Genomic DNA, 226519 nt, shown 5'->3' with positions numbered 1-226519 from the left:
CACTCAAGACGGCGTGGATATCTTCTACAAGGACTGGGGCCCGAAGGACGCTCCGGTGATCCACTTCCACCACGGCTGGCCACTCAGCTCGGACGACTGGGATGCGCAGATGCTGTTCTTCCTGGGCCAGGGCTTTCGGGTGATTGCCCATGACCGTCGGGGCCATGGACGTTCGAGCCAGGTCTGGGACGGCCACGACATGGACCATTACGCCGACGATGCGCTGGCGGTGGTTCAGTATCTGGGGGTGAAGAACGTGGTGCATGTCGGCCACTCCACCGGCGGCGGTGAGGTCATCCACTACATCGCCCGACATGGGCAGGACAACGTGGCCAAAGGCGTGTTGATCAGCGCGGTGCCACCGTTGATGGTCCAGACCGAAAGCAATCCCGGTGGGTTGCCGAAATCGGTGTTCGATGATTTTCAGGCACAACTGGCGGCCAATCGCGCGCAGTTCTATCGCGACATTCCCAGCGGTCCTTTCTATGGCTATAACCGCCCGGGAGCAAAACCTTCGGAAGGGATCATCGGCAACTGGTGGCGTCAGGGCATGATCGGCGGCGCCAAAGCGCATTACGACGGGATCGTCGCGTTCTCCCAGACCGACTTCACCGAAGACCTGAAAAAAGTCACCGTGCCGGTGCTGGTAATGCACGGCGAAGACGACCAGATCGTGCCGTATGCGAACTCGGGGCCTTTGTCGGCGAAACTGCTGCCAAATGGCACGCTGAAGTCGTATCCGGGCTTCCCGCACGGAATGCCGACAACCGAGGCGCCGACGATCAATGCGGATTTGTTGGCGTTTATTCGCGGGTGACACACATCATTGTGGGAGCTGGCTTGCCAGCGATGGCGGTGGATCAGGCAACATCAATTGTGGATGCGCCGGCCTCATCGCTGGCAAGCCAGCTCCCACAGGGGACTGGGTGATTGGCTTGACTGCGTACTACGCCTCGGTACGGCCCGTCCCTTCACGATCACGTTCGTAGTGGTGCGCCAGCGGCAGCGCTGGCAACCATGACTCCCGGCGGATGGTCCACAGCTCATAAGTCGGCTTGAACCGGTTCGGCTCGTCCAGCGAGCCGACATTCACTTCAATCTCATCCCCCGAACGTGCAAGTACTGGCGAACCACAGCGCGGGCAAAACACCCGCCCTTGATACTCGCCGAGAGTCCCGCTGACGGTCACCGCCTTCTCGGGAAATATTGCCGATGCGTGAAACAATGCGCCGTGATGTTTGCGGCAGTCGAGGCAATGGCAAATGCCGATGCGGTAAGGTTGGCCCGCAGCTTCGAAGCGAACATCGCCGCACAGGCAACCGCCGGTTAATGGGGTCATGGTGTCTATCCTCTGTCAGACTCTGTTCAGCCTTTGAACATAGCAGCCGTACAAGCGAACGCTCACAATTTGCCCTTTGCCGGAGACAGCGCCATGTCCTCCCCTGAATCCACCTTGTTGCAGAGCTGGCACGCCAACGCTGATGCCTGGATCGAGGTGATCCGCAGCGGTGCCATCGAAAGCCGCCAGCAGGTCACCGATCAGGCGATCCTGCTGGCGATCATGGGCCGCCAACCGGAACGCGTGCTGGATCTGGGTTGCGGCGAAGGCTGGTTGTTGCGCGCGCTGGCGGATCGCAGCATCGATGCGGTGGGTGTCGACGGTGATGAGAGGCTGATCGAGGCGGCACGCGCGGCCGGTTCAGCCAATGTGCGTGTCGCCAGTTACCAGACGCTGGTCGAGGCCGAAGGCGCTATTGGCCGTGATTACGATTTGATCTGCGCCAACTTCTCGCTGCTGCATCAGGACATCATTCCATTGCTCGCCGCCATGCATGCGTTGCTGGTTTCGGGCGGCGCCATGATCATTCAGACCCTGCATCCGTGGGCCGTGGCGGCCGGCGATTATCAGGATGGCTGGCGTGAAGAATCGTTCGCCGCGTTCAAGGGCCAGTGGCAGCCGATGCCGTGGTATTTCCGCACGCTGTCGAGCTGGTGCAACGCGCTGGACATGGCCGGGTTTCACATTCTCAGTTTGCAGGAGCCGCAGCATCCGCAAAGCCCGGTGCCGCAGTCGTTACTGATGATCGCCGAACGGCGCTGACTTCCTGCACATCCTGACTGAGTCACAGACATTGTGGGAGCTGGCTTGCCAGCGATAGCGGTGGCTCAGGCAACATCACTTCTGAAGGTGCCGGCCTCATCGCTGGCAAGCCAGCTCCCACAGTTTCAGGGTGTTGCTGAATTGCACTGCACTTGTCGATCTACGGCACCGCCAGTCGACCAAGGACTGACTACGCTGTAAATCCCGCGTGTCTAACCTGCCGAGGATGACTGCCATGCAACGTTTCCAGAAAATCACGCCGTGCCTGTGGTTCGACGATCAGGCCGAAGCGGCTGCGAAGTTCTATTGCTCGATCTTCGATCATTCGAAAATCACCGGCCTCACCCACTACAGCAAGGTCGGCGAGGAATTTCACGGCAAGCCGGAAGGCGCGGTGATGACCGTCAGCTTCGAACTCGACGGCCAGACCTTCACCGGCCTCAACGGCGGGCCGCTGTTCAAGTTCAGTGAAGCCATTTCGTTTCAGGTCAACTGCCAGAATCAGGAAGAAGTCGACCATTTCTGGGGCAATCTGTCGGCCGGTGGCCCGGTCGAGGCCCAGCAATGCGGCTGGCTCAAGGACAAGTTCGGCGTGTCGTGGCAGATCGTCCCCGTGGCGTTCATGCACATGATGCTGGACCCCGACACCAGCAAGTCGCAACGGGCGATGCAGGCCATGTTCACGATGAAAAAACTCGACATCGCCGAACTGGAGCGGGCCTTTGCCGGCCAGAGCTAATACACTCCGGGTCTGGCCTGCCGGGAACCATAACGATGAAACACGCTGCCGCCAAAAACCCTCAAAAAGCCCCACGCTTCTGGCGGGACGATGCCCTGCCCTTCATCGAAGCGCGGGCCATCGCCGATGGTCGTGAGGTCTGCTACTCACGCCATTCCCATGCGCACTTTTCCATCGGCGCGATCACGGCCGGGCGCAGCATTTATGTGCATGAGCAATCGACATTCGAAGTCGCCGCCGGCACCGTGGTGCTGATGAATCCGGGCGACGTGCACGCCTGCAATCCGATCGATGATCAGCCGTGGTCGTACTTGATGTTGTATGTCGAGACGCCATGGCTGACGGATCTGCAGCATCAGTTGGGGTTCAGTGCGGAGCTTGAGTTTCGGCGATTTTCCACCACGCACCTGGATGACCTGCGACTGTTTCGTGACCTGCGCGAGCTTTACGCCATATTGGTCGATGAGCAGCAGGACGCACTGCGTAAACACAGCGCAGCGGTGGAGTTTTTCAGTGATTTGCAATGGCGCCTGAACCCGGCTGAACCCGCGCTGCGCGAGCCGAATATCAAGCTCGAGCGCGCCGCCGACTTCATCCGCGCACACTGCACCGACCTGCTCAGCCTGGAGGACATCTGCACGGCGGCGCAGTTGTCACCGTCGTATCTGATCCGTGCATTCAAACAGCATTACGGCATGACGCCGCACGCGTTCCTGGTCAACCAGCGCATCCAGTTTGCCCGCGAACGCCTGCGCAGCGGCCAGCTGATTGCCGATGTTGCACTGGAAGCAGGGTTTGCCGATCAGGCGCATTTTCAGCGCGCGTTCAAACAGCATCTGGCCGCGACACCCGGCCAATATCGCGGCTGACCATCGACTTCGGGCTCACGGTAACAGCAGATAAACCGCGCTCGCCGCCAGCAACAGAGCCATCAAGCGATTGAACAAGCGCATCCCCGCCGGATTGCCCAGATACCCACGCAAAAACGTTCCGGCGTACACCCAGCAACCGACCGACAGATAACAGATCACCAGATACACCGCGGCGAACTGCCAGACCAGCCGCGCCTCGCCATCGGCGACAAACGCGCCCATTCCTGCCACACAGGCCAGCCACGCTTTCGGGTTAAGCCATTGCATCACCGCGCCGTACAGCATCGACGGCGCCCGCCCCGCTTCGCCGGCATGCAACTGGCCGTCATCGGCAGCCAGCTTCCAAGCCATGAACAACAGAAACGCCACCCCGGCCAATTGCACCACCCGGGTCAGGAATGGCCACAGTTTCAGGACTTCATGCAGGCCCAAACCCATCAGCACCAGCAACAGCACAAAGCCCAGCGTCGCCCCCGCCACGTGCCGCTGACTGGCTCGAAAGCCGTACTGCGCCCCGGAACTCAGCGCGACGATATTCACCGGCCCCGGGGTTATGGACGCCACCAGCGCAAACGCCGCCATCGACACAATCAGACTCATTACGCACCTGCTGCAATTGGGGAACAAGGAGCCAACAGTAAACAGTGCCGCCGGCTCGCGTATTGAACAAAATCACCCACGACCCGCGCCACAACTCAGGCACTTGAAGCCGGAGAAGAAGTTTCTGTTGCCACTTAATACTTCGCGCAGACATCTCGATACTTTTAATAACAACTAGCAACTCAAAATGAAACACCAACATTGCGCGACGTTTTATATTCCCGACCACTTCACAACCTGCCAATTCAACTTGGCTGACTGCTGCGCTACATAACCCGAACCAGAAGAAGTCAATATGGACATTAATCGCAACCTTTTTGCAACTGCCCCTGCATCGGCCGACGAAGCTGAACGACTGAACATCGCCAAGGCTCTGGAGAACCGAAACTTCCTTCGACAAGCCTTTCGTGCTGAAGAAGACTTCATGCAACTCGCTACGAAAGTTGTTTCAGGAAGCCGTTTCGACGGTGAACATCTCGCCGGCAAATTATTGCTGCGCTCACTCAGCAAACATCCAGAATTCATTGAATTTATTGCCTCCTTCGACCTGCCTGCCGAGCACTTTTTTATGGTCAGAAGCAATGGTGAAGTTTACGCCGCCTATGAAGAGTTCGGCGCTACGGGTTTTTACATCCACTACACTATCATTACCGATGAACTGTATGAGATCGAGTCTTTACGGAACGATATCGAACTCTTGTCGAAAACCGCATGGCGTTCTGGCGGCATTATTTCCTCCAGCACCACCGTGCCACTGCGCAACTGGCTGGCGTTTCAGGAAATTGACCCACCTGAAAATTATGCAGACCTTGCAAACTTGATCGACTACCTGAACTTCAAAATGCCCGCGCCGCCAAAATTCGCTAACTACTGGGGTATTTCCGAAGAGACTCAGGATATCGCCCTGATAGTCGAGCCGGAGCAGTATCCTGTGATCATGCAGGTCGTGCGAACGTTGATGGCTGACTCGGGGCGGTATTCCGAGCCGTTGATCAACTACCTGACGGATGTGCTGCTCAAGAAGAGAAGCGGCGCCTTGCTGCAGGAAAATCCGCGACTGGCGTGGGAAATTCTGATGCAAACGAGCGAGGCAAAAAGTCTGGCTCAGCGCTGTTTCGATGCACTTCTGATCGAGGGCAAGGCACACACGGTAACGGAGGTCACCCGCAGCCGGTTACTGCTCGCTGCGGTCGTGCTGGACCTGGACATGGGCTCGGATGAGCGGGTCGAAACTCATCGAAGTCTGCGTTATGAATCGCTGTATGTGCATGAAACCCCGGCGCAGGCGCGGACACGTCTCAAAAGCCATTTTGAGCAGATCAACCGCGTCAGTCCATTCGCCGCTTACCTGGCAGTGGAACTGGTGCTGGCGGGGCAATCACCGGAGTTTCTGGTCGTTACCCCGCCGACACTGCTGATCGGTTCACCAGGCTGGGTCATGTTGCGCAAGGCCGTCATGCTGACAGAAAGGATCGCTCCCGGGTTGTCGCGCAAACTGTCTTATGAGCAACTGATGAAGTTTGCCGCACTTGCGCCGCTCAGCGATGCACAACGCGCCCTGCATCAATTACTCAATCTGCAATGCGTGCTGGATTGGGCAAACATCAACGAGGTGATGCTCCGTGAAGACTCGGCATTATCGGAAGAGCAGATCGCAACAGCGGCAGTGAGTCGCTACAACACGTATGCCGGTGAACTGGAGGCGGCGCTGAAGTCGATAACCGCTGCGCCGGTCAGCCGACGGAAACTGGCGCAGCAAACGCTGTCCGATGCCGACATCGACCATCATCAGGAGGTATTTCGTTCGCCGCACAATAAAGGGGGACTGATCAGCGACACGGTGATCAATCTTTACCTTGCCAACCAGTTACACCGTAAAAACCTCACCAGCACATCGACCAAGCGCAATTTGCACGACGTGCATCCAGATTTGGCCAGCCTTGCGCCAATCAATCAGTTGTATGCCGATAAGCTCAAGCCGCAGCACGAAACCTTCAAGTCGGGAATCAGCACCATGATCCGGCTGGCATTCTCCCGGCTCGGCATGAGTGATCGAGAAGCACTGACACAGGGCGCTTCAACGCTCTACCTGGTGCGCGGCAACCGCAATATCCCCGGTCACAGCGCCGACCACTTCTCCCCGCACGGGGTGGTCATCCTGTGTCGTCACAAATCGAAAAACCATTGCTTTGAGTTGTTCCCGTTACAGGGAGTGTGCCGCAAAAGCGAGCGCCTGGCCGAGGCTTTCGCCAGCGGCTATGCATTCAATGAAGACACCGCAAGCTTCGACGGGCCGACCAACGGCAAGACCGGGAATTTCCCGCGCCTTACCTATCTGGAAAATATCATTACCGAGCACGCAGCCTACTTCCAGGGTGCAACACCTGGTCAGAGCGAACAAACGGACATCAATAAATTACTGCCGCGCCGCCACTGGGAACTGGCCGAGCATGCGGATGTTCATGAGTTCGGCATGCTGCTTGATCGGTTGGGTCAATTTGCGCCGCACTACGAAGAGTCGGCCTGGTACACATCGCCAATGGAAAGTTACCAATCGCCGAGGCTGAAAGACATTGCCGACTTCATTGCGCAAAAGAACCCGCCCATCACCTACAACGAATATTACCGGATGGGCTATGACCAGACTGAATACGAGGAAAAGCAGGAAGCGTACGAGCGCGTTGCCAACATCATTCTGAACATCTTCATTCCATTCAGAGGCTGTATCCAGCAACTGACTTCGGATGATCCGGATAAACGCAGTGGGGCCGCCTTCAGTTGCGTCATCGACGCCCTCGCGGTGTCCTTTGTCTTTATCGGGGCGGCCGGAGCGCTGGCAAAAGCAGTGGCAAGCAGCACCAGGCTGCTCAGCCTCGGGCGCGTGGCCGGCAGTATTCTGGTGTCAATCTTCAACCCCGTCGACGGTGTTCCCCAAGTGATCGTCGGTGCCGGGAAGCTGGCAGGCAAAAGCGCGCTGAAGCTCAGCCACGCTGGCAGTTCGATCAGCATGACAGCTGCCCGCCAGTTGCGTCGACTGACGACTACCAGCAGTGGCTCCTACGACCTGGTCAAAGCGTTGAGCAAGTCCGGCGCGGCGGCCGAGATTCGCATGACATTGCCGACGGTGGCTCATGCGCGGGCACTGTTCAAGGATGACACCCTCGAAAGTGCCAGCCAAATCCTCACTCGCCTGACAGACACGAAAAATCCTTTACCGAAAACCGCCAGCCCTGCGGAGCTGGAACACCTCTTCAACAAAGCTGTTATCGACACTACGCGAAGGCTGCAAAAAGCTCAGGAGCTTGAAGCGTTGATCGGCAAAACGGCAATCGATGAACTGCTGGCGACAGTCTTGGCAAAAAACGGTATCGATCTCCAGGCCGCACGCTCGGCGGGCAAGGGATATACCGACTTGCTGGAAACGGTCAGCGAGATCGAGGCCCGCAAGGTCAACTACATGAAGGGCCATCAGCAGAATCTGCTGAGACAGGATCTGGGAAAAGCCCCTTACAACGGTGTGCTGCCAGAGTCGCAATACAACGTTCAAGGCTTCACCGATAACGCCCAACGAGCCGGCGCCTGGATCGTTCATGCCTCGAATTCTCCGGGCAACGATCTCGCCAGCATCGTGGCCGTCTTGCGAGAGTACGCTAACAGCAATAAGGCGTTGACCGACCCCGACGTGATCAGACAGCTACATGTCAGCATCGCACCTGCCACCTCGGACATTGTTCGTGTAGGCGTCAACGACAAGAAATACGCCAGTAGCATCAGTGGCTTTGCCGTGATGCAGGAGCATTTGAAGAAACTGGACACCGCTCACGAGCACTTCAGCAAACAGCTACTCGGCACAGTGGTTGGCTTCCACGGTTTTGGTGATGGAAATGGCCGCACGGGCCGTGCCTTGTATGCGATCAGCGAGATACGAAAGAACCGGTTCAATCCGCTGTCGAAAGAAGCATTCAGCGCGCTGCATGGTCTGGACTGAAGACCCGCAAAATCGCCACGCTGAGTAGACCCACAGCCCGGCCGGCCAGCGCCTGCCGGGCTGTGTTCTGTCACGATTCACGGCTGTCAGTCGCTCCCGACCATCGCCGGCACGGTAAACCGAAACTCCGTACCCTCACCCGGCTCACTGCTGGCCTCGATGCGCCCGCCATGGGCCTCAACAATCCCCTGCGTGATGTACAAACCCAGCCCGGTTCCGGTCGGGTTGCCCTCCTTCACCGTCCAGTAGCGGTCAAACACCCGCGCCAGGTTTTCCTTGGGAATGCCTTCACCGGTATCGCGCACCGTAAACACGATTTCCCTGCCGTCAGACTTGGCCAGTACGCCCACTGAGCCTTTGCGCGGGGTGAACTTGATCGCGTTGCCGATCAGGTTCGACAGCACCTGAAACAGGCGCTCCGGGTCGGCATGAATTTTCAGGTCGGGATCGGCCTGAAACGAGATGCTGATGTCCTTGTCCAGCGCCAGCGGCCCAAGCAGGGATTGGGTTTCCTCGAACATCTGCCCGACATCGAGGGTCTGCGGGGCGATGGTGTAGCGCCCGGCGTCGATTTTCGAGGTGTCGAGCAAGTCTTCGAGCAGCGTGTTCATCCGCCCGGCGGCCTGCTGCATGGTGTCGATCGCGGTGGAGATGCGCCGCGAGGTGTGCGGGCCATCTGAGCTGAAGGTCTTCTGCATCATGCCGCAGAGCATGGAAATCACGGTCATCGGATTGCGCAAATCGTGGGAAACCACCGCCACCAGCTCATCACGGGCGCGCACCGCTTCCTGCTCGCGGTGCACCTGCCGGGCCAGGTCGTTTTCCAGTGCCGAGCGGCGCAGGTCATTGGCCGCAAACAGATCGCCGTGGCTCCATTTGGTGGAGATCCCGGCCATCTCGACTTTCCAGATTTCGAACGAAGTGCGTGGGCGCAGACGCAGGCCGGCATCGGAGTTTTCCAGATCCAGCGGCTTGCGCGGATCACCGCTCCAGTTGATGTTCTCCTTGACCTCGGGGCGGAACCACAACACGCCGTTGTCCACCGGTTTGGGCAGGCTCATGGCGAGCACGCCGCTGGCCACTTGCTGAAACTGCGCGGCTGGCGGGTAGATGCTGGCCAGATGATGACTGGCGAACACCGGCTCGCCGGTTTCCTGCAGCCACTTGTGCAGGGCGCGAATGTCTTCTGGCTCCGGGCAATTACCGTAACGGTGCAACTGCTTGTCTTCGATGATCGCAATGCCCCCGGCCCCGGCCAGCGCCATCAGCACTTGCGGTTGCTGCGCCAGACCATCGAAGACATTTTCCGGCGAGTCGATCATGGCCTGTTTGAGCAATGCCAGTGCCTCGACCTTTTCTTCACGCTGACGGCTGAGTTCCAGCGCCTCCATCGCGCTGATCTGCAGCGACAGTACCTGACCGATGGTCTGACAGGCACTGCGCAACTCGTGCGGCACATGCAGCGGCTGGCGATTGCCACAGCTGATCAGGCCCCAGAGTTTGTCACCCTTGAGCAGCGAGATGCTCATCGACGACAGAACGCCCATGTTCTTCATGTACTGACAATGAATCGGCGAGACGCTGCGCAGGGTGGCGAAACTCAGGTCCAGCGGGGTCTGGGTGTCCGGGCGCAGCTTGGGCACCAGCGGCACCGGCTGGTAATCGGCATTGGGGATGATCCGCAGCCAGTTGGTGCGGTACAGCTCGCGCGCTTGCTCGGGGATGTCCGAGGCCGGGAAGAACAGGCCGTTGAACACTTCCATCGACGGATCCGACGCCTCGGCGATCACCTGGCCGTGGCCCTCCTCCTCGAAGCGGTAGATCAGCACCCGGTCGTAACCGGTCATCGCCTGGATTTCCTTGACGCTGATGTCATACAGCGCCTGCAATGTGGTGGCTGCTTGCAAGCGCTGGAGCATGCGTCCCAGATGGGTCTGGTTGCCGGCGACGTTACGCGGCTGGAAGTTTTCGACGTGGATTTCCAGTTCCAGAATCAACACGCCTTGATGACGGTGCAGCAGACCTTCGAACGCGGTGCCGTTGAGGCGGAAATGCAGCGGTCCGGCATCGGCGAACACCGGTTGCTGCAGCGCATCGCGCACAGCGGCGGCAGGCGCGTCACCCAACAGACTGTGCAGCGGCTGGCCGATCAGCTCCTGCGCCGGCCGTGCCAAGAGGGTCTCGACGTTGGCGCTGATCTGAATGATGTCCAGCGCCGGCTCGCTCAGGGTCAGCAACAGGCCATGGGGCTGGATGGCACCCGGAAAGCGGATCGGTTCGTCGGCACAGTTGGCCAGCAGTTCTTCAAAGGCTTCTTGGTCTTGCGGGTTCATGCCAGTACCTCCCGGCTTTCGAGCCAGCGCTCGAAACAACTGAATGTGGATTGGGCCGCCGCAACCACGGCTTCACGTTCATCCGCACTCAGCGGTCGACTGCCCAGGTAATCAATGAAATCGCGCCAGCGGCGGCCGGTGGCAGCGCCGTAAACGTCGAGGAATGCCGCGCCATTGTCGGCGTCCAGGCTCAACCGCGAAGCGATTTCGCGACGCAGGATCTGCCCGCCGAGGGTTGCCCCTTCCAGCACGTACAACACACCCAGGCAAGTCGGCCCGGAGTCGATCACGGGCAACGTCTGACACTGTGGCAAACGGGCGATGGTCTCGCTCGTGAGGCCCAGCGCCTGCAAATCATCGAGCAAAATCTGCGATTTGAGGCGTGGCGCAATATCGAAATCCACCGGGATCGCGCCGCTGTCGAGCAATGCGCTTTCCAGTGGCCGATAAAAACCGTAATAAGCCTGCATCAACCGTACGAAAGCGTTGGAATCGAGGGTATTGGAGAAAAAAGGAAGACGTTTTTCCAGTGCGATGTGCAGTTCGGCAGTGCCGGCTCGCAGATCTTGCAGCACCGGCGGCACATAAACTTCACGGGCCTTTGCTTGCATGTAAATCGCTCTTGGTGGGGCCGCTTCGGGGCCGGCAGGGTATTTGCAGCTTTGGACGAATATTACACGGCAAACGCCTTTTTCTGACTTGGCGCATAGATTTTTCTGACGAAACCAGCGCCTTCAGACTTTTGAGAGTTCCGGTCAATCGGAAAAGTTCGACTGGATTGAAGGAACTGCCAAGGCTGTACCGCGACAGCGCCGCGAGACTGTATGGGTCAACGCGGCCGCCGCCTGTGATAAAAATGCGGCATCGCTTCTGGAGCCCACATCCATGGATCTCGCCACGCTTACGCTGTTTCTTCCGGCCTGCTTTGCCTTGAATATGGCCCCCGGCCCGAACAATTTGCTGTCAGTCAGCAATGCCACCCGCTATGGCTATCGCCGGGCCTGCGCCGCCGGTATCGGGCGGATTATCGCGTTCGCCGGGATGATCGCCCTCGCCGGCGCCGGACTGTCAGTGGTGCTGCAGACCTCGGAATGGCTGTTCCATGCGATCAAGATCATCGGCGCGGCGTATCTGCTGTACCTGGCCTGGCAACTGTGGCGCGCCAATCCCGAGGCCGAGCAGCAAATGGCGGGAGCGTCGGTGAGATTCTGGCGCCTGGCGCGTCAGGAGTTTCTGGTGGCGGCGGGCAATCCGAAAGCGATTTTGCTGTTCACCGCATTCCTGCCGCAATTTGTCGACCCGAGCCGCCCGGTGCCGGCGCAATTCGCCGTGCTCGGTGCACTGTTCCTGCTGCTGGAATGGATCGCGATCGGCGCCTATGCGTGGATGGGCCTGCACATGCGCCGCTGGTTCGCCGAGCCGCGCGGCAAACGGGTCTTCAACCGTTGCTGTGCAGGGCTACTGTCGGCGGCCGCTTCAGTGCTGTTGTTCGCCAAACGTGCTTAAGCCTCGGACGGGCCTTTGAGTTCGACCTGATTGCCGTCCGGGTCGAAGCAATACAGCGACAGGCCGTAGCCCTCGGCGCCGAAGCGTCTGGCGGCTTTGTCCACGGTCAGGCCGCAGGATTGCAAGTGGCTGACCAGCGCCGCCTCGTCGAACGGGTCGATGCGCAGGCAGAAATGATCGACGTTGCGCCGCTCGGTACCGGCTGCACCGCCGCCCTTCCTGCCCAGCTCGCCTTGCAAGTCGACGAGATCGATCATCGAAGTTCCGGCGCGCAGGTGCACCAGACCCAGTGGTTCGTTGTGTCTGACCACCTCGGCACCGAAGACCTGGCGGTAAAAATCGATACTGCGCTGCAGATCGGCGACACGCAGGACGATGTGATCAATATGTTGAATCGAAAACGGATGCATGAACTCGACACCTCACCCACTCTGTAGGAGCTGCCGCAGGCTGCGATCTTTTGCTTTTGATTTTAAGAGACAAGATCAAAAGATCGCAGCCTGCGGCAGCTCCTACACGGTAGTTCAGAGGTTCTGGAAATTCACTGTCGATTTTTCGGTGGAGCCATCGAAATCCTGGATTTAAGCTCTGGCCATGAACATACAAACCGCACTGCTGCCGCCCCACGCCGAGATGGTTCGCGCCATGCTCGAACGCGACACCGCCTACGAAGGGGTGTTCTTCACGGCCGTGAAAACCACCGGGATCTTCTGCCGCCCCAGTTGCACGGCGCGCAAGCCGAAGCCGGAAAACGTCGAATTCTTCGCTCATGCCGATGAGTGCCTGAGCGCCGGTTATCGCGCCTGCCTGCGCTGCAAACCGCTGGACGCTGCAGCCATCGCACCCGATTGGGTGCAGCGCCTGCTCAAAGCCGTCGATGCCGACCCGGAGGTGCGCTGGAGTGACGCCCAGTTGCTGGCCGAAGGCATCGAACCGCTGAAGCTGCGACGCTGGTTCAAGCAGCATTTCGGCATGACCTTCCATGCATGGCTGCGCACGCGCCGGCTCGGCATGGCGCTGGGCGGCATTCGCCAGGGCGCCTCGATTGATCACGCGGCGTTTGACTCCGGCTATGAATCACTCAGCGGTTTTCGTGACGCGTTCCAGAAATCCTTCCACATCACCCCGGGCCGCGCGGCCAACAGCGAACCGCTGCTGTTCACCCGCCTGACCACACCACTGGGGCCGATGATCGCCATGGCCGAACGTCGGGGACTGGTGTTGCTGGAGTTTCTCGACCGCCCGGCGCTGACCCGCGAAGTCGAGGAATTGCAGGCCCGTCACGGCTACGTGGTCGCACCGGGGCACAATGCGCATCTGCAGCAGATCGAACAGCAACTGAAGGAATATTTCGCCGGTACCCGCAGCGCCTTCAGCGTGCCACTGTACCTGCCCGGCAGCGCGTTCGACCGGCAAGTCTGGGACGAACTGCTGAACATCCCCTACGGCCACACCAGCACCTACGGTGCCATCGCGGCACGTTTGGGCAAACCCGGCGCCAGTCGCGCGGTAGGCTTGGCCAATGGGCACAATCGGCTGTCGATCGTGGTCCCGTGCCATCGGGTGATTGGCGCGGATGGCTCACTGACCGGCTATGGTGGTGGGCAGCCACGCAAGGCGTTTCTGCTGAGGCTGGAAAACGCTGCGGTGCAGCTCACGCGCCCCCTGGCGTTTTGAACACTCTCTCCAAAGGATGGCGATGTTTGCTGAAAGATCATGACTGAGTGCTATCAAGCGGCAAGCGAACATCTGGCCGCACTTGACCCAGACTGGCAGCGCCACATTGCCGCCGTCGGCCCGTGTCTGCATCAACCGCACCCGACGCGTGATCCGTATCAGTCGCTGGTGCGGGCGATTGCCTATCAGCAACTGCACGCCAAGGCCGGGGACGCGATTGTCGGGCGCCTGGTGGCGTTGTTTCCCGGGCAGACGTTTCCCCGGCCTGAACAGATTCTCGCGACCGACTTTGATCGACTGCGCGGCTGCGGCTTTTCGGCGGGCAAGATTGCAACGATTCAGGGCATCGCCCAGGCAACGCTGGACGGCGTGGTACCGGATTACCCCATCGCGCGGGTTATGGACGACGAGACGTTGATTGAACGTCTGGTCAGCCTGCGCGGGGTTGGCCGCTGGACGGTGGAGATGCTGCTGATCTACAGCCTGGAACGCATGGATATTTTGCCGGCGGATGACTTTGGCGTGCGCGAGGGCTATCGCCGATTGAAGGGGCTGGAGGTGCAGCCGACGCGCAAGCAGATGATCGAGATCGGCTTGGCGTGGAGCCCGTATCGGACGGTGGCAGCCTGGTATTTGTGGCGCGTACCCAAACCCCTGTAGGAGCTGCCGCAGGCTGCTCCTACAGGGAATGCGTTGCAAAGGCGGGAGCGAGCCTGCTCGCGAAGGCGCCAGTTGATTCAACCTCAAATCAGAGACCTGACTTCAACTTGCTGAACGCCCGAATCAAAGCCCGATTGAACGCCTTGCCATTGTCATTCTTGCTGTACAGCGAAGCCCGCACCGCCGCTGACGGGTACGTCCCCGGATCATTGCGGATCGACGCATCAACCAAAGCATCCGCCGCCGTGATCGCATTGGCGTAGTGGATGGTGTCAGTGATCGGCGCGATCACCTCAGGCGTCATCAGATAATCCATCAACGCCAGCCCGGCCTGTGGATGCGGCGCATCCTTGGGAATGACCATGGCGTCAAACCAGATCAACGTGCCCTCTTTGGGGATGCGGTAGCTGAGCTGGAACGGCTTGTTCGCCGCTTGCGCCTGCCCGGCTGCAATCGCCACGTTGCCGTTCCACGACATCGCCACGCAGGTGTTGCCGTTGGCCAGGTCGCTGATGTTCAGGTCGTTGTCGAAGTAACGGATGTACGGGCGGATCTTCGCCAGTTGCTGCTCGGCGAGTTTCAGGTCATCAAGATTCTGCCGGTTGATGTCCAGGCCCAGGTACTTCATGACTGCGGCGAACACTTCGTTTGGATCGTTGAGCAGACTCACGCCACAGTCGGCAAATTTCGCCACCACCGCCGGGTCGAACAGCATCGCCCAGCTGTCGGTCGGCGCTTCTGGTAAACGCTGCTTGATCGCTTGCTCCTGATAGCCGACGCCGGTGGTGCCCCAGGCATAAATGCCGGCGTAACGGTTACCCGGATCGAACACCGCCATGTGCTGGCGAAACTCCTCGCCAACCCCGGCAAAGTGTGGCACCCGGGCCTTGTCCAGCGGCTGGATCGCACCACTCTCGATGGCCCGCGACAGGTGCTGGCCGGCGGTCAGCACCAGGTCATAACCGCTGCGCCCGGTGAGCAGTTTGGTTTCCACGGTTTCCAGCGAATCGAAGTGATCGGCGACCACCTGAATGCCGGTCTGCGCTTCAAAATTCTTCAGCGTATCCGGGGCCAGGTACTCGCCCCAGATGTACAGATTGACCACCGGTTTCGCCGCTTCGGCAGCCTGCACACACAGGGGTGCAAGCACCAGCAATAACGCTTGAGTCAGTTTGTGCAGGCCCATCATCACACCCCCTTGCGATTAGACGTGCCGGCGTATTGCGGCATGGTGATGCACGCGACGTTGCCGCCACCGAGGAGGATTTCCCGGGAATTTTCGATGCCGACGATCTTGTGCTGCGGGAACAGTTCGGCGAGCGTCGCCATGGCCACCTGATCGTTGCGATCACCGAACAGCGGTACCACGATCGAACTGTTGCCGGCGTAGTAGTTGATGTACGACGCGCAGATTCTGGTGCCGGCCTGGCGGGTATGGGTGTTGTCCTGCTGATCGAGGCCTTCGGCTTCCTCGGCGGTCCATTCCAGCACGTCCGGTTGCGGCAGTTTGTGCACGATCAACGCGCGGCCACGGCTGTCGCGGGTGCTGCGCAGGATGTCGTAGGCCTCCTGATAGATTTCCCATTGCGGGTCATCGCGGTTGTCGGTCCACTGCAGCACCACTTCGCCGGGGCGCACGAAGCACGCGAGGTCATCGACATGGCCATCGGTTTCGTCGAACTTGCAGCCGCGTGGCAGCCAGATCACCTGTTCGGCGCCAAGGTAATCGGTCAGGCGCCGAGTGACCTCGGCCTTGCCCAGATGCTGGTTGCGATTGCGGTTGAGCAAGCACTGTTCGGTGGTGAGGATGCTGCCCTGACCGTCACTCTGGATGCCGCCGAGTTCGGCAATCAGCGGTGCGCGGTAACGGTCGAAGCGTTCGATTTCGAGGATCTTGCTGGCGATCTGGTCGTCCTTGTCCCACGGGTAATACAGGCCACCGTCGAGGCCGCCGTAGGCGTTGAATTCGAAGTCGACGCCACGCACTTCGCCGCTTTCATCGTTGACCACAAAGCACGGGCCGCTGTCGCGAAACCAGGTGTCGTTGCAGGTCATCTCGACCACGCGCACTTGCGGCGGCAATTGCCGACGCGCCGTGGCGAATTGCGCGGCGGAGGCGCAGACCGTGACCGGTTCGCTGTGGGAGATGGCGGTGACGATCTGCACCCAGACTTTCTGCGCCGGTTTCGCGCCGTTGCGCCACACGTCGGTGCGCTCCGGCCAGCCGAGCCAGCAGCCGGATTTGGCTTCGAATTCGCCGGGCAGACGGAAGCCGTCGTGTTTGGGGGTGGAGTCGAGCAAACGTGCCATGGTCAAACCTCGTCTTGGGTGGGGAATGACCACAGGCTAAGGTCGCGGACGGCAGGCCCGCCAACGATGATTATTGCGGAACCGTTGAATTCAACTCATCAATCGCTCAACTGATCGTTGAACCATTCGAGCATCTGCGCCACCGCCGGACGCTCCAGCCGCAGCCGCTCGCAGACCAGCGCGTATTGGCCGAGCGCGGTCATGCTCGCGCTGAACGGCCGCACCAGTCGCCCGCTCAGCAGGTCCTCGTGCGCGGTGAGGTTGTCGCCCATCGCCACGCCCTGCCCCTGCGCCGCCGCTTCCAGCGCCAACCCGGCATGGGCGAAATACAACTGACGCTGCGGGCGCAGATCGCCGGCGTGGCTGGTGAGCCACGTTGTCCAGGTCTTGCCATCCTGATCGTCGTGCAGCAGGCAATGGCGCACCAGGTCCTTCGGCGACTTCAGAGCGCCCTGGTTGAACAGCCCGGGGCTGCACACCGGGAAGAATTGCAGCGCCGGCAACGGCCGCACGAAGTAGGAACTGCTGTCTGCAGGTCCGATGCCGTAGGTGATCGCCAGATCGATGTCCTCGCCGGGCGCGCTGGCGTCGATCGGCTGTTCGTAGAGATGCAGGGTGATGTGCGGATAGCGCGCATAGAAATCGGTGAGGCGGTTCATCAGCCACTTCTGCGCCAGTTCGGCGGTGACCGCCAGACGCACGACCGCCAGCGAGGATGGATCGCGCAGTTCATCGCAGGCCTCGCCGATCAATTCGAAGGCCTGCTGCAGGCTCTGCATCAGGCGCCCGGCGGCGATGGTCGGGCGGATCTGCCGGCCTTCGCGGATGAACAGCGAAACGCCGAGCTGCTCTTCGAGCTGACGGATCTGGTGGCTGACCGCGCTGTCGGTGACGCACAGCTCGGCGGCAGCCCGGCCGAAATGCGCGTGGCGGGCGGCGCATTCGAAGGTTCTGAGGGCGGCCAGTGAGGGGAGTCTTCGCATGGGTTGGGGTGCCTTTTTTGGGGACATGCTGACCGGGCCTTGAGCAGGCGTCCAGTGGCTCCGCGTTATCGTTCATCGCTGGCAAGCCAGCTCCCACAGGTTTTGTGTCGAATGGCAAAGCCGCGCACACCAAAAAATCACTGTGGGAGCTGGCTTGCCAGCGATGGCGTCGGCACATTCACACAATTCTTCTAGGCTCATTCAAACCCATCCAGCCAACCGGAGGCCCAACATGCACCTCGAAGGCTCTTGCCACTGCGGCGCCGTCACCTTCAGCCTGACCAGCGCCCATCCCTATCCCTATCAACGCTGCTACTGCTCGATCTGCCGCAAGACCCAGGGCGGTGGCGGTTACGCGATCAACCTGGGTGGCGACGCGGCCAGCCTCAAGGTTCAGGGGCGCAAGCACATCAGCATCTACCACGCCAGGATGAAGGACGAAGGTGACAAACGTGCCCATCGCAGCACGGCCGAACGGCATTTCTGCTCACAGTGCGGCAGCGGCTTGTGGCTGTTCAGCCCGGAATGGCCGGACTTGATTCATCCGTTCGCCTCGGCCATCGATACGCCACTGCCGGTGCCGCCGGAGCACACGCATTTGATGCTGGGGTCGAAGGCGCCCTGGGTCGAAGTGGATGCGAAGCCCAAGGACAAGCAGTTTGCGGTGTATCCCGAGGAGTCGATTGCGCAGTGGCATGAGCGCTTGGGGCTGGTCAAATGAGCATGGATTTGCGCTGGCTTTGATGGCCCTATCGCTGGCAAGCCAGCTCCCACAGGTTTTGTGTACGCCGAGAAACCTGTGGGAGCTGGCTTGCCAGCGATAGGGCTGGAACCGACAACGCAGATCAGTCCAGATGCGCCCAGGTCATCCGGAACGACGCCCCACCCCACACCGATTCCCCGACCTCGACCTGCCCGCCATGGGACTGCGACACCCGCCGCACCAGCGCCAGCCCCAGGCCGAATCCGCCGGTACGACGGTCGCGACTGGCATCCAGCCGCGAGAACGGTTCGAAGATCTTCTCCCGGCCTTCCACCGGCACCCCCGGGCCATCGTCGTTGACCCGCACTTCGTAGTAATCGCCGCTGCGCACCAGCGTCACTTCGACCCGCTGCTCGGCATAACGTATGGCGTTACGCAGCAGATTGATCACCGCCCGCGCCATGAACCGCGGCTCGATGCGCACGGTGTCGAGCCGGCAGTCGCCAATCAGCAACTGCACCCCCGCCGCTTCCGCCTCCAGCGCAACGCTGCCGACCACGCTGTCGAGCCAGTTGGCCGCTTGAATGTTTTCGCGCTTGATCACCGTCGCACCGCGTTCGAGGCTGGCGTAGGTCAGCAGTTCGGAGACCATTTCTTCCAACTCGCCGAGGTCGGCGTACATGTCGGCGATCAGTTCGCGGTTCTGGTTGGCGTCCGGCTGTTGCTTGAGCTGGTCGAGTTCAAACGACAGCCGCGCAATCGGCGTACGCAATTCGTGGGAGACCGCGTTGGTCAGCTCGCGCTGATTGGCGATCAGGCTCTCGATGCGCGCCGCCATCAGGTTGAAGTGTTCCGCCAGATCGCGGATGTTCGAGCGTTTCGACAGTTGAATGCGCACCGACAGATCGTTATCGCCAAAGCGCTCGGCGGCCAGACGCAGTTTTTCCAGATCGCGCCAGTGCGGGCGTACCCAGAAGAACAGCACGATGCCGATGAGCACCGCGAGCATCGCGTAAGCCACCGCGATGTAGAACGGCATCAGGCTCGGTTCGGGCGGCAGCTTGATGCTGAGCAGTTGCGAGCCACCGTCGATGTTGCTGATGAATTGGGTGTAGTTGTCGCGGATCACCAACAGGTTTTGCGCCAGTTCGGCCTTTTCCTCGGTGCTGAGGTCCAGTTGATCGGCTTCGATCAGCTTCAGCGACAAGCCGTAGTGCGGGCGCAACGCTTCCAGCTGCTGTTCACGCGCCGCGCCTTGCTGATCGCGCATGTGCTCGACCAATGACCACGCCTGCCCGCGCACCGCCTCACGGTTGTAGGCCTGCATCTGGTTGTCGAGCAACGCGTTGAAGGTGTGTTCGACAGTTTGCAGGGCCAGGACCAGGCCCACCGTCATCACCAGAAACAGCCCGAGGAATAACCGCAGCATCTACAGCTCCCACGCGAATGGATTGAACAGGTAACCCTTGCCCCACACGGTCTTGATGCACACCGGCTCACGAGGATTGTCCTTGAGTTTGTTGCGCAACTTGCTGATGTACACGTCGACGCTGCGATTGAGCCCATCGAAGGCGATACCGCGCATGCGGTTGAGGATGTCATCGCGGGACAGGGTTTTGCCGGCGGCGCTGGCCAGCAGCCACAGCAGCTCGAATTCCATGGTGGTCATCTCGATGATCTCGCCAGCCAGCCGCACTTCGCGGCAGCTGCGGTCGATGCTCAAGCGGCCGAACTCCAGCGCACTGACCACGCCGGCCTCCGGCATCTGCCGACGCTGCAAGGCGCGTAGCCGAGCGAGCAATACCGGCGGTTTGATCGGCTTGATCACGTAATCGTCGGCGCCGGATTCCAGGCCGAGAATGTGGTCGAGGTCGTCTTCCTTGGCGGTGAGGATGACAATCGGCGTGTCCGACACGCTGCGAATTTCCCGGCACACGTGCAGCCCGCTCTGCCCCGGCAGCATCAGATCAAGCACCACCACTTTGGGCTGGAATTCGAGAAACGCGGCCACCGCCAGATCGCCGCGATGCACCGCGCGCACCTCGTAGCCATGCTGCTCGAGAAAGTGCGCAATCAGCGTGGCCAGACGTTCATCGTCTTCGACCAGCAAGACTTTGCCAAAACCCAGGTTATCCATAACGACCGTCTGCCAACCCATGTGTGAAATGGTCGACAGTATGGCGGCAATCGTCGGCGAGGCGTTGTTTCGGGCAGCAAAAACCGGCCGCAGGGGCCGGTTTTCGGTGATATTTCATACTCTTAAGAGTTTTTAACAAGTAGGAGCTGCCGAAGGCTGCGATCTTTTGATTTTTGAAACAAGATCAACAGATCGCAGCCTTCGGCAGCTCCTACAGGTTATGCGGCAGCCGGCACACCACTGTGGAAGCGAAACTCTTCATCAGGCGATTCGATCAGTTCCTGCTCGGCAGCACGCACCCTGTCGATCACCTGAGCGATGTCCTTCGCGTCGCCGTACTGGTAAGCCAGTTTCAGATAACCCTGGAAGTGCCGCGCCTCGCTTTTCAGCAGGCCGAAATAGAACTTGCCGAGTTCTTCGTCCAGATGCGGCACCAGCGCTTCGAAACGCTCGCAACTGCGCGCTTCGATAAATGCGCCGACCACCAGGGTATCCACCAGTTTCACCGGCTCATGGCTGCGCACCACTTTGCGCAGGCCCGAGGCGTAGCGCCCGGCGTGCAACTGGCGCAGCTCGATCTTGCGGCGTTTCATGATGCGCATGACTTGTTCGTGGTGCACCAGTTCTTCCCGGGCCAGACGCGACATCATGTTGATCAGGTCGACGTGGGAATGGTACTTGGCAATTAGGCTCAGCGCGGTGCTGGCGGCCTTGAACTCGCAGTTCTTGTGGTCGATCAGCAGGGTTTCCTGATCGGCCAGTGCGGCCTGGACCCAGGCGTCGGGTGTGCGGCAGCCAAGGAATTCGTGGATTTCGGGAAGGATCATGAGGCTCACGGTAAAAGGTGTACGAGCAAAGGCCGCCGATTATACCGGCCTGCCCGCAGACCACCAGTCGCAGGCGTTGATATGCATCAAGTCGCAGGCGCATGAGCAGCAACTATAGTTGTGCAACGCCGTGCCTTTTCTTTGCTGGAGACTCCGCTCATGCAAGCCATTCGCAGCATTCTGGTGGTCATCGAACCCGAACATTCGGAAAGCCTGGCGCTCAAGCGCGCCAAGTTGATCGCCGGCGTGACCCAGGCCCATCTGCACCTGCTGGTGTGTGACCGCAAGCACGACCACGCCGGCATGCTTGGCGTGCTCAAAGCCGCACTGCTGGCGGATGGCTACAGCGTGACCACCGAACAGGCGTGGAACGAAAGCCTGCACGAGACCATCATCGACGTGCAGCAGGCCGAAGGTTGCGGGCTGGTGATCAAACAGCACTATCCCGACAGCGCGCTGAAAAAGGCTCTGCTGACCCCGGCCGACTGGAAACTGCTGCGCCACTGCCCGACTCCGGTGCTGTTGGTGAAAACATCCACCTCCTGGAAAGATCGAGTGATTCTTGCGGCTGTGGACGTGGGCAATGCCGATGGCGAACACCGGCATTTGCACACCACGATCATTGATCATGGCTACGACATTGCCAGCCTGGCCAAGGCGCATCTGCATGTGATCACGGCGCATCCGTCGCCCATGCTCTCGGCCGCGGATCCGACCTTCCAGCTCAAGGAAACCATCGAAGCGCGGTACCGCGAGCAGTGCAAGGCGTTTCAGGCCGAGTTCGATGTGGACGACGAGCACCTGCATATCGAGGAAGGCCCGGCGGATGTGTTGATTCCGTTCATGGCGCACAAGCTGCAGGCGGCGGTGACCGTGATCGGCACCGTGGCACGCAGCGGGTTGTCAGGCGCGTTGATCGGCAATACCGCTGAAGTGGTGCTGGATGCACTGGAAAGCGACGTGCTGGTGCTCAAGCCGCAGGAGGTTGAGGATCATCTGGTGGAGTTGGCGGTGAAACACTGAGGATTACGGTGCCTGAACCGGCGCCTTCGCGAGCAGGCTCGCTCCCACAGTTGGAATGCATATCCCTGTGGGAGCTGGCTTGCCAGCGATAGCGGTGGGTCAGTCAACATTGATATTGGATGCACCGCCCTCATCGCTGGCAAGCCAGCTCCCACAATATTTGCATTCCGCTCCGATCATTGTGGGAGCGAGCCTGCTCGCGAAGCTTCTAGGCGCCGAAGGCGTCTTTCAGAAAGCCGGGGGCGATATAGCGCTGATAATGCGCTTCCGACAACAGGAAGAATTCCCGATCAATGGCATCGCGCAGTTCCGGCAGGTTCCAGTCGCGGAACTCCGGCAGCAACACCATCCCATAGGCTTCCAGATTAATGATCACCCGCGCCCCGCGCGCAATCAGCTGATAGGCCCAGCAATATTCCGACTGATGCGGCACGAAGCGGATCTTGCGCTGCTCCAGCTGTTGGCGCAGGCGCGCCGGATCGAAGATCTCGACCTTGCTCGCCATCACTTGTGACAGCAATTGCTCCAGACGCAACCACACCGCACGCTTTTCCTCCTCGCCGTAACCATTCCAGTGGATCACTTCGTGGTGGAAACGCTTGCAGCCACGGCACACCAGATCTCCGTAAACAGTGGAGCAGAGGCCGACGCAGGGGGTCTTGATGGTCTGATTGGGCATAAATTGGCAAAACACTGAAACGCGGAACAGGCCGGCATGTTAGCCCTTTGTCAGGCATTGATCACCCCTCAAACGTCAGGGGCAAGCGCTGGCTCGCGGTTTGCCTCGCCCGCGCACAACGCCACCAAAGTCCAATAGAGCGCGACTTACCTTTAAATTTTTTTTGCCGTAGAATCAGCCAGCCTTTTAAGGCGCCAATGTCCGTTAGAAGCTGTTTTCAAAGCGTCACGAGCACAGTCGTTCCTTCAGAGCGGTGTTGGCGAAGGGTTTTTCCAGCGGGGAAAAGCCCAACGCCAACCCTCATCAGCTCCCCGTTCTGCAGGCGTAAAACTTTGAAAGCAGCTTCTGTAAGGAATTGCCGGTAATTCTGGCCAAACGACTCACAACGTCGTGCGGTGCATGAGTACGGCAATTTCGGGATGAGCGTCCCGGACACCCATTTGGGACCACTGATGAGGGTAATAACTGTGCTTGAAGCCTACCGCAAACATATCGAAGAGCGTGCAGCCCTGGGTATCGTTCCCCAGCCGCTTAACGCCGAACAAACTGCAGGCCTGGTCGAGCTGCTGAAGAATCCTCCGGCTGGCGAAGAAGCTTTCCTCGTTGACCTGATCACCAATCGCGTACCACCAGGAGTGGACGAAGCCGCTTACGTCAAAGCCGGTTTCCTGTCGGCCCTGGCCAAAGGCGAAGTCACCTCCCCTCTGCTGGACAAGAAGCGCGCTGTAGAACTGCTCGGCACCATGCAGGGCGGCTACAACATCGTGACCCTCGTTGAACTGCTGGACAACGCCGAGCTGGCGCCAGTGGCTGCCGAAGAACTCAAGCACACCCTGCTGATGTTCGATGCCTTCCACGACGTGGCTGAAAAAGCCAAGAACGGCAACGTTCACGCCAAAGCCGTGCTGCAATCCTGGGCTGACGGCGAGTGGTTCAAGAAGCGCCCTGTCCTGGCCGACAAGATCAGCCTGCGCGTGTTCAAGGTCACCGGCGAAACCAACACCGACGACCTGTCCCCGGCACCAGACGCCTGGTCGCGTCCTGACATCCCGCTGCACGCCCTGGCCATGCTGAAAATGGCCCGTGACGGCATCGTTCCGGACGAGCAAGGCAAGACCGGCCCGATGAAGCAGATCGAAGAAATGCGCGGTCAAGGCTTCCCGATCGCCTACGTCGGTGACGTGGTCGGTACCGGTTCCTCGCGTAAATCGGCGACCAACTCGGTGCTGTGGTTCTTCGGCGATGACATCCCTTACGTGCCGAACAAGCGCGCTGGCGGTTTCTGCTTCGGCAGCAAAATCGCTCCGATCTTCTACAACACCATGGAAGATGCCGGCGCACTGCCGATCGAGTTCGACGTGTCGAACATGAACATGGGCGACGTGATCGACCTGTACCCGCACGCCGGCAAAGTCTGCAAGCACGGTACCGACGAAGTCATCACCACCTTCGAAATGAAGACCCCTGTGCTGCTGGACGAAGTCCGTGCCGGCGGTCGTATCCCGCTGATCATCGGCCGTGGCCTGACCGAGAAGGCGCGTGCCGAACTGGGTCTGCCTGCGTTCGACCTGTTCAAGAAGCCGGAAGCACCGGCTGAAAGCACCAAGGGCTTCACCCTGGCGCAGAAAATGGTCGGCAAGGCGTGCGGTCTGGCAGAAGGCAAAGGCGTTCGTCCTGGCACCTACTGCGAACCGAAAATGACCACCGTAGGTTCTCAGGACACCACCGGTCCAATGACCCGTGACGAACTGAAAGACCTGGCGTGCCTGGGCTTCTCCGCTGATCTGGTGATGCAGTCCTTCTGCCACACCGCGGCGTATCCGAAGCCGATCGACGTGACCACCCACCACACCCTGCCTGACTTCATCATGACCCGCGGCGGCGTTTCCCTGCGTCCGGGCGACGGCATCATCCACTCGTGGCTGAACCGCATGCTGCTGCCGGACACCGTCGGTACCGGTGGTGACTCGCACACCCGTTTCCCGATGGGCATCTCGTTCCCGGCCGGTTCCGGTCTGGTCGCGTTCGCCGCTGCCACCGGCGTCATGCCGCTGGACATGCCGGAATCGATCCTGGTGCGCTTCAAAGGCAAAATGAAACCTGGCATCACCCTGCGTGACCTGGTTCATGCCATTCCTTACTTCGCCATCCAGAACGGTCTTCTGACCGTCGAGAAGAAAGGCAAGAAAAACGCCTTCTCCGGCCGCATCCTGGAAATCGAAGGCCTGGAAGGTCTGACCCTGGAACAGGCATTCGAACTGTCCGACGCCTCGGCCGAACGTTCGGCTGCCGGTTGCACCATCAAGCTGTCGAAAGAGTCGATCACCGAGTACCTGCAGTCCAACATCACCCTGCTGCGCTGGATGATCGGCGAAGGCTACGGCGATGCACGTACCCTGGAACGTCGTGCGCAAGCGATGGAAGCCTGGATCGCCAACCCGCAACTGATGGAAGCCGATGCCGACGCCGAATACGCCGAAATCATCGAAATCGATCTGGCCGAGATCAACGAGCCGGTACTGTGCGCGCCGAACGATCCGGACGACGCCCGTCTGCTGTCCAGCGTCGCTGGCGAGAAGATCGACGAAGTGTTCATCGGTTCGTGCATGACCAACATCGGTCACTTCCGCGCTGCCGGTAAACTGCTGGATCAGGTCAAGGGTCAGCTGCCAACCCGTCTGTGGCTGTCGCCGCCGACCAAAATGGACGCTCACCAACTGACCGAAGAAGGCTACTACGGCATCTACGGCAAGGCCGGCGCGCGCATGGAAATGCCAGGCTGCTCGCTGTGCATGGGTAACCAGGCACGCGTTGAGCCGAACAGCACCGTGGTCTCGACGTCGACCCGTAACTTCCCGAACCGTCTGGGCGACGGCGCGAACGTCTACCTGGCTTCGGCCGAACTGGCGTCCGTGGCTTCGATCCTGGGTCGCCTGCCGACCGTCGAGGAGTACATGGAATACGCTGGCAAGATCGACAGCATGGCGGCCGATGTTTACCGCTACCTGTCCTTCGACCAGATCGCCGAGTTCCGTGAAGCGGCTGCGAACGCCAAGATTCCGGTCGTTCAAGCCTGACGTTACAAAGCAATAGAAAACGCCGCCCATCGTGAGATGCGCGGCGTTTTTTTATGCGTGCTCTGTTCCACATCATTCCTTGTAGGAGCTGCCGAAGGCTGCGATCTTTGCTCTTGATTTTAAAAAGCAAGATCAAAAGATCGCAGCCTCCGGCAGCTCCTACAGGGAGGCGTCAGGCTTCAAGGCCTGCTGCACCGCACCATCGACGCTCAGCCCGCTGAGTATCACCCCGTTGGCCGTTACCTCCGGCAACGCCTCCAACGCGACCAGCGCTTCCTGTTTGAGCCGCGCCAGAATCAGCCGCTTGCCCTCCTGATGCACCCGCAGGAAAAACTCCTGCATCGCCTCGATACTGGTGCCGTCCAGGTCCGGGGTTTCCTCCAGACTGAGGATCACCGTGTGCAGCGGCACTTGCGAATGACGAATCAAATGCAGCGCCGCACCGAGAATCCGCTCCACATTGGCAAAGAACAATGCCTCACTGGGCCGCACAATCAGCACTCCCGGCTCAACCGTCGCCGTTGGATGTCGCTGCAAATCGACAAAATCGTGCCCGCCGTCGATTCGCCCGAGCACCTGAATGTCCGCCGCCGACATCTGTTTGAGCATCAGCAACACGCTGATCGCCACCGACACCAGCAAGCCGTCGAGAATGCCCAGCACCAGCACCGCCCCCACCGCGCACATCACCAGCAGCCGATCCCGGCGCCAGACGAAGTAGCGCCCCAGCGGCTGCAGACTCAAGCCACGCGCCAGCGCATGAATCACGATGGCCGCCAGAATCGGCTCCGGCGTCAGGGCGATCCACGGCAATACCGTCAGCACGATCACCAGCACCACCAGCGCCGCCACGCCACCGGCCCAGCGTGACGTCGCCCCGGCTGCCTCGTTCGCCGACGTCGCCGAATACCCGGCCCCCGCCGGCATGCCATGGAACAATCCGGACAACAGATTCGAGGCCCCCAGCGCCAGCAGATCACGGTTGGAGGTCACACGATCACCGTGTTTGAGGGCGAACGCACTGATCGAGCCGTACGACTCTGCATACAGAATCATCACCAGCGCGAACCCCACCTCCCCCAGCCGCAGCCAGTCGGCAAACGGCAGCACCGGCAGGTTCGGTACTTCCAGGCTCAGGTCGATCAAGCCGATCAACTTCACACCGTGGGCCGGCAGGTTCAACCATTGCCCGGCGACGATACCGATCACCACCACCAGCAAACCGCCGGGCACCCGTGGAAAACGGGAGAACAGGCTCAACAACAGCAGAGCCACCGCAGCGACAGCAGCCGCCGGCCAGTTCCATTGCGGCAATTGTTCGAGCAATTGCGGGGCGAAGCGCACCAGATTGGCGTCGGTCAGGTGCACGCCGACCACGCTGGCGACCTGTTTGAGGATGATCGTCAGCGCCAGGCCGAAGGCGAAACCGCGCAATACCGGTTTGGCGATAAACGAAGTCACGCTGCCGAAGCGAAAGATCCCCGCCAGCAAGAACAGCCCACCGGTGACCAGTACCAAGCCGACCGCCAGCGTCGCGCGTAACTGCGGGTCGCCATTGGCCATGGTCGCGGTGGTCGCCGCCAGCACCGCCGCTGACGAAGACGTGGCCGAGACAATGGCAAAGCGGCTGGTGCCAAACAGCCCGTAGCAGAGCAATCCGGCAAACAGGGCAATCACGCCGGCCTGCGGCGCCAGCGCGGCGATGGTCGAATAAGCGACCGCTTCGGGCAAGAGCAGCCCGGCAATCGACAGGCCGGCGAGGATGTCACGCCAGCGATTGGTGGGTTCTACCGGTTGGGCCGTACTCGACAATCCACTGTCTCCAGACGAAAAAAAGCCGCTGTGCATGAGAGATGCGCAGCGGCCTACTGTAGCTGAAAAGCGAAAGATCGCAGCCTTCGGCAGCTCCTACAGGTATACACAAACCCTGTAGGAGCTGCCGCAGGCTGCGATCTCTTGATCTTCAAGCAGTCAGCGAATAAATCAACGCCGAAATCGCCACCAGACCTACGGCGGTGACAAACACGTTCGACGCCTGCCCGCGATAGCGCGCCATCGCCGGTACTTTGCGGATCGCGTACATCGGCATCAGGAACAGAATCGCAGCGATCACCGGGCCACCGATGGTCTCGATCATCCCGAGAATGCTCGGGTTCAGGGTTGCGACGATCCAGCACACCACCAGCATGAACGCCGCCACGATGCGATCCAGCGCCTTGGCGCCCGGACGCTTGCCGCTCTTGACGATCAGGCCTTTGAGGCCTTCGCTGGCGCCGATGTAGTGACCGAGAAACGACTTGGAGATCGCCACAAACGCAATCAACGGCGCCGCGAACGCGATGGTCGGGTTGCTGAAGTGGTTGGCCAGGTACGACAGGATCGACAGGTTCTGCGCCTTGGCTTCGGCCAGTTGTTCCGGCGACAGGGTCAGCACGCAGCTGAAGACGAAGAACAGCACCATCACCACCATCAACAGGTGGGCACGGCAGAGGATCTGCGAGCTGCGCTGGTCAGCGTTGACACCGTAGCGACGCTTCTGATCCACCGCAAACGCCGAGATGATCGGCGAGTGGTTGAACGAAAACACCATCACCGGAATCGCCAGCCACAGTGTGTGCAGCAACGCCGACGGTGCCGGCACTTGCGAGGCGGTGGTGAGAATGCCGCCGTTCCAGTGCGGAATCAGGTACACCGCGAGGAACAGCAGCGCAACGATGAACGGATACACCATCAGGCTCATCGCCTTGACGATGGCCTGCTCGCCGCAACGCACAACGGCGAGCAGGCCGAGGATCAACACGAACGACAGCAGCGCGCGCGGTGGCGGCGTGATGTGCAGTTGGTGTTCAAGGAAACTGGCGACCGTGTTGGTCAGGCCGACGCTGTAGATCAGCAGGATCGGGAAGATGGCGAAGAAGTACAGCAGGGTAATCAGCGCACCGGCCTTGATGCCGAAATGCTGCTCGACCACGTCAGTGATGTCGGCGCCTTCGCGACCGGAGAGGACGAAGCGGGTCAGGCCTCGGTGGGCAAAGAACGTCATCGGGAAGGCCAGCAGCGCGAGGATCACCAGCGGCCAGAAGCCACCCAGACCGGCGTTGATCGGCAAAAACAGGGTACCGGCGCCAATGGCCGTCCCGAACAGTCCCAACATCCACGTGGTGTCATGGCGATTCCAGCTCGACAGTTCAGCTGGTGCTGCCGCTTCATAGCGTTCGTCGACGCTATTGGCCTGATCATTCATCCGGTCGGATCTCCGCATTCCGGTCACTTGCCACTCGGTCGGGACGCGTCGGAAAAAACCGACAGACATGCTCCGGCCGAAACAGGGGCGCGATTCTCCGTGATAAATGAGCATAAGCAAAGACTTAGCTGAGGAATGGTTGTACGGAGCAGATCAGCGGGTTGTCGTTTTCGGGAAAATAGCTGTCGGCTTCAGATACGTGAAATGTCGTTTTTCGACAAGCTCCAGCGCCAAATCCACTGGCAAGGCCTGATCAGATTGATCGAGCCAGGAGAAATCCGAGTGACATGCAAAACAGGCCGAACGCCAGCATTCCCCAGATTGGGTACATATCGCCCTTGTTTTTGATGCGCATTCTTTCAACGTCCTCATCGTATTCTCGATCTGCCCGTTCAATCATGGCCTGACGGTCAAATGTACTCATGGTGATTTCCTTCTTAGAGAGTGGGGTTGAATGGTACAAACGCGAACACTTAAAACTTGAGTGAAAGTCCTACTACGGCCGCTGTTGCGGTCAACACCCCAGTGACTACCGCAAACGGATAAAAATACGTATCCCACCTCAACTTCTTTTCTTCCGCGATAAGCTTTTTTCTCTCGGCCGCCAGTTTCCGTATTTCACTCATTATCCTTTCGAGTTCCAGGTGTTCTCGATTGTTTTGAAGCATTTGCCTTCCTTGGCTGTTGGTAGTCACTACCCGAGCTGCTTTGTGCCTCATGATTGCTTGTTCATCACCATTCCGGTAGCAGACGCATCTGCCAAATTCGTAGGCAAAATCCGCGAAAAACGTAGGTAGCCTCGTACAAAAACAGCGGCGAGCTCATCACCCCACACTTTCAATCTGGCCGACATGTTCTAGCGTGAGAGGAGTCCCTTGCCCCACGGAGTCTTTGCCCATGCCCCTCGTCCGCGTCGAAATCAAAAAGCACTCTGATCCCACCTTCGCCAAACGCATCGGCGAGCGGATCTACGCCGCCATGCGCAGCACCATCAACGTACCGGAGCACGACAACTTCCAGATCCTCAACGAGCACGACGGCGAGCATTTCATCTTCGACCCGCAGTACCTGGGCATCCAGCGCAGCGATGAGTTGGTGATCATCCAGATCACCCTCAATGAAGGCCGGACGCTGGAGCAGAAAAAAGCCCTGTACCAGACCATCGCGCACAGCCTGAACAGTCAACTGGGCATTCGCCTGGAAGACGTGTTCATCAATCTGGTGGAAGTCAAAAAGGAGAACTGGTCGTTCGGCAACGGCATCGCCCAATACGCCAGTTGACTGGACTCGTTGGCGCCTTCGTGCAGCCGATCAACGATACCGGGGCGAGCTTCTGACGAAGCGCCCGCGCGCTCCCCGTTTCAGCTCCTACACTGGCTGAAGCGGGGCTGCGGCCATCATTGCCAAAGCGCTCTGGAATCAGCACTCTGACACGATATTCGCGACCGAACCGCCATTGATCACAGGAGCCGCGCAATGCCCGCCACCGTTCTGGTACTGGTTGAAACCATCAATGACTATCTGCCGATTCTCGAGCATCAGGGCTTTCATCTGATCCTCGCGCCAACCCCTGCCGAACGCGCGCAAGCGATCGCCACCCACGGGGCACGGATCGACGCTGTACTGACTCGTGGCCCGCTGGGCCTGACCGCCGAGGAAATCGCCGCCCTGCCGGCGCTGAAGATCATCACCGTGATCGGTGCCGGTTACGAACACGTCGACCTGCAGGCCGCCAGCGATCGCGGGATTACCGTGACCAACGGCGCCGGGGTCAACGCCTCGTCGGTGGCCGACCATGCCCTGGCCATGCTGCTGGCACTGGTGCGTGACATTCCGCGCTGCGACGCGGCGGTGCGCCGGGGTGAATGGCCGAAGATCATGCGCCCGTCGCTGGCCAATAAACGCCTGGGTATTCTCGGCCTGGGGGCGGTGGGCATGGCGATTGCCAAGCGTGCTCACCTTGGTTTCGACATGCAGATCAGTTACCACAACCGGCAGCTGCGCAGTGATGTGCCCTATGCGTTCTGCTCCACGCCGACCGAACTGGCACGGGCCTCGGATTTTCTGATCGTCGCCACGCCGGGCGGGATTGGCACCCAGCATCTGGTGACGCGCCCGGTACTTGATGCTCTGGGCCCGACCGGTTTCATCGTCAATATCGCCCGGGCCAGCGTGATCGCCACGGCCGAGTTGATCAGCGCACTCGAGCAACGACGGATTGCCGGGGCTGCGCTGGACGTGTTCGATCACGAACCGCAGGTGCCCGATGCGCTGAAAACCCTGAACAATGTGATTCTCACGCCGCATGTCGCCGGTCTGTCGCCAGAAGCCACACAAGGTACGGTGGAACTGGTGGGGAAAAACCTGATGGCATTCTTTTCGGGGCAACCGGTGCTGACGCCGGTTGAGCTACCGCCGAAACTGGGCAATCAACGCGTGCACTAAAGCACGCCGAGCAAGGTCCACAAACGCCGCGACTCGGCGTCGGCGCTGATCAATTCGCCGAGCAATTCACTCAACGGCTTGTTGCCCCACTCTACCCCGCGCCGAATCAGGTAAGGCACCGGGCTGTGGGGCTCGGTGCGGGCCAGGTATTCGGCAATCAGCAGCAATTGGCGGTAAGCCTCTTCACGACTGGCCGGCTCACGGAAAATCTGTGCGACCGACGCTGCTTCGCCCGTCTGAACCTCGGTGACAGGCGCCTCAACTACCGCAGGCGGTGGTGCCGGTTGTTGCGGGTGCATGGCAATGAACTCCTGAACCAGTGTCAGCAACGCTTGAATGGTTTCCTGCAAGGGGCGAAATCCCGGCCCCTGATCGCCCAGATACGCCTCGCTCCAGGCGTCCAGTCGCTGCAGATGCTGCAGGCTCAGCAGTAAGTTACCCTGCATGCGCAGCCAGAACGCCATGGGCGTGACGCGTATTTGATCGTCGAGTTTCTTCTGTTCGTTGCGCGCGACGTCAGACGAGGCCTTGGCGTTTTTGCTGTCATTGGCCTTGACTTGCTGCACCTGCAAGCGGCGCCAGACGTCGAGGGTGTAAACCTCGAAATCACTGTTGTGCGTGCCGAACAGCGGCACTCGCGTCAGCAGAACATCGCTGTAGCGCCGCACCAGCCATTCCAGCGGAATGACCCGCCACGACTGATCACCGTCCTCGGCCTGCGGATGCAGGTGCTCGGGATAGCGTTCGCACAGGCCGGCGATCAGCGCCAGGCTGCCGGGCAAACCATCCAGTGCCTGCAGATGCAGCCACGCCTCGCCCAGCCACGCGGCGAGCATCAGGTCCTTGCTGCGCTCCAGCAGCAAGACCGTGGTCAACGCTTCGAGCTCCGGCCAATTCGCCCGCTTGACTGCCGACTGCCAGACCCCGGTCGGCAGGCTGGTGTCGTCCTCGCGGCGCAAATCGCGCAACTGATCGTACTCACGTTCGTAACGCAAATCCGTCCCACAGGGCTGCTCGGCAGTGATGGGCGCCAGCAACTGATCGATCAGGTCCGGCAGAGTCGTCGATGGCAGGCTCACAAACCCTCCTCGTTGCGGGCATCCAGCGCGGCGGTGGCGCCGGTCTGTTGATACGGCGAGCGCGGTGCGCGGGTCGGCAGCGGCGAGATCGCCAGCGGCAATTTCGAGCCCTGACTCATCAGCGACAAGCGCACGAACATCCGTGTGAACTCACTGGTGACACTGTCGGTCGCCGCCGTCACCGGCAGACGCAACGTCAGTGGAAAGTCGGTGTAATCAAGATTCGGCTGCCGCTGCACCGAGAAATGCGCACGCATCAGCCGCAACAACGACCACGGCCCGCCGTACTCCCAGCCCGCCTCCAGGTCGCGCACCACCAGGTTCGGTTGCAACGGATCGTTGACCGGACGCTCTTTGCCGTTACGTGCCCAGCGCAGGGTCAGGCGGATCGGCTGGCCGACCATCCAGCGCAGGTTCGGCTGTTCGGCACCGGGGTAGTTGACCTGTTGATTGCCCGCCAACAGGCCCCAGGCGATCACCTGATCGGCCCCCTTCTCCTCCTCGCGATCAGTGCGCCAGCGCACATCAATTTCAACCCCGAGAATGCCGCTCTTGTCGCGCACGAACAGCGGCGTCAGCCACACACTGGCCTGCTTCAGGCGCTTGAGAAAGTCTTCGGCCGCCAGGCGCTCCGGAGTCTGGCTCAGGATCAGTCCGGCCTGCGCCACCGGCAGGCGCTTGTCGATGATTTCGAGAAAGTGCTGAACCCGCGCCGGGTCGGCATCTTGCGCCTGCACACCGTTGGCAAACGGAAAGCGATCGGCCAGGTATTGATTGAAATAGGTAGCCAGCTCATTCCACGCCGCAGCCGCTTGCTGCTGTTGCAGGAATTGGCAGCGCTGCATCGCCGACTGCTGCAATTCCACCGCGCGCATCGCCAGGGTGCCACGCCCGCCCGTCAGGTTGGCTGTTTGCAGGACCTGCAGGCAGGAAGCAGTGTCCATCTCGACGAAATCACGACTGACCAGTTGCTCGATCTGCGCCGGAGAACTCGCCGGGTTGGCGTCCTTGTACTTGAGCAATTCATCGTTGAGTGCGCTGAACTGCGTCACTCGCTCGTAATCCAGCGCCGACAGGTTGCCCTGCTGGGTCATCAGCCATTGCAGGGCTGGCGCGCGACGTTCGGTGATACCGAGCATGGTGTTGAACTGCTGTTTGAGGCTCAGCTTCAAGTCCTGTACATCGCTGGCGCCGTACAGTTGCAGACCAAGGTTTTTCGAACCATCCCACTGACTGATTTCAGTGCGCCCGCCAAACAGCGGTTGCGCGGTGATTTCGTCCAGGCCACTGACGATCTGCGCCAGCGCGCGTCGGTTCAACGCGCTTTGCAGACGCGCAGCCAGATCGCTGCGGTGCACCTCGACAAAAGCCTTCTGCAGGGCCATGGCCTGTTCGGCCTGAACATTGAAGACCGCGTACGGATGTGTCTGATCGTTATGATCCTTGAGACTCAGCCACATTGCCTGTGCAGCGGCCGTTTCGGCAGCCTGCAGCAGCGCATCGCGATACACCGGCGGGATGCGCGGCAGCTCTTCGGCGACATAACTTTTATAGCTGGCGAAGTAGCTCAGTGAGGTATTGAGGTCGTCGCCGTCAACGGTCTGGCCCTGCATGTTGACGTTATCTTGCGTGGCACGCATTGCGATCGAAACAAAATCGCGCCGGAACAGCGCCTGCACCGCGTTGTTGAGTTTCACCACCTGATCCTGCAACGCCAGTTGCCCGCTGCCTTGCTGCACCAGCAGGTTGCCGCGTGAACCGACCTGGGCAATCCACTGATCGCGAAAGCTCTGCTGCAACTTGCTCGCCTGGGCGTCCAGTTGTTGTTCGACCGCTGGCCCGAGCAAGCTGCTCTTGCGTACCTTGTCGAGAAAGTCGCGATAACCCGGTACCAGTTCCTGCCCCTTGCCGCGACTCCAGGTCGAGTTGGTCAGAGCGATCGCCGCTTGCAGGTCATCGATCAGGGCGCGCAGGTCTTCCAGCTCGCTCAGGCTATTGCCGCTGCCGGCCTCCAGTTGTTCCAGATGCAGCTTGAGGTAGCCGGCCTTGCTGACGAAGTTGTCGGCGAGAAAATACTGGTCGAGCCAGCGCTCCATCAGCCCGTTGAAATTGCTGACAATCAGCGGCCGTTCCACGCTCAGGTCCAGCGCCTGCAAGTCACCGCCATCCCCCGCCGCGAGCAAGCGGTTGTAATAAGCGGCATGGGGCAACGTGGCGGGGTTGAGGTTGAGTGACAGCGCACTGTTGCTCAGTTGCACCAGATCATCCAGTGGTACCCGCTGGTTATTCTGCACTTCACCGAACAACTGGTTCTGCTGCTCCAGACGCAACGCGCGATCCACCAGATCCGTGGCCTTCTGATAGTTCTGCCATTGCGCGGGGTCCTCGCTCTCGACGCTGGCACGCCGCTCAGTGCTGCGAATCGCCTTGATCTTCGCCAGCTCCGCGACCAGCAGATCGTGCAGCGGCACCAGCATATGGCGCTGGATAGAGCGGAACAGCTCCTGCTCCAGTTGCAGGTCGAAAGAGGAAAACCACGCGCTCGGAAACACCAGCGACGCATAGTGCCAGTGCGGGGCTTTTTCCAGCACGCGCCAGAAGCTCTGCACGTTACGCCGGGTCGGCTCGATGCGATGCGCTTCGTCGGTGACCGCGACATAACTCTTCTGCGCGCCCTGCATCAGCCGCGCCAATTCGTGAGCATCGCGCACCGAATCGCGCCAGATCCAGACCATCGCCACCGCCCATACCACCCCGACCACCAACGCGACGCCGGCAGTGATTCGCTGCCAGCGCTGACGCAAGCGCAACAGGCGCGGCACGCCCTGGGCCAGCCCCCGCTCGCCAACCACTCGCTGACGCCACAACTGACGCACGAACGCACTGCGTTGCAGGCCGCTGTCGTCAGCGCAAAAGCCATCAAGCGCATCGTCAGCTGGCTGATTGGCACTGAAGTAAAGACCGCGAAAACACGCGGCCTCGCCCTGCGCATTACCTTGAAATACCGGCTCCAGTACGTTTTGCAAACCACGGCGCAATGTTTCGATACGTTCCGGCAACGCGTACAGGTCCGCGCTCAGGTGCCCGGACAGCGTGCCGATCTCAATCACCGCTTCGGCCAGTGCTCGGTGCAATCGATCCATGGCCTGATCGCTCCACTGGCCCTGCCACACTGCATCGCGTGGGTAAGGCGATGACCAGCCCAAAGTGCGATCACGGGCCTCGTCGGGCAGTGCACTGATCAGCTCCTGAAATCCCGGCAGCTCTTCAAGCCCGGTGATGATCACGTACACCGGCACACTCAAGCCGAAACGCTGCAGCAGATCGATAAAGCGGCGGCGTGCCGCCAGCCCGAGCTGGGTGGCCTGCTCCAGGTTGCCCAGGCGACTGGCTGGCACCGTCCAGACAATCCCGTCCAGCGGACGTTTGCTGCGCAGGCGCAAGATCAGCCCGAGCAGACGCCACCAGCCTCCGCGCTGCAAGTGCATGCCGTCTTCGGGCAGGAACAAGGCCTGCGGCACCACCAGCACCGCGCCTTCGGGGTCCGACCACCAGCGGCCGAACCACGCTGGCTTGTCGGTGGGTTGCAGGTGCCATTCGTTGACCAATTGCGTGCCCTGGCGTTCGTCGCCGAGCATCAACAGCCACGGTATCTGGTAGCGGTCGTGAGTGCCCTGCTCTTGCTCCATGTGCCGCACCGACGTATAGAAACTGCGGATCGCCGCGCCGCTCTGGGTCCGCAGCCACCACACCAAAATCGCGATGATCAGCAGCAATAACAACAGCGCCACCACCCACGCGACAATCGTCAAAGTGCTCATGAGTCTTGCTCCGGAGCCACCACTGAAGCGCTGATTTGCAGCACCGGTTCCAGTTCCGCGCGGATGTCGCGCCACAGAAAATGGCCGATGCCAGTCAGCAGCAGAACCATTGCGATAATTCCCAGTGCCAGGCGAAATCCGTCCGGCAACGCCGTGCGTACCGGCAGTTGCAACGGCGGGACCTGCGAGGGTTGCACCAGGCGCTGACTGACACCGGCGTAGTCGGCTTCGTCTTGCCAGGCAAAGCGGAACAGCGCCAGCCGCCACTTTTCCAGTTGTGCCTGACTGTGTTCGCCGCGCAGTCGTCCGTGAAAGCCAAGGATCAGGCATTGCAGGTAGACATTGGCCAGATCGCGGCTGGTCGGTTGCTGTTCATCGAGCAGCGTTTGAATCGCCGCCGGCAGTTGCTCGCCAGCCTGACGCGTGGAATACAGACGCGACTCCAACGGTTTGCTCTGCCACGCCGATTGTCCCGGCCACGGGCTGAATAACAGGGTCTCATCAACCAGCGCAACGAAGGCATAGACCAGCGCCTTGACCTGCTCAGTGGCCGAATCGCCCACCCGCGAATACGCTGTGCGCCACAAGCGTTGCGAAGCCTGGGTCGAAAGTTCGACCACGCTGTCGACCAGTTCGGTCTCGTCCTCGTTGTCCTTGGGCAACTGGTTCCAGTCCAGCGACCATTGCTGCCACGTTTGCCGGAACGCGCTGACGAGCGGCGCGTCCTGCAAACTCAGAGTTCTCGTTGCGGCCCCGGCAGTCCCTTCCGACATGCTGCGTTCCTTGTGTGATCAGGCACTTTCACTCGTCTGTGCAACAAACAGCACCACCTGCCACGGACTGCTGGTCAGCTTCGCTGCGGGCGCGGCGATCACCAGCGGTAGTTGTGCGTCGAACCACGCGCCTTCGGCAGTGATCACGAACAGTCGCGTGTCTTCGCCGACGCTGTAGGCCACTTGTTCATTGCGACTCATGGCCTGGTGGCTCAACCCGCTCATGCGCTGGCGGCTGAGCAAGGCAACGTGTGGCGAGGAGGCGATGATTGCACCACGCAGCCACTCGCTGGCCGCCTGCTCGCTGGCGCCGTTGGGCATGCGCAGGCCGATGACCAGCCGCTGGCTCGGTTGCTCATCGGGCAACTGGATGGAAAAACTCTGCTCGCCGCGTTCGAACGGCAGGCTGTGATAACCGGCGCGGATCAATTCGAGAGTCGTTTCCAGCCATTGCAGTACCGTATCGTAACCGCGCTGCAACTCCAGAAAGTCCAGCGGCGCGAACGAAGGCACCCCGGCCAGCGGGTCGAGTGCCGACCATGCGCCAGCCAGACCGAGCAGTTGCACATACAGGCTTTGCGGGTGAGCGATGCGACTGTTGAGTGCGCCTTCGACTTCCGGCATTCGCGCCCATAACGCGGTCAATTGCCGGCGGATTTCCAGCGCATCATCCTGATTTCCGGCCTGTTGCGCCTGACGCAAGCGACCGCCGAGAAACAGGCACTTTTCCCGCGCCCGCGCGCACAATCCGGCAACCCGCCGGCCCAGCGGCGAATCGGGCAACAATAATGGAGTGGGAGGCGTGTAAGCCAACGCCAGGAAGCCGCCGCCCTCCTTGCGGATTTTCAACAACGGCAGGCAGACCGAATCGGCCTTGTTCAGTTGTGTACACAGGCGGGGATTGGGCCGCCACACGGTGATCGATTCCGGAAACTCGCCACTGGTCAGATCCGGCAGCGCGTCGCCGACTACCGATTGCAAACGCCCCTTGAGCGGCAGCAGTTGCCCGGCGCGCCACAACGGACTGATCGCCAGGTACACGGTAACGCTGGCGTCGTCGGTTTCGTTGATGGCCGGGCCGACATCCAGCTCCAGGGTCGGGCCGATACCGGCTTGCAGATCCACCGGCAAACCGTCAGGCATGGTGCCCTGCAACGCCAGCACGCGGACCACTCCCGCGCTCAAGGCCGAGGGATCGAATTCCATGCGATTGACGCCCCAGAACCATGGGTTGCACGCCTGCGCCAGATGCGCCCCGAGGGCTTCGGCGCGCAGGCCTTGCAACTGAAAATGCTGCGGCAGCAATTGCATGCCTTCGTGCCAGCAAACCGCGTCAGGTAGCAGACTCATACGACTCCCTTCGGCCATGCCGCAACCCGGCGGCGGGCGGTGTGTTTCAGTTTTCCTTGCTGACCAGGCTCATCTCGCGACTGTCGAACCTGAGCCAGGCCTCGCTCTGATCGTCGAGCCGCAAGCGGTGCGCTCCGGGTGTGTTATAGCTGGCGAAGACCAAAAGTCCAGCGGCCTTCTTGCCCCCCAGCGGGAAGGGTTGACGGTCGATGAATTGACCCGGCACCAGCTCCAGTCCCCACACACTCATCAGTTGACGATAGTCGCGCTGGTATTGCTCGCGCTCGGCAAACCACTGGCTGGCGTTGATGCCCGACAGTTGCTTGAGCAGATCCGGATCGGCGACGGCGACGAAATCCACGGCAATCGGCGTGTCGTCATTGGCCTTGGGTGCGACATCGAGGGTCAGGCTGTCCAGGTCGACTTTGGGGCCGAAAAGAGAGCAGCCGGCGACCAGCGCAAACCAAACCACCATCAAAAAACGTCTGCACAAAATGAATTTTCCTTTTCCCGTGGCAGTCCAAAATCGTTTTTGCTTGCTTTTTTATAGACCTGTTCTAGCGTCTTGGATAGTTCGGTTCCAGCAGCCGAATGAGGAAGGTTTGTCAAAGGAACGACAGGTCATCTGCCACCCTTTCTAACCTACGGTCCAGTAAGGGAAAGCGATGAACGGGCCTCCCCGATGCATTGCGCCCGCCTTCGCATCGGAGTCAGCCACCATGGCAGAAAGTACTCAACACAAGCTCGACCGGGTCCGTCCGCCCCGAGTGCAAATCACCTACGACGTCGAAATCGGCAACGCCATCGAAAAAAAGGAATTGCCACTGGTGGTCGGGATCCTGGCTGATCTCTCCGGCAAGCCGCTTGAACCATTGGCAAAATTGACTGAACGGCGTTTTACCGAAATCGACCGCGACAACTTCAACGAAGTGCTCGCCTCCATCGGCCCTCGCGCCACCCTGCAAGTCAATAACACCCTCAGCGGCGACGACAGCAAGCTCAACATCGAGCTGAACTTCAAACACATCGACGACTTCGATCCGGTCAAGGTGGTGGAACAAATCACGCCACTGCGACGTTTGTTCGAAGCCCGCCAGCGCCTGCGCGATCTGTTGACCAAGCTCGACGGCAACGATGATCTGGACAAGCTGTTGCGCGACGTCATCGCCAACACCGAAGGTCTGCAAGAGATCAAATCGGCCCGCCCAGACACCGCTACCCCGGCCGCTGACGCCGAGGCCCCGGCCGAACCGCAAGCCTGATCGTCCACTTAATCGAGGGAGCATCCGTCATGCCCGCCGCCGCCCAGAATCAAGCCAGCGACAATGCTGCAGCCGAAACCTTATCCCTGCTCGACCGGATCATCGCCGAGGGCCGTATGGCCCACGATGACAGTCAGCAGGATTACGCCCGCGACATGCTCGCGGAGTTCGCCACCCAAGTGCTTGACGAAGGCATGGCCATCGACAAGGACACCGTGGCGATGATCAACGACCGCATCAGCAAGATCGACGAACTGATCAGCGCCCAGCTCAACGAAGTCCTGCACCACCCTGACCTGCAAAAGCTCGAAGCCTCATGGCGCGGTCTGCACATGCTGGTACAGAACACCGAAACCAGCACCCGATTGAAATTGCGTCTGCTGAACGTCACGCAGAAAGAACTGCAGAACGACCTGGAAAAAGCCGTCGAATTCGACCAGAGCGCGCTGTTCAAGAAAATCTACGAAGAAGAGTACGGCACCTTCGGTGGCCATCCGTTCAGCCTGCTGGTCGGCGACTACACCTTCGGCCGGCATCCGCAGGACGTGGGCCTGCTGGAGAAACTGTCGAACGTCGCGGCCGCCGCTCACGCCCCCTTCATTGCCGCTGCCAGCCCACGGCTGTTTGACATGAACAGCTTCACCGAACTGGCGGTGCCGCGTGATCTGTCGAAAGTCTTCGAGAGCCAGGAACTGATCAAGTGGCGCTCGTTCCGTGAGAGCGAAGACTCGCGTTACGTGTCGCTGGTACTGCCGCACTTCCTTCTGCGTCTGCCTTACGGCCCCGACACCGCGCCGGTGGAAGGCATCAACTACGTCGAGGACGTCAATGGCACCGACCACAGCAAATACCTGTGGGGCAACGCCGCGTGGGCGCTGTCGCAACGCATCACCGAGGCGTTCGCCAAGTACGGCTGGTGCGCGGCGATCCGTGGTGCAGAAGGCGGCGGCGCAGTCGAGGGCCTGCCGGCGCACACCTTCCGCACCAGTTCCGGCGACTTGTCACTGAAGTGCCCGACCGAAGTGGCAATCACCGACCGCCGCGAAAAAGAGCTCAACGATCTCGGCTTCATTGCGCTGTGCCACAAGAAGAACAGCGACGTCGCCGTATTCTTCGGCGGCCAGACCACCAACAAGTCCAAGGTCTACAACACCAACGAGGCCAACGCCAATGCACGCATCTCGGCGATGTTGCCTTACGTGCTCGCAGCCTCGCGTTTCGCCCATTACCTGAAGGTGATCATGCGCGACAAGGTCGGCAGTTTCATGACCCGCGACAACGTGCAGACCTACCTCAACAACTGGATCGCCGACTACGTGCTGATCAACGACAACGCGCCGCAGGAAATCAAGGCGCAATACCCGTTGCGCGAAGCGCGGGTGGACGTGACCGAGGTGGCCGGCAAACCGGGCGCCTATCGGGCGACCGTGTTCCTGCGCCCGCACTTCCAGCTTGAGGAACTGACGGCATCGATCCGCCTGGTGGCGACGTTGCCACCACCGGTTGCGGCCTGACCTTTACCCCCGCCGCAGCGGCGGGGGTTGTTCTTTTATCTAGCGCGACACCTTTCAGGAGTTTCAAGCGATGGATGCAATCATTCTCGACCTCGGCGGCGACATCAAAGGCGACAGCCTGCTTGAGGGCTACAAGGACAAGATCGAAGTCATGTCCTACAGCCACAACGTGGCGATGCAAGTGACCAATGACGTCAGCAACTCGGAACGGACGTCCGGCCGGCCGCACATCGGTGAGTTTACCCTGACCAAATTCATCGACAGCTCGACGCCAACGCTCAACGAATATTGCTGTGCAGGCAAACCCATTCCCGAAGCCAAAATCACCATCGGTCGTAACGCCGCTGAAGGCAGCGGGCAACTGATGCCGTTCATCATCTACACGCTGAACAACGTGGTGCTGTCCAACGTCAGCGTCAGCGGTGGTACCGGCGGCAAACCGGTGGAAACCCTGTCGCTGAACTTCACCAAGATCAAATGGGAACTCACTGCGCAGAAAGACGACGGCACCAAGGAAGGCACCGCTGGCACGGTGTGGGACCTGGCGGCCAACAAGGCTGGCAAGTAAGCGGACGCCCTGGCCATGGCAGGCACCGGCATTCGCGCACCGTTGTTCGAACGCCTCGCCTCCAGCGAGGCCGACGGTGCGCGGGAGTTTGATAAGCAGGACTTGCTCGACTCGGTGCAGGCCGAGCTCGGGCGCCTGTTCAACACGCGGCGAGGACCGCGCACCCTCACTCAACCGCCCAGCGTCATCGATTACGGCATCGCCGACTGGAGCGCCCTGCAACAACAGCGCAGCGATGACCGTCGCCGGCTGACGCGCGATGTCCGCGAAGCCATCAGCCACTTCGAGCCGCGCCTGAAACTGGACGAGGTGCAGGTCAAGCCCGTGCCCGACCATCCGCAACGGTTGAGCATTCGATTGACCGGCGAGCTGCGCAGCGGCCAGCAACACTGGCCGGTGGCGTTTGTCATCGAGCCCGGCGGCGAAGGGCTGGAGGTGCGCCATGAGCGACTCGATTGATCCGCAACTGCTCGACTACTACCAGCGCGAACTGACCTGGCTGCGCCACGCTGGCAGCCAGTTTGCCGAGCGTTACCCGAAGGTCGCGCGACGACTGGAACTGTCGCCCGGCGAGTGTCCCGACCCACACGTCGAACGTTTGCTCGAAGGTTTTGCCCTGCTGGCTGCACGACTGCAGCGCCGACTCGACGACGACTACGCCGAGTTCAGCGACGCTTTGCTCGAGCAGCTCTATCCGTTGGCCGTCAGGCCATTGCCATCCTGCGCCATTGTCCAGTTCGAGCCCGACCCGAGCAAAGGCAACCTCGACGACGGCTATCCCCTGCCCCGCGACACGCCATTGTTTGTCACCACCGGCAAAGGCGAGAGCATCCACTTTCGCACCTCGGCCGCCGTGCGCCTATGGCCCATCGACGTCAGCGAAGCGTTATTGCTCGGCAGCGATGAAGCCCAGGCGCTGACCGGTGTGGCGCAATCACGCTCGGCGTTGCGCCTGAGCCTGCGTTGCCTCGGTGAAAGCCAATGGTCGGCGCTTGGCATTGAGCATCTACGCATCCATCTGGCCGCGTCACCGGTGATCAACGCCTGCCTGTATGACCTGCTCGGTGCCCATGCGGTACAGGTGCTGGCCGGCACGCCCGGGAGCATTCCGACACACGTGAAGGGTTTACCGAAGATCGTCGGTTTCAGCGATGACGAAGTCCTGCTGCCGGACGAGGACGGCGTACACCCCGGCATGCGCCTGCTGGCGGAATATTTTGCTTTCCCTGACAAGTTTCATTTCTTCGATCTGCCGTTGACCGGCGTCAGCAGCGACAGCCAGACGTTGTACCTGTACATCGTTTTCGACCGTGCTCCAGCCAGCCGCCTGCATTTACAAGCCAGTGACATCGCATTGGGTTGCGCGCCAGCAATCAACCTGTTCCCGCGTACCTCCGAGCCACTGCGCCCGGACGGCACCCGCAGCGAGTACCGTTTGATTGCCGACAGCCACCGCGAGAACAGCGTCGAAATCCACAGCATCCGCAGCATGCGCGCCAGTTGCCCCAGCGGTGTGCAACAGCTGCCGGCGTATTACGGCAGTCAGCACAGTGGCGGCGATCAACAGCGTTACTGGCATGCACGGCGGGTCAGCGGCAAGACGCCGAACCGGCTCGGCAGCGACCTGCTGGTGAGTGTGGTCGACACCCGTTTCGACCCGTTGAGCGAGCTGCCGGATTACAGCCTCACCGCCGAGCTGCTGTGCACCAATCGGCATTTGGCGCAGAGCCTGCCCGCCGGCACACCGCTGGGTTTCGAACGTCCCGGGCCGATTGCCTGGGCGCGACTGCGCAACCCGCCGAGCCCGCAAAGTCTGCCGCGACTGGACGGCGATTCGCGCTGGCGACTGGTGTCGCAACTGACCCTCAATCATTTGTCGCTGGTCGAAGGCCCGCAAGCACTCGACGCACTGAAAGAGATTCTGCACTTGCACAACCTGCGCGACGAAGCCAGTGCACTGCGGCAGATCGAGGGGCTGCTGAACCTGCGTAGCGAGCGCGTGATCGGCCATGTCGGCGCCGACGCCTGGCGCGGTTGGCGCAATGGCCTGGAGGTGCAATTGCAACTCGATGCGCAACACTTTGTCGGCAGCAGCGCGGTGTTGTTTTCTGCCGTACTGGCGCAGTTCTTTTCGGTGTACGCCACAGCCAATCGCTTTGTGCGCACGGTATTGATGCAAGGTGACAAGGAGATCAAGGCATGGCAACCCCAAGCCGGCATGCCCCTGTCGCTCTGACCCTGAGCCAACGACTGCGCCGCGATCCACAGGCGTTTGAGTGGCTGCAGGCCCTGCTGCTGCTCGAGCGTGAACAACCGCAAGCCGAATCGTTGGGCAGCGGCACTTCGCCCCAGGCCGAAGCGCTGAAATTGCGCGGACCTTTGACACCGCTGTTCCCCACCAGCCAGATCGAAAACCTGCACGAAGAACCGGGCCAGCCATTAACCCTCGGCACACCGATGTTCGGTCTCGGCGGCCCCGACGGCCCGTTGCCCTACGCCTATCAGGAATGGTTGCAACAACGGGCCCGAGCCAAGGATCACGCGCCGGCCGAGTTCCTTGATCTGTTCCAGCATCGCCTGCTCAGCCTGCTTTACAAGGTGATGCGCAAACACCGGGTGGCATTGGGCTTTGTCACACCCGGGGCGTCGCCGGTGCAGGCGCAATTGCGGGCCCTCACCGGGCTGTTGCCCAAGGCTTTGCAGGAGCGTCAAGCAGTTCCTGATTGCGCAGTGCTGGCCTGTACGGCGCTGTTCGCCGACGGCCGGCGCTCGCTGGCGGGGTTCGCAGCGACAGTTCGGGAACAGTTCGGCGTACCGGTGGCACTCAGTGCCTGCCAAGGCGCCTGGCGCGAAATCCCGCCGGCCAGTCGCAGTGTCATCAAATCCGGGGGGCGAAATTTGCAACTCGGGCGCACCGCAGTGGCCGGAAGCCGGGTGTGGGATGAACACGCCGGCATACGTCTGACCCTCGGCCCACTGCCCTCGACGCAGGCGATCCGTTTTTTGCCGGACGGCGAAGCGCACCCGGCATTGGCCAGCCTCGCGGCGTTGTACTTCGGTCCCGATCTCGACGTGACGCTGGTGCTGCTGGTACGCGGTGCCGGGCCGATGAAACTCGGGCGCCAGGCACCGGTTTTGCTCAGCTGGAACGGTGGCTTGCAGCGTCAGGCCAGCCTGGCCGTGCAGCGTATCGAAACCCGTCTTCGTCAGTTGGAGATCACCTGACATGGAACTCGCCAGTCTGATCGGACGGCTCAACCCGGACAACCGCCGCGCCCTCGAGCGCGCCGCCCAGCGCTGTCTGCAGCGCGGGCATCACTTTGTCGAGATCGAACACCTGCTGCTGGAACTGCTCGATATCGAAGCGGGGGACTTTGCCTTGCTCCTGCCACGTTTCGGCCTGGAACGTGATGCGCTGACGGCAGAAATCAACAAGGCGCTGGATCTCTTCAAGGGTGGCAGCACGCGCACGCCGGCGCTGTCCTCGCACACGCTTGGCTTGCTGGAGGATGCCGTCGTTCAAGCCAGTGTACTGGGGATCGACAGCATTCGTTCCGGCTTGCTGTTACTGGCACTGATCGACCGCGACGAGCGCCGCAGTTTGCTGCTCAACAGTGCTTCGTCATTGTTGCGGATTCCCAGGGAAGCGCTGCGCGCCAACCTGCTGGAGTGGACGGAAAACTCCCGCGAGCATGTCGGCCCGCGTTCAGCGTCAGCTGGAAATTCCGCGCCCCGGCAGGACTCAGTACTGGACCAATACACTCAGGACCTGACTGCCGATGCCCACGCCGGACGTATCGATCCGATCGTGGGGCGCGATGGCGAAATCCGCCAGTGCATCGACATTCTTCTTCGGCGTCGGCAGAACAACCCGATTCTGGTCGGCGCGCCCGGCGTCGGTAAAACGGCGGTGGTCGAAGGCCTGGCCCTGCGCATCGCCGCCGGTGATGTACCGCCGTCGTTGCAGGAAGTCAGCCTGCGCGTGCTTGACCTCGGCTTGCTCCAGGCCGGAGCCGGGGTCAAAGGCGAATTCGAACAGCGGCTCAAAGGCGTGATTGATGCTGTGCGCAGTGCCGACAAACCGATCATCCTGTTCATCGACGAAGCCCACACGCTGATCGGCGCTGGCGGGGCCGAGGGCGGCAGCGATGCGGCCAACCTGCTCAAACCGGCATTGGCCCGGGGTGAGTTGCGCACCCTCGCCGCGACTACGTGGATGGAGTACAAAAAATATTTCGAGAAAGACCCGGCCCTCGCCCGCCGCTTTCAGTTGGTGCAGGTTGAAGAGCCCGACGAAATCACCGCCGTGGAAATGCTCCGGGGCGTGGCCGCCAAACTGGAACAGCATCACGGTGTGCAAGTGCTGGATGCCGCGATCCATGAAGCGGTGAAACTCTCGCACCGCTACATCTCCGGCCGCCAGCTACCGGACAAGGCCATCAGCGTCCTCGACACCGCGTGCGCCCGGGTCGCCCTCGGCCAGCACGACGTGCCGCCACCGCTGGAGAGCCTGCGCCATCGGCAAAACAGCCTCAAAGATGAAGTCGAACGCCTGCGCCGAGAGCAGGCCACCGGGCTGGATCATCGCGAACGCATCACCCTGCTGGAGGCTGAATCGAAGACCAATGTGCAAGCGATCCGCGAACTGGAAACACGTTGGAGTGAAGAGCGCGTGGCCGTGCGTGAACTACTCGAAACACGCCGCGAATTGCTGGCGTTGAGCGAAAGCGCCGATAGCGACAAACCCGACGAAGCCACCGACAGCCGCATCGATCATCTGGCCGCCGAACTGCTGCGCCTGGAAGCGGGACTGGATGCGATTCGCCAGGACGACCCGCTGGTGCCGGAACAGGTCGACGCGAAAACCGTCGCTGCCGTCATAGCCGGCTGGACCGGCATTCCCGTCGGCAAGATGCTCGCCGACGAAGCCCATGCCGTGCGCACCCTCGGCACCCGCATGGGTCAGCGCGTCATGGGCCAGAGCACCGCGCTCAACACCATCGCCCAGCGTTTGCAGGCTTATCGCGCGGGGCTCACCGATCCGCAAAAACCGGTCGGCGTGTTCCTGCTGGTCGGCCCCACGGGCGTAGGCAAGACCGAAACCGCCTATGCACTGGCCGATGCGCTGTACGGCGGCGAACGCAACCTGATCAGCATCAACCTTTCCGAGTATCAGGAAGCCCATACCGTCAGCCAACTCAAGGGCGCGCCACCCGGCTACGTCGGTTATGGCAGCGGCGGCGTGCTGACCGAAGCCGTGCGGCGCAAACCGTACTCTGTGGTGTTGCTGGATGAAATCGAGAAGGCGCATCCGGATGTGCTGGAAGCGTTTTACAACGTCTTCGACAAGGGCTTGATGGAGGACGGCACCGGGTTGGTGGTGGACTTCAAGAACACCGTGATGCTCGCCACCAGCAACGTCGGCGCTGAACTGTTGCTCGACACTCCCGTGTCACACATCGGCTCCGAGCCCTTCAATGAGGCGCTGCACAAAGTTCTTTTGCAAGCCTTCCGCCCGGCGTTTCTGGCGCGCATGACGGTGGTTGCGTATCGACCGCTGGATGAGCAGACGCTGGAAGGGATTGTGTTGGCGAAGCTGGAGAAATTGCGTGGCCGCTACAAAGCGGCGACCGGCAAGCAGTTCGAGTTTGATACGGGAATTGTGAAAGCGGTGCTCGCCAAATGCAGCGCGGCGGGTGCGCGGGATGTCGAGAATGTGTTGATGACACAAGTGACAGGAAAACTGGCGGAGTGGGTGTTGGAGTGATCAGTTCTGACCCGACGCAACATCAGAGGACATAACGATGGCCGACGCAAAATTGGTCTGGGCGCCAGCCAGGTATCACATACTGGAGAGTGCGAACAATTGCTTCACGATTATCAGCGACAAAACCAGCCTGACCTGTAAGAGATGCAATGTTGCTCACACCAAAAAGGGTGTGGAGACACTTGCTGACGGACACTATTTGCGAGCACCTGTCACGTTAAAATCCAATGCTCTGGAACCCGCAAAAACGGCGTGTTCAGTCCTTGATTTCGCAGGTGCTTGGGGAGGTACGATCGCATTGACAACACCCGCCTACATAGCGTCATCGGGACTAGGTGCCGCGCAGTCGATCATTACTGAATACGGCTTGGCTATCGATAGCGAAAAGCTCGTCAGAAATACAGTTTTGACAAGTTTTACCAAAGAAAAGCTGGATGAGGTTTGCAACACGAATCTGGGTAATACAACCGTTCCATTGACTTCATTCTGCCCGGCGCCAAACGACGAAACCCTTTATCTGGCGAGAATGTTCTCACATCTGGTCAACGATAAGACCTTCAAGTCAGGCTGCTTTGCCATTGGCAAAATAAAAGGCAAAAACACCATCAAAATTGCTTTTTCCGGCGATCAGACAAAAGCTCAGGCTTCTATCACTTTGTCGGAACCGGACGTCAGGCAACTGTCCTTATACGGTGGCGCGAAAGTAGAGGTTTTACCGGCTGAAAACGAACTGTGGTCCGGTTATGTGGGTGAATTCAAAACCACGAAAGGAAAACCTGCGGAGTTGACTGTCAAGCATTGCGCTGAGTCCAAACTGTTTGCCGACCCGGAAGACGAGTACGAAAGCGTCGTTGTAATCTGGTTGGGGTCGGGGCTCATGTCGGAGAACTACGCGCTGAATAATCAACGCTCACGAGGAAGCGTCATGTTGCCTTGCGAAACATGCAGAGGTTTTCTGTCGCACTACCTCACAGTCCGAAGCACCTGAAGCGATCAAAGGGATCTGAAAAAGGACAAAAGTGGGACAAAAGGGCGCACATTTATTTTTGTTGACGCCTGTTGGCGAAGCGAACTGAAAGAATCCCGGCGGAGATTGCCATGGCAGAAATACATAAGGTCGGTCGTTATTCAGGTGGCAATGTCGCAATGACAGGAACAAACCCGCTATACGCCAACTGGCTGGCGGCCAATCACGCCACCAACGGTGGGACGATTCCTGACTTGGCCGCCATCTGCCATGAATCCTCTTCAACTCGCCGAGCCTTGGCCGGCTCGGGCGCCTCCCATGGAACCTGTTTTGCCGTCGTCGAACACTTTGATGCCTCACGCGGCGTACTGATGTACAAATTCGGCGACAGTGCGCTGAAACTGGACCTTCTCGGAAACTACACAACAACAACCAAAAAAGTCGTCACAACCCTTCGCGGTCATGCTGAAATCAGTGCGTTGGTTCAAGCGATCAACAGTGTTGCGCTCCCTGACGGTGATTACAGCAACTTCGTTACACGTATCTATATCGAACTCAGCCCCTGCCCTCTTTGTGGGCCGCAACTCGAGCCTTACGTTAGAAACTCGGTGGTGATGTACAGCTACGTTTATGGAAACGAGAGAGAGATGGATGAGTGGGTCAGTGATAACCAGGCTGCAATCCATGAGAAAGGCGGTACGTTCAGGTGGTGAGCTTTTTCTCTACCAACAGCTGAGGTCAGCTCATGCCCCGGTCTACCGACAGCAACACCACCCTGTCCCTTACCGCCCCCTCGTTGTCGGCGCTTTACCCTGATTCGCTGTCCGGCGAAGAGGCGCTCACCCAGTTGGGTTCACAAATCCTCAACGGTCTCAACGACGGCACCACTCTCACCTTGACCACCGCCATCGCCAGCCACGTCACCACAACCCTGCACAACGACGCTCAGCTTCGCCCGTTCGACGCTTTGGTCGCCGAGATCCGCCAACTGCCGGCCGACGCAACTGCCGAACGCTATCAGCTGGTATTAAGGCCCTGGCTCTGGTGGTTGACCCTCGCCAGCAACAACCGCGTATTCCAGAACCTCGCCACCTCGGACATTGCCACCACGATCTTCAAGGCCCACGGCTTCACCGATTTCAAACTCTCGCTGACTGGCAGCTACACGCCCCGCGAATATTGCGTGCAGTACGGCGAGACCGACTTCGCCTTCGTCTCACGGCTACTGGAAGAGGAAGGCATCTTCTGGTTTTTCACCCATGAGGAAGGCAAGCACACGCTGGTGCTGGGCGACAGCAACGACGCCTTCGTACAAATTCCCAACGGCCCGAAAGTCAAGTATCTGGGCCAGCAAATGGGTGAGCGCGAGTTGCATGGCATTCGCTCGGGCCAAGTGTGTCTGCAAGCCGTGGCCGGTGTGTACAAGGCGACGGATTATGAGTTCACCACGCCGACCACTTCACTCTTCGGCCAGGCCGAAGCGGTCGCCGGGCCGCGTTCCATCTATGAACATCCGGGTGGTTACAACGCCAAGGCCCGGGGTGATGCATTGACCAAACAGCGGGTCGACGGCCTGCGCAGTGAAGAGAAACGTTTTGTTGGCGAGAGCGACTGCCGCTGGCTGATCCCCGGCCATTGGTTCACCCTCGACGGCCACGAAGACGAAAGCCTGAACATCGATTGGGTCGTCACGCGGGTCACCCACGACGCCAGCCACGAAAGCTATCGCAATCGCTTCGAAGCCATCCCCAAAGCCACGCCGTTCCGCCCGCCCCGCTCCACACCGAAACCGCGCATGCATCCGCAGACGGCCATCGTGGTCGGCAAGTCCGGCGAGGAAATCTGGACCGACGAATACGGTCGGATCAAATTGCAGTTTCCCTGGGATCGCGACGGCAAGAACGACGAAACCAGCTCCTGCTGGGTGCGCGTGGTGTTGCCGTGGAGCGGCAAGGGCTTCGGCATGCAGTTCGTGCCGCGCATCGGCCAGGAAGTCATCGTGACCTTTGTCGACGGCGATCCGGACCGGCCGCTGGTGACCGGCTGCGTGTACAACGGCGACAACGCCCTGCCCTACGCGCTGCCGGCCAACCAGACCCAGTCCGGCATCAAGACACAATCGTCCAAGGGTGGCGGCGGTTTCAACGAGCTGCGTTTCGAGGACAAGAAGGACGCTGAGGAGGTGTTTCTGCAGGCGCAGAAAGACCTGAAGATCAACGTGCTCAACGACACCACCGCCACCGTCGGCCACGACGAAACCCTCACGGTGCAGAACGCCCGCACCCGCACGGTCAAGGACGGCGACGAGACCGTGACCCTGGAAAAAGGTAAACGCAGCGTGACGATTCAGACCGGCAGCGACAGCCTCGATGTGAAGGACAGTCGCACGGTAAAAGTCGGTGCCGACCAGAACCACAGCACAGGCGGCAACTACACCGACAAGGTCACCGGCGACTACAGCCTGACGGTGGACGGCAACCTGACCATCAAGGTCAGCGGCACCTTGACCCTGCAAAGCGGTGGCAGTTTCACGATCAAGAGCGGCGCCGATCTGGCGACCTCGGCCAGCACTTCGATCACACAGAAGGCCGGCACGGCCATGACCAACCAGGCCGGTACTTCGCTGGACAACAAGGCCGGAACGACGCTGACCAACGATGCCGGCATCAGCCTGACCAACAAGGGCGCGGCCTCACAGACCGTGGACGGTGGCGGCATGCTGACCATCAAGGGCGGGCTGGTGCAGGTCAACTGACAAGGAGTCGCCATGGCGATCACACCGCTGGATTTGCAGCAGGATGACAAACACCTCAAGGGACGATTGAAGGACGGCCAGCTCGACGGTCCGTTGAATATCAAGGATGACGGTCGCCAACAGGCAGACCTGAATTACAGCCAGGGCCAATTGCAGGGCACGTCTCTGCTCTACCACCCCAACGGCAAGGTTTCGGCGCAGATGCCGTTCGTGCGCGACAAGCTGCAAGGCGTCGCCAGTTTTTATGCGCCTGAGGGCTGGTTGCAGCGCAAGGCATCCTATCGGCGCGGCCTGTTGCATGGCGAGGCGTTCAATTACTTTCCCGACGGGCAAGTGGCGGAGGCCGAGTTCTATCGCGACGGCGTGCGCGAGGGGCGTTATCAGCGCTTTCATCCCAACGGCAAACCGGCGGTGGATGCGCGTTATCTGAATGGGCAACTGATGGAGCCGGAACAGGGATTTGCCGAGGACGGGCGGCCACTGGATGCCGATGGCAAACCGATTTCCCGGGTGCGCTGGTGGTTTCGCAAGTGGACGGATCCGCAGCAGGCCTGACTCAGGGAATCAACATCTGCATCTGCCCCGGCATCACGATCTTGATCACCCCCGCCCAGTTGCACATCAACGTGCTGTTGGCATCGATCGCCGGCATCCCGCCCAGCAGCAGGGTCGGTGCACCGCCGGGGATCCACGGCGTGGCGGTGGCGGGAATGCACGGCATCGGCGTCAATACGCCGAGCGCAGCAGCAGTGGCAGCGGCGACCATCGGATTGGCCATGCTCATGCACATGCCGAACGTGGTGACGTTGACCAGCGGAATATGATCCATGATGTTCGCCGCCGGCATCCCTCCGGTCAGCGTGCGATTGACCGGCAGCACGTTGAGCACTGCCGGGGCGGCGCCGAAACTGCATTGCAGGGTGGCGCTGGCACAGACTTGCGGGCAGCCCATTTCAAAGCTCCTTGCCGAACATGGCATACCCGCTAAACCTTAGCCTGCTGTGGCCCGCCGCGCACATTCCCAAAGGTGATTATCCTGCAACACGCTAACCTATAAGACCGCTGCGCGCTTGTGGCCGCCCTGGTGCGCCATTAGATTAGCCAATGATGTCTGGCCTCCAAAATAAGCAGAAGGGATAAGCATGGCGCTTACTGACCAGTCCACCCGTATCCGCTCTGGCGAAGAACTCGATGCCAGCCTGATCGACCCGTACCTCAAGGCGCACATTCCGGGCCTGACCGGCACGCCGCAGATCAGCCAGTTTCCCGGCGGCGCGTCGAACCTGACGTACCTGCTGGAATACCCGGACCAGGAATTTGTCCTGCGCCGTCCGCCGTTCGGCCACAAGGCCAAATCCGCCCATGACATGGGCCGCGAATTCCGCATCCTCAATCAACTGCGCGACGGTTTCCCCTACTGCCCGAAAGCCTACGTGCACTGCACCGACGAGTCGGTGATCGGTGCCGAGTTCTATGTGATGGAACGGGTCAAGGGCATCATCCTGCGCTCCGACCTGCCGCCAGAACTGGGCCTCGATGCAGCGAAAACCGAAGCACTGTGCAAGAGCTTCATCGACCGTTTTGTTGAGCTGCACCGGGTTAACTACAACGCCTGCGGCCTCGGCGATCTGGGCAAGCCGGAAGGTTACGTCGCCCGTCAGATCAAGGGCTGGAGCGAACGTTACGAAAAAGCCCTGACCCCGGATGCGCCGCACTGGGAAAAGGTCAAGGCCTGGCTCAATGACAAGATGCCGGCCGACCATCCGACCTCGAGCATCGTCCACAACGACTACCGCTTCGACAACGTGATCCTCGACCCGGACAACCCGATGCAGATCATCGGCGTGCTCGACTGGGAACTGACCACCCTCGGCGATCCGCTGATGGACCTGGGCAACACCCTCGCCTACTGGATTCAGGCCGATGATCCGGCCCCCGTGCAACTGATGCGCCGCCAGCCGAGCCACGCCCCGGGCATGCTGACCCGCCGCGAGTTCGTCGATTACTACGCCGAACGCTCGGGCATCCGCATCGACAATTTCGACTTCTACTACACCTACGGCCTGTTCCGCCTGGCCGGCATCGTGCAGCAGATCTACTACCGCTTCTACCACGGCCAGACTCAGGACAAACGCTTCGCGCAGTTCATTCACATGAACAAACTGCTGGAGCACATGAGCCTGCAGGTCATTGCGAAATCGAGCCTCTGACGGCCCACACCAAGGAACCCCCATGTCCAAGACTCAGTTGTTCGACCTCGACGGCAAAATCGCCTTCGTCTCCGGCGCCAGCCGCGGCATCGGTGAAGCCATCGCCAAACTGCTGGCCCAGCAAGGCGCCCACGTGATCGTCTCGAGCCGCAAGCTCGAAGGTTGCCAGCATGTCGCCGACGCGATCATCGCCGCTGGCGGCAAAGCCACCGCCGTGGCCTGCCACATCGGTGAAATGGAACAGATCAGCCAGGTCTTCGCCGGGATCAAGGAACAGTTCGGTCGCCTCGATATCCTGGTGAACAACGCCGCGACCAACCCGCAGTTCTGCAACGTGCTGGACACCGACCTGAGCGCATTCCAGAAGACCGTCGACGTGAACATCCGCGGCTACTTCTTCATGTCGGTAGAAGCCGGCAAGCTGATGCGCGAAAACGGCGGCGGCAGCATCATCAACGTCGCGTCGATCAACGGTATCTCACCGGGGATCTTCCAGGGCATCTATTCGGTGACCAAAGCGGCAGTGATCAACATGACCAAGGTCTTCGCCAAGGAATGCGCGCAATTCGGCATCCGCTGCAACGCCCTGCTGCCGGGCCTGACCGACACCAAATTTGCTTCGGCGCTGGTAAAAAACGATGCGATCCTCAAGCAGGCGCTGACGCAGATTCCGCTCAAGCGCGTAGCCGATCCGAGTGAAATGGCCGGTGCGGTGTTGTACCTGGCCAGTGATGCGTCGAGCTACACCACCGGGGTTGCGCTGAATGTGGACGGTGGGTTCCTGTCCTGAACCAGACTTGCCTGTGCAGGAGCTGCCGAAGGCTGCGATCTTTGACTTTGAAGATCAAGATCAAAAGATCGCAGCCTTCGGCAGCTCCTACACAGGATTGAGTTCAGGCAATGACCTTATGCACCGCCAGCAAAGCCGCCCCACGCTACTGCGTGACACATCGGGTGGTGGTGATATGCCGAGTGACCTGCTCGTCAACATACATATCGCCCGACACCTGAGTGTTTTCCAGGGTCTGACAGGTACGCACTGGCGGTGGTGGCGGTGCAGCAGGAGGCGGTGGCGGAGGACTGGCGCAGCCGCTCAATAGCGCGACAGAGAAAGCCAGCGACAACGGCAGATACACGCGATTCCCAGGATTATTCATAGGACGACCCGCGGTGAATGGAAGAGCCACTTCCGCGATCGCGCACGAATACCGCGGCTGACGGAAGACCTGACCACTCATTCTTTATAGCCGACTACCCGGCGAGCGCCAGTGAACTGGAGGGGGATGAGGGAATTGGCTGTCGATTTTGTGGAGAGCAAACTCTGTGAGGGCGGGTTACCTCAGCAAGAAATTTATTGACTGGAAGGCCGCCATCGCTGGCAAGCCAGCTCCCACAACTTTAATCGTGCACACCCCATGCGGCGAAGCCGCCCCACTCAACACAATGAGCGTTAGCTCGAGTACCGCTTTTGATCTGAGGGCCCGTCGGCAGGCTGAGTGGAGGGATTTATCCGGGGGTGGGAGCGCAGCGACCGTTTGGCGCAGCCAAACACAGCGAGAGGAGGTGCAGCGAAGCAAACCGTAGGCGCTGCCCCCCGGATGAATCCCGCAGCGAAGAAACCCGAGCCCAAGCGAGGGCCGAACGTCAGGGTAAAGCCCTTTGGTTACTTTGGGGCTTTTGCCAAAGTGACCCGCCGTAAGGGCGGAACCCTGATCAGCAACACCCGCAGTAACGGATCCACACCCAAAACAGCCAAAAACCCTAAGCCATATCCGGATCCCGAGCAGCCCGCAAAGAATTACTCTCCAACTCATACCGCAACTCATCAATCAACGCCGCCACAGCCTCCGGCGTACGCAACTCATTGAGCTTCAACCCGCTGATCACCAGATCCACCTGTCCCGACTCCCGGTGATACAACTTCACCGTCAGCGAATGATCCCCATCCACTGAACACTCGCACGCCAGTGGCGAAAAACTCTGCTCAAGGCTGGCGCGCAACTGCGCAAGATTCATCATGGAGCTTGTTCCTTTAGCTGTTTCGAAGGGAGACGATCCCAAGCCAACAGGCTTGTATCGCACCCCACCAGACTAAGAACTGCCCTATCTCACCAGAACCTGCATTTGCACCGCATCAGCTAGTGCATTTGCACCTACCGCTGACCCTTCGCGCCGCGCTCGCCAGAAAACAGACCACGCTCCCGCGCCCAGACAATCGCCTCGCTGCGACTGTGTACATCAAGCTTGGAATACACGGTCGCCACATGATTGCGCACGGTGTTCGGCGCGAGTTTCAGGCGGGCGGCGATCTCCTTGTCGGCCAACCCCTCGCAGATCAGCCCCAGCACGTCGCGCTCACGCGCCGTCAGATCAGTGAAGGACACGCTCGGCAGCTGCGGCGAGTTGACCTTCTTCACATTCGCCAGTTTTTCGATCAGCGTCCGGCTGAACCACGAAGCATCCTTCATCACCTCTTCGATCGCCGCCACCAACTCCAGCTCGGTGCGCTTGCGTTCGGTGATGTCCATCAGCACCAGCAGATAGCATGGCGTGTCCTGAATGTTCACGGTGTCAGCCGACACCGCGCACTCCAGCAGCTCTGCATCCTTCCTGCGCACGCGGACGTCGACCCGATCAATCCGACCGCTTTTGGCCAGGGCGTTCAGCAGCCGGGCCCGCGCACCATCGTCATCGATGAAATGCAGCTGGGTCACGGTTTTGCCCACCACCTCGTCGCTGTCGTAGGCGAGGGTGTCGAGGAACGCCTGATTGACATCAATCACCTGCTGCTCGTCAGCACTGCAGATCAGAATCGGCACCGGGGTCAGGCGAAACGCCTTGGCGAAGCGTTCCTCACTTTGACGCAGCGCCACTTCCGCCTTGTGCCGCAGCTCCATGTCGACGAAGGAAAACAGCATGCAATCCTCATCATTGAGCACCAGAGGCTGCCCGGCGACGATCACTTGCTTGCTGCCGCCATCGGGCAGGCGCAGTTGAGCCTGCATCTGTGGAATGGTCGCCACATCGCGCAGGCGCTGAATCGCCAGATCCTTTTTCTCAGCCTGATCGAAGACATCGATTTCATAGGCCGAGGTACCGATTACCTGGTCGCGGGTGTAACCGGTCATCTCCAGAAACCCCGGATTAACCTTGATGTAACGCAAGTCGCTGAGGCGGCAGATCACCGCTGGCGCCGGGTTGGCATTGAAGGTCTTTTCGAAGCGCTGTTCGGCATTGGCCCAATCGGTGACGTCGCTCATGATCAGCACCAGCGACTCCGGCTGCCCTTCGCGGTCGGTCAGTACCATGCTGCGCACACTGTGCACCCAGACGCGTTCCGGGTCATCCATGGCAGACATTTCGACCAACAGGTCGCTGAATACCTCACAGCGTGCGACGCGGCTGATCGGATAGTTCTCGGGCGGCAACAGGTGGTTGTTGCGATAACGCAGCGTGAAACGCTTGGCATACTCATCGGCATTAGTGCCCAGCTCGCCGATCCGGCTGACACCGTGCATGGCCAGTGCTGCCTCGTTGGCCCAGAGGATGCTCTGATCGAGCTCCAGCAGAATCACCCCGTCGGACAGCCCGGCGATAATCTGCTGCAACTGGCGACGATTGGTTTCAGTGGTCAGGACTTCCTGGCTCATTGGATCTCCACAGGGAATGCGCGTGTGAAGATTACGACCGCAGGCGTTCGTGATCGTGCCGAACATAAATATGCGCCCCACCACAGTCCCCTGTGGGAGCGAGCTTGCTCGCGAATACGGTATGTCATTCAAATATCTGTCGGCTGACACACCGCCTTCGCGAGCAAGCTCGCTCCCACAAGGGGATCAAGGTTGATCTGAGGTTTCCACCAGCTCGCGCAACGTATCGAGAAACAGCCTGAGCACCGGCGAAGCATCATCGGCGCGGTAAGTCGCGTACAGCGGCACTTCCGGCAGCGCCGGCGTCAGCCTGCGAAACACCAGCCCTGCCGGCGCCAGTTGCTCGATCGAAGCCGGCAACAGCGCCACCCCGAACCCGGCGCGCACCAGGCTGAGCAACGTCTGCACTTCAATCACCTGCTGGCGGATCTGCGGGGTGAACCCGGCCTGAACGCAGCACTGATAAAGGAAGTTGGCAAACCGCGACTGCTTCAGTTCCAGCGCAACGAACGGTTCCTGCGCCAGATCCGCCGGAGCCAGCAGCTCGCGACTGGCCAGCGGATGATCGGCCGGCATCACCACATGAATCGGTTCGTAGATCAGCAACTCGTTACGCAGCAACGGATCGTCATAACCGACGCGAAACACGCAGGCGTCGATACGTTTCTCTTTCAATGCCTTGACCTGCGCCGCCGGGGTCATTTCATGCAGGCGCCAGTTCACCTGCGGATAACGCTCACGAAACAGGTGCAGGGCCTTGGGCAGCACGCCGACCATCACCGAACTGATCATGCCGATTTCCAGTTCGCCGAGTTGCCCGCGCCCGGTCTGGCGGGTCAGGTCCAGCGCCCGTTCCAGTTGTTCGAACACCAGCGGCGCCTGCTCCTTGAGCATCTGCCCCGCGGCTGTCAGCTCGACCCGGTGATGACTGCGCTCGAACAGCGGCGTGCCCAACTCCTCCTCCAGCAGTCGAATCTGCTGGCTCAGCGGCGGCTGACAAATGTGCAACCGCTCCGCAGCCCGACCGAAATGCAACTCATCGGCCAGGGCCATGAAGTACCGCAGCAGGCGCAGGTCCATGGCGGCTTACCCCAGGCTCAGCGGTGTCGACCGTTGGCGCACGCCGGTCAACGCAAACAAAGCGTTGGCAATCGCGGGGGCCACCGACGGACTGCCCAACTCGCCGACGCCACCGGGTTTTCCCGGCTCGCCATCCAGCACCACGATATCGGTGGCCGGCATGTCCGACATGCGGGTCACGCGGTAGTCGTGGAAATTGCTCTGCACCACCCTGCCCTGTTGGATGTCGAGGCGATCAAACAACGCATGGCCCAAGCCCCACATCAGTCCGCCGTAGATCTGCTCCTCGACCCCGCCCGGCGACACGGCCAGACCGCAGTCGACCACACACGTCAGTTTCTCGACTTTCGGTTTGCCATCGACCGTCGCGACCCGCGCCACCACGGCGATAAAACTGCTGTAACCCTGAAAGGTCGCAATGCCCAACGCAGTGCCGGGCGGTAACGGCTGGCCCCATCCGGCGCGTTCGGCAGCCTGTTTCAGCACCGCCACATGCCGTGGCCGCTCCTGCATGTTGGCCAGACGGAACGCCAGCGGATCCGCGCCTGCCGCATGGGCCAACTCGTCCATGAAACTCTCGACGGCAAACACATTGGGAATAAAGCTCACCGAGCGATACCAGCCGCTGGGCACCTGGCTTTCGTGCTTGACCCAGTTCAACTGCAGATGCGGCGGACGGTAGGCGAAGTCCCACGCGGTGATCGCCTCGGTGGTGCTGTAATCCATGTGATCCGGGCGTTCGAAATAGCCCGGCTCCCACTGCTCCGGCGAGGCCGGTGACACCGCGTGCAGTTGCAGTGCGCCGAGTTTGCCTTGGGCATCCAGCGCGCCTCTGACCCGGTGCAGCGTCGCCGGGTGATTGAACAGTGCATGCATTTCGTCTTCGCGACTGTTGAGCAACTTCACCGGCACGCCGGTCTGTTGCGCCAGATACGCCACCTCGAACAACCAGTATTTGGCCTCCCGCGCACCGAAGCTGCCGCCGGACACCCGTTCATTGATGGTGACCTTGTCCTTGGCGATACCGCAGACCGTTTGCGCGGCTTCCAGCGCCGACGACGGCACCTGCACGCCGCCCCAATAGGTGATCGCGTTGTCCTTGACCTGTGCGGTGATGCAGATCGGTTCCAGCGGGTTCTGCACTTTGTACGGCATGCGGTAATCGGCTTCGATCAGCTGCGCCGCGTGCGACCATTGCGCGTCAACATCGCCATGCGTCATGGCTTTGATGGTCTGGCTTTTCGGGTCGGAAATAGCGGCCGCTTGCGCTTTGCCCAGTTCCGCGCTGTCGAAACCGGCCAGCGGCGAATCGCTCCATTTGATCTCCAGCACTTTGCGGCCCTGCTGCGCCGCCCAGAACGTCTCGGCCAGCACCGCGACGCCTTCCAGGTTGCCACCGAGCACGTCCGGTCGCCCGGGGATTGCAAGCACCTGGCGCACGCCCGGCACCTGCAATGCCGCCGCCGAATCCACGCTGACGACTTTCGCCCCGACGACCGGCGCGCGCTGAATCACCGCCACCAGCATTCCCGGCAACTGCACGTCGATGCTGTATTTGAAGCGCCCGCAGACTTTGGCCGCGGCATCGCGCTTGTGGCGTAGTTTGCCGATGTATTTGAACTGCGCCGGATCTTTCAGCGTGACATTGGCCGGTGCCGGCAAATGCGCCGCCACGCCCACCAGTTCGCCGTAGTTGAGGCTGCGTTTGCTGGCAGCGTGAATGACCTGGCCTTCTTCGGTACTGCAACTGTCGGGGCTGACCTTCCATTGCTTTGCCGCCGCCGCGATCAGCAGCGCCCGCGCCGTGGCGCCGGCCATGCGCAAGCGTTCGTATTCCAGCGACACGCTGGTGCTGCCGCCGGTGGAGAAGACTTTCCAGACCGGGTGAATGTAGGTCTCGAAGAACGGATCTTCCGGGGTGATGACCTGCACGGTCATCGGGTTCACATCCAGCTCTTCGGCCACGCACGCGGCCAGCGCCGTTTGCGTGCCAGTGCCGGAATCGTGCTTGTGCACCACCAGTTTTACCGTGCCGTCGGGGAAGATCCGCACCCAGGCGTTAGGCTCGAATTCCGTGGCCGGCGCCGGGGTTTTCGAGTCGCTGGCGGCGCTACCGGACGGCAGATACAGGGCAATCGCCAGGCCCGAAGCGACCGTCGCCGCTTGCTTGAGAAACACCCGGCGGGACGGTTCGAGCAAGGTGTCGTCGCTCAGCCTCATCAGGCCTCCTTCGGCGCGTTCGCCGCACGTTTGATCGCTTTGTTGATCCGCCCGTAGGTGCCGCAACGGCAGATATTGCCGCTCATCGCATTGCGGATCGAATCGTCGGTCACTGCCGCGCCAGTGTTGAGCAGCGCGGCGGCGGACATGATCTGCCCGGATTGACAGTAGCCGCATTGCGGCACATCTTCGGCGACCCAGGCCAGTTGCAGCGGATGACTCTCGCTCGGCGACAAGCCTTCGATGGTGGTGATGCTGTGGCCCGCGACGGCGGCCAGCGGCAACTGGCAGGAACGCACCGCGACGCCGTCCAGATGCACGGTGCAGGCACCGCACAGGCCCATGCCGCAGCCGAATTTGGTGCCGGTGAGTTTCAGTTGATCACGCAGTACCCATAACAAGGGCATGGAGGGGGACGCTTCATCCAGCTCGCGTCGTTCGCCGTTAACCGTGAATGCGATCATTGTCAGGCTCCAAAAGAGCGGCCCGTCTTTGTGCGGGCCTGGTGACCGATTATTGGAACCCCGGGCAAACCGCGGCCAGCGACGATTTCTGCCAACCGCTGTAAGCAGGACTAACAACATGTACAAGCGATACCCGTCGGTGCAGTCCATGAGTGCGTTTATCCACGCGGCGCGCAGCGGCAGTTTTTCCAGTGCGGCGCGCAAGCTCGACCTGACGCACAGCGCGATCAGCCAGCAGATCCGCGCCCTCGAAGACTTCATCGGCCAGCCGTTGTTCGTGCGTGAAGGCGGCGGCAGCAACCTCACCGATGCCGGGCAGTTGTTTGCCAGCGTGCTGGCGGACGGGCTGGCGCAGATCGACCGGGCCCTGTCCTCGGTGAAAAACCTCAGCGTGGCGCAGCGCCTGACCCTGGATGTGGACAGTGAACTGGCGCAGAGCTGGCTCAATCCGCGCCTGCCGGAATTGCTCGACGGACTGCCGGATTACGAGGTGGCGCTGCTGTCGATGCCGCGCAGTGATCGCAGCAGCTTCGAGCGGGTGGATCTGGCGTTGCGTTACGGCTATGGCGATTGGGATGACTGCGAGATGACACAGATCTGTGGCGATCGGGTGCTGGCGGTGGCTTCGCCGGCGTTGCTTGAGCGCTGTGGTTTGCAGTTGCCGTTGAGCCCTGCGCAGATCCTTGAATTGCCGCTGTTGGGCTATACGCGACGCTCGTGGATTCCGTGGCTGGATGCGGCCGGAATGCCCCCGGTGGAGCCAGCGGCGCGGGTGATTTTCGATAATGCGGCCAACCTGATTGCGGCTGCCGAAGCCGGGGTTGGCGCCGGGCTAGTGCGCGGTTTGCTCGCCGCCGATGCATTGCGCAGTGGGCGGCTGGTGGCGTTGAACGAGGCGCAGATTGCTGCGCATTACAACCTCTACGCGGTGTGGCCGCATGGGCAGGCTGAGCGGGTGGCGCCGGTGGTTGAAGCCATCAAACAGTTGGCCCTGCGTACACAAACTTGACGCCATCGCTGGCAAGCCAGCTCCCACAGGTTTTTGTGGTGTGACACAGATCGGATCAACACTTCGATCACTGTGGGAGCTGGCTCGCCAGCGATGGCGTCGGCACATTCACCCTAAAACCCAAACCATATCGAACAAGTATCACCACCGCGTCCAATTAATATTGTACGAACCCCTCCCCCCTTTCCAATACTCGCCCTCAGCAACCACCCACCCGGGCCGGATGCGAACAGGCGAGGGAATGCGCGAGACCTGCGCATAGAAATGGCCGATAGCCCGGGGCGTGGATGCCGAGAGCCGCAAGGCTCCCTTCCCCGCTATCAGGAGATCGACTTCAATGATCATCGATATCAGCTGCTATCCCACGGATCTCGTGGACCTCGCCTGGAGGCATGACGGTGACCCGTTCACCGGCGAGCGTCTGCTGGAGATGATGGATGGCCCGTACATGGTCAACGGCAAGCCTCGCCGGATCGACAAAGCCTTCATCCAGCCGCCGCAGGGCAACACCATTTACACCTGGACCGACGGCGAACTCTCGGGCCGCGAATCCATCGACGCCTACATGGCCTACACCCTGAAAATGGTGCAGACCTACCCCGATCGTTTCATCGGCTGCTTCGTCTACAACCCGCGCTGCGGCGTGGAAAACGGCGTCGAGGCGATCGAGCGCTACGTCAAGCAACACGGTTTCAAGATGGTGCAGATGCAGGCCAACATGCACGCCTACCGGCCTGATCGTGCACTGGACTGGGTGCGCCCGTGCTTCGAGAAATGCGCCGAGCTGGGCATTCCGGTCAAGCTGCACACCGGCGACGGGCCGTACAGCATCCCGTCGGAATGGGTACCGATGATCAAGGAATTCCCCAACGTGAATTTCATCATGGCCCACTTCGGCGTGCAGACCGGCGGGGTCTATGTGTTCGAACCGATGCAATGGGCGATGGAGCTGCCCAACGTGTACTGCGAATCCGGCTGGTGCCTGCAATCGCGGATCGTCGAGTTCGCCAAGGTCTTGCCAACGCACAAGATCCTCTTCGGCACCGACACCCCGCCGAACGAACCGGGCATGTGGCTGCGCCTGCTCGAAGTGCTGTGCCACGAGCCGCCGCAGGGCCTGAACCTCGACGAGGACACCCTCGAAGAGTATCTGGGCAACAACACCGCGCGGATGATCGGCCTCGAACCGACACCGCCGCCGCGTTCCGTTTCCGAAGCAGAGGCGCAACTCAAGCGCCCCGTCACCACGCAACTGGCCAGGAGCTGAACCGATGATCATCGACACCCATCTGCACCCCACCAACCTGGTCGACGAGGCCTGGCGCCACACCGGCGAACCGTTCACCGGCGAGCGCATGCTCAAGCTGATGGACGGCCCGTACATGATCAACGGCAAGCCACGCCGCATCGATATGGGTTTTATCCAGCCGCCACCGGGCAACACCGGTTATCGCGACGGCAACCGCCGGGGCCGCGAAGGCGTGCGTGACTACATGTCGTACGTCGCCGAACTCTGTGTGAAGTACCCGGACCGCTTCATCGGCAACTTCAACTTCAACCCGCGCTGGGGCCCGGAAAACGGTGCGGCGGAGCTGGAATTCCACATCAAGGAATACGGCTTCAAGATGCTCAAGCTGCACGCCAACATGCACGGCTATCGCCCGGATCGGGCGCTGGACTGGCTGCGTCCGGCGATGAAAGTCTGCGCCAAGTACAACATCGTGGTGCTGATCCATACCGGCGACGGCCCGTACACCATTCCGACGATGTTCTACCCGATCATCCGCGAGTTCCCGATGGTCAATTTCATCATCGGCCACTTCGGCATCCAGACCGGCGGCAACTACTCGTTCGAGGCGTTCTGGATGGCGATGGACACGCCGAACGTGTACTGCGAATCCGGTTGGTGCTTCCAGTCGCGGATCGTCGAGTTCGCCAAGGAACTGCCGCGCAACAAGATCGTGTTCGGCACCGACTCGCCGCCGAACGAACCGGGCATGTGGCTGCGCGAACTGGAGGTGTTGTGCTCGCCGGCACCGCAAGGGCTGGGCATCGACGAGGAGCATCTGGAGGACTACCTGGGCAACAATATCGCGCGGTTGTGCGGAATCGAGCCGACACCACCGCCGAAGGATCTGGTTGAGGCGGATATTCGCCTGACGACCACGTACCTCTAGGCAACGCTGATTCCTGGGTAACGCTGATTCCTGGGGCACAACGGAACCCTGTGGTGAGGGGATTTATCCCCTCACCACAAAGGCCCTCGCCACAGGAATCTCCTCAGCACCTAAGTGAACAGTAGAGGCAACACAGCGACTTTACAGGCACGAAGATGACCCGGCGTTCCCTCGACCGGCAGGCCAACGGCTGCTCGATCGAACACCTTCTCACCCCTGCGTGCCTGCTTTTTACGAGGTGAAACCATGACCCGTTCGACGCTCGGCGATTCTCAGGATTTTCACGTGTTCATCGATGCCTATCGCCGAGAGTACCCGGACGATGTGCTGACCATCACCCAAACGCTTTCTGCCGATCAGGACATCACCGCCCTGGTCGATGCCCTCGCCGCACAGGGTCGCGATCCGTTGCTGATCTGCGAAAACGTCGGCGGCCTCAAGGTGCCGGTGGCGACCAACCTGTTTGCCTCCCGCACCCGCATCGCGCGGTTGTTCGGCGTAACGCCTGCACAACTGCACGAAACCTTCCAGCGCCGCGCCAACCAGCCCATCGCCCCGCGCTACGTGGAAAGCGGCCCGGTGCTTGATGAAGTGTTCGAAGGCGAAGCCGTGGATCTGGCGCTGCTGCCGATGCTCAAGCACTTCGACAGCGATCGCGGGCCATACATCACCAACGCGATCATCATCGCCGAGGACCCGCTGACCGGCATCGCCAACATGAGCTACCACCGCTCGATGCGCCACGCCCGCCAGTCCCTGGCGACCAGCCTGCACTCGCGCGGACACCTGTGGCGAATGCTGCAGACCGCCCGTGAACGCGGTGAAGAATTGCGCGTGGCGATGGTGGTCGGCGCGCATCCGCTGTTCATGCTCGCGGCGGCAGCGCGCTTGCCCTACGGCAGCGATGAACGTGCCGTCGCTGGCGGCTTGTTCGGTGCGCCGCTGGAGCTGGTCAAGACCCCACGCTACGGCATCGGCGTCCCGGCATACGCCGAGTTCGTTCTCGAAGGCGCCATTGACCCGACGGCCTACGCCGAGGAAGGCCCGTTCGGCGAGTTCAGCGGTTATTCCTCGGATCGTTCGACCAACAACGTGCTGCGCGTCGACACCCTGTTGCGCAAGGACGCCTGGCTGGTCGATGTCATGGGCGGCCGCTACGCCGAGCATCTGACCCTCGCCCGTCTGCCGCGCGAAGCGGAAATGAGCGAGAAGCTCAAGGCGCGTTTCCCCGCCGTCACCGCCGTGCATTACCCGAACTCCGGCACCCACTTTCATTGCTACGTGGCGCTGGATCAGAGCCGCGACGGTGAAGCGCGGCAGATCATGCTCGCCCTGCTCGGCTGGGATCCCTATCTGAAAAGCGTGATCGCGGTGGACAGCGATATCGATATCACCGACGACAGCCAGGTGTTGTGGGCACTGGCTACGCACTTCCAGCCGCATCTGGATCTGTTCATGATCGACGGCTTGCCCGGCAGCCCGCTGGATCCGTCGTCATCGGTCAACGGCACCACGTCGCGCATGGGTCTTGACGCCACCCGTGGCTCGGGCTTCGACGGGATCAAGGCGCAGCTCGATCAGGACGTGCTCGAACGGGCCCGGCAATTGCTCAAAGGGCTGGCATCGTGAACCGTCAGCGGATGGTGGTCGGCATCAGCGGCGCGTCCGGCTTCATCTACGGCGTGCGTCTGCTGGAGTTGCTGGCCGAGCTGAACATCGAAAGCCACCTGATCATCAGCCGCGCCGCGCTGCTGACCATGGCCCACGAGACCGACTACAAACTGGCCGATGTCACTGCACTCGCCAGCCACTACCACCGCGCCGATGACGTCGCCGCCGGGATCGCCAGCGGTTCGTTTCGCTGCCTGGGCATGGTGGTCGCGCCGTGTTCGATGCGCACCCTGGCGGAGATTGCCACCGGCACGTCGTCCGGGCTGATCGGCCGCGCTGCCGACGTCACCCTCAAGGAACGCCGCACCTTGGTGCTGATGGCCCGCGAAACGCCGCTGACCCTCGCCCACCTGCGCAACATGACCGCCGTGACCGAGATGGGCGGGATCATCGCCCCACCGGTGCCGGCGTTCTACGCCCGGCCCGAAAGCCTGGCGCAGATGGTCGATCACAGCCTGGGCAGAGTGCTCGACCTGTTCGGCCTGGATGCCGGCGTTGCCGCCCGCTGGCAAGAACATCCCGGCCCCTGTGGGAGCTGGCTTGCCAGCGAAAGCAACAGGTCAGTCGGCATCACTGGTGAATGACACACCGCCATCGCTGGCAAGCCAGCTCCCACAGTTGATCGCACTCCGACTAAAAACACAGGTAAGGAGCTCCAGATGAACACCCCCTTCAACGCCCCAACCCGCAACACCAAAATCCCCGTGACCATCCTCACCGGCTTCCTCGGTGCCGGCAAAACCACCCTGCTCAACTACATCCTCAAGGAAAACCACGGACGCAAGATCGCCGTGATCGAAAACGAGTTCGGCGAGGTCGGCATCGACGGCGATCTGGTGCTCAGCTCGGAGACCGAAGAAATCTACGAAATGGTCAACGGCTGCGTGTGCTGCACCGCCGAAGTTCGTGAGGATCTGGTGCGCATCGTCCGCGAACTGGTGGCGCGTCCGGTACGCCTCGATCACATCCTGATCGAGACCAGCGGGCTGGCCGACCCGTACCCGGTGGCGCAAAGCTTTTTCATCAATGACCCGATTGCCGAGGACGTCGAACTCGATGCGATCGTGACCATGGTCGACGCCAAGCACATCGCCCAACACCTGGAAGATCTGCAACTGGATGGCGTCGACAATCAGGCGGTGGATCAGATCGTCTGCGCCGACCGCATCGTCATCAACAAGGTCGATCTGGTCAGCCCCGAAGAGGTGGACATTCTGCGCGGCAAGATCCGTGGTTTGAACGCCACGGCGGATCTGGTGACCTCCACTCATGCGCAGATCGACCTGACGAAAATTCTCGGCATCGGCGCCTTCGAATGCACGCAGAAGCTCATGGAAATCGGCGCTGAACCTGAGCATCACGACCATGAACACCACCATGATGAGCCCGACCACGAACACGACCCGAGCGTGTCATCGGTGGGCATCGCCGTGGACGGCGCGGTCAACCTGGTGGCGTTCCACCGCTGGATCAGCGAACTGCGCTCGTCCCAGGCCGATAACCTCTACCGCATGAAAGGCGTACTGGCCGTGGCCAACGAAGACCAGCGCTACGTGCTGCAAGGCGTGCACAGCCTGGTGGAGTTCCGCGCCTCGACCGCCTGGGGCACGGAGCCCCGCTCGAGCAAAATCGTGTTCATCGGCCGTGACCTGGACCGCGCGGCGCTGAACCAGGGCTTTGCCGCCTGCCTCGCAGGCTGAACAAGGCATCGGAGCCGGTGGATGGCGGCTTCGGGCACGAATGACTGATGCCAGATTTTTGCACAACACAAAATCTGTGGGAGCTGGCTTGCCAGCGATAGCGGACTGTCGGTTGATAAAGATGGTGACTGCTAAATCGCCATCGCTGGCAAGCCAGCTCCCACAGGGTTGCACTGTGTTCCTGAGCTGCGCGGCATCAGACGAATACCCCTCTCTACCGCATAAAAACAGCCAGAGGTGATTCCCCATGTCGTCAGCCACTCCTTCCTCCACCGTGCACCCCGTCGACCGCGTTTTGCCGGTACGACAGATGCTCACCCTCGGCCTGCAACACATGGCCGTCTCGTACATCGGCGCCATCGCCGTGCCGTTGATCGTTGCCAGCGCCCTGAAAATGTCCCACGCCGATACCGTGGTGCTGATCAGCACCACGCTGTTCTGCTCGGGCATCGCCACCCTGTTGCAGACCGTCGGGTTCTGGAAATTCGGCGTGCGCCTGCCGATCCTGCAAGGTGTGGCGTTCAGCAGCGTCGGTCCGGTGATTGCCATCGGCAGCAACCCCGAAGTGGGCTTCCCTGGGGTCTGCGGCGCGGTGATCGGTGCCGGGATTTTCACCCTGTTGATGGCGCCGTTCGTGGGCCGATTACGGCGGTTTTTCCCGCCGGTGGTGACCGGTTGCATCGTCACCGTGATCGGTCTGCAGCTGTTCCCGATTGCCTATGAATGGGTCGGTGGCGGACGCAATGCGAGCAACTTCGGCGCGCCGGCCTTTCTCGCGGTGGCGGTGGTGGTGCTGCTGACCATTCTGCTGGTCAATCGCTACGGCAGCCCGCTGCTGCGCAACATGGCGGTGCTGGTGGGCATGCTGGTCGGCGCCGGTCTGGCCTACGGTCTGGGCATGGGCAATTTCCACAGTGTTGAAGAGGCGCCGTGGCTGACCGTGCCCTACCCGTTCTACTTCGGCCTGCCGACGTTCAGCCTGATCCCCATCGCGACCATGGTGGTGGTGATGATCGTGCAGATGGTCGAGTCGATGGGGCTGTTCGTGGCCATCGGCGACATCGTCGACAAACCGGTGGAAGACCAGCAAGTGGTCAACGGCCTGCGCGCCAATGGCCTGGCCAGCACCATCGCCGGAATGTTCGCCGCATTCCCGTTTATCGCCTTCATGGAGAACGTCGGTCTGGTGATCCTGACCGGCGTGCGCAGCCGTTGGGTGGTCGCCGTCAGTGGCCTGCTGATGTGTTCGATTGCGCTGGTGCCCAAGGCCGGGGCGATCATCGCCTCGATGCCGACGGCGGCGCTGGGCGGTGCCGGCATTGCCATGTTCGGCGTGGTCGCGGCGGCGGGTATCCAGACCCTGGCCAAGGTCGACTATGAACGCAATCGCTACAACGTGTTGATCGTCGGTTTCACCATCGCCGCCGCGCTGGTACCGGTGCTCGCGCCGACTCTGTTCAAACAACTGCCCGAGTGGTCACAGCCGTTCCTGCACAGCAGCGTGGTCATCGCCTGCCTGGTGTCGGTGCTGCTCAACGCGGCGCTCAATGGCGTCAGCGTGCCCGACACCACACCCGGCAAATCCGCCTCGCACATTCTCTGACTGGAGCCTGCCATGACTCAACTTCAAAACATCCTGATCAAAAACCCGCTAGCGGTGATGACCGGCCTGCGCGGTCCGCGTGCCCGGGCCGGCGCGGTGGACATTCGCGTGATCAACGGACGCATCGCCGAAATGGCCGCCGACCTTGAGCCACAACCCGGCGAACGGGTGATCGATGCGCGCAACAGCGTGGTCTATCCGGGCTGGATCAACACCCACCATCACCTGTTCCAGAACCTGCTCAAAGCCGTGCCCGAAGGTTTGAATCAGGATCTGCAAGGCTGGCTGGCGAGTGTGCCCTACCCAAGGTTGAACCGCTTTACCCCGCAACTGGCGCGGATCGCCGCTCGGCTGGGCATGGTCGAATTGCTGTTGTCCGGGGTGACGACCTGCGCCGATCATCATTATCTCTACCACGCCCACGGCACCACCGAGACCGGGGACCTGCTGTTCGATCTGGCCGATGAGTTCGGCCTGCGCTTTGTGCTGTGTCGCGGTGGCGCGCTGGAATCCGCCAGCGCGCACCCGGGTTTCTCGAAAACCGCGCTGCAACCGGAAAGCCTCGAGCAAATGGTCGGCGACATCGAGCGGCTGAAATCGCTGTATCACCAGGACACCCCGGATGCCCTGCGCCGGGTGGTCGTCGCGCCAACCACACCGACCTTTTCGCTGCCGCCGACCCTGCTGCGCGAACTGGCACACACCGCACGCGGCCTCGGTTTGCGCCTGCACACACACCTGTCGGAAACCCAGAACTATGTGAATTTCTGCCGCGACAAGTACAACTGCCTGCCGGTGGAATTCGTCGCCGAACACGAATGGCTCGGCCCCGACGTCTGGTTCGCCCACGCCGTGCACCTGCAACCGGGGGAAATCCGCATGCTCGCCCAGACCGGCAGCGGCGTCTCGCACTGCCCGGTAAGCAATGCGCGCCTGGGCAGTGGCGTCGCGCCGGTGCCGCAAATGTTTGAGGCCGGCGTACCGATCTCCCTCGGCGTCGACGGCGTCGCGTCCAACGAATCCGGAAGCATGGTCGGCGAAGCCAACACCGCGTGGCTGATCCACCGCGCCGAACAAGGCGCCTCGGCGACCACCGCCGAAGACGTGATCCACTGGGGCACGGCGGGCGGTGCACAGGTATTGGGACTGGGCGCGGTCGGCACACTGCAAGTCGGGCAAGCCGCGGATCTGGTGATCTACAGCCTCGACCATCCCCGCTTCTTCGGCTTCCACGATTGCGCGGTTGCCCCGGTGGTGGCCGGTGAACCCATTACCGTGAAATACAGCCTGGTGGGCGGCAGGATCGTGGTCGATAACGGCGTGATTCCGGGGCTGGACATCGAACGGATGCGCGCCGAGGCGTGGGAAGGTGTGCAGGCGATGATGAAAATCGAGGATTGATCCGATCTCACATTCAATGCAAAACCCTGTGGGAGCTGGCTTGCCAGCGATGGCGGGCTGTCAGTCAATGCAGCAGAGACTGCCCCACTGCTATCGCTGGCAAGCCAGCTCCCACAAAACATTGAGTCATTCGCGGATTCGGGGTTTGTCGACTAACGTTAATCCCTCATCGGATTGAGCCCCTGCCAGCTACACCGGGCTCTTGATCAAGGAGAGACTGATGACGTCGCGTCGCAACATCGAACAGACTTATCGCACCTGGTCCAGCCCGATTCTGCTGGAGCTGAAAAAGCGTGAACACCAAATGGCGCCGGTCGAGCGTCAGGCACTGGAGAATGTGTTGGTCGAACGACGGTTGCTGGATGTCGGCAACCCCAACGGCCCCGACAGACGCCAGGGCACAGCGGGCAAGAATGACCGGCCCGGTTGATCAAACCAAGTCGTTCCTGCAGGTGACCACTAAAAGATCGCAGCCTTCGGCAGCTCCTACAGTTTGAATGCAATCCAACTGTAGGAGCTGCCGCAGGCTGCGATCTTTTGATCTTCAGGCGGCGCGCTGCCCCTCAGCCACCATCGCCGAAGCCGCGAGCATCGCCCGCAACAACACCGCACACCCGGCCGCCAGATCATCCGGCGCGGCATTCTCGATTTCGTTGTGGCTGATGCCGCCTTCGCACGGCACGAAGATCATTCCGGCCGGGCCGAGTTCGGCGAGGAAGATCGCGTCGTGGCCGGCGCCGCTGACGATGTCCATGTGTGACAAGCCCAGGCCTTTCGCCGCGCTGCGCACGGCTTCGACGCAGCCTTTTTCGAAGTACAGCGGCGGGAAGTCGGCGGTCGGGGTCAGTTCATAGGTCAGGCCGTGTTCTTCGCAGGTGGCGTCGATGACCTGCTTCACTTCGGCAATCATCGAATCGAGGCGCTCTGGCTGCAGATGGCGGAAGTCGAGGGTCATGCGCACTTCGCCGGGGATGACGTTGCGCGAACCGGGGTAGGCTTGCAGGCAACCGACGGTGCCGCAGGCGTGGGGTTGGTGGCCGAGGGCGGCGCGATTGACCGCGCCGACGATGACCGAGGCGCCGACCAGGGCGTCCTTGCGCAGGTGCATCGGCGTTGGCCCGGCGTGCGCTTCGACGCCGCGCAGTTTCAGGTCGAACCACTTCTGCCCGAGGGCGCCGAGTACCACGCCGATGGTTTTCTGCTCGTCTTCGAGGATCGGGCCTTGCTCGATGTGCGCTTCGAAATAGGCGCCGACCTTGTGCCCGCTGACTTTGCGTGACCCGGCGTAACCAATGGCGTTGAGCGCTTCACCAACCGTGACGCCGTCGACATCGACCTTGGCCAGGGTTTCTTCGAGGGTGAATTTCTCGGCGAACACGCCGGACCCCATCATGCACGGAGCAAAGCGCGAGCCTTCCTCGTTAGTCCAGACCACCACTTCCAGCGGTGCTTCGGTTTCCACACCGAGGTCATTGAGGGTGCGCAGCACTTCGACGCCGGCGAGCACGCCGAAGCAGCCGTCGAACTTGCCGCCGGTGGGCTGGGTGTCGATGTGGCTGCCGGTCATCACCGGCGGCAGGTTCGGATTACGCCCCGGGCGGCGGGCGAAGATGTTGCCGACTGCATCCACTGTGACGCTGCATCCGGCGTTCTTGCACCACTGCACGAACAGGTCACGGGCCTGACGGTCGAGGTCGGTCAGGGCCAGACGACAGACCCCGCCCTTGACCGTGGCACCGAGCTTGGCCAGTTGCATGAGCGAGGCCCAGAGGCGGTCGCGGTTGATGTGCTGATGGGTGGATTGCAGAACGTCTACGGCTGCGTTCATGTTGATCTCCTCAGGCAGTTTCTTAGGGTATTTCTTTGGTGTTTTCCAGGCCGCCATCGCTGGCAAGCCAGCTCCCACAGGTTTTGAGTGGACTCATGGTTTGTGTACGACTTGATCCTTGTGGGAGCTGGCTTGCCAGCGATGATGCCCTCCCTCCCTCACACCGGTGATTTCACGACCGAAGGCTGCGCCCGCATCACGCACAACCCGTAATAAATCACCCCGCCCAGCGCCGAGCCGGTAAACCAGCCGTAGCTGTAAAACCAGCTGAACGCATCGCTACCCAGCGACAGCAGGGTCAGCACCACGGGCACGCCAAACGCGGCAAACCCGGCCCAGTTCCACGCCGGATACACGTCATCGCGGTACAGCCCGGCCAGGTCCAGTTGCTGTTTCTTGATCAGGAAATAGTCCACCACCATGATCCCGGCGATCGGCCCGAGCAGGCTCGAATAGCCCAGCAGCCAGTTGGAATACACGGTTTCCAGGCTGACATCGGAAACGATCAGACCGAGCTTTTTCAGCAGCTCGTGGGCCATCAACGCCAGTCCGACGAAGCCGGTGAGCAACACCGCTTTGGTACGGTTGATCACCTTGGGCGCGATGTTCTGGAAGTCGTTGGTTGGCGAAACAATGTTCGCCGCCGTGTTGGTCGACAGCGTGGCGATGATGATCAGCGCCATGGCCACCGCCACCCACAGCGGGCTCTGGATATGGCCGATCAGGCTGACCGGATCCGATACCGTGACACCGACCAGCTTCACCGACGCAGCGGTCATCACCACCCCCAGCGAAGCGAACAGGAACATGGTCAGCGGCAGGCCGAAAATCTGCCCGAGGATCTGGTCTTTCTGGCTTTTGGCGTACCGGCTGAAGTCGGGAATGTTCAGCGACAACGTGGCCCAGAAGCCGACCATCGCCGTCAGCCCCGCAGCGAAGTAACTGACCACGCTCGCGCCTTCCGGGCGTTTCGGTGGAATCGCCAGCAGCTCGCTCATCGACACATTGGGCATGGCCCACATCAGCAAGCCAATGCCGACTGCCACCAACAGCGGTGCGGACAGGGTTTCCAGCCACTTGATCGACTCGGCACCACGGATCACCACCCACAGGTTCAGCGACCAGAAGATCATGAAGCCGATCACCTCCCCCGTGCCGCCGAGGGATTTCCAGCCGTCGAAGATCGAGCCAAGAAACAGGTGAATCGCCAGCCCGCCAAACATCGTTTGAATCCCGAACCAGCCACACGCCACCAGCGCACGAATCAGGCACGGCACGTTGGAACCGAGCACGCCGAATGACGAGCGCAGCAACACCGGGAACGGAATGCCGTACTTGGTGCCGGGAAAGGCATTGAGGGTCAGCGGGATCAGCACGATGACATTGGCCAGCAGAATCGCCATCAGCGCTTCGCCGACGGTCAGGCCGAAATACGCGGTGAGCACGCCGCCGAGGGTGTAGGTCGGCACGCACACCGACATGCCGACCCACAACGCGGTGATGTGCCATTTGTTCCAGGTGCGTTCGCGCACCTTGGTCGGTGCCATATCGTGGTTGTAACGGGGACTGTCGAGGACGTCGCTGCCGGCTTCGAGTTCGAACAAGCCGTCGCGCTCGGTCACTTGCGATCTGTTCTGTTGCATGGCCGCTCCACTGTTCTTCTGATTATTTTTTTGCTCATCAGGCGGCTGCACACGGGGTGCGAGCCGGACGATGGCCGGAGGAACTGACAACTTTCTTGCACCGGCCATGGTGTCAGCGGCGGCATCAATAAACGTGCCGGGTACTCCGTCTGACGCTCAGGCGGTGCTACAAACGCATTGCAACTTTCTGATAATTCACGCTTTTAATTATTCACCGGAGGAGTCCGCGAAAACCTGTCTGCACGCTCAGGCTAAACGTTTGCCAAGTTGTCCGAACTGTCAGGACTCAATCTGGTGCACTGCACTTTTTTTCATTACGGGCGATCAACCGCAGCTCAACTTCAAGCAGCTGATTTCACATAGGAAATCTTGCTCATATTTCCATCCTGTCAAGTGCGTCAAAATGGTGAACAGCCTCACCATTTTGGTGATTTATGTTTTTTATCTTTATTTTTCAACGATTTAAAACAGCAATAAGCTTATAAAAAATAATCTTGATCAATTGCAGAACTGCGGCTAGCTTCTATTCCTGACAGCGCTGACAGGAATACGCCGATCAGCGTTGTACATCAATAAAACATGAGAACCGGCACAAGTCGGTCATGCCTGCGAGGAACTCGGAATGTCTCTGTTGATCCGTGGCGCCACCGTTGTTACCCATGATGAAAGTTATCGCGCCGACGTCTATTGCGCCGACGGCGTGATCAAAGCCATTGGTCAAAACCTGGATATTCCCGCCGGTGCCGAAGTGCTCGACGGCAGCGGCCAATACCTGATGCCCGGCGGCATCGATCCACACACCCACATGCAACTGCCCTTCATGGGCACCGTGGCCAGTGAAGACTTTTACAGCGGCACTGCCGCAGGTCTGGCCGGCGGCACCACGTCGATCATCGACTTCGTGATTCCCAATCCGCAGCAGTCATTGCTGGAAGCGTTTCATCAGTGGCGTGGCTGGGCCGAAAAGTCCGCCTCGGACTACGGCTTTCACGTCGCGATCACCTGGTGGAGCGAGCAGGTGCGCGAGGAAATGGCCGAGCTGGTCAGCCACCACGGGATTAACAGCTTCAAGCATTTCATGGCCTACAAGAACGCGATCATGGCCGCCGACGACACGCTGGTGGCGAGCTTCGAGCGCTGCCTGGAACTCGGCGCCGTGCCAACCGTGCATGCGGAAAACGGCGAACTGGTTTATCACCTGCAACGCAAGTTGATGGCCCAGGGCATTACCGGGCCGGAAGCGCATCCACTGTCGCGGCCCTCGCAGGTGGAAGGCGAAGCGGCGAGCCGGGCGATTCGCATTGCCGAGACCATCGGCACGCCGTTGTACCTGGTGCACGTGTCGACCAAGGAAGCGCTGGACGAAATCACTTACGCCCGCAGCAAGGGCCAACCGGTATACGGCGAAGTGCTGGCCGGGCATTTGTTGCTCGACGACAGCGTCTACCAGCACCCGGACTGGCAGACCGCCGCCGGTTACGTGATGAGCCCGCCGTTCCGCCCGCGCGGGCATCAGGAGGCCCTTTGGCATGGCCTGCAGAGCGGTAATCTGCACACCACCGCCACCGACCACTGCTGCTTCTGCGCCGAGCAAAAAGCCGCCGGGCGCGACGACTTCAGCAAGATCCCCAACGGCACCGCCGGCATCGAAGACCGCATGGCGGTGTTGTGGGATGAAGGGGTCAACAGCGGCCGTTTGTCGATGCAGGACTTCGTCGCCCTCACCTCCACCAATACCGCAAAAATCTTCAACCTCTATCCGCGCAAAGGCGCGATTCGCGTCGGTGCCGACGCCGACCTGGTGCTGTGGGACCCGCAAGGCACCCGCACCATCTCCGCCAAGACCCACCATCAGCAGGTGGACTTCAACATCTTCGAAGGCAAGACCGTGCGCGGCGTGCCGAGTCATACCGTCAGCCAGGGCAAAGTGGTCTGGGCCGACGGCGATCTGCGCGCCGAGCGCGGCGCCGGGCGGTACATCGAACGACCGGCGTATCCGGCGGTGTTTGATTTGCTGAGCAAGCGGGCTGAATTACACAAGCCCACAGCGGTTAAACGCTGAAATCGAGGCCTTCGGCCTTCGCGAGCAAGCTCGCTCCCACAGGGTGTACACATTCCAAATGTGGGAGCGAGCTTGCTCGCGAAGAGGCCCGTCCAGACAACACAAAAACCACTGCCCATCAGAGGCAGAGAACCTCAATAACCGTGAGGCACATAACCGTGATCGAGACCCTGAACCATCTCCCGCATCCGCACGAAAGCGCGGCCGCCCTCGCCGGCCATTTCACTGATCTGGCGCCACCGCTCAACGCCCGGCAGGCGCATCTGGAAGCCTCGCGCTGCCTGTATTGCTACGACGCGCCATGCGTCAATGCGTGCCCCAGCGAGATCGATATTCCGTCGTTCATCCGCAACATCCATCAGGACAACGTGCCCGGTGCGGCGCAGAAAATCCTTTCGGCGAACATCCTCGGCGGCAGTTGTGCGCGGGTCTGCCCCACGGAAATCCTCTGCCAGCAAGCCTGCGTGCGCAACAACGCCCAGGAATGTGCGCCGGTGCTGATCGGCCTGCTGCAGCGCTATGCCGTGGACAACGCGAATTTCACCGAGCACCCGTTCCAGCGTGCGGCGAGCACCGGCAAGCGCATCGCCGTGGTCGGCGCCGGGCCAGCGGGTTTGTCCTGTGCCCACCGCAGTGCCATGCACGGCCACGACGTGGTGATTTTCGAAGCCCGGGAAAAGGCAGGCGGCCTCAATGAATACGGGATCGCCAAGTACAAACTGGTCGACGACTACGCGCAAAAGGAACTGGATTTCCTTCTGCAGATCGGCGGTATCGAAATCCGTCACGGACAGAAACTCGGCGAGAATCTGACCCTCAGCGAGCTGCATCAGCAGTTCGACGCGGTGTTCCTCGGCCTCGGCCTGAATGCCAGCAAACAGCTCGGCCTGCCCCACGAAGACGCCCCCGGCCTGCTCGCCGCCACTGACTACATCCGCGAACTGCGCCAGGCCGATGACCTGACGCAACTGCCACTGGCCGAACGCTGCATCGTCCTCGGCGCCGGCAACACCGCGATCGACATGGCCGTGCAAATGGCCCGTCTCGGAGCGCGTGACGTGAATCTGGTGTATCGCCGGGGTGCGGCGGACATGGGCGCAACCGGTCACGAACAAGACATTGCCAAGGCCAATCAGGTACGCCTGCTGACCTGGGCGCAACCGGAAGAAGTGCTGCTCGATGCGCAAGGAAAGGTGCGCGGTATGCGTTTCGCTCGCACGCAACTGGTCGACGGTCGCCTGCAAACCACGGGCGAAACTTTCGAGCTGGCCGCCGACGCGATCTTCAAAGCCATCGGCCAGGCCTTCGACAGCAGCGCCCTCGCCGACCCGCTGGCCCGTGAGCTCAAGCGTCAGGGCGAACGGATTCAGGTCGACGACAACCTGCGCACCAGCATCCCCGGCGTGTATGCCGGCGGCGACTGCACCAGTCTCGATCAAGACCTCACCGTGCAAGCCGTACAGCACGGCAAACGCGCCGCCGAGGCAATCAACGCACAACTGATGCTCAACGTGGAGGCTGCGTAAATGGCCGATCTCTCGATAGTCTTCGCCGGCATCAAAGCCCCCAACCCGTTCTGGCTGGCCTCCGCGCCGCCGACCGACAAGGCCTACAACGTGGTCCGCGCTTTTGAGGCCGGCTGGGGCGGTGTGGTCTGGAAAACCCTGGGTGAAGACCCGGCGGCAGTCAACGTCTCGTCGCGCTACTCGGCGCACTACGGCAACAACCGCGAGGTGCTGGGGATCAACAACATCGAACTGATCACCGACCGCTCGCTGGAAATCAACCTGCGTGAAATCACCCAGGTGAAGAAGGACTGGCCGGATCGTGCGCTGATCGTCTCGTTGATGGTGCCGTGCGTGGAGGAATCGTGGAAACACATCCTGCCACTGGTGGAGGCCACCGGCGCTGACGGCATCGAGCTGAATTTCGGTTGCCCGCACGGCATGCCCGAACGCGGCATGGGCGCGGCGGTGGGTCAGGTGCCGGAATACGTCGAGCAGGTCACTCGGTGGTGCAAGACCTATTGTTCGCTGCCGGTGATCGTCAAGCTGACGCCGAACATCACCGATATCCGCGTCGCCGCCCGTGCTGCCCATCGCGGTGGCGCCGATGCGGTGTCGCTGATCAACACCATCAACTCGATTACCAGCGTCGACCTGGAACACATGGTCGCCCTGCCCACCGTCGGCAGCAAAAGCACCCACGGCGGTTATTGCGGCTCAGCGGTCAAACCGATTGCGCTGAACATGGTCGCCGAGATCGCCCGTGATCCGCAGACCCAGGGCCTGCCGATCTGCGGCATTGGTGGCATCGGCAGTTGGCGTGACGCGGCGGAGTTCATGGCGCTGGGCAGCGGCGCGGTGCAGGTGTGCACGGCGGCGATGCTGCATGGCTTCCGGATTGTCGAGGAGATGAAGGACGGGCTGTCGCGCTGGATGGACAGTCAGGGTTACGCCAACATCGCCGAGTTTTCCGGGCGTGCGGTGGGCAACACCACTGACTGGAAGTACCTCGACATCAACTATCAGGTCATTGCCAGGATTGATCAGGACGCGTGCATCGGTTGCGGGCGCTGCCACATTGCTTGCGAAGACACGTCACACCAGGCGATCAGCAGCCTCAAGCAGGCCGACGGCACGCATAAATATGAAGTGATTGATGAGGAATGTGTCGGGTGCAATCTGTGCCAGATCACCTGCCCGGTGGCGGACTGTATCGAGATGGTGCCGATGGAAACGGGCAAGCCGTTTCTGGACTGGAATCATGATCCGCGCAATCCGTACCACGTCTCACCCTAGGCCAGGTAGCGTCTGAACAGACGCCTTCGCGAGCAAGCTCGCTCCCACAGGGTTCTCTGGTGTTCATGGCACTTGAGGACAACCCGAAAACCTGTGGGAGCGGGCTTGCCCGCGAAGGGGTCGGCAGTCACAACACATGGCTCAAGGTTCTAATCCGATCCCCCGCAAAATCACACTGGTCACCGTCTGCACCGCCCGCTCGAACTGCATGTCCGACAGCGGCTGATGCTCGTTCAGAATATTCACCTGATGATCGAAGTCGGCGTAGTGCTGGGTCGAGGCCCAGATCATGTACAGCAGGCTCGACGGCTCCACCGGCAGAATCCGCTGGTCCTCCACCCACTGGCGGATCTTCGCTTCCTTCATCTTTGCCCAGTCGTACAGGCTGACGTCCAGCGCCTCGCCTAACGTTGGCGCGCCGTGGATGATTTCGTTGGCCCAGACTTTCGAACCATAAGGCCGGCTGCGCGAGTGGTTCATCTTGGCGCGGATGTAGCTGCTGAGCACCACCCGTGGATCGTCGAACATCTCAAAGCACAGGGCGTCCTGCTTCCACACCTCCAGCAGGTCGAACAGCACCGCGCTGTACAGTTCGCTCTTGGTGGAAAAGTAGTAATGCAGGTTGGAGCGCGGCAGTTGCACTTCGGCGGCGATGTCGGCCATGGCGGTGCCGCCGAAGCCTTTTTCGGCGAAGACTTTTTCCGCCGCCAACAGGATTTTCTCGACGTTACTGCGACGAATCTCGATCTTGTGATTGCCCATGAGGGCTCCCTGACAACGACGTTGTTGAAGACTAGCATCCGCTCCGGCCTCGGGGCGACCGCTGCAAACAAAACTTCGTATGAAGGTCGGCGCATGGCTAAACTGGCGTTTCTTTGTCCTGCCCCAGAGGTACCCGCGATGCTGTTCAAGAACGTCCTGACCACCACTGCCCTGCTCGCTTCGCTGTGCGCCGCATCCTCCGTTTTTGCCCACGCCCACTTGAAAAGCCAGACCCCGGCCGCCGACAGCACCGTCGCCGCGCCGGCCGATCTGCGCCTGACCTTTTCCGAAGGCGTCGAGGCCAGCTTCACCAAAGTCAGCCTGACCCACGACGGCGCCCCGGTCGCGATCAAACCGCTGACCACCGAAGGCGACAAGAAAACCCTGATCGTCACCCCCGCCGCACCACTCAGTGCCGGTGAATACAAAGTCGAATGGCACGCGGTGTCGGTCGACACACACAAGAGCGAAGGCGCCTACCAGTTCAAGGTCGGCCAGTAATTCATGAGTGAAGCGCTGGTGCTGTGCCGCTTCGTGCATTTCAGCGCGGTATTGATGCTGTTCGGTACCTGGCTGTTTCGGCCACGGCTGCTCAAGGCGCCAGTGCCGACACTGGATCGGCATCTGGCGCGCCTGGCGCGCTGGCTGACGGCAATTGCGCTGGTCAGCGGTGTCACCTGGGCGCTGCTGATCACCGCGAGCATGGCCGGTTCAGCGACGGCCGCGTTCGATCCGGACACGATTGGCCTGGTGCTGGGCAACACGTTTTTCGGTCAGGTCTGGCGTTGGCATCTGCTGATCAACGCGCTGTTGCTGGCGTTGCTGTTCACGCCCTGGCGATCGAGCCTGCCGCTGCGCCTAGGCTTGAGCGCGATGCTCCTGGCGACCCTGGCGCCGGTCGGTCACGGCGCGATGCTCGACGGTCTGAATGGGCAACTGCTGATCCTCAACCAGATCGTTCACCTGACCTGCGTCGCCGCATGGCTCGGCGGTCTGTTGCTGCTGGTATTGATCCTGCGCCAACCCGGCGAAACGATGAGCCGGATCCTGCAACGCTTCAGCGGTGTCGGTTACGCCATTGTTAGCGGGCTGCTGATCACCGGCCTGATCAATGTGCGCGTGCTGACCGGGCAATGGTGGCCGACGCCGCTGTTCAGTGGCTTTGCCCTGATCCTGCTGATCAAGGCGTTGCTGGTGCTGGGCATGCTTGCACTGGCGCTGTTCAACCGCTTGCGGAGCGAGGATTGTGAACAGCGGATGGGCGCGCTCAAACGCAGTGTGCTGCTGGAGTGGATATTGGGGATGGGGGCCGTTGCTGCGGTCTCCCTTCTCGGCACCCTGCCGCCGATGATTGCAGCCTGAAAAGCAAAAGATCGCAGCCTTCGGCAGCTCCTACATTGGAATGCGATTCCCTGTAGGAGCTGCCGAAGGCTGCGATCTTTTTGCTCTTAATGCGGTTGCGTGTCGCCCGCTGCGGTATCGATGCTGACCACCACCGACATCCCCGGGCGCAAGCGTTCCTCTTCCTGCTGATCCGGATCGATGGTGATCCGCACCGGCACGCGCTGGGCGATTTTCACGAAGTTGCCCGTGGCGTTATCCGCCTGCAGCAGGGCGAACTCCGAACCGGTGCCGGGCGAAATGTGCTGCACATGGCCGGTGAACTGGCGGTGGTTCAGCGCATCAACGGTGAAGCGCACCGGCTGCCCGACGCGCACGTTGTCCATCTGGGTTTCCTTCATGTTGGCGATCACCCATTTCTGATTTGGCACCAACGCCATCAGCTGCGCCCCGGAGTTGACGTAGGCGCCCAGGCGCACGCCGATCTGCCCGAGCTGGCCGTCTCGCGGGGCGACGATGCGCGTATTCGACAAGTCGATTCGCGCCAGTTGCACCGCCGCTTCAGCGCTGGCCACCGCCGCCTCCAGCGAACCGCGATTGACGATCACCGTCTGCAGATCCTGCCGGGCGATCTCCAGATTGGCCTTGGCCTGCGCCACCGCCGCAATGCTCTGTGCATTGGCCGCGAGCGCCACGTCCATCTCGCGTTTCGACACCGAGCCGTCACTCACCAGCTCCTTGTTACGGCGCAGATCCGCCTCGCTTTTACGCAACTGCGCCTCGCTGTCGGCCACCACCGCCTGACGCAGTTTGATCGTCGCTTCGGCACTGTTGCGTTGCTGCACCACATTGGCCAGCGCGGCCTTCTGCACCGCCAGTTGCGCCAGCGCCTGATCGAGACGTTGCTGATAAATCCGGTCATCCAGGCGCACCAGCAAATCACCGGCCTTCACGTACTGGAAGTCCTGCACCGGCACCTCGAACACGTAGCCACTGAGCTGCGGGCCGATGATCGTTACCTGTCCGCGCACCAGGGCGTTTTCCGTGGTTTCGACGGCGCTGCTGAACGGCGGCAGTTGCCAGGCGTAGAGCACGATCAGCACACCGACGATGGCAATCGCGGCAAAGCCCAGTGACGAGATGATCCGCACCCGCAACGAGCGCGGCTCGGTGTTCGGCGAGGACGGCGGCGCCACGCCTTCCGGGGTGGCGGCGATGGCATTGGTGGTTGTGGTGGTCGGTTCGGTCATGAATGGGAGGCACCGTCAGGAGGTACGGAAGGCGCTGGGTCGACGGCTTTGGTGGTGCTCATCAGCCACAGCGCACGAATGGACAGCCAGATCATGGTCAGCACCGCAATCACGGCGATCAGCATGAACACATCGTTATAGGCCAGCACGTTGGCTTCGCGAGTGGCCGCGTTGGCCAGGCTGCGAATCCCGGCGAGGTTGCGCAGACTCGGGTCGGCCAGCAAGCTGCCGTAGGTCGAACCGCCGCTTTGTACGCGCGCAGCCACCAGCGGATCGGACAGCGTCAGGTGCTCGACCAGGTGGCTGGAGTGGAATTTCTCGCGCACGATCTGGAACGTGCCCAACAACGCCGCGCCGAGCAGGCCGCCGAGGTTGTTGCAGATCCCGAACAACACCGAAAAACTCACCAGATTGCGCGGGTTGGTCAACACGTTGCGGGTGCCGAACACCATGGTCGGGCCCAGAAAGAACGTGCTGCCGAAGGCCAGCAGGAACTGGCTGAAATACAGGTTTTGCGGACGGGTCAGGTTGTTGGAAAAACTGTCCATCACCGAGCCGGTGGCCATCAGCGCCAGCGAGATGATCAGCGGCATCAGCAGGTGCTTGGGGTCGATGGTCAGCGCACTGGTCGCCAGCCCGGCGATGCTGCCGATCAGCATCACCACGTAGAGGCTGTGCAGTTGCTCATAACCCATATTGAGGTTCTGCATGAAACCGACGGCGCCGGTGGACTGCTCCGAGGTGACCATGCGAATCAGGGTCACCGCCAGCGCCAGACGGATCATCGTGCCGCTGCCGAGCCAACGGGTCATCAGCATCGGGTTGCTGCGGTTGTGCTCGATGGCCAGGCCCGCGAGGATCAGGGCAATCGAGGCCGCCAGCGCATAGCCGATCCAGTCGGCCTCCAGCCACCAGTCGATCCGCCCCAGCGACAACACCGCGCAGAGCAGTGCCACGCCGCTGGCGAGGATGGCGAAGGTCAGAAAGTCCAGCGGTTCAAAGGTTTTGAAGCGGTCACCGGGCGGCAACTTGAGCAACAGCACGCAGCCCAGCGACAGCAAAGCCATGCCCAATTCGAACAGGTACAAGCCGCGCCACTCGGCAATCTGCAGCAAGTCCTCGGAGAACAAGCGCGCCAGCGGCAAAGCCAGTTGCGAGGCGCCGAGGCCCAGCACCAGCGCCTTCAGCCGCCACTTGGCCGGAAACGCCTGAACCATGTAATACAGACCCAGCGAACTCAGCGCCGCACCGACCATGCCGTGCGCCGCACGCACCGCGATGGCCGAGCTCAGGTCGTTGACGAACAGGTGGCCGAAGGTCACCAGCGCATACAACACCAGAAACACTTCGGTGAATGCACGCAGGCCGAACTGCTGGCGAAACTTCACCAGCAGCAGGTTCATCGACACGTTGGTCATCACGTAAGCAGCTGGCAGCCAGGCCATCTCCGCCGTGGTCGCGCCCAGCGCGCCTTGCAGGTAAGGCAGGTTGGCGACCACCAGCGAGTTGCCCAGACCACCGGTCACCGCCACCAGCAGCCCGACCAGCGCATAGGCCAGGCGCTTGGGGTTGGAGTGCAGCGGCGTCGAGGGGGAACCGGGCAGACTGGGCTTCTCGTGCGGCTGCCAGTTGCGCGGGGCGTATCGATCCATTGAAAGACCTTGTGCTTATATTGCCGGGAGTTTGCCGCAAATGTTGCGGCAAACCCACAATCCTGTGGGAGCTGGCTTGCCAGCGATGGCGGCAGTCGGCTCGGCAAGAGGGTGACCGGCAGCCCGCTCCCACTGGTTCGCGGTGGATTCGTAAATTCTGTTTAAAGGTCTTCTCGCCCGCAACGGATTTTTCCCGCACCGGGCAACTGCCACCCTTGCAGCCCTTCTCAACCTGCAAGGTGCCCGTTATGACCACGCCCCACCGGCAACGCTCCCCACGCTTTTTAAAAAATCTTGCGGCGGCCGCCCTGCTGCTGCCGGCCCTCGCCTTCGCTCAGGAACGCCCGTGGCCGGACGGTTCGCAACTGGTGATCTCGGTGTCGATGCAATTCGAAACCGGCGGTCAGCCCGAAGGCGCGGAAAGCCCGTTCTCCGGCACGCCGCTGCCCAAGGGTTATCCGGATCTGCCGGCGCAGACCTGGTTTGATTATGGCTACAAGGAAGGCTTGTGGCGGATGCTCGACCTGTGGGATCGCACCGGCATCAAGGTCACCTCGCATGTGGTCGGCGAAGCGGCGCTCAAACACCCGGAACTGGCGAAAGCGATTGCTGCGCGCGGCCATGAACTGGCGGCCCATGGCATGCGTTGGGCCGACTCCTACAACATGAGTTATGACCAGGAAAAACAGTTCATCGGCGACGGTGTCAACGCGGTGGAAAAACTCACCGGCCAGCGCTCGGTGGGCTACAACGCCAACTGGCTGCGGCGCAGCCCCAATACGCTGAAGGTTCTGCAAGACCTGAATTTCACCTACCACATCGATGACGTCAGCCGCGACGAACCGTTCGTGACCATGGTCCGTGGACGCAAATTCGCCGTGGTGCCGTATACCTTGCGCAACAACGACATCGTGTTGATCGAGGGCCGGCATTTCTCCGCCGAGCAGTTCTATCAGCAACTGGTGCTGGAATTTGATCGCCTGTACGCCGAAGGCGCGAGCCAGCGGCGGATGATGTCGGTGAGTCTGCACGACCGCATCGGCGGCACGCCGGCGATGGTCGAGGCGATGGAACGGTTCATTCGTTATGCGCAGGCGCATCCGAAGGTGAGTTTCATGCGCAAGGATCAGATCGCGCAGGTTGTGCTGACCGAGAAAAATCCTTTGATTGATTGAGGAGCAAAATCAAAAGATCGCAGCCTGCGACAGCTCCTACAATGTGTACACCATTCCCATGGAGCTACCGCCGGCTGCGATCTTTTCAGGCGCGCAACAACATATACCCCGCCACCACCAGACACACACTGGCAAACCCCACTTGCAACGTCCGCGCCGGCACTCGCGCACAAAGCTTGCGCCCGATGATCATGCCGACGATGCTGGCCACGATAAACGCCGCGCCCTGTGCGTCAATCCGCACGCCTGCGTGAAACGATCCGATCACGCCAATCGCGGAAATCAGGCTGATCACCATCAGCGACGTCGCCACGATCCCGCGCATCTGCACATCGGTCAGTTGCTTGAACGCCGGCACGATCAGGAAACCACCGCCGACGCCGAGCAACCCCGAAACCACACCCGTCACTGCGCCCAATACCGCAAGGGTCGCGGTGCATTTGGCGGTCCAGTCGAAGCGACCGGTCTGTTCATTGAGCATGCAGTTCTTCTGCCCCCAGCTCGCATGGCCGTGGTCGCTCGGCCCCTCTTGCGCACGCTCACGGCGCAGCATGCGCCAGGCGACCATGACCATCAGCAGGCTGAAGAGGATCATCAGGATCTTCTCCGGCAACTGGTGCGCAAAATAGATGCCCAGCGGCGAAAACACCGCACCGAGCGCGGCAATCAGCAGCGCCGCGCGATAACGCACCAGACCATGACGCAAACCGTCGATCGCCCCGACTGCCGCCGCACTGCCGACGGCGAACAACGCCACGGGCGCGGCCTGGGTCATGCTCCAGCCGAGGCCGAGCACCAGCGCCGGCACCGCGAGAATCCCGCCGCCCGCCCCGGTCAGTCCGAGAATCAGCCCCATCAACACGCCAAACAGACTTGCCAGCAACATAGGGAGTTCTCAGTCGACTTTGGACAAACCGGTCAGCCACTCGCGGCCCTTGAGCATGCCGTTCCAGTAGAACCACGGCAGCAGCGTCGCCTTGAGGAACCACGCCGAGCGGCGCGGCACGGTCGCATCGAGGGCGAAGGTCGGCAGCAACTTCCCGCCGTAACCGAACTCGGCGAGGATCACCTTGCCCTTCTCCACCGTCAGCGGGCAGGAACCGTAGCCGTCGTACTTCAGTGGCAGCGGCTGCCGCTTGCGCAGCGCCAGAAGGTTTTCGGCGACGACCACGATCTGCTTGCGCACGGCCGCAGCGGTTTTTGCGTTAGTGGTGCCGCAGATGTCACCGAGGCCAAACACTTCGGGGTATCGCGGATGTTGCAGGCTGTGCGGATTGACTTCGCACCAGCCGGCGGTGTCGGCCAGCGGGCTCTGGGCGATGAACTCCGGCGCGACTTGCGGCGGCACAACATGCAGCAGGTCAAAGGTTTTCGCCTGTGTGGTGACGTGGCCGTCAGCGTCCTTGATCTCGAACCAGGCGGTTTTCGCCGGGCCGTCGACCCTGACCAGATTGCTGTTGAAGGCCAGGTCCGCATTGTACTTTTCGATGTACTTCATCAGCGGCGGCACGAAGGTCGCGACACCGAACAGCGCGGCGCCGGCGAGATTGAACTCGACGTTGATGTTGTTCAGCACAGCGGTTTTGCGCCAGTGATCGCACGACAGGTACAACGCCTTCTGCGGCGCGCCGGCGCATTTGATCGGCATCGCCGGCTGAGTAAACAGCGCCTTGCCTCCACGCAGTTTCTGCACCTGATCCCAGGTGTACTGCGCATGCTGATAGCTGTAGTTGGACGTCACGCCATGCTGGCCGAGACTTTCCTGCAGGCCCTCGATTTTCTCCCAGGCCAGACGCAGGCCGGGGCAGACGATCAGGTTCTGGTAGCTGACGCGGCGTTGATCGTTGAGCGTGAGTTGACGTGTGTCGGGATCCACCGCTGTCACCGCCGCCTGAATCCAGGTGGCCTGACGCGGCATCACTTTGCTCATCGGCCGCGCGGTGTCCTTGACGTCATAGGCGCCACCGCCGACCAGCGTCCACGCCGGTTGGTAGTAATGCTGGGCGCTCGGCTCGATCACGGTGATGTTCAGAGTGGGATCACGCTTGAGCAGACTGGCGACGAAACCGATGCCGGCGGTGCCGCCGCCGATGACCACGATGTCTGCACTGATGGATGGGCCCCAGTGTTGATCGTTCATTGCTTGTTCCTTATGGCTGCACGCAAGGATTTTTTCGAATCAAACCACTAAACCTGTGGGAGCTGGCTTGCCAGCGATAGGGACTTGTCAGCCGCTATTGATGGCGACTGACACTCCGCCATCGCTGGCGAGCCAGCTCCCACAGGTTTTGTATTGTGTTGGCTGACATTTATGGGTGGCCCCAGCTCTTGAGCACCGCCCCGCAATACAGTCCGGACAGGGTCTTCATCACCTGAATCACTTCAGGGCTGGCCAGGCCGTAAAAGATGTATTTGCCTTCGCGGCGGGTCGCCACCAGGCCTTCATCGCGCAGGATGCCCAACTGCTGGGACAGCGTCGGCTGGCGCACGCCGGTGATTTTTTCCAGCTCGCCGACGTTGCGTTCGCCCTGGGTCAACTGGCACAGGATCAACAAGCGATCCTCATTGGCCAACGCCTTGAGCAGCGCGCAGGCCTTGGAGGCGGACGCCCGCAGTTGGGCGACTTCACATTCGGTCAGACTGGATTGCATTTGCACGATGCCTTCAACGTCACTTAAGCTGCGAACATTATGTTTTTAGATAAAGTGTTGCAACCCATTTCCCTGATTCAGGTTGGTGTCCATGCCCGCGCAGATTGAAGCTTTCCTCGACCCCGCCTCTTCGACCTACAGCTATGTGGTCTATGAAGCCGATGGCGGGCAATGTGCAATCGTCGATCCGGTGCTTGATTACGACGGCGCTGCCGGTCGTACCTGCACCGTACAGGCCGACAAAATCATCGCCTTCGTCCGTGACCACCGCCTGCAGGTGCAATGGCTGCTGGAAACCCACGCCCACGCCGACCACCTGTCCGCCGCGCCGTACCTGCGCCGCGAACTGGGCGGCAAGATCGCCATCGGTCAGTCGATCAGCAAAGTGCAGAATGTGTTCAAGGCGCTGTTCAATCTGGAGCCGGAATTCTGCGTCGACGGCTCGCAGTTCGATCACCTGTTCGCGCCGAACGAGTCGTTCAGGATCGGCAATCTCAAAGCCACCGCCCTGCACGTCCCCGGCCACACCCCGGCAGACATGGCCTACCTGATCGACGGCGAACAGATTCTGGTCGGCGACACGCTGTTCATGCCCGACGTCGGCACCGCCCGCTGCGACTTCCCCGGCGGCGACGCGCATCAACTGTTCAACTCGATCCACAAACTGCTGGCCTTCCCGGCCAGCGTCAAACTCTACGTTTGCCACGACTACCCGCCAGAAGGCCGCGCCGCGCAGTGCCAGACCACCGTTGGCGAACAGCGCAAGAGCAATATTCATGTGCATGACGGGATCGACGAGGCGGCGTTTGTCGAGATGCGCACCAAACGCGATGCCGGGCTGGGCATGCCGACGCTGTTGCTGCCGGCGATTCAGGTGAATGTGCGGGCGGGGAATTTTCCGGCGGCCGAGGACAATGGTGTGGTTTACCTGAAGGTGCCGATCAACAAGCTATAAAAGCAAAAGATCGCAGCCTGCGGCAGCTCCTACAGGGACATGGTTTGTGGGTGCCCTGCGTAGGAGCTGCCGCAGGCTGCGATCTTTTGATCTTCAAGAACCCAGCGTCAACCCATTCGCCGGCAACGGCAGCGCCGTCTTGTAGCGCACCTGCTTCAAGGCAAAACTCGAGCGGATATTCGCCACCCCCGGCACCTTGGTCAGAAAGTCCATCATGAAGCGCTCCAGCGCCTGAATCGTCGGCACCAGCACCCGGATCAGGTAGTCCGGGTCGCCGGCCATCAGGTAGCACTCCATCACCTCGGGGCGGTCGGAGATCGCCTCTTCGAAATGCTGCAACGCCTCCTCGACCTGCTTCTCCAGACTGACGTGAATGAACACGTTCACATGCAGGCCCAGCAGATCGGCATCGAGCAGCGTCACCTGCTCGCGAATCAGGCCTAATTCCTCCATTGCCTTGACCCGGTTGAAACACGGCGTCGGCGACAGGTTCACCGAGCGTGCGAGGTCGGCGTTGGTGATGCGCGCATTCTCCTGAAGGCTGTTGAGAATGCCGATGTCGGTACGGTCCAGTTTGCGCATGAGACAAAACCACCTGTTTTTTATGTTTATGCAGAATTTCTATCTGCAAATCATCTCCAGCGCAACGAAACAGAGAGAAATATTCTTCTCCGCCGGGCCTATGATTGTTGTAGGACAAGATTTCTTTCACCCAAGAATGATTGCCAGCTCACTACAAGAAATTCACAAGATCGAGCGTAGAAGCCATGACCCAAGCGTATGAACCGCTGCGTCTGCACGTCCCTGAACCCTCGGGCCGCCCAGGCTGCAAAACCGACTTCTCCTACCTGCATCTGACCGATGCCGGCACGGTGCGCAAACCTTCCATTGACGTCGAACCTGCCGACACCGCCGACCTGGCGCGTGGGCTGATTCGGGTGCTCGACGATCAGGGCAACGCCCTCGGTCCCTGGGCTGAAAACGTGCCAGTCGACATCCTGCGCAAGGGCATGCGCGCCATGCTCAAGACGCGGATTTACGACAACCGCATGGTAGTCGCCCAGCGCCAGAAAAAAATGTCGTTCTACATGCAAAGCCTTGGCGAAGAAGCCATCGGCAGCGCCCAGGCCCTGGCCTTGAACATCGACGACATGTGCTTCCCGACGTACCGCCAGCAAAGCATCCTGATGGCCCGCGAAGTGCCGCTGGTCGACCTGATCTGCCAGCTGCTGTCCAACGAGCGCGATCCGCTCAAGGGCCGGCAGTTGCCAATCATGTACTCAGTCAAGGACGCCGGCTTCTTCACCATCTCCGGCAACCTCGCCACTCAGTTCATTCAAGCCGTCGGCTGGGGCATGGCCTCGGCGATCAAGGGCGACACCAAAATCGCCTCGGCCTGGATCGGTGACGGTGCCACCGCCGAATCGGACTTCCACACCGCCCTCACCTTCGCCCACGTTTACCGCGCGCCGGTGATTCTCAACGTGGTCAACAACCAATGGGCAATCTCGACCTTCCAGGCCATCGCCGGAGGTGAAGCCACCACCTTCGCCGGACGTGGCGTCGGTTGCGGCATCGCCTCGTTGCGCGTCGATGGCAACGATTTCTACGCGGTCTACGCCGCTTCCGCCTGGGCGGCTGAACGCGCCCGGCGCAACCTCGGCCCGACCATGATCGAGTGGGTCACCTACCGCGCCGGCCCGCACTCGACCTCCGACGATCCGTCGAAATACCGGCCTGCCGACGACTGGAGCCACTTCCCGCTGGGCGACCCGATTGCCCGCCTGAAGCAGCACCTGATCAAGGTTGGCCACTGGTCGGAAGAAGAGCACGCCGCCGTCAGCGCCGAACTCGAAGCCGAGGTGATTGCCGCGCAGAAACAGGCCGAACAGTACGGTACCCTCGCCGGCGGGCAGATTCCAAGCGCCGCGACCATGTTCGAAGACGTCTACAAAGAGATGCCGGAGCACTTGAAGCGCCAGCGTCAGCAGTTGGGGATCTGACATGAACGATCACAACAACAATATTCAGTTGGAAACCGCCATGACCACGACCACCATGACCATGATCCAGGCCCTGCGCTCGGCCATGGATGTGATGCTTGAGCGTGACGACAATGTGGTGGTGTTCGGGCAGGACGTCGGCTACTTCGGCGGCGTGTTCCGTTGCACCGAAGGCCTGCAGACCAAGTACGGCACCTCGCGGGTATTCGACGCACCGATCTCCGAAAGCGGCATCGTCGGCGTCGCCGTGGGCATGGGTGCCTACGGCCTGCGTCCAGTGGCCGAGATTCAGTTCGCCGACTACGTCTACCCCGCATCCGACCAGATCATTTCCGAAGCCGCGCGCCTGCGTTATCGCTCGGCCGGCGAGTTCACCGCGCCGATGACCCTGCGCATGCCATGCGGCGGCGGCATCTACGGCGGCCAGACCCACAGCCAGAGCATCGAGGCGATGTTCACTCAGGTGTGCGGCCTGCGCACCGTGATGCCCTCCAACCCGTACGACGCCAAAGGCCTGCTGATCGCCTCCATCGAAAACGATGACCCGGTGATCTTCCTCGAGCCTAAGCGCCTGTATAACGGCCCGTTCGACGGCCACCACGACCGCCCGGTAACCCCGTGGTCGAAACACCCGCAAGCTCAGGTGCCGGACGGCTACTACACCGTACCGCTGGACGTCGCCGCGATCACCCGTCCGGGCAAGGACGTGACCGTGCTGACCTACGGCACCACCGTTTACGTGTCGCAAGTGGCTGCCGAAGAATCCGGCGTGGATGCCGAAGTCATCGACCTGCGCAGCCTGTGGCCGCTGGACCTGGACACCATCGTCAAGTCGGTGAAGAAAACCGGCCGCTGCGTAGTGGTACACGAAGCCACCCGCACCTGCGGTTTCGGCGCCGAGCTGGTAGCGCTGGTGCAAGAGCATTGCTTCCATCACCTGGAAGCGCCGATCGAACGCGTCACCGGTTGGGACACACCTTACCCGCACGCGCAAGAGTGGGCGTATTTCCCAGGGCCGTCCCGAGTGGGCGCGGCGTTGAAACGGGTCATGGAGGTCTGAATGGGCACGCACGTTATCAAGATGCCGGACATCGGCGAAGGCATCGCAGAAGTAGAGCTGTCGCAGTGGCACGTCAAGGTTGGCGACCTGGTGGTTGAAGACCAGGTGCTGGCGGACGTGATGACCGACAAGGCAATGGTCGATATTCCCTCGCCGGTACACGGCAAGGTGATTGCGCTCGGCGGTCAGCCGGGGGAAGTGATGGCGGTCGGCAGTGTGCTGATCAGCATTGAAGTGGAAGGTGCCGGGAATCTGAAGGAGTCGGACAAACCGGCGCCTGTTGCGGCGAAAGAAACGCCAGTCGCACCCAAAGTTGAAGCTGTCGTTGAAAGCAAACCTGCCGCCGCTGCCGCACCGCGTCCGGCGCCGGTTTGCCAGGGCCCGATGGTTGCCCGCGAGGCCGATGAACGTCCGCTGGCCTCGCCGGCGGTGCGCAAACATGCGCTGGATCTGGGCATTCAGTTGCGTCTGGTCCGCGGCACTGGCCCGGCCGGCCGCGTGTTGCACGAAGACCTCGAAGCCTATCTGGCGCAGGGGCAGTCGAACGCTTCGGCACCGGTCGCCGCTTACGCCCAGCGCAACGACGAAGAACAGATTCAGGTGATCGGCATGCGCCGCAAGATCGCCCAGCGCATGCAGGACGCCACCCAGCGTGCCGCGCACTTCAGCTACGTCGAGGAAATCGACGTCACCGCCATCGAAGAACTGCGCGCGCATCTGAATGAGAAACACGGCGCCAGCCGGGGCAAGTTGACCTTGCTGCCGTTCCTGGTGCGCGCGTTGGTCGTCGCTCTGCGCGACTTCCCGCAGATGAACGCCCGTTACGACGACGAAGCCCAGGTCATCACCCGCCTCGGCGCAGTGCATGTCGGTGTCGCCACGCAGAGCGATGTCGGCCTGATGGTGCCGGTGGTGCGTCACGCCGAGGCGCGCAGCCTGTGGGACAGCGCCGCAGAAATCTCGCGTCTGGCCAATGCCGCCCGCAATGGCAAGGCCAGCCGCGACGAATTGTCCGGCTCGACCATCACCCTGACCAGCCTCGGTGCGCTGGGCGGCATCGTCAGCACGCCGGTGCTGAACCTGCCGGAAGTGGCCATCGTCGGCGTCAACAAAATCGTCGAACGGCCAATGGTCGTCAAAGGCCAGGTAGTGATCCGCAAGATGATGAACCTCTCCAGCTCCTTCGATCACCGCGTGGTCGACGGCATGGACGCGGCGCTCTTCATCCAGGCCATTCGTGGTCTGCTCGAACAACCCGCGACTCTGTTTGTGGAGTGATGCCATGCAAACCTTGAACACCACGCTGCTGATCATCGGCGGCGGCCCCGGCGGCTACGTCACGGCGATTCGCGCCGGGCAACTGGGCATTTCGACGATTCTGGTCGAAGGTCAATCGCTGGGCGGCACCTGCTTGAACATCGGCTGCATTCCGTCAAAAGCGCTGATTCATGTAGCCGAGCAGTTTCACCAGACTCAACACCACAACCAGCATTCGGCACTGGGCATCAGCGTTTCCGCGCCGACCCTCGACATCAACAAGAGCGTCGAGTGGAAGGACGGCATCGTTGATCGCCTGACCACCGGCGTCGCCGCGCTGCTGAAAAAGAACAAGGTTCAGGTCATCCATGGCTGGGCCAAGGTCATCGATGGCAAAACCGTGGAAGTCGGCGACACGCGCATTCAGTGCGAGCACCTGGTGCTGACGACCGGTTCGACCAGCGTCAACCTGCCGATCCTGCCGATTGGCGGGCCGATCATCTCTTCCACCGAAGCGCTGGCACCGAAGTCCGTGCCCAAACGTCTGGTGGTGGTCGGCGGCGGTTACATCGGTCTGGAGCTGGGCATTGCTTACCGCAAGCTCGGCGCCGAAGTCAGCGTGGTCGAGGCGCAGGATCGGATCCTGCCGGCCTATGACGCCGAGCTGACGCAACCGGTGCACGAAGCGCTGAAACAACTGGGCGTGAAGCTCTATCTCAAACACAGCGTGCTGGGTTTCGACGGCACCTTGCAGGTGCGTGACCCGAACGGCGACACCCTCAATCTGGAAACCGATCAGGTGCTGGTGGCAGTCGGTCGCAAGCCGAATACGCAGGGCTGGAACCTCGAAGCGCTGAATCTGGACATGAACGGCTCGGCGATCAAGATCGACAACCGCTGCCAGACCAGCATGCGCAACGTCTACGCCATCGGCGACCTGAGCGGCGAACCGATGCTCGCGCACCGCGCCATGGCCCAGGGCGAAATGGTCGCCGAACTGATCAGCGGCAAGCACCGCGAATTCAACCCGACCGCCATTGCCGCCGTGTGCTTCACCGACCCGGAACTGGTGGTGGTCGGCCAGACCCCGGACGAGGCCAAGGCTGCCGGGCTGGACTGCATCGTTTCCAGCTTCCCGTTCGCCGCCAATGGCCGGGCGATGACCCTGGAATCGAAAAGCGGCTTCGTGCGCGTAGTCGCGCGTCGCGACAATCATGTGATTGTCGGCTGGCAGGCGGTCGGAGCAGGTGTTTCCGAATTGTCGACCGCGTTTGCGCAAAGCCTGGAAATGGGCGCGCGCCTGGAGGATATCGGCGGCACCATCCATGCGCATCCAACTCTGGGTGAAGCGGTGCAGGAAGCGGCGTTGCGTGCGTTGGGGCATGCGTTGCACCTTTAAAGATCAAAAGATCGCAGCCTGCGGCAGCTCCTACAGGGGGGGTTGCCGATTCTGTAGGAGCTGCCGCAGGCTGCGATCTTTTCAGCGATGGACAAGGATTTTTCATAAGCAGGCTAATAAATCTGCTTTTCCCCCCATCGTCCGGGCTGCGAAACCGCTCCAGAATGAAGTATTGTTGTGCCCATCCAAAAAAACGTCAGAAGCCTGAACCGTTTCGACGGTTGTTCAGTGATAGAGGGTGTCATGGGTAACGAAAGCATCAATTGGGACAAGCTGGGTTTTGACTACATCAAGACCGACAAACGCTATCTGTCGTACTTTCGCAATGGCGAGTGGGACAAAGGCACCCTGACCGAAGACAACGTGCTGCACATCAGCGAAGGCTCGACGGCCCTTCACTATGGCCAGCAGTGCTTCGAAGGCCTGAAGGCTTATCGTTGCAAGGACGGCTCGATCAACCTGTTCCGTCCCGACCAGAATGCCGCGCGCATGCAGCGCAGCTGTGCCCGCCTGCTGATGCCGCACGTGTCCACCGAGCAGTTCATCGAGGCCTGCAAGCAAGTGGTTCGCGCCAACGAGCGCTTCATCCCGCCATACGGCACCGGCGGCGCGTTGTACCTGCGTCCGTTCGTGATCGGCGTGGGTGACAACATCGGCGTGCGCACCGCGCCAGAGTTCATCTTCTCGGTATTCGCGATCCCGGTCGGCGCCTACTTCAAGGGCGGCCTGACCCCGCACAACTTCCAGATCTCCAGCTTCGACCGCGCCGCGCCACAAGGCACCGGTGCGGCCAAGGTCGGTGGCAACTACGCCGCCAGCCTGATGCCGGGCTCCCAGGCCAAGAAGGCGCACTTCGCTGACGCCATCTATCTGGATCCGCTGACCCACAAGAAAATCGAGGAAGTCGGTTCGGCCAACTTCTTCGGGATCACCCACGACAACAAGTTCGTCACCCCGAACTCGCCCTCCGTACTGCCAGGCATCACCCGCCTGTCGCTGATCGAACTGGCGAAAACCCGTCTGGGCCTGGAAGTGGTGGAAGGCGACGTGCTGATCGACAAGCTGTCGGACTTCAAGGAAGCCGGCGCCTGCGGTACCGCTGCGGTGATCACCCCGATCGGCGGCATCAGCTACAACGACCACCTGCACGTGTTCCACAGCGAAACCGAAGTCGGCCCGGTCACCCAGAAGCTCTACAAAGAGCTGACTGGCGTGCAGACCGGCGACATCGAAGCGCCAGCGGGCTGGATCGTCAAGGTTTGATCTGACGGCCAGTTGCACAAAAGCCCCTCATCAAGTGATTGATGGGGGGCTTTTTGGTTGTGAGGATCAAGATCAAAAGATCGCAGCCTGCGGCAGCTCCTACAGGAAATCTGTGTAGGAGCTGCCGCAGGCTGCGATCTTTTGATTTTCTATTTCACCGCAATCCGCTTGCCGCCTCGCGCAGCGATCCCGCTGGCCTGACCATTCTGTTGCTTGCCCGTGCGCGCCTGGGTAATCAATCCGGGAATCAACTCCCCTTCCGGCAGATTCTTCCAGAAACGCACCGGCAAGTGCCCTTGCATGACCTTCTCGTTCAACCGCGCCGGGTTGAAGATGTGGCTGTAGTACGTCAGCCACAACTCGCCGTGCGGGTCATCGACGTTCTGCGCCAGTTGCTGCCATTCCAGCGGGCATTGGCGTTGATGGATCAATTGCTCGCCATCGTAATAAACCCCGTCACGCGGGGTGGCGATCAACCAGCGATGCCGGCCCATGCGCCCGATGAAATGCTCGCTGGCGCTGTGCAGGATGTCGTGGGCCGGCTCGTGCCATGCGACGTATTGCGGGCCCGGCTGATCCTGCGGGCGTTCGATGAAACGCACGAACGCATGCAAATGGTGGGCTTCACGCTGTACCTGCTTGATGCGCCGCTGCAACTCGCTGCCGAGTTTATCGCCGGCCATCATCGCCGTGCGGTCGCCATGGCTGACTCGCCACAGCACTTCATACAACAGACTCCAGCGCTGGTCGCCCCGGTAGCGTGCGGCTTGCTCCAGGGTATCGATCAGTGCACGGGGGATGCGTGCCTGAAACGGCCCCTGCCCCTCCGGCACATGTACGTCACTGGCAAACAGATCGCTCACCCCTTCCGACGCCCAACTCACCAGACTCGGGTCGACTTCATGGCTGAGCAGCCAGCGTGCCTGCTGGCGCCAGGTGTCGAACAGGTCATCGCAATCGAGATTGATCATCCCCACAATCCCATCTGCTGCGGCTGCGGCCGGTCGCGCAGTTGCTGATAGAGCATGTGGCTGGTGACTTCGGCCTGCTGCGGGTGGTAGTCGCTGGTGATGATGAAGGGCTTGGCCTTGGCCAGCACACAGCGCATGCGCGCCACATCTTCGTAGCGGATACGCCGCTGCTGGCGCAATTGCACCAGACGCTCGGTAGTGCGCAGGCCGATGCCCGGGATGCGCGCGATCAGCGACGGCTCGGCGCGGTTCAGGTCCAGCGGAAACACTTCGCGATTCTGCAGCGCCCAAGCCAGTTTGGGGTCGATGTCCAGCGCCAGATTACCCGGGCCCTTGAGCAACTCATCAGCGTTGTAGCCGTAGCTGCGCAAGAGGAAATCGGCTTGATACAGACGGTGTTCGCGCATCAGCGGTGGCGCGGCCAGCGGCACGCTTTTCGGGCTGTCGGGAATCGGACTGAAGGCCGAGTAGTAGACGCGGCGCAAGCGGTAGTTGCCATACAGCGACTGAGCGCTGTGCAGGATCGTGCTGTCGTCGGTGTCATCGGCGCCGACGATCATTTGCGTGCTCTGCCCGGCGGGAGCGAATTTCGCCGAACGCGGTTCGTTGAGCACCGTTTGCACGCCGGTGTAAATGGTGCTCATCGCCTGCTTGATCGAACCGATCTGTTTCTCCGGCGCCAGGGTTTGCAGGCTGGCATCGGTGGGCAGTTCGATATTGACGCTGAGGCGATCGGCATAACGCCCGGCCTCCTCGATCAAGGCGGGATCGGCCTCGGGAATGGTCTTGAGGTGAATGTAGCCGCGAAACTCATGCTGTTCGCGCAACAGCTTTGCCACGCGTACCAGTTGCTCCATGGTGTAATCCGCCGAACGGATGATCCCGGAACTGAGAAACAGCCCGCTGACACAGTTGCGCCGGTAGAAATCCAGGGTCAGCGTGACCACTTCCTCGGGGGTGAAGCGTGCACGCGGCACATCGCTGGAGCGGCGGTTGACGCAGTACTGGCAGTCGTAGAGACAGAAATTGGTCAGGAGGATTTTCAGCAACGACACGCAACGGCCGTCCGGCGTGTAGCTGTGGCAGATGCCCATGCCATCGGTCGAGCCCAACCCGCTCTTGCCCTCGGAGCTGCGCTTGGGCGCACCGCTGCTGGCGCAGGAGGCGTCGTACTTGGCGGCGTCGGCGAGAATGCTGAGCTTGTCGATGATTTGCATGGCGGAGACTCGATACTGGTTATGCGTACAGTATCGAGTCCGTTGGATTGGCACAAGGTGCAAAACGGGATCAAAAGATCGCAGCCTTCGGCAGCTCCTACAGGGACTGGGCAGGGCCGAGAATTATCGGGTGTACGCGATTACTGTAGGAGCTGCCGCAGGCTGCGATCTTTTAACCTTCGCGTCTAACGGCAACTCAAGACCAAACCGCGTACCCATTGCCTTGCGCCCCGCCACGGTCAGTGCCAACGCCCGACTGTCCAGATCCTGCGTCACCCACTTGCGTTTCAACGCCATCTGCAACACCGCCGCACCCAACGAACCGCCCAGATGCGGCCGACGCATGCTCCAGTCCAGGCACGGGCAAGCGAACTTGCGGCGCAAGGTACTCAAGTCCTGCACCTCCATACCCAAGCCCACGAACAACGCCTCGCCACTCTCGCTCAAGCGATAAGCCCGCTCGTCGGTTTCCACCAGCCATCCCGCCGCGAGCAAACGGTCATGCAGCAACACCGCCAGCGTGCCAGCCATATGGTCATAGCAGGTGCGAGCGAATTGCAGACGATCTGGAGTGTGCGGCTTGAAGCTCGGCACGGCGTTCTGGCCGATCACCATCAACGCTTCCAGCGCCTGCGCCACCCGTTGATCGGCGAGGCTGTAATAACGATGGCGGCCCTGTACGTGCAAGCGCACCAGCGACAGATCCTTGAGTTTGGCCAGGTGCGCGCTGGCAGTGGACGCGCTGACCTCGGCAACGGCGGCCAACTCAGTGCTGGTGCGGGCGTGACCGTCCATCAGCGAGCAGAGGATTTTGGTGCGTGCCGGTTCGGCGATGGCGGCTGCCACCTGCGAAACGCCGATGTCTTGATGTTCTGCGTGCATATTTCGCTCCCCGACGAATCGTCGCCGCTGCGAACTGAAGATACTCGCATCACTTTCCCGACGACAAGGTTATGAACCATGGACCCGATCATCGCTGCGACGCATGCCGATCCCTACCCTTACTACGCCAAACTGCGCGCCGAGGGCGGACTGACCTTTGATCATGGATTGAAACTGTGGGTCGCCAGCAGCGCCCGAGCGGTGCGTGCGGTGCTGACGCATGCCGATTGTCGGGTGCGACCGCTGCAGGAACCGGTGCCCAAGGCGATTGCCTCGGGGCTGGCCGGCCAGGTGTTCGGGCAGTTGATGCGGATGAACGACGGCGAACGTCAGCGCTGTCCGCATGCGGCAATCGAGCCGTCACTGCAGTTGATAGATGACGAGCAAGTACGCGCACTGGTGGCCGCGCGTCTGATTACACCGGACGCCGACGGCTTATATAAGGCGATGTTTCGCGGCCCGGTGTGCGTGGTCGCGACGCTGCTCGGCTTCACCCCGGCGCAAAGCCGGGCGATCAGTGAGCTGACGGCGGATTTCGTCGCCTGCCTGTCGCCGTTGAGCAATGACCTGCAACTGGCGGCGGCGCATGCGGCGGCTGAGCAATTGCGCGGTTATTTCATCGAGTTGCTGGCTGAAGCCAACAGCGATTTGCTCCAGGCTATCGAGCAGCGATTCGCAGGGGACAAAGAAACCCTGATCGCCAACCTGATCGGTCTCTGCTCGCAGACATTTGAGGCGACAGCCGGGCTGATCGGCAATGCACTGATAGCGCTGCAACGACAGCCCGAGTTGCGTGACGCCTCTGTGGACGCACTGTTGGCCGAGGTTCAGCGCTTTGATCCGCCGGTGCAGAACACTCGGCGCTTTGTCGCACGGGCTTGCGAAATCGATGGCGTACGGCTCGAGGCTGGCGAGGTGATTCTGGTGCTGCTGGCCTCGGCCAACCGCGATCCCTTGTTAAATGCAGAGCCCGAGCGGTTTCTGCTGGATCGTCCTGACCGGCGCAGTTTCAGCTTTAGCAGCGGCCGGCATCAGTGTCCGGGGCAGACACTGGCGCTGAGCATTGCCGCTGCGACTGTCAGAAAAATCCTTGATCAGGGTATGAATCTGCAACAACTGACGTGGCATTACCGCCCATCGCTCAATGGGCGGATTCCACTGTTCGGCGCAATGCAGCTTTAAGCGCTGCGCAACTCGATGGTCAGATGCGACAGCTCATGCACCGGCGCCAGCCGCTCGCGGATCGCCTCCGCTGTCACGCCCGCCGCCGCGACCACGCTGACAATTGCTGCCCGCGCCTGCGGACCGACCTGCCAGACATGCAGATCGCTGATGCGCACATCGTCGGAGGTTTCCAGCAACTCGCGGATCTCCGCTGCCACCGGTTCGTCGGTGGTGTCGAGCAGCACCGCGGCGCTGTCGCGCATCAGGTTGTACGCCCATTTCGCGATGACAATCGAACCGACAATCCCCATCGCCGGGTCCAGCCATACCCAACCGAGATAGCGCCCGGCCAGCAACGCGGCAATCGCCAGCACCGAGGTCAGGGCATCGGCCAGCACATGGACGTAGGCCGAGCGCAGATTGTTGTCGTGATGGTGATGATGATCATGACCGTGGTCATGCTCATGGCCGTGATGGCCCATCAACAGGAAGGCGCTGAGGACGTTTACGCCCAAGCCGACAACCGCAATAACAGTGGCTTCGCCAAACGCCACGGTGGTCGGTTCGAACAAACGGAAAATCGACTCGCCGGCAATGCCCAGCGACACCAGCCCCAGCACCATTGCCGAAGCAAATCCGGCCAGATCGCCGACTTTGCCGGTGCCGAAACTGTAGCGGCGGTTGTTGGCATTGCGCCGGGCAAAACCATAGGCTGCCGCGGCGATACCCAACGCGCCGGCATGGGTCGCCATGTGGAAACCATCGGCCAGCAGGGCCATGGAGCCGGTGATGTAGCCGGCGGCGATCTCGCCGATCATCATCACGAACGTCAGCGCCACCACCCACAAAGTGCGGCGGGCATTTTCGTCGTGAGATGCGCCGAGAAACTGGTGATCGTGGCTGAAACGCTCAGCGCTTGGGGTCAGGCTCATGATGCGGATGCTCTATTTGGAATAACGGCGGATGGCTTGCAACAGATCTTCGGCGCCCTGAGCGCGCTGTTCGTCGGTGAGGTCGGGATGCGCCACGTGCTCACGGGTGTGGGCCTCGATGAACTGCTCCATCAACCCGTTGACCGCCCCGCGAATCGCCGCCACCAGGTGCAAGGTCTTGGCGCAATCGGCATCGCCTTCCAGCGCTTTCTCCACCGCCTGCACCTGCCCGGCAATCCGCCGCACACGGTTGAGCAACTCGTCTTTGTGTTCGTGAATGTGCGACATACCCATACCCCCTACCCCTATATGGCGCGCATAATCGCCGATGGCTTGGGCAATCGCAAGTTCGGTGAGCATTCAAGGGATGAACGGGAAACAGAAAGTGACTTCACTCCCACTGCGGGAGCTAGCCTGCTCGCGCAGGTGCCCTCTCTACTATCGAATATCCGAAGGTCAAACCCGGGAAAAAAGGCTGATCCATGAAGAGTTACTCACCCGAATCCAAGCGCTTTTTCAAGCGTCTGCTTGCCTAACTGAGCGCACACTTACTCAGTCAAGCCTCGACGATTTACTTAACGGTTGGATGGGTTAATTAAGCTGCGATACCACAAACTTGATTTTTTACATTTGTAACAATCACTTGGATTTCAGACCCTTCCTACAGCTATAAAAAGCACCTTCATATAGCGTCCGCATCGCTTTCAAAAACGATGTAACAAGGACGCTGATGGTGCGTAAAAAAGATATACCCCGTGTTCAAAACCCACCGGCTGGTGACGGTCACCACATTACCAGCCGCTACATGACAACCAGCGAACTGGCGGAGAGGGAGGCAAGACAATCTGCTTATGACGATATGCTGGCCAGGCAGCAGGCGTATGAAGATCGATTGATCAAACAACCGCTAAAGTATCAGCGCGCTGTTAAAGGCTGTGTGTTTACCAAAAGCTGCAAACTTCCTGATGGTGTTATCAATCACACTAGCCCCGCCGGGTTTATACCGGTAGAGAGGCTGGCCGACTTTGGAGAGTTTTCCCTGCTAGGCGGCCGCGAACGAGACGCCGTCGGAAACATACCACTGAAAAAAATCTACGGCAGGCACTTGCCCAACTCAGCAGGAACGCTTGCTCTAGGTCTGACTGCCGTAGCAGGCACAAGTGGTAGCGCAGTGAACGGTGCAGCCTTGGCGACGGGAGGTTTAGGTGCTGGAGCATTACTCGGAATAGTCGCACTGCTTTGGCCATCGAGTTTGGGCGACAGTTCTCTGTACACAGAAGAACAACTCAAATCACTCGACAAAGGCCGAACTCGTGTCCGACTGCACGTAGAACAACAGCCTGACGGCACTCTGAAAGGGTACGGATATAACACCCAGACGCGCAGTGATTGGGAGATGATTCCTGTCGTAAAGTTCGTCGAGCAAGGAACGCAACAAGTTGCGGACTTCGGTAATGGGGCAGCACTGATCTGGACTCCCGTTGTTGACCCTTCCAGTACCACGGGAATCCCGCCACTGGAAAGCGCGCCGCAAGCGCCACAGATATGGATTTATCCGCCGACAGACCAGGCGGACAAAATCATCGTCAACCCGATTTATCCGCCGCAATATCAGGACTTCATTCTGGTGTTCCCGGCCAACTCAGGGATCAAACCGCTTTATATTGTCCTGGCGCTTGAATTCGACGCGACGAGTTACCACGGAAAAAAAGATACACCCGTGAAAAGTAAGGGGCCTACCAATGGTCAGGAAGCATTGGAAAACTCTGTTCAGGTAAAGCCCACATCGCCCCGCCGAATTGGTGTCGATCCGGATACAAATGAGCTAGTTGTCTTTGACCGCACGGGCGGAGATATCTACCACGGCCACGTACGGGCATGGGATAAACTTCATCAAGATATGAAAAATGCACTGATCAAAGCCAAAAAAGTAGACAACAAAGGCAATATCCTCGGAGCAAAAAAATGAGCCTCATTTATCAAGACCCATCACTCAGCCATGATGAAGCCATAAGACGCCTCGCCAGCGACTTGGACGAAAGTGTCGTTTCCGCTCTGGTGTCTATCGGTCTGAACGAAACCGACAGAGCCTGGGCTCAAGACACCTGCCTGAAATATCTCACCAACAAAACTGAAGCGATTGTGGCATCTGCGATTACCGCTCTCGGCCACATCGCTCGCCGCCATGGCGAAATGAATACCGAAACCGTCCTGCCCGCGCTCGAAACCGTTCAGAGGAGGTTCCCTGCTCTGAAGGGCATCATTGAGGACACGCTTGACGATATCGACACATTCACCTGACCCGCCGGACGAGTGCTCAAATTACAGAGATTGGGATGAGGGTCCCCCCTCATCCGGACAGTTTCGACACTCGCTACCCTCAATCCTCCCGCGTCAAAACCTCCAGCAACTCAATCTCAAACACCAGATTCGAATTCGGCGGAATCTTGCCCATCGTTCGTTCGCCGTACGCCAGATGCGCCGGCACCAGCAGTTTGCGCTTGCCGCCCACTTGCATGCCCATCAGCCCCTGATCCCAGCCCTTGATCACCCGGCCCGTGCCAATCACGCACTGGAAAGGTTTGCCTCGGCTGTGGGAAGAGTCGAATTCGCTGCCGTCTTCCAGCCAGCCAGTGTAGTGGGTGGTGATCAGTGCGCCTTTGACGGCGGCCTTGCCCTCGCCCACCTGGAGATCGATAACCTGCAGTTCATCATTCATGCCATTCACTCTATTGTTCAGCTGGCCGCCGTTTTCCCAGAAATGGCGGCTGTTCGCAACTCATTAACGAAGATTGGCGCTGTATCCGAAGTGACTGACAACCCATTAAGATAGCCAACCGCCATTACTTCACGGATCGATTGTTCATGCTGGCAGTTCCCGAATGACTGACCTCTGGATCAGCCTTGCCCTTGGCGTTGTCATGCTTGGATTGATCGCTGTCCTGATCTGGCGCGAGCGCGGTTTGCGCAAGCAACTGGACGAATACCGCGAGCTGCTGACCCGCGCCACCGAACGCCAGAACATCCACCAGGACGGTGACGCCGAGCGTTTCAAACGCAGCCAGTACTTTGCCCGCATCGGCACTTGGGATTGGGAAGTCGACACCGACCGGCTGTATTGGTCGGACGCGATCTACGGCATGTTCGGGTTCAAGATCGGCGAGATCACCCCGTCTTATGCGCTGTTCTGCGCCTGCGTGCACCCGGACGACCGCGTCAGAGTGCGCGACGGTGAATTGCGCTGTCTGGAGACCGGTGAAAACCACGACGAGGAATACCGCGTGGTCTGGCCCGACGGAACGATTCGCTGGCTACGGGAAACCGGCAATGTGGTGCGCAACGACCACGATGCGGTGATCAAGATGATGGGTGTGGTGCGCGACATCACTGAGGAAAAAGCCTCGGCGAGCTACCTCCAGCACCTCGCCCACTTCGACCCGTTGACCGGTCTGCCCAATCGCCTGGTGCTTGAAGAGCGTTTATCCGAAGCACTGGAACAGGCGCGCCGCAGCCTGACCCGCGTGGCACTGGTGTTTATCGATCTCAATGGTTTCAAGGCGATCAACGACCATTACGGTCACGCCGCCGGCGACCGCGTGCTGATCACCACTGCGACGCGTCTGAAACGCATCCTGCGCGCCACCGACACCGTCGCACGGATTGGCGGCGACGAATTCGTGGTGATCCTGCAAGGCCTGGCCCCGAGCCTCAACCTGCAGGACGAAGCCCGCAGCATCTGTCAGAAAATTTTCATCGAACTGTCCCCGCCGATCAGCATCGGCAACGACCAGCGCCACATCGGCACCAGCCTTGGCGTCGCGGTATTTCCCGACCATGCGCCGACCATGGACCGACTGCTGCACATTGCCGACCTGGCGATGTATGAGGCCAAGCGCAGTGGGAACAATCAGTATCGGTTGGGGGGTGGGCAGGTATTAAATCAGGGTCGAGTGGAGTTGCTCAGTCAGGAGGCAAGCCAAATACGACACCATTGAAAGTATGGGTACAACAATGGCAATGGGGTTTCATCTCCTCGGCCTTCAAACCCGGGTTGACGATTTGCAGACGCTTTTGCTCATCGACGTACAGGCCATTGAAGTAACTCGACTCACCCAGTCGCACGATCTCCTCGCGATCGTCGTCATGGATGGACACTATCCAGAACACTGGCTCCGGACGATCCAGGCGCGCCACCGCCTCACTGAAAATTTCATCCCAGTTGCCTCCGACACGAGAAAGCAGAAAGCGAAATAGTGGGGTGTAATCGTAGCCGTGATGCTTGATCCCGTGCATCGAACCCCGCGTTGCCTCGCTGCGCCTCTCGGCTTTGGTATTGCGCTTATACCGATAGTGGCTGCCCTGATTGTTGCGCCAGACGTTGTGGGCAGTGGTATTTACCTTGCGATAAAGCGGTTTCTTTTCCAACGATTGCTCCTGACATCCAGTCACTCGAAACGCCTTTCGGGTTTTACTCGAATGGTGCCCGAATGCAATCGACCGTCCATGGCCAATTGTTGCCGAAGTGCTTAACGCTCGACAGGCTGCATTTCGACAATGGTGCCGTTGGTGATCATGACCATCACGTACTTGTCGTTGATCTGCACCCACTGCGCCTGGTCAACCGGTGCTTTCAAGCCTTTCTGTTTCCAGTTTTTCAATGCCTTGTCGCTGCGCTGATATATGTCTGGAGCGCGGTCGTTGACCTTCAATTCACGGTCGCTGGTCGGTGACTGGACGGTGGGTTCGCTTGAGGTTTGCGCCGCTTGAACAAGTGGGCTGATCCCGGCAATGCCGGCGACGAGGGCCAGGCTGGCGATTAGGGTTTTGCTGTTCATCGGTGAACCTCCTTCAGATGTGTGATACCTGAACTCCGACTGCGGAGGACTGGAATCATTCCTTGTTTATTGCGGGGACTGGACGGGGATTGTAGTTGTCTGTGAGGCCGCTATCGCTGGCAAGCCAGCCCCCACAGATTTTCTTGGTGTTGCAGGAACAGCGGGTACACCGCAAAAACGGTGGGAGCTGGCTTGCCAGCGATGGCGTCGGCACATTCAGCCTCTTCGTTACCTGACACACCGCTTTCGCGAGCAGGCTCGCTCCCACAGGTTAGACGGTGCTTTCAGGATTGATCCACTTTGCACATCAATCCATGCCAACAATGCAATTAACATCCTGTTACAGCTGCGCGACCATCCACCGCAATAACAACCGTGCGCCGCTTCCACGTCGCGCACGTCATAAAAGCGGTGGAGATTTTTCTATGACAGCCTCAATCCCACACGGCGGCTCGCGGGCCGGCGCCATTTTCCGGGTGACCTCGGGCAACTTCCTCGAACAGTTCGACTTCTTTCTGTTCGGCTTCTACGCCACGCAGATCGCGGCGGTGTTCTTCCCGGCGAGCAGTGAGTTCGCTTCCCTGATGATGACGTTCGCAGTGTTCGGCGCAGGCTTTCTGATGCGTCCGCTGGGCGCCATCGTGCTGGGTGCGTACATCGATGACGTCGGTCGGCGCAAAGGGTTGATCGTCACCCTGTCGATCATGGCCAGCGGCACGATCCTGATTGTGCTGGTGCCCGGATACGAGACCATTGGTCTGTTTGCGCCAGCGCTGGTGCTGATCGGACGGCTGTTGCAGGGCTTCTCCGCCGGTGCGGAATTGGGCGGTGTTTCGGTGTACTTGTCGGAAATCGCCACACCGGGCCGCAAAGGCTTTTTCACCGCTTGGCAGTCAGCCAGTCAGCAGGTCGCGATCATCGTCGCGGCAGCATTGGGCTATGCGCTGAACGCGTGGATGGCGCCGAGCGTGGTGGCCGATTGGGGCTGGCGGATTCCGTTTTTCGTCGGCTGCCTGATCGTGCCGTTCATCTTCCTGCTGCGCCGTAACCTGGCGGAAACCGAAGAATTCGCCGCACGCAAACACCGCCCGAGCATGAAGGAAGTGTTCCGCACCCTCGGCCAGAACTGGGGCGTGGTGCTCGGCGGCATGCTGATGGTCGCGCTGACCACCACGGCGTTCTATCTGATCACCGTGTACGCGCCGACCTTCGGCAAAACCGTGCTGCACCTGAGCACTTCCGATGCGTTGCTGGTGACCTTGCTGGTGGGCGTGTCGAACTTCTTCTGGCTGCCGATTGGCGGCATGTTGTCCGACCGCATCGGCCGGCGTCCGGTGTTGATTGCGATGTCGCTGCTGGCGCTGGCCAGCACCTACCCGGCGCTGTCGTACCTGGTGCAGGCGCCGAGCTTCAGTCACATGTTGCTGTCGCTGTTGTGGCTGTCGTTCATCTACGGCATGTACAACGGCGCAATGATTCCGGCGCTGACCGAGATCATGCCGGTGGAAGTGCGAGTAGCCGGTTTCTCCCTCGCCTACAGCCTGGCGACCGCGATTTTTGGCGGTTTCACCCCGGCGATGTCGACTTTCCTGATCCAGTACACCGGCGACAAAGCGGCGCCGGGTTACTGGATGAGCGTCGGCGCACTGTGCGCGTTGGGCGCCACGCTGTACCTCTATCGCCGCGCAGGCGGCCGTTTGCAATCGGTTGCCGCATAAGGAGCAATCACCTTGAAAAAACTGATCAATCTCAGCGCCATCGCCCTCTTCGCGTTCAGCGCCCTGGCCCATGCTGAACAGCTGAACGTGATGACGTCGGGCGGCTTCACCGCGGCCTACAAAATCCTCGGCCCGAAATTCGCGGCGGCCACCGGCAACACCCTCGACACCCAGCTCGGCCCGTCGATGGGCAAGGCGCCGGAAGCGATCCCCAACCGCCTCGCCCGTGGCGAACACGCCGACGTGGTGATCATGGTCGGCTATGCCCTTGATGATCTGATCAAACAAGGCAAGGTCGACCCGGCCTCGCGGGTCGAACTGGCGGATTCGCGGATCGGTCTGGTAGTGCGTGAGGGCGCGCCGAAGCCGGACATCAGCAGCGTCGAAAGCCTGAAGAAAACCCTGCTCGACGCAACATCGGTGGCCTACTCCGACAGTGCCAGCGGCGTGTACATCGAGAAGGAGTTGTTCAACAAACTCGGCGTAGAAGATCAGCTGAAACCTAAGGCGAAAATGATCCCGAAAGTCCCGGTCGGTTCGGTGGTTGCCACCGGCGATTATCAACTGGGCTTCCAGCAGGTAAGCGAATTGCTGCCGGTGCCGGGGGTGAGTTTTGTCGGCAAGATTCCGGAATCGGTGCAGTCGGTGACGCGTTTTGCCGCCGGCATCCCGGTCGGTGCGCAGCATCCAAAAGAGGCCAAGGCCCTGCTCGACTACCTCGCCGCGCCTGCCGCTCAGGCTGACGTGCAGGCCACCGGACTGGATTCGGTCAAGCGCTGATCGTCGGCGGCTGGACTTTCATTTCCACCACCAGCCGTTCCAGCTCCAGTGCTGCCGGGGTCAACGTGCGACCCCGGCGCTTGATGATGCCGACACTGCGCATCACTTGCGGATCGGTCAGCGGCACCCGGGTCAGGATCGGATGATCCGGCCCGGGCATCGCCATCAGCGGCACCGCCGCTACGCCAAGCCCCGCTTCCACCAGACCAATCATCGTCGTCACATGCCGCGTCTCGCAGATGCTCTGGCGTTGCGGCACCACACGACTCAAGGCCTGATCGAGCAGAAACCGGTTGCCGGACGTCTTGTCCAGCGAGATGTAATCCTGCTGATAGAACTCGTCCCAGCTCACGCTGCTGCGCCCGGCCAACGGATGATCACGGCGACAGGCGACAACGTAGCACTCCTGCACAAGCGGTTCAAAATCGACTTTGGCATCCTGGGTGCCGATGAAGCTCAGACCGAAATCTGCCTCGCCATTGACCACCGCACTGAGCACGTCGTGGGCGCTGGAATCGAGGACTTTGACCTTGATGCGGGGGAATTGCCGGTGATAACGGGCGACCACACGCGGCATGAAGTAGTAGGCCGCCGAAGGCACGCAGGCCACGGTGACGTGACCCATTCGCGTCGAAGCGACTTCGCTGATGCCCAGCAACGCCACGTCCAGATCATCCAGCAAACGCTCGACGCTGGGCATGAAGCCGCGCCCGGCCTGAGTCAGGCTGACTTTGCGAGTGGTGCGTTCGAACAGTTTTACGCCGAGGGCGTCCTCGAGCTTTTCGATGCGTCGGCTCAAGGCCGGTTGTGACAGGCGCACGGTGTCGGCGGCCTTGCGGAAGCTGCCCTGCTCGACCACCGCGCGAAAAGCCTGCAGGTCGTTGAGATCGAAGTTGATGGCCATGGCGGACTCGGAAAGACTGATTCGCGAAGGCTATCAATGTAACCATTTGATGCAAATTATTACAGATTTACACTGGCTCACTGTAGGAGCTGCCGAAGGCTGCGATCTTTTGATCTTCAAAAACAAGATCAAAAGATCGCAGCCTTCGGCAGCTCCTGCACGGGATCTTCGGTGGATCTTGAATCGTTTCAGCCTTTATCCTTGTCACCCCCCGCCGTACCGCTGTCAGGAGTCAACCCATGCCCCATGAAGGCAACCTGTTACAAGCCGCTGTCGTGTTTCTGTTCGCCGCAGTGCTCACCGTGCCCTTGGCCAAACGTCTGCAACTGGGCGCAGTGCTCGGTTATCTGTTGGCGGGGGTGATCATTGGCCCGTCGGTACTCGGTCTGATCGGTAATCCGCAAAGCGTCGCGCATATTTCCGAACTGGGCGTGGTGCTGCTGTTGTTCATCATCGGCCTGGAACTGTCGCCGCGGCGCTTGTGGGTGATGCGCAAGTCGGTGTTCGGCGTGGGTCTGGCGCAGGTGCTGCTGACCGCAGCGGTGATCGGCGTGCTGGCGTTGTATGTGTTCGGTCAGCCGCTGAACAGTGCAATTGTGCTCGGCCTTGGCCTGGCGCTGTCGTCCACCGCATTCGGCCTGCAGAGCCTGGCCGAGCGCAAGGAACTCACCAGCCCGCATGGGCGGCTGGCGTTTGCGATTCTGCTGTTTCAGGACATCGCCGCGATCCCGTTGATCGCGCTGGTGCCGATGCTCGCCGGTAGCGCGCATGCCACCAGCAACGCGGAAAGCCTGAATCACGGTTTGCAAGTACTCGGCGGGATCGCCGTGGTGGTGGTCGGTGGGCGTTATCTGTTGCGTCCGGTGTTCCGCGTGGTGGCAAAAACCGGTCTGCCGGAAGTGTCTACCGCCACCGCATTGCTGGTGGTGATCGGTACGGCGTGGCTGATGGATCTGGTCGGCGTGTCGATGGCCCTCGGGGCTTTCCTCGCCGGTCTGCTGCTGGCGGACTCCGAATATCGGCATGAACTGGAAGCGCAGATCGAGCCGTTCAAGGGCTTGCTGCTCGGGCTGTTTTTCATCAGCGTCGGCATGGGCGCCAACCTGAGTCTGCTGCTGAGTGCGCCGATCACCGTGCTGGGCCTGACGCTGTTGCTGATCGGCTTGAAGTTGCCGCTGCTGTTTGTGGTCGGGCGCCTGGCTGGTGGGCTGACCAAGGTCAGTGCGATTCGCTTGGGCATCGTGCTCGCCGCCGGCGGTGAATTTGCCTTTGTGGTGTTCAAGATCGGGCGCGATCAGGGCCTGTTCGAACCGCGCCTGTATGACCTGCTGGTGCTCACTATCACCCTGTCGATGGCGTTGACGCCGTTGCTGCTGTTGATCTGTGCGCGGCTGGTCAGCCCGAAAGTGCAGCCGGTGGAAGTACCGGAGAAATTCCGCGAAATCGATACCGAAGCACCACGCGTGGTGATCGCCGGCATGGGCCGGATGGGCCAGATCGTGGCGCGGATTCTGCGGGCGCAGAACATCAAGTTCGTGGCTCTGGACACCTCAGTGGAAACCATCGAACTGTCGCGCAGTTTTGGCGGCGTACCGGTGTTCTATGGCGACCCGATGCGCCCGGAAATCCTCAATGCGGCAAAGGTTGGTGAGGCGGAATACTTCGTGATTGCCACGGACGATCCGGAGACCAACATCAAGACCGCCGAGATCGTGCGCAAGCTGTATCCGCACATGAAGATCATCGCCCGCGCACGTAACCGTCAGCACGTGCACCGCTTGGTGGATGTCGGCGCCGAGCCGATTCGTGAGACCTATTACTCCAGTCTGGAAATGAGCCGCCGCACTCTGGTCGGGCTGGGCTTGACCCAGGCTCAGGCCGATGCGCGGATCAAGCGCTTCAAGCACCACGACGAGCAAGTGCTGGAGGCGCAGCACGCCGTTTACGACGACGCGGCCAAAGTCCTGCAGACCGCTCAGGAAGCCCGCGCGGAACTGGCGCGACTGTTCGAATCGGATCAACTGGAAGAGGAAGCGCGCAAGACCTGACCTCCTTGCACAGATCCAAACGTCAGGCCGACAGCACTGACGCCTTCGCGGGCAAGCCCGCTCCCACAGGTTTTGTGAACGACCGAAAACCCTGTAGGAGCTGCCGCAGGCTACGATTTTTTGATCTTGATCTTAAAAATCAAAATCAAAAGATCGCAGCCTGCGGCAGCTCCTACAGGGGATTGGATCAGGCCAGCTCTAACTCCAGCGCTTGCTTGACCGGTGCCACCTCAAACCGATCCGCGAGGAACGGTGTGATATCCAGCGGCAGCGCTTCCTGGTTGACCAGTTTGTCGAGCAGCACCCCGGTAATCGCCGAGGTCAGGATGCCGGTGCGGAAGTGTCCGCAGGCATTCAGATACCCCTCCACCCCACGCATCGGCCCGAGAATCGGCAGTTCATCCGGCGAGCCCGGACGCAATCCGGCCCAGGTGCGCTTGAGGTTGACGTCCTTGAGTTCCGGCAGGCAGCGCACCGCGCCCTGCACCAGTCCGGCGATTTCCGGGTAGGTGGTGGTGACGTCGAAGCCTTTGTCTTCGGTGGTGCTGCCGATCAGGATCTCGCCGTTGTCCTTCTGCGCCACATAGCAGTCGCTGGTAGTCAGACAACCGTTGAGGATTTTCGGCATGCGTTCGGTCAGCAGGATCTGGCCCTTGACCGGCTTCACCGGAATCCGCACACCGGTGGCCCATTCGCTCAAATCCGCCGCCCAGGCGCCGCCGGCGTTGATCAGGGTTTTGCAGTGGAACACGCCCTCTTCGGCCGTCTGCACGCCGGTCACGCGGCTGCCGTGGTGCAACACGCCAGTGACATTGGTATTGACGAAGATGTCGACGCCATTCTGCCGCGCACCTTCCATGTAGGCATCGGCGAGACGGAACGGGCTGACCTGGTGGTCGCAGAGAAATTCCAGTGCCCCACGAGCCTCATGGCTGACGCTCGGCTCGGCTTCGCGCAATGCAGCCTGATCGAGCCAGCGCACCTGATCGGCCAGATGCGGAATGCAGCTGACAATGTGTTCGGCGTAGAGCCGGTCTTCGTCGTCATAAATGACGAACTTCAGTCCGGTCTTTTCAAACTTGAAATCCATCCCGTGCTTGTCCTTCAGCTCGCGATGCAACGCCGGGTAAAGCGCGTTGGACTGCAAGGCGAAATCGAAGAACGACTCCGGCAGGATATGCGGCGTGCTGGCGTCCACCGCCACGGCCGCGCCCTGGGTTTCGCGTTTGCGGTTGGCCGACATCATCCGGAAGAAAATCACCCCGCAGCCCAGCCCCACCGACTCGCCGATGGCCCACAAGCCGCCGGCCGAAGCGCGGGTTGCGTTGCCCGGGCGTTTGGCGTCGATCAACGCCACCTTGAGGTTCTCGCGCTTGGACAATTGATAGGCGCAGGACGCCCCGATCACGCCGCCGCCGGCAATGATCACGTCATAGAACTTACTCATGGGAAACGGCCTCCGTGCCGCCGGACTGGAACGCGGAAAAAGGAATCGGATCGATCGGGAAACGCGGGCGCAACCAGCCGACGTCCTTGCGCCCGGTTGCCTGGCGCAGGCGATCGCTGCAGTAGCCGACGCACATCCGGCCCTGACAATCGCCCATGCTGACGCGGGTGCGCATCTTCAGGCTGGCGATGTCCTGCACACCTTGCTCCAGCGCCAGATCAATGTCCGCGCGGGTCGCATGTTCACAGCGGCAGATCACCGTATCGGCAGCCGGCAAAGCGGTCTGGCCGACACCGCGTTCGGTGTAGCGGTCGACAGCTGCACGAAAGCGCACGATGGATTTGAGTTTGCCCAAATAACGGTCGCGGCGTACCCGTGCCAGATCCTCTTCGATAATCCCGCGTTGCAGCAGGATCGAGGTGGCAGCGATTCTGCCGGCGAGCATCGCCGCTTCACCGCCGCGAATGCCGCCCATGTCACCGGCCAGGTGCACATGCGGCTCGTTGCTTTGTTGCCAGCTGTTGGCATTGGCGCGCAGGTAACCGTCGTCGCTGAAACCGTGGTCGAGGCCCATCTGCTGACTGAGCTGGGTGCGCGGGATAAAACCGTAACCGACCGCCAAGGTCTGCGCTTCGAAGCGCTCGATGCGTGTCAGGTCCGGCTCCCAGGTGGCCGAGTACGGTGCCACGCTGACGCTTTTCAGCTCGCCGTCGCCGTGAGCTTCGACCACGCCCCAGCCGTAGTTCATCGGGATGCCGTGCAGTTTCAGGTAAGCGAGCATGCTCAAACCATCGAGGAACAGCTGCGGCTTGTTCAGCAACGCCAGGCTTTCGCGGGCGATCTTGCCGAAGGCGCAGGCTTCGTACACACCCGCGACCTTGACGCCGGACGCGTGCAGCTGCGTGGCCACCAGCGGCAGCAACGGCCCGGTACCGGCGATGACCACCGGTCCCTGCGGCTTGACCACGCCACTTTTGATTTGCAGTTGCAGGCCGCCGAGCATGATCACGCCCGGCAGGGTCCAGCCGGGAAACGGCACGCTGCGTTCGTGACAACCGGCGGCCAGCAGCAATTGCGGATAATCGATCTCATGCAGTTGCTCATCGCCATCCAGCACCACCAGGGCACGGGTGCCTTCGGCGCCGACCACGCGGTGATTCAGGCGCACGTCAATCAGCCCGGCCTGTTGCTGAAAATCACCGTGCAATTTGCTCAGGGCTTCGGAATAACGTGGCCCGAGGTAATCCAGTTGCACGCCGTCACGCAACGGCCCGCGATAGACCACCCCACCGAGGCGCGAAGCCTCTTCGAGCAAGGTACAGCGCACGCCATGGCGCGCCAGTTCGATGGCCGCCGCCATCCCCGCCGGACCACCGCCGACGACCACCGGTTGCAGGCTCATACAACCTCCTGCTCGTTGATGCGGTTGACCTGGGTTTCAATCCGCATACCGTCGCGCACCACCGTCTGGCAGGCTCGGCGCTTGTGCCGACCGTTGATTTTCACCAGGCAGCACTGGCACACGCCCATGCCGCAATAGGCGCCGCTGATCTGGTCATGATCATTACGTGCGACCTGGCGCACACCGAGGGACTGGATAACGCTGAGGACCGTTTCACCGATGGCCGCGCTAACCGGTTGGCCGTTGATGTGGACAGTCATATCCGCCTGGGTCAGCGGCTGGATATCAAAGGTGCGTTCGAGGCAGTGCATTACGATGTTCATCCGTGAAAAGTTTCAGGGGGAGTTCTACGTCAGCTCCTTGCTGCACTCTGCCTGGCGACCCGTTGTGATTGTTGGTGGGGGCTGCCGGGCTACTCCATCAGCGCAGCAAATTGCGCACCGGAGCACTGTAGTCGATACCGCAACAAGGGCCTGGATCTTTTAAGTTAGGTGATATTTCAAGGGGAAATATTGATCCAGATCGGTGAAATCTCGAGCCGGATGAAAAACCCTCGAGGTATCAGTGTTTACCGCTGAGCAGCCCCTGCTCCGCCTCGCACAGCCCCACCACATAATCCCAGACCACCCGCAGCCGCACCGATTTGTGCAGCTCGCGCCGGGTGCTGATCCAGTAACTGCGCTCAATACGCTCCTCCGGCAGCAACAGCCGCAGATCCGGATCCGACGCCGCCATATAGCAGGGCAACACAGCAATCCCCAGGCCCGAGCGCGCCGCCTCCTGCTGGGCGATCACGCTGGTGCTGTGGAATACAACGCGCGGGCTGCGGCAGAAACTGTTGAGAAACATCAGCTCCTGGCTGAACAGCAGATCATCCACATAGCCGATCCACGCATGCCGGGCGAGGTCTTCGCGACTCTGTAGCGGCGGTGCCTTGTCGAGGTAGGCCTGACTGGCGTAGAGCGCCAACCGATAGTCCGTGAGCTTGCGCGTGACCAGCATGTCGGCAGCCGGGCGTTCGAGGTGGATGCTGATTTCCGCCTCGCGGTTGAGGATGCTGACGAACCGCGGCACGGCCACCAGCTCCACCTCCAGGCCGGGATAGCGTTCGAACAGGCCGATCATGCGGCTGGCGAGAAATTTGATACCCAGCCCTTCGGTGACGCCGACGCGGATCTTGCCCAGCGGCGCGGTGGATTGGGTGATTTCTTCCTGGGCCAGTAGCGCAACGTTTTCCATGGCCTCGGCGTGCTTGAGCAGCGCCTCCCCCGCCGGGGTCATTTCGTAGCCTTGGGCATGCTGGACGAACAGTGCGGTGCCGAGGCTCCTTTCGATGGCCTCGATGTGCCTGGAGACGGTGGCGTGAGTGGTGTTCAGGCGTCGGGCGGCCGTGAGCAGGCGGCCGCTGCGTTGCAACTCCAGAAAAAAACGCAGGTCGTTCCAGTCGAACATGGGGTGTCCTTGTCAGCCAGGGTCAAGCCAGGCTGTTCGAAAACGCACAGCGGCTGGGTAAAAACTAACATTCTTTTAACGAAAGCTAACAACTAGAGTGTCGGACAATAAAAACAAAAAGCGAGGTCAGGGAATGCAGACTTCCCTTGATGAATACGACTACATCGTGGTCGGTGCCGGACCTGCCGGCTGCCTGCTGGCCAATCGATTGTCGGCAGACAAGCAGCAGCGCGTGTTGCTGCTCGAAGCCGGCGGACGCGACAACTATGCGTGGATTCACATCCCGGTCGGCTATCTGTTCTGCATTGGCAACCCACGCACCGACTGGTGCTTCAAAACCGAAGCCCAACCCGGCCTGCAGGGTCGCAGCCTGAGTTACCCGCGCGGCAAAGTGCTCGGTGGCTGCTCCTCCATCAACGGCATGATCTACATGCGCGGCCAGGCCGGCGACTATGACGGCTGGGCGGCCGAGGGCAATCCGGGCTGGGCCTGGAACGACGTGCTGCCACTGTTCAAACAGAGCGAAAACCACTTTGCCGGCGCCGCTGAATTTCACGGCGCCATGGGTGAATGGCGGGTTGAGCAACAGCGGTTGTCATGGCCGATTCTCGACGCGTTTCGCAGCGCCGCCGAACAGAGCGGTATCGCCAGCATCGACGACTTCAACCAGGGCGACAACGAGGGTTGCGGCTACTTCCAGGTCAACCAGAAGGCCGGGGTGCGCTGGAACGCGGCTAAGGCATTTCTCAAACCGATTCGCGAGCGGGCCAATCTGACGGTGCTGACCGGGGTTGAAGTGGATCGGGTGCTGCTGGAAAACGGCCGTGCTTGCAAAGTCAGCGCGCGTCAAGAAGGCCAGGTGAAAAGCTTCAAGGCGCGCAAGGAAATCATCCTCTGCGCCGGTGCCGTGGGCTCCCCGGGCATTCTGCAGCGCTCCGGAATCGGCCCGCGGCCGTTGCTGAAACACCTCGGCATCGGCGTGATTCATGAGCTGCCGGGAGTGGGCGGCAACCTGCAGGATCACCTGCAATTGCGCCTGATCTACAAACTGCAAAACGCCCGCACGTTGAATCAGATCGCCGGCAGCCTGTGGGGCAAGATGGGCATGGGCCTGCGTTATCTGTATGACCGCAGCGGGCCGCTGTCGATGGCGCCGAGTCAGTTGGGCGCGTTTGCCCGATCAGGGCCGGAGCAGACTTCAGCAAACCTTGAATACCACGTGCAACCGCTGTCGCTGGAGCGCTTTGGCGAGCCGCTGCACAGTTTCCCGGCGTTCACCGCGTCGGTGTGTGATCTGCGTCCGCAGAGCCGTGGGCGGATCGACATCCGTTCGACGGATCCTCAGGACGCGCCGCTGATTCAACCGAACTACCTCAGCCATCCGGAAGATTTGCGCGTGGCCGCCGATGCGATCCGCCTGACCCGCCGCATCGTCAGCGCCCCGGCCCTGCAGGCGTTCAAACCGGTGGAGTATCTGCCCGGCGACAGCCTGCAAAGCGAGGCGCAACTGCACGAAGCGGCGGCGCGAATCGGCACGACGATTTTCCACCCGGTCGGCACCTGCCGCATGGGCAATGACGCTGACGCGGTGGTTGATGCACAACTGCGCGTGCATGGCGTGCCCGGCCTGCGCATCGCCGACGCCTCGATCATGCCGCGAATCACCTCGGGCAATACCTGTTCGCCTACGCTGATGATTGCCGAGAAGGCGGCGCAGATGATCCTCAACCCACCGATCAGGACCTGCACACCCACCCCCGAACTGGCCCAGACCCTGTAGGAGCTGCCGCAGGCCGCGATCCTGGCTTTTTCAGATCAGGAACAAGATCAAAAGATCGCAGCCTGCGGCAGCTCCTACAGGGGACCGTGTAATTCGTTCAAGGCAGCGCGCAACACCAGTGGAACAACAAAAACAATCACTGTGAGGGATACCGATATGTCAGAACACGCTCAGCCGCTGGATGCCGCGAGCGGCGCCAGCACCAGCAATGCCACACAGAAAGTCATCTTCGCCTCGTCGCTGGGGACGGTGTTCGAGTGGTATGACTTCTTCCTCTACGGCGCCCTGGCGGCGGTGATCAGCAAACAGTTCTTCGCCGGCGTCAACGACACCACGGCGTTCATCTTCGCGCTGATGGCCTTCGCCGCCGGGTTTATCGTGCGGCCGTTCGGGGCGCTAGTGTTCGGTCGGTTGGGGGACATGATCGGGCGCAAATACACCTTCCTCGCGACCATCGTCCTGATGGGCATCGCCACGTTCTGCGTCGGCCTGCTGCCGAACTACGCCAGCATCGGCATCGCCGCGCCGATCATTCTGGTGGTGCTGCGCATGCTCCAGGGCCTGGCGCTGGGCGGTGAATACGGCGGCGCCGCGACCTACGTGGCGGAACACGCGCCCATCGGCAAGCGCGGTTTCCACACCAGCTGGATTCAGTCCACCGCGACCCTCGGCCTGCTGCTGTCGCTGCTGGTGGTGCTTGGTTGCCGGTACTTCACCGGTGACCAGTTTGAAGTCTGGGGCTGGCGCATTCCGTTTCTGCTGTCGATCGTGCTGCTGGGCATTTCCACCTGGATCCGCCTGAGCCTGCACGAGTCGCCGGCCTACCTGAAAATGAAAGAGCAAGGCAAAGCGTCGAAGGCGCCGATCCGCGAATCGTTCGGCCAATGGGAGAACCTCAAAGTCGTGCTGATTGCGCTGTTCAGCATCAACGCCGGGCAAGCGGTGACCTTTTACGCCGCGCAGTTCTACGTGCTGTTTTTCCTCACCCAGTTTCTGAAAATGGATCCGGCGGTGGCCAACAGCCTGCTGATCATCAGCGTGGTCATCGGTGCGCCGTTCTTCATCATTTTCGGCTGGCTGTCGGACAAGGTCGGACGCAAACCGGTGCTGATGCTCGGTTTGCTGCTGGCGACGGCGCTGTACTTCCCGATTTTCAAATCCCTCGCCCACTACGCCAATCCGGCAATCGATCAGGCCAGCCGTCAGGCGCCGATCACCGTGCTGGCGGATCCAGCAACCTGCACCTTTCAGTTCGACCCGGTGGGCAAGGCCAAATTCGACAGCCCGTGCGACAAGGTCAAGACCTTCCTGGTCAAGCAAGGCCTGCCCTATACCAGCACCGCAGCGCCGGCCGGCAGCGGCGTGCAGGTGAGCATCGGCGACGTGAAGATCGACGGCTATGACGAATCGGCCCTGCGCGGCGCCGTCACCCTCGCCGGCTACCCGCAACAGGCCGACCTGCAGCAGATCAACAAACCGATGATCGTGGCACTGATCGTCGCACTGATCATCATCTCGGCCATGTGCTACGGCCCGCTGGCCGCGCTGATGGTCGAGCTGTTCCCGACGCGCATCCGCTACACCTCGATGTCCCTGCCGTATCACATCGGCAACGGCTGGTTCGGCGGTTTCCTGCCGACCGTGTCGTTCGCGCTGGTGGTGTACACCGGGGATATTTTCTATGGGCTGTGGTACCCGGTGCTGATTACCGGGGTGAGCCTGGTGGTGGGGATGATTTGTCTGCGGGAGACGAAGAATATCGATCTCGATAAGAACTGAATCTGAAACATGATCCTTTGGTAAAAAACCTGTGGCGAGGGGATTTATCCCCGATGGGGTGCGTAGCGCCCCCCGTGAAAAATGGGACTACTGCGTAGTCCATCGGGGATAAATCCCCTCGCCACAATTGAATCTCTTCATCCAGGAACTAAGCATCCGCCTTGATCACCTCAAACTTCACCTGATCCGGATAAAACGCCACGTAGTCACGAATCGGCGCGACCGAGACTTTCGGATTTTCGTAAGTCCACACCGCATTCGCCGCCTCATGCCCCGGTATCTGCAAGCTGAAGTAATTGGCGTCGCCCTTGTACGGGCAATAACTGGTGTGGTCGGTGCGGGCGAAGTATTTTTCGTCGATGTCCTCGCGGGGCACGTAGTACACCGGCGGGTAGTTGGCCTCATGGAGGACCAGCACATGCGAGGACGCCGCGACCTGGATGCCGTGGAATTTCACCAGCAGGCAACCGGGAAGTTCTTCGAGGGTAATGACGGGGTTGAGGCCGGTGGTGCTCATGGGGGGGGTCTCCAGGGACAAATGAACGGTGGCGAGCAAGCTTGCTCCCGCTGGGCTGCGTAGCAGCCCTAAATCCAGGAATCGCGTGAGTCAGGTATAACGCGATTTCCCAGTTTGCGACGGCTTCGCCGCCGAGCGGGAGCCAGCTCCCTCGCCACAGGACGATAGTTGCCCTGAATCGGTGTCAGTCAGGATCAGCTCAAACCACGATATCAGTCGCCAGCGCCTGCCCCACCACACCTACGGCAAAGTCCACCTCACCCTGCCCCGTCAGATCGATCAGCAGCCCGGTCTGACCACTCTGTGCGTAATAAGTCAGGATTGCATCGCCCACATGGCCGGTGAAACCGCTGACGAAGTTCAGCGTGGCCGCGCCCGTGGCGAAACCGGCGATGCCCGAGAGGTCGATCTTGTCCACGCCACTTTTGAAATCCATGATCCAGTCCGGCTGGTTGTTGGTCGAGTCACTGGCCGCACCGAACACGAAGGTGTCCGCACCCTCGCCGCCCCACAGCACATCCGCGCCGCCACCGCCGTAAAGAATGTCGTTGCCGGCTCCGCCGAACAGATGGTTGACGGCCGAGTTACCGATCAGCAGGTCATTGCCGGAACCGCCAACGGCGTTTTCCACGGTCACGCCATAGGCGATCGACACGTTACCGACCAGCCCGCCGACATCGGAGAACGAGCCTTCTTTGAGATTGATTTTCTGGTTCTGGGTGAAGCCGGAGAAGTTCAGCGTGTCATCGCCGCCACCGTCCCACACCGAGAACACCAGCTTCGACGACGCCGAGGTGGCGCTGTAGTAATCGCGCCCGGTATTGGAGCCGAAACCGTAGGTGGTGTTATCGGCGCGAGTCTCATAGTTGGCGCCGTAGAGTTTTTGCACGGTGACGATATCGTCCAGCAGCGGTGCCGAAGCGTAGGCGCCGCTGCCGTCCTTGCTGAAGTTCTGGTCGGTGTTGGCTTCGCTCCAGTAGCTCATCAGGCTGTAGCCACGGGTGTCTTCGGCATATTTGGCGTCGTTGTAGGTCGGGTTGCCGTTGCCGGCGTTATAGGCGCCCGGGTGCGACAGGCCGAGGGTATGGCCGATTTCGTGGGTCAGGGTCTGACGCCCGTAGTTGTTGGTGTCCGGGGTCTTGTTGACCTGATACTGGTTGTTGATCAGGTACCACGACTGGCCATCGTAGCTGCCACCGCTCGGCAGGTAAGCAAACGCCGCACCGCCAGTGCTGACGTCGTAGTTGCCGAAGGTCATGTGGCCGTCGCCGCCTTTACCCTCGGTGAAGGTCACCTTGGCCACGTCGGCCCAGGATTGCATCGACAGCACGGCCTGAGCCTTTTGTTGAGCGCTGAACTGGCTGAAATTGCCGAGGTTGGGGTTGTAGTTCGCCGGTTTCTCGGTCAGGAAGGTGTAGGTCAGGGAGATTTTGCCGTCGCCGTTCTTGTCGTGCCACGACAGGTTTTTGCGCAGGATTTCGTCGGCCGCCTGGTCGGCAGTGAACGACGGTTTGCCGTTCACCAGGCCGACGCCACGGTCGTACAGGTGGCTGAAGGCGTTCACTTCGTCATAGGCGCTGCTGGTTTTCGCTTTGGCTTGAGCCATGGTGGGACTTCCTTGTTTCAGAGTAGTCAGTGCGTTCGGACGTTGGCGATCATCTGGCGGGATCGTCCGGTCTCTCGCGTTTCTTGAAGGCCCGACGAACCTGCCATGCCCGGCAAGCGCGGCACCATTCGATTTCTCGATAGTGGTGCGCGACGTCCCGGTAATACCGGTCATTCCCGGCAACGTTTTGATCTGTATATCCATACAGATAAAAGTTGCCCCCGACGCCAACTGCGGCCATTCTGTGCAGCTCCAGTGAACTGATCGACGACGGTGGTTATGCGGCTGTACCTCTGTGAAAAACCTTCCCAGGCCAAAGACATTGCGGCCGTGCTCGGCGCCAGGCGTCGGGGCGACGGCTGCTGGCTGGGAACGGACGTCACGGTGACCTGGTGCATCGGCCATCTGCTGGAAACCGCACCGCCGGATGCCTACGACGCGCGCTACAAACGTTGGGTACTGGCGGATCTGCCGATCATCCCGGACAAGTGGAAAATGACCGTCAAGCCGCGCACCGCCAGCCAGTACAAGGCGGTCAAGCGCCTGCTCAGCGAGGCCAGCGAACTGATCATCGCCACCGACGCCGACCGGGAGGGCGAGATGATTGCCCGAGAACTGGTCGAGCACTGCCGCTATCGCGGGCCGATCCGGCGCTTGTGGCTGTCGGCGCTGGATGAAGCGTCGATTCGCAAGGCCCTGGCCGCGCTGAAGCCGGGGGCGGAAACCTTCAGCCTGTATCACTCGGCGCTGGGGCGCTCGCGGGCGGACTGGCTGATCGGCATGAACATGAGCCGCCTGTTCACCTTATTGGGCCGTCAGTCCGGCTATCAGGGTGTGCTGCCGGTCGGTCGGGTGCAGACCCCGACGTTGCGACTGGTGGTGGATCGCGACCGCAGCATCGCCGATTTCGTACCGGTGCCGTATTGGGCGATCGATGTGCAACTGCTGCACAACGGCACGCGGTTCACTGCGCAATGGCGTGCGCCCAGCGACGTTTGCGACGATCAGGATCGCTGTCTGAATCACGCACTGGCGCAACAAGCGGCGGCGGCAATCAGCAATGCCGCCACTGCGCGGGTGATGAAGCTGCGCACCGAACGCATGCGCGAAGTAGCGCCGCTGCCTTTCGATCTGGGCACCCTGCAGGAAGTCTGCTCGAAGAAACTCGGTCTCGGCGCCCAGGAAACCCTCGACATCGCCCAGGCGCTCTACGAAACCTACAAGGTCATCACCTACCCGCGCAGCGATTGCGGCTTTCTGCCGCTGAGCCAGCACAGCGAAGCGCCGGGAATACTTGCGGCACTGCGTCAGGCCGACCCGAGCCTTGACGCGCTGAACGGTCACCTCGACCCGCAGCGCCGCTCCCGGGCGTGGAACGACGCCAAGGTCAGCGCCCACCACGGCATCATCCCCACGGCCGCGGCGAAAAATCTCGAACGCCTGAGCGGCAAACACCGGGCGGTCTATACCCTGATTCGCGCGCGTTATCTGGCGCAATTCCTGCCCAACCATGAATACGATCGCACCCAGGCCGACTTCGATTGCGCCGGGGAAGCGTTGCGCGCGGTCGGCAAGCAGATCATCGAACCGGGCTGGAAACGTGCCCTGCCTGAAGCCCTCGCCCCGGCCAAGGGCCGTGAAGCGCCAGCGCCGCAAACGCTTCCGGCGCTAAGCCAGGGTATCGATTGCGCCGTGGCCAGCGTGAACCTCAAGGATCTGTGGACGCAGCCGCCGAAACCCTACACCGAGGGCGATCTGATCAAGGCGATGAAGAACGTCGCCAGACTGGTGGAAGATCCGCTGCTCAAACAGAAACTCAAGGACACCACCGGCATCGGCACCGAAGCCACTCGCGCCTCGATCATTCAGGGTCTGCTGGATCGAGGTTATCTGGTGAAGAACGGCAAGGCGCTGGCAGCGACCCCGGCGGCCTTCAGCCTTATCGACGCCGTGCCCCGGGCGATTGCCGATCCCGGCACCACCGCCATCTGGGAGCAAGCACTGGACATGGTGCAGAACGGCGAGATGAGTCTGGAAGATTTCGTCACCAAACAGGCGGCGTGGATGAGCAAGCAGGTCACCCGCTGTTCTGCGCTGAGCCTGACCATCAGCGGCCCGCCACCGGCCGGCAAGGCTGCCGCGCCGTGGAAGAAGAAACGCAAATCGACCCGAAGCAAAACTGCCAGCGCAGCCAAACGCACAGCGAAGTAATGATCGGTCCTGTGGTGAGAAATTCTGTGGTGAGGGGATTTATCCCCTCATAACAAGGTATGAGTCGACAATACTGAAGCCGCAATCTTCAGGAGGCTCCACGATGCCCACCATCGAACTGCACCCCGCCCACCGCGACGAACTGCAAACCATCGAAAACCTCATGCAGTTCTACATGTACGACTTCAGCCAATGGCTACCACTGAAACTCGGCGAACATGGCCTCTTCAGTATTCAGCCGAAAGACGACTACTGGCGAAATCCAGCCACCCAACCTTTCCTGATCCGCATCGACGGCGAATTGGCCGGGTTCGTGATCGTCGACAATGACACCCGCATCGACCGAGCCGAATACAACATCAGCTACCTCTTCCTCACCCGACGCTTCCGTGGCCGAGGCGTCGCGCAGTTTGTCGTCTCTGCCCTCTTGAGCCGTTTGCCCGGTCAGTGGCAGATTTTCCATATCGGCGCCAACCTGCCTGCACGGCACTTCTGGGCCAGGTTGATCCCCAAATTGAGCGGTGGTGAGTTCGTCCGCCAGCAGCGCTCGGTCGACGGTTATCCCTGTACCTTCTACGTCTTTCAAAGCCCCGCTTCCGTTGCCTGAACGGAACTTTTCTCATTCCAAAACAGCTTTGTCCTACAACATGTAGTGATCAAAAATAATCACTACAAAACCGTTGACGGCGTCGTTTTGCTTTTGCATGATGAAGACGTTCCCCGATCGGGAACATCGGTAACACGCTTGAGCAAACTCGTCTGACCGCCGAGTTGTTTTTTCCGGATACACGCTGCCCACAAGGCAGATTGAAGAAGCTGACCTGGCCTGAACGTCCAGTACAAGGACGAGAAGCGCTGGCGAAAATTCTCAAGACGCTTGTGGTCGACCCTGAAAACGTCGTCAAGGAGCCTCCCGGTTTTCGCTGCTTCTCCTCGTTGTGACGCTATTGCGTAGCAGTTATTCAACACGACTACATGCAACAGACGCATGACCCCGTACTTCTCACGGGCGACCGCTGACGTCCTGGTTTCGGTGCCAGGGATCAACTAACCGATGGGCTACCTGTATTAGCGAATCAACTTTGAAAGATCACCAGACTGGTCAAGGGGCAAACATCATGAATCTGAACAATCAACCTACTATCGAAGAACTGGCTCGTATGTTCGCGGCGCAAAAAGACAGCCACGACAGCCACATTCTCTGGATCAGCAAGTCGGGTCAGGTGCATATCGACTGCCTGTCGCCCCACGCTGGTGAAGAAGAATTCGACCGCAGCAACCAGAACCTGCTGGCCCGCCTGAAGATGTACCGCCGTGGCCACGGTTATGTCGGCAAGAAAGCTGCGGCCGATAAAGACTTCATCGGCAATGTGCTGCAGACGCTGAAACAGGCGTGGGATTCGATGCAGAACAAGAATGAAGTTCGGGTGATTGACCGGTTTTGCTGAGTTACAACTTCAATAAATAAAAAGGGCCTGCTTCCAAAAGAAGCAGGCCCTTTTTATTGCTCCCTAAAACTGCCCTGTAGGAGCTGCCGAAGGCTGCGATCTTTTGATTTTGTTTTTTAAGATCAAGATCAAAAGATCGCAGCCTTCGGCAGCTCCTACAGGGGGATATTGAGTTCCAGTACCAGGTTCATGAACGCCAGCGCTGCCGCGCTGTGATAATTATTGCGCCGGCGCAACAACGCCGCCCCACGCTGCGGCGCTTCGTTCTCGATTGGCAGCCTGCGCAACGCCCGATCCTCGGTAGCAATCGCCTCGGGCAACATCGTCGCCATCGACGCATGTCGCACCACCTCCAGCAACGTGCTCACCGAGTTCACTTCGATGCGCACCTGCGGCGTGATCCCCAACTGACGAAAATATTCATCGATTGATAACCGGGTAATGAAGTCCGGTGCCAGCAAGGCGAAATCCAGCTGTGCAAGGTCACTCGACGTCAGTACCCCGCTGCTGTCGTACAGCGGATGTTCACGCCCGACCATGACCCCCAGGGTTTCGGTAAACGCCGGAATGCACTCGAGATCGGGGTGGCGCACCGGGGTAAAGGCAATCGCGATGTCCAGCGAATCGTCCGCCAGTCCCGCTTCGATATCGTCCATCGACAGCTCGAAAATCTGCAGATGGATACCCGGGTAGCGCGCCACGAAATCACGCACCAACGGCCCGACCAGATACGCCATGAAGGTCGGGGTCATGGCCAGGCGCAGGTTGCCACGGGACAGATCCTTCACGTCATGCAACGCCCGCTTGCCCGCCTCCAGCTCCACCAGCACCCGCCGCGCGCACTCAATGTAAGCCTCGCCGGCATCGGTGGCCTTGACCGTGCGCGAAGTGCGATCGAACAGGGCCACCCCCAGAGTTTCCTCAAGTTGGCGGATCTGTTGCGACAGGGTCGGCTGCGACACGTGCAACGCCTCCGCCGCCCGGGTGAATCCGCCGTGGTCGGCCACGGCCAGCAGATAACGCAAATGTCGCAACAGCATCGGGCTCACCATCTATAGGCAGGACTTATGCGAAGCATTGTATATCGGTCTTGGACGCTATGGATCAACCGGCAGAAGATGGCTCCCACACAGCAAGCCAACCTTGAAAGGAGTGACACCATGCAACAGTCCCACGCTTACAACGATGCCAGCCTGGCCCTGACCACCCGCATTCTCGACATCAAGGCCCGCAAAAATCTGTCGTGGCAGGATCTGGCCGACGACACCGGCCTGAGCCTGGCCTACGTCACCGCGGCCCTGCTTGGCCAGCACCCTTTGCCGCAAGACGCCGCTCAAGTGGTCGGCGCCAAGCTTGAACTGGACGCCGACGCCGTTGCCGCCCTGCAAATCATCCCGTTGCGCGGCAGCCTCAGCGGCGTGCCGACCGACCCGACCATCTACCGCTTCCACGAGATGATCCAGATCTACGGCACCACCCTCAAAGCCCTGGTCCACGAGCAGTTCGGCGACGGCATCATCAGCGCCATCAACTTCAAGCTCGACATCAAGAAAGTCGAAGACCCGGAAGGCGGCTCCCGCGCCGTGGTCACCCTCGACGGCAAGTTCCTGCCGCTGCGTCCGTTCTGATCCACCCGGCCCGCACCAGAGGTGCGGGCCCATCCAAATCTCAATTGCCAAGTCGTCACCCCACCTGCCTGGAGGCTGCCCCATGCACAAAATTCTGTTGACCCTGGCCCTGCTCGCCGGCCTCGCCGCCCAGGCCCAGGCTGATGAAGAGGCCATTGCCTACCGCTACGGCATGGCGCTGGATATTGCTGAAGTCGTGAGCATCACCCCGGTCGCCGACGTCTGCGGCGTTGTACCGGTCGAGATGACCTACCTCGACAGCCACGGTGCAAAACACATTCTTCAATACAGCGAATTCGGCACCGGCTGTTCGAACTGAGAGGACAACACCATGAAAAACCTGATCGAAGGCTTCCTGAAGTTCCAGAACGAGGCGTTTCCGCAACGCACCGAACTGTTCAAACACTTGGCGACCACTCAACAACCCGGGACCTTGTTCATCACCTGTTCCGATAGCCGGGTGGTGCCGGAGCTGCTGACTCAGCAAGAACCCGGTGAACTGTTCGTGATCCGCAACGCGGGCAATATCGTGCCGTCCTACAGCCCGCATCCGGGCGGGGTGTCGGCGACGGTGGAATATGCGGTGGCGGTGCTTGGGGTGACTGACATCGTGATCTGCGGCCACTCCGATTGCGGCGCGATGACCGCGATTGCCCAATGCAAATGCATGGATCACCTGCCCGCCGTCAGCGGCTGGCTGCAACATGCCGAGTCGGCGAGAGTGGTGAACGAGGCACGACCGCACGCCAATGACGCGGCGAAATTGAGTGCGATGGTGCGGGAAAATGTGATCGCGCAACTGGCGAACATTCAGACCCACCCGAGCGTGCGCCTGGCCCAGGAGAAAGGCCTGCTGAACCTGCATGGCTGGGTGTATGACATCGAGACCGGGTCAATCGATGCGCTGGCGGCGGATCGCCGTACGTTTGTGCCACTGGCTGAGCAACCGGCGACGTGTGCCATTCAGGCAAACGCCAGCGCAGCCGCCTGATACAAATCCGCTGAGGTGAAGAGGAACTTGTGGCGAGGGGATTTATCCCCGATGGACTGCGCAGCAGGCCCGATCTCTTGGGGCCGCTTCGCGCCCCATCGGGGATAAATCCCCTCACCACAGGGCCGGTGTGCATCAATCGGGATAAGGCGTTTTCAGCGTTTTACGCTGAGGTCGATCTGGGTCATACGGCTGCGCACTGTAAACACCCCATCCCCCGAAAGAATCGCACTGCGCGCAAACAGGCGCCCGCTCTCCCAGTTCGAAAGCCCCAGTTCCGGCTTGTTCAACGCGTACTGCCCATCGACCCAACGGGTAATCCCGTTGCCCACAAACGGCGCGTTCACCGCGTTGTAGAAGCGTTCCTGGGCCGCCGCATCCTCACTGATCAGCGACACCGTGAACTGCGGGCTGTAGCGATTGAACAGCGCGATCGCCTGATCGAGATCATCGACGATCATCAGACTGACTTCCGGGGTTTCTTCCCATTCCCACTCGCGACCCAAATCGGATTCCGCCAGCGCTTCGGCCAAGGCCTCGGTCTGATAACCCTCGGCGCGATAGACCTCGACCGTTGCGTTCTGCCACTCGGCCGGCAGGTAGCTTTCACTGCCCGCGACGATGTGCAGTTTGCAGCCCTGCCCGCGTGCTGTGCCCGCTTGTTTGAGCGCATCGAGGAACAGCGGCAGCAGTTCGATGGCGCGATCGCGTTGAATCAGGCAAACGTTCAGCGTGTTGCAGACTTTGCGATCCAGCGAGTTGCGCACCACGGCGGCAAAACGTGTGGCATCGGCGTGACGATCGGCTATCAGCCACGCGCCACCAGTGCCATGCAGGCTGACCGCCGTGCCCGCCTGCTGGGCGATGCTGCCCAATTGGCTGACGGCACGCCCCGAACCCCGGGCCACCGCCAGCGACAGACGCCGGTCGGCGAACATCGCCCAACCGGCGGCGTGATTGACGCTTTCCACCAGCGACACCGCCCCCGCCGGCAGACCGGCATCGGCCAGCGCCGGGTTCAGCGCGTGAGTGACGATCGCTTGCGCAGTGCCCAATGCATCGCTGCCGATGCGCAGCACCGCGGTGTTGCCGGTGCGCAGTACGCCGGCGGCATCGGCGAACACGTTCGGCCGTCCTTCAAACACGAATGCCACAATGCCCAACGGCGACACCACTTGCTCGACCTTCCAGCCATCGTGTTCGACGCTGCTGATGACCTTGCCGCGCGTGGCCGGCGCATCCCGCCAGGCGCGCAGACCGGCGATCATGTCACGGCGCATGCGCTCGTCGGCGAGCAGCCGGGTGGTGGAGCGGCCACGGGCCTTGGCGCGTTCGATGTCGGCCAGGTTCGCCGCTTCGATCAGGCTCCAGCATTCCGGGGTTTCCAGACGTTGGGCGAACAGATCGAAGAAACGACTGATGGCTTGGTCGGTCACCGCCGACAAGGCAGTGAAAGCCGCTTCAGCGCGTTCGATGGCCACCGCAGCGGCCTGTTGATCGACCACCGGAATCAGCAACAGCTCGCCACTCACCTGCTCGACCAAAAGGTGGTCACCCGGCTGAAACCGCGCCGCCAGTTCGGGGCTGACCACGGTCACGCGGTTACCAGCGAAAGGGATCGGCGTGCCGGCGACTAGACGTTCGAGCGCAAGAGACATGAAGCGGATTCACCATATGAGGGGCGGCCGGAAAATGTAGCGGATTCTGCGCTGAAACACACCTTCTACAAACAGCATCAAACCTGTGGGAGCTGGCTTGCCAGCGATGAGGCCGGCAAGCCCGGCATTGACGTTGCTGAACCACCGCTATCGCTGGCAAGCCAGCTCCCACAAAGTTTTGCAGTGTTTGAAAGATCGGGTCAGAAGACTGACCAGCCGATCCGCGAGCTGAGCATCTCCAGCGCCGCCATCCCCGCCAGCGAGTTGCCAGCAGCATTGAGTTCCGGCGACCACACGCACACGCTGAATTGCCCCGGCACCACCGCGACAATCCCGCCGCCGACCCCGCTCTTGCCCGGCAGGCCGACGCGATAGGCGAAATTGCCGGCCTCGTCGTACAAACCGCTGGTGGCCATGATCGAGTTGACCTGCTGAGTCTGGCGACGGGTGAGGATCTGTTCGCCGCTGTGCTTGCAGAACCCGTCGTTGGCGAGGAAGCAGAACGCCCGCGCCAAGTCGATACAGTTCATGCGCAACGCGCAGTGGCTGAAGTAGCTGCGCAATACCGCTTCGACGTCGTTGTGGAAGTTGCCGAACGATTGCATCAGGTACGCCATGGCCGCGTTGCGGGCGCGGTGCTGGTACTCGGATTCGGCGACCTTGCCGTCGACGATCACCTGTGGATTGCCCGACAGGCGCCGCACGAAGTCACGCATCGACAGGGCCGGCGCGGCGAATCGCGACTGGTTGATGTCGCAGATCACCAGCGCCCCGGCGTTGATGAACGGATTGCGCGGACGCCCGCGTTCGAACTCCAGCTGCACCAGCGAGTTGAACGGCTGGCCGGACGGCTCGTGACCCAGACGCTCCCAAATCGCCTCGCCGGAATGCTCGATGGCCTGCACCAGGCTGAACACCTTGGAAATACTCTGCACCGAGAACGGCGTCTCGGCATCGCCGGCGCAATACATTTCGCCGTCGTTGCCGTACACGGCGATGCCCAGTTGATTGGCCGGCACGGTGCCGAGGGCGGGAATGTAGTCAGCCACTTTGCCCTGCCCGATCAGGGGCCGGACAGCGTCAAGAATCTCGTTCAACAGCGCTTGCATGCCGGGTTCCGAAGTCTCGCCCCATGGGATTGCGGGGACACTGGGGCTAGACGCTGCGCAAGCTTGCGGAATCACACAAACCCTGTAGGAGCTGCCGCAGGCTGCGATCTTTTGATCTTGATTTTGAAAGGCAAAATTAAAAGATCGCAGCCTTCGGCAGCTCCTACAGGGGGGCGGTCAGTGTGCCCCGTCGAGGCCGGCGAGCAGCGCACTGTCGCGGCTGTAGATATCCGGCGCATAACGCACTTGCCCATCCTTGCCGACCTGCGCCGTCCAGTAAGTCATCAGGATCGGCACCGGGGCCGACAGGCGGAATTCGTGGGTGCTGCCGGTGGCGAGCAAAGTATCGGTGCGCGTACGTTCCGCCGGGGTCAACAGCAGGTCACGCAGTTGCATCGGGTGCTCGACCCGCACACAGCCCGAGCTGAAAGCGCGCGGGCCTTTGTCGAACAGGGCCTTGCTCGGCGTATCGTGCAGGTACACGGCGAACGGGTTGGGGAAGCGGATCACCAGTTGCCCCAGCGGATTCCGCGGCCCGGCCTCCTGGCGCAGCATGATGTTGCCGGGATTGTCCCAGTCGATATCCGCCGCAGCCAACGGCTGGCCATGGGCGTCGAGGACTTGCAGGTTCTGCCGGCTGAGGAAGGTCTGATCCTTGCGGATCGCCGGCAGTTTGTCTTCTTTCCAGATGGTCGGCGGCACGGTCCAGGTCGGGTTCAGGGTCAGGCGCGTGACCCGGGATTTGAGCAGCGGGGTCTGCCGTTCGGCGCGACCGACCTGGGTACGGGTCTGCCAGACCGGCACGCCGCCCTGATACAGGGTCAGTTCGGCGGCGGCGACGTTAACGAGCAAGCCATTGGGCTCCATGTCCTGCGCCAGCCAGCGGAAGCGTTCGAGGTTGACTCGCAACTGCTCGCGGCGCGTCAGCGGGCTGATGTTGAGCTCGGCAATCGTCCCCGGCCCGACTACCCCGTCGGCCTGCAATGAATGGTTGGCCTGAAAGCTCTTCACCGCTTCCACCAGCACACCCTCATAGGCATTGCCGGGCGTGCCGGTGACGTGGGTCAGATAGCCCTCGTTGAACAGCCGCTGGGCCAGTTCCGGCACGCTTTTGTCCTCCATCGCCGGGCGCAGCAGCGGGCCGTTGCCCACCGCCTGCCAGTGCGGCAAGGCCTGCAGCCGTTGGCTGGCGTAGAGATGACGCAGGCTTTGATACTGCGCCAGACGCGGACGCGCCAGATCGAACGCGGCTTTGATGTCGTGCAGGCCGGGGACGGCGATCGACAGCAATTCAGCCTGACGATCACGCGGGGTGTCATCGGCATGCCACAGCGGCTCGAAATGCGACTGCAACAGACGCCCGAAATGCAGGTCTTGCAGCGCTTGCAGATAAAAGCGGCTGATGTCGATATCGGCGCACAACTCGCCGTCCTGCGGCGGATTGACGGTCACCGGATAGCGCTTGGGATTGAGGCCATCGTCGGCCAACAGCTGCAACTGCGCGCGCAACGCTGGCAAACGCCCGGACTCACTGGCCCACACCGGCAGCCAGTCCTGCTGCTGGTAGAACGCTTGCAGTTGCGCCAGCGCCGGACCACTCAACTGTGCGGCAATCGCCGGGCATGCCTGAGGCAAACCGATCAGCACCGCTTGCAGCGGACTTTGTGGTTCGACCGGCATTTGCGCTGGCGGCGTCGGCAGGGTCTGCAACGGCGGCAAGGGTTCATCGGCACAAGCGACAAACGGCGCAGCGAGCAAACAAATGCTCAAGTAGCATGCGTACTTTTTGAACAACTGCTTTACTCCAATCCGTGGCCGTCTCATTGATGGTCAACCTTACATCAGGTGCGCTGAACAGTCAGGCTCGAAACAGGGGTCTGTCGGGTATGACTGGGAGTCAGGAGCCAAAGTGCCAAATAAGTAGCCAGTGAGGACACTGTATAAATGTTGACGTTTTTGCGCCGACTTCTGCTGACCAGCGCGACCCTCGTCGCCGTGAGCAGCCCAGCTTTCGCCGCCGGCAAGCCATCGCCGGTTCTCTTCACCAGCCTCGCGCACGCCGCGCCGGAACTCAATCCCCAAGCGCTCAAAGGCGCCTTGAACGCCATGCAATGCGCGGTCAACAATGGCGCGCGACCCTCACGCCATCTGGCGATCATCGATTACTCGCAACCCTCCACCGCCCGCCGACTGTGGATCTTCGACCTGAGCAGACAGAAACTGGTGCTGCGCGACCTGGTCGCCCATGGTTCGAATTCCGGGGAAAACTTCGCCACTCAGTTCTCCAATCGCGAAGGCAGTTACCAGTCCAGCCTCGGGCTGTTCCGCACCCAGGAAAGTTACGAGGGAACCCATGGTTATTCGCTGCGCATGGACGGTCTGGAGCCGGGCTTCAATGATCTGGCCCGCGACCGCGCCATCGTGATCCACGCCGCCGACTACGTGAATCCGCTGTGGAGCAAGCGTCAAGGCCGAATCGGTCGCAGCCAGGGTTGCCCGGCGGTGCGTCCGCAAGTGGCAAAGCAGGTGATCGACAAACTCAAGGACGGCCAGTTCATGTTCTCCTGGTACCCGGATCAGCGCTGGCTGAAGTCTTCGCCGTACCTCAACTGCCAGCCGCAACAGGTGGCGAGTATCTTGAGTAGCCACGCCAGCTGACGATCAGGGCCATGACCATCAACACCGCCGCAACCCCGAACGTACTGTGCAAGCCGCTGCCGATGACGTCGGCCGGGGCTTGCGTCGGGTTGCCAGTAGCGAAGGCAAACACCGCGCCCATGACCGCCGCACCGGTGATCAGTCCCAGATTGCGCGACAGCCCGAGCAAAGCCGACACTACGCCGCGCTGATCCTGACTGACCGTCGCCATCAACCCGGTATTGTTCGCCGCCTGAAACAACGCGTAACTGCTGGCAATCACCGCCATCGGCAACAGATACCCCGCCAGACCGAGACTCATCGGCAACAACGCCAACAAACTGCAACCACCGGCCAACCCGAACAACGCCCCCGGCACCACCCGCCGCGCACCGAAGCGATCCACCAGACGCCCCGCCGGCACCCCGCCGCACGCCGCCAGCAGCGGCCCGACCGACAATGCCAGGCCGACCACGGTGCTGCCCAGTCCCAGGCCCCGGCTCAGGTAAAACGGCCCGACCACCAGCGTGGTCATCATCACCGTCGTCACCAGCAACGTCAGCGCCAGGCTGCTGCTCAGCCGCACATCGTTGAAGAGAGACAAACGAATCAGCGGCGCTTTGGCTTTCATCTCGACCGCAATAAACAGCCCTGCTCCGCCTACGCTCGACAGCAGCAACACCAGGGTGAATCCATCCAGCGTCATCGCCAGCGCATAGGCCGCCAGCGTCAATACCAGCACTGCGCTGCCGAGATAATCAAACGCAACACCCGCCCGCAGCGGCCGATCGGCCGGCAGATAACGATAAACCAGCCACGCATTGAGCAGGCCCAAGGGCACGTTGAGGACAAAGATCGACGGCCAGCCGACATGCGCGATCAGCAGACCACCCAGTGACGGCCCGAGGCTGGTGCCGGTGGCCGACATCGTCGCGAGCAGGCCCATCGCACTGCCCGCCCGCGCTTTGGGCACCGCATCCGCCACCAGCGCCACGGTCAAGGCGAACATGATTGCCGCGCCCAGGCCTTGCACGGCCCGGGCGCCAATCAACCAGCCCAATCCCGGCGCCAGTGCGCAACACAACGACCCACTGGTAAAAATGCCAATGCCGATCAACAGCAATCGCCGCCGCCCGAACACATCGCCCAGACGTCCTACGCTGACAATCAACGTGGTGACCGCCAGCAGGTACGCCAGCACGATCCATTGCACCTGTTGAAACGTCGCATCGAACGCGGCGGCCAGGGTGGGTAATCCGGCGTTGGCGATGCTGGTGTCCAGTGACGGCATCAACATCGACAGCGCCAGACTGGTCAGCGCCCAGCGGGCTTGAGGGGGCAAGGGGGATCCGGGCATCGGGCGCTCCTGGTGAAGGTCAGACGGCATAGCCTGAGTCTCGACAAGGCAAGGCGCAAGACGCATGCTTTGCACTTGATACCTGCATGGAACGCCATGTCATGAGCGCACCGGACCTTAACCTGTTGATCACCCTTGACGTACTGCTGCGCGAAGGCAGCGTCGCCCGCGCCGCGCAAATTCTGCAGCTGAGCCCGTCGGCCATGAGCCGTGCGCTGGCCCGGCTGCGCGAGACCACCGGCGATCCGTTGCTGGTGCGCGCCGGACGTGGCCTGGTGCCGACCCCGCGCGCGCTGGAGTTGCGTGAGCGAGTCAGCACGCTGGTGCAGGAAGCCGAGGCCGCTTTGCGCCCCGCCGAGATTCTCGACCCCGGCCAGCTGCAGCGCACCTTCACCCTGCGCAACACCGACGGTTTTGTTGAAACCTTCGCCGCCGCCCTGCTCGCGCGCATCGCCGAAGAAGCACCCGGCGTGCGCCTGCGGTTTGTGCAGAAGGCCGACAAGGACAGCACCCTTCTACGCGAAGGCCGGGTGGATCTGGAGACCGGTGTGGTCGATGACAGCACCGACCCGGCGCTGCACAGCCGTATCCTGTTTGAGGATCACTGGATTGGTGTAGTCCGTGAGGGCCATCCGTTGAGTGCGGGCAAGCTCAGCAGCAAACGCTTCGCCGGCGGCCAGCACATTCTCATCTCACGTCGCGGGCGCAGCAGCGGCCCGGTGGACGAAGCGTTGCTGGCTGCGGGTCTGACGCGGGATATCGTTACTTCATTCGGCGGATTTTCGGCGGCGCTGACGCTGGTCCGCGAATCAGACCTGATCGCCACGGTTCCGGAGCGTCACACCAGCAAGCTGCGCATGGGCCTGCACAGCTTCGCCCTGCCCTTCAGAATGCCGCCGATCAGCGTGTCGATGCTCTGGCACCCGCGCATGGACGCCGACCCGGCGCACCGCTGGTTGCGCAATTGTGTGCGGGAAGTCTGCGTCTAACGCGCATCGCCGCCGGCCGGTTTATAGAACAGGAATTTGCCGACCGCGGCGGTCTTTTTGTACTCCTTGGCCCAGCTCGGGTGCACGTTGCGATCATGAAAGTACAACGCGCCACGGGTACGATCCGGCAACTGGCGGTTGAGTGCCTTGCCGGCGATGTCCTTGGCCAGGGTGTATTCGGCGTCTTCCTTGACCTGATCGGCCTTGCCATCGCACCACCAGGAAAACTGGCAGCTCTTGGTTTCAGAACCTTGTTTGACCACGGCACACACGGTGTCGGGGAAGCCGTCATGACCCAGGCGGTTCATCACCACGTTGGCCACGGCCTGCATTTCCGCAGTGTCGCGACCCTTGGCTTCCCAGTAGATACTGCGTGCCAGGCAGGTGATCGGATCGTCCAGCGGCGCGGTGCCGGCGGGGTCCACGGCTTGTACTTCAGTCGGTGTGATCGCTTCGGATTTGGGTGCCGGCGCCGCGCTGACTTTGTCAGCGGCTTTCTCTTCCAGCACCTGGGCTTTTTCTTCGGCCTTGGCCTTGATCGGGGCCTGATCGGTGGCCATCACCACACCAGCCATCAGGGTTACTGCGAAACAGCCAGCCAACCATTTCAATCCCATGTCAGTTCTTCCGGCAGCGCCCGTTCCGGGCAAGGTGTTTCGTGGGGGAGACGCCCGGTTCCCGGGGCCTTCGGAGAGTGTAGACGGCAAAGGCCGGCGTAACGTTCCGCAGAAAAACCGGCTCGATGAAGAAAAAAGACATTGCACGGACCGGGGGCCTTTCGCGCATCATGAGCGCATTCCGCTCAAGGAGATTTCCATGCGTTTCATGCCATCCGTTTTGCGCTTTGCCGCGCTGTCCTTTGGGCTGGCCGTGGCCGCCTCGGCCATGGCTGCCGACGAGTCGCAACTGATCGAGTCGATCAATGCCTACCGCAGCCAACCGCAGCGTTGCGGCAGCCAGGCGTCCAATGAACTGCCACCGCTGTCGGCCGACCCACGACTGAGACTGCCGGCGGCCGGCGCGGTAGATCTGCAACAAGCCATGGCCAGCGCCAGTTACCCGATGGTCAACGTGCAGGCGATCACCCTCAACGGCCCACGCGATGCGGCGTCGGCGATGAAGGCGATTCAGGAGAGCTTCTGTCAGGTGGTGCTGGATCCGCAGTTCGTCGATGTCGGCGTGAGCCGCGCCGATCGCGACTGGCGCATTGTGCTGGCACGTCCACTGCTGTCGGCAAAACTCGCGGATGCGCAGAGCGAAGGCCAGAAGTTGCTTGAACAACTCAACGCCGCCCGCGCCCAGCCACGTCAATGCGGCGGCCAGGCCTTTGCCGCCGCTGCGCCATTGGCCTGGAATGCGAGCCTGGGCAGCATCGCTCAGGATCACAGCCGCGACATGGCCAACAACAATTACTTCGACCACAAGGACCGTGACGGCCGCACCCCGGGCGACCGCGCCGAACTGGCCGGCTACAGTGGCCAGCTGGTCGGCGAAAACATCGCCGCCGGGCAAGACACTGTGCGCAAAGTCGTCGATGGCTGGCTCACCAGCCCCGGCCACTGCGCCAACCTGATGAACCCACAATACAAGGAACTCGGCGCCGCCTACGCGACCGACCCGAAAAGCAGCGCCGGCATTTACTGGACCGCGATGTTCGGCGCGCCATAACCCTGATTGATGGAACATCAGCGATCACAGCTGACAGTGGATGTGCTCTGACACCGGTGGCGACTGCACGGACGCCTTCACGAGCACGCCCACTGTGGGCGTTCAAACCCGGATCGTCGTCCCGCTGAACAATCCACTCATCATCGAGCGCATCAATCAGCCATTCACTAATAGTGATTGGACGCTTGCCAACGTTGCCCCTAACCTGCGTGCACTCCATTCCTTCCGCTCAATGCGGCTTCTCTACTCCTGTAAGGCTGTCATGTCAGAGCGTGTCTTGATCGATGGTTACAACCGCCGTGTCGACTATCTGCGCATGTCGGTTACCGACCGCTGCGACTTCCGCTGCGTGTATTGCATGGCCGAGGACATGCAGTTTCTGCCGCGCCAGCAAGTGCTGACGCTGGAGGAGATCTATCAACTGGCACAGAGCTTCGTGGCGCTGGGCACGCGCAAGATTCGCCTGACGGGTGGCGAGCCGCTGGTCCGTCCGGGCGTCGTCAAACTGTGCGAACAGATCGCCGCCCTGCCCGGCCTGCGTGAGCTGTGCATGACCACCAACGGCTCGCAACTGGACAAACTCGCCGCGCCGCTGTTCGACGCCGGGGTCAGGCGCCTGAACATCAGTCTCGACAGCCTCGACCCGGATCGCTTCAAGCAAATGACCCGCACCGGTGATCTGGCGCAGGTGATCAAGGGCATCGATGCGGCGCACAAGGCCGGTTTCACCCGAACCAAACTCAACGTGGTGGTGATGCAGGGCCGCAACGATCAGGAGATCAACGATCTGGTGAGCTTCGCCATCGACCGCCAGCTCGACGTCTCCTTCATCGAGGAAATGCCGCTGGGGATCATCAGCGAACACAGTCGCGCCGAGTCGTTTTTCTCCAGCGCTCAGGTGCGCGAGAAAATCGCCGAGCGCTACACCCTGATCGATTCCGCCGAGTCGACCCAAGGCCCGTCGCGCTACTGGCGCGTGGCCGAAGCACCGGACATTCGCCTGGGCTTTATCTCTCCGCACAGCCACAATTTCTGTGGCACCTGCAACCGCGTGCGGCTAACCGTCGAAGGACGTTTGCTACTGTGTCTGGGTAACGAGCATTCGGTGGACCTCAAAGCCGTGTTGCGTGCTCATCCGGGGCAACCGCAGCGGCTGGAGAAGGCCATTATCGAGGCGATGAAACTCAAGCCGTACCGGCACAATTTCGAAGTGAACGACGACGTTCAGGTCGTGCGCTTCATGAACATGACCGGCGGTTGAGCCGCCCTCACCCTGCGTAACCGGGATCGCCCAGCATGATCGTCAGACCCAAGGTCAACCAGTTCGCCATTCTCTTCACCCTCAAGGGCTCGATCGCCAAACGCATCGCCCTGCGCACGCTGATGGTCACCTTGCTGGCCTCCGCCATCGTGCTGATGGAAATGCTCCACCCGAGCAACTTCACCAAGGTCAACGCCACGCCGTTCACCTTGCTCGGGCTGTCGCTGTCGATTTTCATGAGTTTTCGCAACAACGCCTGCTACGACCGTTGGTATGAAGCGCGCAAGGCCTGGGGCGATGTGCTGGTGCACATTCGTTCGGTGATCCGCGAAACCCAGGTCATCCGCGAATCGGTGCAACGCAAGCCGTTGCTGCTCAATCTCTGCGGTTTTGCCCACTCGCTGAATGCGCGGTTGCGCCGGGAAAGCGAAGCGGCGGCCAGCCATGCGTGGATCACCCCGCCGCACGATGCACAGGTGCCAGACTACAGCGGGCGCATTCTGCAGCAGGTCGGCCAACAGTGCTCCGACCTGCACCAGAGCGGCGAACTGAGCGAGTGGCGCTACATGCTGCTGGCCAATCACCTGACCAGCCTGACCCAGGCGCAAGCGGTGTGCGAACGGATCAAGAACACCCCGCTGCCCTTCCCCTACACCCTGCTGCTGCACCGCACCATCTATCTGTTCTGCATCCTGTTGCCGTTCGCCATGGCCGAACCGCTGGGCTGGCTGACGCCGCTGTTTACCGCGATTGTCAGCTACACATTTTTTGGTCTGGACGCGATTGCCGATGAGCTGGAAGACCCGTTCGGTCGCGACGAAAACGACCTGGCGACCGACTCGCTGGTGCGCACCATTGAGCGCGATATTCTCAGCGAACTGGGTGAGACCGACCTGCCACCGATGTTGTTGCCGGTGGACTATGTGCTGAGCTGATCCTTCGTTTTCCAGACACCTCAAAACCCTGTGGGAGCTGGCTTGCCAGCGATGGCGGCGGGTCAGTCACTCTGATGTTGGCTGACACGGCCTCATCGCTGGCAAGCCAGCTCCCACAGATTTTGATAGTGTTGATACGTCTTCATAAGCCTTACAAAAAAGATCGCAGCCTTCGCTTTAAAAGAGTTCGCTGAAGGGAATGAAGCGCAGCGGATTGCCGATGCGGTGGGTGCTATGTTCCGGCACTTCCACCAGCCCATCGGCCCAGGTCGCACCGAGCAAAACGCCGGAGCTTTGATTCGGGTACAGCACTGCATTTCCCGCTTCCAACCGCACCCGCAGGTACTCTCGACGGCTGCCGGCCTTGCTCCAGTCGAACCCGGCATTCACCGTAAAGCTCAACGGCATGACCTCTTCCACGCCCTGAATGCGCAGCAGATATGGCCGCGCCAGCAGGCCGAAGGTCACCAGCGCCGAGGTCGGATTGCCCGGCAGACCGATCACGGGCACGTTGCCGAAATGCCCCACGGTCAGCGGCTTGCCCGGTTTGATCGCCAGTTTCCACAGCAGCGGCTTGCCGTCCTCGCGCAACACCTGCCCGAGGCAATCGGCATCACCGGCAGACACGCCACCCGTGGTCAGGATCAAGTCGGCCGCCACTTGCAGTTGTTCAAGCTTGAGCCGCGTCTGCGCCGGGCGATCCGGGAGGATTCCGGCGTCGATCACTTCGCAGCCCAGCTCGCGCAACCAATGACCAAGTAACACGCGGTTGCTGTTGTAGATGCTGCCGGGGCGCAGTGGCTGGCCCGGTTCGACCAGTTCGTCACCGGTCGACAGCAGCGCCACGCGCGGGCGTCGCACCACGTGCAACTGCGCCAACCCTTGCCCCGCGGCGACCGCCAGTTCGAACGGCCCGAGGCGTTTGCCGGCGCGCAGCAGAATGTCGCCGATGCGGTTTTCCTGGCCTTGCGCACGAATGTTCTGCCCCGCTTTCAGCGGCTGCAAGAAACGCACACGGCCGTCGTCCAGCACTTCGACGTTCTCCTGCATCTCGACGCAAGTGGCACCCAGCGGTACCTGTGCGCCGGTAAAGATCCGCGCACAGGTGCCGGGCAACAAAGCGTCCGGCGCCTGGCCGGCGTAAATCTTTTGCGACACCTTCAACGGCTGGCGATGCAGATCAGCCAGGTTCAACGCGTAACCGTCCATGGCACTGTTCGGCCACGGCGGCAGGTCGAGCGTCGCCACCAGATCACTGGCGAGCACCCGCCCGCGCGCCTCGTCGAGCGGCAGCATTTCGCTGTCGGCCAATCGTTGCTCATTGGCCATGCCGAGCAGTTGATCCAGAGCATCTTCGACCGGCATCAACGCCGCCTTGCTCATCCGCGTGGCCCGCAGGCATTCACTGATTTGAGGTGCGGCACGAAGTTGCACGGGCGATGGCGGTTGTCCAGTTGCTCGGCAAGAATGCCTTCCCACGCCGTGCGGCAGGCACCGGTCGAACCTGGCAGGCAGCACACCAGCGTGCCGTTGGACAGCCCGGCCAGCGCGCGGCTTTGCACGGTCGACGTGCCGATGTCGAGAATCGAAATGGCGCGGAACAACTCGCCAAACCCGTCGATCTGCTTGTCGAGCAGACAGGCCACCGCTTCCGGTGTGCTATCGCGCCCGGTGAAGCCAGTGCCGCCGGTAATCAGCACCACCTGAACGCTGTCGTCGGCAATCCAGTGGGCGACCTGGGCGCGGATCTTGTACAGATCATCCTTGAGCAGATTGCGTTCGCTCAACGTGTGACCGGCCTCCAGCAGACGGCTGACCAACAATTGCCCGGAGGTGTCGCTCGCATAATCGCGAGTATCGCTGACGGTCAGTACGGCAATGTTCAGGGGCACAAACAGGGCATCCGCTTTCGCACTCATGGGAATCTCCGGCAGTAGGCAATCAGATTGCCGAGCAGCCTAAGTGCCACTTGTGAGGACTGTCTAATCACTCTGACCTACTGCATTATCGATCTGCTCTATCGCTCCCGTTGACCTTGGCCAACGCCTTTGAAACCATGGGCGATAGAGCTGATCGATAGGCTTTTCAACGCTTCCGATTGGACGCGACCCGAGGCAAATGTGATTGTCGCGCCTCGCGTTTTCCATGCGCGGCGCGCCTCTGCGTCAACAGCCCATTCAAATTTCAACGAGCAGGTGCTTTCGTGGACATCAAACAACTCAAGTTCCTGATCGCGCTGGACGAAACCCGACACTTCGGCCAGGCCGCCGCCCGCTGCCACATTACCCAGCCGACCCTGTCGATGCGTCTGCGCAATCTGGAAGATGAGCTGGATCTGGTGCTGGTCAATCGCGGCCAGCGCTTTGAAGGGTTTACCGAGGCCGGCGAACGAGTGCTGGCCTGGGCCCGCACGCTGCTGGCCGCGCATGACGGCCTGTTTGCCGAAGCCGCAGCGTGCCGCGGGCAACTGGTCGGCAGCCTGCGCCTGGGCCTGGTGCCGTTGAGCAACTTCAACCCGATCAATTACATCCAGAGCTTGTCCGGCACGTATCCCGAGCTGAAATTCAGTCTGTCGTCGGGGAGTTCCGACGAGATCATCGCCGAGCTTGGCAACAATCAACTGGACTTGGGCGTGTGCTACCTCGATCACGTCAACTCTAACTATTTCGATTTTTTCGAGATTGGCGAAACCCGCGTCGGGCTGCTTTACGACAACCGCCACTTCCATTTCGAAGGCTCGGACATCAGCTGGGAAGACGCCGCCGAACTGCCGCTGGGGATGATCACCACCGGCATGCATTACCGCAAATCCATCGACCTGAGTTTCCGCAGTCGCGGCCTCAATCCGCAGCCGATCCTGGAAAGCGATTCGACCTATCAGCTGTTGCAGGCCATTCATCAGGGCTTCTGTTGCTCGATCATGCCGCTGGACAGCGGGCTGGAAGAGCCGATCGAACACCTGTCGTTCATGCAATTGCCGGATGCCAGTGTGCTGGCACCGCTGGGGCTGGTGATGCGCAAGACCGAACCGCGTTCGGCGATTGCCGAGAAGTGCTTCGCCGAGGCGCGCAAGTTGTTTGGAAAGGGTCAAGCCTGACACCACACTTGAACAAAAAACTGCTTAGATAGCGGCTTCGACCACATCCACCGCAGGCGCCGCGCTTGAACACCTCACCCGAAGATTTGCCAAGACCCGCTCCCGTAACGCTGCGCCAGGCCTGGCGCTTCTGGCTCAAGCTCGGCTGCATCGGGTTCGGCGGCCCGGCCGGGCAGATCGCGATCATGCATCAGGAACTGGTCGAGCGCCGGCGCTGGATCTCCGAGCGACGGTTTCTGCACGCGCTCAACTACTGCATGTTGCTGCCCGGCCCCGAGGCCCAGCAACTGGCAACCTACATTGGCTGGCTGTTGCATCGCACCTGGGGCGGGGTGATCGCCGGGGCGCTGTTCGTATTGCCGTCACTGTTTATTCTGATTGCGCTGTCGTGGCTGTACATCGCCTTCGGCGACGTGCCGGTGGTCGCCGGAATCTTCTACGGGATCAAACCGGCGGTGACCGCGATTGTCTTGCACGCGGCGCACCGTATCGGCTCGCGGGCGCTGAAAAACAGTTGGTTGTGGGCGATCGCCGGGGCTTCATTCGTGGCGATTTTTGCCTTCAATCTGCCGTTCCCTCTGATTGTGCTCGGCGCGGCATTGCTCGGCTATTTTGGTGGACGCCTGGCGCCGCAGCGCTTCAACAATGGCGGGCAGCGCGGCAGTGCCAAATCCTTCGGCCCGGCGCTGATCGATGACGACACGCCAACACCCGACCATGCGCGATTCAGCCTGTCAAAGTTGTGGCGCCTGCTGTTGATCGGCGCAGCGTTATGGTGTTTGCCGATGGGCCTGCTGACCGCGCTGTTCGGCTGGGACGGCACCTTCACGCAAATGGGCTGGTTCTTCACCAAAGCCGCACTGCTGACCTTCGGTGGCGCTTACGCGGTGTTGCCGTATGTCTATCAAGGCGCGGTCGGGCACTACGGCTGGCTGACGCCGACGCAGATGATCGACGGCCTCGCCCTCGGCGAAACCACACCCGGCCCGCTGATCATGGTGGTGGCGTTTGTCGGTTTCATCGGCGGTTATGTGCAACCGGCGTTCGGTGCGGAACATGCATTCGCCGCCGGTGCACTGGCGGCGACGCTGGTGACTTGGTTCACCTTCCTGCCCTCGTTCCTGTTCATTCTCGCCGGCGGGCCGCTGGTGGAATCAACGCACAACGAACTGAAGTTCACCGCACCGTTGACCGCGATCACCGCGGCGGTGGTCGGGGTGATTCTCAACCTGGCGTGTTTCTTCGCTTATCACGTGTTCTGGCCGAGCGGTTTCGCCGGGCATCCGGATCTGTTTTCGATCGGGCTGGCGCTGCTGGCGGCGTTGGCGCTGTTCATTTTCAAACGCGGGGTGATCGAAGTGTTGATCGTTTGCGCCCTTGCCGGGCTGGGCTTTCACCTGATGCGCTGAACGTCGTCCAACGGTGCCGGGGCGCAATCAGCGGTTTACAGGCCCGCAGATTGCCCCTTACTATCCGGGCACACCGGTCGGCGGGTCTGTCCCGCCACCGACGCTTTCCGCCAACGGAAACACGCGTTATGAGTACGTCACCACAACAACCAGAAAGGTTGAACGTCTCCGCTGTGTGCGCCCTCTGTCACAGGGGCCGCGCATGAATCGCATCGTCAATCTCCCCATGGCCCTGCGCCGTTCCAAGCTGCGTCACTCCGCACGCCCGCCGGATATCGCCTGCTGATTCCGACAGTCAGAAAAGATCCATTGTGGTGAGGGGATTCATCCCCGATGGACTGCGCAGCAGTCCGTATCTTTTTGGCCCGCTACGCGCGCCGTCGGGGATAAATCCCCTCACCACAGGTTCAGTGTCACTTCCGACTGCCGGGCATTAGCGAAATATTTTTTTCTTTTTGATATCCCTGCCAGGACACCCACGCCTATTTACCGCGTCGTGTCCGGCCCGATTCTGCGCGCCTGCGCGGCGCCATCGTGAGTGATTGACCATGAAATTCGCAGCCATCGAAGACGCACACCTGTTCCTCGAACAGAACCCCGATATCGACATGATCGAGCTGTTCATCCTCGACGCCAACGGCGTGCCACGCGGCAAGTTGTTGCACCGTGAAGAACTGCTTGCCGTGTACCAGAGCGGTCGCCCGCTACCCAGCACCATCCTCGGCCTGACCGTGCAGGGCGAAGACGTGGAAAACTCCGGGCTGGTGTGGGACGTCGGCGACATCGACTGCCGCGCCTACCCGCTCGAAGGCAGTCTGGTGCGCCTGCCGTGGCGACAGATTCCCACCGCGGCGGTGCAGGTCAGCATGCACCCGACCGAGGGAATGCCAGCGAGCATCGCCGACCCGCGTCATCTGCTGATCAAGGTCATCGACGGCCTCAAGGCCGAGGGTTATCACCCGGTGATGGCGTGCGAACTGGAGTTCTATCTGCTCGACGCCAAACGCGATCACAACGGCCGTCCGCAACCGGCGCTGGATGCCGATGGCGGCCGACCGCGACACACTCAGGTCTACGGTTTGCGCGAACTGGAGCAGATCGAACCGTTCCTCGCCGACCTCTACAGCGCCTGCAAACTGCACGGCATTCCGGCGCGCACGGCGATCTCGGAATATGCGCCAGGCCAGGTGGAAATCACCCTCGAACATGGCGACGCACTGGTCGCGATGGATCAGGCGGTGCGCTACAAACGTTTGGTCAAAGCGGTGGCGCACAAGCACGGCATGCAGGCGACGTTCATGGCCAAGCCGTTCGATGATCTGGCCGGCACCGGCATGCACATGCACGTCAGCCTCGCCGATGGCGAAGGACGCAACCTGTTCGCCGCCGAGGATCCGGCCGGCACCCCGCTGCTGCGCACGGCGATTGGCGGCATGCTCGCCTCGCTGCTCGATACGCTGCTGCTGTTCTGCCCCAACGCCAACTCCTACCGCCGGTTCCAGGCCAACAGCTACGCGCCATTGGCGCCGACCTGGGGCGTCGACAACCGCACTGTCAGCCTGCGCGTACCGGGCGGTCCGGCCAACACCCGGCATATCGAACATCGCATCTGCGGCGCCGATGCCAACCCGTATCTGGCGGCGGCAGCGATCCTTGCCGGGATCCATCGCGGGATTCGTGAAAACCTCGATCCGGGTGCGCCGGTCGAGGGCAACGGCTACGCGCAAGCCAAGGAACTGCTGCCGACCGATTGGCTGACGTCGCTCCAGGCGCTGGAAAATTCTGCGTGGGCGCGGGATGCCCTGGGCCAGGAATTTCTTGGCGTGTACCTGGCGGTGAAGCGTGCCGAATACCGGCAGTTCATGGCCGAGGTGGGTGAGCAGGATTGGCGTTGGTACCTGACCGAAGCCTGACATACACCCTGAATCCTGTGGGAGCTGGCTTGCCAGCGATGGGGCCGGCACATTCAGCATCTCTGGTGACTGATACGCCGCTATCGCTGGCAAGCCAGCTCCCACAGGGTCCTCGAATTGACTCCCGAATTTTGTGTGGACACCAACATGACCCAACGCTGCAATTCCTACTACACCGCCACCCTTCAACAGGACACCGACTACCCGACCCTGCAAGGCCGACATCAAGTCGATGTGGTGATCATCGGCGGCGGTTTCACCGGCGTCGCCACCGCCGTCGAACTCGCCGAAAAAGGCCTGAAAGTTGCCATCGTCGAGAGCCACAAGATCGGCTGGGGCGCCACCGGGCGCAATGGCGGACAAGTCACCGGCAGCCTCTCCGGCGACGGCGCGATGCGCAAACAGATGCGCCCGAAACTCGGTGATGAAGTTGACGATTTCATCTGGCACCTGCGCTGGCGCGGACATGAAATCATCCGGCAGCGTGTGGCGAAATACGGCATCCAGTGCGACCTCAAGCACGGTCATCTGCACGCGGCTTACAAGCCGAGCCACATGGACGGTTTGCGCAATGATTACGAGGAAGCCGTGCGTCGTGGCCTCGGCGACGAGGTCAGCCTGCTCGACCGCAGTCAGGTGCGCGACCTGCTGCAAAGCGACCTCTACCACGGCGCGATCAAGAACACCCGCAATATGCACCTGCACCCGCTCAACCTGTGCATTGGCGAAGCACGGGCGGCGGAAAGTCTCGGCGCCTTGATCTTCGAGAACAGTGAAGTGCTGGAGATCATTCACGGCAAGAGCCCGGGCGTACGCACCGCCCACGGCCAGATCGACGCCAATCAGGTGATGCTCGCCGGCGACGTTTATCACAAGCTCGAACCGGGCCAGCTCAAGGGCAAGATTTTCCCGGCCATGGGCGGCATCGTCACCACCGCGCCGCTGGGTGATCTGGCGCGGCAGATCAACCCCGAAGACCTCGCGGTGTACGACTGCCGTTTCGTCCTCGACTACTACCGCCTCACGGCCGACGGGCGCCTGCTGTTCGGTGGCGGCGCCAACTACAGCGGCAAGGATTCACGAGACATCGCCGCCGAGCTGCGCCCGTGCATCGAGCAGACCTTCCCGGCGCTCAAAGGGGTGCAGATCGACTATCAGTGGAGCTGCGCGATGGGCATCGTGATCAACCGCATCCCGCAACTGGGCAAGCTCTCGGACAACGTCTGGTATTGCCAGGGCTACTCGGGACACGGCATCGCGACGACGCACATCATGGGCGAAATCATGAGCCGCGCGATCACCGGGCAGATGGAGCAGTTCGACACGTTTGCGCAGTGCCAGCACATTCGGGTGCCGATGGGGGATTTGCTGGGCAATCCGTTGCTGGCGGCGGGGATGTGGTATTACCAGATGCTTGAAAAGTTGCGTTGATCGCACTGGCCCCATCGCTGGCAAGCCAGCTCCCACAGTGTCCGTGTCGTACTCAACATTATGTACACCACCAAAACCTGTGGGAGCTGGCTTGCCAGCGATGAGGCCATCAGCCTCAGCACAAAACCTCATTCCGGCAACTGCTCCACCACAATCCCCAACCGCCGATAATCCTCGACACTGCCCGACGTCACATGTCGCTCGGTAATCAGCGTATGCAGGCGAGTACAAGGCGCCACCACAAACGGCTCCACCGCCCCGAGCTTGTCCGCCGTGGTCACCGCAATCACCCGCGTCGCGCTGTCGAGCAGCGCCTGTTTCACCGGCACTTCATCGAAGTGCAGCGAGGTGATGCCCACTTCCGGATGAATCGCGCAGACGCCGGTAAAGGCCAGGTCCGCCTTGATCCCGGTCAGCATGCGCACCGCCTCGTGCCCACCGGCCGCCATCGTGCGCGGGTTCAGTTGCCCTCCGGCGAGAATCACTTTCACGCCCTTGTACTCAGACAACGCAATGGCCGTCATTGGCGCTGCGGTTACCGCGGTGATCTGGATATCCGCCCGCAGCGAACGCGCCACCTGCAACGCGGTCGAGCCGGAATCGAACAGCACAATCTGCCCGTCCTCGACCTCTCGCGCCGCCCGTTGCGCCAACTGCACTTTGACCTCATCGGTCTCATCCAGCCGGGTGAAGTAATCCTTGCCGCTGTCCTTGGGCCTTGGCAGCGCCCCGCCGTGCACACGCTGCACCAGTCCGGCGTTGTCCAGTTCGGCGAGGTCGCGGCGGATGGTGTCTTCGGACACGGCGAAATGCTGGCTCAACTCGGAGGCCATGACCTTGCCGTCGCGCTCGAGGATCAGGAGGATTTTCTGCCGGCGCAGGGAGGGCAGTTCGGTGACCGAATGATCGTGCATGGTTTTGCCTGTTTGTGCTTGTAGTTGCAGGTTTTGCCGAGACTAGCGAAAGCCTCGGGCAAACACAAACCGGCGGGTATCAATTGTTTCGATCATTGGAATCAACAGGCCGAATTTTTTCTTTGCATGGCGCCTGTTCAGAATGGCCTCACTTTAAAAAGGCTCAGGATGAACAGCTGATGAATCTCAATTTTGCGTTTGCGTGCATGATCGTGGTGTCTTTTGCGATTGCCCTGGGCCACGCCTGACACGTCACACCGACGTCGCCAGATGCTCGCGAAGCCATTTGTGCGCCGGATCGCGGTGCGCGCGCTCGCCCCAGAACATCGCCATTTCGTAGCCTGGCACCTGCAGCGGTGCGTCCACCACCTGCAATGCCGGGTTGCCGCGCACCAGCCGTGACGGCAGCATCGCCACCAGATTGGTACTGGCGAGCACCGACATCACCATCAGAAAATGCGGCACCGACAGCACCACTTTGCGCGCCAGACCGACCTCGGCCAGCGCCTTGTCGGTGACCCCGAAAAAGCCCCCGCCCTCGCGCGACACCATCACGTGCTCCAGCGCGCAGAACTGTTCGCGAGTCGGCTTACGCTTCAACCCCGGATGCCCGACGCGACCGGCCAACACGTAATGCTCGGTGAACAGCACCCGTTGATGCAGATCCAGCGGCGCCTCTTCGGTGATGTGCAGCGCCAGGTCAAACACGCCCTGCTCCGCCTGCCTGGCCAACTGTGCCGGCACCAGATCGAGCACCGCCAGCCGCGTGCCCGGCGCCTGAAGGCGCAAACCGCTGAGGGCTGGCAGCACCACCGTCGACTCGCCGTAATCGGTCGCCGCGACTTTCCAGATGTGGCGGGCCTGCGCCGGATCGAACGCGCTGGCCGGCGCCACCGCGCGTTCCAGTGCTTCCAGCGCCTCGCGCAACGGCTCGCGCAGTTCATCGGCCCGCGCCGTCGGGCGCATGCCCCGTGGTCCGGGCAGCAACAGCGGGTCGCCGAAAATCTCACGCAGCTTGGCCAGGTGCACACTGACCGACGGCTGCGACAGGCTCAACCGCTCTGCGGCGCGGGTTACGTTGTGTTCTGCCAACAACACGTCTAGGGTCAACAGCAAGTTGATATCCAGACGTCGTAAATTATTCATGGCTATACCTGACATATCAGACATTCATTTCCAATATACCGATCAAGGATTGATCCTGCCTGCATTCAACCAAGGAGTTGCCACATGAATGTGCTACTGGTCTACGCCCACCCCGAACCCACTTCGCTCAACGGCTCGCTCAGGGACTTCACCGTCCAGCGCCTGCAAGCCGCCGGCCACACCGTGCAGGTCTCCGACCTGTATGCGATGAACTGGAAGACCACGATCGACGCCGATGACGCTCCCGGTCGCGATGAAAGCCGGCCATTCCACGCCTCGATCGATTCGAAACTGGCTTACCAACAGGGCCGGCAGTCCGCCGACATCGCCCGCGAGCAGGAAAAACTGCTGTGGGCCGACGCATTGATCCTGCAGTTTCCGCTGTGGTGGTTCACCATGCCGGCCATCCTCAAAGGCTGGGTCGAGCGCGTGTATGCCTACGGGTTTGCCTACGGTGTCGGCGAACACTCCGATGCGCGCTGGGGCGAGCGCTACGGCGAAGGCAAGATGAAAGGCAAACGCGCGATGCTGCTGGTCACCACCGGAGGCTGGGATTCGCATTACAGCCCACGCGGGATCAACGGGCCGATTGATGATTTACTGTTTCCGATCCAGCACGGCGTGCTGTTCTACCCCGGTTTCGACGTGGTGCCGCCCTTCCTGGTGTACCGCGCCAGCCGCATGGATCAAGCGCGGTTTGCCGAGACCTGCGAGGCACTGGGCACGCGTCTGGATGAATTGTGGAGCACGCGGCCGATAGCGTATCGGCAGCAGAATGCAGGGGATTATGAGATTCCGGCGTTGACGCTCAAGGACGATGTCGCCCCCGGTGAGGAAGGCTTCGCCGCGCATCTGCGTTGACCCGAAAAAAAAGATCGCAGCCTTCGGCAGCTCCTACAGGGAAAACGTAATTCCTGTGTAGGAGCTGCCGAAGGCTGCGATCTTTTGCTTCTAATGTGCTGTAGGCGCACCGGCCCGACGTCCAGGCCGGATCAGCTTTGTTCCCGCACTCGCCGCACCTGCACCAACAACGCCGGCGCAAAGTGCAGCAACACCATCCGCGCCAGATGATGCGTGAGGATAAACACCACATTCAGCCCACCGGCAAACGCGACAATCGCAATCGTCTCGATCGCCCCCGGCATATACGCCAGCCACAGCGACAACGGATCACTGCCCAGCCAGCGCGCGGCGACTTCGGCAAACGCCGCCGCGATCACAATCATCAGCCCCACCGACACCAATGCCGTCCGCCCATGTCGCCCCAGCTCCGCAAGACCGAGCCCCTGAAAACGCGAGCCGATCCGCACGCCCAGAATCAGCGCCGCCAGATTCAGGCTCCAGTCCGGCATGTGGAAGCCGTGCAGCCATCCCGATTTCACAAACGCCGCCGTCAGCAGGATCGCCGTCAGCATGAACGGCGCCGGCACGCCGATGGCCAGCAGCATGCGCCCAAGCACCACACTCAAACCGATCAGTGCGAATACGGTCAACGCCATGCCTGTGCTCAACGGAGGGCTTTCAACCACCGCCACCGAGCCCTGTCCGGGAATCAAAAAGCTCACCAGTACCGTGATCAACAGCAAGCGCATCAGGTGCACGATGATGACCTTGCTTGAGGCCTTTTCCGACTCCAGCAAATCGAACACCGCCGCCAGTGCGCCGGGGTATACCGCCAACAGCGCATCGGTGCGATTCCATCCTGCGCCGCGGGTCAGCCACCATCCGGCGAGGGCGATCTGTACGGTCAGGCATAGCAACAGGACGCCGAGGCTTGGCAACATCGCCGACGCCGTTGCACTGTCCCACGCCTCGAACATCAGCCCGGTGGCGATACCCAGCGTGACCTGGATGTAGCCCAGACCATAAGGCGTTGCGGGAGCAAAACCGCTGCGCGTGGTGACCCATGCGGTGACGAGGATCGCCCCCAGCAACAGGCCATGAGGAACACCGCTGACCTGCAACGCAGCGCCGACAGCGGCAGCGATCAACAAACACAGAATGGATTTCATATTCTTCGCCTTCCTGGCTATTTCCCTGATGTATTCCACTCCCCTGTAGGAGCTGCCGAAGGCTGCGATCTTTTGACTTTGTTTTTTAAAAGCAAGATCAAAAGATCGCAGCCTGCGGCAGCTCCTACAGGGGGGGATTCGTTCTTACGTGCGCAACCGCCCAATCGCCCGCCGATACTTCTCGACCCGTTCCAGATCCTCCCAACTCGGCGAGGCGATCCGCGACAAGTCGCTGTTCTCTTCCAGATCCGCCAGTTTTACCACCCGGCCAATCGGGTTCTGCGCCGCGCGCTCGACGAAATCCTCGTAGGATTCGCCCGGCACTTTGGTCACCGACTCAATCGCCGTCAGCACCTCTTCGCTGAAACCTTCCTTGCGCAAGTCATCGAGGCTGACGCCGCAATCCTCGACCACGTCGTGCAGCACCGCGACGATGCGTTCTTCCAGCGAGTTCATGCGCAACATGACTTTCAGCGGATGCAGAATGTACGGCGCACCGCCCTTGTCCACCTGCCCGGTGTGGGCGGTGGCAGCGATGGCGATAGCGCGTTCGAGGGTTTGAGTCATGCGAGTCTCCGTGGTTTAAACGCCGTAACGGCCGCCGACATGAATGTTGCGTTTGAGCCAGTTGCCGATTGTTTTCAAGCGCCCCACTGGCTGGGAATGTTGTTCAAGAATCACGGAAACCAATATCGCCTGATCCGCCCCCGGATGCGCATCGATCACCTGCGCCACCCACGCACAATCGGCCTTCTTCAAATGCTCACGCCATTCGCCGGGCCAGCCATCCAGCTCATCCAGCGCCAACCACCGCGCCCCGCCCTGCTCGACATGCCCGCCGCCAATCGATTGCTCGAAGCAGAACGGTGTCGCTGGTCGGGACTGGTCGATGCTGAAAATATAGATGTCTTGAGTGGGGTGCTGCGGCGTGGGCGCGTTGTTGCGGCTGCCGATTTCGATCATGCGCGGTTCCGTCCGTGGGTGAGGCGTTACAACTTGTTTCGCAGTCTACGTCGTGGTGACGATGCGGGGAACCATTGGCGATGAACCGGGATGTGACGAGTGAAAAATTTGACTGAACGGAGATCGATCAACGTTTCATGGCTTCGCACTGTCCGCGCAAGTCCTGGCTACTGATACCGTTGCAACTGCCTCCGTTAAAGGCAGCGGGATAAGCACCAATCGAAATTATCATAATTAATTAAAAATATTAAAACCTGTCACTTATTACAGGTGACAGCACATTTAACCAAAAGACACTATCACCTCACAGAAACACACCCAAAACCATGTTCACCTAGAAACTGGAGGTTGAGAATGACATATCCCTTGAATGGAAACTATGACGGCGGAAGCGGAAACATATACCTCCTGGTGATTGACAAATTCGACGAGCCAGCCGGAACCTGGAGCGGCTACTTTCATGACACTCGAACAAACAAATGGGAAAACGTGAAAGGCGGCTACCAGTTCTATGGGGACGGCCAAGATGAAACAGTACTCGAATTCCGTACGTCACATGGCGCTTGGAGATGGGAAGCAGACTACGTCGGTGGTTCGCCATCCTTCAAAAAATGGAGCGCCACTCTAAATGGCGCTATTTATACTCCGATCGAGTTTTTCAAAGAGTCAAACACACCAAAAACTCCAACCTTGGCAGAATTAAAGTACGGCGAATAGGCAATTAAGAATTTAGAGAAAAGTTGGAACCATGTTTTAGCAACACCGAAAAATTAATCAAAGCCATACGCTGGCATAAGGGTATGGCTTTGAATAAAACCAAAACCACTGCCTTTCCATACCGTGACGCGAATTATCAAAAATTCGCCGGCGTATTCGCACTAATGATCTCCGCCTCATCCGCCCCAATATTCCGAAATTTATGCGGCAGCGTCGTCGGAAAATAATACCCGTCCCCCGCACTTAACACGCTCACCTGCCCGTCCACCGTCAACTCCACCGTGCCACGGGTCACCAACCCACACTCCTCACCTTCCGCATGAACAATCGGCTCTTCGCCGGAACTCGCACCCGGGGCGTATTGCTCGCGCAACAAACGCATCTGGCGGCTCGGCACTGAGGCGCCGATCAGCAGCAGGCGCAGGCCGTGGCGGCCGAGGTCGGGTTGTTCGTTGGCGCGGAACACGTATTGGTGTTCGCGCGGGGGCTGGTCGAAGGTGAAGAAGTCGGCCAGGGACATCGGGATGCCTTCGAGCAGCTTTTTCAGCGAGCTGACGGAAGGACTGACGCGATTCTGTTCGATCAGGGAGATGGTGGCATTGGTCACGCCGCTACGCCGGGCCAGCTCGCGCTGGGAGAGTTTGTAGCTTTCGCGTACTAGTTTGAGTCGAGAACCCGTATCCATGACAGCCTTATGTGAGTAGTACTTAAGGGTAATGGGGGTGGGTGGCGGGTGCCGCGCAAGGCGCGGATCACGTTGCTCCCGTGTCCCGGAACCGTGAAAGGCGGCTATTAAATCACGTTTGCCGGTGTTGCTCAGCAGGTTCGATGGACGGTGGGTGAAATGAGCCTGCTGGGGGTAATTGCGGGTCAGGCACAAGACCTGTGGGAGCGAGCTTGCTCGCGAATGGGCGGCACATTCAACATCTCTTTTGCTGATAGGCCGCTTTCGCGAGCAAGCTCGCTCCCACAGGGTTTGTGGTGTTGCCGGTCATGTGAAAAAACCGGCGGCGCCTGTGCGGGGCCGCCGCCGGGGAGGTAACTTAGATGCCGAAACGGTCGCGCAGCGAGTAATACACGGCGCCGAGGGCGGTCAACGGGGCGGAGAAGGTGCGCCCGCCGATCATTGGCATGTGCGGCAGCGAGGCGAAGGCGTCGAAGCGTTCGGCGTCGCCGCGGATCATTTCCGAGATCAGTTTGCCGGCCAGGTGCGAACAGGTGACGCCGTGACCGCTGTAGCCCTGCATGTAGTAGGCGTTTTTCTCGATGCGGCCGAATTGCGGCATGCGTGACATGGTCAGCAGGAAGTTGCCGGTCCAGCGGTAGTCGATTTTCACGTCCTTGAGCTGCGGGAAGGTCTTGAGGATCTTGGGGCGGATCAGAGTTTCGATGTCGTCCGGTTCACGGGCGCCGTAGACCACGCCGCCGCCGTAGAGCAGACGGTTGTCAGCGGTGAGACGGTAGTAATCCAGCAGGTAGTTGCAGTCTTCGACGCAGTAGTTGTTGGTGATCAGGCTGCGCGCCTGCTTTTCGGTCAACGGTTCGGTGACGCAGATCTGCGAACCGCACGGCATGCTCTTGGCGGTCACGCGGTTGTCCAGACCCTGCGGCAGGTAGGCGTTGCCGGCGATCAGCAGGTATTTGGCGCGGACCTGACCTTTGGCGGTGCGCACGACGTTGGGCTCGCCGTATTTGATTTCCACGGCAGCCGACTGCTCGTAGATTTTGCCGCCCAGACGCACGATGGCCGCAGCTTCACCGAGAGCGAGGTTCAGCGGATGCACGTGACCGCCCTGCATGTCCAGCAGGCCGCCAACGTAGGCGTCGGAGCCGACCTCGCGACGGATGTCGGCAGCGTCGAGCATCTTCAGATTCTTGTTGCCGTAACGCTCCCAGCTGCGCTTCTGCTCGGCCAGGCCGTTGAGTTGTTTCTTGTTCATCGCCGCGAAGATACCGCCCGGGCGATAGTCGCACTTGATGTCGTAGTCCTTGATCCGCGAACGGATGATGTCGGCGCCTTCGAAGATCATGCTGCCGAGGATTTCTGCGGTCTTGTCACCGTAGCGCTCTTCGATCACATCGACGTCGCGACTGTAGGAGTTGACCAGTTGCCCGCCATTGCGGCCACTGGCGCCGTAGCCGACTTTCGCTGCTTCGAGCACCGTGACTTTGTAGCCGGCCTCGGTGAGGAACAGCGCCGAGGACAGGCCGGTGTAACCGGCGCCGATGATGCAGACGTCGCACTCGACCGACTCTTCAAGGGTCGGGAAATCGATGACTTCGTTGCGGGTGGCGGCGTAGTAGCTGTTGACGTGTTGTTGCTTCATTTTATTGTTCTCCGAGGGTCGCCCATCAAGGGCGACCACCGCTGTAGAAAATCAGAGCTTGATCCAGGTCGCTTTCAGCTCGGTGTACTTGTCGAACGCGTGCAGCGATTTGTCGCGACCGTTGCCCGACTGTTTGAAACCACCGAACGGCGCGGTCATGTCGCCGCCGTCATACTGGTTGACCCAGACGCTGCCGGCGCGAAGGCCACGGGCGAAGGTGTGCGCCTTGCTCAGGTTGCTGGTCCACACGCCGGCGGCGAGACCGAAGATGCTGTCGTTGGCGATCTGCAGCGCTTCTTCAACGGTGTCGAAGGTGATCAGCGACAGCACCGGGCCGAAGATTTCTTCCTTGGCGATGGTCATGGCGTTGGTCACGCCGTCGAAAATCGTCGGCTCAATGTAAGTGCCACCGGTTTCTTCGAGGGTGCGCTGACCGCCAGCAATCAGCTCGGCGCCCTGCTCGCGGCCGAGGCTGATGTAGCGCAGCACGTTGTCCAGTTGACGCTGATCGACCACGGCGCCGACGGTGGTGGCCGGGTCAAGCGAATGCCCCGGCTTCCACGCCTGCAGCGCTTCCACCAGCAGCGGAATGAATTGCTCGCGGATCGAACGTTCGACTAGCAGACGCGAACCGGCGGTGCACACTTCGCCCTGGTTGAAAGCAATGGCACCGGCCGCAGCCTGGGCTGCCGCGCGCAAGTCCGGGGCGTCGGCAAACACCACGTTCGGGCTCTTGCCACCGGCTTCGAGCCAGACGCGTTTCATGTTGCTCTGGCCGGCATAAATCATCAGTTGTTTGGCAATCGCCGTGGAGCCGGTGAAGGCCAGCACGTCGACGTCCATGTGCAGCGCCAGCGCCTTGCCGACAGTGTGGCCGAAGCCCGGCAGGACGTTGAACACACCTTTCGGAATGCCCGCGTCCAGCGCCAGTTGGGCGATGCGGATCGCGGTCAGCGGCGACTTTTCCGAAGGCTTGAGGATGAACGAGTTACCCGCCGCCAGCGCCGGGGCAAATTTCCAGCTGGCCATGATCAGCGGGAAGTTCCACGGCACGATGGCCGCGACTACGCCGGCTGGCTCGCGCGTCACCAGGCCGAGTTGATCGTGCGGGGTGGCGGCGACTTCGTCGTAGATCTTGTCGATGGCTTCAGCGCTCCAGCGGATCGCGTTGGCGGTCGCCGGGATGTCGATGATCATCGAGTCGCTGATCGGTTTGCCCATGTCGAGGGTTTCCAGCAGCGCCAGTTCTTCCTGGTGCTGCAGGATCAGATCGGCGAAGCGGATCAGGATGCGTTTGCGCTCGGCCGGGGCCTTGTTGGCCCACACGCCGGAGTTGAAGGACTGGCGTGCGACTTCGACGGCGAGGTTGGCGTCGGCTTCATCGGTGCTGGCCACGGAGGCGAGGAAACGGCCGTCGACGGGGCTCAGGCATTCGAAGGTGGCACCGCTGATCGCCGGGCGATATTCGCCGTTGATGAAGGCGCGGGATTCGAGGGTCAGGGACTGGAAGCGTTGTTCCCAGTCGTTGCGGGAGGTGGTCATGGTTGTGGCTCGACAAGGGGGATTGATGACTGGCGGGAGGACTCAGCCAATCAGAATTTGGTAATCCGATCCCCTGTAGGAGCTGCCGAAGGCTGCGATCTTTTGATCTTGATCCTGAAAAACAAAATCAAAAGATCGCAGCCTTCGGCAGCTCCTACAGGGAAGGGTGGTGAGTCAGTTACCACCCATTACGTCACACCGTGTGCAGATACCAGTTGTACTCAAGGTCGGAGATCGAGTTTTCGAACTCGGCCAGCTCGCTTTCCTTGCACGCGACGAACACATCGATGTACATCGGGTCGATGTAGCGGGCCATGACTTCGCTGTCGTCCAGCTCGCGCAATGCATCGCGCAGGTTGTTCGGCAGGCTCTGTTCGTTCTGCTCGTAGCTGTTGCCTTCAACCGGCGCGCCTGGCTCGATCTGGTGGGTCAGGCCGTGGTGAATACCGGCCAGTACTGAAGCCATCAGCAGGTACGGGTTGGCGTCGGCGCCGGCCACGCGATGCTCGATGCGCACGGCGTCGGCCGAACCGGTCGGCACACGTACCGCGACGGTGCGGTTGTCGATGCCCCAGCTCGGCGAGTTCGGCACGTAGAACTGCGCGCCGAAGCGGCGGTACGAGTTGACGTTCGGGCAGAGGAACGCCATTTGCGCAGGCAGGGTCTCCAGCACACCGCCGATCGCGTGGCGCAGCGCGGCGTTCTGCTCGGGATCCTCGCTGGCGAAGATGTTGTTGCCTTCTTTGTCCAGGATCGAAATGTGTACGTGCAGACCGTTGCCCGCCTGGCCCGGATACGGCTTGGCCATGAAGGTGGTGTCCATCTCATGGTCGTAGGCGATGTTCTTCACCAGACGCTTGAGCAGCACCGCGTAGTCGCAGGCCTTGATCGGGTCGGAGACGTGATGCAGGTTGACTTCGAACTGCGCCGGGGCGCTTTCCTTGACGATGGCGTCAGCCGGGATGCCCTGCTCTTTCGCGCCTTCGAGGATGTCTTGCAGGCAGTCGACGTACTCGTCGAGATCGTCGATCAGGTAGACCTGAGTCGATACCGGACGCTTGCCGGAAACCGGCGAACGTGGCGACTGCGGACGGCCGTTCACGTTGTCCTGGTCGATCAGGTAGAACTCCAGTTCGAAGGCGGCGCAAATGGTCAGCCCCAGTTCATCGAACTTGCGCACCACGTTGGCCAGCACTTCACGCGGATCGGCGAAGAACGGCTCGCCTTCCAGTTCGTGCATGGTCATCAACAGTTGTGCGGTTGGGCGCTTCTGCCACGGCTCGATGCTCAGGGTGCCGGGGATCGGGTAGCAGATGCGATCGGCGTCGCCGATGTCCAGGCCCAGGCCGGTGCTTTCCACGGTGGAGCCATTGATGTCGAGGGCGAAGAGCGAGGCCGGCAGGTTGATGCCTTTCTCGTAAACCTTGTGAAGACTGGTGCGCTCGATGCGCTTGCCGCGCACCACACCGTTCATGTCTGCAATCAGAAGGTCGACGTACAAAACCTCAGGATGTTTCTTAAGGAATGCGTTTGCTTCGTTGAGTTGAACGGCACGCAGAGGGACCGACATGATGCACCTATTTAGCTGTTAATTATTATGTTCACTGCTGTTTCGCCGAGCCAGTCAATCCGAAAGGCAAAGTGAAGTCAATAGCGAACACCCAGCCGTTCAGCGATTATTTTTAGGGCTTTTTTTAACACTCGCGTGCCAATGCAGGCGCCGCAAGGCTTGGAATCATGAAGATTGGATGAACGACGTTTAGAATTTTTTACATGGCAGTTGTTAATTAAAATCAACGAGGCTAAGCTCCGGAAAAGCTCGTTCAAGTGTCAAACTTCGAGGTGAATAAAAATGGCATTCAAGCCATTGATCGGCGTTACTGCGTGCGTCAAACAGATTGGCCTGCACCCCTATCACATCAGCGGCGACAAGTACGTACGTGCTGTCAGCGTTGGCGCTCAGGGTCTTCCAGTGGTCATTCCTTCCCTTGGCAAACTGACTGAAATCGAAGACCTGCTGGGTCAACTCGACGGTCTGCTGCTGACCGGCTCGCCCTCGAACGTGGAGCCCTTCCACTATCAAGGCCCGGACAGCGAACCCGGCACGGATCACGATCCGGCGCGGGACGCCACCACCCTTCCTTTATTGCGTGCAGCCATTGCGGCGGGCGTTCCGGTACTCGGCATCTGCCGCGGCTTCCAGGAAATGAACGTGGCCTTCGGCGGCAGCCTGCACCAGAAGGTGCACGAGCTGCCGGGCATGCTTGATCACCGTGAAGCCGACAGCCCGGACGTGGCCGTGCAATACGCACCGGCGCATGCCGTGAGCGTGCTGGCGGGCGGTGTGTTCGAAGCGCTGGCGTTGCCGGGCGAGTTCCAGGTCAACTCGATTCACAGTCAGGGCATCAACCGCCTCGCGCCCGGCCTGCGTGCCGAAGCGGTGGCGCCGGATGGCCTGATCGAGGCGATCTCGGTCGAGCACAGCCCGACCTTCGCCCTCGGCGTGCAATGGCACCCGGAATGGCAAGTGCTGGACAACCCGAACTACCTGAAGATTTTCCAGGCGTTCGGTGAGGCTTGCCGGCAACGGGCGGCGCGACGCAACCAGCGCTGACACCACCCAGGATTTCAAAACTGTTTACTGCCCCCACGGGGTCGGCGGTTGCGCGTGTGCGCATCCGTCATCCGTGAAAACAACAAACCGTAATAACAACAAGTACGACCCAGGCAGCCAGGACGGCGGCGCCGAACAAGCCGGATGGCCGGAGCAAAACCGTCAGATCAATGCAAAACCCTGTGGGAGCTGGCTTGCCAGCGATGAGGCCATCACCTCCAACATTGTTGGGGAATGATCCACCGCGATCGCTGGCAAGCCAGCTCCCACAGAGAATGTGATCCGACCGGAAATGCACCTGCAGGCTTGCAATCCACTTAAGCCCGGCCACGTTGGCCGAGCGAACGAAACCTGTTGGGAGTTTCACATGGCAAACGCCTCCAGCACTTACCGGAAGGCACTTGAAGGCCACCAGCAACCGAAAAAGGTTCTGGTGAAAGTCGATCGTGTCACCAAGAAGTTCGACGAAACCACGGCCGTGGACGATGTGTCCCTGGAGATCCATCAGGGCGAAATCTTCGCCCTGCTCGGTGGCTCCGGTTCGGGCAAATCGACCCTGCTGCGCATGCTCGCCGGTTTCGAGCGGCCGACTGAAGGGCGGATTCTGCTCGACGGTGTGGACATCACTGACATGCCGCCCTACGAGCGGCCGATCAACATGATGTTCCAGTCCTACGCGCTGTTCCCGCACATGACCGTGGCACAGAACATTGCCTTCGGCCTCAAGCAGGACCGTTTGCCCGCCAGCGAAATCGACGCCCGCGTCGAAGAGATGCTGCGCCTGGTGCACATGACCCAATACGCCAAACGCAAACCCCATCAGTTGTCCGGCGGTCAGCGCCAGCGCGTCGCCCTCGCCCGCTCACTGGCGAAACGTCCGAAGCTGTTGCTGCTCGACGAACCAATGGGCGCGCTGGATAAAAAGCTGCGTTCGCAAATGCAGCTGGAACTGGTGGAAATCATCGAGCGCGTCGGCGTGACCTGCGTGATGGTGACCCACGACCAGGAAGAGGCCATGACCATGGCCGAGCGCATCGCGATCATGCACCTGGGCTGGATTGCCCAGATCGGCAGCCCGGTCGACATTTATGAAGCGCCGGTCAGCCGCATGGTCTGCGAATTCATCGGCAACGTGAACGCCTTCGACGGCACCGTGGTGGAAGACCTTGAAGGTCACGCGATCATCCACAGCCCGGACTTGCAGCAGAAGATCTACGTCGGTCACGGCGTCAGCACCTCGGTGCAGGACAAGTCGATCACCTACGCGATCCGCCCGGAAAAAATGCTCGTCAGCACCCTCAAGCCAGAAACCCGCTACAACTGGTCCGAAGGCAAGGTGCATGACATCGCCTACCTCGGCGGCCACTCGGTGTTCTACGTCGAGCTGCCCGGCGGCAAGATCGTCCAGTCGTTCATGGCCAACGCCGAACGCCGTGGCGCGCGGCCGACCTGGGACGACAAGGTCTACGTCTGGTGGGAAGACGACAGCGGCGTGGTACTGCGCTCATGAGAACCTTCAATCAGCAATGCCTGCGCCTGGTGCCCAGCGGGCGAAAATTCGTCATCGGCATCCCGTTCATCTGGCTGTTCCTGTTCTTCATGTTGCCGTTCTTCCTGGTGATGAAGATCAGCTTCTCGGAAGCCGCGCTGTCGATCCCGCCGTACTCGGAGATCTACACCTACGCCGAACAGAAATTCCAGCTGATGCTCAACATCGGCAACTACACCATGCTCGGCGAAGACGAGCTGTACCTGTCGGCCTACCTCGGTTCGCTGAAGGTCGCGGCGCTGAGCACGATGATGTGCCTGGTGATCGGTTTCCCGATGGCCTATGCGATCACCAAAGCGAGCAAGGAAGCGCAAAACGTCCTGCTGCTGTTAATCATGATGCCGACCTGGACCGCGATCCTGATCCGCGTTTACGCGTGGATGGGCATCCTCAGCAACAACGGTCTGCTCAACGCGTTTCTGATGTGGACGGGGCTGACCGATCACCCGATCGAGATCCTCAACACCAACACCGCGGTGTATATCGGCGTGGTCTACGCGTATCTGCCATTCATGGTGCTGCCGCTGTACGCCAACCTGGTCAAGCATGATGGCAGCCTGCTGGAAGCCGCGTCGGACCTGGGTTCGAGCAACTTCAACAACTTCTGGAAAATCACCGTGCCGCTGGCCAAGAACGGCATCATCGCCGGTTGCATGCTGGTGTTCATTCCGGTGGTCGGCGAGTTCGTGATTCCGGAACTGCTGGGTGGTCCGGAGACGCTGATGATCGGTCGCGTGTTGTGGCAAGAGTTCTTCAATAACCGCGACTGGCCGGTGGCATCCGCACTGGCAGTGGTGATGCTGTTGATCCTGATTGTGCCGATTCTGCTGTTCAACCGCAGCCAGGCCAAAGAGATGGAGGCACGGGGATGAAACGCTTCGGTTTTTCCAAGTTCATGTTGATCTTCGGCCTGATGTTCATCTATCTGCCGATGCTGATTCTGGTGATCTACTCGTTCAACGCCTCGAAACTGGTGACGGTGTGGGGCGGCTGGTCGGTTAAGTGGTACGTCGGCCTGCTCGACAATACGCAACTGATGGGTTCGGTGGTGCGCTCGCTGGAAATCGCCTGCTACACCGCGATTGCCGCCGTGGCGTTGGGCACCCTCGCCGCCTTCGTCCTGACACGCGTGACACGCTTCAAGGGCCGCACGCTGTTCGGCGGTCTGGTGACGGCGCCGCTGGTCATGCCGGAAGTGATCACCGGTCTGTCGCTGTTGCTGCTGTTCGTGGCGATGGCGCAGTTGATCGGCTGGCCCCAGGAGCGTGGCATCGTCACCATCTGGATCGCTCACACGACGTTTTGTGCAGCCTATGTGGCGGTGGTAGTCTCCGCCCGCCTGCGTGAACTGGATCTGTCGATCGAAGAAGCCGCGATGGATCTGGGGGCCAAGCCGTTCAAGGTGTTTTTCCTGATCACCATTCCGATGATCGCGCCATCGCTGGCAGCGGGCGGCATGATGTCGTTCGCCCTGTCGCTGGACGATCTGGTGCTGGCGAGCTTCGTCTCCGGGCCGGGTTCGACCACGCTGCCGATGGAAGTGTTCTCGGCGGTGCGTCTGGGCGTGAAGCCCGAGATCAACGCCGTGGCCAGCCTGATTCTGCTGGCGGTGTCGCTGGTGACTTTCCTGGTCTGGTACTTCGGCCGCAAGGCAGAAGCCAGCCGCAAGAAGGCGATTCAGGAGGCGATGGATCAGACGGCGAATGAGGCGTGGCAGCAGCCGCAACGCGCCGCCACCGCCTAAGCAACACCGATGAACACTGTGGCGAGGGGATTCATCCCCGATGGGTCGCGAAGCGGCCCCAAGCCAAGCACTTGCGGTGTAACAGGAACACCGCATGCAATGGTTCGGCGACTGCTTCGCAGCCGATCGGGGATGAATCCCCTCACCACAGCAAGCTCCCTCGCCACAGAGATGTGTGTACATCAGGTTTTGTGTTGTGTTTTTGAATAAAAAGAATGGAGTTTCACCGATGAAAATGTTTGGCAGGACTCTGCTGACACTGTCCTTAATGGGCGCAATCGCCACGGGCGTCCAGGCCAACGACAAGGTGCTGCGTGTTTACAACTGGTCCGATTACATCGCACCGGACACCGTCAAGAAGTTCGAAGACGAGACCGGCATCCAGGTGACCTACGACGTGTTCGACAGCAACGAAACCCTTGAGGCGCGTTTGCTGGCGGGCAAATCCGGTTACGACATCGTCGTGCCGTCCAACAGTTTCCTGGCCAAGCAGATCAAGGCCGGGGTCTATCAGCCGCTCGACAAATCGAAGCTGTCGAACTGGAAGAATCTCAACCCGGTGCTGCTGAAAAACGCCTCCGCCAGTGATCCGGACAACGCTCACGCGTTCCCGTACATGTGGGGCTCGATCGGCATCGGCTATAACCCCGACAAGGTCAAGGAAGTGCTCGGCGCCAATGCCCCGACCAACTCCTGGGACCTGCTGTTCAAACCGGAAAACGCCGAGAAGCTGAAAGCCTGCGGTATCAGCTTCCTCGACTCGCCGACCGAAATGATCCCGGCCGCCCTGCACTACCTGGGCTACCCGGTGAACGACAAGGACAAGGCGCACATTCTCGAAGCCGAAGCGCTGTTCATGAAGATCCGCCCGTACGTGGCGTACTTCCATTCCTCGAAGTACATCTCGGACCTGGCCAACGGCAACATCTGCGTGGCGGTCGGTTACTCCGGTGACGTGCTGCAGGCCAAGGCCCGCGCGGTGGAAGCCGGCAACAAGGTGCAGATCGACTACAGCATTCCCAAGGAAGGCGCCGGCAGTTTCTACGACATGGTCGCCATCCCGCGCGACGCCGCCAACGTCGATAACGCCTACCTGTTCATGAACTTCCTGATGCGTCCGGACATCATTGCCGAGATCACCAACAGCAACGGTTACAGCAACGCCAACTCGGCGGCGACGCCACTGGTGGACGAAGCGATCCGCAACGACCCGGGTTCGTACCCGTCGCAGGCGGTGATGGCGACGTTGTACGCGGTGCCGGATCAGCCGATTGCCACCCAGCGGATCATGACCCGCGGTTGGACGCGGGTGAAGCTCGGTAAGTAATCCGGCTGATTGAAGATTGTGACAAGACTGGAAAACCTGTGGGAGCTGGCTTGCCAGCGATGGCGATGAGTCCAGCGACGACGATGTTGGATGTGCCGCCCCAATCGCTGGCAAGCCAGCTCCCACAGGGAGGGTGTTGACTCGCAGAATCATTGATTTCCCGTTCACGCAGCGCCTTACCACCGCTGCATCCTGCAATGAACGGCCTCACCTGGCTCCCTCGGCTCAGGTGAACTTCAGGCGCCCTCGGGCGCCTTTTTTTGTGCGTTCAATTCAGTGGCCAATCCTGCAGGATCCGGTAGCGGCCCTTGTGCGATTCGAACAAGGCAAAGCGCTCGGCACGCAGGAGGAACTCCGGCGGCGTGGCGGCTTCCGGCTCCGTTGCACGGTAGTCTCGGGCCAGGGTCAGGTGCGGGCGGAACTCGCGCGGTGATTCTTCGAAACCGAACGGCAGCATCGCCTGTTCCAACGCATACACCAGACGCAACAACGCCGGCGGCGCCTGCTCCGGTGCCAGAGACAAAATCCCCGCGCGATGCCAGACCTGCAGACGATCCAGCGCAAGCTTCAATGGCTCACCCGGCGTGCGTACTTTGCCAGCGGCTTCGCAGACTTCATGGATCTGCGCCAGCGGTACGGCACCGAGGAACAGCAGCGTCAGGTGAAAGTTATCCGCCGGCACCGCTTTGCCGGTGCGCAACCCCAAATCGCCACGCCACTGAGCGATGGCCTTGCGTTGTGGTGCTGGGCAGTCGAGGGCGAAAAACAGTCGCTTGAACGGTTCATCCCTGCGCGCATCATCGGTCATGGCCCTGCTCCTTCGCTCGTCGATCGGCCGATTCTACACGGCCTTCTCTGACGACTCGCGACAGCCGGCTATAGTTCAAGGATGGCCATCGAACCGGAGGTCGCCATGCGCGAGATCCTCAGCAAAGAGCCCTGGTGGGCCCGACCACCCAGCCCAGGGCAGGATGAAACCGAGCTGGAATGGGGCTGGCTGGTGCATTACAGCGAAGGTGAACCGCGTTTCGAATTCGTCCGCGAACGACCGACGGAGGAAGAAATCCGCCACCGCAAAAGCTGCCGGATTACCCCCTCTCCAGAGTGACCACCCCATGTGGGAGCGAGCCTGCTCGCGAAAGCGGTGGGTCAGCCATGAAGATATGGGCTATGCCGGCCTCTTCGCGGGCAAGCCCGCTCCCACAATGGATTTGCGCTGGTCCTCAGGATTCAAGAAGGTTCTTGAAGCCACCAAAGATCATCCGTTGCCCATCAAACCCCATCGGGTTGACGTCCGGTTGCATGCGCGGGTCTTCCATCATCTTTACCATGCCGGCATCGCGGGTGGCCTTGTCGGGCCAGATCAGCCAGCCGGCGGAAACGGTCTCGCCGTCCTTGAGTTTTACCGCCATCGGGAATGACGTGACTTTGCCTTCCGGCACGTCATCGCCCCAGCACTGAACCACCTCCTTCGCTCCGTATTCCTTGAACAGTTTCGCGGCGATCGCACAGTGTTTTTTGTACTGCTCGCGGTTGGCATTCAACACGGGTGCTACAAAAATATCGATGTAAGCCATGATCACTCTCCTTGCACGTTGGGTTCGATCTGCTGATTGGTCGATTCGGGAGGCTGCCATTCGACACGATTCAGCCCCGGCCCGACCGACGGTTGTTCGCCCCCGCCAAGGCTGCCCTCGACCTGCCCGGCGATATGCAGCGTTCCAGCCATGACCCCGGTGGTCGGGTTCTGCAGCAATTTCGCCCAAGCCTTGTCGAAGGTGCTGCCCAGGCTGCTGCGAATCAGCGCTTCACTGTCGGGTCGGTCGTTGGCCTGGATGATCGCGCGGATGCCCGCCACCCCAATCGAGATCACCCCGCCGACCAACTTGCCCGCCGCAGCCGCCACCGCACTGGCCGCTCCGCGCGGGGCCATTTCCGCTTCCATCCGTTGACTGGCGCGTTTGGCCACAGGGGCCATGCCGGCGTCGGTCGAGGCAATGCCCTTGCTGCCGCCCTCGGTGTGGATCTTGTCGATCAGCGCGGCATACGCCGGCAAGGTGTTCAGCGGCTCGGTGCTGATGACCTGATACAGCGACGCATCCCGCGCCGGCGGCGGCCCGAGGGCGATGGCCGGGACCTTCTGCAGACGCCCGTTGAGTTGGGCCACCGGCACGCCATAGCGCTGGGCGATGAGCGGCATCTGCTGGGCCATCAGTTGCGCGTAGAACGCCGTGGTCTGACCGAGGATCGCGTCCGGATCGATCTCCACCGCCACCGGTGCCAGCACTCTTTCCTGATATTGCTCAAGCAGATAGCTCGCCAGACGTTTGGCCGACGCATCCTGCTCGCCGCCAGCACTGATGGTGTACCAACTGACCTTCATCGACAGCCATTCCTGGGTCCAGTAGCTGCTGAACCACGGAATGAAATTTTCTTCAGTTTGCTGATAGACGCGAGTGCGCCAATGTTCCATCGAACCCCGGGCAAATACTTTGACTTGCTCGGTGGATTGCTGCGAGGCGCTGACGATGTCGCGGTCGATCTGCTGCCAGGTCGCCGGGGACACCACCACCGCTCGCGGCGCCACCGGAGCGCGGGCCGAGGTGGCGCAGCCAGCCAGCAGACACAGTGCGGCGAGGCTCAGCGCACGCAGGTTCACGGTGGTGGAGTCCTTGAATGGAGGGAGACAGCATTGAGTATAGGTGTGTCAGTTTCCGAGGATGTTGGCTGTACCGACGCCATCGCTGGCAAGCCAGCTCCCACAGAGCCCTTCTGTGAACATCAATCCAATGAAAAGCCGAAAACCTGTGGGAGCTGGCTTGTAAGCCCCATGGAAAACTTCAGTGGCCATCAATCCAATGAACACCCGAAAAACCTGTGGGAGCTGGCTTGCCAGCGATGAGGCCAGTCAATCCACCACACCTATTAACCATCAACGCCGTCGATATTCACCATCGCCACGATTGCCTTCCGCCCGCCGCCCGGCGAAGGCACGATTCACCCATCCGAGACGCAACGAGGAGTACCCATCATGATTCGCACCATCACCCTCTCCGTGAGCTTCCCGGTGTTCGGCAGCAACTATTACGACCAGCAGGTCGTCTCGCGCAAGACGCAAGCGCTGCTGTTCAACGAAGATTTCGACGATGTGCTGATGCCCGCTGCGAGCAATCACTTCAGCAATGAAGTGGTTGGCATCAACGATCAGTTCCGCTTTCTGAGCGACATACTCGCCACCCATTTGCTGGATCTCGAGGCCACCGCGCCTGCGCATTCCAGCGTCCGGGCGAGCGCTCATTTTTAATCGCCGAGGGCGTTCCCGTTGCGGGAACGCCCTTTTGATTTCTACTCAGTCATCGTCGCGATCACGATAGTAACGACGCCCGTCGCGACGACCATCGTCGCGGTCATCCCAGCGTCGGTCATGGTCGTAGTAACGGCCATGATCGCGGTCGTAATGCCGCCCGTGGCGGTGATCATCATCAAAGTCCGCCACACAGCCAGCCAGCAATACGGCGGCGGTCACGGTCAGCAGCATCGTTGTAGCGCGCTTCATTCAACACTTCCCTAAAACCAAGGTCTTGACGACGGAACGGCTGTCACTGCCCGCGCCTTCAGGACGCAGTGCGCGCAGCCGCTGATACGACCGGACAAAAGGACTTTGATTCACTGCCCGGGCACGACCGTTGATCGGCCCATTTGCTGCATCCGGGCGGCGGCGAAATGCCACCTATACTGCTGCTTACCGACTCCCACGCAATGGATCTGCGCCTCGATAACAACAAGCAGAGGTGGATCATGGTCTGGCAGCAAATCTACGACCCGTTCGGCAACCCGCTGATCTCCACGCTCATGGCCGCGGTGCCGGTGGTGGTGATGCTCGCGGCGCTGGCGTTCTTTCACGTCAAGGCGCACCTCGCCGCCCTGCTCGCCCTGGCTTCGGCATTATTGATTTCGATCTTCGCCTTCGGCATGCCGGCGAGCATGGCCGGTTCGGCGGCGTTGTTCGGCGCGGCCAATGGTTTACTGCCGATCGGCTGGATCGTGCTCAACATCATTTTTCTGCACCGCCTGACCACCGAGAACGGCTCGTTCAAAGTGCTGCAGGATTCCCTCGCACGCATCACCGATGACCGGCGTTTGCAGCTGCTGCTGATCGCGTTCTGCTTCGGTGCATTTTTCGAAGGCGCGGCAGGGTTCGGTACGCCGGTGGCGGTGACCGGGGCGATTCTGATCGGCCTCGGTTTTTCGCCGCTGGCGGCGTCGGGTCTGGCGTTGATTGCCAACACCGCACCAGTGGCGTTCGGCGCACTCGGCACGCCGATCATCACCTTGGCCAAGGTCACCGGGCTGGATGAGATGGAGCTGTCGATGATGGTCGGTCGGCAGCTGCCGTTTTTCTCGGTGCTGGTGCCGTTCTGGCTGATCTGGGCGTTTGCCGGGTGGCGCAAGATGCTGGAGATCTGGCCGGCGATTCTGGTGGCCGGGGTCAGCTTCGCGGTGCCGCAATTCCTCGTCTCAAACTTCCACGGGCCGATGCTGGTGGACGTGATCGCCGCGCTGATTTCCATGGCCTGTCTGACCCTGTTTCTGCGAGTCTGGAAACCGGCGACGGTGTACACCTCGGCTGCCCTGTCAGGGCGAGTCGACAACTCCCGGGTCGAGGAAGAAAAAGTCACCGCCAGCGCCGCCTTCAGTGATCAGGCACGCCCCGCCGTGATGCGCGCGTGGATGCCGTGGATCATCCTCACCGTGTTCGTGTTTGCCTGGGGCACCCAGGGCTTCAAGAACATCTTCGATGTGCGCCCGGCGCTGGACCCGGTAACGCACGCGGTGAAACTTGATCCACAAGGCAAACCGATGAACGAGGCCAACCCGATTTTCTCCCCGGCGCTGACCTTCACCACCCTGCACCTGCAAGTGCAGAAAGTCCCGCCGGTGGTGCCGGCGCCGAAAGCCGAGGAAGCGATCTACAAGTTCACCTGGTTCACTGCCACCGGCAGCGGCATTCTGCTGGCAGCGATTGTCGGCGGCCTGCTGATGGGCTATTCGATCCCGCAACTGATCAAGCAGTACCTGCGCACCTTGTGGGTGGTGCGGTTTTCGCTGATCACCATTGCCGCGATGCTCGCGCTGGGGTTCCTCACGCGTTATTCCGGGCTGGACGCCACCATGGGTCTGGCGTTTGCCGCCACCGGAGTGTTTTATCCGATGTTCGGCACCTTGCTCGGCTGGCTCGGCGTCGCGTTGACTGGTTCGGACACAGCCTCGAACGTACTGTTCGGCGGACTGCAACGGGTGACCTCGGAACAGCTGGGCATCAGCCCTGTGCTGATGGCGGCGGCCAACAGTTCCGGCGGGGTGATGGGCAAGATGGTCGATGCGCAATCGATCGTGGTTGCCTCCACCGCGACCCGCTGGTATGGGCATGAGGGCGAGATTCTGCGCTACGTGTTCTTCCACTCGATCGTGCTGGCGGTGCTGGTGGGTGGTCTTGTCACCTTGCAGGCGTATGTGGCGCCGTTCACGCATATGGTGGTTGGCGGGCATTAAACACAATCCCTGTGGGAGCGGGCTTGCCCGTGATAGCGGTGTGTCATTCATGCGAAAGGCTGACTGACACGACCTCATCGCTGGCAAGCCAGCTCCCACAACGTCAAGTGTCGCCCAGCGTATTAATGAATCCTGCGCATAACTCTATAGCGCAAATCCGCAAAAACCTTTTCCCCTCCGCGCAGGTCATTCCAAGAACGAGACCGGTAAACATGCCGGCGCGCCCGTTTGGGCCCTTCAATCCCTGCCGTCCTGATTAAGCCAGAGAGGAATCGAAGCATGACGATTTCCCGACGAAGATTCCTGATCCTCGGCGCGGTGACCGCCACCGCGTTTGCAATGCCCCCCTTCATCAGCCTCAAGGCCTACGCGGCCAGTCTGGAGCAACTCGCCATGGCCAAACTGACGATCAACGTCAACGGTAAACCCCAAGCCCTTGAGGTCGACAACCGCACCACCCTGCTCGACGCCCTGCGCGAGCACCTGCACCTGACCGGCAGCAAAAAAGGCTGCGACCACGGCCAGTGCGGCGCCTGCACCGTCATCGCCGACGGCCGCCGAATCAATGCCTGCCTGACCCTCGCGGTGATGCACGAAGGCAGCGAGATCACCACCATCGAAGGCCTCGGCATGCCCGACAACCTGCACCCGATGCAGGCCGCGTTCATCAAGCACGACGGCTACCAGTGCGGCTATTGCACGCCGGGGCAGATCTGTTCGGCGGTGGCGGTGCTCAAGGAAATTCGCGAGGGCATCCCCAGCCACGTCAGCCCCAGCCTGACCGAGGCGCCACAACTGATCGCCAGCGAATTCCAGGAGCGCATGAGCGGCAACATCTGCCGCTGCGGCGCCTACTCGAACATCATCGAAGCCATCACTGAAGTTGCGCAGGTGCCAGCATGAGAGCGTTCAATTACAGCCGCGCCGACTCCCCCGCCGCAGCCGCAACGCTGGCGGCGCAGATTGAAGGCGCGAAGTTCATCGCCGGTGGCACCAACCTGCTGGACCTGATGAAACTCGACATCGAAACCCCGCTGCACCTGATCGACGTCAACCACTTGGGCCTCGATCAGATCGAAGCCACACCTGAAGGCGGATTGCGCATCGGCGCGCTGGTGCGCAACACCGATCTGGCCGCCGACAGCCGCGTGCGCAAGGACTACGCGCTGCTCTCCCGCGCCCTGCTCGCCGGCGCTTCCGGCCAGTTGCGCAACATGGCGAGTACTGCCGGCAACCTGCTGCAACGCACGCGCTGCCCGTACTTTTATGATGTCAATCAGGCCTGCAACAAACGCCAGCCCGGCAGCGGCTGCGCGGCGATTGGCGGGGTCAGTCGGCAACTGGGACTGATTGGCGTCAGTGACGCGTGCATCGCCACCCACCCCAGCGACATGGCGATTGCGATGCGCGCCCTCGATGCACAGATTGAAACGGTCAAATCCGACGGCAGCACCCGCAGCATCGCCATCGCCGATTTCCATCAGCTCCCCGGCAACACGCCAAACATCGAAACCAGCCTCACGCCCGGCGAGTTCATCACGTCGGTAACCCTGCCGGCCCCGGTCGGTGGCACGCACATTTATCACAAGGTGCGCGATCGCTCGTCCTACGCCTTTGCGCTGGTATCGCTCGGTCTGATCCTGCACAAGGACGGCAGCGGCCGTGTGGCGGTCGGCGGTATCGCGCCGAAACCGTGGCGGGTCGAAGCCGCCGACGCGTTGCTGCCCCAAGGCGCGAAAGCCGCGAGCGAACGCCTGCTTGACGGCGCCACGCCGACCCACGACAACCAATTCAAACTGACGCTGGTCGAGCGCACGCTCGGCTCGGTGTTGGCGCAAGCGAGGGATGAAGCATGAAGTTCGACACGCCCGCCACCACCAACCCGATTGACCAGCTCAAGGTCGTCGGCAAACCCACCGACCGCATCGAAGGCCCGCTGAAAACCAGCGGTCAGGCGCCATATGCCTACGAGCAGCACGAGGCCGTGGCGAATCAGGCTTACGGTTTCATGGTCGGCTCGGCCATCGCCAAGGGCCGCATCAGCCACATCGATCTCGACGCCGCCCAAGCCGCACCGGGCGTGCTGGCCATCGTCACCGCCGCCAATGCCGGCAAGCTCGGCAAGGGCCAATACAATTCGGCGCCGCTGCTCGCCGGGCCCGAGGTGCAGCACTATCACCAGGCCGTGGCGCTGGTGGTCGCCGAGACCTTCGAACAGGCCCGCGCCGCAGCGCAACTGGTCAAGGTCGACTACGTCGCGGCCAAAGGCGAGTTCGAACTGGCCAACGTGCTTGACCAAGGCGTCGAAGACGACGAGTTGCCCGACGTCACCCACGGCGATTTCGACTCGGCCTTCGCCGCCGCGCCGGTGCAGTTCGACCAGACCTACACCACCCCCGATCAATCCCACGCGATGATGGAGCCGCACGCCACACTGGCCGCATGGAAAGGTGATCATCTGACCTTGTGGACCTCCAATCAGATGATTGCCTGGAGCGTCGGCGACGTCGCCACGACCCTTGGCCTGCCCAAGGAAAACGTGCGCCTGATCTCGCCGTACATTGGTGGCGGCTTCGGCGGCAAACTGTTCATTCGTGCCGACGCGATCCTCGCCGCCCTCGGTGCGCGCCTGGCCAACCGCCCGGTGAAAGTCGCCCTCGCCCGCCCGCAAATGGCCAACAACACCACCCACCGCCCGGCCACGATTCAGCGCATTCGGATGGGCGCGACGGCGGACGGCAAGCTCAGCGCCATCGCCCACGAAGGCTGGTCGGGCAACCTCAAGGACGGCAAGGTCGAAGTCGCCGCGCAACCGAGCCAGTTGCTTTATGCCGGGGAAAACCGCCGGGTGACCATGCGCCGGGCGCCGCTGGATCTGCCCGAAGGCAACTCCATGCGCGCGCCGGGTGAAGCGCCGGGGTTGATGGCGCTGGAAATCGCCATGGACGAAATGGCCGAGCAGCTCAAGCTCGACCCGGTGCAGTTCCGCATCCTCAATGACACCCAGGTCGATCCGGTAAAAACCGAGCGCCCGTTCTCCCAGCGGCGCCTGATCGAATGCCTGCAGACCGGCGCCGAGAAATTCGGCTGGAGCCAGCGCAACGCCACACCCGGTAGCCGTCGCGAAGGCCGCTGGCTGATCGGCATGGGCGTCGCCGCCGCGTTTCGCAACAACCTGCTGCTGAAATCCGGCGCCCGGGTACGGCTGGAGCGCGACGGCAAAGTCACGGTGGAAACCGACATGACCGACATCGGCACCGGCAGCTACACGATCATTGCGCAGACCGCGGCCGAGATGATGGGCGTGGACCTGGCGGACGTCAGCGTGCATCTGGGGGATTCGACCTTCCCGGTATCGTCCGGCTCCGGTGGCCAGTTCGGCGGCAACTGCTCGACTGCCGGGGTGTATGCCGCGTGCATGAAACTGCGTGAAGTGGTCGCCGGCAAACTGGGTATGAGCGGCAGCGATATCGAGTTTGCTGACGGTCAGGTGCGCGCCGGCGGCAAGACCCTGCCGCTGCGCGATGCCGCAAAAGATGGCGTGATCGAGGCCGAGGACAGCATCGAATTCGCCGACCTCGCCAAGCAGTATCAGCAATCGACTTTCGGTGCGCATTTCGTTGAAGTGGCGGTGGATGCAGCGACCGGCGAAGTCCGCGTGCGGCGCATGCTCGCCGTCTGCGCGGCGGGACGGATTCTCAACCCGAAAGCCGCACGCAGCCAAGTGATCGGGGCGATGACCATGGGCGTCGGCGCGGCGTTGATGGAAGAGCTGGCGGTGGACAAGCGGCTGGGCTTTTTCGTCAATCACGATCTGGCCGGATACGAGGTGCCGGTGCATGCTGACATCCCGCATCAGGAAGTGATTTTCCTCGACGAAACCGATCCGATTTCATCGCCGATGAAAGCCAAGGGTGTAGGTGAACTGGGGATTTGCGGCGTGAGTGCGGCGGTGGCCAATGCGATCTACAACGCCACCGGAGCGCGGGTGCGTGAGTACCCGATCACCCTCGACAAGATCCTCTCTTCCTTGCCAGAGATGATCTGACCCCCTGCAGGAGCTGCCTCAGGCTGCGATCTTTTGACCTGGTTTTTGAAGATCAAGATCAAAAGATCGCAGCCTTCGGCAGCTCCTACAGAGGTCAGTTCGGGTACTGCGCCGCGCTCACCTGTTCCATCCACTCCACCACAGCACCGTCCAGCACCTCGGCAATCGCAATGTGCGTCATCGCCGTGGTCGGCGCGGCGCCATGCCAGTGCTTCACCTGCGGTGCGATCCACACGGTATCGCCGGGGCGGATCTCGCGAACCGGTTGCCCCCACTCCTGCACAAAACCTGAACCGGCGGTGACGATCAGCGTCTGACCCAACGGATGGGTATGCCACGCGGTGCGTGCGCCCGGCTCGAAAGTCACCGTAGCGCCGCTGACGCGCGCCGCATCGCTGCCTTTGAACGGTGCGTCAACGCGCACGGTGCCGGTGAACCAGTCCGTCGGGCCTTTGGCCGACGGTTGCGAGCCGTTGGGGGTGACGGTAATGCCTGAGATATGTGCATTCATCACAAGACTCCAAATCTGAAAGAGATCTCCCTGTAGGAGCTGCCGCAGGCTGCGATCTTTTGATCTTTGATTTTCAAAAACAACATCAAAAGTTCGCAGCCTGCGGCAGCTCCTACAGGGAACTTGCGTCACTTTAGCGAGCCGTACTCTTCAGATAATCGACTAGAATTCGAAAAAACTTATGCAGGACACTCATCAATGCTTCGAGAAAACGCCAGTGACCTGCTCGCCTTCCTTGCCGTGGCCCGCGAGCGCAGCTTCACCAAAGCCGCAGCCAAACTGGGCGTTTCACAATCGGCGCTCAGCCATACCATTCGCGCCCTCGAAGCGCGCCTTGGCCTGCGCTTGCTGACGCGCACCACCCGCAGCGTCTCGCCCACCGAGGCTGGCGAACATCTGCTGCAGACCATCGGCCCGCGCTTCGAAGAGATCGAGCAGGAACTGGCGGCCCTGAGCAACCTGCGCGAAACGCCCGCAGGCCGGATCCGCATCAGTGCCACCGACCATTCGCTGAATTGGCTGTTGCGTCCGGTGCTCAAGGAATTCCTGCCCCAATACCCGGACATCGCCGTCGAGGTGATCTGCGACTACGGTTTCGTTGACATCGCCGGGCAAGGTTTCGACGCCGGCGTGCGGTTGGGCGAAGATGTCGCGCAAGGCATGATTGCCACCCGCATCGGCCCGGACATGCGCATGGCGGTGGTCGGCGCCCCTGCTTACTTCGCCAAGCGTGAACAGCCACAAACACCACGAGACCTGACCGCCCACGCCTGTAACAACCTGCGCCTGCCCACCAACGGCGGGCTGTACACCTGGGAGTTCGAGAAGGACGGCGAAAGCCTCAAGGTGCGGGTTTCCGGGCAAGTCACCCTCAATGGTGTGTATCCGCTGCTCGACGCTGCACTCGACGGTTTTGGCCTGAGCTACATTCCGGAAAACATCGTCGCGCCCTATCTGGCCGACGGGCGTCTGCTGCAAGTGCTGGCAGACTGGTGCCCGACGTTTGCCGGTTATCACCTGTATTACCCGAGTCGACGGCAGGCGGCGCCGGCGTTTGCTTTGCTGGTCGAGGCATTGCGTTATCGCGGGCAGGCAGCTATCCCAGCAGTGCAATCAACTGATGCCGCTGCGCATCGGTGAGCATCGGCCCGAACCCGGCGCCGGCGTTGTCGGTCATGTAGCGCGGATTGCCGGTGCCGGGAATCACGCAGGTCACCGCCGGGTGCGACAGCAAAAACTTCAGCGCCAGTTGCGGCCAACTGTTGACCTGCACGTCCGACACCCACGCCGGCAGCTGCCTGCCCTTGAGCCGTTCGAGCAACCCGCCACCGCCAAACGGCCGGTTGCAGATCACCGCGACCCCGCGCTCGCGGCACAACGGCAGAATGCGTTTTTCCACGCCACGGTCATCAAGGGCGTAATTGATTTGCAGAAAATCGAGTGGTTCAGCCTTGAGCACTGCTTCGACTTCGTCGTAAGCCGAGGGCATGTAATGGGTGATGCCGATGTAGCGGATACGCCCCTCGGTTTTCCACTCGCGCAGAGTCGGCAGATGACTTTGCCAGTCCAGCAGGTTGTGGATCTGCATCAGGTCGATGCGTTCGGTGCGCAGCAGACGGAAGGATTGCTCCATCTGCGCGATACCTTCCTCGCGCCCGCGCGTCCAGACCTTGGTGGCGAGAAAGGCCGGCGAACGCGGTTCGTGGATCGCCAGCAGTTCGCCAGTGGTTTGCTCGGCGCGGCCATACATCGGTGAGCTGTCGATCAGCGTGCCGCCCTTTCTGAACAGCTCGTCGAGCACTGCCGGCAGTTGTTTATAGGCGGTCTCGCCGGGCGCAACGTCGAAGCTACGATAAGTGCCCAGGCCCACCACGGGCAGTCGTTCGGCGCTGGAAGGGATGGCGCGGGTCTGCATGGTCTGATCTCCTGCCTGGTTCGGCGAAGTGGCAGTCGGCGTAATGGCAGTGGCCAACGCCCGGTCAAAGGTCAGGACCGCCGAAACCCCGGCAGCCAGCGTGAGCAATCGGCGACGGGAGCAACCCTCAGTGTGGCTCATGCTGGTTCCCCTGCTGCGTGAATCTGTTGCACGTTGTGTGCAACGGCTGTCCCTCCACGGCGCTGAACTACACTGCGACAGCGAACACCCGCGTCCCGTTAAAGTTAGCCGAATGTCCAGAATCCTGATGTCAGTCGTCGCTTTGCTCATCGCCCTCTACGTTTTGCTGTGCGGGGCATTGTTCGTGTTCCAGCGTTCGCTGATCTATTTCCCCCAGCCTGGCAGTGCCGTGACCACGGCAGATTCACGGCTGAAACTGGCGATGCCGGATGCCGATGTCTGGGTAACCGTTCGCGAACAGGCGGGTCCGAAAGCGCTGATCTACTTCGGCGGGAATGCCGAGGACGTGTCGCGCAACCTGCCTTCATTCAGCGCAGCGTTTCCGGATTACGCGGTGTATCTGCTGAACTACCGGGGCTTTGGCGGCAGCGGCGGTTCCCCCTCGGAGGAAGCGATTGCCGAAGATGCGCTGGCGCTGTTTGACCGGGTCTACGCCAGCCATCCGCAGATTGCCGTGGTCGGGCGCAGCCTGGGTTCCGGAGTGGCGGTGCGGCTGGCGAGTCAGCGCCCGGCGCAGACATTGATTCTGGTGACGCCGTACAACAGCCTCGAAGAACTCGCCGTGCGCCAATACCCGTGGTTTCCGGTGAAATGGCTGCTGAAGGATCGCTTCGAGTCGGGCCGCTATGCCGCGCACATTCAAGTGCCGACGCTGCTGCTGGCAGCCAGCGATGACGAAGTGATTCCACGGGACAGCACGCAGCGGTTGCTGGGGCATTTCCCCAAAGGTGTGGCGACGCTGCGAGTAGTGCCGGATTCGGGGCACAACTCGATTGCCGAGCGGGCGCAGTATCTGCAGTGGATGCAGGCAGTGCTTGATCGCAGATAGCCGATTATTGCGTCGGCTGAACTGGCCCCTTCGAGAGCAGGCTCGCTCCCACCTGGCTCTGTGGGAACGAGCCTGCTCGCGAAGGCGCCAGTGCGGACAACACAAAATCCAGGATCACCCTCCCCTTCACACCCAGCAAAAAAGCCAGTTTGCCAGCATGAACCAAGTGCAAAAAGCCCAGTCCTAGTGGCGCCGCATTCCGCGGCTGCCCACTTCAGCACTGTCCTTTCCCCTGAGTCTGCCGTCCCATGCGCCATGTCGTTCGCTCATCACGCTTCGTTTCGCTGTGCCTGCTGATCCTTGCCCCACTGTTCACCGAGACCGCCCACGCCAGCGAAGAGCGGCAACTGGTGGCCGCCATCAACGATTACCGCGCCCATCCGCAACGCTGCGAACGCCGCCCTGCCCAGCGCCTGGCGCCACTGTCGCTGAAGTCGAATCTGGCATTGCCGATCGGCTATGGCTACGGCGGTGGCTTGCGCGAGAGATTGAAGTCTTCGGGATATTCGGCGGTGGCGGTGCGCAGCATCCGCATCGTCGGTGCCGGGGATGCCGAGGAAGCCTTCGAACAGCTGCAAGACAGCCACTGCACCGCCCTGCTCGACGCCCAGTACGCCGACATCGGCGTCAGCCGCGCCCGCGGTGAATGGCAAGTGGTGCTGGCGCAACCGGTTCTCGACAGTCGCGTCGGCGACAACCGCAGCGTCGGCAAAGCCTTGCTCGCTGAGGTCAACGCCGCCCGTGCACGCCCACGGATGTGCGGACGCCAGCGCTTCGCCGCCGCTCGCCCGCTCAGCTGGAACCCGGCGCTGGGAGCCGCCGCGCAAGGGCATAGCAAGGCCATGGCCTACGGCAACTACTTCGCCCACCGTGATCCGGACGGCGACATGCCGGCCGATCGCGCCCGAGCGGCAGGTTATCGGGGCCGGCAGATCGGCGAAAACATCGCCGCCGGACAGAGTTCACCGGGCAAGGCAATGGCCGGATGGCTGGCCAGTCCCGGGCATTGTGCCAACCTGATGAACCCGATGTTCACCCAGGTCGGCGCGGGTTTTGCCAGTGAGGCGCGCAGTGATGAAGGGGTTTACTGGACGATGGTGTTTGGTGCGCCTTGATTCGCTGAGAGATTTTCAGTGAAGCTACTGGCCCCTTCGCGAGCAGGCTCGCTCCCACATTTTGCCCGGTTGAGGCTGAACCCGTGTGGGAGCGAGCCTGCTCGCGAAAGGGCCAGAACAGGCACCCTCCATCACTTGGGCCGCCGCACCGCCCGCAGCCGCCCACTCCCCCCGCCACCGCAGTAAAAGCGCTCGCCGTCATCCGCTTCCAGCCCGGAAACGCCTGTCCCCGCAGGCATCTTCAAACGCTCCAGGACCTCGCCATCTTGCGGGTCGACCCGGCGGAGTTCACTTTCATCGCCTTCCCAGGTGCCATGCCATAACGCGCCGTCGACCCAGGTGACCCCGGTGACAAAGCGGTCTGACGCCAGCGTGCGCAAGACCGCGCCGGTCTCCGGATCGACCTGATAGATCTTGCGCTCGCGATACTGGCCGATCCACAGCGAGCCTTCGGCCCAGGCCATCCCCGAATCGTTGCCGCCGCCCGGCGCCGGCACGGTGTTCAGCACACGGCCGGTGGTCGGGTCGATTTTCTGGATACGGCTGTCGGCGATCTGGAACAGGTACTGGCCGTCGAACGCGGTGCCAGCGTCGGCACCGACCTTGAGCGTGCGCACGGTTTTGCCGCTGGCCGGGTCCAGCGCATTGAGCTGGCCGTCACTGGCGAACCACACGTGCTGGCCGTCGAAGGTTACGCCGTGGACACGTTCGACGCCGTCGAACGGGCCGTACTCACGAAGGATTTCTGCGTTTGCCTGTTTCATGCTGCCTTCCTCGTTGGTAGGAGTGTCCAGCCTAGCCATTGCCCAACGACACCGGGAGTAACAAGATCGTCGCGAAACCCGGCACCGGCGGCGTGGTCCAGCGCCGCGCACGACCCACGCCGAACCCTTGCACTTTATCCGCCTGCGCCAGTGCTTCCAGTGAACGCTGCACTTGCCGCTGACTGCAGCCCAACGCCAACGCCAGCGCCGAACTCGACCAGGCTTCGCCATCGGCGAGCAAGGCCAGCAGTGTCGCGTACTTGTCCTCGACCGGCAAAGTGAGCAACGCCACATCGTCGGCGACCAAGGCAAAACCGCGCGCCGTCGCGATGATCCGCGCCAGGGGCTGCAACGCCGAACGCAAGCGACCGATCTCCACCCGCAGGCGTGCGCGATGGGATTCGTCGCTTAGTTTCAAGCGAAACGCCTGCGCGATCAGCGCCTCTCTCGACACATCTTCCGGCCACGCCTGAGCCAGCATCCGCAGCAGACCGAACAGCACCGGACGCGTCGCCAGGGCCACTGTCATCCCCGCGCCGCGCACGCTGTAGCGACACGCATCGATCACCAGCGCCGGCGAGGCGAACAACGCTTCAACCTGCGCGAGCGTCACGGTCTGAGACCGGCCAGACACAATCAGTTGCGCCGCAGGTGCATCGAGCATTTGCAAGGCCTGTTCGGTCTCTGCGGTCAGCGCGGGAATAGCCGCTTGCTGCGCCGCCCGTTGCGCAAGCTCCAGCGCCGCCCGCGCCGTGTGCGCCTGCACCTGACGCAGCGCAATACCGGCCGTCATCAATCCATGAGCGGCCCGCAACGGCGGGGGCAGCGCGGTGGGATCAAGTGCGGCGAGCAACGCCTGCGCCTCATCGAGCTGGCCGATCAGCAACAGCCGGCGGATTTGCAAATAGCGGGCATGCGCAGCGTTCAGGTGATCGCCGTGATCGAGCAAGAGCTGCCGCGCCGCCTCCAGCGCTTTAACCGGCCAGCCCAGATCCCGCGTCGCCAGCGCCACTTCGGCCTCGGCCACGACGCAGCGCGCTCGGGACAGCGGCTCGTTGGCACCGAACGCCTTGACCGCCCGCTGCAGCAGCGCCTTGGCTCGGGACACATCACCGAGCTGAGCCATGGCGATGCCACGCAGCGCCAGCGCAGGCGGGTCTTCACGCAGGGCGACGAGCTTCAACGCGGCCAGCGGATCACCCACCGCGAGCGCACGGCCGGCAGCGTTGATCAACGAGTCCATGACAGATCAGGCACAGTGAACATTTCCGGGACTGGATATCCCGGTTTAGTCCAGTTAGCGGACGGACACCAGTACGGTGTGATGCGAGAAATGACAACGCGGTAGAAACAGCCGCGCCCTTCGATAAAAAAGGGCGCTGGAGTCTGGTGGAGTGCTGCCGGGGTCAGACCGGGGAAATCGTCGCAAGCATTCCGATCAGAATGGTCAACGTCAGAAAACCACCGAGGAAAATCGCCATCTTGTTCATGCTGCTCTCCTTAATGTTGAGCTTGCGGTGCACCGGGCGCTTCGGGATGAAGGGCTGCCGCGGGTGACCGGATTGCCGGGCTATTCTGAGCGCCTGACTGAGCCGGTTACAGAGGCAGATCCAACAGAAAAATACGGATCAGATACCAAACTGATCTGTTCCGGACATGGCGTGATATTTAGATCGGCACACAAAGATTCGAGGGCACGCCGCTTTGAACTAGAGTGATTGCCGTCGCGCGAAAAACAACAACAATTCCAGGAGTGGTCAATGTCCGAACTGAACCTGCACCCCAACGCCGCCGAATCCTTGAAGCGTTGGCACGAGATGATCCGCACCGGCAACCTCAAGGCCTTGCCCGAGCTGCTTGATCCGAATGCGCTGTTCCGCTCGCCCATGGCCCACTCGCCCTACCCCGGCGCGCCTGTGGTGACGATGATCCTCAACACCGTGTTCAACGTGTTTGAAGATTTCAAATACCACCGTGAACTGGCGACTGCCGATGGTTTGAATGTGGTGCTGGAATTCAGTGCCAAGGTGGGGACGAAAGAGTTGAAGGGGATCGACATGATTCGCTTCGATGAGAGCGGGAAAATTATCGAGTTCGAGGTGATGGTGCGGCCGTTGAGCGGGTTGCAGGCCCTCGGCGAAGAGATGGGGCGGCGGCTTGGTGCGTATCTGGCAAGCGCGAAACCACAGTAGGATCAGGCGCCACAAAAAAAGCCCACTGACCATTACCGGTTCAGTGGGCTTTTGCGTATCTGGCGTCTAGTTACAGCGCCATGTCACGTGCAGCATTTTCCTTCGGCGCTTCAGCTTTCTCAGCTGCAGGTGCAGCCGGAGCAGCCTGACCGATCACCGGAGGCGTTGGCAGTTCGAGGATCTTGGCGGTGTACGCCCACTCTTGTGCCACTTTGGCCGGATCGTTGTTCAGCTGGGTGCCGTAGCTTGGCACGATCTGGTGCAGCTTGGCCTGCCACTCAGGGGTGGCGACTTTGTCTTTGAAGACTTTCTGCAGCACGCTCAGCATGATCGGTGCAGCGGTCGACGCGCCTGGCGATGCGCCCAGCAGGCCGGCGATGGAGCCGTCTTGTGCAGCAACGATTTCGGTGCCCAGTTTCAGCACGCCGCCAGCGGCTTCATCACGCTTGATGATCTGCACGCGCTGGCCGGCTTGCCACAGGCGCCAGTCTTCGGCTTTGGCGTTCGGGAAGTATTCCTTCAGCGCGTTCAGACGGTCTTCATCCGACAGCATCAGTTGACCGGCCAGGTACTCGACCAGCGGGTATTCCTTGATGCCGACCTTGGTCATTGGCCAGATGTTGTGGGTGGTGGTGCTGGTCAGCAGGTCCAGGTACGAGCCTTCTTTGAGGAACTTGGTGCTGAAGGTCGCGAATGGGCCAAACAGGATGACGCGCTTGCCGTCCAGAACACGGGTGTCCAGGTGCGGAACCGACATCGGCGGCGCGCCAACCGAAGCTTTACCGTAGGCCTTGGCCAGGTGCTGCTCGGCGATGGCCGGGTTATCGGTCACCAGGAACGAGCCGCCTACCGGGAAGCCAGCATATTCCTTGGCTTCAGGAATGCCCGACTTCTGCAGCAGGTGCAGAGCGCCGCCACCGGCACCGATGAACACGAACTTGGCGTCGGTTTCGGTTTTGGTGCCGTCTTTCAGGTTTTTGTAGCTGACGCGCCAGGTGCCGTCGGCGTTCTTGGTGATGTCTTCGACTTCACTCGACAGCTTCAGGTCGAAGTTAGGCTTGGTTTGCAGGTAACCGGCGAACTGGCGGGTGATTTCGCCGAAGTTCATGTCGGTACCCAGCGGGCTCCAGGTGGCCGCGATTTTCTGGTTCGGGTCACGCCCTTCCATCATCAGCGGGACCCACTTCTTGATCACAGCCGGGTCTTCGGAGTACTGCATGCCGGCGAACAGCGGGCTCGCCTGCAGGGCTTCGTAGCGCTTTTTCAGGAACTTGATGTTGTCGTCACCCCACACGAAACTCATGTGCGGCGTGGTGTTGATGAACGAGCGAGGGTTCTTCAGAACGCCTTGCTGAACCTGCCAGGCCCAGAACTGACGGGAAACCTGGAACGCTTCGTTGATCTCGACGGCTTTCGGGATCGTCACGTTGCCTTTGTCGTCTTCCGGGGTGTAGTTCAGCTCAGCCAGGGCCGAGTGACCGGTACCGGCGTTGTTCCAGCCGTTGGAGCTTTCCAGGGCGACGCCATCGAGGCGCTCGACCATTTCCATCGACCAGCTTGGCTCCAGCTCATTGATCCACACACCCAGGGTGGTGCTCATGATGCCGCCGCCGATCAGCAGAACGTCGACTTTCTTTGCTTCTGCAGCATTGGCGGACGACATCCCCATCGCCAAAGCCAGCCCGAGCAAGGCTGTGTTCACTTTCTTAAACATCCGTTGCACCTATGATAAAACGCCTTCCGCCCGCCGCTGTTGTGGGTATGAGGGCCTTTTGTCGCGACACTCAGGCCAGGGTCGCGGGCACCTTCACACTGCAATGTTGACGGGTGGGCACACAAGGCCGACGTACCGCATCGACCTCAGTTAATGTCCCTTCTGAACTGACTTTTTATCATTATTGGCTTCAGCTACTTGAGCGACAGGGATTCCGTCAGCCCGCCCAAAGGGCAGGCAAACTGAATAAGGTCAAACCAAGTTGGCGCGAAGAATATCACGTCAGGGCAAACCCGCGCGTCTGTTCCCGACTTGAGAGTCTTTTTCCGCTCTGGGCGTTATCGGCCGGTTTGGGCTGAACATGATCCGCAAACCTGCTCGCGATAGCGGCCCTACAACCGAAACCGGTCCACCGACAACGCCAGTGCCCCCGCCAGACTCGACAGTTCATCGGTGGTGTTGGCCGTCTGCCCGATCACCTTGCTGTTGCCCTCGGACATCCCGGCGATCATTTCCACCTGATGGGCAATTTCGTTGCTGGCCTGGCTTTGCTCGCCGATGGTGCGGGTGATGTCATTGACCAGTTGCGTGGTGCTGAGGGTGGCGTCGAGGATCTCGCGGATCGCCCGTTCGACTTCCGCCGTGACCGCCATGCCTTTGTCGACCTGAGCTACGCCGGCCTCCATGCTGCTGACCGCTTCGCGGGTACTGTTCTGGATGCGCGCGACCATCGCCGCGATTTCCTGGGTTGAAGCGCTGGTACGCGCGGCCAGACTGCGCACTTCGTCGGCGACCACGGCAAAGCCCCGGCCCTGCTCGCCAGCCCGCGCCGCCTCGATGGCGGCGTTGAGTGCCAGCAGGTTGGTCTGGTCGGCGATGCTCTTGATCACCTGAATGATGTTGAAGATGCCTTCGGATTCCTGATCCAGCGTGCGGATCACCTGTGCCGACTGCTGCGCCGAGCGGGCGATGTCGTCCATGTCACTGACCACCTGATGGATCACCTGTCCGCCGCTCTTGGCCAGCGACTCGGCCTGATTGGCCATGCCCAGTGCGCGTTCGGCGTGGCGGGTGATTTCCTCGATGCTGGCGGTCATCTGGCTCGCGGCAGCGGCCATGGTGCCGGCGGCGGCGCTTTGCTGCTGACTGCTGTCGGCGACCTGATGGCAGCCGTGGCTCAACTGCTCGCTCATGCCGCTGACGCCATGCGCGTTGCGGCGCACCACGTCGATCATGTCGCGCAGATCGCGCTGCATGGTCGCCAGGCTGCGGATCAGTGTGCTGGCTTCATCCTTGCCGGCCGGTTCGCTGATCGGCTCGCTGAGGTTGCCATGCGCAATGCTTTGAGCGATGTGGTTGGCGGACTTCAGCGGCCCCATGATGCTGCGGGTCACCCAACGCCCTTGCGCCAGCAATAGCAACAGGCTGGCGAGCAGCACCACGCCGAGGGCGATATTGGCATTTCGAATGGCGCTGTCGGTGGCTTTGCTGGTGTCCCGGGTATTGCTTTCAATCAGCTCACTGAGCGCGGCCATCTGCTCTTCAAGCTGAGTGAAGGCGGTGTTGAACGTACCGAGCTCCCGTTGCGCGCTGTCCGGGTTGTCGAGTGCCAGGCCGACAATGCGCTCGGCCGCCTCGATGTAGGTGTCCAGGCTCGGTTTGATCTGTTCGAGCGCGGTCTTGATTGTCGGGTTGACCGGCAATTTGAGGTTTTCATCCAGCACTTCGCGGAAATGGCTCGCGTGCTCGTTGATCGAATCCCGCACTTCGGCGGCCGTGCCGGTACTTTTGCCCAGGCCCACCAGCATCGCCGAGTACACGTCAGCCCGCAGTGCATCGTGCATCATGTCGGCTTCCATGTGATTGCGCAGCGCAGTCATGCTCACCGCGTTGTCGCCAACCGCCGCGGACATCCGCGTATTCCCCACATAGCTGACCAGACTCACGATCAGTGCTGTCAGCAGGCTGGTTGCTATCAGCAACAGCAAACGCAATTTGATCGACACGGTGGGTTCCTCCTGAGGCGCGCCGAATGCACCTGTCAGGAGTTCAGTTAAGCTTATTTGTGCAGATGTGCCGCTTCAGAGCGTTTCAGCAAGTATCCGCGTGTTCGAACGGAACTCCGGCAAAGGTCGCACCTCTGAGATTATGTAGTCTTCCTTTTTGCTTCGCGCTTGTGGAGGAACACCGTCATGCGCAAGTTAGTGCTCGTTTCTTCTCTCCTGCTGTGCCTCCCTGTCGGCTCGGCTCTGGCCCGTGTCGATGCCGGCGATGTCGCCACCTCGGCGGGTGTTTCCGCGTCGCTTTACTCGACCTTCAAGGATCACAAAATGGTGATCCCGGCGCGCGATGACCTGTCAGCGTTCGTGGCCAGCGGCGGTGCCATACGAGGGGTTTATCTGGAGTCGGTGCTGCAACAGGTCCGGCACGACAACCCCGGTCTCAACGCCAGCGATGAAGACCTTGCCAACGCGATTCTGGTGCATTACGAAGGCCTGAATCAGTAGTTGTCACGCAGGCAGCGGCCGATGGATGGCAGCTGAAGGCACATAGGCAAAACAGTCCGACGGCCTCTATGATGGAGGCCATGACGACTCTTGCGCCGCCTGCGCCTTTGCGCTCACCCTGCCCGCCCGGCGCCTGCGATTGCGGGCGCGAATCATTGCTGGAAAATCCCGGCAGCGATCTGCGCATCCTGCGCCTGACTCGCGAGCAGGAAAAAATCCTGCTCGCCCGCCTGGAACAACTCAAAGACCTCGCCGACCTGCGCCATTTGCAAGATCGCATGCACGAACAGTTGGGCCTGCGAGTTGAGGTTGCTCCGGGCTTTCATGAAGTGCGCACCATGCTCGGCATCGAGATTCAGATCGAAGCGCTGCCGGGGCTGTGCCGCAAGACGCGCAAAGCGATTCCGGCGGCCATTCGTCGAGGCCTGAGCAACCACCCTGAAATCGCTTTCGAACTCCTCAACGCCCACGACTTGCTGCGCGACACCTGATCATCTTTTCATGCCAACCCGCTTGCGCATCTCTGCAGTGATGCTCTGGCGGGTTTTCTTCATGTCGGCCCACGGCGCGTCGCCGACCTCGTTCAGGCGCTCATGGACATTGCTGATGTTCCACTGGTTGCCACCCTTGATCTGCGCCACCTCTTCGCGAAACAGCGGCACCGACACCGGCAGCCCCTCGCGGGTGCGCGCCGCGTAGGCACAAATGGTGGTGGCACCCAGACCGTTGCGCAGGTAATCGATGAAGATTCGCCCCACCCGATTTTTCGGCCCGGACACCGCGGAAAACCGTTCCGGCAACAAATTCGCCATATGACTGACGATCGCATGGCTGAAATCCTTGACCTCATCCCAGCCGTGCTTGCGGGTCAATGGCACCACCAGGTGAATGCCTTTGCCACCGCTGGTCTTGAGAAACGCCTTGAGCCCCAGTTCATCGAGCACGGTCAGGGTCAGCGCAGTGGCTTCGACCATGCTTTTCCATGGGAGCGCGGGATCCGGGTCAAGATCGAGGACAAAGCGGTCAGGCTTGTCCAGATCAATGGTGGTGGCGTTCCAGGTGTGCAGCTCGACCGTGCTCATCTGCACGGCGCCGATCAAGGCTTCAGCATTGTTGATCAACATCACCGGTTGACCAGTGACCTCCTTGTCCAGCGTGGTGATGCCGGGAATCGCCAGACGCTCGGCATTTTTCTGGAAGAACAGTTCGCCGGCGATACCGTCCGGCGCACGCACCAATGCCACTGGACGATCCTTGAGCTGCGGCAGGATCCATTCGGCGACGCTGGCGTAATACTCGGCCAGTTGCATCTTGGTGGTGCCACTGACCGCATCGATTACCCGGTCGGGGTGGGTGATGCGCACCTTGCCGCTGGCGAGGCCCAGCTGTGACGGTGCTGCTTCAGCCTTTTTCTTTGCCGGTGCAGCCTTTTTCGATGGGGTGGCTTTCGCTGAAGTCTTCACGGGTTTCGCGCGCTCCTGGGTAATTGCCTTGGCCGGTTTGTCATTGCGCAGACCATGGAACACGGCATGGCGCACCGAGCCGTCCTTGGTCATTTCGGCGAATGCCACTTCTGCCAACAGATTCGGTTTGAGCCAGTGCACACCCTTGGCGTCGAAGCCGCTTGGCGGGTTGACCACGGCAGCCTTCTTCACCTGCAACGGCTTGAGTTGGGCAAGGATGCTTTTCAGGGTGGTGTCGTTGAACCCGGTGCCGACCTTGCCGGCGTAACGCAATTCGCCACTGTCGCGGTCATGCAAGCCCAGCAGCAAGGCGCCGAAGGCACTGCGCGCGCCCTTCGGATCGGTATAGCCGACAACCACGAATTCCTGACGATGCTTGCACTTGAGCTTGATCCAGTCGCTGCTGCGCCGCGATACGTAAGGCGAACCCAGGCGCTTGCCGATCAGTCCTTCCATTTGCATCTGGCAGGCGCTGTTGAGCAGCGCATCCGGGGTTTCGTCGAAGGCTTCGGAAAAGCGCAGCAAGGGCTGCTCGTGCCCTCCGAGTACCGTGGACAACGCCGCGCGGCGCTCCTCGACCGGCACCTCGCGCAGGTCGACCCCGTTGAGATACGGCATGTCGAACAGGTAGTACATGATGCTGCCGCTGCTTCCAGCTTCGAACGCATTCTGCAGCGCCTGGAAGTCCGGCACACCGTGTTCGTCAGCGACCACCATTTCGCCGTCCAGCCACGCCGATTCCAGGCCCAGCTCGGCCAGAGCCTGCGCCTGTTGCGGCAGTTTTTGCGTCCAGTCATGGCCATTGCGGGTAAACAGCTGCACCTGATCGTGATCGATGCGCGCCATGATCCGGTAGCCGTCGAACTTTAATAGGCACCTGTACGACCGTTGCGATTCAAGTTTCTTGGATGGAGGCCGTAACACATAAACTGTACCTACCGAGCGTTGCATTTCATGATTATTCACACAGACGCTTTGCCTGACTTCGTCATCGTAGACCCTCATCGCATGCTTCCTCGGTTCTGGGCGACAGCTTGGTCATTGACTATTCAGGGCCATGCCCTCGCCGAGAATACTCGCAAGACAAAACTTCGACACATCGACGCCTTCTACTCTTTCTGTGATGACCGGTTCGGGCTCGATTCGTTCGATTCCGCAGTCAGTCATCGCGATGCTGTAAGGACCCTGGAGTTTGTCGAAGCGTTCTATTTGGAGCTCACGTCGACCCCGGACTACACAACAACGGCGGTGCAGCGCTGGGACGCAGTGCGCGATTTTGTTCAGCGCCTCGCACGACAGCGGGCGCCATCGAGCCAGGCATGGCATTCATTGTCCTCGACGCTATGGGCCATGGGGAAGATACGAAAACCTCGACGAGGTCGTTTTCGATTCATTCGCGCGATTCCTGTCAATACGCTGGTTGACTTGCTGGAGGTTGCGAATCCCATATCTGATCGCAACCCATTTCATAGCGAAAGCGTTCGAGCAAGGAACTGGCTGATCCTCAACCTTTTGCTTCTCACGGGATTACGTCGAGGCGAACTGATGCTGCTTGAGTGTGGTTCTCTCAAGTCCGACGTTGATATCGAAACATACGAGGTTGTCTATTGGCTTGACGTGACAACGACCATAGAACATGACCCGCGCTCTAGCTCGCCAAGCATGAAGACGGAACAGTCACATCGGCAGATACCAATATCGGCGGACCTTGCCTGCCTCTTTGAACAGTACGTAACGGAACACCGACACGACGGGAGTGAGCATGGATTTCTTCTTACAGCGATCACCGGTGATCCTCTTTCTGCGGAGGCAATAACCAAAGTTTTCAACCAACTCTCAAGTGCCATTTCTCCGGAGACGCTTTCTCGGTTTACCGAACGCTCTGGTGGAAAGGCACGAATATCTCCCCACGACCTCAGGCACACCTGTGCCACGGCCCGATATTCCATGTTCATGGCTCATGAGCCAAATAGAGATCTCACGTTCCAACGGTTACGTGCGTTCTTCGGATGGTCTGAGCAATCGTCTATGCCCGAACACTACGCACGTGCAGCGATTCAAGAAGACTTGCTACGTACATGGGGACGACTCTTTGATACCAGAGTAAGCGTGCTGCGGGAACTCAAATCATGAATGAAACACATGACCAGACGAAGATTATTAAGGCTCGTGCTGGTGGAGACGGATATAGTTCAATCCTTGATTGGACATGGCCAGTTGCACCGGCAACGCTTTCAATCTATGACAAGTACTCTGACACTTGCTACATCATTCGCGCGGAGGAAGATACATGGACATTTAGTTACAAAGGCCACGCAGAGTCGATCGTTTTCGCTAGCGGCAACATCGGTTCGCTTCAGAGAAGACTCGCCTTGCTGAGTAGTGGTCGGGCAAGCCCAGGTACTCTCCATCGGACTGGGCGGATGCTCGTGCAGAAGTGGGACATTGTTGTTGCTCTTCTTAATACACGCCCAGAAGTTCTAAGAACAACATGGGATGAGTATGTCACCGAATCGACTCTTGCTGCACTGAGCAAAAAGGTGCTTAAGCTAGCGTGCACAGCTAATGTAGGCCACTGGAGCGGCCGGACGATGCCTTTAGTAAGTAGCCTGGATACGCGAGCCAACTCGGGTGTTGCTAAGAGAACCGGCCTTATTGAGAGCAGGCAATCCCTCGTCAGCGCAAGTCTTCAGGCAGGCATCGTCAAAGTACTGGATGCGGCTGCGTCTAATGGAGACCTTTCCCTCATTCAGCTCGAAGGGGCGGCCGCGCTGGCCCTTATTTATCAGCACGGCGTACGGCCGGTTCAAGTCCTATGCCTCAATGTGCAACACGTCAGATTCTTTAAAGATGCTTCGGACGAGACTGCCTGCATCGTATCTTTCCATGCTGCGAAACAGAAAGGGGGTAAAGAATTCGAGATAATTCGCCAGGTTAAGCCTGAATGGGTTCCTATAGTTGAACGTCTCCATACATCCGCTGTGAATTCAGGTAGATCGCGTCTCTTCGATGCTTCAAATTCTTCGGCCCTATGGTTTCGGGCGAAAGCTGTATGCAAGCTATCGAAGGTAAATCTGAGTTGTACAGCACAGCAGTTTCGACATACAGCTGCTCAGGTATTGGCAGATGCCGGACATACACGCGGGAGTATCCAGCAATTCTTGGGGCATGTGCGCAAAAACACCGCTGCTATTTACATTCGTGCCAGTATGCAACAAGCGAAACTCATCAATTCCGCGCTTGGCGCTTCCAAGCTTTATACAAAAATTCACGGCATCGCTTCAAGAACTTTTGTGACTCTTGAAGAGATGCTTCATGCAGCTGAAGACCAGCAAATCGGTGGGATTGTTGGCGAGAGTTTAGTGGGCGGTATTGGACTATGTAGGGCTGGCCAAAGCCAGTGCAGCTACAACCCAGTGACATCGTGCTATGGCTGTCGGAAGTTCATGCCTTCGTTGGACTCTGATGCCCATAAAGATGCCGTGGAAGGAATGCGTCAGCAAGTTCGAGTGTACTTAGCTCGCGGCGTCCAGCCAGAGAATCCGGCTTATCTCCAACTCACCCGCGCTCTCTCGGGCGCTCAGCAAGCGTTGGACGCCATCGAAGAGTTACATCTGGAGAATCAGTAATGACCGTATCTCAGTTTTCAGCTCCTGAGGGCCCTCGTCCCCAGCAGTTTCAGCAATTTGTCGATAGTCTGCGCCAGGCAGTCGAGGCAAAAGGACTGCAATGGGATATTCCCATGGATGATAAAGGTAAGCCGATTGTAGGTCATGACTGGAACCTACGGATTTTGAACGGTAGTCACGACAGGCATGCTGCTGGAACAGTGGGATTTGGAATCGATAACGAAGTGCGTGAGCTGGCAATTGATGCACAATGGCCATTGTCGCGCTTGCCATCGGGCTCGGTGGTGTCCGACTCGGCTCAAGACTTCATAAAGGCGATTATCGCAAGTCGCTGTCTTAGTGGACGGACCACAGATAATGCCCAAGTCATTGCGAAAGCTGCCAGGCGGTTATTTTCTTGCACCGCAGTGCCGCCTTATAAAGTCGCCCGTGAACATTTCGAAAACCTGCTTTCGCTGAAGTCTTGGAGTGCTAAAGCAAAACGAGACTTTGTCGCTGTCGCGAATGTTATTGACGAAAATTTGTTGTCTGAGCATTGCCCAGTCAAACCGTCATTTGAGTCAAAACCGGAAATTGGACTTCTACCCGAACTCAGCACACGAGCCAACGGAGACAAATTGCCGGACAAAGATGCTTTGTTCGAGTTGACACGAATCGTATTTCAAGAGGTGCCGGCGACATTCAATGATGGCGTATTCTTCTCTATATTTAGGCTGCTTATCCTGACTGGTCTGCGCATTACTGAGGTTCTTACTCTCCCGGATGATTGTCTGGTTTGGGACAATCACATAGACGTAGTGACTGGAAAAAATGTGGCTGACATTGGTGGCGTAGGTCGCTCTCTACGGCTGCGCTACTACGCAGAGAAGCAGAGAGATGGAGCTCCTGATATCTTGATCGAGAGGTATTATCATGTACCATCACGATTTGAAGGCTTTGTCGAAACCACCGTCACCGAAATATTGCACGCAACGGCACCCCTTCGGGAAATCCTGGAAAGGCAGTCATCTGCGCGCAATAACTATCCAGATTCAGATCTTCGAACATTCAAAACTTCTTCAGGATGTGTCGTAGGGACCTGGCAAAGGCTATTTCTAACCACGGGAGCTGTTCTGAGGTTCCCATTGAGCGAGCCGCTCACGTCTGATGCGGCAATTAGCACACCACACCCAGCTCGTATTTATACAGCTCTGGGCAGGACATTAGGGAGCGGTTCGCTCTCATTTTTCAAGAAACACGGTAGTACTCCAGAGGCGAAGAATTTATCGATACAGCCGCACTCTCTACGTCATCTTATGAATACTGAACTCTTCCGTCTAAACGTTCCTGATACTGCAATCACACACCAGTTCGGCCGTGTTTCCGTTGCGCAGAGCTACGAGTATGACCACCGCAGTCTTGCTGAAAAACTGAAGTTCGTTCAGCTTCCTCCGGCCTCCCGCTCACATGTTCCGCCAGGAAGCACTCAGGAGCTTGTGGCTAAAATGGTGGTAAGTGGCGTCGCGGCTACAAGTCATTTGGGACAATCATTCAAACGTATCCAAGCAGAACATGGCGATGCAGCTGCGTTTGCATATCTTGCAGCAAACTCTGATGGCTTTCATGTCACGCCCTATGGGTTCTGTACCAATAGCTTCTCTATTAATCCTTGCACGAGGCACCTGAGGTGTTTTGACCGATGCAAACATTTTGCCGCGAGTGGTTTACCTGAGCATCGGGAAACCTTAATGGACCTTAGGGAGCGTCTTGTGGTGATGCAGCATGCAGCGGAAGCGAAACCATCGCGAACCATGGGCCGAATCAATCAAATTACGCATGCGGTGCGACTCATTGAGGGAGTTCAAGCTGCTCTAGATACCCAACCACACCAAAATGTATTCGCGGACGGGGTTGATTACGCAGCCCCCAACGAAAAGGACGTTTTTGCATGAGAAGATTGCAAGATCCCACCAATGTAGAATTAAAGGCAATTCTGGAGCAGCTGCTTTCCGAAAACGTCGATATTACCGTTCGAGAGGTTGCTCGACGTCACTCTGAGCTGAAGAACGCTTCGGCATTTACGCGAAACAGTGCTCGAATGAGCCTCATCACTGAGGCGCGTCAGAAACAGCTTGAGGCCCGCATTATCGCTGCCAGCTTGACGCCAACTGTCGTACAGGCTGGCGTTGTGGCGAAGCGAACGGTGGAGGTGGCAGCTTTGGAACTCCAAATTAAACGACTTGTAGCTGCGCACGCGGGACTGATTCGTGCCGTTCAATTGGTCGGCGGAATGGGGGCACTCGAGCGATTTTGGAAAGAGTACAAAGAGGTCGGTGATGCTGTACATAAACTCGGCGCTGTGCCTCAAGGGGCTGTGGTTCTGGTGTTTCCGCAAGCTGAGTAAACTGTGGGGTAGCTTCGACAACTAGACATTCTAATCCGCAAGACCGCAAGCACTCGGGATCAGCGCAAACCCGAAGTGCTTGCAGTCCCACCTGTGAAAGCTGTCTTCGCTCGCCAGATACTAGTTTGTCCCCGTTTGCATACGACTTAATCAGTTGTTTGTATCAAGCACTGTCATGCGTTTCGAACGTGTAGATTGAATCAACAGAGTAACCGTCCGGGCAATACACCTTCCTGATGCCATCGCTTAAGGCGATGGTGTCCACCTAAATTTAAGTGGACACCATTTTTAGCCTTTTTAAGCGGACGCCCATGCCACAAGAACGCCGTTCCTATTCCAAATCCTTTAAAGCCCAGGTCATTGCCGAGTGTGCGCAGGCTGACACCTCGATTGCCAATGTCGCCTTGACCCACAACCTCAATGCAAACCTTGTCCATAAATGGATTCGGGTGCATGCGCAGAAAAACCTGGCACTGCAAACTGCCTTTATTCCGGTCAAGGCATTGTCTTCGACAGCGGCCCCTCAAATTCCGGCCACGATTCGAATCGAAGTGCCTCATTCAAAAGGCGTAGTCGTGGTGAGTTGGCCGGCAGAAAGTGCAGCGGCATGTTCCGCTTTTCTGCGAGACCTGCTGCGATGATTCGCATCGACACCATCTGGCTCGCCATCGAGCCCATGGACATGCGCGCCGGCACTGAAACCGCGCTGGCGCGAGTTGTCGCGGTGTTCGGTGCGGCGAAGCCGCACTGTGCTTATCTGTTCGCCAACCGCCGCGCCAATCGTATGAAAGTGTTGGTGCATGACGGCGTGGGGATTTGGCTTGCAGCCCGGCGCTTGAATCAAGGGCGCTTCTTTTGGCCAGGCGTGCGGCACGGCTCTGAAGTCGAGTTGGATGCAGAGCAACTTCAAGCCTTGGTGCTCGGTTTACCTTGGCAACGCGTCGGTTCCGGAGGAGCCATCACGATGCTCTAATTCGTCTGCCATGGCGCGCTTGCCAGCGCAATTGGCCCATCCGTCTATCGCCGCCACTAGCCCTCTCTGGCAAAATCGGCGGCATGACTTCGCATCCGAATCTCGATCAATTAAACCCTGAAGAACTGCGCGCCTTGGCGGCGCAGTTGATCCAGCGCGTCGAGACGATGGACAAGCAAATCACTCATCACAAGTCGGTTAACGAGAAACTGGCCCACGAGATCGCACTGCTCAAACGCTTCAAGTTTGCCAAGCGCAGCGAGCAGTTGAGCCTGGATCAAGCCAGCCTGCTCGACGACTTGATCGATACGGATATCGCCGCTATCGAAGCCGAACTTGAGGCGCTGCAACCGGCACCTGTCGAAGCCAAAGTACGCCAGCAACCCAAGCGCGCACCTCTGCCACCGCAGTTTCCTCGCACGCTGATCCATCACGAACCGGACAACAGCCACTGCCAGTGCGGTTGCGCCCTCAAGCGCATCGGCGAAGATGCCAGCGAAAAGCTCGACTACACGCCCGGCGTGTTCACCGTCGAGCGCCACATCCGTGGAAAGTGGGCCTGCGAACAGTGCGAAACGTTGATCCAGGCGCCGGTACCGGCGCACGTCATCGACAAAGGCATCCCGACAGCGGGCCTGCTGGCTCACATCATGGTGGCCAAGTTCGCCGACCATCTGCCGCTGTATCGCCAAGAGAAAATCTTTGGCCGCGCCGGGCTGCCCATCGCTCGTTCGACCTTGGCGCAGTGGGTGGGCAACTGCGGCGTGCAACTTCAACCGCTGGTTGATGCGCTACGCGAAGCCGTGCTGACGCACGGCGTCGTCCACGCTGACGAAACGCCGGTACAAATGCTGACGCCTGGCGCGAAGAAAACTCATCGCGCTTACGTCTGGGCCTATGCCACCAGTCAGTTCTCCGATCTTGCGGCGGTCGTTTACGACTTCAGCCCGAGCCGTGCTGGCGAACATGCTCGAAATTTCCTCGGCCACTGGAACGGGAAGCTGGTCTGCGATGACTTCGCTGGCTACAAGGCAGGCTTTGAACTGGGCGTTACAGAAATCGGCTGCATGGCCCATGCACGCCGAAAGTTCTTCGACTTGCACGCGACCAACAAGAGCCAGATCGCCGAAAAAGCGCTGCACTACATCGCGGCCTTGTATGAAGTTGAACGAGAGGTACGCGAGCTGGAACCGGGTGTCCGGCAGCGAATACGGCAGGAAAAAGCAGCGCCGATCATCGACGCACTTCATACCTGGATGATCGCCCAGAGGCAGCTTGTGCCTGAGGGATCGGCCATCGCCAAGGCGTTGGATTACAGCCTCAAGCGCTGGATAGCGCTGACGCGCTATCTCAATGACGGTGCTGTGCCCATCGATAACAACTGGTGCGAGAATCAAATCCGGCCGTGGGCTCTTGGGCGCTCGAACTGGCTGTTCGCTGGCTCGTTACGTAGCGGTAAACGTGCGGCGGCGATCATGAGTTTGATCCAGTCGGCGCGGCTCAACGGGCATGATCCGTATGCATACCTGAAGGATGTTCTTACACGCCTGCCGACGCAGCGGGCGAGTGAGATCGCCGAGCTTCTGCCGCATAAGTGGAATCCTATCGAAGCGACTATTTTCCAAGCGTCTAATTTTTAGGAGAGAACCATAAAGGCTTTATCAATTGTACGGCCCAGTGGCGGCCGAATCGCTTCTGGCGAGAAAATCCTCGAAGTCCGTCGTTGGCATCCAGACTTAGATCCTTCCGAGGATCTCCTGATTGTGGAAAACGAGCGATTTCTCCATAACGATGGGGACGAAGACGATAACGGTATTGCCGTCGCAATTGTGCGCGTGAAAGCCGTGCGTCCCTTCATCCTCGCTGACATGCAAGCGGCCTGTGCAAGTTATTTTGAGGATGGCTGGCTCGCATGGGAGTTGAGTGACGTAAGGCCAGTCATACACCCTGTGACCATCCGTGCGGCACGGGGTATCTACGAGGTAGATTTCCTACTCCCAGACAGACGCTGAACATTGAGCAAGATGTGTTGGGCAGACGCTTACTCAACAGAGCCGACGATCAGAGGTTTTTTGACCAAGCAGCTTATCGAATCGATGCGTAAGATGGCGTTACTTGATGGCATCAGGAGGGTGCAAATGGCAGCTAGTAACTCGGACGGCTTTGAGTTGGACCAACAGGCAACCAAGAGCCATACCCCTCCTGGCTGGCCAATCCATACCGTTGAAATTGCACCACGAGGCAAGGCTCCAAAGAAATACGGCCCGACGACGTATCGGTTCGCTGCGACTTTGACGTTGAGTGTCATCCTGCCAAGAAGGGGGTGGACACTCGTGAAGAAGGCCAAAAACTACGTTTATCTCATTCCACCACCAGACCAGACCTCACCTCCGTTCGGCATCTCTATCGCGGTCCCAACACCAGCTGAGTGTTTGGATATCGCGCGCAGAAGCTATGCGAAAGGGTAATCATGGATAGCACAGTTAGGGCAATGGCCTGCTTGGTATCTTCATGAGAGGAATACCGACGTGCAGGAGATGCGGCGTGACCCGGCAACTGGAAAAATGGTGTCTCTTCTTCATGAGAATCCGCCAAAGTCGAGCCTTACTATCGGCGAGTGGGGTGTATGGGAGTTCGATGTCACGGGAATTGCCGGCGACTTTGCAATCGGAATACTTCCCCCTTCCCAAGCATCAGCAACGGCCTACGCCGTCGATAAGTCAACGCTTACAGAAGGAGCTTTGAAGACTGTCGAGCTGACAGTCTATGAGCGAAATGCCACCGCACGCAGGCTGTGCATCGCACATTATGGGCCAACGTGCCAAGCGTGCGGTTTGAACTATGAAGACAAGTACGGCCCGATAGGAGCTGACCTCATTCATGTTCATCATGTAACGCCTCTGTCCGCTATTGGCGAAGCGTATCAGGTAGACCCCGTACGCGACTTGATACCTCTTTGCGCAACTTGCCATCACGTAGTGCATAGGCGCGATCCTCCGTACTCATTAACCGAGATTCGAGCAGCCTTAACAGCCCAAGCCAGCCTAGTGGCCAGGTTTGACTAGGGCATGGATGATCGGCTCCTCTCGGAACTCGCACATTGCCGAATCGTCGTGGATAAAAACCGCATCGAAAACTGAATATGCATCCATGCTCGCCAGCAACGGAGCAAGGTACAACGCAGCTTTGGCAAAATTGACACCCGGCAGCGGCCAGTTGTCGTAGATGAGCAACCAGTTGGTGGGGTACCGCACGAAGCCATCGTCCATCGCTTTAAGGAGTTTCTCCCCGCCGCAGTGGGCCATCGCCGCCGCCCATTCATACTCAGGAGAGTCGCCGCCCCAAGCGCCCCCAGGGGCATCGGCCTCAATCTCGCGCCGAAGTTCTTCGGCCGATTTCTTGGGCTCTCTAGGCGTAGCGTGAGGGATGAAATAAACATCCGGCCCCAAGCCTCGCTCCCGTAGCACCTGGCTGCGGGCGGCATTCACTGGAACGGCTTCCGTATGCTCGATCCCTATGGACCTATTGGACATCTCCAGAAGGAAGTCCGGCTTATCCCTATGGTTAAGGGTCAGCGGAAAAAAGAGCTTTGCAGCCGGCAGGGTTGCAAGCAGGTGCGCAATGCAATAACGCTCCACATGTGGACTCTCACGTCGATCTGAACGTGCTGGAACACTGATGTCCAGTGCGGCAAGCCCGACCTTTAGCTCTTCAAGATTATTCGCGCAGAGAATGATATTCGACACATGCCCTCTCTTGAAGGACATACATGTCCCTGCTTGACCTTTTAATACTTTCACCATCTCGGGAGAGCACATGACCAGACTAACTGCCGAACTTAACTTCGTGATCATCGGAGGCCGCAAATCCGCAATACCTGTCCTTTTTCGTGCGTCGTACCAATCGCTCATCTTGCAAAAGCCAAACTGACTTGCAGAAACTCCACCGCGCCAACAAGCAGATATCTCTGCAAACCGCCAGTCGGAAATGTCGACACACTTAAGCGGATCGCAAGTGGTTCGAGCCATTTCAGCCACAACAACAGTCTGTCGACTATGCTCAATTGGTTGAAGTAAAAGCAGCTTACGACAGAGGTGGGGGCCGACTGCATCGCGAGCACAATGCGGAGGCAGAGATGGCATCAATATCAAGAAGACTCTTCCTGAAGGTAGGAGGTGGGGTTGCTGCAAGCGTGGCGATAGGTTTGCCCGAACTCACGCAAGCCGCGACACCAAAGCCAACGGCGGAGGGTCGAGTCAATCTTCCTTACCAAATGCAGGCGCTCTCCAAAGCTCAGAAATTGCAGGTCAACACACCAGTCCTATTTTCCTATCCCGACGCGGCCTCACCTTGCGCATTGATTAAGATGGGCACGCCCGTTCCAGGCGGTGTCGGCCCAGATCGAGACATTGTGGCCTACAGCACGCTATGCACGCATATGGGCTGTCCGGTGGCCTATGACCCTGGGCAAAAGGTGTTCAAATGTCCCTGCCATTTCAGCATTTTCGACCCTGAGAATATTGGCCAAATGGTTTCCGGACAAGCCACTGAGAACCTGCCGATCATAGTTCTTGAGTACAACCCAAATGACGATTCGGTCCGTGCTGTAGCCGTCGAAGGGTTGATCTACGGACGTCAGTCCAACCTCCTTTGATAAGGAGATTCAAATTGGCAACGAACAAAGATCGTGTGGCACTGCCTCCGACAGATGCCCAAAAGACCAACCTGACATGCCACTTCTGCATCGTGGGTTGTGGCTATCACGTGTACAAGTGGCCGGAAAATCGAGAGGGGGGACGGGCACCCGAAGAGAACGCACTGGGGCTCGACTTCCGCAAACAGTTGCCTCCGTTGGCTATCATCATGACGCCGGCAATGCAGAACACGATCACCGACAAGGACGGCAAGCGCTACAACATCATGATCGTGCCGGACAAGCAGTGCGAAGTTAATAAAGGGCTCTCATCCACACGAGGCGGGCAATTAGCCAAGGTCATGTATAACCCCGATGGCGTAGGCAAGGAGCGGCTACGCAGTCCACGTGTATATGTGGCTGACCAGTGGGTGGATACCAATTGGGATGATGCCTTGGCGCTTTATGCAGGTGTGACCAAGAAGATTCTCGATAGTGACGGGCCAGCCGTGCTCGCCTTTGACTGCTTCGATCACGGAGGCGCCGGAGGTGGATTCGAGAATACCTGGGGCACCGGCAAGCTGATGTTCACGGCGCTACAAACGCCATTGGTACGTATCCACAATCGCCCCGCCTATAACTCCGAATGCCACGCCACACGCGAGATGGGCATTGGCGAACTCAACAACAGCTACGAAGACGCGGAGTTGGCTGACGTCATAGTTGCCATCGGCTGCAACTCATATGAAACCCAAACCAACTACTTCTTGGCGCACTGGGTTCCCAATTTGCAGGGGCAGACGGTCGACAAGCGTAAACAGCGTTTTCCGGGAGAAACCGTTGCTCCTGCCAAGGTGATTTTTGTCGACCCTCGTAGGACGCCGACCATCGCTATAGCGGAGCAGGCCGCAGGTAAGGACAACGTGCTGCACTTGGATATCGAACCGGGAACGGATATCGCTTTGTTCAATGGCCTGCTGACCTACGTGGTCGACCAAAAATGGCATGACGAAGAATTTATCGCGGCCCACACCAAAGCATTTGACCAGGCACTTCAAGCCAATCGAATGTCGCTGGAGGATACCAGTCACGTTACAGGGGTATCGGTAGACAAGCTCAAGCTAGCAGCCGAATGGGCTTACAAACCCAAAGCCTCCGGCCATCGCCCCCATACCATGCACGCCTATGAAAAAGGAATCATCTGGGGCAATGACAACTACCTCATCCAGTCTGCCTTGGTCGACTTGGTTCTGGCGACCCACAACGTCGGACGACGAGGTACGGGTGTGGTACGCATGGGCGGGCATCAAGAGGGTTACACACGCCCCCCTTATCCAGGCAATACCAAGATCTATGTGGATCAGGAGATCATCAACGGCAAGGGCATGATGTACACGGCATGGGGGGCTAATCCCTTCCAAACCACGCTGAATGCTGAGCAACATCGTGCGGTCATTCTGAAACGTGCCAACATTGTCAGGGAGGCCATGGCCAATGTTCGCGGCGGTACAACGGCGCAGATGGTGGATGCGGTCTACGACGCAGTGAAAAACAAAGGTGGTCTCTTCGTCGCCAACATCAACCTCTACCCAACCAAGCTTGCAGAAGCTGCCCATGTGATGCTGCCGGCAGCCCATCCTGGAGAAATAAATCTCACCTCAATGAATGGGGAACGCCGGATGCGCCTTTCACAAAAATTCATGGACCCCCCTGGTTCAGCGAAAGCCGATTGCCTGATCGCTGCGGCTATCGCTAGAACCCTCCGGCAGATGTATACGGACGAAGGGAAACAGGACATGGCTGCGCGCTTTGCAGGGTTCGACTGGAATAGCGAGGAGGACGCCTTCAATGACGGCTTCCGTATGGCTGGCCAACCCGGTGCGGGCCCAATCGACAGTCAGGGCGGGACCACGGGCAACCTTGTCACCTACGAGCGCCTGAAAGCGATGGGCAACAATGGCGTCCAGTTACCCACCAAGGAATATCGAAACGGCAAGCTGATCGGCACCGAAATGCTCTACACCGATTACAAGTTTGACACTCCGGACGGCAAAGCGGAGTTCAAGCCAGCAACATGGCCCGGATTGCCGAAACCGGTGGCAGAACAGAAGGAGAAGCACCAGTTCTGGGTCAACAATGGGCGCATCAATGAAGTGTGGCAAACGCTCTACCACGACCAATACAACGATTTTGTACAGCGTCGCGTGCCGATGGCTTATCTGGAAATCAACCCAGACGATGCACAAGCGCTGACGATTGAATCTGGAGACGTGGTTGAGGTGTTCAACGATTACGGTTCGTCCTATGCGTTGGCCTATCTGGAGCCCGACATCAAACGAAATCAAACCTTCATGCAGTTCGGTCATTTCAACGGTGTGATGGGTGATTTGACTACCCCATGGACCGATCGAAACGTGGTGCCCTATTACAAAGGCACATGGGCGAGTATCCGTCGAATCGGGAAGGTGGAGGAGTTCAAAGAGAATATCAGCTTCAAGACGCGCAGGTTTAGTACGTAAAAACAGTCTTCATGTACTAGCGTGACGCTTTTTTACGAGCGCGTTAAACCAAGCCCCCCCGCCTATGTAAGCGCATATTGCGGGAGGCTTCGTTGTTTGTGCCTACAGTCCAAGCTCTCCTAGGAATGCATACCTGTAACGGCTCGCGTTTGAAATCGGCCGCGCTCGCAATCAATGCGATTCCCGGCTCAGATTAACTGCAACTGACGGAGCAGCCGGGCTCACATTCACTGCGAGTGAGCTTGCATTCAGATGCGTCGGCTTGCATTCCATCATCGTGGGCTCACGCTTTCTGCAATTAACCAGAGCCACTTTCCAGAGGCAAAGCGAATTAGTCGTCGTGACGGGTACTGATCTTTTGTGTGTAGGGGCTATCAGGCTCGAATGCCGCCCTCTTATCCGCGCGAGACATAAAGCGTTGATAGCACTCCAGGCCACAGAAGTGCACGACGTACTCAGAACCTTCCGGCGTAAGTGCGGCGTCAAGGGGAATGTCCTTGCAACATTCGCAGCAGCTGATGGTAGGGGTGTTGTTTGCGTTCATGATGGGGTTCCTCCGTCGTCCAAGAAAACTTAGTAACGCTTCCGTACCCGTGATCGAACCTGTGCGCAGATCGACCTGCGGCCGGTAGTGCAGAAGAATTCCCGGCGCTCCCAACTCTGCCGCAACTCGGCAGCGGAGACCGCGCAGTGGTCTGAGCGGATCACGGCCGCTCCCGAAAGGCCCGCAGTGCCGCTCTCAGAAAGAGGATGAAGAGAACCGCCAGCACGAGCGCAGCGAGGCTCCAATGTTCGCTGACGAAGGCCCCGGCCGCAGTCCCCGAAAGCAGCAATGCCAGCACCGGCAAATGGCAGGGGCAAGTGAGCGCGGCGAGCGCACCCCACGTGTAGGCGCGCCAGCGGGGTATCTTGATTGATTCGGATTGGTTGGTGTTACGCATGGGCGTGACCTTCGACGGCGCAATGGGTCAGCCCGGCCAACTCCGTTTTCACTGCGGCTAAAGCCGCCTGCCGTGTCGCGATTTGCCGAAGCAAGCGCTCGATACACCCGATCACATCGGTACTATCGTGCGCATCGAGCGCTCGACAGAGCCGCGCCAATTCGTCGAGCCCGATACCGGACTCGAAGGCGGCACGCACGAAGCACAGCCGCGCAAGGGACCGCTCATCGAAAATGCCGTAACCGCTTTCCGTGCGCCGCGCGGGGTGCAGCAAGCCGCGCAGCACATAATCTCGGACTATATGGACACTAACGCCCGCGTCCTCGGCCAATCTGGATATGGAGTAGGCATTCATCGCCGACACCCCCGATCTTCACCGCAAACTGGGGCGCTCAGATATCTCCTTCCGGCTAGGCGCTCAGGTAACCAGATGAGCAACGGTGCAGCACCCAGAGCCAGTAGCAGCCACAGCCTGGAGAGATGCTCGCCGTTTTGGTCAAACACATAAGCCAGTAGCGCACCAACCGCGAGCAACAGGAAGTAAGGCCCCGTGATGTAGCAGTGAAGGCGGCGACAACGCGTGGCGTTGACCAGGCAGGCGCCGCCCATCACGGCCAGCGCGGCGCCCGCTGCCAGGAACAACGCGGGGCGTCGATCTGACAGAACAATCGCTATCGTCGCCACGACGGCAGGCAGCCCCCAGAAGCTGACCACCTGCCATGTCTTGCGTAGGCTGTCGCACCTACCGAGATCGCCTGCCGTGTTGCTCATGTTTCAACCTCGCTCTCTCATTACCCTGCGCAGCAGGACAATTGTTTGACGTCCTTGTTAAAGGTCTGTGCGGCGAGCTTCAGCCCCTCGACCATCGTCAGGTAGGGGAACAACTGATCGGCCAGTTCCTGCACCGTCATCCGGGCGCGGATGGCAATGGCGGCGGTCTGGATGATTTCGCCCGCTTCCGGAGTCACCGCCTGCACACCCAGCAGCCGGCCGGAGCCCGCTTCGGCGACCAACTTGATGAAACCCCGCGTGTCGAAGTTGGCCAGCGCGCGCGGCACGTTGTCCAGGGTCAAGGTGCGGCTGTCGGTTTCGATCCCGGCGTGGTGCGCTTCGGCTTCGCTGTAGCCGACGGTGGCCACTTGCGGATCGGTGAACACCACGGCCGGCATGACGTCGAGATTGAGCTTTGCCTCGCCGCCGGTCATGTTGATTGCCGCGCGGGTGCCAGCAGCCGCCGCCACATAGACGAACTGCGGCTGGTCGGTGCAGTCGCCGGCCGCATAGATATCCGCTGCGCTGGTGCGCATGCCCTGATCAATCCGGATTCCACCGCGCTCGTCCAGCTTCACGCCGGCGCCGTCCAGATTCAGGCCCTGGGTGTTCGGCAAGCGCCCGGTGGCAATGAGCAGTTGGTCGGCACGTAACTCACCATGGTTGGTGGTCAGTACGAACTCGCCGTTGGCGTGGGACACCTGGCTGGCTTGCGTTTGCTCCAGCACTTCGATGCCCTCCATACGGAAGGCCTCCGTCACCGCCGCGCCGATGGCCGGGTCTTCACGGAAGAACATCGCACTGCGTGCCAGGATCGTGACCTCGCTACCCAGCCGGGCGAAGGCCTGCGCCAGTTCCACCGCCACTACGGAGGCGCCGATCACGGCGAGCCGCTTAGGGATTGTATCGCTCGCCAGCGCCTCGTCCGAGGTCCAGTACGGCGTGTCTTTCAGCCCTGGAATCGGCGGAACGGCCGCGCTTGCGCCGGTGGCGACCAGGCAGCGGTCGAAGGCTACGATGTGCCCGCCACCCTCGGCCAGTTCCACGCTGAGCGTGTGGCCGTCCTGGAAACGGGCGGTGCCACGCAGCACACTGATGGCTGGGGTGCTCTCCAGAATACCTTCGTATTTGGCGTGGCGCAGTTCGTCGACACGGCCTTGCTGCTGCGCGAGCAGTCGCTCGCGCAGGACCGTCGGCGTCGTGGCGGACAATCCAGTGTCGAACGGACTCTCGCGGCGCAGATGGGCCACATGCGCGGCACGAATCATGATCTTGGAGGGCACGCAGCCCACGTTGACGCAGGTGCCGCCGATGAGACCGCGCTCGATGAGGGTAACGCGGGCACCGCCTTCCACCGCCTTGAGCGCGGCCGCCATCGCCGCGCCACCGCTGCCGATGACCGCAATGTGGAGCCTGCCGTCTTCTTTCCCGGCGCCAGTGCTGCCGCTCAACCAGCCCCGCGCCTTGTCGAGCAGGCCAGGACGGGTTTGTATCGTGGAGTCGTCGAACGCCGCTCGATACCCCAGAGCCTCGACGGCGGCCTGCATTTGCTCTCGGCTTACGCCCTCGTCGGCCTTCAATTCGGCCTTCCCGCTGGCGTAGGAAACCTCCGCCTGATGCACGCCCGGAATCTTCTCCAAGGCATCTTTCACATGCTCGACACAGGAGGCGCAGGTCATGCCGACGATTTGCAGTTTGGTCATAGCGTTATTCCTCAGATGGGTCTCTTTTCGGTATCACTGTTTCTGCGGAGTCGGACAGGAATCCGGCCCGCAACGGCGGTTGGCGGGCGACACCAGATCCCATATCGACACCCCAAACATGAGAGCCAGGCCGATGTAGAGCAACCAGCCACTCCGCCAGCCGTGAGCCAGCATCAAAAACACCGCTGCCAGCATCAGGACAGGGCCGATCAGACTGAGCGCAGTCCGTCGCCACTGCCGATGATTGAGCCAGCCAAGGGCATTAACGAGCAGAGCCAGTCCAGCAAACAGGGGCAGCAGCGTGGTGATGAACAGGCCTTCCCACTGGCTCAAAAAGCCCAGACCGATCGCGGCCCCCAAGCTGGCAAGGGCGGGAAAACACGAGGCGCAACCTATGGCGGAAACCAGCACGCCGACAGAACCGGCTTTGTCACCGATCCGCGTGAACAGATTGAAAGAATTTGCCATTGGAATGCCCGCCTATTGCTTGACGCTGGACGGGTAGCCGGCGTCCTCAGTCGCCTTGGTCAGCGCCGGGGCATTGGTCTTGGTATCGTCGAAGATGACGGTAGCCTCGCGGTTCTCGAAGCTCACCTCAGCCTTGGTCACGCCATCGACCTTGGTCAACGCCTTCTTCACCGTAATCGGGCAGGCGGCGCAGGTCATGCCGGGCACCGACAGGGTAACGGTCTGGATGGCCGCCCAGACAGGTGTGGCGACGAGAGTGGCAAGGGCGAAGGATGCGAGCAGTTTTTTCATGGCGAACTCCTGATCAGTAGAACAAGGGAAGGATGTAAGGGAAGCCGAGCGCAACCAGCGCCAATGCCGCAACCACCCAGAAGAGCAGCTTGTAGGTGGTGCGTACCTGAGGGATGGCGCAGACATCGCCCGGCTTACAAACTTGTTGCGGTCGAAAAATGCGCCGGTAGGCAAAAAACAGCGCGATCAACGCCCCGCCGATAAAGATCGGGCGATAAGGTTCCAGCACGGTCAGGTTGCCGATCCAGGCCCCGCTGAATCCCAGTGCGATCAGTACCAACGGCCCAAGACAGCAAGTCGAGGCGAGAATCGCAGCAAGCGCCCCGGCAACAAGAGGGGCGCGCCCGTTTGATGGTTCAGACATGCATTTCTCCTTTCGAGCATTTGATCGATGGTTTAAGGTTAATCCCGTAGTCAAGTACGGAATCAAGCGGTATGAAAAACAATGTGGAAAGTCTGACCATCGGCGCCTTTGCCAAGGCGGCCGGGGTCAACGTGGAAACCATCCGGTTCTATCAACGCAAGGAGCTGTTGCCCGAACCGGACAAGCCCTACGGCAGCATTCGCCGCTACGGCGAGGCGGATGTCGCACGGGTGAAATTCGTAAAATCCGCGCAACGGCTAGGCTTTAGTCTCGAAGAAGTGGGCGGGCTATTGAGGCTGGATGACGGCTCTCACTGCGATGAAGCGCGCGTGCTCGCCGAGCAGAAGCTCGGGGATGTGCGGGGGAAACTTGCGGATTTAAAGCGGATCGAGTCAGTTTTGGAGCAACTGGTTCACGACTGTTGTGCGAGCCACGGGACTGTTTCCTGTCCGCTGATCGTTTCACTGCATAGGAACAAAGAGCCGCGTTGACCTACGATCTCCAGCTTCGTAAGGCGCCTCTGTTTGTCGGCTGGAGCTTAAAAAAAGCGGCGCTCAATGAGCGCCGCTGAATGGCCAAAGGAGCACTTGCAGAGGCCACAGATGGGTAACTGACATTTACGCTCGCGCCTCATCTGGACAGACTCACGCTGAGTCTGGTCGAGCGGAGCGTGCAGCAGTCGCTCATGTCCTACCTTGCAGATGGACAGGCGGGCTGCTCTTCGACACGGCCAGCCGCCGTGGCCCCTCGTTGCTCAGTCTTCACCACCAAGGCCGCCTCAGCCTTGTCGCGTATAGCAGCCCTCCGCTCAATCAATCGATCGCTCCCGCCTTCGGCCCATATGGTGGATGACAGCAGAGTCGAACCCACTATCAGCAGCAGTCTTAGGTATTTCATAACAGCCTCCTCTCGGGTTTTCTACCCACGACTCGACTCTATCTCCGTAGTTAAGTACGGAATCAAGCAGAGGATAGAGTTGGAGTACCTGGACTATTGCGCTGAGAGGAGATGGCAGGGCTTAAGTGCACTTTCTGTTCCGTTGCTCCTCAGCCCCCAGACTCAGATCGGCAACCCCGCTGCCAGCATCTTGTCCCGCAGCTCAGCGGCGCGCGCCGGATCGAGCGCGTTGCTAAACAGCGCCTTGATCTCATTGGGTCTGGCGTCGAACTGATCTACCAGATCCTTGATGCGGTAACCGTGGCGCGTCAGGGTCGGTTCCAGATCATCCAGTTGACGCGACAGCACTGATTCCACCAGCTCCGCCGAGACCGGTTTCTCGCCAGTCAGGTATCCCATCAACATGGCTTTGTCCAACTATTCAGTGAGAGCCCAGTGTAGTCGGATATTGAAAGCTGGAGACTGTAGCTGGATGTCAGCAATGCGGGTTTGCGCGAGGGTTGCCTGCTGAGAGACGGCCGTCCAACAAACCCTGGTTTATTGGACGGTCTGAGCGAGGGGCGTTCAGTTGCAGAAAGCGTGAGCCCATTGAGATTAAATGCAAGCCGGCGCGGCTGAATGCAAGCTCGCTCGCAGCTAATGTGAGCCCGAGGGCTTCATCAGCCGCAGTTAATCTGAGCTGGAAATTGCATCGATTGCGAGCCCGGCCGTTTTCAAACGCGAGCCGTTACACATACCCTGTAGAGGAGTTCCCTCTCAATGAGCTGGATCAGTTGGAGCCCAAATTGAGTCGCTATACTGGACCGTCTTGCATCGATCCAAGGTTCGTCCGATGACTGATTCGCTGAGCGCTCAATTAGACGTAGTAATTATTGGCGGGGGGCAATCAGCCTTGGCTGTAGCGTATTTCCTGCGCCGCACACTTCTTTCGTTCGTCATCCTCGACGCAGAGGAAGAACCCGGTGGTGCCTGGCTACATGGCTGGAACTCGTTGCATCTATTCTCACCCGCCACTTGGAGTTCGATCCCTGGCTGGATGATGCCCCCTACGCAAGATGGCTACCCTTCACGGAATCATGTGATTGAGTACCTCAACCAGTACGAGCAGCGCTACCAATTCCCGGTTGAGCGCCCGGTACGGGTCACTTCTGTTGAGCGTACGGAATCTGGCCTACGAGTACGTTCTGCTGACAAGCACTGGGATGCCGAGGTTGTTGTCAGCGCTACAGGCACCTGGAGCAATCCCTACGTACCTCACTACCCCAATGCAGAGCTATTCAAAGGTCAGCAGCTGCACTCCGCGAACTATGTCGAAGCGCAGCCGTTCGTGGGCAAAAAGGTGTTGGTGGTGGGTGGAGGTAACTCAGGAGCACAAATTCTTGCCGAAGTTTCAAAGGTCGCTGAGACCACGTGGGTAACCCCAGTAGAACCGATGTTCTTGCCTGACGATGTGGATGGGCGGGTATTGTTCGAGCGTGCAACTGAGCGCTGGAAAGCCCAGCTGGAGGGGCGCGTCATTGAGCAGCCGGTTGGTGGGCTGGGCGATATCGTCATGGTTGCGCCCGTTGCCGAAGCCCGAGAGCGCAACGTGCTCAAGTCTGTACGACCTTTCGAAAGTTTTACGCCTAATGGGGTTGTTTGGGTCGATGGTTCCGAGTCTGCGGTGGACGCGGTGATTTGGTGCACCGGATTTCGGCCAGCCCTTCAGCATCTGGATTCACTGGGGGTGGTCAACTCCGAGGGCCGCGTTAAGGTCGAAGGCACCCACTCGATCAAAAAGCCAGGGCTGTGGCTGGTCGGTTACGGCGAGTGGACAGGTTCAGCTTCCGCCACACTGATCGGTGTAACACGAACAGCACGGAGCACAGTCAATGAGATCGTGGCCGTTCTCGCCGATCAGTCCACCTGAAGTGGCCGGCAGCCGACCTTGAAGTACACCGCTGATAGTTGAGGGGAATCTTGCCTGACATCTTCCACAGAAGCGTAAAGCTCGACACTGGCCATGCACTCGTTTATGCGCTGAAGGAGGATGTCCTTCAGCCGTCCTTGGCTGCTGGCTGGGCAGTCGCTACCCTCTTTCATCGCCAGGGATGCTCGCTTCTCGTCGCGGCCAATCAGACTGTCAAACTCCGCCGTACAATCACCCCATTGCAGGCTGTCGGCGGAAAGCCGAAATGACGGTAGCGCCAAAGCATCCCTCTGGGTATTGCGCCACTCGCCTATAAACCATGTCCCTTCAATCGTCTTGTCCATACCGGACGGACGCTTGGCGGGTGTCTCGCCTTGATCACAAGCGGTCAATGCAACCGCAGTAATCACCACAAAAGACAGTGTAGGTATGTCGATAAACTTGCTCATGACGTGCCTCCGACATGTGTTGATTCAGGCTCTGCCAATTCCTCCACACGCACGTAGCGCGAAGAGGTTCACTCCCTCCTGCCTGACGGTTTCATATCGCCTCAGCATGCCTGGGTAAGGCGATAGAAATTAGAGCGGCCAGCAACACGAATGCGCTCGATATCCACAAGCATGCTTCCAGCCCATACACCTGATAAACCCAGCCGGACAGCACTGTGCCGATCAACCGCCCCATGGCGTTGGACATGTAATAAAAACCCACATCCAGCGACACGCCATCTTCCTTGGCGTAGGACACGATCAGGTAGCTGTGCAGCGACGAATTCACCGCGAACAACGCACCAAAAACCATCAATCCGCCCAGCAGCACCGCCTGTTGCGACAGCCCGGTGTTCAGTCCGAGAGCAATTGCCGCAGGCAGGCCGGCCAGTGCCAGCGCCCAGAGAAATGCCGCACGACCATCCGGCACGTGCCCTCGCTTCTTGCCGGTGATGTTGGGCGCGAAGGATTGCACGATGCCGTAGCCAATCACCCAGGCCGCCAGGAAGCCGCCAACCTTCCAGAAGTCCCAGCCAAACACGCTGCTGAGGTACACCGGTAAGGCCACCACAAACCAGACATCACGGGCACCGAACAGAAACATCCGCGCCGCTGAGAGGATATTGATCGCCCGGCTCTTGGACAGGATGTCGCGAAACTTGGGCTTGGCTTTTGCTTTGCCCAGGTCCTTCTTCAACAGGACCAAGCTGCTGATCCAGATCAGCGCCAAGACACCCGCCATGGCCAACAAGGCGCCTTTGAAGCCGATGAGTGCCAGCAAGGCTCCACCCAGAAAAAAGCCAACCCCCTTGAGTGCGTTTTTCGAGCCGGTGAGGATTGCCACCCACTGGTAGAGCTTGCCCTGTTGCCCATCCGGAACCAGAAGCTTAATGGAGCTTTTGGCACTCATCTTGTTCAGGTCTTTGGCGATCCCGGACAGCGCTTGAGCGCCCATCACCCATGGAATGGTCAGCCAGGCTACCGGAACCGTGAGCATCAACAGCGCGGCGACCTGGAGGCCCAGCCCGATGTTCATGGTCCGGTTCAGCCCTAGCCGGGCGCCGAGGTAGCCACCCACCAGGTTGGTGATCACGCCAAAGAGTTCGTAGAACAGAAACAACGCCGCGATTTGCAGTGGGCTGTAGCCCAACGCGTGAAAGTGCAGCACCACCAACATGCGCAAAGCACCATCGGTGAGGGTGAAGGCCCAGTAGTTGCCCGTCACGAGCAGGTACTGCCGCACTTCCGGAGCGAGGGCTGACAACACTTTCATGACCGCTCCTTAGACTGCCAGGCCAACCATTTTGGCCAGTTCGACGGTACGGTTGGCATAGCCCCATTCGTTGTCGTACCAGGCGTAAAGTTTGACCTGGGTGCCGTTGATGACCATGGTCGACAGCGCATCGATGATCGATGAGCGCGGGTCGGTGCGGTAGTCAATGGACACCAGCGGACGCTCCTCGAAACCGAGGATATCTTTCAGTTCATTCTCGGACGCGTCCTTGAGGAACTGATTCACCTCTTCGACCGTGGTGGCACGCTCGACTTCAAAAACACAGTCAGTCAGCGAAGCATTGGCCAGCGGCACACGTACAGCGTGACCATTGAGGCGTCCACGCAGCTCCGGGAAGATTTCGGCAATGGCAGTGGCCGAGCCGGTGCTGGTTGGAATCAGGCTCATGCCCGAAGCACGTGCACGACGCAGATCCTTGTGCGGCTGATCGAGAATGCTCTGGGTGTTGGTCAGGTCGTGAATGGTGGTGATCGAGCCGTGGCGAATGCCCAGCTTCTCGTGGATCACTTTCACCACTGGCGCCAGACAGTTGGTGGTGCACGAAGCGGCGGTGACGATGCGATGTTCTGCCGCATTGAACAGCTGATGATTGACGCCCATGACGACGTTCAGCGCGCCTTTTTCCTTCACCGGAGCGCAGACCACCACACGTTTAACGCCCTGATCCAGGTAGGCTTGCAACACCGCCACTGTTTTCATCTTGCCGCTGGCTTCAATAACGAGATCGCAACCCGACCAGTCGGTATCGGCAATCGCTTTGTTGGCCGTGACTTTGATCCGCTTACTGTCGATGACGACGCTGTCGCCTTCAGCGCTGGCTTCGTTGTGCCAACGGCCATGTACCGAGTCGAAGTTGATCAGGTGCGCATGAGTCGCCGCGTCACCTGCTGGATCGTTGATCTGTACGAATTCGAACTCAGGCCAACTCCAGGCTGCTCGCAGAGCGAGGCGACCGATCCGGCCAAAACCATTGATGCCAACTTTGATAGTCATGTTGTTGTGCTCTGTATCTGTTTGTCAGTGGGAGTTCGACTGGGTGTCAAACTGGCCGATGTATTCAATGTGGGCAGGATGCTGAATGGCGCGTGGACGCAACGACTGAACATCGCGGATGGCATCACTAAATGGCACACCGCTCTCGATCAATAACTGAGCGGCGACCAAGCCGGTACGACCCGAGCCGCCCTTGCAATGGATAGCAATGGTTTTCCCTTCGGTCAGCAACTGCTGGAGTCGCGGATGATGCTGTTCCCATGCGGCTTTGAATGCTTCGCCAGGCGCTTGATCGTCTTCTACTGGCAGGTGAAACCACTCGATGCCGAGCATTTGGCACTCTTCGGGCAGCAGGTCGATCTCGTTCTGAAGCAACTCTTCTATTGGCATCAGCGTCAAAAGCGCCGATGCCCCCGCGTCCTTGAGGGTTTGCAGCGCCTCGAAAGGCTTGGTGCCCTTCGTGCCTGGACACGGGGTGAAGATCAATTGGCCATTGAACTGTGCCAGGGGCAGTACGGAATATGGGTGTTGTTGCACGGTTAAAAATCCTCAGATGGAGCGCTGATTGACACGTTTCATGAGTTCTTCCGCCGACTCCTTGCGCTCGGAATAACGATCCACCAGATAGTCCTGGCGGTCGCGAAGCAGCAGCGTGAATTTCACCAACTCTTCCATCACATCAACGACACGGTCGTAGAACGGAGAAGGTTTCATCCGGCCGTTGTCGTCAAATTCCATATAGGCCTTCGGTACGGAGGATTGGTTGGGGATGGTGAACATGCGCATCCAGCGTCCCAGCACCCGCAGCTGATTGACCACGTTGAACGACTGCGAGCCGCCACACACCTGCATCACCGCGAGGGTTTTGCCCTGAGTCGGGCGTACAGCGCCCATCACGAGTGGCACCCAATCGATCTGCGCTTTGAACACTGCACTCATATTTCCGTGACGCTCTGGAGAGCACCAGACCTGTCCCTCGGACCACAACACCAAGTCGCGCAGCTCCTTCACGCGTGGATGATCGTCGGGGGCATCATCTGGCAGCGGCAAGCCTGAGGGATTAAAAATCCGCGTCTCGGCACCGAAGTGCTCCAGCAACCGAGCGGCTTCCTCTACCAGCAGACGACTGAAGGAGCGCTCACGAGTCGATCCGTAGAGCAGCAAAATGCGCGGCTTGTGAATGGAGGTCTTTTCGATACCGAGTTTGTCTGCCGATGGAAGATCAACCAGTTCGGTATCGAGCTGGGGAATATGGTCATCAAACATAGTCTTTGTCCTGCGCAACGGCGCTCTTGGATTCGTCGAACCAGCGGCGTTTCAGCCAGAGGGCCACACCGACCAGGGAAATCAGAACCGGCACTTCCACTAACGGGCCAATCACTGTGGCGAAGGCGACCGGAGAAGCCAGGCCGAAGGTGGCAATGGCCACGGCAATCGCCAGTTCGAAGTTGTTGCTTGCGGCTGTGAAAGCCAGTGCGGTGGTGCGTGGATAGTCAGCCTTGAGCAATTTCCCCATCCAGAAGCTGATGAGGAACATCACCACGAAGTAGATCGTCAGGGGGATCGCGATGCGCAACACATCCAACGGCAATTGCAGCACCACGTCACCCTTAAGGCTGAACATGGCCACGATGGTCAACAGCAGCGCCACCAGCGTCAGCGGGCTGATCTTCGGAATGAAGCGCTCCTGGAACCAGTTTTCACCTTTACGTGCGATGAGAATCTTGCGGGTCAAGAAGCCTGCCAGGAACGGCACACCTAGGTAGATCAGGACCGACTCGGCAATGCTGACAAAGCTGGTCTCAATGACACTGCCTTCCAGCCCGAATAACGGCGGCAACAACCCAAGGAATACCCAGGCATACAGACTGAAAAACAGGATTTGAAAGATGCTGTTGAATGCCACCAGTCCGGCGACGTACTGATTGTTGCCACCCGCGATCTGGTTCCAAACCAGCACCATCGCGATGCAACGAGCCAAGCCGATGAGGATCAGGCCGGTCATGTATTCCGGCTGGTCCCGAAGGAAGATGATCGCCAGCGCGAACATCAACACCGGTCCGATGACCCAGTTCTGGACCAAAGACAAAACGAGGATGCGCTTGTCCTTGAAGACTTCCGGCAGTTCCTCATAACGAACCTTGGCCAGAGGTGGATACATCATCACGATCAAGCCGATAGCGATGGGGATGTTGGTGGTGCCCACAGAAAGACTGTTGAGCCACTGCGGCCAGCCTTCGAACAGGCTCCCCAAACCGATGCCCAAGGCCATGGCGAGAAAGATCCACAGCGTCAGGTAACGGTCCAGGAAGGAAAGGCGGCTCTTACTCATGATCATTGCTCCTGTAGTTACAGCGTGCCTATCAGGGCCAGCTCTGCCTTGAGCTGTTCGGCACTCAGTTGGGAAAGAGGTAAAGCCAGGAAGGCTTCAATACGGGTTTTGATCTGCTCCAAAGTGGCTTCAAAAGCCGCCCCGATCTCTTCTTGAGTGCCGAGGTATTCCGAAGGGTCAGCCAACCCCCAGTGCGCCTTGGTGACCGGTCCGAAAAATACCGGGCAGGCTTCACCGGCAGCCTTGTCGCAAACCGTGATGACGAAATCAGGAGCCAGGTTCACATGGACATCGCTGGACTTACTGCACAACCCGAGCGTCGACATACCAGCGTTTTCCAACGTCTTGAGACTCAGCGGATGCACTTCGCCTTTGGGTTGACTGCCCGCGCTGTAGGCTTTCATGCCTTCCGGTGCCAAGTGATTGAAGACCGCTTCACAAAGGATGCTGCGGCAGCTATTGGCAGTGCAGAGAAACAGGATTTTCATCGAGCGGTCTCGTAGTCGAAGGCGGAATCAGGCGATTTGGCTTTCACAGCACACGGCTGCACGTTCAGGGCGGTCACCCATTTCATCAAGGCGTTTGGCATCAGGGCTTAACCAGTGCTTGTTGCTTTCGAGCGCAGTGGTCAGCACTTGATGAACCCAGTCTGGGAGATTCGGGTGCAGTCGGTAATACACCCATTGGCCTTGCCGACGGTCCGACAACAGGCCGCAAGTTCGCAGTTGGGCGAGATGCCTGGAGATTTTTGGCTGACTCTCGTTCAACGCGCAGGTCAGCTCGCAAACACAAAGCTCTCCTTCACGGGTGATGAGCAGCATGGTGCGGACCCGGGTGTCGTCCGCCAGGCATTTGAAAACAGTGGTCGGTGTCAGATGGTCAGCCATATCGATTCTCAGCGTTTGGTTTTCACCAAGACGAACATCTTGATGCGCTCATGAATTTCGTGAAGGGTGTGACGGAACGCGTCGGGTTTGGTGCTGGTCGCCGGGTCCTCAAAGTTCCAAGCCAATGCCTCGCCAGCTCCAGGTAACGACTGGCATTCCGCTGCTGCTTTATCGCACAAGGTGATGACGTAATCGAAACGCTCACCACGGAATTCGTCTACGGATTTGCTGCGCAATCCTTCGGTATTCACCCCAAGGTGGGAAAGTGCGTCGAAGGTGCGCGGATCGACCTGAGTTGGAACGGTTCCGGCGCTGAATGCCTCGAAATGCTCCGAATCAGTATGCCTCAGCAGCGCTTGGGCCAACTGAGAGCGGGCAGCGTTGGCAGTACAAACGAACAGGACACGGGCTTTGCTGGTCATTGTGAAGCCTCAGCTCATATACGATTTATCGAATATATGATTTTATGCATGCGAGGTAAAGCCCCTGCACCGGAAAAATTCGAAAAGGACCAGTTCATGCCGAGCAACCCCCCCTAAAAGCCCTTCTTTCTAGGGCATATGGGATACTCACTCAGCAAAGCGCTTAAGAAACATTTGGAAAATTATATATATGAATATTGTAATAAGTTTGTCATCCATTCGAGGATAGCCTCTGCTCCGATCCAACCAACCAGGAGCCTGGAAGATGAAAAAACTGACGATCACCGCCGCCTTGCTGACTAGCCTGTTTGCGAGCGTTAGCTTCGCGAGCCAGTACGACAAGCCCGGATTCTTTACCAAAGTAGAAGACGGCCGCCTTTGGGTCTTTCGTGAAGGTTCTGAACAACTGAAAGAATTCAAGGCACACGGCGAACCGGCCAAGCAATACACGGAAATTGGGACCGGTCCAGACGGGATGACCGTTAAGTCTGGTGACGAGAACGCGCTCAAGGACTATCTGAGCACGCTTAAGAAATAAAACGATTAAACCTGATCCGCCCCTATCGCAGGGGCGGGTTTCGATGGATGGGTATTAGCCTTTGCAACAACCTGGAGAGGCAAGAGGTGTGACATCAGGATTGCGCCTCCAGCGACGCAACAAGACGCCTGACTTGTCAAAGCCTTCAAACTGTCACCGACTTCAACGAAATCCGAGTCATATACGCCAGTCTCGGGGAGAGCCAGCTCAACCTTATTCGCCAGATGCCAGATGCCAATCGCCAATCAACTCCGCGACGACAGACCAGATCTGTTCATATCCAATCATCGGCAAGATCGTAGGCGGGGCGTCAAGTTAATGAGCGCTCAGGAACAGCACCCTGAGCTGATCTTGATTCCGGAGTCAGCCAGTGCTTCCACGATGGTGCAATCGGGTGCCATTGTTCCGGGACAGCAGGTTTGGCAGTCCTTGGCCATATACAGTAATTCTTGCCTGATGGTTTGCAATCGGGCCAGTTTTGCTTCCACGGACTCCAGATGCTTCCTGACCACCGACAATGCCTCGCCACAAGAACGCTGCTGATCGCCGGAGAGGCTGATCAGTTCGCGGACTTCATCCAGAGGGAATCCAAGCTCCCGTCCTTGGCGGATAAACAGCAGTCGCGCCCGGTGCTGCTCCGTGTAAACCCGATGCCCTCCAGAGGAGCGATTGGCGATGGGCAGTAGGCCAATTTTTTCGTAGTACCGGATGGTTTCGATGTTGCATCCGGTCTCCTTCGACAAGGCGCCGATTCCCCACATGTCGCTTCTCCAAAGAAATCACTTGAACCTGTAGTAGCTACAGATATTACTCTGGTTCGACTGATACTGATAACCAATGCGGCGTGGCCGGCTCGAGATGTTTTTTCCAGAGACTTTCCAATGATGAAGGCGACAACCCTCAATAAAATCGGGGGCGCAGTGGGGCTAGGCTGCCTGGCCTGTTGTGCCACACCCATGCTTGGGCTGATGGGGATCGCCGCAATAAACATAACCGCCAATGCTTGGTGGCTTGGTCTGACCCTCGTGGCCCTATCGGTTGGAGCCTTGGTTTATCGCAATGTTAGCCACAAGCAGCACCGGTGCGCGAATTCGCAAAAGCCATGCAAAGGAGCGGAGTGCCGTGGTCGCTGATATCGTGGGTACCTCCCGCTTGATCGCCCTGCATAAGCACTTGGTACGCGTATGCGTTACGTTTTTGCTGGGTATGTACGCGGGCGCGCTCTGGGCATCCAATGCGAGCAACGTAGTAACTACCGAGCACATGAGTGCGCAATTGGTGGCAGAACACCAGAAGCTGACTCCGGGAAAAACATCGTCGATTGCATTGAAATTGAACCACCATCCACAGTGGCACAGCTATTGGCGTACCCCTGGCGATTCAGGCTTGCCGACGCAGATCAAGTGGAACGTGCCAGAAGGCATCCAAATGGGCGCGATTCAATGGCCCGCTCCTAAGCGACTACCGTTTGGCCCATTGATGAACTTTGGCTATGAGGGTGAAACCTGGCTCATCAGTGACATCACCCTACCTCCGGACTTCGTCAACCCGTCGGTCACGCTGAGTGGCCACGTAGAGTGGCTGGTTTGCTATGACGTCTGCATTCCTGAAGAGGGGCAGCTGACACTAACCCTGCCAGTAGGATTGCCGGGCACTTCTCCAATTGCCAATCCCGAGGCAGTTCGGGGCTTCGAGACGGTGCGAACCCTGTTGCCAAAAAAGGCAAATGATTGGAGCTTTTCTGCGGTATCGACGAGTACCGGTAGCACCCTTTCTATCGCGCCTCCACAAGGGCAATCCTTCCCTCAGAGCGTCAGTTTTTTTCCGTATGATGAGGGGGTGATCGAGCCGAGTGCGGTTCAGACCTTGTCATACGATGACGCTGGCTATCAACTCTCCATGACACGTGCAGTTCAGCCAGTGGCTCCCCTGGTGCGACTTCGCGGCATCGTAGTGACGGAAAATGGCACAGGCTCACCAGAGGCGCTGGAAATCGATATTCCAGTCCAGGGTGCAGAAGTAGCCAAGCCGAACGCGACCATCGATACAAGCGCTCAACTGGGGTTGATTGCTGCGGTGTTGCTGGCTTTTTCAGGCGGGATACTGCTCAACCTGATGCCCTGCGTCTTTCCGATCCTCTCGATGAAGGTATTCGCATTTGCTCGCGAAGCAGATCCATACAAATCGCGCCGAAATGGCCTGTTCTACTCAATAGGCGTCGTCATTTCGTTCTGGCTGCTTGCGATTGTGCTGATGGGATTACGATCTGCTGGGCATGAATTCGGATGGGGCTTTCAGCTTCAATCACCGGTAATAGTCGCCAGCCTTGCGTTGTTGTTTTTTGTGCTTGCGCTCAATCTTTTGGGTGTTTTCGAGATGGGCAGCCTGGTGCCGAGCCCTCTTGCATCCATCAGCCCTCGTCACCCAGACGTCAGTGCATTTTTCTCCGGTGTGCTCGCTGTTGCGGTTGCCTCACCCTGTACAGGCCCGTTCATGGCGGTGGCGCTTGGTTATGCAGTGACCCAGCCCGGATGGACTTCGTTGGCCGTCTTCACCTCGCTGGGCCTCGGTATGGCCTTGCCATACTTCCTGCTGGCTTGGTTTTCCGGCATCAGGAAGTGGTTGCCTCGACCAGGGCCATGGATGGTGCAATTACGTCAATTCCTAGCCTTTCCGCTGCTTGCAACCGTCATATGGCTCGCCTGGGTGCTGGGCGTCCAGGCTGGCGTAAGCCCGTTGATCGACCTTCTTTTGGCACTCTGGTTAATGGGTCTTGGCCTGTGGCTTTTCGGCAGGTTTCCCTCCAGATTGGGTAAAACGATTTCATGGGTTTTGGCGTTGAGCATCCTGATACCGATGGCCAATATCGCCGGCTCCGCGACCTCCGAGTTAACACGCCAAGCTGGTCAGTGGGAGACCTACTCGCAAGCCAAGGTTGAACAGCAATTAGGCGATGGGAAGACCGTATTTGTCGACTTTACCGCTGCTTGGTGCGTGACCTGCCAAGTCAATAAAAAGCTCGTGCTGAATACCGATGAAATCGACCATGCCTTCGAGCAAAGCGGTGTGGTCAGAATGCGGGCCGACTGGACAAATCGAGACCCTGAAATCACCCGTGCCTTGGCGCGCTATGGCCGGTCTGCGGTTCCCATGTATCTCGTTCTCCGTCCAGGCCAATCGCCAGAAATGCTGCCAGAGTTGCTGACTAAATCTCTGGTGAAGGCTGCACTTGCTTCTCCCGAGTCACCTGGCAGTGAGTCATCGAAGCCCATTCTGGGCACTCTTTAACCGAGGAAAAATCAACATGAAAACATCCATCGTCGCGTCAATGACATTACTGCTGGTATCGCTCTGGGCGAACGTGGCGAGCGCTGCGGCAGTCGTAGGGCAAGCGGCTCCGAACTTCACCGTGACAGACAGCAATGGTACTTCTGTCTCGCTGGCAGACTACAAAGGGAAGTACGTGGTTCTGGAGTGGATGAATCCCGTTTGCCCGTTTACCCAAAAGCACTATCGCAGCGGCAACATGCAGGCCTTACAAAGTGAATACCGCGCAAAAGGCGTGGTGTGGTTGTCAGTCAACACCGCAGAGGCAGGAAGCGCTTCTTACCGTCCAGGTTCAGAGATGAACGCTTGGGAAACCGAGATGAAAGCAGCCCCATCTGCCTTGTTGATGGATTCTGACACCAGCTTAGCCAAGCTGTACGGCGCTAAAACGACCCCGCACATGTTTGTGGTCAGCCCTGCTGGCAAGGTGGTGTATGCGGGTGCGATTGATGACAAGCGCAGCACGAACATCGAGGACGTAAAAATCGCAAAGAACTTCGTGAAAACGGCGTTGGATGAAAGCCTGGCCGATAAACCGGTCAGTATTTCTTCAACACAACCTTATGGGTGTTCCGTTAAATATCTGTGATGTTCTTCGCACAGCGTTAGAAATACACGCATCACTCGACGGACGAGTTGCGGTTGCTTAGGCTGACGGCCTTTTTTTGATACCCGAGGGGAGCACTATGGATAGGGATGCACTTGAACAGAACCAGATACCGATCTATTTCGTCGCGGTCATTGCCGCAGCAATCGGTGGGTTCATGGCGCCTGTGGCCGCTCAGGGGCTGAATGCTTTGGTGACTCCAACCATCGCCGTGCTGATGTACGCGATGTTCCTACAGATTCCCTTTCTTGACCTGCGCGAAGGCCTGAGCAATAGACGCTTCATGTCAGCTCTTTTGATCGCCAACTTCGTACTGATTCCACTGCTGGTGTGGGGCCTCACCAGAGGACTCACGGATCATCCGGCGATCCTTGTTGGTGCTCTTCTGGTACTGCTGACACCCTGCATCGACTACGTGGTGGTCTTTACTCATATTGGCAAGGGCGACTCTCGTGGGATCCTTGCGGCCACACCGATCCTGCTGCTACTTCAGCTTGTTCTGCTACCCGTGTACTTGGCCTTCATTTTGGGCAGACAGTCCGAAGTCGTGATCTCGGTAGGCCCGTTTGTTGAAGCCTTTCTCGTGCTGATTGTCGCGCCGTTGTTGTTGGCCGTGGTTACAGCGGCGCTGGCCAAAAAGTCGAAAATCGTCGGCGGTTGGAACGCCGCCTGGGCTTGGCTACCCGTTCCAGCAATGGCGGCGGTTCTGATCGCGGTGGTCGGTTCTCAAATCTCCTCGGTCGTTCGCGACATCGACCAGCTTGCCCCGGTGATCCCTGTGTATATCGGCTTCATGCTGCTGGCACCGTTGGTGGGCGCGTTGGCTTCGAGAGCTTTCAAGCTGCCCTCCACGACTGCCAGAGCGGTCACTTTCAGCTCGTCAACGCGTAACTCTTTGGTCGTTCTGCCATTGGCTCTGGCATTGCCAGAAGAAATTCGAGGCCTTGCTGCCGCTGCTGTGATCACCCAGACGTTGATCGAGTTGGTTGGTGAGCTGATCTACATCCGCGCAATACCGGCACTCGTTTGGCGGAAAAAATCGCAGATTGCGTCGATGACCTCATAGGCATGTGACTTACCTCAAGGGGAGTTAGCTGGACGCTTATCAATGACGACCTGAACTCTTTTGAAAAATATGTGAATCAACCTGACCCGCCTTTGTCGCTAAGGGCGGGTTCGGGGAGGCACTAGCCTTTGCAGCAACCCGACGACGTACGAGGTGCGGCCTGTGGGATTGTCCCTCCAGTACCGCAACAAGACGTCTGGCTTGCCGAAGCCCTCAAGCGATCATCGACTTCATCGAAATCCGAGTTGCAAATGCCCGTCTCCGGGAGGACCAGCTCGACCCTTTTGGCCGCATCCCAATCACCCGCCAGCGCCGCGACGACAGAGCGAACTTGCTCATACCCCGTCATCAACAAGAACGTTGGCGCTCGGCCATAGCGTACCGAACACTCCGCAAAAAAGGATGCTTGCCTGACGGTGTTTGTAATCACTTCAGGTGTGAACATATGAACAAGTTGAGCCGTCGTGGGTTGAAAAAGAATACCTGCGAGCGCTGGAGATAAAAACGCGCAACCGCGACTAGCTGGTAGCACCTGTTTACGCTGCATCGCCTGAGGATCTTGAGCGTGCGGCCGCATCTGGAAAAACAGTACTTCGCGGGTCTGGGCCACTGGTCCGCCCCCGAAGATTCAAATCGCTTCAGGACGAACCTGAAAAATCAAAATCCACTAATTGAATTGAGTTCTATTGTTCGTTTGCCTTTCCCAAAACTGCTTCAGTGCAGCGTCAGTCTGGATCAGGGCTTTTTCATCCCCACCCGCCGCTGCATCTCGGCCGTAATCGTCTGCCGGGTTTTCTTCATGTCTGCCCAAGGTCCATCGCCCACTTCGGCCAGGCGTTCATGCGCATTGTGAATGTTCCACTGGTTGCCGCCCTTGAGCGATTCGACCTCTTCACGAAAAATCGGCATCGACACCGGCAACCCTTCTCGCGTACGCACGGCGTAGGCGCAGATGGTGGTCGCGCCCAAGCCGTTGCGCAGGTAATCGATGAAGATCCGTCCCACCCGATTCTTCGGCCCGGACACTGCGGAAAAACGCTCCGGCAGCATCTTGGCCATGTGGCTGACAATGGCGCGGCTGAACTCCTTGACTTCATCCCAGCCGAGCTTGCGGGTCAGCGGCACCACCAGGTGAATGCCCTTTCCGCCGCTGGTCTTGAGGAACGCCTTGAGCCCCAGTTCATCGAGCACCGTCAGGGTCAACTGGGTGGCCTCGACCATGCGTTTCCATGGCAAGGCCGGGTCCGGGTCGAGGTCAAGGACGAAGCGGTCGGGTTTGTCGAGGTGGTCCGAGGTGGCGTTCCAGGTGTGCAGTTCGACGGTGCTCATCTGCACGGCGCCGATCAACGCCTCGGCGTTGTTGATCACCATCATCGGTTGGCCCGTGAGCTTCTGGTCTAGGGTGGTGATGTCGGGAATGGCCAGGCGCTCGGCGTTTTTCTGGAAAAACAGTTCGCCGGCGATGCCATCCGGCGCGCGCACCAACGCCACGGGGCGGTCCTTGAGCTGCGGCAGAATCCACTCGGCGACGCTGGCGTAATACTCCGCCAGTTGCACTTTGGTCGCACCACTGCTGGCGTCGATGACACGGTCCGGGTGAGTGATGCGCACCTTGCCCTGGTCAAGGCCGATCTGGGACGGCGCAGGTTCGGCTTTCTTCTTCGCGGCGGAAGGTTGGGCCGCGGCGGTTTTTTTCCCAGGGGCAGTTTTCACGGCAGTCGGACGCTCCTCAGTGATGTCTTTGGCAGGTTTGTCGTCACGCAGGCCATGGAACACCGCATGGCGCACCGAACCGTCCTTGGTCATTTCGGCAAAGGCCACTTCCGCCAGCAGGCGCGGTTTGAGCCAATGCACAGCCTTGAACTCGGCACCGCCGGGCGGGTTGACCACCGCGGGTTTCTTCGTATGCAGGGGTTTGAGTCGTTGATGAATGCTGTTGAGGGTCGCCTCGGTAAACCCGGTGCCGACCTTGCCGGCGTAGCGCAACTCACCGCTGTCGCGGTCATGCAGCCCCAGAAGCAACGCACCGAAGGCATTGCGTGAACCTTTGGGGTCGGTGAAGCCAACGATAACGAATTCCTGTCGATGCTTGCACTTGAGTTTGATCCAGTCACTGCTGCGCCGGGAGACATAGGGCGAACCGAGGCGTTTGCCGATCAGGCCTTCCATCTGCATTTGGCAGGCGCTGTTGAGCAAGGCCTCCGGGTCTTCGCTAAAGGCCTCGGAGAAGCGCAGCAGAGGGTCTTTGCCGGTCTTGAGCACCGTCGAGAGCGCAGCCCGGCGCTCCTCGACGGGCACCTCGCGCAGGTCCACGCCATTGAGGTAGGGCAAATCGAACAGGTAGTAAAGAATATTGCCGCTGCGGCCGGCCTCGAAGGCGTTTTGCAAGGCCTGGAAGTCCGGTACGCCGTGTTCGTCGGCCACCACAACTTCACCGTCAAGCCAGGCCGATTCCAGGCCTAGGGACACCAGCGCCTTGGCCTGGCCGGGCAACTTGTGGGTCCAGTCATGGCCGTTTCGTGTAAAGAGTCGAACCTTTCCATCTTCTATCCTAGCGAGCATCCTAAAACCATCGAATTTGACCTCATAGCTCCATTGACCGCCCGGGGCCTTTTCCACCAAGGTCGCCAGTTCGGGTTTGATCTGGTCTGGCAACTCGGCCTTGCGCGCGCCGGTGAGCTGCGCGGACTGTTCTTTGCGTACTGGCGCTGCGGGCTGCTTGATGGCCTTGGCTTTGGCTGTCTTGGGTGCTTTGGGTGCTTTGGGTGCTTTGGCGACGATAGTCCGTTCGCTGAGCACGCTGTCGGGCTCGGCCGCAACCACGTCGTAATCGTCTACAGCCCGAGCGGCACCGTCCTGATGCTTGATTAGAAACCATTGCTCCTGCTTGCCCGGCATGTGCGTGCGAACCAGGTTCCACACGCCGCCGAGCTTCTCGCCTTGCAGTTCGAACTTGAGCCGGCCCTTGGCATAGGCCTCGACCGGATCGTCCAGGGGAATCCACACGCCACGATCCCAGACGATGACATCGCCCGCACCGTAGTGGCCTTCAGGAATGCGGCCCTCGAAGGTGGCATAATCCAGCGGATGGTCTTCGACATGCACCGCCAGGCGCTTGACCTTGGGGTCCAGCGACGGACCTTTGGGTACCGCCCAGCTCTTGAGCGCACCATCTAACTCCAAGCGGAAGTCGTAATGCAGGCGCGAAGCATCGTGCTTCTGGATGCAGAACTGCAAGGCGTGTGCTTTTCCCTTACGTTTGCCTTTCGCAGGTTTGGCGACGCCGGCAGGTTCGGGGCTCTCTTCGAAGTTACGCATACTGTTGTATTTTTCGAGTTGCTTTTCCATGGTGCCCTCCCCAAAGTGCAGACAACATCAACCTGCTGTTGTCTTGAGACCTCGAATAGGTGTGAGAAGGTTCACTTATGAATTCACCAGATCTGCGCTAATCCGGAAGCGCGGTGACAAGGACAATCAGGATTGCAGTCGCAACCAGTGAAAGCTGTTCGCCCGTGTCGCCTCATTTCAAACGCAACATGTTGGAATTCACTCTGGTGAGCTTTGTGAAAGGCACTGCACCGAAAGGCAACAAAGGAATTTTTTCAATCGCAACACCACTAACGTCGGATCCCGCAAAATAAGGCACCTGAAACGCAACATTTGAAGTGGCACCTATTTAAATTTGATCTCGTAGCTCCACTGCCCTTCCGGGGCGCTGTCGACCAGCGTCGCCAGTTCCGGCTTGAGTTGCGCCGGCAGTTTGGCCTTGCGCGCACCAGTGAGCGTAGCGGACGCCGTTTTGCGCGGTTTGGCCGGGGCCTTTTGCACCGGTTTGGCTTGCTCGGCGGCGAGCTTGGGCTTACTGATCAAGGTGCGCTCGCTGAGCACGCTGTGCGGCTCGGCGCTGAGTACGTCGTAATCGTCTTGCGGGCGCGCAGCGCTGTCCTGATGTTTGATCAGAAACCAGTTCTCCTTTTTGCCCGGCATGTGGGTGCGCACCAGATTCCAGAGGCCGGACAGCTTCTCGCCTTGCAGTTCGAATTTGAGTTTGCCCTTGGCGTAAGCCTTGGCCGGGTCTTCCTGCGGAATCCACACGCCACGATCCCAGACGATCACCTCGCCGGCGCCGTAATGCCCTTCGGGAATGCTGCCCTCGAACGTCGCGTAATCCAGCGGGTGATCTTCGACGTGCACGGCCAGGCGTTTGACCCTGGGGTCGAGCGACGGCCCCTTGGGCACCGCCCAGCTCTTCAGCGCGCCATCGAGTTCGAGGCGAAAGTCATAATGCAGGTGCGAAGCGTCGTGCTTCTGGATGCAGAACTGCAGCGCATGGTCAGTCACCTTGCTGCGGCCACGGCGCTTGATGGCGGCGGGCTCCGAGGTCGCCGAAAAATCGCGCATGCGGTTGTAGTCGTCGAGGTTCCTGGTCATGGCGCACCTGCCTTGTGTCAGCCAATGCGGGTCACGGTCAGCGCGACCACGGCGATCCGGTCTACACGCTGGTAACCGGGATTCAGCAATTCTTCACCGAACACGTCGGGATCCAGTTCGCGATAGGTCCAAGCGAATCGCGCCGAATCCAGGCGTGGCACCACGGTGTCGAAAAACGGATCACGGCCATCGACCATGGCCACGCCGGTGTACAGCAGTAACGAGCCACCGGGCGCCAGCCGATTCAGCGCCTGTTCGACGATGCGCAGCGACAACCCGGCCCCGAGTGAACCTCCGCCATTTCGGTAGGCGCGCCCGGCGGGATCGGCCATGTACGGCGGGTTGGCGACGATCAGGTCGAAGTGGCCGTCGGTACCCTGCAACACATCGCTGGCCTGCACCTCGACGTTGGCGACCTCGGCCAATGCCGCGTTGATCGCGGTCAGGCGCAGCGCGGCGGGGTTGATATCCACCGCCAACACTTCGGCTTCCCGCCGAGCGCGGGCAATCAGAATCGCACCGACGCCCGCCCCGCATCCGATATCCACCGCACGCTGGATCGGTGCAAAGCTCTGCTGCAGATGCGCGTGAATCAACTGCGCGAAACGGTAGGTGTCCGGACCGAAAAACACCGAATCGGCGGCATCGGTGGGAAAGCCCGAATGCACGAACAACAGGTCATCCAGACTCGACCAGCGCACCCGGCTTTTCAAACGGCCGTCGTAGGCGTCAATCACTTGCGCCTCCTGCAACTGCCGCTGCTCGTCGGCGGACAACAACCCCGGTTCGAACGGGCGCGACCAGCCGAAGACATCACGCAAGGTATCGGCCACCTGCCCCTCGTCCCGCTGGTTGACCCGCTGATGGGTCAAAGGCGTCGGCGTGATGAAACGATAACCGTCGGCCTGCAAGCGTCGGCCGAGTTGCAGCAGCGTGAGGTCGTCGGCAGACAAATGTTCTTCCTGATTCATGGAGAGTTCCTTAGCGCAGACTGGATTTGAGTTCGATGAAGCGACGCGTTGCCAACAGCCCCGCCGGGTGGGCATGGCGGGCGGGTGACAGCCATGGGATCAGCGTGGCCATTTGCGCGTGACCGTCCTGGCCTTGTAGCGAGGAGGTCAGACGCTGCACATCGGGATCGTGTTCGGGCACGGCGGCGTCCGGGGTGGCGACCTGGCGGCTGCGTCTTGGTGTCGGATTCTTCTCCGACGACGTCCAGTCGCCGGCAATCCAGTCGTGCAGCAGTTGCTTTTCATAAGGACTGAACACGCCGAACATCGCCGCACCGTCGCCGTCGATCAACTGCCAGAAACGGCTGGCCTGCGGATCCTGATTGCGCTTGATCCAGCCCTTGTCCTGCATCACCTGCAGAAACCCGGGCAGTTGCTCGGGCGTGGCCAGCCACTGATTGACGGTTTTGCCGTCGAAGCGGCAGTAGTCGGAATGCATGTGCTGACCGAACGGACGCTTGCGCTCGAGCATCGTCAGCACTTCCTGTTCCAGGTCGAAACCCTCGATGATGGCGCGGCTGCCCTGCCCCAGGTCGTTGAGTCGATAGCCCAGCGATACCCGGCGCAGAAACTCGCTGCGATCCGCTTCCAGCGGCAGCAGGTCGAGCACCGCCTGCACGGCTTTTTGCGCATGACCGGTGCTGGCGTTATCGATGGTCACATGCAGGGTGAAATAGTACGGATCGATGCCCAACTCGCTGAGCTCATAGGCACTGATCAGCAGGTGCAGCGGCAATTGTTCGTAACCGAGGT

At 60.2% G+C, this 226519-nt stretch carries 208 protein-coding genes and 3 pseudogenes (2 of these 211 only partly in view); 108 read left to right on the top strand and 103 right to left on the bottom strand.

Translation table 11 applies throughout. The annotated features are described in order from the left end of the window. Positions 1–817 carry the 3' portion of an alpha/beta fold hydrolase gene (locus KVQ82_RS13030; protein WP_108182958.1) on the top strand. It extends 14 nt beyond the left edge of the window, so 817 of the gene's 831 nt are visible here — the last part of the coding sequence; its start codon lies off the left edge, out of view; its stop codon occupies positions 815–817. Positions 818–946: 129 nt separating this feature from the next. Here the strand turns inward: KVQ82_RS13030 and KVQ82_RS13025 are convergent, their stop codons facing one another. Beyond that, on the bottom strand, positions 947–1339 hold the full coding sequence (locus KVQ82_RS13025) for a GFA family protein (RefSeq protein ID WP_198758307.1): 393 nt from the start codon (positions 1337–1339) through the stop codon (positions 947–949). A 93-nt stretch (positions 1340–1432) separates the two neighbouring features. Between KVQ82_RS13025 and KVQ82_RS13020 the strand changes: the two genes are divergently transcribed. From KVQ82_RS13020 to KVQ82_RS13010, 3 genes are all read left to right on the top strand, one after another. Further along, positions 1433–2101, top strand: a complete 669-nt coding sequence (locus KVQ82_RS13020) for a bifunctional 2-polyprenyl-6-hydroxyphenol methylase/3-demethylubiquinol 3-O-methyltransferase UbiG (RefSeq protein WP_222019081.1) — start codon at positions 1433–1435, stop codon at positions 2099–2101. A 235-nt stretch (positions 2102–2336) separates the two neighbouring features. After that, entirely contained in the window at positions 2337–2840 is a 504-nt protein-coding gene (locus KVQ82_RS13015) for a VOC family protein (RefSeq protein ID WP_198758309.1), read from the top strand. A 35-nt stretch (positions 2841–2875) separates the two neighbouring features. Beyond that, a complete protein-coding gene (locus KVQ82_RS13010) occupies positions 2876–3709 on the top strand; it encodes an AraC family transcriptional regulator (RefSeq protein ID WP_222019080.1) in 834 nt (277 codons plus the stop codon). A gap of 15 nt (positions 3710–3724) precedes the next feature. Here the strand turns inward: KVQ82_RS13010 and KVQ82_RS13005 are convergent, their stop codons facing one another. Beyond that, entirely contained in the window at positions 3725–4312 is a 588-nt protein-coding gene (locus KVQ82_RS13005) for a LysE family translocator (protein ID WP_108182964.1), read from the bottom strand. Positions 4313–4607: 295 nt separating this feature from the next. On the opposite strand from KVQ82_RS13005, the gene KVQ82_RS13000 reads away from it, so the two are divergent. Continuing rightward, the gene (locus KVQ82_RS13000; protein WP_222019079.1) at positions 4608–8300 is read left to right on the top strand and encodes a hypothetical protein; all 3693 of its coding nucleotides are present in this window, start codon (positions 4608–4610) and stop codon (positions 8298–8300) included. An 86-nt stretch (positions 8301–8386) separates the two neighbouring features. Here KVQ82_RS13000 and KVQ82_RS12995 read toward each other — a convergent pair whose 3' ends face one another. Together KVQ82_RS12995 and KVQ82_RS12990 are read right to left on the bottom strand one after the other, a co-directional pair. Further along, positions 8387–10633, bottom strand: a complete 2247-nt coding sequence (locus KVQ82_RS12995) for an ATP-binding protein (protein WP_222019078.1) — start codon at positions 10631–10633, stop codon at positions 8387–8389. After that, the gene (locus KVQ82_RS12990) at positions 10630–11244 is read right to left on the bottom strand and encodes a biliverdin-producing heme oxygenase (RefSeq protein ID WP_222019077.1); all 615 of its coding nucleotides are present in this window, start codon (positions 11242–11244) and stop codon (positions 10630–10632) included. The genes KVQ82_RS12995 and KVQ82_RS12990 overlap by 4 nt, the downstream gene beginning before the upstream one ends. Before the next feature lie 274 nt (positions 11245–11518). On the opposite strand from KVQ82_RS12990, the gene KVQ82_RS12985 reads away from it, so the two are divergent. Further along, on the top strand, positions 11519–12139 hold the full coding sequence (locus KVQ82_RS12985) for a LysE family translocator (RefSeq protein WP_222019076.1): 621 nt from the start codon (positions 11519–11521) through the stop codon (positions 12137–12139). On the opposite strand, the gene KVQ82_RS12980 is transcribed toward KVQ82_RS12985, so the two are convergent. Continuing rightward, entirely contained in the window at positions 12136–12549 is a 414-nt protein-coding gene (locus KVQ82_RS12980) for a VOC family protein (protein ID WP_222019075.1), read from the bottom strand. The two genes, KVQ82_RS12985 and KVQ82_RS12980, sit on opposite strands and share 4 nt — an antisense overlap. 184 nt (positions 12550–12733) lie before the next feature. Between KVQ82_RS12980 and KVQ82_RS12975 the strand changes: the two genes are divergently transcribed. After that, positions 12734–13816 (top strand): bifunctional transcriptional activator/DNA repair enzyme AdaA, encoded by a 1083-nt coding sequence (locus tag KVQ82_RS12975; protein ID WP_222019074.1) that lies wholly within the window; start codon positions 12734–12736, stop codon positions 13814–13816. 39 nt (positions 13817–13855) lie between these two features. Then, complete coding sequence (locus KVQ82_RS12970; RefSeq protein ID WP_222019073.1) at positions 13856–14476, top strand: DNA-3-methyladenine glycosylase; 621 nt, start codon at positions 13856–13858, stop codon at positions 14474–14476. 88 nt (positions 14477–14564) lie between these two features. Here the strand turns inward: KVQ82_RS12970 and KVQ82_RS12965 are convergent, their stop codons facing one another. The 3 genes from KVQ82_RS12965 to KVQ82_RS12955 all read right to left on the bottom strand — a co-directional run bounded on the left by KVQ82_RS12965 (position 14565) and on the right by KVQ82_RS12955 (position 17769). Next, positions 14565–15662, bottom strand: a complete 1098-nt coding sequence (locus tag KVQ82_RS12965) for an extracellular solute-binding protein (protein WP_222019385.1) — start codon at positions 15660–15662, stop codon at positions 14565–14567. A gap of 2 nt (positions 15663–15664) precedes the next feature. Next, positions 15665–16786 carry an agmatine deiminase gene (aguA, locus tag KVQ82_RS12960; RefSeq protein WP_222019072.1) on the bottom strand — a complete coding sequence of 374 codons (1122 nt, stop codon included), beginning with the start codon at positions 16784–16786 and terminating at the stop codon, positions 15665–15667. Between the two features lie 98 nt (positions 16787–16884). Further along, entirely contained in the window at positions 16885–17769 is an 885-nt protein-coding gene (locus KVQ82_RS12955; RefSeq protein ID WP_222019071.1) for a LysR substrate-binding domain-containing protein, read from the bottom strand. A 232-nt stretch (positions 17770–18001) separates the two neighbouring features. On the opposite strand from KVQ82_RS12955, the gene KVQ82_RS12950 reads away from it, so the two are divergent. Then, positions 18002–18490 (top strand): GFA family protein, encoded by a 489-nt coding sequence (locus tag KVQ82_RS12950; RefSeq protein ID WP_174377312.1) that lies wholly within the window; start codon positions 18002–18004, stop codon positions 18488–18490. A 124-nt stretch (positions 18491–18614) separates the two neighbouring features. On the opposite strand, the gene KVQ82_RS12945 is transcribed toward KVQ82_RS12950, so the two are convergent. From KVQ82_RS12945 to KVQ82_RS12935, 3 genes are all read right to left on the bottom strand, one after another. Further along, positions 18615–19901, bottom strand: coding sequence for an ATP-binding protein (locus tag KVQ82_RS12945; protein ID WP_182404344.1), 1287 nt, complete (start codon positions 19899–19901; stop codon positions 18615–18617). Continuing rightward, positions 19902–20609 carry a response regulator gene (locus KVQ82_RS12940; protein WP_027613172.1) on the bottom strand — a complete coding sequence of 236 codons (708 nt, stop codon included), beginning with the start codon at positions 20607–20609 and terminating at the stop codon, positions 19902–19904. Positions 20610–20827: 218 nt separating this feature from the next. Next, positions 20828–21436 carry a tRNA-(ms[2]io[6]A)-hydroxylase gene (locus KVQ82_RS12935; RefSeq protein ID WP_108182977.1) on the bottom strand — a complete coding sequence of 203 codons (609 nt, stop codon included), beginning with the start codon at positions 21434–21436 and terminating at the stop codon, positions 20828–20830. Positions 21437–21595: 159 nt separating this feature from the next. Between KVQ82_RS12935 and KVQ82_RS12930 the strand changes: the two genes are divergently transcribed. Next, the gene (locus tag KVQ82_RS12930; protein WP_041067371.1) at positions 21596–22459 is read left to right on the top strand and encodes a universal stress protein; all 864 of its coding nucleotides are present in this window, start codon (positions 21596–21598) and stop codon (positions 22457–22459) included. Between the two features lie 208 nt (positions 22460–22667). Here KVQ82_RS12930 and KVQ82_RS12925 read toward each other — a convergent pair whose 3' ends face one another. Continuing rightward, positions 22668–23138: a DUF1289 domain-containing protein gene (locus KVQ82_RS12925; protein WP_007965774.1), complete on the bottom strand. Its 471-nt coding sequence runs from the start codon at positions 23136–23138 to the stop codon at positions 22668–22670. A gap of 467 nt (positions 23139–23605) precedes the next feature. On the opposite strand from KVQ82_RS12925, the gene acnB reads away from it, so the two are divergent. Next, entirely contained in the window at positions 23606–26215 is a 2610-nt protein-coding gene (gene acnB / locus KVQ82_RS12920; RefSeq protein ID WP_041067375.1) for a bifunctional aconitate hydratase 2/2-methylisocitrate dehydratase, read from the top strand. Between the two features lie 159 nt (positions 26216–26374). Here acnB and KVQ82_RS12915 read toward each other — a convergent pair whose 3' ends face one another. The 3 genes from KVQ82_RS12915 to KVQ82_RS12905 all read right to left on the bottom strand — a co-directional run bounded on the left by KVQ82_RS12915 (position 26375) and on the right by KVQ82_RS12905 (position 29883). Then, positions 26375–28027 (bottom strand): SulP family inorganic anion transporter, encoded by a 1653-nt coding sequence (locus KVQ82_RS12915; RefSeq protein ID WP_108182978.1) that lies wholly within the window; start codon positions 28025–28027, stop codon positions 26375–26377. Positions 28028–28178: 151 nt separating this feature from the next. Further along, entirely contained in the window at positions 28179–29459 is a 1281-nt protein-coding gene (locus KVQ82_RS12910; RefSeq protein ID WP_041067380.1) for an HAAAP family serine/threonine permease, read from the bottom strand. Between the two features lie 253 nt (positions 29460–29712). Next, positions 29713–29883, bottom strand: a complete 171-nt coding sequence (locus KVQ82_RS12905) for a hypothetical protein (RefSeq protein ID WP_174377316.1) — start codon at positions 29881–29883, stop codon at positions 29713–29715. Between the two features lie 473 nt (positions 29884–30356). On the opposite strand from KVQ82_RS12905, the gene KVQ82_RS12900 reads away from it, so the two are divergent. After that, positions 30357–30740, top strand: coding sequence for a tautomerase family protein (locus KVQ82_RS12900; protein ID WP_222019070.1), 384 nt, complete (start codon positions 30357–30359; stop codon positions 30738–30740). A gap of 195 nt (positions 30741–30935) precedes the next feature. Next, complete coding sequence (locus KVQ82_RS12895) at positions 30936–31904, top strand: 2-hydroxyacid dehydrogenase (RefSeq protein WP_041067386.1); 969 nt, start codon at positions 30936–30938, stop codon at positions 31902–31904. Here the strand turns inward: KVQ82_RS12895 and tssA are convergent. Genes tssA through KVQ82_RS12870 form a run of 5 tightly spaced genes read right to left on the bottom strand, consistent with a single transcriptional unit; the run spans position 31901 to position 39402 of the window. Then, positions 31901–32983: a type VI secretion system protein TssA gene (gene tssA, locus KVQ82_RS12890; RefSeq protein ID WP_222019069.1), complete on the bottom strand. Its 1083-nt coding sequence runs from the start codon at positions 32981–32983 to the stop codon at positions 31901–31903. The genes KVQ82_RS12895 and tssA overlap by 4 nt on opposite strands. Continuing rightward, the gene (locus KVQ82_RS12885) at positions 32980–36804 is read right to left on the bottom strand and encodes a type VI secretion protein IcmF/TssM N-terminal domain-containing protein (protein WP_222019068.1); all 3825 of its coding nucleotides are present in this window, start codon (positions 36802–36804) and stop codon (positions 32980–32982) included. Before KVQ82_RS12885 ends, tssA begins: the two co-directional genes overlap by 4 nt. After that, a complete protein-coding gene (locus KVQ82_RS12880; protein WP_222019067.1) occupies positions 36801–37577 on the bottom strand; it encodes a DotU/TssL family secretion system protein in 777 nt (258 codons plus the stop codon). Before KVQ82_RS12880 ends, KVQ82_RS12885 begins: the two co-directional genes overlap by 4 nt. An 18-nt stretch (positions 37578–37595) precedes the next feature. Continuing rightward, positions 37596–38927 carry a type VI secretion system baseplate subunit TssK gene (tssK, locus tag KVQ82_RS12875; RefSeq protein WP_222019066.1) on the bottom strand — a complete coding sequence of 444 codons (1332 nt, stop codon included), beginning with the start codon at positions 38925–38927 and terminating at the stop codon, positions 37596–37598. A gap of 46 nt (positions 38928–38973) precedes the next feature. Further along, positions 38974–39402, bottom strand: a complete 429-nt coding sequence (locus KVQ82_RS12870) for a hypothetical protein (RefSeq protein WP_041067397.1) — start codon at positions 39400–39402, stop codon at positions 38974–38976. Between the two features lie 244 nt (positions 39403–39646). Between KVQ82_RS12870 and tssB the strand changes: the two genes are divergently transcribed. The 11 genes from tssB to KVQ82_RS12815 all read left to right on the top strand — a co-directional run bounded on the left by tssB (position 39647) and on the right by KVQ82_RS12815 (position 52315). Further along, complete coding sequence (gene tssB, locus KVQ82_RS12865) at positions 39647–40189, top strand: type VI secretion system contractile sheath small subunit (RefSeq protein ID WP_086792716.1); 543 nt, start codon at positions 39647–39649, stop codon at positions 40187–40189. Positions 40190–40218: 29 nt separating this feature from the next. Beyond that, positions 40219–41703, top strand: a complete 1485-nt coding sequence (gene tssC / locus KVQ82_RS12860; protein WP_041067403.1) for a type VI secretion system contractile sheath large subunit — start codon at positions 40219–40221, stop codon at positions 41701–41703. A gap of 70 nt (positions 41704–41773) precedes the next feature. Continuing rightward, complete coding sequence (locus KVQ82_RS12855; protein ID WP_041067406.1) at positions 41774–42271, top strand: Hcp family type VI secretion system effector; 498 nt, start codon at positions 41774–41776, stop codon at positions 42269–42271. 15 nt (positions 42272–42286) lie between these two features. Continuing rightward, positions 42287–42730 (top strand): type VI secretion system baseplate subunit TssE, encoded by a 444-nt coding sequence (gene tssE, locus KVQ82_RS12850; protein ID WP_086792714.1) that lies wholly within the window; start codon positions 42287–42289, stop codon positions 42728–42730. Further along, on the top strand, positions 42714–44507 hold the full coding sequence (gene tssF, locus KVQ82_RS12845; protein WP_222019065.1) for a type VI secretion system baseplate subunit TssF: 1794 nt from the start codon (positions 42714–42716) through the stop codon (positions 44505–44507). The genes tssE and tssF overlap by 17 nt, the downstream gene beginning before the upstream one ends. Next, positions 44471–45496: a type VI secretion system baseplate subunit TssG gene (gene tssG, locus KVQ82_RS12840; protein WP_041067415.1), complete on the top strand. Its 1026-nt coding sequence runs from the start codon at positions 44471–44473 to the stop codon at positions 45494–45496. The genes tssF and tssG overlap by 37 nt, the downstream gene beginning before the upstream one ends. Before the next feature lies 1 nt (position 45497). Further along, the gene (gene tssH / locus KVQ82_RS12835; RefSeq protein WP_222019064.1) at positions 45498–48038 is read left to right on the top strand and encodes a type VI secretion system ATPase TssH; all 2541 of its coding nucleotides are present in this window, start codon (positions 45498–45500) and stop codon (positions 48036–48038) included. Positions 48039–48075: 37 nt separating this feature from the next. Further along, positions 48076–49026 carry a hypothetical protein gene (locus KVQ82_RS12830; RefSeq protein ID WP_222019063.1) on the top strand — a complete coding sequence of 317 codons (951 nt, stop codon included), beginning with the start codon at positions 48076–48078 and terminating at the stop codon, positions 49024–49026. Between the two features lie 110 nt (positions 49027–49136). Beyond that, the gene (locus KVQ82_RS12825; protein ID WP_222019062.1) at positions 49137–49718 is read left to right on the top strand and encodes a hypothetical protein; all 582 of its coding nucleotides are present in this window, start codon (positions 49137–49139) and stop codon (positions 49716–49718) included. A gap of 32 nt (positions 49719–49750) precedes the next feature. Continuing rightward, positions 49751–51760, top strand: coding sequence for a type VI secretion system tip protein VgrG (tssI, locus tag KVQ82_RS12820; protein WP_222019061.1), 2010 nt, complete (start codon positions 49751–49753; stop codon positions 51758–51760). 12 nt (positions 51761–51772) lie between these two features. Next, positions 51773–52315, top strand: a complete 543-nt coding sequence (locus KVQ82_RS12815) for a toxin-antitoxin system YwqK family antitoxin (RefSeq protein ID WP_041067430.1) — start codon at positions 51773–51775, stop codon at positions 52313–52315. Position 52316: 1 nt separating this feature from the next. Here the strand turns inward: KVQ82_RS12815 and KVQ82_RS12810 are convergent, their stop codons facing one another. Next, entirely contained in the window at positions 52317–52712 is a 396-nt protein-coding gene (locus KVQ82_RS12810; protein WP_007958887.1) for a DUF4280 domain-containing protein, read from the bottom strand. A 190-nt stretch (positions 52713–52902) separates the two neighbouring features. Between KVQ82_RS12810 and KVQ82_RS12805 the strand changes: the two genes are divergently transcribed. Beyond that, complete coding sequence (locus KVQ82_RS12805; protein ID WP_222019060.1) at positions 52903–53970, top strand: phosphotransferase family protein; 1068 nt, start codon at positions 52903–52905, stop codon at positions 53968–53970. Positions 53971–53992: 22 nt separating this feature from the next. After that, the gene (locus KVQ82_RS12800; protein WP_047293630.1) at positions 53993–54760 is read left to right on the top strand and encodes an SDR family oxidoreductase; all 768 of its coding nucleotides are present in this window, start codon (positions 53993–53995) and stop codon (positions 54758–54760) included. Positions 54761–55731: 971 nt separating this feature from the next. Here the strand turns inward: KVQ82_RS12800 and KVQ82_RS12795 are convergent. The 5 genes from KVQ82_RS12795 to KVQ82_RS12775 form a co-directional block, all read right to left on the bottom strand. Next, positions 55732–55989, bottom strand: coding sequence for a DUF1652 domain-containing protein (locus KVQ82_RS12795; protein ID WP_041073283.1), 258 nt, complete (start codon positions 55987–55989; stop codon positions 55732–55734). Between the two features lie 134 nt (positions 55990–56123). Beyond that, positions 56124–57620, bottom strand: coding sequence for a helix-turn-helix transcriptional regulator (locus KVQ82_RS12790; RefSeq protein ID WP_041073285.1), 1497 nt, complete (start codon positions 57618–57620; stop codon positions 56124–56126). 186 nt (positions 57621–57806) lie between these two features. Then, positions 57807–58700 (bottom strand): LysR substrate-binding domain-containing protein, encoded by an 894-nt coding sequence (locus KVQ82_RS12785; protein ID WP_222019059.1) that lies wholly within the window; start codon positions 58698–58700, stop codon positions 57807–57809. Positions 58701–58706: 6 nt separating this feature from the next. Then, a complete protein-coding gene (locus KVQ82_RS12780; RefSeq protein ID WP_222019058.1) occupies positions 58707–60920 on the bottom strand; it encodes a xanthine dehydrogenase family protein molybdopterin-binding subunit in 2214 nt (737 codons plus the stop codon). Further along, positions 60920–61384, bottom strand: coding sequence for a (2Fe-2S)-binding protein (locus KVQ82_RS12775; protein WP_041073291.1), 465 nt, complete (start codon positions 61382–61384; stop codon positions 60920–60922). Before KVQ82_RS12775 ends, KVQ82_RS12780 begins: the two co-directional genes overlap by 1 nt. Positions 61385–61502: 118 nt before the next feature. Here KVQ82_RS12775 and KVQ82_RS12770 point away from each other — a divergent pair, with 118 nt between their 5' ends. The 9 genes from KVQ82_RS12770 (at position 61503) to KVQ82_RS12730 (ending at position 71375) form a co-directional block, all read left to right on the top strand. Next, complete coding sequence (locus KVQ82_RS12770; protein ID WP_222019057.1) at positions 61503–62393, top strand: LysR substrate-binding domain-containing protein; 891 nt, start codon at positions 61503–61505, stop codon at positions 62391–62393. Between the two features lie 337 nt (positions 62394–62730). After that, a complete protein-coding gene (locus KVQ82_RS12765; RefSeq protein WP_086792694.1) occupies positions 62731–63660 on the top strand; it encodes an amidohydrolase family protein in 930 nt (309 codons plus the stop codon). Between the two features lie 4 nt (positions 63661–63664). Further along, positions 63665–64570 carry an amidohydrolase family protein gene (locus tag KVQ82_RS12760; protein ID WP_222019056.1) on the top strand — a complete coding sequence of 302 codons (906 nt, stop codon included), beginning with the start codon at positions 63665–63667 and terminating at the stop codon, positions 64568–64570. Between the two features lie 246 nt (positions 64571–64816). Then, positions 64817–66199, top strand: coding sequence for a UbiD family decarboxylase (locus KVQ82_RS12755; protein ID WP_222019055.1), 1383 nt, complete (start codon positions 64817–64819; stop codon positions 66197–66199). 11 nt (positions 66200–66210) lie between these two features. After that, positions 66211–66825: a UbiX family flavin prenyltransferase gene (locus tag KVQ82_RS12750; RefSeq protein WP_222019384.1), complete on the top strand. Its 615-nt coding sequence runs from the start codon at positions 66211–66213 to the stop codon at positions 66823–66825. Positions 66826–66900: 75 nt separating this feature from the next. Next, entirely contained in the window at positions 66901–67941 is a 1041-nt protein-coding gene (locus KVQ82_RS12745; protein WP_222019054.1) for a GTP-binding protein, read from the top strand. A 247-nt stretch (positions 67942–68188) separates the two neighbouring features. Then, a complete protein-coding gene (locus tag KVQ82_RS12740; RefSeq protein WP_041073301.1) occupies positions 68189–69544 on the top strand; it encodes a nucleobase:cation symporter-2 family protein in 1356 nt (451 codons plus the stop codon). 12 nt (positions 69545–69556) lie between these two features. Next, entirely contained in the window at positions 69557–70945 is a 1389-nt protein-coding gene (locus tag KVQ82_RS12735) for an amidohydrolase family protein (protein ID WP_222019053.1), read from the top strand. Positions 70946–71165: 220 nt separating this feature from the next. Continuing rightward, positions 71166–71375 (top strand): hypothetical protein, encoded by a 210-nt coding sequence (locus KVQ82_RS12730; RefSeq protein WP_003224027.1) that lies wholly within the window; start codon positions 71166–71168, stop codon positions 71373–71375. 114 nt (positions 71376–71489) lie between these two features. Here KVQ82_RS12730 and KVQ82_RS12725 read toward each other — a convergent pair whose 3' ends face one another. Further along, positions 71490–72773: a Zn-dependent hydrolase gene (locus KVQ82_RS12725; protein WP_222019052.1), complete on the bottom strand. Its 1284-nt coding sequence runs from the start codon at positions 72771–72773 to the stop codon at positions 71490–71492. 158 nt (positions 72774–72931) lie between these two features. Next, positions 72932–74416 (bottom strand): NCS1 family nucleobase:cation symporter-1, encoded by a 1485-nt coding sequence (locus KVQ82_RS12720; RefSeq protein WP_108183006.1) that lies wholly within the window; start codon positions 74414–74416, stop codon positions 72932–72934. A gap of 622 nt (positions 74417–75038) precedes the next feature. Here KVQ82_RS12720 and hydA point away from each other — a divergent pair. The 3 genes from hydA (at position 75039) to preA (ending at position 79279) form a co-directional block, all read left to right on the top strand. Further along, entirely contained in the window at positions 75039–76478 is a 1440-nt protein-coding gene (gene hydA, locus KVQ82_RS12715; RefSeq protein WP_222019051.1) for a dihydropyrimidinase, read from the top strand. Between the two features lie 158 nt (positions 76479–76636). Continuing rightward, the gene (locus KVQ82_RS12710) at positions 76637–78004 is read left to right on the top strand and encodes an NAD(P)-dependent oxidoreductase (RefSeq protein ID WP_222019050.1); all 1368 of its coding nucleotides are present in this window, start codon (positions 76637–76639) and stop codon (positions 78002–78004) included. Then, on the top strand, positions 78005–79279 hold the full coding sequence (preA, locus tag KVQ82_RS12705) for an NAD-dependent dihydropyrimidine dehydrogenase subunit PreA (protein ID WP_041073316.1): 1275 nt from the start codon (positions 78005–78007) through the stop codon (positions 79277–79279). It abuts the gene before it with no gap. A 141-nt stretch (positions 79280–79420) separates the two neighbouring features. Here the strand turns inward: preA and KVQ82_RS12700 are convergent, their stop codons facing one another. Next, positions 79421–80041 (bottom strand): TetR/AcrR family transcriptional regulator, encoded by a 621-nt coding sequence (locus KVQ82_RS12700; protein WP_064587091.1) that lies wholly within the window; start codon positions 80039–80041, stop codon positions 79421–79423. Between the two features lie 138 nt (positions 80042–80179). On the opposite strand from KVQ82_RS12700, the gene copC reads away from it, so the two are divergent. Both copC and copD read left to right on the top strand, forming a co-directional pair. Then, positions 80180–80542, top strand: a complete 363-nt coding sequence (gene copC / locus KVQ82_RS12695) for a copper homeostasis periplasmic binding protein CopC (RefSeq protein WP_041073319.1) — start codon at positions 80180–80182, stop codon at positions 80540–80542. A gap of 3 nt (positions 80543–80545) precedes the next feature. After that, on the top strand, positions 80546–81403 hold the full coding sequence (gene copD, locus KVQ82_RS12690; RefSeq protein WP_222019049.1) for a copper homeostasis membrane protein CopD: 858 nt from the start codon (positions 80546–80548) through the stop codon (positions 81401–81403). An 86-nt stretch (positions 81404–81489) separates the two neighbouring features. On the opposite strand, the gene KVQ82_RS12685 is transcribed toward copD, so the two are convergent. Beyond that, a complete protein-coding gene (locus KVQ82_RS12685) occupies positions 81490–82632 on the bottom strand; it encodes an HlyD family secretion protein (RefSeq protein ID WP_047293616.1) in 1143 nt (380 codons plus the stop codon). Next, entirely contained in the window at positions 82629–84284 is a 1656-nt protein-coding gene (locus tag KVQ82_RS12680; RefSeq protein WP_108183011.1) for an MFS transporter, read from the bottom strand. The genes KVQ82_RS12685 and KVQ82_RS12680 overlap by 4 nt, the downstream gene beginning before the upstream one ends. Positions 84285–84532: 248 nt before the next feature. On the opposite strand from KVQ82_RS12680, the gene KVQ82_RS12675 reads away from it, so the two are divergent. Then, complete coding sequence (locus KVQ82_RS12675; RefSeq protein WP_222019048.1) at positions 84533–85459, top strand: polysaccharide deacetylase family protein; 927 nt, start codon at positions 84533–84535, stop codon at positions 85457–85459. A gap of 85 nt (positions 85460–85544) precedes the next feature. Here the strand turns inward: KVQ82_RS12675 and KVQ82_RS12670 are convergent, their stop codons facing one another. From KVQ82_RS12670 to KVQ82_RS12660, 3 genes are all read right to left on the bottom strand, one after another. Then, on the bottom strand, positions 85545–86345 hold the full coding sequence (locus KVQ82_RS12670; protein ID WP_222019047.1) for a sulfite exporter TauE/SafE family protein: 801 nt from the start codon (positions 86343–86345) through the stop codon (positions 85545–85547). 9 nt (positions 86346–86354) lie between these two features. After that, a complete protein-coding gene (locus KVQ82_RS12665) occupies positions 86355–87599 on the bottom strand; it encodes an FAD/NAD(P)-binding oxidoreductase (protein WP_222019046.1) in 1245 nt (414 codons plus the stop codon). Positions 87600–87768: 169 nt separating this feature from the next. Next, positions 87769–88110 carry a helix-turn-helix transcriptional regulator gene (locus KVQ82_RS12660; protein WP_041073332.1) on the bottom strand — a complete coding sequence of 114 codons (342 nt, stop codon included), beginning with the start codon at positions 88108–88110 and terminating at the stop codon, positions 87769–87771. A gap of 91 nt (positions 88111–88201) precedes the next feature. Between KVQ82_RS12660 and KVQ82_RS12655 the strand changes: the two genes are divergently transcribed. Further along, positions 88202–89065 carry an MBL fold metallo-hydrolase gene (locus KVQ82_RS12655; RefSeq protein ID WP_222019045.1) on the top strand — a complete coding sequence of 288 codons (864 nt, stop codon included), beginning with the start codon at positions 88202–88204 and terminating at the stop codon, positions 89063–89065. A 93-nt stretch (positions 89066–89158) separates the two neighbouring features. Here the strand turns inward: KVQ82_RS12655 and bkdR are convergent, their stop codons facing one another. Next, positions 89159–89647 carry a Bkd operon transcriptional regulator BkdR gene (bkdR, locus tag KVQ82_RS12650; protein ID WP_027613216.1) on the bottom strand — a complete coding sequence of 163 codons (489 nt, stop codon included), beginning with the start codon at positions 89645–89647 and terminating at the stop codon, positions 89159–89161. Positions 89648–89832: 185 nt separating this feature from the next. Between bkdR and KVQ82_RS12645 the strand changes: the two genes are divergently transcribed. The 5 genes from KVQ82_RS12645 (at position 89833) to KVQ82_RS12625 (ending at position 96047) form a co-directional block, all read left to right on the top strand. Continuing rightward, the gene (locus KVQ82_RS12645) at positions 89833–91068 is read left to right on the top strand and encodes a 3-methyl-2-oxobutanoate dehydrogenase (2-methylpropanoyl-transferring) subunit alpha (RefSeq protein WP_041073337.1); all 1236 of its coding nucleotides are present in this window, start codon (positions 89833–89835) and stop codon (positions 91066–91068) included. A gap of 1 nt (position 91069) precedes the next feature. Then, positions 91070–92128, top strand: a complete 1059-nt coding sequence (locus KVQ82_RS12640) for an alpha-ketoacid dehydrogenase subunit beta (RefSeq protein WP_041073339.1) — start codon at positions 91070–91072, stop codon at positions 92126–92128. Continuing rightward, on the top strand, positions 92129–93406 hold the full coding sequence (locus tag KVQ82_RS12635; protein WP_222019044.1) for a dihydrolipoamide acetyltransferase family protein: 1278 nt from the start codon (positions 92129–92131) through the stop codon (positions 93404–93406). Between the two features lie 4 nt (positions 93407–93410). Next, the gene (lpdA, locus tag KVQ82_RS12630; RefSeq protein WP_222019043.1) at positions 93411–94784 is read left to right on the top strand and encodes a dihydrolipoyl dehydrogenase; all 1374 of its coding nucleotides are present in this window, start codon (positions 93411–93413) and stop codon (positions 94782–94784) included. A gap of 243 nt (positions 94785–95027) precedes the next feature. Then, positions 95028–96047, top strand: a complete 1020-nt coding sequence (locus KVQ82_RS12625) for a branched-chain amino acid aminotransferase (protein WP_108183018.1) — start codon at positions 95028–95030, stop codon at positions 96045–96047. A gap of 149 nt (positions 96048–96196) precedes the next feature. Here the strand turns inward: KVQ82_RS12625 and KVQ82_RS12620 are convergent, their stop codons facing one another. The 3 genes from KVQ82_RS12620 to KVQ82_RS12610 form a co-directional block, all read right to left on the bottom strand. Beyond that, positions 96197–97018, bottom strand: coding sequence for a TIGR03915 family putative DNA repair protein (locus KVQ82_RS12620; RefSeq protein WP_222019042.1), 822 nt, complete (start codon positions 97016–97018; stop codon positions 96197–96199). Further along, entirely contained in the window at positions 97015–98235 is a 1221-nt protein-coding gene (locus tag KVQ82_RS12615; RefSeq protein WP_047293587.1) for a putative DNA modification/repair radical SAM protein, read from the bottom strand. The genes KVQ82_RS12620 and KVQ82_RS12615 overlap by 4 nt, the downstream gene beginning before the upstream one ends. Positions 98236–98358: 123 nt before the next feature. After that, positions 98359–99117 (bottom strand): helix-turn-helix transcriptional regulator, encoded by a 759-nt coding sequence (locus KVQ82_RS12610; RefSeq protein ID WP_222019041.1) that lies wholly within the window; start codon positions 99115–99117, stop codon positions 98359–98361. A 78-nt stretch (positions 99118–99195) separates the two neighbouring features. Between KVQ82_RS12610 and KVQ82_RS12605 the strand changes: the two genes are divergently transcribed. Continuing rightward, positions 99196–100299: a cytochrome P450 gene (locus tag KVQ82_RS12605; protein ID WP_222019040.1), complete on the top strand. Its 1104-nt coding sequence runs from the start codon at positions 99196–99198 to the stop codon at positions 100297–100299. Here KVQ82_RS12605 and dmeF read toward each other — a convergent pair. Both dmeF and KVQ82_RS12595 read right to left on the bottom strand, forming a co-directional pair. Beyond that, complete coding sequence (gene dmeF, locus KVQ82_RS12600; protein WP_222019039.1) at positions 100296–101213, bottom strand: CDF family Co(II)/Ni(II) efflux transporter DmeF; 918 nt, start codon at positions 101211–101213, stop codon at positions 100296–100298. The two genes, KVQ82_RS12605 and dmeF, sit on opposite strands and share 4 nt — an antisense overlap. 12 nt (positions 101214–101225) lie before the next feature. Further along, positions 101226–101501 carry a metal/formaldehyde-sensitive transcriptional repressor gene (locus KVQ82_RS12595; protein ID WP_003223990.1) on the bottom strand — a complete coding sequence of 92 codons (276 nt, stop codon included), beginning with the start codon at positions 101499–101501 and terminating at the stop codon, positions 101226–101228. Positions 101502–101943: 442 nt separating this feature from the next. Between KVQ82_RS12595 and KVQ82_RS12590 the strand changes: the two genes are divergently transcribed. Then, positions 101944–103182, top strand: coding sequence for an S-type pyocin domain-containing protein (locus KVQ82_RS12590; protein ID WP_222019038.1), 1239 nt, complete (start codon positions 101944–101946; stop codon positions 103180–103182). Continuing rightward, positions 103179–103514 (top strand): hypothetical protein, encoded by a 336-nt coding sequence (locus KVQ82_RS12585; RefSeq protein WP_145595431.1) that lies wholly within the window; start codon positions 103179–103181, stop codon positions 103512–103514. The genes KVQ82_RS12590 and KVQ82_RS12585 overlap by 4 nt, the downstream gene beginning before the upstream one ends. A 79-nt stretch (positions 103515–103593) precedes the next feature. Here the strand turns inward: KVQ82_RS12585 and KVQ82_RS12580 are convergent, their stop codons facing one another. After that, a complete protein-coding gene (locus KVQ82_RS12580) occupies positions 103594–103932 on the bottom strand; it encodes an FKBP-type peptidyl-prolyl cis-trans isomerase (RefSeq protein WP_222019037.1) in 339 nt (112 codons plus the stop codon). Positions 103933–104095: 163 nt separating this feature from the next. Between KVQ82_RS12580 and KVQ82_RS12575 the strand changes: the two genes are divergently transcribed. Beyond that, the gene (locus KVQ82_RS12575; RefSeq protein ID WP_222019036.1) at positions 104096–105208 is read left to right on the top strand and encodes a sensor domain-containing diguanylate cyclase; all 1113 of its coding nucleotides are present in this window, start codon (positions 104096–104098) and stop codon (positions 105206–105208) included. Here the strand turns inward: KVQ82_RS12575 and KVQ82_RS12570 are convergent. Together KVQ82_RS12570 and KVQ82_RS12565 are read right to left on the bottom strand one after the other, a co-directional pair. Continuing rightward, positions 105174–105638 carry a hypothetical protein gene (locus tag KVQ82_RS12570; RefSeq protein WP_222019035.1) on the bottom strand — a complete coding sequence of 155 codons (465 nt, stop codon included), beginning with the start codon at positions 105636–105638 and terminating at the stop codon, positions 105174–105176. The genes KVQ82_RS12575 and KVQ82_RS12570 overlap by 35 nt on opposite strands. A 101-nt stretch (positions 105639–105739) precedes the next feature. After that, positions 105740–106048: an RcnB family protein gene (locus tag KVQ82_RS12565; protein ID WP_027613230.1), complete on the bottom strand. Its 309-nt coding sequence runs from the start codon at positions 106046–106048 to the stop codon at positions 105740–105742. Positions 106049–106473: 425 nt separating this feature from the next. On the opposite strand from KVQ82_RS12565, the gene KVQ82_RS12560 reads away from it, so the two are divergent. Both KVQ82_RS12560 and KVQ82_RS12555 read left to right on the top strand, forming a co-directional pair. Further along, positions 106474–107766 (top strand): MFS transporter, encoded by a 1293-nt coding sequence (locus KVQ82_RS12560; RefSeq protein WP_222019034.1) that lies wholly within the window; start codon positions 106474–106476, stop codon positions 107764–107766. Between the two features lie 12 nt (positions 107767–107778). Next, positions 107779–108546: a substrate-binding domain-containing protein gene (locus KVQ82_RS12555; RefSeq protein WP_222019033.1), complete on the top strand. Its 768-nt coding sequence runs from the start codon at positions 107779–107781 to the stop codon at positions 108544–108546. On the opposite strand, the gene KVQ82_RS12550 is transcribed toward KVQ82_RS12555, so the two are convergent. Then, positions 108536–109450, bottom strand: coding sequence for a LysR family transcriptional regulator (locus KVQ82_RS12550; RefSeq protein WP_041073367.1), 915 nt, complete (start codon positions 109448–109450; stop codon positions 108536–108538). The genes KVQ82_RS12555 and KVQ82_RS12550 overlap by 11 nt on opposite strands. 239 nt (positions 109451–109689) lie before the next feature. On the opposite strand from KVQ82_RS12550, the gene KVQ82_RS12545 reads away from it, so the two are divergent. After that, positions 109690–111498 carry a monovalent cation:proton antiporter-2 (CPA2) family protein gene (locus KVQ82_RS12545; RefSeq protein WP_222019032.1) on the top strand — a complete coding sequence of 603 codons (1809 nt, stop codon included), beginning with the start codon at positions 109690–109692 and terminating at the stop codon, positions 111496–111498. A gap of 187 nt (positions 111499–111685) precedes the next feature. On the opposite strand, the gene hcnC is transcribed toward KVQ82_RS12545, so the two are convergent. From hcnC to KVQ82_RS12525, 4 genes are all read right to left on the bottom strand, one after another. After that, entirely contained in the window at positions 111686–112945 is a 1260-nt protein-coding gene (hcnC, locus tag KVQ82_RS12540) for a cyanide-forming glycine dehydrogenase subunit HcnC (RefSeq protein ID WP_086792649.1), read from the bottom strand. Beyond that, the gene (gene hcnB / locus KVQ82_RS12535) at positions 112938–114347 is read right to left on the bottom strand and encodes a cyanide-forming glycine dehydrogenase subunit HcnB (RefSeq protein ID WP_222019031.1); all 1410 of its coding nucleotides are present in this window, start codon (positions 114345–114347) and stop codon (positions 112938–112940) included. The genes hcnC and hcnB overlap by 8 nt, the downstream gene beginning before the upstream one ends. Further along, on the bottom strand, positions 114344–114658 hold the full coding sequence (locus KVQ82_RS12530; protein WP_041073555.1) for a (2Fe-2S)-binding protein: 315 nt from the start codon (positions 114656–114658) through the stop codon (positions 114344–114346). Before KVQ82_RS12530 ends, hcnB begins: the two co-directional genes overlap by 4 nt. A 250-nt stretch (positions 114659–114908) precedes the next feature. Then, entirely contained in the window at positions 114909–115799 is an 891-nt protein-coding gene (locus KVQ82_RS12525) for a LysR family transcriptional regulator (RefSeq protein WP_222019030.1), read from the bottom strand. Positions 115800–115932: 133 nt separating this feature from the next. Between KVQ82_RS12525 and KVQ82_RS12520 the strand changes: the two genes are divergently transcribed. Further along, entirely contained in the window at positions 115933–117579 is a 1647-nt protein-coding gene (locus KVQ82_RS12520) for a GMC family oxidoreductase (protein ID WP_222019029.1), read from the top strand. Between the two features lie 156 nt (positions 117580–117735). Next, positions 117736–119358 carry an MFS transporter gene (locus KVQ82_RS12515; protein ID WP_222019028.1) on the top strand — a complete coding sequence of 541 codons (1623 nt, stop codon included), beginning with the start codon at positions 117736–117738 and terminating at the stop codon, positions 119356–119358. 148 nt (positions 119359–119506) lie between these two features. Here KVQ82_RS12515 and KVQ82_RS12510 read toward each other — a convergent pair whose 3' ends face one another. Further along, positions 119507–119875: a DUF427 domain-containing protein gene (locus KVQ82_RS12510; protein ID WP_041073381.1), complete on the bottom strand. Its 369-nt coding sequence runs from the start codon at positions 119873–119875 to the stop codon at positions 119507–119509. Positions 119876–120074: 199 nt separating this feature from the next. After that, positions 120075–121481, bottom strand: a complete 1407-nt coding sequence (locus tag KVQ82_RS12505) for a serralysin family metalloprotease (protein WP_222019027.1) — start codon at positions 121479–121481, stop codon at positions 120075–120077. A 279-nt stretch (positions 121482–121760) separates the two neighbouring features. Here KVQ82_RS12505 and KVQ82_RS12500 point away from each other — a divergent pair, with 279 nt between their 5' ends. The 3 genes from KVQ82_RS12500 to KVQ82_RS12490 all read left to right on the top strand — a co-directional run bounded on the left by KVQ82_RS12500 (position 121761) and on the right by KVQ82_RS12490 (position 125140). Further along, positions 121761–123692: a DNA topoisomerase III gene (locus tag KVQ82_RS12500; protein WP_222019026.1), complete on the top strand. Its 1932-nt coding sequence runs from the start codon at positions 121761–121763 to the stop codon at positions 123690–123692. A gap of 103 nt (positions 123693–123795) precedes the next feature. After that, positions 123796–124299 carry a GNAT family N-acetyltransferase gene (locus tag KVQ82_RS12495; RefSeq protein WP_222019025.1) on the top strand — a complete coding sequence of 168 codons (504 nt, stop codon included), beginning with the start codon at positions 123796–123798 and terminating at the stop codon, positions 124297–124299. 511 nt (positions 124300–124810) lie between these two features. Next, positions 124811–125140 (top strand): hypothetical protein, encoded by a 330-nt coding sequence (locus KVQ82_RS12490; protein ID WP_041073389.1) that lies wholly within the window; start codon positions 124811–124813, stop codon positions 125138–125140. 155 nt (positions 125141–125295) lie between these two features. Here KVQ82_RS12490 and cynR read toward each other — a convergent pair whose 3' ends face one another. Then, positions 125296–126180, bottom strand: coding sequence for a transcriptional regulator CynR (cynR, locus tag KVQ82_RS12485; RefSeq protein ID WP_222019024.1), 885 nt, complete (start codon positions 126178–126180; stop codon positions 125296–125298). Positions 126181–126300: 120 nt separating this feature from the next. On the opposite strand from cynR, the gene cynS reads away from it, so the two are divergent. From cynS to KVQ82_RS12470, 3 genes are all read left to right on the top strand, one after another. Further along, positions 126301–126768: a cyanase gene (gene cynS, locus KVQ82_RS12480; RefSeq protein WP_041073392.1), complete on the top strand. Its 468-nt coding sequence runs from the start codon at positions 126301–126303 to the stop codon at positions 126766–126768. An 82-nt stretch (positions 126769–126850) separates the two neighbouring features. Then, positions 126851–127087: a DUF2790 domain-containing protein gene (locus KVQ82_RS12475; protein ID WP_047293546.1), complete on the top strand. Its 237-nt coding sequence runs from the start codon at positions 126851–126853 to the stop codon at positions 127085–127087. A gap of 12 nt (positions 127088–127099) precedes the next feature. Continuing rightward, positions 127100–127759 carry a carbonic anhydrase gene (locus KVQ82_RS12470; protein WP_222019023.1) on the top strand — a complete coding sequence of 220 codons (660 nt, stop codon included), beginning with the start codon at positions 127100–127102 and terminating at the stop codon, positions 127757–127759. Between the two features lie 155 nt (positions 127760–127914). Here KVQ82_RS12470 and KVQ82_RS12465 read toward each other — a convergent pair whose 3' ends face one another. The 3 genes from KVQ82_RS12465 to KVQ82_RS12455 all read right to left on the bottom strand — a co-directional run bounded on the left by KVQ82_RS12465 (position 127915) and on the right by KVQ82_RS12455 (position 132320). Continuing rightward, entirely contained in the window at positions 127915–129417 is a 1503-nt protein-coding gene (locus tag KVQ82_RS12465; RefSeq protein ID WP_222019022.1) for an aldehyde dehydrogenase family protein, read from the bottom strand. Between the two features lie 200 nt (positions 129418–129617). After that, positions 129618–130526, bottom strand: coding sequence for a glutaminase B (gene glsB / locus KVQ82_RS12460; protein ID WP_027611723.1), 909 nt, complete (start codon positions 130524–130526; stop codon positions 129618–129620). Positions 130527–130703: 177 nt separating this feature from the next. Further along, positions 130704–132320: a murein L,D-transpeptidase gene (locus tag KVQ82_RS12455; RefSeq protein ID WP_222019021.1), complete on the bottom strand. Its 1617-nt coding sequence runs from the start codon at positions 132318–132320 to the stop codon at positions 130704–130706. Between the two features lie 150 nt (positions 132321–132470). On the opposite strand from KVQ82_RS12455, the gene KVQ82_RS12450 reads away from it, so the two are divergent. Next, the gene (locus tag KVQ82_RS12450; protein ID WP_047293537.1) at positions 132471–133184 is read left to right on the top strand and encodes a murein L,D-transpeptidase catalytic domain family protein; all 714 of its coding nucleotides are present in this window, start codon (positions 132471–132473) and stop codon (positions 133182–133184) included. On the opposite strand, the gene KVQ82_RS12445 is transcribed toward KVQ82_RS12450, so the two are convergent. Continuing rightward, positions 133132–134520 carry an MFS transporter gene (locus KVQ82_RS12445; protein WP_222019020.1) on the bottom strand — a complete coding sequence of 463 codons (1389 nt, stop codon included), beginning with the start codon at positions 134518–134520 and terminating at the stop codon, positions 133132–133134. The two genes, KVQ82_RS12450 and KVQ82_RS12445, sit on opposite strands and share 53 nt — an antisense overlap. Positions 134521–134621: 101 nt before the next feature. On the opposite strand from KVQ82_RS12445, the gene KVQ82_RS12440 reads away from it, so the two are divergent. After that, on the top strand, positions 134622–135509 hold the full coding sequence (locus KVQ82_RS12440; RefSeq protein WP_222019019.1) for a LysR family transcriptional regulator: 888 nt from the start codon (positions 134622–134624) through the stop codon (positions 135507–135509). On the opposite strand, the gene KVQ82_RS12435 is transcribed toward KVQ82_RS12440, so the two are convergent. Further along, positions 135506–136126 (bottom strand): cell wall hydrolase, encoded by a 621-nt coding sequence (locus KVQ82_RS12435; RefSeq protein ID WP_041073408.1) that lies wholly within the window; start codon positions 136124–136126, stop codon positions 135506–135508. The genes KVQ82_RS12440 and KVQ82_RS12435 overlap by 4 nt on opposite strands. Before the next feature lie 199 nt (positions 136127–136325). On the opposite strand from KVQ82_RS12435, the gene KVQ82_RS12430 reads away from it, so the two are divergent. The 3 genes from KVQ82_RS12430 (at position 136326) to KVQ82_RS12420 (ending at position 139373) form a co-directional block, all read left to right on the top strand. Beyond that, complete coding sequence (locus KVQ82_RS12430; RefSeq protein ID WP_222019018.1) at positions 136326–137177, top strand: CAP domain-containing protein; 852 nt, start codon at positions 136326–136328, stop codon at positions 137175–137177. Between the two features lie 262 nt (positions 137178–137439). After that, on the top strand, positions 137440–138438 hold the full coding sequence (gene moaA / locus KVQ82_RS12425) for a GTP 3',8-cyclase MoaA (RefSeq protein ID WP_041073412.1): 999 nt from the start codon (positions 137440–137442) through the stop codon (positions 138436–138438). Positions 138439–138473: 35 nt separating this feature from the next. Continuing rightward, positions 138474–139373: a bestrophin family protein gene (locus KVQ82_RS12420; RefSeq protein WP_041073414.1), complete on the top strand. Its 900-nt coding sequence runs from the start codon at positions 138474–138476 to the stop codon at positions 139371–139373. Between the two features lie 177 nt (positions 139374–139550). Here the strand turns inward: KVQ82_RS12420 and glp are convergent, their stop codons facing one another. Continuing rightward, positions 139551–140756 (bottom strand): gephyrin-like molybdotransferase Glp, encoded by a 1206-nt coding sequence (gene glp, locus KVQ82_RS12415; RefSeq protein WP_222019383.1) that lies wholly within the window; start codon positions 140754–140756, stop codon positions 139551–139553. Then, positions 140753–141292 (bottom strand): molybdenum cofactor biosynthesis protein B, encoded by a 540-nt coding sequence (moaB, locus tag KVQ82_RS12410; protein WP_041073418.1) that lies wholly within the window; start codon positions 141290–141292, stop codon positions 140753–140755. Before moaB ends, glp begins: the two co-directional genes overlap by 4 nt. A 284-nt stretch (positions 141293–141576) precedes the next feature. Between moaB and KVQ82_RS12405 the strand changes: the two genes are divergently transcribed. The 4 genes from KVQ82_RS12405 (at position 141577) to KVQ82_RS12390 (ending at position 147223) form a co-directional block, all read left to right on the top strand. After that, complete coding sequence (locus KVQ82_RS12405; protein WP_222019017.1) at positions 141577–142470, top strand: LysR family transcriptional regulator; 894 nt, start codon at positions 141577–141579, stop codon at positions 142468–142470. Positions 142471–142535: 65 nt separating this feature from the next. Further along, a complete protein-coding gene (gene chrA / locus KVQ82_RS12400; RefSeq protein WP_222019016.1) occupies positions 142536–143879 on the top strand; it encodes a chromate efflux transporter in 1344 nt (447 codons plus the stop codon). 548 nt (positions 143880–144427) lie between these two features. Continuing rightward, on the top strand, positions 144428–145792 hold the full coding sequence (locus tag KVQ82_RS12395) for a glutamine synthetase family protein (RefSeq protein WP_086792631.1): 1365 nt from the start codon (positions 144428–144430) through the stop codon (positions 145790–145792). Positions 145793–145939: 147 nt separating this feature from the next. Continuing rightward, complete coding sequence (locus KVQ82_RS12390; RefSeq protein WP_222019015.1) at positions 145940–147223, top strand: FAD-binding oxidoreductase; 1284 nt, start codon at positions 145940–145942, stop codon at positions 147221–147223. Between the two features lie 128 nt (positions 147224–147351). On the opposite strand, the gene KVQ82_RS12385 is transcribed toward KVQ82_RS12390, so the two are convergent. Beyond that, a complete protein-coding gene (locus KVQ82_RS12385; RefSeq protein WP_222019014.1) occupies positions 147352–148137 on the bottom strand; it encodes a DeoR/GlpR family DNA-binding transcription regulator in 786 nt (261 codons plus the stop codon). Between the two features lie 252 nt (positions 148138–148389). Then, positions 148390–149283, bottom strand: coding sequence for a LysR family transcriptional regulator (locus KVQ82_RS12380; protein ID WP_222019013.1), 894 nt, complete (start codon positions 149281–149283; stop codon positions 148390–148392). Between the two features lie 84 nt (positions 149284–149367). Here KVQ82_RS12380 and KVQ82_RS12375 point away from each other — a divergent pair, with 84 nt between their 5' ends. Next, positions 149368–150144 carry an NAD(P)H-dependent oxidoreductase gene (locus tag KVQ82_RS12375; RefSeq protein ID WP_108183059.1) on the top strand — a complete coding sequence of 259 codons (777 nt, stop codon included), beginning with the start codon at positions 149368–149370 and terminating at the stop codon, positions 150142–150144. 131 nt (positions 150145–150275) lie between these two features. On the opposite strand, the gene KVQ82_RS12370 is transcribed toward KVQ82_RS12375, so the two are convergent. The 3 genes from KVQ82_RS12370 to KVQ82_RS12360 form a co-directional block, all read right to left on the bottom strand. Continuing rightward, positions 150276–151295 carry an AbrB family transcriptional regulator gene (locus tag KVQ82_RS12370; protein ID WP_222019012.1) on the bottom strand — a complete coding sequence of 340 codons (1020 nt, stop codon included), beginning with the start codon at positions 151293–151295 and terminating at the stop codon, positions 150276–150278. Positions 151296–151439: 144 nt separating this feature from the next. Next, complete coding sequence (locus KVQ82_RS12365; protein ID WP_041073433.1) at positions 151440–151862, bottom strand: HD domain-containing protein; 423 nt, start codon at positions 151860–151862, stop codon at positions 151440–151442. Between the two features lie 15 nt (positions 151863–151877). Next, positions 151878–152258 carry a hypothetical protein gene (locus KVQ82_RS12360; RefSeq protein WP_222019011.1) on the bottom strand — a complete coding sequence of 127 codons (381 nt, stop codon included), beginning with the start codon at positions 152256–152258 and terminating at the stop codon, positions 151878–151880. 354 nt (positions 152259–152612) lie between these two features. On the opposite strand from KVQ82_RS12360, the gene KVQ82_RS12355 reads away from it, so the two are divergent. Then, positions 152613–152975, top strand: coding sequence for a hypothetical protein (locus KVQ82_RS12355; RefSeq protein WP_222019010.1), 363 nt, complete (start codon positions 152613–152615; stop codon positions 152973–152975). Positions 152976–153111: 136 nt separating this feature from the next. Here the strand turns inward: KVQ82_RS12355 and KVQ82_RS12350 are convergent, their stop codons facing one another. The 4 genes from KVQ82_RS12350 to KVQ82_RS12335 all read right to left on the bottom strand — a co-directional run bounded on the left by KVQ82_RS12350 (position 153112) and on the right by KVQ82_RS12335 (position 158414). Beyond that, the gene (locus tag KVQ82_RS12350) at positions 153112–153660 is read right to left on the bottom strand and encodes a cupin domain-containing protein (protein WP_011333561.1); all 549 of its coding nucleotides are present in this window, start codon (positions 153658–153660) and stop codon (positions 153112–153114) included. 358 nt (positions 153661–154018) lie between these two features. Beyond that, on the bottom strand, positions 154019–155302 hold the full coding sequence (locus KVQ82_RS12345) for an FAD-binding oxidoreductase (protein ID WP_222019009.1): 1284 nt from the start codon (positions 155300–155302) through the stop codon (positions 154019–154021). 51 nt (positions 155303–155353) lie between these two features. After that, positions 155354–156844: an aldehyde dehydrogenase gene (locus tag KVQ82_RS12340; protein WP_222019008.1), complete on the bottom strand. Its 1491-nt coding sequence runs from the start codon at positions 156842–156844 to the stop codon at positions 155354–155356. 193 nt (positions 156845–157037) lie between these two features. Further along, positions 157038–158414, bottom strand: a complete 1377-nt coding sequence (locus KVQ82_RS12335) for a glutamine synthetase family protein (protein WP_041073455.1) — start codon at positions 158412–158414, stop codon at positions 157038–157040. A 282-nt stretch (positions 158415–158696) separates the two neighbouring features. Between KVQ82_RS12335 and KVQ82_RS12330 the strand changes: the two genes are divergently transcribed. From KVQ82_RS12330 to KVQ82_RS12310, 5 genes are all read left to right on the top strand, one after another. Further along, on the top strand, positions 158697–159458 hold the full coding sequence (locus KVQ82_RS12330) for a gamma-glutamyl-gamma-aminobutyrate hydrolase family protein (protein WP_222019007.1): 762 nt from the start codon (positions 158697–158699) through the stop codon (positions 159456–159458). A 367-nt stretch (positions 159459–159825) separates the two neighbouring features. Further along, positions 159826–160968, top strand: a complete 1143-nt coding sequence (gene potA / locus KVQ82_RS12325) for a polyamine ABC transporter ATP-binding protein (protein ID WP_041073459.1) — start codon at positions 159826–159828, stop codon at positions 160966–160968. Next, complete coding sequence (locus KVQ82_RS12320; RefSeq protein WP_041073460.1) at positions 160965–161879, top strand: ABC transporter permease subunit; 915 nt, start codon at positions 160965–160967, stop codon at positions 161877–161879. Before potA ends, KVQ82_RS12320 begins: the two co-directional genes overlap by 4 nt. After that, a complete protein-coding gene (locus KVQ82_RS12315; RefSeq protein WP_007962456.1) occupies positions 161876–162751 on the top strand; it encodes an ABC transporter permease subunit in 876 nt (291 codons plus the stop codon). The genes KVQ82_RS12320 and KVQ82_RS12315 overlap by 4 nt, the downstream gene beginning before the upstream one ends. A gap of 229 nt (positions 162752–162980) precedes the next feature. Beyond that, positions 162981–164078, top strand: a complete 1098-nt coding sequence (locus KVQ82_RS12310; protein ID WP_041073464.1) for a polyamine ABC transporter substrate-binding protein — start codon at positions 162981–162983, stop codon at positions 164076–164078. A gap of 268 nt (positions 164079–164346) precedes the next feature. On the opposite strand, the gene thpR is transcribed toward KVQ82_RS12310, so the two are convergent. Next, positions 164347–164886: an RNA 2',3'-cyclic phosphodiesterase gene (thpR, locus tag KVQ82_RS12305; protein WP_222019006.1), complete on the bottom strand. Its 540-nt coding sequence runs from the start codon at positions 164884–164886 to the stop codon at positions 164347–164349. Positions 164887–164991: 105 nt separating this feature from the next. Here thpR and KVQ82_RS12300 point away from each other — a divergent pair, with 105 nt between their 5' ends. Further along, entirely contained in the window at positions 164992–165186 is a 195-nt protein-coding gene (locus KVQ82_RS12300; RefSeq protein ID WP_041073468.1) for a hypothetical protein, read from the top strand. Between the two features lie 115 nt (positions 165187–165301). Here KVQ82_RS12300 and KVQ82_RS12295 read toward each other — a convergent pair whose 3' ends face one another. Beyond that, a complete protein-coding gene (locus tag KVQ82_RS12295) occupies positions 165302–165655 on the bottom strand; it encodes a DUF1428 domain-containing protein (protein WP_222019005.1) in 354 nt (117 codons plus the stop codon). 2 nt (positions 165656–165657) lie between these two features. Further along, a complete protein-coding gene (locus KVQ82_RS12290) occupies positions 165658–166737 on the bottom strand; it encodes a hypothetical protein (protein ID WP_222019004.1) in 1080 nt (359 codons plus the stop codon). 372 nt (positions 166738–167109) lie between these two features. On the opposite strand from KVQ82_RS12290, the gene KVQ82_RS12285 reads away from it, so the two are divergent. Further along, a complete protein-coding gene (locus KVQ82_RS12285; protein ID WP_003226119.1) occupies positions 167110–167382 on the top strand; it encodes a hypothetical protein in 273 nt (90 codons plus the stop codon). A 45-nt stretch (positions 167383–167427) separates the two neighbouring features. On the opposite strand, the gene KVQ82_RS12280 is transcribed toward KVQ82_RS12285, so the two are convergent. After that, a complete protein-coding gene (locus tag KVQ82_RS12280; protein ID WP_041073476.1) occupies positions 167428–167634 on the bottom strand; it encodes a hypothetical protein in 207 nt (68 codons plus the stop codon). 242 nt (positions 167635–167876) lie between these two features. Between KVQ82_RS12280 and KVQ82_RS12275 the strand changes: the two genes are divergently transcribed. From KVQ82_RS12275 to paoC, 4 genes are all read left to right on the top strand, one after another. Then, positions 167877–169631 (top strand): L-lactate permease, encoded by a 1755-nt coding sequence (locus tag KVQ82_RS12275; protein ID WP_041073478.1) that lies wholly within the window; start codon positions 167877–167879, stop codon positions 169629–169631. Between the two features lie 279 nt (positions 169632–169910). Continuing rightward, positions 169911–170534, top strand: coding sequence for an aldehyde dehydrogenase iron-sulfur subunit PaoA (gene paoA, locus KVQ82_RS12270; RefSeq protein WP_222019003.1), 624 nt, complete (start codon positions 169911–169913; stop codon positions 170532–170534). Further along, positions 170531–171487 carry a xanthine dehydrogenase family protein subunit M gene (locus KVQ82_RS12265; RefSeq protein WP_222019002.1) on the top strand — a complete coding sequence of 319 codons (957 nt, stop codon included), beginning with the start codon at positions 170531–170533 and terminating at the stop codon, positions 171485–171487. Before paoA ends, KVQ82_RS12265 begins: the two co-directional genes overlap by 4 nt. Next, positions 171484–173679, top strand: a complete 2196-nt coding sequence (paoC, locus tag KVQ82_RS12260; protein WP_222019001.1) for an aldehyde oxidoreductase molybdenum-binding subunit PaoC — start codon at positions 171484–171486, stop codon at positions 173677–173679. The genes KVQ82_RS12265 and paoC overlap by 4 nt, the downstream gene beginning before the upstream one ends. Positions 173680–173773: 94 nt before the next feature. Here paoC and KVQ82_RS12255 read toward each other — a convergent pair whose 3' ends face one another. Further along, positions 173774–174190: a cupin domain-containing protein gene (locus tag KVQ82_RS12255; RefSeq protein WP_222019000.1), complete on the bottom strand. Its 417-nt coding sequence runs from the start codon at positions 174188–174190 to the stop codon at positions 173774–173776. Between the two features lie 198 nt (positions 174191–174388). On the opposite strand from KVQ82_RS12255, the gene KVQ82_RS12250 reads away from it, so the two are divergent. Next, positions 174389–175330, top strand: a complete 942-nt coding sequence (locus KVQ82_RS12250) for a LysR family transcriptional regulator (RefSeq protein ID WP_222018999.1) — start codon at positions 174389–174391, stop codon at positions 175328–175330. Here KVQ82_RS12250 and KVQ82_RS12245 read toward each other — a convergent pair. After that, positions 175287–176246 carry an aldo/keto reductase gene (locus KVQ82_RS12245; protein WP_222018998.1) on the bottom strand — a complete coding sequence of 320 codons (960 nt, stop codon included), beginning with the start codon at positions 176244–176246 and terminating at the stop codon, positions 175287–175289. The genes KVQ82_RS12250 and KVQ82_RS12245 overlap by 44 nt on opposite strands. Positions 176247–176358: 112 nt before the next feature. On the opposite strand from KVQ82_RS12245, the gene KVQ82_RS12240 reads away from it, so the two are divergent. Together KVQ82_RS12240 and KVQ82_RS12235 are read left to right on the top strand one after the other, a co-directional pair. Continuing rightward, a complete protein-coding gene (locus KVQ82_RS12240) occupies positions 176359–177135 on the top strand; it encodes an alpha/beta hydrolase (protein ID WP_222018997.1) in 777 nt (258 codons plus the stop codon). A 248-nt stretch (positions 177136–177383) separates the two neighbouring features. Beyond that, positions 177384–178250 carry a CAP domain-containing protein gene (locus KVQ82_RS12235; RefSeq protein WP_041073492.1) on the top strand — a complete coding sequence of 289 codons (867 nt, stop codon included), beginning with the start codon at positions 177384–177386 and terminating at the stop codon, positions 178248–178250. Between the two features lie 131 nt (positions 178251–178381). Here KVQ82_RS12235 and KVQ82_RS12230 read toward each other — a convergent pair whose 3' ends face one another. Continuing rightward, positions 178382–179014, bottom strand: a complete 633-nt coding sequence (locus KVQ82_RS12230; RefSeq protein ID WP_041073494.1) for a PQQ-binding-like beta-propeller repeat protein — start codon at positions 179012–179014, stop codon at positions 178382–178384. Between the two features lie 31 nt (positions 179015–179045). Then, complete coding sequence (locus KVQ82_RS12225) at positions 179046–180257, bottom strand: helix-turn-helix domain-containing protein (RefSeq protein WP_222018996.1); 1212 nt, start codon at positions 180255–180257, stop codon at positions 179046–179048. A gap of 517 nt (positions 180258–180774) precedes the next feature. Between KVQ82_RS12225 and KVQ82_RS12220 the strand changes: the two genes are divergently transcribed. Beyond that, positions 180775–181206, top strand: coding sequence for a nuclear transport factor 2 family protein (locus tag KVQ82_RS12220; RefSeq protein WP_198760140.1), 432 nt, complete (start codon positions 180775–180777; stop codon positions 181204–181206). 70 nt (positions 181207–181276) lie between these two features. Here KVQ82_RS12220 and mqo read toward each other — a convergent pair whose 3' ends face one another. Beyond that, positions 181277–182920, bottom strand: a complete 1644-nt coding sequence (gene mqo / locus KVQ82_RS12215) for a malate dehydrogenase (quinone) (RefSeq protein WP_041073501.1) — start codon at positions 182918–182920, stop codon at positions 181277–181279. Positions 182921–183312: 392 nt separating this feature from the next. Next, entirely contained in the window at positions 183313–184926 is a 1614-nt protein-coding gene (locus tag KVQ82_RS12210; RefSeq protein WP_041073503.1) for a methyl-accepting chemotaxis protein, read from the bottom strand. Between the two features lie 186 nt (positions 184927–185112). Between KVQ82_RS12210 and KVQ82_RS12205 the strand changes: the two genes are divergently transcribed. Continuing rightward, entirely contained in the window at positions 185113–185427 is a 315-nt protein-coding gene (locus tag KVQ82_RS12205) for a DUF2388 domain-containing protein (RefSeq protein ID WP_025111286.1), read from the top strand. 80 nt (positions 185428–185507) lie between these two features. Beyond that, positions 185508–185918: a hypothetical protein gene (locus tag KVQ82_RS12200; protein WP_232966986.1), complete on the top strand. Its 411-nt coding sequence runs from the start codon at positions 185508–185510 to the stop codon at positions 185916–185918. On the opposite strand, the pseudogene ligD (KVQ82_RS12195) reads toward KVQ82_RS12200, so the two are convergent. Beyond that, positions 185919–187760: pseudogene (gene ligD, locus KVQ82_RS12195) on the bottom strand (DNA ligase D); the annotation flags it as partial. An 84-nt stretch (positions 187761–187844) separates the two neighbouring features. On the opposite strand from ligD (KVQ82_RS12195), the gene KVQ82_RS12190 reads away from it, so the two are divergent. The 10 genes from KVQ82_RS12190 to KVQ82_RS31555 all read left to right on the top strand — a co-directional run bounded on the left by KVQ82_RS12190 (position 187845) and on the right by KVQ82_RS31555 (position 196940). Then, complete coding sequence (locus KVQ82_RS12190; RefSeq protein WP_222018995.1) at positions 187845–189023, top strand: site-specific integrase; 1179 nt, start codon at positions 187845–187847, stop codon at positions 189021–189023. Then, positions 189020–190519 (top strand): site-specific integrase, encoded by a 1500-nt coding sequence (locus tag KVQ82_RS12185; protein WP_222018994.1) that lies wholly within the window; start codon positions 189020–189022, stop codon positions 190517–190519. The genes KVQ82_RS12190 and KVQ82_RS12185 overlap by 4 nt, the downstream gene beginning before the upstream one ends. Then, positions 190519–192450: a hypothetical protein gene (locus tag KVQ82_RS12180; RefSeq protein ID WP_222018993.1), complete on the top strand. Its 1932-nt coding sequence runs from the start codon at positions 190519–190521 to the stop codon at positions 192448–192450. The genes KVQ82_RS12185 and KVQ82_RS12180 overlap by 1 nt, the downstream gene beginning before the upstream one ends. Continuing rightward, positions 192447–192902, top strand: coding sequence for a hypothetical protein (locus KVQ82_RS12175; RefSeq protein WP_222018992.1), 456 nt, complete (start codon positions 192447–192449; stop codon positions 192900–192902). Before KVQ82_RS12180 ends, KVQ82_RS12175 begins: the two co-directional genes overlap by 4 nt. A gap of 311 nt (positions 192903–193213) precedes the next feature. Continuing rightward, positions 193214–193543 (top strand): transposase, encoded by a 330-nt coding sequence (locus KVQ82_RS12170; RefSeq protein WP_260688095.1) that lies wholly within the window; start codon positions 193214–193216, stop codon positions 193541–193543. Beyond that, a complete protein-coding gene (gene tnpB / locus KVQ82_RS31565; protein ID WP_260688094.1) occupies positions 193540–193875 on the top strand; it encodes an IS66 family insertion sequence element accessory protein TnpB in 336 nt (111 codons plus the stop codon). The genes KVQ82_RS12170 and tnpB overlap by 4 nt, the downstream gene beginning before the upstream one ends. Positions 193876–193958: 83 nt before the next feature. Then, entirely contained in the window at positions 193959–195515 is a 1557-nt protein-coding gene (locus tag KVQ82_RS12160) for an IS66 family transposase (protein WP_222019382.1), read from the top strand. Between the two features lie 9 nt (positions 195516–195524). Then, positions 195525–195887: an ASCH domain-containing protein gene (locus KVQ82_RS12155; protein ID WP_222019381.1), complete on the top strand. Its 363-nt coding sequence runs from the start codon at positions 195525–195527 to the stop codon at positions 195885–195887. Between the two features lie 126 nt (positions 195888–196013). After that, positions 196014–196343, top strand: a complete 330-nt coding sequence (locus KVQ82_RS31560) for a hypothetical protein (RefSeq protein WP_260688092.1) — start codon at positions 196014–196016, stop codon at positions 196341–196343. A 69-nt stretch (positions 196344–196412) separates the two neighbouring features. After that, positions 196413–196940 (top strand): HNH endonuclease, encoded by a 528-nt coding sequence (locus KVQ82_RS31555; RefSeq protein WP_313902824.1) that lies wholly within the window; start codon positions 196413–196415, stop codon positions 196938–196940. Here the strand turns inward: KVQ82_RS31555 and KVQ82_RS12145 are convergent. Beyond that, positions 196920–197903, bottom strand: coding sequence for a hypothetical protein (locus KVQ82_RS12145; RefSeq protein ID WP_222018990.1), 984 nt, complete (start codon positions 197901–197903; stop codon positions 196920–196922). The two genes, KVQ82_RS31555 and KVQ82_RS12145, sit on opposite strands and share 21 nt — an antisense overlap. A 107-nt stretch (positions 197904–198010) precedes the next feature. Here KVQ82_RS12145 and KVQ82_RS12140 point away from each other — a divergent pair, with 107 nt between their 5' ends. Next, positions 198011–198529, top strand: a complete 519-nt coding sequence (locus tag KVQ82_RS12140; RefSeq protein ID WP_102599784.1) for an arsenate reductase (azurin) small subunit — start codon at positions 198011–198013, stop codon at positions 198527–198529. A 14-nt stretch (positions 198530–198543) separates the two neighbouring features. Next, complete coding sequence (locus tag KVQ82_RS12135; RefSeq protein WP_222018989.1) at positions 198544–201027, top strand: arsenate reductase (azurin) large subunit; 2484 nt, start codon at positions 198544–198546, stop codon at positions 201025–201027. A 331-nt stretch (positions 201028–201358) separates the two neighbouring features. Here the strand turns inward: KVQ82_RS12135 and KVQ82_RS12130 are convergent. The 8 genes and pseudogenes from KVQ82_RS12130 to merT form a co-directional block, all read right to left on the bottom strand. After that, a pseudogene (locus KVQ82_RS12130) lies at positions 201359–201571 on the bottom strand (DUF3330 domain-containing protein); the annotation flags it as partial. Positions 201572–201731: 160 nt separating this feature from the next. Next, complete coding sequence (gene merE / locus KVQ82_RS12125) at positions 201732–201968, bottom strand: broad-spectrum mercury transporter MerE (protein ID WP_019819729.1); 237 nt, start codon at positions 201966–201968, stop codon at positions 201732–201734. Continuing rightward, positions 201961–202323 (bottom strand): mercuric resistance transcriptional repressor MerD, encoded by a 363-nt coding sequence (merD, locus tag KVQ82_RS12120; RefSeq protein ID WP_010466052.1) that lies wholly within the window; start codon positions 202321–202323, stop codon positions 201961–201963. The genes merE and merD overlap by 8 nt, the downstream gene beginning before the upstream one ends. After that, positions 202320–202739, bottom strand: a complete 420-nt coding sequence (locus KVQ82_RS12115; RefSeq protein WP_222018988.1) for a hypothetical protein — start codon at positions 202737–202739, stop codon at positions 202320–202322. The genes merD and KVQ82_RS12115 overlap by 4 nt, the downstream gene beginning before the upstream one ends. Positions 202740–202759: 20 nt before the next feature. Continuing rightward, on the bottom strand, positions 202760–204442 hold the full coding sequence (gene merA, locus KVQ82_RS12110) for a mercury(II) reductase (RefSeq protein WP_222018987.1): 1683 nt from the start codon (positions 204440–204442) through the stop codon (positions 202760–202762). 33 nt (positions 204443–204475) lie between these two features. Then, positions 204476–204910 carry an organomercurial transporter MerC gene (gene merC, locus KVQ82_RS12105; RefSeq protein ID WP_222018986.1) on the bottom strand — a complete coding sequence of 145 codons (435 nt, stop codon included), beginning with the start codon at positions 204908–204910 and terminating at the stop codon, positions 204476–204478. 12 nt (positions 204911–204922) lie between these two features. Further along, the gene (merP, locus tag KVQ82_RS12100) at positions 204923–205201 is read right to left on the bottom strand and encodes a mercury resistance system periplasmic binding protein MerP (protein WP_222018985.1); all 279 of its coding nucleotides are present in this window, start codon (positions 205199–205201) and stop codon (positions 204923–204925) included. Positions 205202–205214: 13 nt separating this feature from the next. Beyond that, a complete protein-coding gene (gene merT, locus KVQ82_RS12095) occupies positions 205215–205565 on the bottom strand; it encodes a mercuric ion transporter MerT (RefSeq protein WP_032860806.1) in 351 nt (116 codons plus the stop codon). 71 nt (positions 205566–205636) lie between these two features. Between merT and merR the strand changes: the two genes are divergently transcribed. Continuing rightward, complete coding sequence (gene merR / locus KVQ82_RS12090; protein WP_222018984.1) at positions 205637–206056, top strand: Hg(II)-responsive transcriptional regulator; 420 nt, start codon at positions 205637–205639, stop codon at positions 206054–206056. Between the two features lie 199 nt (positions 206057–206255). On the opposite strand, the gene KVQ82_RS31820 is transcribed toward merR, so the two are convergent. Both KVQ82_RS31820 and KVQ82_RS12085 read right to left on the bottom strand, forming a co-directional pair. Beyond that, the gene (locus tag KVQ82_RS31820) at positions 206256–206462 is read right to left on the bottom strand and encodes a co-regulatory protein PtrA N-terminal domain-containing protein (RefSeq protein ID WP_313902821.1); all 207 of its coding nucleotides are present in this window, start codon (positions 206460–206462) and stop codon (positions 206256–206258) included. A 162-nt stretch (positions 206463–206624) separates the two neighbouring features. Continuing rightward, a complete protein-coding gene (locus tag KVQ82_RS12085; protein ID WP_222018983.1) occupies positions 206625–206867 on the bottom strand; it encodes a phosphoribulokinase in 243 nt (80 codons plus the stop codon). Positions 206868–207294: 427 nt separating this feature from the next. Between KVQ82_RS12085 and KVQ82_RS12080 the strand changes: the two genes are divergently transcribed. After that, complete coding sequence (locus tag KVQ82_RS12080; RefSeq protein WP_222018982.1) at positions 207295–208371, top strand: ArsO family NAD(P)H-dependent flavin-containing monooxygenase; 1077 nt, start codon at positions 207295–207297, stop codon at positions 208369–208371. Here KVQ82_RS12080 and KVQ82_RS12075 read toward each other — a convergent pair. The 9 genes from KVQ82_RS12075 to KVQ82_RS12035 form a co-directional block, all read right to left on the bottom strand. Continuing rightward, on the bottom strand, positions 208359–208820 hold the full coding sequence (locus KVQ82_RS12075) for a hypothetical protein (protein ID WP_222018981.1): 462 nt from the start codon (positions 208818–208820) through the stop codon (positions 208359–208361). The genes KVQ82_RS12080 and KVQ82_RS12075 overlap by 13 nt on opposite strands. A 91-nt stretch (positions 208821–208911) precedes the next feature. Further along, positions 208912–210132 carry an organoarsenical effux MFS transporter ArsJ gene (gene arsJ, locus KVQ82_RS12070; RefSeq protein WP_222018980.1) on the bottom strand — a complete coding sequence of 407 codons (1221 nt, stop codon included), beginning with the start codon at positions 210130–210132 and terminating at the stop codon, positions 208912–208914. Positions 210133–210141: 9 nt separating this feature from the next. Beyond that, positions 210142–211146 carry an ArsJ-associated glyceraldehyde-3-phosphate dehydrogenase gene (locus KVQ82_RS12065; protein ID WP_222018979.1) on the bottom strand — a complete coding sequence of 335 codons (1005 nt, stop codon included), beginning with the start codon at positions 211144–211146 and terminating at the stop codon, positions 210142–210144. Between the two features lie 24 nt (positions 211147–211170). After that, on the bottom strand, positions 211171–211683 hold the full coding sequence (locus tag KVQ82_RS12060) for a cyclin-dependent kinase inhibitor 3 family protein (RefSeq protein ID WP_222018978.1): 513 nt from the start codon (positions 211681–211683) through the stop codon (positions 211171–211173). 12 nt (positions 211684–211695) lie between these two features. Beyond that, entirely contained in the window at positions 211696–212412 is a 717-nt protein-coding gene (gene arsH / locus KVQ82_RS12055) for an arsenical resistance protein ArsH (protein WP_222018977.1), read from the bottom strand. Next, a complete protein-coding gene (gene arsB / locus KVQ82_RS12050) occupies positions 212405–213478 on the bottom strand; it encodes an ACR3 family arsenite efflux transporter (RefSeq protein ID WP_222018976.1) in 1074 nt (357 codons plus the stop codon). Before arsB ends, arsH begins: the two co-directional genes overlap by 8 nt. Before the next feature lie 17 nt (positions 213479–213495). Continuing rightward, positions 213496–213966 (bottom strand): arsenate reductase ArsC, encoded by a 471-nt coding sequence (locus KVQ82_RS12045; RefSeq protein ID WP_222018975.1) that lies wholly within the window; start codon positions 213964–213966, stop codon positions 213496–213498. Between the two features lie 27 nt (positions 213967–213993). Further along, positions 213994–214365 carry a metalloregulator ArsR/SmtB family transcription factor gene (locus tag KVQ82_RS12040; protein ID WP_222018974.1) on the bottom strand — a complete coding sequence of 124 codons (372 nt, stop codon included), beginning with the start codon at positions 214363–214365 and terminating at the stop codon, positions 213994–213996. Between the two features lie 8 nt (positions 214366–214373). Continuing rightward, positions 214374–214787, bottom strand: coding sequence for an arsenate reductase ArsC (locus KVQ82_RS12035; protein ID WP_222018973.1), 414 nt, complete (start codon positions 214785–214787; stop codon positions 214374–214376). Between the two features lie 265 nt (positions 214788–215052). On the opposite strand from KVQ82_RS12035, the gene KVQ82_RS12030 reads away from it, so the two are divergent. After that, the gene (locus KVQ82_RS12030; RefSeq protein ID WP_222018972.1) at positions 215053–215325 is read left to right on the top strand and encodes a hypothetical protein; all 273 of its coding nucleotides are present in this window, start codon (positions 215053–215055) and stop codon (positions 215323–215325) included. Between the two features lie 326 nt (positions 215326–215651). On the opposite strand, the gene KVQ82_RS12025 is transcribed toward KVQ82_RS12030, so the two are convergent. Next, positions 215652–216086 carry a helix-turn-helix domain-containing protein gene (locus tag KVQ82_RS12025; protein ID WP_222018971.1) on the bottom strand — a complete coding sequence of 145 codons (435 nt, stop codon included), beginning with the start codon at positions 216084–216086 and terminating at the stop codon, positions 215652–215654. A 361-nt stretch (positions 216087–216447) separates the two neighbouring features. Between KVQ82_RS12025 and KVQ82_RS12020 the strand changes: the two genes are divergently transcribed. The 3 genes from KVQ82_RS12020 (at position 216448) to KVQ82_RS12010 (ending at position 220325) form a co-directional block, all read left to right on the top strand. Further along, positions 216448–218613 carry a protein-disulfide reductase DsbD gene (locus KVQ82_RS12020; RefSeq protein WP_222018970.1) on the top strand — a complete coding sequence of 722 codons (2166 nt, stop codon included), beginning with the start codon at positions 216448–216450 and terminating at the stop codon, positions 218611–218613. 16 nt (positions 218614–218629) lie between these two features. Beyond that, a complete protein-coding gene (locus tag KVQ82_RS12015; RefSeq protein WP_222018969.1) occupies positions 218630–219241 on the top strand; it encodes a redoxin domain-containing protein in 612 nt (203 codons plus the stop codon). A gap of 97 nt (positions 219242–219338) precedes the next feature. Further along, positions 219339–220325: an arsenic resistance protein gene (locus KVQ82_RS12010; RefSeq protein ID WP_222018968.1), complete on the top strand. Its 987-nt coding sequence runs from the start codon at positions 219339–219341 to the stop codon at positions 220323–220325. A gap of 735 nt (positions 220326–221060) precedes the next feature. On the opposite strand, the gene ligD (KVQ82_RS12005) is transcribed toward KVQ82_RS12010, so the two are convergent. The 4 genes and pseudogenes from ligD (KVQ82_RS12005) to KVQ82_RS11990 all read right to left on the bottom strand — a co-directional run. Beyond that, entirely contained in the window at positions 221061–223673 is a 2613-nt protein-coding gene (ligD, locus tag KVQ82_RS12005; RefSeq protein WP_222018967.1) for a DNA ligase D, read from the bottom strand. A 330-nt stretch (positions 223674–224003) separates the two neighbouring features. Further along, positions 224004–224756, bottom strand: a pseudogene (locus KVQ82_RS12000) (DNA polymerase ligase N-terminal domain-containing protein); the annotation flags it as partial. Positions 224757–224773: 17 nt separating this feature from the next. After that, the gene (locus tag KVQ82_RS11995) at positions 224774–225727 is read right to left on the bottom strand and encodes a class I SAM-dependent methyltransferase (protein WP_222018966.1); all 954 of its coding nucleotides are present in this window, start codon (positions 225725–225727) and stop codon (positions 224774–224776) included. Positions 225728–225737: 10 nt separating this feature from the next. Continuing rightward, a protein-coding gene (locus KVQ82_RS11990) for an iron-containing redox enzyme family protein (RefSeq protein ID WP_222018965.1) crosses the window boundary here: on the bottom strand, positions 225738–226519 show its 3' portion. The gene runs 598 nt beyond the window's last position; the window shows 782 of its 1380 coding nt (coding positions 599–1380); its start codon lies off the right edge, out of view; it ends in the stop codon at positions 225738–225740.

It is taken from the genome of Pseudomonas sp. AO-1, assembly GCF_019775695.1.
GTDB lineage: Bacteria > Pseudomonadota > Gammaproteobacteria > Pseudomonadales > Pseudomonadaceae > Aquipseudomonas > Aquipseudomonas parakoreensis.
The sequence above is the reverse complement of the archived record's forward strand: the minus strand, read 5'-3'. Positions and strand labels throughout refer to the sequence as shown.

What these genes read in the sequence shown, in the direction of transcription:
- KVQ82_RS13025 (WP_198758307.1), bottom strand. Translation starts at nt 1,339, where the DNA reads ATGACCCCATTAACCGGCGGTTGCCTGTGCGGCGATGTTCGCTTCGAA.
- KVQ82_RS13020 (WP_222019081.1), top strand. Translation starts at nt 1,433, where the DNA reads ATGTCCTCCCCTGAATCCACCTTGTTGCAGAGCTGGCACGCCAACGCT.
- KVQ82_RS13015 (WP_198758309.1), top strand. Translation starts at nt 2,337, where the DNA reads ATGCAACGTTTCCAGAAAATCACGCCGTGCCTGTGGTTCGACGATCAG.
- KVQ82_RS13010 (WP_222019080.1), top strand. Translation starts at nt 2,876, where the DNA reads ATGAAACACGCTGCCGCCAAAAACCCTCAAAAAGCCCCACGCTTCTGG.
- KVQ82_RS13005 (WP_108182964.1), bottom strand. Translation starts at nt 4,312, where the DNA reads ATGAGTCTGATTGTGTCGATGGCGGCGTTTGCGCTGGTGGCGTCCATA.
- KVQ82_RS13000 (WP_222019079.1), top strand. Translation starts at nt 4,608, where the DNA reads ATGGACATTAATCGCAACCTTTTTGCAACTGCCCCTGCATCGGCCGAC.
- KVQ82_RS12995 (WP_222019078.1), bottom strand. Translation starts at nt 10,633, where the DNA reads ATGAACCCGCAAGACCAAGAAGCCTTTGAAGAACTGCTGGCCAACTGT.
- KVQ82_RS12990 (WP_222019077.1), bottom strand. Translation starts at nt 11,244, where the DNA reads ATGCAAGCAAAGGCCCGTGAAGTTTATGTGCCGCCGGTGCTGCAAGAT.
- KVQ82_RS12985 (WP_222019076.1), top strand. Translation starts at nt 11,519, where the DNA reads ATGGATCTCGCCACGCTTACGCTGTTTCTTCCGGCCTGCTTTGCCTTG.
- KVQ82_RS12980 (WP_222019075.1), bottom strand. Translation starts at nt 12,549, where the DNA reads ATGCATCCGTTTTCGATTCAACATATTGATCACATCGTCCTGCGTGTC.
- KVQ82_RS12975 (WP_222019074.1), top strand. Translation starts at nt 12,734, where the DNA reads ATGAACATACAAACCGCACTGCTGCCGCCCCACGCCGAGATGGTTCGC.
- KVQ82_RS12970 (WP_222019073.1), top strand. Translation starts at nt 13,856, where the DNA reads ATGACTGAGTGCTATCAAGCGGCAAGCGAACATCTGGCCGCACTTGAC.
- KVQ82_RS12965 (WP_222019385.1), bottom strand. Translation starts at nt 15,662, where the DNA reads ATGGGCCTGCACAAACTGACTCAAGCGTTATTGCTGGTGCTTGCACCC.
- aguA (WP_222019072.1), bottom strand. Translation starts at nt 16,786, where the DNA reads ATGGCACGTTTGCTCGACTCCACCCCCAAACACGACGGCTTCCGTCTG.
- KVQ82_RS12955 (WP_222019071.1), bottom strand. Translation starts at nt 17,769, where the DNA reads ATGCGAAGACTCCCCTCACTGGCCGCCCTCAGAACCTTCGAATGCGCC.
- KVQ82_RS12950 (WP_174377312.1), top strand. Translation starts at nt 18,002, where the DNA reads ATGCACCTCGAAGGCTCTTGCCACTGCGGCGCCGTCACCTTCAGCCTG.
- KVQ82_RS12945 (WP_182404344.1), bottom strand. Translation starts at nt 19,901, where the DNA reads ATGCTGCGGTTATTCCTCGGGCTGTTTCTGGTGATGACGGTGGGCCTG.
- KVQ82_RS12940 (WP_027613172.1), bottom strand. Translation starts at nt 20,609, where the DNA reads ATGGATAACCTGGGTTTTGGCAAAGTCTTGCTGGTCGAAGACGATGAA.
- KVQ82_RS12935 (WP_108182977.1), bottom strand. Translation starts at nt 21,436, where the DNA reads ATGATCCTTCCCGAAATCCACGAATTCCTTGGCTGCCGCACACCCGAC.
- KVQ82_RS12930 (WP_041067371.1), top strand. Translation starts at nt 21,596, where the DNA reads ATGCAAGCCATTCGCAGCATTCTGGTGGTCATCGAACCCGAACATTCG.
- KVQ82_RS12925 (WP_007965774.1), bottom strand. Translation starts at nt 23,138, where the DNA reads ATGCCCAATCAGACCATCAAGACCCCCTGCGTCGGCCTCTGCTCCACT.
- KVQ82_RS12910 (WP_041067380.1), bottom strand. Translation starts at nt 29,459, where the DNA reads ATGAATGATCAGGCCAATAGCGTCGACGAACGCTATGAAGCGGCAGCA.
- KVQ82_RS12905 (WP_174377316.1), bottom strand. Translation starts at nt 29,883, where the DNA reads ATGAGTACATTTGACCGTCAGGCCATGATTGAACGGGCAGATCGAGAA.
- KVQ82_RS12900 (WP_222019070.1), top strand. Translation starts at nt 30,357, where the DNA reads ATGCCCCTCGTCCGCGTCGAAATCAAAAAGCACTCTGATCCCACCTTC.
- KVQ82_RS12895 (WP_041067386.1), top strand. Translation starts at nt 30,936, where the DNA reads ATGCCCGCCACCGTTCTGGTACTGGTTGAAACCATCAATGACTATCTG.
- KVQ82_RS12885 (WP_222019068.1), bottom strand. Translation starts at nt 36,804, where the DNA reads ATGAGCACTTTGACGATTGTCGCGTGGGTGGTGGCGCTGTTGTTATTG.
- KVQ82_RS12880 (WP_222019067.1), bottom strand. Translation starts at nt 37,577, where the DNA reads ATGTCGGAAGGGACTGCCGGGGCCGCAACGAGAACTCTGAGTTTGCAG.
- tssK (WP_222019066.1), bottom strand. Translation starts at nt 38,927, where the DNA reads ATGAGTCTGCTACCTGACGCGGTTTGCTGGCACGAAGGCATGCAATTG.
- KVQ82_RS12870 (WP_041067397.1), bottom strand. Translation starts at nt 39,402, where the DNA reads ATGGTGGTTTGGTTTGCGCTGGTCGCCGGCTGCTCTCTTTTCGGCCCC.
- tssB (WP_086792716.1), top strand. Translation starts at nt 39,647, where the DNA reads ATGGCAGAAAGTACTCAACACAAGCTCGACCGGGTCCGTCCGCCCCGA.
- tssC (WP_041067403.1), top strand. Translation starts at nt 40,219, where the DNA reads ATGCCCGCCGCCGCCCAGAATCAAGCCAGCGACAATGCTGCAGCCGAA.
- KVQ82_RS12855 (WP_041067406.1), top strand. Translation starts at nt 41,774, where the DNA reads ATGGATGCAATCATTCTCGACCTCGGCGGCGACATCAAAGGCGACAGC.
- tssE (WP_086792714.1), top strand. Translation starts at nt 42,287, where the DNA reads ATGGCAGGCACCGGCATTCGCGCACCGTTGTTCGAACGCCTCGCCTCC.
- tssF (WP_222019065.1), top strand. Translation starts at nt 42,714, where the DNA reads ATGAGCGACTCGATTGATCCGCAACTGCTCGACTACTACCAGCGCGAA.
- tssG (WP_041067415.1), top strand. Translation starts at nt 44,471, where the DNA reads ATGGCAACCCCAAGCCGGCATGCCCCTGTCGCTCTGACCCTGAGCCAA.
- tssH (WP_222019064.1), top strand. Translation starts at nt 45,498, where the DNA reads ATGGAACTCGCCAGTCTGATCGGACGGCTCAACCCGGACAACCGCCGC.
- KVQ82_RS12830 (WP_222019063.1), top strand. Translation starts at nt 48,076, where the DNA reads ATGGCCGACGCAAAATTGGTCTGGGCGCCAGCCAGGTATCACATACTG.
- KVQ82_RS12825 (WP_222019062.1), top strand. Translation starts at nt 49,137, where the DNA reads ATGGCAGAAATACATAAGGTCGGTCGTTATTCAGGTGGCAATGTCGCA.
- tssI (WP_222019061.1), top strand. Translation starts at nt 49,751, where the DNA reads ATGCCCCGGTCTACCGACAGCAACACCACCCTGTCCCTTACCGCCCCC.
- KVQ82_RS12815 (WP_041067430.1), top strand. Translation starts at nt 51,773, where the DNA reads ATGGCGATCACACCGCTGGATTTGCAGCAGGATGACAAACACCTCAAG.
- KVQ82_RS12810 (WP_007958887.1), bottom strand. Translation starts at nt 52,712, where the DNA reads ATGGGCTGCCCGCAAGTCTGTGCCAGCGCCACCCTGCAATGCAGTTTC.
- KVQ82_RS12805 (WP_222019060.1), top strand. Translation starts at nt 52,903, where the DNA reads ATGGCGCTTACTGACCAGTCCACCCGTATCCGCTCTGGCGAAGAACTC.
- KVQ82_RS12800 (WP_047293630.1), top strand. Translation starts at nt 53,993, where the DNA reads ATGTCCAAGACTCAGTTGTTCGACCTCGACGGCAAAATCGCCTTCGTC.
- KVQ82_RS12795 (WP_041073283.1), bottom strand. Translation starts at nt 55,989, where the DNA reads ATGATGAATCTTGCGCAGTTGCGCGCCAGCCTTGAGCAGAGTTTTTCG.
- KVQ82_RS12790 (WP_041073285.1), bottom strand. Translation starts at nt 57,620, where the DNA reads ATGAGCCAGGAAGTCCTGACCACTGAAACCAATCGTCGCCAGTTGCAG.
- KVQ82_RS12785 (WP_222019059.1), bottom strand. Translation starts at nt 58,700, where the DNA reads ATGGACCTGCGCCTGCTGCGGTACTTCATGGCCCTGGCCGATGAGTTG.
- KVQ82_RS12780 (WP_222019058.1), bottom strand. Translation starts at nt 60,920, where the DNA reads ATGAGGCTGAGCGACGACACCTTGCTCGAACCGTCCCGCCGGGTGTTT.
- KVQ82_RS12775 (WP_041073291.1), bottom strand. Translation starts at nt 61,384, where the DNA reads ATGATCGCATTCACGGTTAACGGCGAACGACGCGAGCTGGATGAAGCG.
- KVQ82_RS12770 (WP_222019057.1), top strand. Translation starts at nt 61,503, where the DNA reads ATGTACAAGCGATACCCGTCGGTGCAGTCCATGAGTGCGTTTATCCAC.
- KVQ82_RS12765 (WP_086792694.1), top strand. Translation starts at nt 62,731, where the DNA reads ATGATCATCGATATCAGCTGCTATCCCACGGATCTCGTGGACCTCGCC.
- KVQ82_RS12760 (WP_222019056.1), top strand. Translation starts at nt 63,665, where the DNA reads ATGATCATCGACACCCATCTGCACCCCACCAACCTGGTCGACGAGGCC.
- KVQ82_RS12755 (WP_222019055.1), top strand. Translation starts at nt 64,817, where the DNA reads ATGACCCGTTCGACGCTCGGCGATTCTCAGGATTTTCACGTGTTCATC.
- KVQ82_RS12750 (WP_222019384.1), top strand. Translation starts at nt 66,211, where the DNA reads ATGGTGGTCGGCATCAGCGGCGCGTCCGGCTTCATCTACGGCGTGCGT.
- KVQ82_RS12745 (WP_222019054.1), top strand. Translation starts at nt 66,901, where the DNA reads ATGAACACCCCCTTCAACGCCCCAACCCGCAACACCAAAATCCCCGTG.
- KVQ82_RS12740 (WP_041073301.1), top strand. Translation starts at nt 68,189, where the DNA reads ATGTCGTCAGCCACTCCTTCCTCCACCGTGCACCCCGTCGACCGCGTT.
- KVQ82_RS12735 (WP_222019053.1), top strand. Translation starts at nt 69,557, where the DNA reads ATGACTCAACTTCAAAACATCCTGATCAAAAACCCGCTAGCGGTGATG.
- KVQ82_RS12730 (WP_003224027.1), top strand. Translation starts at nt 71,166, where the DNA reads ATGACGTCGCGTCGCAACATCGAACAGACTTATCGCACCTGGTCCAGC.
- KVQ82_RS12725 (WP_222019052.1), bottom strand. Translation starts at nt 72,773, where the DNA reads ATGAACGCAGCCGTAGACGTTCTGCAATCCACCCATCAGCACATCAAC.
- KVQ82_RS12720 (WP_108183006.1), bottom strand. Translation starts at nt 74,416, where the DNA reads ATGCAACAGAACAGATCGCAAGTGACCGAGCGCGACGGCTTGTTCGAA.
- hydA (WP_222019051.1), top strand. Translation starts at nt 75,039, where the DNA reads ATGTCTCTGTTGATCCGTGGCGCCACCGTTGTTACCCATGATGAAAGT.
- preA (WP_041073316.1), top strand. Translation starts at nt 78,005, where the DNA reads ATGGCCGATCTCTCGATAGTCTTCGCCGGCATCAAAGCCCCCAACCCG.
- KVQ82_RS12700 (WP_064587091.1), bottom strand. Translation starts at nt 80,041, where the DNA reads ATGGGCAATCACAAGATCGAGATTCGTCGCAGTAACGTCGAGAAAATC.
- copC (WP_041073319.1), top strand. Translation starts at nt 80,180, where the DNA reads ATGCTGTTCAAGAACGTCCTGACCACCACTGCCCTGCTCGCTTCGCTG.
- copD (WP_222019049.1), top strand. Translation starts at nt 80,546, where the DNA reads ATGAGTGAAGCGCTGGTGCTGTGCCGCTTCGTGCATTTCAGCGCGGTA.
- KVQ82_RS12685 (WP_047293616.1), bottom strand. Translation starts at nt 82,632, where the DNA reads ATGACCGAACCGACCACCACAACCACCAATGCCATCGCCGCCACCCCG.
- KVQ82_RS12680 (WP_108183011.1), bottom strand. Translation starts at nt 84,284, where the DNA reads ATGGATCGATACGCCCCGCGCAACTGGCAGCCGCACGAGAAGCCCAGT.
- KVQ82_RS12675 (WP_222019048.1), top strand. Translation starts at nt 84,533, where the DNA reads ATGACCACGCCCCACCGGCAACGCTCCCCACGCTTTTTAAAAAATCTT.
- KVQ82_RS12670 (WP_222019047.1), bottom strand. Translation starts at nt 86,345, where the DNA reads ATGTTGCTGGCAAGTCTGTTTGGCGTGTTGATGGGGCTGATTCTCGGA.
- KVQ82_RS12665 (WP_222019046.1), bottom strand. Translation starts at nt 87,599, where the DNA reads ATGAACGATCAACACTGGGGCCCATCCATCAGTGCAGACATCGTGGTC.
- KVQ82_RS12660 (WP_041073332.1), bottom strand. Translation starts at nt 88,110, where the DNA reads ATGCAATCCAGTCTGACCGAATGTGAAGTCGCCCAACTGCGGGCGTCC.
- KVQ82_RS12655 (WP_222019045.1), top strand. Translation starts at nt 88,202, where the DNA reads ATGCCCGCGCAGATTGAAGCTTTCCTCGACCCCGCCTCTTCGACCTAC.
- bkdR (WP_027613216.1), bottom strand. Translation starts at nt 89,647, where the DNA reads ATGCGCAAACTGGACCGTACCGACATCGGCATTCTCAACAGCCTTCAG.
- KVQ82_RS12645 (WP_041073337.1), top strand. Translation starts at nt 89,833, where the DNA reads ATGACCCAAGCGTATGAACCGCTGCGTCTGCACGTCCCTGAACCCTCG.
- KVQ82_RS12640 (WP_041073339.1), top strand. Translation starts at nt 91,070, where the DNA reads ATGAACGATCACAACAACAATATTCAGTTGGAAACCGCCATGACCACG.
- KVQ82_RS12635 (WP_222019044.1), top strand. Translation starts at nt 92,129, where the DNA reads ATGGGCACGCACGTTATCAAGATGCCGGACATCGGCGAAGGCATCGCA.
- lpdA (WP_222019043.1), top strand. Translation starts at nt 93,411, where the DNA reads ATGCAAACCTTGAACACCACGCTGCTGATCATCGGCGGCGGCCCCGGC.
- KVQ82_RS12625 (WP_108183018.1), top strand. Translation starts at nt 95,028, where the DNA reads ATGGGTAACGAAAGCATCAATTGGGACAAGCTGGGTTTTGACTACATC.
- KVQ82_RS12620 (WP_222019042.1), bottom strand. Translation starts at nt 97,018, where the DNA reads ATGATCAATCTCGATTGCGATGACCTGTTCGACACCTGGCGCCAGCAG.
- KVQ82_RS12615 (WP_047293587.1), bottom strand. Translation starts at nt 98,235, where the DNA reads ATGCAAATCATCGACAAGCTCAGCATTCTCGCCGACGCCGCCAAGTAC.
- KVQ82_RS12610 (WP_222019041.1), bottom strand. Translation starts at nt 99,117, where the DNA reads ATGCACGCAGAACATCAAGACATCGGCGTTTCGCAGGTGGCAGCCGCC.
- KVQ82_RS12605 (WP_222019040.1), top strand. Translation starts at nt 99,196, where the DNA reads ATGGACCCGATCATCGCTGCGACGCATGCCGATCCCTACCCTTACTAC.
- dmeF (WP_222019039.1), bottom strand. Translation starts at nt 101,213, where the DNA reads ATGAGCCTGACCCCAAGCGCTGAGCGTTTCAGCCACGATCACCAGTTT.
- KVQ82_RS12595 (WP_003223990.1), bottom strand. Translation starts at nt 101,501, where the DNA reads ATGTCGCACATTCACGAACACAAAGACGAGTTGCTCAACCGTGTGCGG.
- KVQ82_RS12590 (WP_222019038.1), top strand. Translation starts at nt 101,944, where the DNA reads ATGGTGCGTAAAAAAGATATACCCCGTGTTCAAAACCCACCGGCTGGT.
- KVQ82_RS12585 (WP_145595431.1), top strand. Translation starts at nt 103,179, where the DNA reads ATGAGCCTCATTTATCAAGACCCATCACTCAGCCATGATGAAGCCATA.
- KVQ82_RS12580 (WP_222019037.1), bottom strand. Translation starts at nt 103,932, where the DNA reads ATGAATGATGAACTGCAGGTTATCGATCTCCAGGTGGGCGAGGGCAAG.
- KVQ82_RS12575 (WP_222019036.1), top strand. Translation starts at nt 104,096, where the DNA reads ATGACTGACCTCTGGATCAGCCTTGCCCTTGGCGTTGTCATGCTTGGA.
- KVQ82_RS12565 (WP_027613230.1), bottom strand. Translation starts at nt 106,048, where the DNA reads ATGAACAGCAAAACCCTAATCGCCAGCCTGGCCCTCGTCGCCGGCATT.
- KVQ82_RS12560 (WP_222019034.1), top strand. Translation starts at nt 106,474, where the DNA reads ATGACAGCCTCAATCCCACACGGCGGCTCGCGGGCCGGCGCCATTTTC.
- KVQ82_RS12550 (WP_041073367.1), bottom strand. Translation starts at nt 109,450, where the DNA reads ATGGCCATCAACTTCGATCTCAACGACCTGCAGGCTTTTCGCGCGGTG.
- KVQ82_RS12545 (WP_222019032.1), top strand. Translation starts at nt 109,690, where the DNA reads ATGCCCCATGAAGGCAACCTGTTACAAGCCGCTGTCGTGTTTCTGTTC.
- hcnC (WP_086792649.1), bottom strand. Translation starts at nt 112,945, where the DNA reads ATGAGTAAGTTCTATGACGTGATCATTGCCGGCGGCGGCGTGATCGGG.
- hcnB (WP_222019031.1), bottom strand. Translation starts at nt 114,347, where the DNA reads ATGAGCCTGCAACCGGTGGTCGTCGGCGGTGGTCCGGCGGGGATGGCG.
- KVQ82_RS12530 (WP_041073555.1), bottom strand. Translation starts at nt 114,658, where the DNA reads ATGCACTGCCTCGAACGCACCTTTGATATCCAGCCGCTGACCCAGGCG.
- KVQ82_RS12525 (WP_222019030.1), bottom strand. Translation starts at nt 115,799, where the DNA reads ATGTTCGACTGGAACGACCTGCGTTTTTTTCTGGAGTTGCAACGCAGC.
- KVQ82_RS12520 (WP_222019029.1), top strand. Translation starts at nt 115,933, where the DNA reads ATGCAGACTTCCCTTGATGAATACGACTACATCGTGGTCGGTGCCGGA.
- KVQ82_RS12515 (WP_222019028.1), top strand. Translation starts at nt 117,736, where the DNA reads ATGTCAGAACACGCTCAGCCGCTGGATGCCGCGAGCGGCGCCAGCACC.
- KVQ82_RS12510 (WP_041073381.1), bottom strand. Translation starts at nt 119,875, where the DNA reads ATGAGCACCACCGGCCTCAACCCCGTCATTACCCTCGAAGAACTTCCC.
- KVQ82_RS12505 (WP_222019027.1), bottom strand. Translation starts at nt 121,481, where the DNA reads ATGGCTCAAGCCAAAGCGAAAACCAGCAGCGCCTATGACGAAGTGAAC.
- KVQ82_RS12500 (WP_222019026.1), top strand. Translation starts at nt 121,761, where the DNA reads ATGCGGCTGTACCTCTGTGAAAAACCTTCCCAGGCCAAAGACATTGCG.
- KVQ82_RS12495 (WP_222019025.1), top strand. Translation starts at nt 123,796, where the DNA reads ATGCCCACCATCGAACTGCACCCCGCCCACCGCGACGAACTGCAAACC.
- KVQ82_RS12490 (WP_041073389.1), top strand. Translation starts at nt 124,811, where the DNA reads ATGAATCTGAACAATCAACCTACTATCGAAGAACTGGCTCGTATGTTC.
- cynR (WP_222019024.1), bottom strand. Translation starts at nt 126,180, where the DNA reads ATGCTGTTGCGACATTTGCGTTATCTGCTGGCCGTGGCCGACCACGGC.
- cynS (WP_041073392.1), top strand. Translation starts at nt 126,301, where the DNA reads ATGCAACAGTCCCACGCTTACAACGATGCCAGCCTGGCCCTGACCACC.
- KVQ82_RS12475 (WP_047293546.1), top strand. Translation starts at nt 126,851, where the DNA reads ATGCACAAAATTCTGTTGACCCTGGCCCTGCTCGCCGGCCTCGCCGCC.
- KVQ82_RS12470 (WP_222019023.1), top strand. Translation starts at nt 127,100, where the DNA reads ATGAAAAACCTGATCGAAGGCTTCCTGAAGTTCCAGAACGAGGCGTTT.
- KVQ82_RS12465 (WP_222019022.1), bottom strand. Translation starts at nt 129,417, where the DNA reads ATGTCTCTTGCGCTCGAACGTCTAGTCGCCGGCACGCCGATCCCTTTC.
- glsB (WP_027611723.1), bottom strand. Translation starts at nt 130,526, where the DNA reads ATGCAAGCGCTGTTGAACGAGATTCTTGACGCTGTCCGGCCCCTGATC.
- KVQ82_RS12450 (WP_047293537.1), top strand. Translation starts at nt 132,471, where the DNA reads ATGTTGACGTTTTTGCGCCGACTTCTGCTGACCAGCGCGACCCTCGTC.
- KVQ82_RS12445 (WP_222019020.1), bottom strand. Translation starts at nt 134,520, where the DNA reads ATGCCCGGATCCCCCTTGCCCCCTCAAGCCCGCTGGGCGCTGACCAGT.
- KVQ82_RS12440 (WP_222019019.1), top strand. Translation starts at nt 134,622, where the DNA reads ATGAGCGCACCGGACCTTAACCTGTTGATCACCCTTGACGTACTGCTG.
- KVQ82_RS12435 (WP_041073408.1), bottom strand. Translation starts at nt 136,126, where the DNA reads ATGGGATTGAAATGGTTGGCTGGCTGTTTCGCAGTAACCCTGATGGCT.
- KVQ82_RS12430 (WP_222019018.1), top strand. Translation starts at nt 136,326, where the DNA reads ATGCGTTTCATGCCATCCGTTTTGCGCTTTGCCGCGCTGTCCTTTGGG.
- moaA (WP_041073412.1), top strand. Translation starts at nt 137,440, where the DNA reads ATGTCAGAGCGTGTCTTGATCGATGGTTACAACCGCCGTGTCGACTAT.
- KVQ82_RS12420 (WP_041073414.1), top strand. Translation starts at nt 138,474, where the DNA reads ATGATCGTCAGACCCAAGGTCAACCAGTTCGCCATTCTCTTCACCCTC.
- glp (WP_222019383.1), bottom strand. Translation starts at nt 140,756, where the DNA reads ATGAGCAAGGCGGCGTTGATGCCGGTCGAAGATGCTCTGGATCAACTG.
- moaB (WP_041073418.1), bottom strand. Translation starts at nt 141,292, where the DNA reads ATGAGTGCGAAAGCGGATGCCCTGTTTGTGCCCCTGAACATTGCCGTA.
- KVQ82_RS12395 (WP_086792631.1), top strand. Translation starts at nt 144,428, where the DNA reads ATGAAATTCGCAGCCATCGAAGACGCACACCTGTTCCTCGAACAGAAC.
- KVQ82_RS12390 (WP_222019015.1), top strand. Translation starts at nt 145,940, where the DNA reads ATGACCCAACGCTGCAATTCCTACTACACCGCCACCCTTCAACAGGAC.
- KVQ82_RS12385 (WP_222019014.1), bottom strand. Translation starts at nt 148,137, where the DNA reads ATGCACGATCATTCGGTCACCGAACTGCCCTCCCTGCGCCGGCAGAAA.
- KVQ82_RS12380 (WP_222019013.1), bottom strand. Translation starts at nt 149,283, where the DNA reads ATGAATAATTTACGACGTCTGGATATCAACTTGCTGTTGACCCTAGAC.
- KVQ82_RS12375 (WP_108183059.1), top strand. Translation starts at nt 149,368, where the DNA reads ATGAATGTGCTACTGGTCTACGCCCACCCCGAACCCACTTCGCTCAAC.
- KVQ82_RS12370 (WP_222019012.1), bottom strand. Translation starts at nt 151,295, where the DNA reads ATGAAATCCATTCTGTGTTTGTTGATCGCTGCCGCTGTCGGCGCTGCG.
- KVQ82_RS12365 (WP_041073433.1), bottom strand. Translation starts at nt 151,862, where the DNA reads ATGACTCAAACCCTCGAACGCGCTATCGCCATCGCTGCCACCGCCCAC.
- KVQ82_RS12360 (WP_222019011.1), bottom strand. Translation starts at nt 152,258, where the DNA reads ATGATCGAAATCGGCAGCCGCAACAACGCGCCCACGCCGCAGCACCCC.
- KVQ82_RS12355 (WP_222019010.1), top strand. Translation starts at nt 152,613, where the DNA reads ATGACATATCCCTTGAATGGAAACTATGACGGCGGAAGCGGAAACATA.
- KVQ82_RS12350 (WP_011333561.1), bottom strand. Translation starts at nt 153,660, where the DNA reads ATGGATACGGGTTCTCGACTCAAACTAGTACGCGAAAGCTACAAACTC.
- KVQ82_RS12345 (WP_222019009.1), bottom strand. Translation starts at nt 155,302, where the DNA reads ATGAAGCAACAACACGTCAACAGCTACTACGCCGCCACCCGCAACGAA.
- KVQ82_RS12340 (WP_222019008.1), bottom strand. Translation starts at nt 156,844, where the DNA reads ATGACCACCTCCCGCAACGACTGGGAACAACGCTTCCAGTCCCTGACC.
- KVQ82_RS12335 (WP_041073455.1), bottom strand. Translation starts at nt 158,414, where the DNA reads ATGTCGGTCCCTCTGCGTGCCGTTCAACTCAACGAAGCAAACGCATTC.
- KVQ82_RS12330 (WP_222019007.1), top strand. Translation starts at nt 158,697, where the DNA reads ATGGCATTCAAGCCATTGATCGGCGTTACTGCGTGCGTCAAACAGATT.
- potA (WP_041073459.1), top strand. Translation starts at nt 159,826, where the DNA reads ATGGCAAACGCCTCCAGCACTTACCGGAAGGCACTTGAAGGCCACCAG.
- KVQ82_RS12320 (WP_041073460.1), top strand. Translation starts at nt 160,965, where the DNA reads ATGAGAACCTTCAATCAGCAATGCCTGCGCCTGGTGCCCAGCGGGCGA.
- KVQ82_RS12315 (WP_007962456.1), top strand. Translation starts at nt 161,876, where the DNA reads ATGAAACGCTTCGGTTTTTCCAAGTTCATGTTGATCTTCGGCCTGATG.
- KVQ82_RS12310 (WP_041073464.1), top strand. Translation starts at nt 162,981, where the DNA reads ATGAAAATGTTTGGCAGGACTCTGCTGACACTGTCCTTAATGGGCGCA.
- thpR (WP_222019006.1), bottom strand. Translation starts at nt 164,886, where the DNA reads ATGACCGATGATGCGCGCAGGGATGAACCGTTCAAGCGACTGTTTTTC.
- KVQ82_RS12300 (WP_041073468.1), top strand. Translation starts at nt 164,992, where the DNA reads ATGCGCGAGATCCTCAGCAAAGAGCCCTGGTGGGCCCGACCACCCAGC.
- KVQ82_RS12295 (WP_222019005.1), bottom strand. Translation starts at nt 165,655, where the DNA reads ATGGCTTACATCGATATTTTTGTAGCACCCGTGTTGAATGCCAACCGC.
- KVQ82_RS12285 (WP_003226119.1), top strand. Translation starts at nt 167,110, where the DNA reads ATGATTCGCACCATCACCCTCTCCGTGAGCTTCCCGGTGTTCGGCAGC.
- KVQ82_RS12280 (WP_041073476.1), bottom strand. Translation starts at nt 167,634, where the DNA reads ATGAAGCGCGCTACAACGATGCTGCTGACCGTGACCGCCGCCGTATTG.
- KVQ82_RS12275 (WP_041073478.1), top strand. Translation starts at nt 167,877, where the DNA reads ATGGTCTGGCAGCAAATCTACGACCCGTTCGGCAACCCGCTGATCTCC.
- paoA (WP_222019003.1), top strand. Translation starts at nt 169,911, where the DNA reads ATGACGATTTCCCGACGAAGATTCCTGATCCTCGGCGCGGTGACCGCC.
- KVQ82_RS12265 (WP_222019002.1), top strand. Translation starts at nt 170,531, where the DNA reads ATGAGAGCGTTCAATTACAGCCGCGCCGACTCCCCCGCCGCAGCCGCA.
- paoC (WP_222019001.1), top strand. Translation starts at nt 171,484, where the DNA reads ATGAAGTTCGACACGCCCGCCACCACCAACCCGATTGACCAGCTCAAG.
- KVQ82_RS12255 (WP_222019000.1), bottom strand. Translation starts at nt 174,190, where the DNA reads ATGAATGCACATATCTCAGGCATTACCGTCACCCCCAACGGCTCGCAA.
- KVQ82_RS12250 (WP_222018999.1), top strand. Translation starts at nt 174,389, where the DNA reads ATGCTTCGAGAAAACGCCAGTGACCTGCTCGCCTTCCTTGCCGTGGCC.
- KVQ82_RS12245 (WP_222018998.1), bottom strand. Translation starts at nt 176,246, where the DNA reads ATGAGCCACACTGAGGGTTGCTCCCGTCGCCGATTGCTCACGCTGGCT.
- KVQ82_RS12240 (WP_222018997.1), top strand. Translation starts at nt 176,359, where the DNA reads ATGTCCAGAATCCTGATGTCAGTCGTCGCTTTGCTCATCGCCCTCTAC.
- KVQ82_RS12235 (WP_041073492.1), top strand. Translation starts at nt 177,384, where the DNA reads ATGCGCCATGTCGTTCGCTCATCACGCTTCGTTTCGCTGTGCCTGCTG.
- KVQ82_RS12230 (WP_041073494.1), bottom strand. Translation starts at nt 179,014, where the DNA reads ATGAAACAGGCAAACGCAGAAATCCTTCGTGAGTACGGCCCGTTCGAC.
- KVQ82_RS12225 (WP_222018996.1), bottom strand. Translation starts at nt 180,257, where the DNA reads ATGGACTCGTTGATCAACGCTGCCGGCCGTGCGCTCGCGGTGGGTGAT.
- KVQ82_RS12220 (WP_198760140.1), top strand. Translation starts at nt 180,775, where the DNA reads ATGTCCGAACTGAACCTGCACCCCAACGCCGCCGAATCCTTGAAGCGT.
- mqo (WP_041073501.1), bottom strand. Translation starts at nt 182,920, where the DNA reads ATGTTTAAGAAAGTGAACACAGCCTTGCTCGGGCTGGCTTTGGCGATG.
- KVQ82_RS12205 (WP_025111286.1), top strand. Translation starts at nt 185,113, where the DNA reads ATGCGCAAGTTAGTGCTCGTTTCTTCTCTCCTGCTGTGCCTCCCTGTC.
- KVQ82_RS12200 (WP_232966986.1), top strand. Translation starts at nt 185,508, where the DNA reads ATGACGACTCTTGCGCCGCCTGCGCCTTTGCGCTCACCCTGCCCGCCC.
- KVQ82_RS12190 (WP_222018995.1), top strand. Translation starts at nt 187,845, where the DNA reads ATGATTATTCACACAGACGCTTTGCCTGACTTCGTCATCGTAGACCCT.
- KVQ82_RS12185 (WP_222018994.1), top strand. Translation starts at nt 189,020, where the DNA reads ATGAATGAAACACATGACCAGACGAAGATTATTAAGGCTCGTGCTGGT.
- KVQ82_RS12180 (WP_222018993.1), top strand. Translation starts at nt 190,519, where the DNA reads ATGACCGTATCTCAGTTTTCAGCTCCTGAGGGCCCTCGTCCCCAGCAG.
- KVQ82_RS12175 (WP_222018992.1), top strand. Translation starts at nt 192,447, where the DNA reads ATGAGAAGATTGCAAGATCCCACCAATGTAGAATTAAAGGCAATTCTG.
- KVQ82_RS12170 (WP_260688095.1), top strand. Translation starts at nt 193,214, where the DNA reads ATGCCACAAGAACGCCGTTCCTATTCCAAATCCTTTAAAGCCCAGGTC.
- tnpB (WP_260688094.1), top strand. Translation starts at nt 193,540, where the DNA reads ATGATTCGCATCGACACCATCTGGCTCGCCATCGAGCCCATGGACATG.
- KVQ82_RS12160 (WP_222019382.1), top strand. Translation starts at nt 193,959, where the DNA reads ATGACTTCGCATCCGAATCTCGATCAATTAAACCCTGAAGAACTGCGC.
- KVQ82_RS31560 (WP_260688092.1), top strand. Translation starts at nt 196,014, where the DNA reads ATGGCAGCTAGTAACTCGGACGGCTTTGAGTTGGACCAACAGGCAACC.
- KVQ82_RS31555 (WP_313902824.1), top strand. Translation starts at nt 196,413, where the DNA reads ATGCGGCGTGACCCGGCAACTGGAAAAATGGTGTCTCTTCTTCATGAG.
- KVQ82_RS12145 (WP_222018990.1), bottom strand. Translation starts at nt 197,903, where the DNA reads ATGGCTCGAACCACTTGCGATCCGCTTAAGTGTGTCGACATTTCCGAC.
- KVQ82_RS12140 (WP_102599784.1), top strand. Translation starts at nt 198,011, where the DNA reads ATGGCATCAATATCAAGAAGACTCTTCCTGAAGGTAGGAGGTGGGGTT.
- merE (WP_019819729.1), bottom strand. Translation starts at nt 201,968, where the DNA reads ATGCGTAACACCAACCAATCCGAATCAATCAAGATACCCCGCTGGCGC.
- merD (WP_010466052.1), bottom strand. Translation starts at nt 202,323, where the DNA reads ATGAATGCCTACTCCATATCCAGATTGGCCGAGGACGCGGGCGTTAGT.
- KVQ82_RS12115 (WP_222018988.1), bottom strand. Translation starts at nt 202,739, where the DNA reads ATGAGCAACACGGCAGGCGATCTCGGTAGGTGCGACAGCCTACGCAAG.
- merA (WP_222018987.1), bottom strand. Translation starts at nt 204,442, where the DNA reads ATGACCAAACTGCAAATCGTCGGCATGACCTGCGCCTCCTGTGTCGAG.
- merC (WP_222018986.1), bottom strand. Translation starts at nt 204,910, where the DNA reads ATGGCAAATTCTTTCAATCTGTTCACGCGGATCGGTGACAAAGCCGGT.
- merP (WP_222018985.1), bottom strand. Translation starts at nt 205,201, where the DNA reads ATGAAAAAACTGCTCGCATCCTTCGCCCTTGCCACTCTCGTCGCCACA.
- merT (WP_032860806.1), bottom strand. Translation starts at nt 205,565, where the DNA reads ATGTCTGAACCATCAAACGGGCGCGCCCCTCTTGTTGCCGGGGCGCTT.
- merR (WP_222018984.1), top strand. Translation starts at nt 205,637, where the DNA reads ATGAAAAACAATGTGGAAAGTCTGACCATCGGCGCCTTTGCCAAGGCG.
- KVQ82_RS31820 (WP_313902821.1), bottom strand. Translation starts at nt 206,462, where the DNA reads ATGAAATACCTAAGACTGCTGCTGATAGTGGGTTCGACTCTGCTGTCA.
- KVQ82_RS12085 (WP_222018983.1), bottom strand. Translation starts at nt 206,867, where the DNA reads ATGTTGATGGGATACCTGACTGGCGAGAAACCGGTCTCGGCGGAGCTG.
- KVQ82_RS12080 (WP_222018982.1), top strand. Translation starts at nt 207,295, where the DNA reads ATGACTGATTCGCTGAGCGCTCAATTAGACGTAGTAATTATTGGCGGG.
- KVQ82_RS12075 (WP_222018981.1), bottom strand. Translation starts at nt 208,820, where the DNA reads ATGAGCAAGTTTATCGACATACCTACACTGTCTTTTGTGGTGATTACT.
- arsJ (WP_222018980.1), bottom strand. Translation starts at nt 210,132, where the DNA reads ATGAAAGTGTTGTCAGCCCTCGCTCCGGAAGTGCGGCAGTACCTGCTC.
- KVQ82_RS12065 (WP_222018979.1), bottom strand. Translation starts at nt 211,146, where the DNA reads ATGACTATCAAAGTTGGCATCAATGGTTTTGGCCGGATCGGTCGCCTC.
- arsH (WP_222018977.1), bottom strand. Translation starts at nt 212,412, where the DNA reads ATGTTTGATGACCATATTCCCCAGCTCGATACCGAACTGGTTGATCTT.
- arsB (WP_222018976.1), bottom strand. Translation starts at nt 213,478, where the DNA reads ATGAGTAAGAGCCGCCTTTCCTTCCTGGACCGTTACCTGACGCTGTGG.
- KVQ82_RS12045 (WP_222018975.1), bottom strand. Translation starts at nt 213,966, where the DNA reads ATGAAAATCCTGTTTCTCTGCACTGCCAATAGCTGCCGCAGCATCCTT.
- KVQ82_RS12040 (WP_222018974.1), bottom strand. Translation starts at nt 214,365, where the DNA reads ATGGCTGACCATCTGACACCGACCACTGTTTTCAAATGCCTGGCGGAC.
- KVQ82_RS12035 (WP_222018973.1), bottom strand. Translation starts at nt 214,787, where the DNA reads ATGACCAGCAAAGCCCGTGTCCTGTTCGTTTGTACTGCCAACGCTGCC.
- KVQ82_RS12030 (WP_222018972.1), top strand. Translation starts at nt 215,053, where the DNA reads ATGAAAAAACTGACGATCACCGCCGCCTTGCTGACTAGCCTGTTTGCG.
- KVQ82_RS12025 (WP_222018971.1), bottom strand. Translation starts at nt 216,086, where the DNA reads ATGTGGGGAATCGGCGCCTTGTCGAAGGAGACCGGATGCAACATCGAA.
- KVQ82_RS12015 (WP_222018969.1), top strand. Translation starts at nt 218,630, where the DNA reads ATGAAAACATCCATCGTCGCGTCAATGACATTACTGCTGGTATCGCTC.
- KVQ82_RS12010 (WP_222018968.1), top strand. Translation starts at nt 219,339, where the DNA reads ATGGATAGGGATGCACTTGAACAGAACCAGATACCGATCTATTTCGTC.
- ligD (WP_222018967.1), bottom strand. Translation starts at nt 223,673, where the DNA reads ATGGAAAAGCAACTCGAAAAATACAACAGTATGCGTAACTTCGAAGAG.
- KVQ82_RS11995 (WP_222018966.1), bottom strand. Translation starts at nt 225,727, where the DNA reads ATGAATCAGGAAGAACATTTGTCTGCCGACGACCTCACGCTGCTGCAA.